Source organism: Bacillus piscicola (assembly GCF_022458745.1).
In the GTDB taxonomy this organism is placed as follows: Bacteria; Bacillota; Bacilli; order Bacillales; family Marinococcaceae; genus Alteribacillus_A; species Alteribacillus_A piscicola.
Genome location: NZ_JAJJJF010000005.1, coordinates 1 through 181,304, shown reverse-complemented (window position 1 = coordinate 181,304; position 181,304 = coordinate 1). Strand labels below are relative to the sequence as shown.

The following is a 181,304-nucleotide window of genomic DNA, read 5'->3' as shown; positions in this document are numbered from 1 at the left end:
ACAATCAACAATGGATATCTGTGGAAATAAATGAATAACATGTAATGTATGTTATTGTTCATATTTATTATCTAAATAAGGTGAGATTGATTCAGTTAGCAAAACAAAAAGAGGCGGAAGAATACAAGCGAAGCTCTATTCTTCCGTCTCTTCATTTGGTTCGAGATCCGGGCGCTTTTTTTGTAGATCAAAATACGCATCAAGGGATCTTCTGGCTATCGTATGAGAGATGCCACTGCGCCCGCTTTTGTATACTCCCGGCACAACTACCGCAATAGACACTTCCGGGTTATCAAAAGGTGCATAGCCAACAAACGCCTGATTGTTGCCGTCTACCAGCCGGTTCGTGCTTTCCTGGCGGGTTCGGAATTGCGCCGTTCCTGTTTTGCCCGCAACCGTGTACGGGGTATTTGTGAAATAGGAACGTGCTGTTCCCCGGCTGCCGTTCGTGACGCGCCACATTCCTTGCTGCACCATTTTAATATAGGCGTCGTTTATTTCTACTTTATTCAACACCGTAGGTTCAAATTGCTTTTTAACAGGACCAAGCTCATTTTTATTTGTATTAGGCTCCCGTATCCCCTTCACTAACCGAGGCTTCATCCGGTATCCGTCATTGGCAATTGTTGCTACAAATTGGGCAAGTTGCATCGGTGTATACGTGTCAAACTGCCCAAAGCTTAAATATAGGAGGTTACCGGGGTTCGCCTTACCACCGTTAATTCCTGTTGTTTCGGAAGGAAGGTCGATCCCCGTTTCAACGCCAAGCCCAAACTGACTGTAATAATAACGAAACGTCTCGTACGCTTTATGATATTGGGCAGTATTCCAACTCTGGCTGACTCCGTACTGGTAGCCCGCGAGCTTCATCGCAATCTGCGCCATGTAAACGTTAGAAGAGCGCTCTAATGCTGATAAATAGTTGACTGGTCCTAAGGTGCCCACTGAGCTGATTTCCGGTGTATAAGGCAGCTTGATCGGTTGATCGTATATAACCGTTCCAGGACCGACTACTCCAGTTTGCAAGCCGAGCGCAACAGTAGCAACTTTCACGGTCGAACCCATTTCGTAAGAATTAGCTACCGTGCCGAGATGATCCGTATATCCCGAGATCGCAAGAATTTCGCCAGTATCCGGTTCCATCATAACAACATACGCTTGCGGTGAATTAATAAAACTGCCGGAAGACCGTCCGACTTCCTGATCAATGATGTTTTCCACTTCTTGCTGCAGGGCCATATCAATCGAAAGGATCAAATCGTTTCCCCTGCTGCCATTCGTTTCTGTTGTCGATTCCTCTTCGGTTGTCTTCGCTTTCACCACCGCTTTTTTACCGCGGAGCGTTTTTTCATAGTACTCTTCTAGGAAGCTTGTGCCTACTTCATCGGAACGATTATAGCCTTTCGCTATGTATTCTGCGATATTTTCCCGCGGAATCGGCCCAGTCCGACCAAAAAATCTTGGGAATGCATCTTCGTAGAGATACTTGCGATTAGCATCACGCAAAATATCGACACCCGGCATTTTATCTAAGCGCTCGCCGATACTGTGAGCCTCGTCTCGTGTCAATCCTTTTTTGATCCGTTGCGGGGCATCATAATAACCACTGATCATCTCTCCCCAAATAAAAATCGTTTCCCGTTCGCCCTCCAGCGCTCTCAGCTTCTCATCTGTAATCCGTGCGAGTTGAAGTTCATATAATTCTTCTTCCTCCTCCACTTTTTCCTTATCTTCCTGGGTAATTAATTTTTGAGCTTCATCCGGATGGGTTGCAAGCCAATAGTCTTTTTTATTTCGCTCTGGAAGCCGTTTTAGTTCTTTTTCTTCCACATTTATTAATTCAGACAGTTCTTTCGCAATCTTTATCCGTTCTTCTTCTGTCACATCGCGTTTATTCGTATAAGTAAGTGAAAGGGTCAGCTCATTATCTACAAGCAGCTCGCCATTTCGATCATACATTAACCCGCGCGGAGCATCCACCCGGGAAACTTCACTCGTAGACTGTTCAAGATCTCTTTCAAAATCATCACCTTGTACAATCTGAATATATCCAAGCCGCAAGACCAACGTTGAAAACAATAAAAAAACGGCAAAGAATAATACATTTAAACGGAAAGGGATATGGTTCTTTCCATTTTTCAATTTTGTCATCCCGTTCCTCTCCCCTGTTCAAAAAAAATACCATTTACATTTTAGCACACATTTCAACAAAAAGAGGAGAAAATCCTCAACTAAGAGAATCTCCTCCTTCACGTTCCGGCATACTGTTTTTAGCTTCTTTCGTATTCGTTAGCAAGGTCATGTCAATGTTTCGAATGAAAGCGTACACGAGTAAAGATCCAGCACCGCATATCACCATTAACACGGGGATGGCTTTTTCTTCTTTAAATACAGATATTCCAATCAACAAAAGCAAAATTGACACGACCCTTCCCCCGTTTATGAACCATTCTTTGGATATCAAATATTCGATCCGTAACAACGCTGCGTCAGTTGCTTTTCCAAGAACGTCATAGGTTAAGGAAACATAAGGAACTAGGAGAAGAGGGTATGCCGCTGAAATAATGATACCGTACGTGATTAACAGGGAGTAAACAGGTTTAAAGATAATGAGAAAAACGGCGCCGAACAATAATGCGCCTCCTATAAGAATTGCTTTTTTTCGTTGTGTCGGTTTTAAAAATCTGCTCACGAAAAAATAACCTGCAAATGAAACAGCCGAGGTGACAAACCCATAACCACCGAGAGCCATTTCGCTATTCGTTGCCGTATAAACCCATAAAATAATAATAAACACGAAGATCCCTTCACGAATTCCTTGCAAAAAGTGGGAGAACAACACTTTTCTCCATGAGGAATTTCGTTTAATCTCTGCGATCGCCTGCCTGACTCTCAACGGCCCCTCGGCATGACGATGTTTCATTTTAAAGCTGAGCAAAACGGCAAGAATAAATAGGGAAAATGAAATAAAGAAAATAAAATTGTACCCTTTGGCATCCGGCATCCACGTAATGATCGCCCCCGCACTTAAAGGACCAATCATGCCAGCAAATGACGTTAACAACCCGGAGAAACCGTTAAAAAAATCACGGGTGTCCGGCTCTGTAATTTCAAAGGTTAACACATTATAACCAAGCCAGTAAAAGCCAAATCCCATGCCTAATAGGACACCTAAAAGAAGCAGAATACTTCCGGCATGATCACCAGCAAGCAAAACAGCTGAGTAAAACCCTGTTAAAATAAACACTCCTATACGGAGCGCAATTATCCGGTCAGCTTTTTTAGCTAAAAATCCCGCTGCCAAAAAAGAGAGTGGCTGCATGACGACGGAAGCCAGCTGGTAAAGCGCTATATCAGCGATTTCACCCGACTGTTTCCATAAATAAATATTCACAAACGTGTTTGACAAGGCAATAGAAATTGCATATAGTCCGCCGATAACGAGTAAGAGTAACAAATTGCTCGTTATCCGTACATTTCCAAGGAAGATTTTTGCGAATGAATTAGCCATCTTACTCCACCGCCTTATTTCTATTGTGCCGCAAAGTAAAATGAGCTATGCACAAGAAAAAAGCGGGCAGAGTTTGAGGGATAATGGAGATTCCTTTAGATATCGACAGCAAAAAAACCGCCGCAATAAATGCGACGGCGTTTCCTGTTTATTTTGCTGCTTTGTAACGCTTTTCTACTTCGTCCCAGTTTACAACATTCCAGAATGCACTAATATAATCAGGACGGCGGTTTTGATATTTTAGATAGTACGCATGCTCCCATACGTCAAGACCAAGGATTGGTGTTTTGCCGTCTGTAAGCGGCGAATCTTGGTTAGGAGTGTCAACGATTTCAAGATCGCCATTGTTTACAACGAGCCATGCCCAGCCAGAGCCAAAGCGACCAGCTGCTGCTTTCGCAAATTCATCTTTAAAACTGTCCAAGCTTCCCCACTTACTGGAAATAGCGTCACTTAATTCACCGCTTGGTGCGCCGCCTCCATTTGGGCTGAGAATTTGCCAGAAAAAAGTGTGGTTCGAGTGACCGCCGCCGTTATTTCTTACAGCCGTGCGGATACTTTCAGGAAGGGCATTTAAATCTTTAATGAGTTCATCTACATCTTTACCAGCAAGGTCGTCATGTCCTTCAAGTGCAGCGTTAAGCTTTGTTACATAGGTGTTGTGGTGTTTACCATGATGAATCTTCATTGTTTCTTCATCGATGTGTGGTTCAAGAGCGTCTGGTGCGTAAGGTAGTTCTGGCAGTTGATGATTAGCCATTAAATCTCCTCCTAAAAAGTGTATTTTCTTCGACCGGCTTGCAGTGACACTGCATGTCCAGTCCTTTAAGTACAAGGGATTGCACTTGATTACACCCCAACATTACCAAAGTCTTTAAATGAATTCAACAAAAAAGCAATCGGCCAAAGAGTCCCCCATTGCTAAATTTCCTGTAGTATGTCATTTTTAGACGGTACATAATAAGTGGCGGAGGAAGAGGGATTCGAACCCTCGCGAGCCCTTGACGGACCCCTGGCGGTTTTCGAGACCGCTCCCTTCAGCCAGACTTGGGTATCCCTCCAAAGAAAAGCAGAAGCGCCTGTTGATTCCCACTTCTTGACCCCTTAAACGCAAAAAAGCACGTTTTTAACATGCTTGATGAAATGGTGGACCCTGTAGGACTCGAACCTACGACCGGACGGTTATGAGCCGTCAGCTCTGACCAACTGAGCTAAGGGTCCTTTTTATAATGAAAATGGGGCGACTAGTGGGAATCGAACCCACGAATGCCGGAGCCACAATCCGGTGCGTTAACCACTTCGCCACAGCCGCCATATAGAAAAGCGTAAGCGCCCTGGTCAGCTGCGACAGGTTCTTCTGCATTCTCCGCAGGCCATCCTGATGGCCGAAGGTGAAGGCGAAGAAACCCCGAGCGGCTGGGCGCTGAAGCTAGACATGTGCTATACCTTTTAGACATACACATGTGCTATCTCTCACAAGTAACATACATTTTTAATTTGGTAGCGGCGGAGGGGATCGAACCCCCGACCTCACGGGTATGAACCGTACGCTCTAGCCAGCTGAGCTACACCGCCATGGCTCCACAGGCAGGATTCGAACCTGCGACCGATCGGTTAACAGCCGATAGCTCTACCACTGAGCTACTGTGGAATATGAGTAAAAGACGTGTCATCTGTTTTCAACGACAATGATGATAATATCATGATAAAGATGACACGTCAATACTTTTTGCATAAAATTTCTAGGGAGAGCAAAAGCGTCTTTCGTACACGTACACTTCTGCTATATCCTTTTTAAATATACTCATCGAGCACGGCAAAAGCAATATTGACCGAGTGATCGCCTATTCTTTCTAGATTACTGACGATGTCCACAAAGACTATGCCTGCTGAACCGGAACACTTTCCTTCATTTAAGCGTAGAATATGCTTTTTGCGAAGCTTTCTTTCCATCTTGTCAATCTCTTCTTCTTGTTCGACCACTTCACGCGCTTCCTCCAAATTGTCATTATCAAGCGCACTGATCGCTTTTTGCAGCGTTTGGACGGTTAAAGAGAACATATCCTCCAGATCAGCGTACGCGTCAGCAGACAAGGCCACTTTATTGGTGAGCTGGTAATCAACAAGTTCAACCACATTTTCCATGTGATCCCCGACACGTTCAATATCGCGAACCGTGTCCATCAGAACAGAATGCATCCGCGAATTCTCATCTGAGAGCGAACGCTCGGAAATGAGAATTAGGTAATCGGTGATTTTTCGATCAAGATTATTAATTGCCTCTTCGTATTGAACGGTTAATTCGGAGTGACGCTTCTGATTTGTTTTTAAGTAATTTTTCGCTTCTACCAACCCTTTTTCGGCAAACTCAGCCATCCGCAATGTTTCCGACTTAGCTTGACCAAGGGCAATAGACGGCGAACGCCGAATAAACGAAGGGTCTAGATGTTTGGCTTTAACTTCTATCTCCGTATCACTTCCCGGTATTAGTTTCGTAACAATTAATGCCAAGAACCCAATAAAAGGTAGTTGCACGAGTGTGTTCGCGAAGTTAAAAATCCCATGGGAAAAAGCAACCGTCATCGGTTTATTCAAGTTGAGCAAGCCTTCTAAGTGCTCGATCAAGTTCGTGTAAGGCACTAGGAAAATAAGTATAACCGTGGTGCCGATTAAATTAAAAATTACATGAGTGAGGGCGGCTCGTTTCGCTCCAACCGACGCTCCTATGGATGCCAGAACGGCTGTGATGGTTGTACCGATGTTGTCACCAAATAAAACAGGAAGAACCGCATCGAGCATCATCGTTCCTTGCGTGTATAGCTCCTGGAGAAGACCAATTGAAGCAGAAGAACTTTGTACCGTAACGGTGAAAATCATCCCGATCAGCACCCCGAGAATCGGGTTGTTCCCCATACTTACCGTCAGGCTTCGAAAGGACTCCAATTCCCTTAGTGGAGAAACCCCGTCACCCATTAACGACAAACCGAAAAAAAGCGCACCAAAGCCAAAGAATACTTGCCCAATGTTATGTACTTTTTTATTTTTAAAGAAAAAAATGAGAAATGTACCGATAAACAAAATCGGCAGGGAGTACTCTTCGATATCAATACCGATAATAAAGGCAGTTACAGTCGTTCCAATATTCGCCCCCATAATAACACCGATTGCTTGATGCAGCGTCATAAACCCAGCGTTTACCAAGCCAACCGTTAATACCGTTGTTCCTGAACTTGTCTGAATTAAGACAGTCACGATGATGCCAGCCATAACTCCCATAATAGGATTGCTTGTGAACTTGTCCAAAATATCGCGCAAACGGTCCCCAGCTACTTTTTGCAGGCCATCCCCCATGAATTTGATCCCGAACAAAAAGATCCCAAGACCACCGAAAAATGTGAATAAGATCGATTGAAGATCCACACTCGTTCATCCCCTCAGTAAAAAATAAAATACATCGTTCGACAAACCTCTTACATAATACGTGTCTAATGTTGAGTGATTGTTTCCCTTTTGTAAAGATTTTATTAAGATTTTTGTAAAGTTATCACCAGATTGCCAAAGACGGGCCATAGCCTATCAACTGTTAAGGAATATATCTTTCTTAGGCCTTGCTTTTCCGTTACAATTTAGTGTTAGGAAAGGAGAGGACACGATGAACCTCATACAAACATTTATTAAAAGTTTATATTCGTCCGTTTATATTGGCCGCTTTCGTTTTCACGGTATTGGTAAAACGATCGGCTATGTGTTTTTTCTGATGCTCTTGGCAAGTATTCCCTCCAGTATTCTTCTAACCAACACGATTCTGTCTGTGACTGACCGGATCGACGATGCCTTTACAGATGAAATCCCGGACTTCACATTAGAGGATGGTGTCCTTCACTCCAACCAAGACACTCCATTAATTAATAAAGAAAATGCGGAGACGATTATTTTTGATTCGACTGGAGAGATGAAGGAAAGTGACATTGACAACACATCCGATACATTGGCATTGCTTCGCGAAAAGATAATTATAATCGATAACGGTAATAAAAATACGTTCCGATACGAACAAGCCGGTGACCTTCAATTAACAAAGGAAGATATCGTCTCCATGATGAGTACGATCGAAAGCTTACTGCCTATTTTCATCCCGGTTTTCCTGCTCATTCTTTACCTGTTCTCCACTGCATTAAAATTTGTCGGGATCACCGCGCTCTCCTTGTTTGGTCTTTTAATTCGTAATGTTGCACCCTTGTCTTTATCTTACCGCCATATCTGGATGTTATGTGCCTATACCGTTACATTACCGACCATTCTTCTATCCCTGGCTGAACTGCTGCCTTTTCCGTTGCCCGGCGGTTTTATTATTTACTGGGCGCTAGCGTTTATTATGCTTTATCAAGTATACAGACACTTACCCAAACCACGAAAAAAAGCAACAACCTAAAAAAGCCAAAAAGCTATCTGTGTAGATAGTTTTTTGGCTTTTCCTCTTCAATTAGTTCTTTTTTTGATTAAAATTCTTGTTCCATCCACAGAAACAACTTCTACTTGTATTCCTTCTTCCAGCCATTCATTCCCACTGGTAGCACTGTAATGATGGCCATCTATGATGACGGTTCCGATCGGCCGGAAAGGGGTTATCGTCTTCCCTTCTTTTCCCTCTAATCCTTTGTACTTTTCATTGAGCGAGTTAAAGCCTAGATCCCCACTCATTCGTTCCTTCAATGTTAATTTTGACCATAAGTTCCTTCGCGGAAACACCTTTAAAAAGAGTGCTGATGCCACTAGTCCCAACAAGAAACCGAAAACGACCAAAATGCCATAAGTCAGTGTTGGAGTTGGTACAGCTAAACCCAAACTCATCAAGAGTGCTCCTAATAAAGCAACCGTACCGTCACTAATTATTTTTCCATCAAGGATAATAAGGCCAGCCCCGGCCGCATACAAGACAATGATCCATATACTTGAAGCGGAATCGATATGAAAGGAAAAAAATAAGCTCATAAATGCAATGCCTAAAACGGCAAAAAGACCTTTTGCTTTTACCAACATTTCGCCTAACAAGAACAGTGTGCCTAAAAAAACGATTAAAAAACCTATACTAGCGTAGTTGAGCAATTCCATTGTTCCCGCGCTCCTTTACGAGGATTCACTTTCACCGCCTAACCAACCGCGTAATGAATCGATTAATTCATTAACAAAGTCAAGGAACTTCTGAATAACAGATTGAGTATCCTCCCTGTTCAAAAACTCATCCAGATTATCCCTTACTTTCGTGATTTGGCTTTGCACTTGATCCCAATCAATATTTAAATCCTTCATCCTATTAAAAAGAGATACTAATCCATCCAATTCGTCCTCGGTTAAATCTATACCCAGCTCACTGGCTACTCTTTTTATTAAATCTCGCAGGTCTGCCTCCGATTCAACCGGTTTTTTTCCTAATTCTTCTTTAATTCTTGTTATCAGTTCGGTCGCTTCTTCCGTACCAATTCGTTCACCTAACTCGGAAGTCTTTACCATTTCCTCATTCGCAACTTTCTTCTGTTCTTCGGGGATTTGAATGTCGTTTTGGATCTCATATGCTTTTATAATCCCAGTTAAGGCCGCTGTGCCCGAAACACCGAACGGGGCGGTGATGTACACATCCGCATCTTCCACACCGGCTGTTATCATGGTATTTGCATACATACCTTCAGAAACCTTTGTGATGTTGTTTGTGTCGACATGTATACCTTGACCCTGTTTTGTCAACGTGATTTTCGCTGAGGAAAGAGCTCTGCTTCCAATATCGCCGGCACTCATGTAATCACCTAGATAATTGTGCTCCTCTTCATTCGTGACCGTCACGATCTCTACGTCTTCCGACACGTTCATTTCGTTTAATATGCTCGTCCGTTCCTCCTTGCTTAAATTTTCTCCTAGTGTAACGATCGTGTCCCCCGGTGCTGCATCAGCAAATACAGCAGCCGGAAAAAGGGCTATTACCATGAATGCACAACTGCCTGCAAGAAAAGATCTCCACCTTGACATAAATGAACGCTCCTTTAATATCGGTCTTTTTTTAGTTATACATAATGGATCTGGACATATGTATACATTATAACTCGAATGTATGCTTATGGAGGGTAACATTATGAAAAAACTGTTATTGTTTTTATTATTTATTTTAATTGCCGTTTCTGCTTATTATGATGTCACGACTGGTACCTTGATGACAACTTCACTGGAAAATGAAACCGGTTCTGCACCCCCTCCTAGTTTTGACGGCGTTCAACGTGTAGAGGTTACAGTCGAGCCTGGTCAAACGGTCCTAACTATCGTAGAAAAGCTACACAACGGGCCTGTCCCGGCTTCGATTAACCAAATCACACAAGACTTCAAGAAGCTGAACAATGGACTTCTACCAGAGAACATTCAAGTGGACAAGCCGTACGTTTTCCCAATTTATGAAAAAGAACCGGACATCTAAGAGAGTGGGTTCACTCCTTCGCTTGCCAAACTATTCTCTACGCTGATACAATAAGTTCGTGAGTCTTATTTTAATTGGATGAAGACATTGCAACAGTCAATGAAATTTACCATCGTTAAAGGGGCGAATGGATACATGAGCCAAATAACCCATCGTACAAATACAAGACAAGTGAAAGTCGGCGATCTTGTCATTGGCGGTAACAATGAAGTCGTTGTACAGAGCATGACGACTACCAAAACACAAGATGTCGAAGCAACAGTAGCAGAGATTAAACGCTTGGAAGAAGCTGGTTGTCAAATCGTACGGGTTGCCTGTCCAAACATGGCAGCTGCCGAAGCGATTCCAGAGATAAAAAAACAGATTAATATACCGCTCGTTGTAGATATACATTTCGATTATCGCCTTGCTTTAAAAGCAATTGAAGGCGGCGCCGATAAAATCCGCATTAACCCGGGTAATATTGGAACAAAGGAAAAAGTCATCGCTGTCGTTGAAGCCGCCAAAGCGAAAAAAATTCCAATCCGTATTGGGGTAAATGCAGGATCTCTCGAAAAAAGAATCCTCGAAAAATATGGTTATCCAACAGCGGATGGCATGGTAGAAAGTGCTCTTCACCATATTAAAATTTTAGAGGACCTCGATTTTCATGATATTATCGTGTCTATGAAAGCATCGGATGTGACCCTGGCCATTGAAGCATATGAAAAAGCGGCCAAGGCCTTCTCTTACCCGCTTCATTTAGGTATTACAGAATCAGGCACACAATTTGCCGGTACGGTTAAAAGTGCCGCCGGACTTGGAGCAATTTTAAGTAAAGGTATCGGAAACACTCTCCGTATCTCATTAAGTGCGGATCCTGTAGAGGAAGTAAAAGTAGGACGTGAATTACTAAAAACGTTCGGCCTTGCTTCCAATGCAGCCACCTTAATTTCATGCCCAACATGTGGCCGTATTGAAATTGACCTGATCAGCATTGCAAACGAAGTGGAAGAGTACATTTCCACTATTAAAGCACCAATAAAAGTAGCTGTACTTGGCTGTGCCGTAAACGGGCCGGGAGAAGCACGCGAAGCAGATATCGGCATTGCCGGTGCACGCGGAGAAGGGCTCCTCTTCCGTCATGGAGAGATCATTCGGAAAGTACCAGAAGAAATCATGGTCGAGGAATTAAAAAAGGAAGTCGATGCCATAGCTGCCGAATACATGAAAGAGGAAAAAACAGCCACACATTAAGAAAAGCTGTTCCGAAGCTAAGCCAACTTCGGAACAGCTTTTTTATACGATACAACCAAGCGTAGGCTACATGAGCGCGCCGAAAAAAAGTTTCACGACGATAGATAAAGCTCCAATCCCTATTGCCCAATACCCTGTTGCTGTCGCTCCTCTTCTTGCTGCCATAAAACCAATTACAATACCCGCTGCTCCCAATATGACAGGAAGAAAGAATAACGAGGCGATACTTAAAATGATCGCCGTTATACCGAGGCCTCTTCCACCGGAGTCTTCCTCGATATCTTCATCCTGTCTCGTTAAATGAGCTTCATCGCCGATACCAGGAGCCGCAATTTCCGCGGCAGTCTCTAAATTATAATCTTCGTCCTCAAGCACCGGCGCATCCGTTCTCTCCTCATCTTCTGCCAGCAATCCGTTCTCTTCCGGTTCTTTTAGGGTATCAGAGCGCGTCTCGTTTTCATCCATGCTGCATCCCCCTCCCTGCTCTTCTATAGAAGAGAGCATTTTTATTATATCCGTCTGTTGCAGTTCCAGCCTGGAAATTAGGAGTAAGGAAACCATGTTTTTTCAGTTTACAATTAAACCTTATTTAGGACTTTCAAATTTAGCACCGCCCTAGCGGATATTGGGTCTAATGAAGTGTCCGTGAGTAATTTATTCTTTATGGTGCTGTTATTTTCCGGATCGTTCTTTTCACGGCGTCATACATCCCGTATAATGGCGTTATTTTTCAACGAGCAGTGTTTCGCGGCGTCGTAAGACCTTTATGGTGTCGTCATTTTCCAGTGTGTGCTTTTTCGCAACGTCATATCGGTGCTATATGGCTGTTATTATCTTAAGTGCATTTTTTCACGTCGTCATACGACCTCTATGGGGTTGCCATCTTCCAGGTCACACTTTTTCATGACGTCATCCACCCTCTCTGGGGTAGTTATTTTTCAAAGAGCGGTATTTGACGATGTCATAGTTGCCTGCTGCAGGTGCAAAAAAGCTGTTCTGATCCGTTTTCACGTTCAGAACAGCTTTTCATTTATGATTGGGCTGGCTTGTTATGAGAACGGGCCGGGTTGTCTCTTATCTTATATGGGCCTGCCACTTTTAAAGGTGTCAAGGAGGGCACGTCGTCAGGAGAGCTGGGCTCATTTAAAAGCGGTATCACCCTGTTTGGCACGCTGGAGGCGTTCTTCCGCACGTTTTTTTGCCTGTTCGGCGTGCTCTACATCCATTTCCCCCCCGGTTTCACTGCAATTAGCAGTGTTCTGCCTGGGCTTGGCAATCTGCACAGCAACCATAAATTTCAAATTTATGTCCAGTGACGGAAAATTGACTTTCCACGCTTTCCTCCAGCCACTCCATTGGACACGCCTTAATATGCTGTGTTTTCCCGCACTCTAAACAGATAATGTGATGGTGATGGGAAGAGAGAGAACAATTGAATCGGTAGCGTTTTTCTCCATCAAATTCTGTCATTTCTAAAATCGCCATCTCTTCAAATACAGAAAGGTTTCGGTACACAGTATCAAAGCTTATATGCGGATATAATTCCTGCATCGCGATCAATACTTCTTTGGCAGTCATGTATCTTTTTTCTTTATCAATCAGCCGCAGCATCATTTCCCGTTTATCCGTATATTTATAACCCTTATCTTTTAGTTTTTCCAACGCCTGTTGTACATTCATGGTAAAAACCTCCAGCTTTTTAATCAGAAAATCTCCATTTTTCACTCCATACGACAACAACAGCGAGCATGACAGACATCATGACTACAATCATACCACCAGTTGCAATATTAAAGTGATAAGAGAAAAACACCCCAGTAATTACCGCTGCCTCTCCGAAAACGACACTCCATACGAGTAATTGCTTAAAACTTTTAGAGAGTTGAAGTGCTGAGGCTACCGGTAATGACACGAGCGCTCCTACTAACAATATGCCGACAACCTTCATGGACATCGCGATGACAAGAGCGGTCAACAGGGAAAACAAAAAATTAACCAAAGACAACGGTATACCTGACACTTGTGCATATTCCTTATCAAAAGAGACGGCCTTTATCTCTTTAAAAAATAAGAAAAACAGCAATATAACGATTCCGGCGGTGAATCCAATAAATTGTAAATCTCCCCTTGTAACAGAAACAATATTCCCAAATAAATAATCATACCACTCGCCGTATCCTGACTTTGACATACTCATGATAAGTGCGCTAAGTCCAAGTCCAGCTGACAAAATAATCGGCGCGGCCAAGTCCTGGAAATCAGGGTATAGTTGCCTCAGCTTTTCAATAACCAGGGAGCCGATTAGAGAGAAGGCAAAACCAGTGTATAATGGATTGATCTCTGTGCCAGCTAGTTGGCTGAGTAACACCCCTGCCGAAATTCCTGTTAAGGTAACATGGGATAGAGATTCCGACACAACGGAAGATCGTCGCACCGCCAGTATCGTACCGATTAGCGGTGCCATCGTTCCGACAATCACGGCAGCTGTTATGCCCCTTTCTATAAACGTCCATTCCACATTCATGTATCCGTTCCTTTCCTGACGTACGTACTTAATGCGTCTCTTTTTTTAACCCGATAACGATTCCCAGTATGAGAAGCGCAGTGAGCGCAATCATCCCTCCAGGGGCTACATCAAAGTAAAAAGCTGTCAAAAGCCCGACGGCTACCGATAGCTCCCCAAAAAGAAAAGCATAAACAAACATTTGCTTAAAGCTTTTTGACAGGCGTACAGACGCTGCTACCGGCAGAATCATTAAGGAAGAGACTAGTAATATTCCGACAATTCTAATGGAAGAGGCAATCACTAACGCGGCAATCACCGTAAATAGGAAATTAATGGTTTTCGTTGGAATACCGTTTATTTTCGCTTGTTCTTCATCAAATGATAAAAAAAATAACTCTTTATAAAAGAAAATAATAAATAAAATAACAATCACCGCAATGAGACTGACTACTAAAGCATCCTGGGAAGTAACGGCAATAATGCTGCCAAATAAATAACGAAAAAGATCACTGCCAAACTCATCAGCGAGTGAGAGAAAGACAACACCAAAACCGATACCGGAAGATAAGATAATCGGTACAGCCAATTCCTTATAAGAAGCATAAACATGCCGGAGTCGCTCCAATAAGAGAGAACCTGTTACAGAAAAACCCATGCCCATGTATACCGGATTAACAGGCTGAAGGACAGTAAGACTTTGTGCCATTAATAAATGAAAAGCGATTCCTGTTAATGTTATGTGTGAGAGTGCATCCGTTATTAACGCTTGCCTGCGCATCACGATAAAGACACCAAGTACAGGCGCCAAAAAGCCAACGAGCAGGCCAATGATAAGGGCATAGCGTAAAAAACTGTATTGTAAAAAGACCGCAAGCATCACAGAGGTCCCCCGCTTTCATGTCCATGAGTGATCATTGTTACATCATGGCCATATACAGAAGATAAATTCTGTTCTTCAAACTCTTCAGAAGTTCCATGGAAGTGGAGGATTCGATTCAAGCACGCTACATGTGAGACATATCTCGTCATCACCCCTACATCATGCGTGACTAATAATAGCGTCATACCCTTTTCAATGTTCAACGTGCTCAACAGCGTATAGAATTGCTGAACCGATTGGGCATCAACTCCTACAGTAGGCTCGTCGAGAATAAGGATGTCTGGTTCACTCACAAGGGCCCTTGCAATAAAAACTCGTTGCTGTTGGCCTCCGGATAATTCTCCAATCGTACGTTTTTTATAATCGCTCATGCCAACCTGTTCTAGGGCATTCTCAATTTTTCTTTTATGTGTTTTATTCAAGAAGCGAAATAGGCCCATTTGTCCGTAAAGACCCATAGCCACTACTTCCTGGACAGTCGCTGGGAACCCACTGTTGAAACTGTTCGCTTTCTGGGAAACGTATCCTATTTTTTCCCAGTGTTTAAATTTTTTCAAAGGAGTACCGAAGAGGCGGATCTCTCCGGCATCCGGGGCAATTAAACCGAGTAAAATTTTAATAAGAGTAGATTTTCCGGAACCATTAGGTCCTACCAGCCCCAAAAAAGATCCTTTTTTTATTTCCATACTAACGTTTTCTAGAACGGGTTGTTTACTGTATCGGTACGAAACATTGTCTGTCTCCAAGACGGTCTGCTGATTAACTGGAAGCATCTGCAAGATATCTTCCTTTCTTGATAAGAATGATTACGATTTGTGCTCGTTTGAGTATACAAGAAAGAAAACAGGTTGTAAATGAAGCGGCATCGAAAATAAAAAAAACCGCCGTAAAACAGCAGTTTTAAATAATCACATAAGTGGGAATGTTAATGTAACAATTGTTCCTTTTCTATGTTGGCTTTTTATATCAAATGTTCCGTTATGTTCTTCCATGATTTTTTTACACAAAGGAACGCCGACCCCTGTCCCTTTGTCCTTTGTAGTATAAAATGGTTTACCTAAGTTCTCTAAAACGTGCGCTGGAATTCCTTCCCCATTGTCACTCAATTGAATAATTAGCTGTTTGTCTTCTTTGTATGAGTGTAAGCGAAAGACTTTGCGCCTGCTCTGTGCAGGGTATGACTCCATTGCATTACGGAGTACATTTAAAATAATTTGTTTAAATGACGACACATTTACTTCCACCTGATCTGTGACAGGCTGCACCTGATAATCAAAATGCACTCCTTGCATCAAGCACTCTGAACGAATAATGTCGATCACACTGCTTAAGAGTTGTTGCGGTGATTGAAACTCTTTCGTTGCTTTCTTCCGCGCTAACGATAAAAAATTATCAATGATTTCATTCATTCTCTCCGTTTCTGAAAGAATGGTATTTGAATATTTATGAAAGCTGTCTGTTAACGTTGAAAGCTGTAAAAATCCTTTGATCACCGACAGTGGATTACGAAGTTCGTGAGCTACGCCTGCGGATAAATAAGAAACAGACTCCATCTGATCTTTATAGGTTAACAAGTGCATGTACTTCTTCTCCGGAGATAAGTCATACACCATAAGCAAAACGCTATGTGTGTCCTGCAAATAAATTGCTTTCAGCTTCCAGTGTTCTGTTTGTGTTTCGTTTTTTACTTCCAGATCTAAAGCGACCTTTCTCTTTTGCACATCTCTTATCAGCCGCGGAATGACAGCCAGACCATCTTCTCTGTCAGCAAAGTTTAAGATCGAATCCTCCCCGTTCAAGAAGCTGTCCGTGCAGTAATCTTGAAATGCTTTGTTGGATTGCACCATTCTCATCTGGTGATCAATGATTCCATATGCATGTTCAAAATGCGGCAAAAATTGTGCCAATGCAGCTGACTGTGATGGCGTTGCCGCGCAAGGCCGTCCGTGCAGTAAGATATACCCTTCCTCTGAAACGGCTCCCCTGTACTGAATATAGATCGTTCCTCGCTCCGTTTTATGAAACAGTATAAGATCTGGACAAGATTCACCCAATATTATTTGTCTAATATAACAATTCGCTCGCTTCGCGTCATATGGTATAAAGTAATCATAGAAGCAGTGACTGTCATCGAAGTACTTCTCTCCGTATTCATTCTTGGCTAGTATATAGCCTTCATGGTCAAGGATTAATTCAATATCTTGTTTTATTTCTTTAAACTTTCGTTTATAATCGTTTATGCTCAATGTGTACATTAACTTGTGCATATAATAACCCCTCCTTGATTCCCAGATCCCTGCTTACAGCCAACCCTTGGCACTTCCCACGTGATTCAACCATGCTTTTATATAATTCCCCACTATAATTATACTAAAGATTTGAGAAAACGCATCCTCTTTTTCGGATGAAAATCCATAATTATTCCACTTTTTTGGAGTCACACCCCTTATATCCATCCATATGATAAATAATGACATTTCATTCTTTAAAGAAAAAAGGGGGATGGCCGTGAATCCTTTTAAAGATCAATTGATTAAATATAAAATTTCAGAATTGCATCCCAATGATCTGATCCAATATGGAAGGCTCTATGGCGCAAACGTTTCATTTCAGGAGGCGTCTGCTCTGCTCGAGATCGTCCAACACCGTGAATGGTCAACATCCGACAAACAATCGATGTACGCATTGCTCCGAGAGGCTAAATCAAACGTATCGTCGAAAACGTATGAAGTTTTAGAAAAGCTATTCCAAGACTATGTCGGTCTCTAGGTACTTGGAGCTGTCTAAAAACACCAGGGCTGTTTAAAGGGTCCTGGTGTTTTTAAACGTTTGAAACGAACAAGCTTATGGAGAAAGAACTATATTTCTTGCGGCATAAGCTCTTCTTTGAGGTTTTCATTAAAGCATTGGTCCTTCAACATAACAATTTCATGCTTATATGGTGCCTTCTTGTTCTTTTTGTCAACTCCAACGTAAGGAGTTTCTAAAATTTTTGGCACTTCTTCAAAAACAGGATGGTGGACAATTTTATTGAGTGCCTCAAAACCGATGTGGCCGAAGCCAATGTTTTCGTGACGGTCTTTTGCAGCTCCTTTTTCATTTTTACTGTCATTCACATGCAGAACTTTAAGGCGGTCCAGCCCAATGATGCTGTCAAAGCTGTTTAATACACCTTCCAAATCGTCCACAATATCATAGCCTGCATCATGAGTGTGACACGTGTCAAAACAAACCGATAACTTGTCGTTATAAGTCACTCCTTCGATGATCTCAGCTAGCTCTTCAAAAGTACGACCGCATTCTGATCCTTTCCCGGCCATTGTCTCAAGCGCAATCTGTACCTTTTGTTTCGGGTCGATGACTTCATTCAATCCTTCAATAATTTTTTTTATACCAGCTTCGGCTCCCGCTCCCACATGCGCCCCGGGATGAAGAACGATCTGTCTTGCACCTATCGCTTCAGTACGCTCAATTTCAGAACGGAGAAAGTCTACACCGAGCTGAAAGGTTTCCGGTTTGGTGGTATTAGCGATGTTAATAATATACGGTGCATGAACGACTACCTCTTTAATACCGTGCTCGTCCATGTGTGCCCTGCCTGCTTCTATGTTCAGTTCTTCAATCGGCTTTCTCCTTGTGTTTTGGGGCGCGCCTGTATAAATCATCATCGTTGTCGCCCCGTAAGAAGCTGCTTCTTCACTGGATCCGAGCAGCATTTTCTTGCCATTCATTGAAACGTGTGAGCCGAGTAACATGTTTGTCTCCCCCTATTTTTTCTTCTTCTTGCTTAATTTCTGCACCCTTCTTTGCTGCTTTTCTCTTTCTTGACGAGCTTTCTTTTTATACCCTGGTTTCACTTTTTTCGTTTTTAATGATTTCTCGGTTGAGGAACTGCGCTCACCACTAGCTTTGTGATTTCTCCATGGAAGATCAATCGGAATTAGGCTCTCGTTTTTAAATTCGTTAAACTGAAGCGAAATTCCTTTTTCTTGAAGCTTACGAACGTCAGAAAATTCCTCTTTCTCCACAAATGTGTATGCCTCTCCTGTTTCCCCGGCACGAGCAGAACGACCAACCCGATGAATATAATATTCCAACTCTTTTGGCAAGGAATGATTAATCACGTGGGACACCCCACGTATATCCATGCCTCTTGCCGCTAAGTCGGTTGCAACTAGATATTGAATGTCCAGCGCTTTTACTTTTCGCATTACCTGCTTTCTCTGCCTTGGCTGCAGGCCACCGTGAAGCACATCCGCATTCAGACCGGCAGCCATCATCTCCTCAAACAACACATCCGCCTCTTCTTTCGTTGTTGTAAATACGATTGCAAAGTATGGACGGAGATTCGCTGCAAGGCGTATCGTTAACTCGGTGCGATCGCGATGTTTCAAAGGGATAAAAATATGCTCTATTTTAGCCGGTGTCGCTTCTGATGGTTTCACATGGACGTGACGTGGATTCGTCATATATTTTTGTAAAAAAGGCTGCAGCTTTTCCGGAAAAGTGGCGGAAAACACCAACATCTGTAAGTTTTCCGGCATCAAGCCTGCTACTGGATCAATTTCTTCGATAAAACCCATGTCAAGCATTTGGTCTGCTTCGTCCACAACTAACATGCGAACTTGGTGAACATCAATAAGCTGATTAGCCGCCAGATCCCGCAACCGCCCCGGTGTTGCCACTATAATGTGTGGCTGATTCTGTAAGTTTTCAATCGTTCGTCGTCGATCTATCCCACCTGTAACTCGTTTTACAGTAATACCTGGCTGACCCGGATTTTCCAATAATTTACGAATCTCCTGATATATTTGTTCCGCCAATTCCCTTGTAGGTGCCGTTATAACTGCCTGAGTGTGTTCCTTTTCAGGTTCTATTCTCGTTAACAACGGCAGCAAGAAAGCGAGTGTCTTACCGGATCCTGTCTGGGACTGACCAATCACATCACGGCCGTTTAATATTGCTGGGATTAATCGTTCCTGTATGTCCATTGGTTTTTGAATGTTTTGCTGTTGAAGTGATTCAATTAAAAAAGGAGAGATAGTAAAGCGATTAAAACCGCTCATTTCTCCACCGCCTTTCACTCATTCATCAAGTTTGTTTAGATCTTTTTTAAGACTATTCTGCCCTTGTTCCTCTTTCCTTCACAATAGGCGGATTGCTATCATATTTTATCATAAACTGTGAAGTAACACAGCTATCATGAATAAATGAACTTCCGTGAGAAAGGATGAATAAATATGTTTCCATACCAACCCTACCCGACACCGCCTCCTCCCTTTCCGGCTCATGTTGCCGGTAATGTAGCTCCTTTTACAGCCCAATACGGACCAGCCGCCTCTTCCCTTGCTTCATCGGTACCATCACAATCAGGGATGCTTACGACCATCTTGCCTTCTATTCAAAAATTTGCAGGGATTGCACAAACGGTAACCCCGATGGTCCGCCAATATTATCCGCTTGTTAAACAGCTTCCGGCTCTTTGGAAAATGCTTTCTGCTGCGCCCTCTCAAAACGAAGAGACACTGCCAGAACAGTCAGCAGCGAACAGTACTCCCAGTCATTCATTGAAATCGACTGCGGAAGCGTTACCGTCAGAAAGCCCAAGCTCGGCATATTTTTCGGAAGCACCGCCGCCAAAACTTTACGTTTGAGATCCTCCTTCTTCTCTCTTTTACAATTAAGACGATAGATAGTATAATGACTCTAGTAATTCAATCCTTTCCATTCATTTGGAAAGGCATGCACGTTGAGTGAAAAAGGAAACCTCCATTAGTAGGTTTTTAACCTGCTGATGGTTTGTTTCTATAGGTTTTCAAGTTTAACGAAAAAATACCGCTTGAACCAGTTTCAGAGGAGGCTGTTATGGAAGTAGTTAAGATATCACCACGTGGATATTGTTACGGGGTCGTCGATGCTATGGTGCTCGCTAAACAAGCAGCAAATAATCCGGATTTACCTCGTCCGATCTATATCCTGGGAATGATCGTTCATAATAAACATGTAACCGATGCTTTTACGGAAGATGGGATTGTTTCTTTGGACGGGCCGAATCGACTTGAAATTTTAAAAGGAGTAGATAAAGGCACCGTTATCTTTACTGCACATGGTGTTTCACCCGAAGTCCGCAGACTGGCAAAAGAAAAAGGGCTGACCACTATAGATGCCACATGCCCGGATGTTACGCGCACGCATGACCTTATTCTGCAAAAACGCGAAGAAGGCTATCATATCATTTATATTGGCAAGAAAGGGCATCCAGAGCCGGAAGGAGCTCTTGGAGTTGCACCAGATATTGTCCATCTTGTTGAATCTGTTGAGGATGTCCACGAGCTCGATATCCAAGCCGACAAGATCACTGTCACGAACCAGACAACAATGAGCCAGTGGGATGTTAATGATATTGTAAAAGCGGCCTTAACTCGGTATCCTCATGCTGAGGTGCATAATGAGATTTGCATGGCGACTCAAGTTCGTCAAGAGGCGGTAGCAGAACAAGCAAAGGACGCCGATTTAATGCTCGTAGTCGGAGATCCAAAGAGTAACAATTCAAATCGTCTTGCCCAAGTTTCTCATGAAGTTGCCGGAACACCGGCTTATCGGATTGCTGATCTTTCCGAACTGAAACTTGAATGGCTGGACAACGTTAATAAAGTGGCTGTCACAGCAGGCGCATCCACTCCGACCCCGATCACAAAAGAAGTGATTTTGTTTTTAGATCAATACGACAAGAATGACCCAACTACCTGGAACACAGATAGAAAAGTCAAGAGCTCCAAAATACTGCCAAAAGTAAAGACAAAGTAAACATTACAAAAAGGGATCTTCCTTATCTTATGATAAGGGCGGATCCCTTTTTTGCTAGTATACTAGTTTATAGGAATGTAAATGGATCAGTGGATACAGCGGATGCAATAAAAGTTGTGTCCCATTTCTTCTTTTCGACCCGCTTCTCCATCTCCTTTTTGACGCCTTCCTTCATTATCTTCTCCACGTTATGGCCAGGGTCTATGATATTTAAACCGGCCATCTGCGCGTCATGAGCAATGTGATAGTACAAGTCTCCCGTTATATAAACGTCTGCCCCTTGCCGTTTCGCATAGGACCAGTACTTATTTCCATCCCCTCCTAAAAGAGCGACTTTCCGCACCAGATCAGTAAAAGGCCCGACGGCACGGACATGTTCCACTTGAAAGGCATCCTTCACTTTGTTAACAAACTCATTAAAAGGAAGAGGTTCTGACAACTGTCCAATCCTTCCCAACCCTAATCGTTCGCCCTCTAAATCTAGCGGATAAACGTCATATGCGGGTTCTTCATAAGGATGAGCTTCCTCTAAAGCGCGGATTACTCTGTTTAGAATTGTTTCCGGAACGACTGTCTCTATTCTTTTTTCAGAGGCAAATTCCATTTCGCCCTGCTTTCCCAAGTAAGGATTCGTCCCCGCACCAGGAATAAAAGTACCTGTTCCACTGCTTGCAAACGTACAATGACTGTACCCACCGATGTAACCGGCGCCGGCATCCCCAAGAGCTTGTCTTACTTCCGAAACGTGGTCATCAGGAACAAAAGCTGTTACCTTCTTTAAGGTGATTTCTTTTGTCGGAACGAGTACTTTTGTGTTCTCGAGGCCAAGGGCCTCTGCCATCATATCGTTAACCCCGCCCTTTGCTATATCCAAGTTCGTGTGCGCGGCATAAACGGTAATGTCATGCTTAATGCACTTTTCTATGATCGGGCCCTGCCCGTTTGCTGTATCTATTTTTCGCAGCGGTTTGAAAATTAGCGGGTGATGAGCGATAATCAAGTCCACTCGCTTTTCAATCGCTTCATCTACTACTTCTTCCAACACATCAAGAGCAACCATGACACGATGTACTGGTTTGTTTAATGATCCGACCATCAAACCAACTTTATCGCCTTCCATGGCGAAGGTTCTCGGGGCCCATTCTTCAAAGAGCTGAATAATAGCCTGTCCGTTAGCTGCTGCCATATTGAAGGACCTCCTTTACGAGCTTTATGTTTTCTTCCAATTCCTTTTTCTTCGCTCTGTTATCTTTTTTCCCTGAAGCTTTTTCTAATTCCGTTGTAATTTGCTGCCATAATTCCTTTTCCCGTTCCCATTTTTTTATAAAAGCTTGTGACTGTTTTCTAATGAGAAAAGGTCCAAATAGAAAACCGGCTTCTTTTGCAAACGGCAGAGAGTCATAAGGGTGAGACGGGTTGCCAGGTTCAGCAACGAGGACTTCATAGATGCGTCCTTCCTCTTCCACTATATGCTCCTCGATTAATTCCCAGTCGTTTCGTGCGAGCCATTTTCTAATGACAAGAGCATGAACGTTAGGCTGCAAAATAAGCCGTTTAACATGCTCCAGAGCGAAAACTCCTTCACTTAAAATAGTGGTGATGAGCGGGCCGCCCATTCCCGCGATTATAACGGTATCAATTTGATCTTCCTGTTTAATGACGGACAAGCCGCTACCTCGACGCGCCTCAATACATTGCTGAAGGCCATTCTCTTTGATTTTAGCAATTGCAGAGTTGAGAGGCCCTTGATTCACATCAGAGGCAAGCGCCCACTGGACCTTCCCTTCCTTTATTAAATACAACGGCAGATAGCCGTGATCAGTACCGATATCGGCGATCCGCGCTCCCTCAGGAACTTCGCTCGCTATCATCTGTAAACGTCTTGAAACAGAATTCTCTTTCATAGAGATTGTCCTCTCCTGTTATATTGCTGGCTTTAACTTCAGCTGTGAAAGCTAGAGCGCCTTTAAAAATAAGAAGGAGGGGATGGACAGCCCGCTCCTTCTTATTTTTATTCTTCAGCTATAGATGTTAAGTATTCAGCGATTGCTGCTGCTTCTTCAGGGTTCGCAATTCCTGAAGGCATCGCTCCAACACCGTTTTGAGCAATATCCGCAATTTCTTCCTTGGACATTTTAGCTCCAACGTCATGAATATCAGGACCACTTGCTCCTTCAAGGTTCTCCCCGTGACAAGAAATACAACTAGAACTCACGAGTTCTTCCCCATATTCAACAGGATCTTCTTTTTCAGCTTCTCCACCCTCTGAGTCATCCGCTTGTTGGTAAAAACCAACGAGGGATAATCCGAGCATGAGCATTAACGCTCCGATTGCTACCAAATAAAATGGAATTAGCGGTTTAGCTCTCACATTGTTTCCCCCTTTACTCTATGTAGTCCTATAATGACGGGATATAAATCCTCATTCCTTCTATATTTTACTCGATTATAGGTGATTAGAAAAGATGAAAGCTGTTTTTTGTAGCTTTTGTCATCAGTCGTTCAATTATACCTAAAACATACAACCCGCTCGCCAGCCGTTCTGCTGAAGGTTGGCCGGTGCTATGTAAAAGGATTGCCCCTTTTTTGGTAAGGCAATCCCTTTCTCAAATGAAAGACGTTTAATCAAGAAAGTCCTTCAGGCGCTTGCTGCGACTTGGATGCCGGAGTTTACGCAAAGCCTTAGCTTCAATCTGACGAATTCGCTCTCTCGTAACTCCGAATACTTTCCCGACTTCTTCGAGTGTTCGTGTTCTCCCGTCATCCAGCCCAAAACGGAGGCGCAGCACATTCTCCTCACGATCCGTTAACGTGTCAAGCACATCTTCTAATTGTTCTTTTAATAATTCATAAGCTGCTGCATCTGACGGGGCTAACGCTTCCTGATCTTCGATAAAGTCACCTAGATGCGAATCATCTTCTTCCCCAATTGGCGTCTCGAGTGATACCGGCTCCTGGGCTATCTTTAGGATTTCACGGACTTTGTCCGGGGTAAGATCCATCTCTTTAGAAACCTCTTCCGGCGTCGGCTCCCGGCCCAAATCCTGTAGAAGCTGGCGCTGAACCCGGATCAGCTTATTGATTGTTTCAACCATATGCACTGGTATACGAATCGTACGTGCCTGATCGGCAATAGCTCGAGTGATCGCCTGGCGGATCCACCACGTTGCATACGTACTAAATTTATAGCCCTTGTTATAATCAAATTTCTCAACGGCTTTAATCAGGCCCATGTTACCTTCCTGAATTAAATCGAGAAACAGCATACCCCGTCCTACATAACGCTTCGCTATAGAGACGACAAGACGAAGGTTTGCTTCTGCAAGGCGGCGTTTTGCTTCCTCGTCACCTTCTTCAATTAACTTTGCATACTCCACTTCCTCTGCTGCTGATAAAAGTGGAACCCTGCCAATTTCTTTTAAATACATTCGGACAGGATCGTTTATTTTAATACCGGGTGGTACACTTAAATCGTTTAAATCAAGCTCTTCTTCTTTCTCTACTTGATCCATACTCGGAACTTCTTCACCTTCGTTAAGTAAATCAATTCCTTGTTCACCCAAGTATTCAAAAAACTCGTCCATTTGTTCAGAATCTTGATCATACGGGGCAAGCTTCTCTGTAATCTCCGCGTAGGAAAGCACTCCCCGTTTTTTACCCGTTTCAATTAATTGCTCCTTCACTTGATCGATAGACACTTCACCTTCCGCTAATGGGCGGATTGGTTTCTCAGCCACTCGATCCCCTCCTTCCAATCTTCACACCGTTCCAAACTAAATCTATCTATATGAAACAAGAAAAAACCTGTAGTATACCTCTAGATGATCAGAGAGATTTCTGCCCACCTTACAATGTTTATTTTTTTAATGCTTTTTTCATGTCAACTATTTCGGCTGCAAGCTGTAAAGCCTGCTTGAGATCACTTTTTTTTTCAGCTTCTTTCATTTTTTGTTCTTTTTCTTCTATTTCTACCCACTTTGGATAATTTTTAATCTGATGAATATAATCAACCAATTCATTTTCCGACAAGTGTCGAGAGATGTCAAGCATTGCTATTTCGGATGCCTTTTTAACGAGGTTGGCATCGTCAAGCTGGTTAATAAATGCTCCTGGATCGGCTGGATTATTGTCCCCGTAATACGAATAAAGATAAGCCGCGAGGGCAATATGTTCATCTACATTAAACCCGCCGCCCAGCCTTTCCCCTACCTCAGCTGTAATTTCTTTACTTTGCATCATATGCGCCAGTAAAAATCTTTCCGCATTTTGGAAGGCAGGAAGGATTCTTTTATTGACAAACGGGGCGGTTCCACGCCGTTCCCTTTGCACCTGGTTAAAACGGGGCTTCCCAACCTTATCAAAAGAACGCCTTGTCTCTTTATAGATACGATATTGTTCCTGTTTTAAGGCGTCAAAGGACAAGGAAAATTCGTCGGCAAGCCGCCGCATATAAAAGTCACGTTCAACCGCTTTAGATAGCGTAGTAATTTGTTTCAATACTTCTTCGATGTAACTGAGTTTATCTCCTTCAATATGAAGGTTTTTATTTTTCTTTAAGGTCTCCATTTTAAAAGCCATGAATGGAATAGCAGCTTCAATAATCTCTTTCTTGAACTGCTCTGCCCCTTTTGAATGAATATAATCATCAGGGTCCATTCTCTCAGGAAGAACGGCCACTTGTACGTTTAGTCCATGTTTTTCCAACATGTTTGCTGACTTGACAGCAGCCTCCTGTCCCGCATTATCGCCATCGAAGCAAATAATAATACGTTCGGCATTCCGGCTTAACACTTGCGCCTGTCTTTCTGTCAACGATGTACCGAGTGAGGCAACACCGTTTTTCACATTTGCTTGATAGGCGGATATGACATCCATATAACCTTCAAACAATACAGCTGTGTTCTGTTTACGAATTTCCTTTTTCGCCAGATCCATTCCGTATAGCGTATCGCTTTTATTGAAAATAGATGTCTCAGGGCTATTTAAATATTTAGGTTCACCCGTTCCTAATACTCTTCCTCCAAAACCAACTGTATATCCTCTCATGTCACGAATTGGGAACATCACCCTATTGCGAAAGCGGTCATGAAGTTCCCAAGCTGCTTCGTGCCGGCGTAAAAGCCCACACTCTTCCATGTCCGTCAAGTCAAACCCTCGTTTGACGAGAAGCTCCTTTAGGAGTCCGTCATGGTCAGGGGCAAATCCGAGTTGAAAGAGCTCGATCGTTTCCTTCTCAAAGCCCCGCTGTAGCAAATACTCAAAAGATTCTCTTCCTTGTTCTGTGCTCATTAACAAATGATGATAAAATCTGGATGCTAATTGATGAGCTTCTTTCTTGCGGTTGTGGGTGGAATCTTTTACCGTACCTGAGAGCGGGATATCCGGAACAGAAAGTCCCTTGTTTTCAGCTAAACGCTGAACCGCTTCAGCAAACTGAAGCTGTTCTATTTCCATTATAAAGGTGATCACATTGCCACCGGCCCCACAACCAAAACAATGGTAAAGCTGCTTATCCGGCGATACCGAAAAAGAGGGTGTTTTTTCTTCGTGAAATGGGCACAGCCCTGTATAATGTTTCCCCCGTTTTTGCAGCTGAACATACTCACTAATGACCTCTACTATATCTAAAGAACGACGAATTTCGGCAATTGTTTCTTCAGGGATATAATTAGCCAAATCTCCTCACCCTCGCTTATTAATCTTGGTTCTTCAACAATTCCTCGAGAGCATGACTAAATTGCTGTCGATCTTTTTTGGTAAAAGAACGGGTAGACTTTGGCTTTACTTTGCCCTGTTTTGCTAAAACTCCTTCATAACGACTTAACAAAAGGGAATGGATCTCAGCATTGTTGTAAAGTTTCCCACGTGGCGAAAGTACCAACCCGCCTTTTTGGATGGCTCCAGCCGCTAATCCGTTATCCTGGGTAATCAGAATGTCACCCTTTTGAAGGTGATTCAAGATGTAAAGATCAACTGCTTCTGGGTCTGGATCTAGCATGATAGTTTTGGAATAAAAACGTTTTGTCGTGACATGGGAGAAAGTAGACACAAAATATGAACGACTTTGATAAGTTCGAGCGAGCCCGTCTATTTCATCTTTTACTGGACAAGCATCGGCATCCGTATAAATAACGATACTTCCTCGTTCCTTTCTTCAATTCGACAGAGTACTGCAAAATTCCTTTTCTTATTCCATTATTGTTAACCGTTAACAATAACTTTTAACCAACTATCCCAAAAAAATAATCGGACAGTAAAAAGGTCAGACTCTCACCTAAAAAGAGTCAGACCTTTCGAGTTAGCGCTGAAACATATTTGATATTAAGTTAGCTGTTTCTTCGACAGCTTTGTTAGATACGTCGATAACGGTACATCCTATTTTTTTCATAACTTCTTCGGAATAAGCAAGTTCCTCTTCAATTCGTTCCAGCTTCGCGTAATTCGCTTCCGCTTTTAATCCTAATGCTTTTAGTCTTTCCGTGCGAATTTCATTTAACTTTTCCGGGCTTATTTTTAAGCCAATGCATTTTTTTGGAGAAATCTTAAACAACTCTTCCGGCGGCTCCACTTCTGGTACAAGTGGAACATTCGCTACTTTAATGCGCTTATGAGCCAAGTACTGAGAAAGCGGTGTTTTTGATGTTCGTGATACTCCAATTAATACGATATCTGCCCTTTCGATACCGCGTGGGTCCCGGCCATCATCATATTTAACGGCAAATTCAATAGCCTCTACTTTGCGGAAGTAATCTTCGTCTAAACGGTATACTAGGCCAGGTTCATATTTAGGACGCTGACCTGTTAAACTTACCAGTTTATCGAGCATCGGACCGATAATGTCTACGGTATCTACGCCTGCTGCTTTTGCTTTCTTTATTAAGTACTCGTTTTTTTCAGGAATGACGAGCGTAAAGGCAATAAAGGCATTTGCTTCTTTCGCAAGATCGATCACTTCATCAATGGTGCCTTCATCTTCCACATAAGGAATGCGGCGAATTTCGACGCCTTGATCCCCAAATTGACTAGCTGCTGCCTTGACAACTAATTCCGCTGTTTCACCAACTGAATCCGACACCACGTACACAATTGGATGCTGATCATTCATGTTTGTCAATCCTTATCCTCCCTCCTGCTGTTTATTTTCTGCTTGCTATTTTCTATTACAGCAGTTGATTGTTCGAAAGATCTACGAGCACTTTCGTTATGTTAGTTTTTGTCACTCTTCCTGTTACTTCAAAGTTTCCATCCGCCTTTTTCTTGACAACAGGCAAAGCATCGATTTGCTTTTCAATCAGCTTGTTTGCCACTTCGATGATTAGGTCATCCTTTTGACAGATTGTTATGTTCGGCATCCTCGTCATAATGATACTTACCGGCATAGCTTCGAGATCTTGCTTTCCAATACTCGCCCGCAGCAAATCTTTTCGTGATAATACACCGACTAAAGCTGCTTGTTTATCCACTACAAACAAAGTGCCTACATCCTCTAAAAACATCGTACAGATGGCATCATAAACAGAGCTGGATTCATCGACGACAACTGGAATCGATTGGTAATCTTGAACAGTAATTTTTTTCACTTTGTCTGTTAATAGTTCTGTTCCGGTTTTACCCGTATAAAAGTATCCAACCCGTGGTCTTGCATCAAGAAAACCTGCCATCGTTAAAATGGATAGATCCGGCCGCAGTGTCGCTCTCGTCAAGGATAATTGGTCTGCGATCTTCTCACCTGTAATCGGCCCATTATCTTTCACGATATTCAAGATCTGCTCCTGTCTCCCTGTCAGTTCGATTGTCATCACCGCCTTAAGACTATCTTTTAACGAACGAAGTCCCATCCAACGGCACCAGAGTTTTGGCCATTTTCTACTTCAGGAACCACAACTCTACTGCTTTTTATCTTTTTTTATTATACCTTCCAGCATGATGGATGACTATCGAAAGCATTTATCACGAAGAGAAGACAATATATTGGAAGTTCGCAAAACGACGTATTTCTTGAGATAAGTGTACCATCTGGGCAAGCCGGTTTTTTCTTATACGTTCGTCATCTGTCATAACCATAACATGATCGAAATAAGAATGGATGGCCGGTTTTATTTCTTCCAGCAAACGGTAGGCACTGTCAATATTGCCGTTTTCAAGTTGCTCAGGTAAATGTACAGAAAGTGACTCGTATGCATCATGTAAATCTTTTTCAGGCTGCTCCTCTAATAACTGAACAGACACGGGTTCACTTGTCTCATCTTTTGCAATATTTGTCACACGGCTTAAAGCTTCGACCGTATCTTTAAAATCACTATCCTTTAACTTGGCCTGCAGAAATTCTGCTTTTTTCACCATGACTCCCACCGTATCCTTTACATCTTCCAGCACAGAGTCAGCAATATCATAACGGATAGAGCGATCCATAAGTAAGTTTTTCAGCCGGGCTTTAAAGAAGGATATCATTTCTTGATGGACTGTCTTTCGTTCCTTCTTAAGAAGCTCTTCCGTCTCCAAGATGTCCAACGCCGCTGTCACGAGGTCATCCAATGACAGCTGATAGTCATACTCCCATAAAATTTGGACAATCCCGGCAGCCTGCCGTCTTAGGGCGTAAGGGTCTTGAGAGCCTGTCGGTATGAGACCAATACCAAAGCATGCCGCAATTGTATCGACTTTATCAGTAATCGCAAGAAGCGAACCTGTTAAGGAAGACGGTATTTCGTCATCCGCAAAACGAGGTTGGTAATGCTCTTTAATGGCCGTAGCTGTTTCGCTCTTTTCCCCGGCAAGAAGTGCATACTTCTCACCCATCAGCCCTTGCAGTTCTGTGAATTCATCCACCATCAGCGTGACAAGATCAAACTTACACAAAGCTGCTGCTCGTTCGATTTGATGAAGCGATTCCTCACTCACACGTAATGTGGAAGCGATGGATATTCCTAACTTTTGAAGTCGACGAGTTTTGTCACCAATTGTACCTAATTCTTCCTGGAATACTACCTGATCAAGCTTCGCAGCTGCCTCATCTGGTGAAAGCTTCTGGTCTTCTTGAAAGAAGAAATCGGCGTCTGACAGCCTGGCCCTTAAAACTTTTTCATTTCCTTTCTGAACGTTGTCAATGTAATCACGGTTTCCATTTCTAACGGTTACAAAAAAAGGAAGCAATTTTCCGTGATGATCTTCCACCGGAAAATACCGTTGATGTTCTCTCATCGACGTAACTAATACTTCTTCAGGTAATTCCAGGAATTCTTCCGCAAATCCTCCTGAAAGTACCGTTGGATATTCTACAAGATTGTTGACTTCCTCCAGAAGGTTTTCGTCAATCGGGATAACCCAATTTTTTTCTTCTTCGAGTGCTTTAATCTGGCTGCGGATGATTGACTTTCTCTGTTCCGGCTGCACGATCACATATTCTTTTTCTAGAGCTTTCTCATATTCCTGTGGATCGTGAATAACCGTTTCTTCTCCAAGAAAACGGTGGCCGACGGATTGTCTGCCGCTTTTGACTCCTGCGATCTCTATTGGAACAACCGTATCACCAAGCAGTGCTATTATCCAGTGAATCGGACGAACGTACTTTAGTGAATAAGAGCCCCAACGCATGTTTTTCGGGAAATTCATCCCCGTAATTAGCTCTTTCACTGCAGGAAGCAGTTCAGACGTTGCTTTCCCTTTTACTTCTTTTTTTGCAAAAAGATATTCTGTTCCTTTCTGGTCTTTAAAATAAAGGTCGGCAAGTTCCACTCCTTGTCCTTTTGCAAATCCGATAGCTGCTTTTGACCATTCTTCGTTCTCGTTCCTCGCTATTTTTTTAGATGGACCGCGCGCTTCCGTCGTGATATCCTCCTGACGCTCTGCCATTTGCTTCACTCGTACAGCCAAGCGGCGTGGTGTGGAAAAAGCTTCTACAGACTCGTAGCGTATTCTATTTTCATCCAGCCACTCTGTCATTCGGTTTCTAAGCTGCTCTGTGGCACTAGAAACGAAACGGGCGGGCATTTCTTCCATTCCAATTTCAAGTAAAAAATCATTGTTGGCCATCATGTTCACGCCCTTTCTCTTGAAGCATCGGGAATCCTAATTGTTCACGTTTTTCGTAATACGCTTGCGCACATTTTCGCGCTAAGTTGCGTACCCGGCTAATATACCCAGTCCGCTCCGTTACGGAAATCGCTCCCCCTGCATCTAACAAGTTGAATATGTGAGAACATTTCAGCACGTAATCATAGGCAGGAAATACAAGCCCCGTTTGAATGGCTCGGTCTGCCTCTTTTTCAAACGTAGCAAATTGTTCAAATAACATCTGATGATCCGCTATCTCGAATGTATACGTTGAATGTTCGTACTCAGGCTGCTTAAACACATCTCCGTAAGTAAACCCTCCTACCCAGACGAGGTCGAATACATCTTCTTTATCCTGAATGTAGGATGCAAGTCTCTCTATTCCATATGTAATCTCCACTGCCACCGGGTTGGCATCCAGCCCGCCAACCTGTTGAAAATAAGTGAATTGGGTGATTTCCATTCCATCAAGCCACACTTCCCAGCCGAGACCCCATGCACTTAGAGTCGGTGCTTCCCAGTTATCTTCAACAAAACGAATGTCATGTTTCTTTGGATCAATTCCTAGTGCCCTTAAGCTGTCTAAATAGAGCTCTTGAATGTTTGCCGGAGAAGGTTTCATGATCACCTGAAATTGATGATGCTGGTAGAGCCGGTTTGGATTTTCTCCGTACCGCCCATCAGCAGGCCTTCTAGAAGGCTCCACATATGCTACATTCCACGGTTCCGGTCCGATACTTCTTAAGAACGTCATCGGGTTCATCGTCCCCGCGCCTTTTTCTACATCATAAGCCTGCATAATTAAACAGTTTTGTTTCGCCCAATACTCTTGCAATGTCAGAATCATATTTTGAACGTTCATCAAATACCTCCCTATATTACATAAAAAAAACGTCCCTATACCCGTATAAAACCGGTATAGGGACGGGTACAGCCCGCGGTTCCACCCTATTTGCCCCGCTCACGTGAGGAGGCCGCTTTCTTTTCATTAAGCTCCGGAACGCCTTCATTGCCATATTTCATGCAGCTTCCACCGTCCTGCACTCGCTTACGAAATAGAAGACAATTACTACTTTCCATCAACGCCAATTAGTCCGTAAAATGTACATTAATCATACTTAACCTTAAGGAAAGTGTCAAGATCTGCGCCTACCCATGCATGCGGCAAGTTTTTCTCACATGGTTATTAAGGTCATGCATTCAATTTTTCATATTTACATCCGGCTTCCAGCCGCTCTTGGCGGATGTTTTCACCTCCAGGCACAAGGGCGACATCAGTTTGAAACTTCGCTCTCGCTCGTTCTCACTGTGTCTTCTTAGCCGCGGGCAACGCTTCAGCTTCCTCAGGCCAACAGGATGTTGGTCAAAAAGGCGTTGCCACAGGACGTGGCGTTCTTAGTAGAAGTTCCCTTCCCGACGTGTGCGGCTTTAGCAGAAGTTCCCTTATGCTTTTCCCGCTGGAGTCACCGCCCGGCGCTCTTTTCAGTCTGCAAATGGATTCATTTTTTAATTAACGAATAAAAATTTTGCAAACAAGCTATCCATCCACATCCCAGCTTTCCATCTGTTGCAGGAAACGTTTCGTCTTAAGGTGTAAGCCGGAATAGGCTTCATAGTACGATTCAAGTACAAGCTTTAATTCTCTTTTTGTAGCAGGACGAAGGGAAATTTCCCCAAGTCTTTCGATGTTCAGATAATAGAAGGTTCGTAACAATTCAACGGTTCGTGGTTGAATGTGTATACGATGGGGGTCTGTATGTTGGCACAGCTGACATAAGAAACCGCCTTCTTTCACAGAGAAGCTGAATGTCCCCTCTGTCCGGCGACAGCGGGAACAATGATTCAGCTCTGGTTTAATTCCTGCCTGCGCAAGCATCTTTATCTCAAAAATCCGTATGAGAACTTCCGGATCATTATCATCATTCATGTGTTGGATTAAACGGAGAAAAAGTTCAAACAAATAAGGATTAATTTCCTTTTCTTCCGTCACTTTATCAAGCAATTCCGCCATATAGGATGCATAAGCAGTTTTCAAAAGATCCTCTCGGATAAATCGAAATGAATCGATGGGGTCCCCTTGGTTTAATGTACTCATACCCGTGCTTTTGTAATAAAGAAACATGCCGTAAACCAAAGGCTGGGCAATGGCTCTTAATTTACTTTTCGGTTTCTTTGCTCCGCGGGCCATAAGTGAAATTTTGCCCGCCTCACGTGTATATAATCGTAATATTACGTTCGTTTCCCCATACGCAATGGTACGTAAAACAATTCCTTCTGCTTTCTTAAGCATGGTGCAGCGCCCTTTCCCCGTAGAGCCGCTGGTTATTTAAAGAATTTCATCATCATGCACAAAAAATTCTTTCTCATCTTGAGGCTGGTGGCTCTGTTCTGATTGTCTCGTCAACAAATAAGCATCAATGCTTCCAGTCTGAAAGAAAATGTCCCAATATGAATCTTCATTATAGTTGAACATGTGTTACCACCCTTTCCTGCCATTATCTCTCCTTTATAGAATGGCTCAAAGCAGGTAAAGCATGTCCTGTAATTTTTACCTTTGATTTAATACTCATCCTTATTGTAGCCATGTTCATTGAGCTGATGCTGGTTGTTTCTCCAGTCTTTTTGGACTTTGACAAAAAGTTCTAAAAAAACACCTGATCCTAGTAAACCTTCAATATCTATACGGGCTCGACGCCCAATTTCTTTTAACATCTTGCCTTGCTTCCCAATGATAATCCCCTTTTGGGAAGAACGCTCGACTATGATTACCGCAGATATATAAACCTTACCGGCTTCTCTTTCTTTCATCTGCTCAATCGAAACGGCAATAGAATGAGGGACCTCATCTTTCGTAAGCTCTAATACTTTTTCACGGATTAACTCACTAACGATAAAACGTTCGGGATGATCGGTTATTTGATCCGCTGGATAATACTGTGGCCCTTTTTCTAAGTAAATTCCAATTTGTCCGAGCAACGTTTCCACATTGTTCCCTTGTAAGGCGGATACCGGCACAACTTCTGCAAATTCGAAACGCCGCCGATATTCATCAATTCTTTCTAAGAGCTGATCGGGATGAACTTGGTCAATTTTATTCATCACTAAGAAAACCGGAGTAGATGTTTCTGTAAGCTTGTTTAAAATGTATTCTTCACCAGGACCATATTTCTCTGTAATGTCAACTAAGAATAAAATTAAATCAACTTCTCTAAATGCCTGGACGGCAGTCCGAACCATGAAATCACCTAAGCGGTGCTTTGGTTTGTGAATGCCTGGTGTATCGATAAAAACAATCTGTGTGTCAGTCGTTGTGTAAACACCTTGAATTTTATTTCTTGTTGTTTGCGGTTTGTCACTCATTATGGCAATTTTTTCACCAATTATTTGATTCAGTAAAGTTGATTTTCCTGCGTTCGGCCTTCCGATCAAAGCAACAAACCCTGATTTAAATGTATCATTCATCACTTCATATCCTCCGCTGTGAATGCTCCTGGTAACAGTTCTATCATCGTTGTCACATGTATATCTCCTTTTACATTACCGAGTATTATTTTTCCATCTGCAGGTAAAAATTCTGCCAAAACTTGCCGACATGCGCCACACGGAGCAGTTGGTCCTGCCGTATCAGCCGCGACAGCAATAGCTTTTATTTTCGTTCCCCCTTCACTGACTGCCTTAAACAAAGCCGTCCTTTCCGCACAATTTGTCAAACCGTAAGAGGCATTCTCGATATTGCACCCTTTATGTACGTGGTCTTTATCGGTTAGAACCGCTGCGCCGACTGCGAATCGCGAATACGGAACATAAGCCATTTCTCGAGCCGCCAACGCTTCTTGTAAGAGGGCCTGGTCTGCAACCATAAGACAACTCCTTTTTAGCAATTTATTTAAACAGTGTATCGGTGACAGGTTGAAAGAAAATAAGAAGTCCGATAATAGCGGCAGCGATACTAAAGATAAGAACGGCAGCAGCGGAAATATCTTTAATAATGCCGGCTTCCGGATGGTGTTCCTTCGTAATCATGTCCACTGTTCGCTCGATAGCTGTGTTCATTATTTCCAAGGCAAAGATCCCGCCTATGACAAGAATTAATACGAGCCAATGCAGCAGAGGGATATGGAGATAAAACGCTGCGCTGACCGCCAGGATAGCCGCTATTACATGGAGGCGCATGTTCTGCTCGAAACGCAGCACGTGACGAAACCCCCGGGCTGCGAATACAAACGAGCGGAAGAAACGGCGCCATCCTCGGTGGTTTCTATCGTGCAAGGCCATGAGATTGTAAAATGGACTCTTGGCGGCCAAACATTTCCCGTTCTGTTTCCACGGTATCGTGGGTGTACCCAAGAAGGTGTAATAAGCCATGAACAGCCAAAAATCCAAGCTCCCGTTCCAAGCTGTGGCCATAGGAAGTTGCTTGCTCCTTTGCTTTGTCCATACTGATAATAATGTCTCCCAATAGGTTAGGTAGTTCTGCCTGCAACTCATTTTCTCCGTCGTTTAACGCAAAAGTAATCACATCCGTCGGGTTATCAATGCCGCGGTACTCTTTATTTATCTCTTGAATGATTTCGTCGTTTGTAAGTGTAAGGGAGAGCTCTGCATGTTCCGAAACCTTTTCTTCCGTACAAGCTTTTTGCAGAAGCTCGGTGAGCCATATTTTCTCTTGTTCACTGAGAAAACTGTTTTCATCAATTATATCAATGGTCACAGCCATCTTTATCCTCCCGATGCACCTTTTATGGCGCCTTTCTTTATAAACGTTTCTGAGGGGCGCGGGTAGACTCGGCATCCTCGTACGCGTCCAAGATTTGCTGCACAAGCGTGTGCCGCACTACGTCCGTTGACTCTAAATAGACAAAATCGATATTGGAATTGCCTTTTAATATGTGGACCGCTGTTTTTAAGCCAGATTGCTGTCCTCTTGGCAAGTCAACTTGTGTTAAGTCTCCGTTAACGACCATCTTAGAGCCAAATCCCAGGCGAGTGAGAAACATCTTAATTTGTTCTTTCGTTGTATTTTGGGCTTCGTCTAAAATAACAAATGCATCATCAAGTGTTCTCCCGCGCATGTATGCCAGTGGGGCCACTTCTATCGTGCCGCGCTCCATTAAACGTGCGGTATGCTCCGTGCCGAAAATATCATGAAGCGCATCATACAGCGGACGTAAATAAGGATCTACTTTTTCTTTTAAATCACCTGGTAAAAAACCTAGACTCTCACCCGCTTCTACCGCGGGCCTCGTTAATACAATCCGCTTCACTTGTCCGTCTTTTAACGCGTTCACCGCCATTACAACGGATAAATACGTTTTCCCGGTCCCGGCCGGCCCTATCCCAAAAATGAGATCTTTTTTACGGATAGAATCAATGTACTTCTTTTGGCCAAGCGTCTTCACGGTAACGGGCTTTCCTTTTGCATTGATGGAAATCGTTTCTTGATAAAGATTCTCAAGGTGATCTAACTTATCTTCTTGTGCGAGCTGTAAGGCATAAATGATATCACGTTCCGAAATTTTGACCCCTTTTCGGAGCATGCGAATCAATGTATCAAGGACTGCTTTTATCAAAGCAGCTTCTTTATCTGAACCGGTAATGATTAACGATTCACCACGTGTGACGATCGATATATCGAGTTTTTCTTCCATACGAAGCAAATGTTTATCGTTTGGCCCGAACAACTCTCGAATTTCTTCTGTATCTTTCGTATCAATGGAAATGACCTGTTTGTCTGTCATTCTTCAGTCTCCTTGAATGATCGGTGCTTCCGATGTAATATCTTCTATCACTTGGTAATGAATAACTAATTTTACTTTACCATCCTGAGTACGGCTCTGCAAAATTTTTTCGTCTTTTATGTGTGCCTCTTTCGGCAGTCGCTTTTTCATTTTATAGCGAGCTGCTTTTTGTGCGTGTTTTTTTGCCTCCTGTACAGATGAGGATTGCTCTGTTGTGTTTTTTTCTGAATAAGTGGTGACAACCCAAGCTGCCGGTAATTCCCATTCTTTTATTGCGGGGTTAAAAACTCTTTCAGTCACTACATAGTCATCATATTCCTCTTTAGCTGAAAAACCCCAAACAGGCAAACGCAACCCGAATAATTGAATAGCATACATTTTTGTCGTTGGTCCCGTCAATGTGTTTACCTTTTGTTTTATTGGGAGTTCCACAGTCGTTTTATACCACGTTTCTCCGAGTACTTTTCCGCTTGCAGGCACAGCCTTTGCGTTCTCTCCTTTGCCTATAAAACCTGAAATTAATAAGTCCCCTTTTTTAACAAGGTCGTTTTCTTGTACGACAACCTGTCCTTTTTCAGCGTAAATGGATTGAACGACTGCTGTTTTTTTAGAAATGATATGTCGGGGAGACGGGGTTTCTTTTTCCTCTGGCAGTGACTGCTCGGCCACGTTTAAGTAGTAAGCCGTCCCTTTCCGTTCCACTCCAATCCATGTGACACCATCTGTTTTATCTAATATTTCCTTTTGGATTCCTGCCGGAGAAGGAAGTAAAAATTGGAAAGTGCCTATTTGTAAACCGATATCTTCTAAACCCGCAACAATGGTTTGCTCAATGTCAGGATCCGCTCCCCGTATTTCAATTTTCCAGACCATTTGTGAGAGCACGATCAGGATCGTAACAAAGACAAGGATACCTGTAAAAAAACCAACTCTTCTTCTAATCAGATCACGATAAGACTCCATGAGAGATGGTTTTAAGACCTCAATATCTCCGCCATACTGAGATACGATACTTTCTAAATCCCCCATGCTTGATAATGGCGTCAAAAAGGTTACACTGTTACTATCTGTTCTAACAACGTCTTTTATTACTATATTTTGTCTAAAACACTCATTGATAATGGACTCCAGCCGTTCTGCATTCAGTTTTACCTTTACATCAGAAGGTCCGCGTTGTTTATTCATGACTTCCTCCCATATCATGATCATTGACGTAACGTATTTCAACAATCGTTCCTTCCAACAGTATTTCGTCGGGCAGGATATTTTTTATTACAAAATTTTCTCCATTTATTAAAATTTCACCTTGTGTTAGTTTCAGCCGTACTTGTTCATTTGAAAAATGGAGTATACCTCGGTGGTTTTCCACATGCAGATGAAGTTGTCCGATCATAGTCAGACGTGGAACATCCAATAAAACATCTTCTGGCAGATTCATTTTTCCGGTTACCCAATGCTTTGCCTTATATTTCAAGCGATCGAACATCTTCTCTCCCCCTCTCTGTCTATGTCTATGAAAAAAAGTTTTGTTGTATCACTCGTTTCTTTTGTCCATAAAAAAAGCTGAGCCTTTTTTAATGGCTCAGCTTTTTTTTCGATATGAATGGTGATAGCGTGACTTATGTTGAAAGTATTGGCGTGATTTTGGAGGACCTAAGACTTCTGACCAAATAATACCGTCCACTACGTCTTTACGGGACAAGGAAGAGAAACGGGGGTGCGGCTTACTAGCACTTGGCACGCCCCCTAAAGAAGTTCCAATTTGTTCCTCAAAGACAGGAGAGTTTCCTAGTTGTTTCATTTTCTCTTCAGCATTAATTGCCTGTTCGCGTAACTCTTCCCGCTTTTTCTCGTAACGATCATACGTATCACTCGTCTGCAGTTCATCTGAGGAAACGGTCGCCTCCTCTTGTCCTCTGCTTGGAGAGTTCTGTGGTTCTTTCTCAGGTTTATTTTCCTGAAATATCGTTTCCCAATCAAAAACCGGTCTCTCTTTCTTCTCAGATGAATCCTCTTTCCCTTGCTGTTGTCTCTTGTTTCGGTTAAAAACGGAAACTAGTCCTCCAATTAAAAGGACAACAATAAACATGTTACTAAATAGAAATTCAATGATAGATCCCAAGGGATACCCCCCCTTTTACTTACGACGATCAGTATCTGGGGCTGAATAGTCATCCCCTTTATGTCCTGTTTCATCTCCTATGGATTTTCTCATATCCGTGTCTGCGTTCACATTTTGGATATTCATATAATCCATGACGCCAAGATTTCCTGATTTAAGAGCCTCCGACATTGCAAGCGGTACTTCTGCTTCCGCTTCTACTACCTTGGCCCTCATCTCTTCCACGCGTGCCTTCATTTCTTGCTCATGCGCAACAGCCATGGCACGGCGTTCTTCGGCTTTCGCTTGTGCGATCTTCTTATCTGCATCGGCCTGGTCTGTCTGCAAACCGGCTCCGATATTTTTACCGATATCAATATCTGCAATATCAATGGAAAGAATTTCAAACGCTGTACCAGCATCAAGTCCTTTTTTCAGTACCGTCTGGGAAATCGAATCAGGGTTTTCTAATACTTTCTTATGGTCATTGGAGGAGCCGATTGTAGAGACAATGCCCTCGCCGACACGGGCAATTACTGTATCTTCCCCCGCACCACCGACCAGACGATCAATATTGGCTCTCACCGTGATCCTTGCTTTTGCCTTTACTTCAATTCCATCCATCGCTACACCGGCAATGAACGGCGTTTCGATTACTTTTGGGTTTACACTCATTTGCACAGCTTCCAACACATTCCGACCTGCAAGGTCAATAGCAGCACAGCGTTCGAATGACAATTCAATGTTAGCACGTTGTGCAGCAATGAGGGCATTGATCACACGGTCTACGTTACCGCCTGCGAGATAATGCCCCTCAAGCTTATTTAATTCTACATCCAGACCTGCTTTTTCCGCTTTAATCATCGGGTTAACGACGCGGGCTGGAATGACTCGGCGTAGACGCATCCCCACTAACTGAAATATCCCAACCTTAACTCCCGCAGCAAGCGCTGAAATCCAGAGCATAACAGGGACAAATGTAAATAAAACAATTAGCGCAATTAGTATTAAAGCAAGCACTATTATTAATGTCAAATCAATAGGCATATTTTATTGTATCCTCCTTTTTTATGACAGATCAGTCAACCTCACAATGATCCGTGACCCTTTCACATCAACGATTTTCACCGTTTGATTCTCTCCAATATAGCCTCCCTCTGTTACGACATCCAGGCGCTCTTCATTTGCGATAATTGACCCAGAAGGTCGGAGCGGCGTTAGTGTGACCCCTGTTGTGCCGATTAACTCAGAACGTGTCACACTCGATACATAACCTTCTTTCTTACTGAACGTATCTTCCAGGATAAAGCGTTTCATGGGCCCGCGACTTCTAAAAGATTTAAAGACAACAATCGCGCCTGCAATCGAGACAACCAGTGCAATTAAAATGGAAATCACAATATTAAATACGGAATACGAAGCAAAAAACATACTAGTGATTACAGATCCTATCCCTAAAAGACCAAAAATACCGAACCCAGGAACGAATAGTTCAATCACAATCAGCAAGAGACCGGCAGCAAATAAGATAATGGCTTCCATGCCTGCAAAGCCGGCAATGGAGTGACCAAAGAAAAAGAGAAACAACGCACTAAGTCCCATCATGCCCGGTATCCCAAAGCCTGGTGAGTAAAGCTCTAAAATAAGCCCGAGACTTCCTACACTAAGTAAAATTGGTATGACAACCGGATGAGTAACAAAACGGGCAATATGTTCAGATATACTTACTTCTGCTTCTTGAATACGAGCATTCTCTAGTCCAAGCTTATTTAGTAGTTCCTCCCGGTCATCCACCATATATTCCGCGTAGCCAACTTTGTATGCTTCGGAAGCAGTTAAAGATAACAATTCTCCCTCTCCGGCACGGTATTCTTTGAGATCAATGGAGGGATCAGCCATGGCAAGTGCATATTGAGGATCACGATTATTTAACTCGGCCGCTCCTTTCATATTTGCATTCCACGCTGACTGAGCTTTGTTACCAGCAGCATTCCCGCTTCCGTCAATTACTTGTGCTGCTCCCATTTCCGTTCCGGGAGCCATTGCTATCTGATCAGCATTTAACGCGAGAAATGCCCCGGCAGACATAGCCTGATTTGTCACAAAGGCTGTAGTCGGAATTTGTGTATTTCGGAAGATAGCCGCAATATTACCGGCCGCATCCACTGCACCCCCGGGAGTATTAACTTCAAAAATGATGTGATCGGCCCCTTCTGTCTCCGCCTCCTTCACAGATCGCCCCAGAAAAGCCTCCAATCCTCTCTCCACCGTTTGTTCAACAGGGACAACGTATACAAGCTCTTTTGATGATGAAAGCGCTGTACCTGACAGGATGCCGCCTGCTAATAAAATAGCAGCAAAGAACAAGCCAACTATTATTTTTAATCGCGCCATGTTCATTTTCTTCCCTCTTTCTTCCGTAATAGGGGAGATTAACACGCCTGCTCCACCCTCCGGACTCTGTGCGAGGGGCAGCGTCAGATTTTATCCCTTTCAAAAAAGCATCTCCACTTCTGGAGATGCTTGTTTTAAAACTTAATGGAGGGAATCCCATTCCGGTCTAATTTATTACCCTCTCTTAGAACTTACGTTTTCTAGCCGCTTCCGATTTCTTCTTGCGTTTCACACTCGGCTTTTCATAATGCTTCCGTTTACGAACTTCTGCCATTGTCCCTTCTTTTGAAAGTGAACGTTTGAAACGACGAAGAGCAGCGTCAATATTTTCGTTTTTACGAACACGGGTCTCAGCCATAATGATTCCCTCCCTCCGAACAACCAGTGCAACCAATATGCATGAAAACATATCAGCCATTATCAAAAATTATAAAACAAGATCAGATGAATTGCAACAAAACATTTCTTTTTTTATGAGAAAACGCCGCATGCAAAGCCCTAAATCTCCGTACAGATAGCCACACCAGAACTCGTTCCAATACGATCGGCACCTGCTCTTCTCATAGCAAGTGCAGTCTCTTTGTCACGAATTCCACCGCTTGCTTTCACTTTCATTTTTGTGCCGACGATCTCCTTCATGAGTACGATATCTTTCACAATCGCACCTCCGCCGGCAAATCCGGTTGATGTCTTTACAAAATCAGCGCCTGCTTCCATGGCAAGACGGCATGCGGTTTCTATTTCTTGGCGGTTCAATAAAACCGTTTCTATAATGACCTTCACCAGTGCATGGTCAGCCGCTGCATCAACGACTGCTTGTATGTCCGCCTTCACCTCATACTCGCGACCGCTCTTCAAAGCACCGATGTTGATCACCATATCTATTTCTGAAGAGCCTTCTTCAATCACTTTTTTTGTTTCGCATGCTTTGACTTCCGGTAAGGTGGCACCTAATGGAAATCCAATAACGGTACACACTTTCACACCGGTACCTTTCAATACGCTGTACGCAACCGGCACCATACTCGGGTTAACACAAACGGAAGCAAATTGAAACTCATATGCCTCCTGCGCAAGTTGGATAACTTGTTCCATTGTCGCCTCAGGCTTTAAGAGCGTGTGATCAATTATACGTGCTAATTCATTCATCTCTCTCGCACCCGCCTTTACGCCATAATCACGTCTTCATTTTCATCAGCAATTCTTTCAAAGCGACCTTCGTTATATGGATACCCTGCTTTGTTAATGTTCACTTTAACAATCTTTCCGATCAAATCTTCTGTACCTGGGAATTGCACCCTCATGTAATTCGACGTATAACCGGAGAGCAAACCATTTTCGCTGCCTTTTTCCTCGGGAATGACATCCAACGTTACACCTTCATAGCGTGATGCATATTCCTTGGCAAGTTGATCCGAAAGCTCAATAAGGCGACGCACACGATTATGCTTCACTTCATCTTCCACTTGATCCGTCATCCGAGCCGCAGGAGTGCCGGTTCGTTTTGAGTAAGGAAACACATGAAGCTCAGAAAATTTGTGTTCCGCAATAAACTTGTACGTCTCCAGAAATTCCTCTTCGGTTTCACCAGGAAAACCAACAATCACATCGGAGGTGACTGCTAAACCAGGAAGAGCCTTTTTTAACTTCTCGAGTCTCTGAGCGTAAAATTCGGTTGTATACTTTCTTCTCATTCTCTTCAACACTGTATTAGATCCTGATTGGAGAGGGATGTGCAAGTGATTGACAATTTTTTTCGAACGACCAATGACGTCAATTACCTCATCGGTGATCTGACTGGCTTCAATGGAAGATATCCGCAGTCGTTTCAACCCTTCCACTTTCTCTAGATCGAGCAGCAAATCCGGCAAGCTGTAATCTTTCATATCTTCGCCGTATCCACCGGTATGAATGCCGGTTAACACTATCTCTTTGTAACCCGCAGAGACGAGTTGTTTCGCTTGTGCCAGTACATCCTCCGGTTTCCGGGAACGCAGCAACCCCCGTGCCCAGGGGATAATACAAAATGTACAGAAATTATTGCAGCCTTCTTGTATTTTTAACGATGCGCGTGTCCGGTCTGTGAATGCGGGTACATCGAGCTCTTCATATACTCGCGTCTTCATAATGTTGCCGACCCCGTTTATCGGCTGTCGTTCTTTTTGAAACTCTTCAATATAACCGATCATTTTTGCACGATCCTGTGTACCAACTACAATGTCCACGCCAGGAATATCCATGATTTCTGCAGGAGAGGTTTGCGCATAGCAGCCAGTGACACAAATGACAGCATCTGGGTTTTTCCGGACTGCTCTGCGAATGACTTGTCGGCTTTTTTTGTCACCCGTGTTAGTAACGGTACACGTATTAATCACATAGACATCTGCGCTTTTTTCAAAATCTGTCTTCTCATAACCTTCTTTTTTGAAAAGCTGCCAAATTGCTTCGGTCTCATAATGGTTGACTTTACAGCCTAGCGTATGGAAGGCAACAGTGGCCATTTTGTTTCACCTCGATAACTCATAATAATAAGAAAGTACCGCCAACAAATAAACCGATGCTGACTCACTTCGTAAAATTCGCGGGCCTAAACTGACAGGCATGACATTCTCTCGTGCCAAAAAATCTATTTCTCTTTCACTAATACCGCCTTCCGGTCCGATAACAGCTAAAAGAGCAGACGGTTCAGCCTGTAATAACGATGCCAGATCCCCATGTTGTTTGCTGCGCGCTTTTTCTTCATGGAGAACGATTGTAGTTTCCATTGCACTTCCTTGTATTAATTCTTCTACACTTGCAAACCAGTGTATTTCAGGGATAAAAAGCCGTTCTGATTGTTCAGCTGCTTCTTTAGCAATTTTTCGAAGCCGCTCTATCTTTTTAAGGCTTTTTTCCCTTCCCCATTTTACCACAGATCGATCAGCCTCAAAGAGATGAAAAGCAGAAACACCGAACTCTGTTCCCTTTTGGATGACAAAGTCCATTTTGTCTCCTTTCACCAAGGCCTGGCCAATGACAGTCCGAACTGGTAATTCAGGGTTATCGTCCCATTCCTTGACAATAGCTGCGTGAATAAATGATGAACCAATTTCGTCAATTCGACATAATGCCTGTCGGCCCTTGTTATTCAAGCAGACAATCTTATCGCCGGTTTTCATCCTCATTACTTTCGCCGCGTGCTTCACATCATCACCTGCTAGTGTGACAGTTGAATCAGTCATCTGCTCAGGCTTCACGAAATATCGCTGCATGGAGTGCCACCTCTGATCACGACTTCTTTTTCGCTGCAAATGCAACCCAATCTTCGTTCTCCGTTCTCTCGACTACGTGAAAACCAGATTGTTCCAATACATTCCTAACGTCATCCGCTTTGCGGGAAATAATTCCCGACGTAATAAATTTACCCCCCGGCCGCAACACGCGAAAGGCGTCATCTGCTAATCTCATGATAATCTCAGCAAGAATATTAGCTACGACTACGTCAGCCTGCATATCGGTATAATGTAGTAAATCACTTTGTTTCACTTGGACCTGTTTGTCCGTGTCATTTAATAAAGCATTCTCGCGGGCAACCCTTACTGCCGTCTCGTCAACGTCGATCGCCGTAATGGAGCCAGCCCCAAGTTTCGCTGCTGCAATGGATAATATTCCAGAACCAGTTCCTACATCGATAACTGATTCTCCGCCTTTCAGCAGTTTTTCTAGCATCTGCAGACAGAGTGTAGTTGTTGGATGCGTACCTGTACCGAAAGCCATTCCCGGATCAAGTTTAATAATTTTTTCGTCACGGGATAAAGGCTCGTAATGTTCCCAGCTCGGCGTGATAGTCAACTGCTCCGTAATACGTACCGGTTTGTAATACTTTTTCCAAGCGTCAGCCCATTCTTCTTCACGGATCGTTTGGAGATTAACTTCATTAGCTCCAAGATTGATGTCATATTGCCGAAGATTGTTTATCGATTCTTCTATCCCGCGAACGTTGTTTTCTGTGAACGTTTCTTCCGGATAGTACGCTTTTATGATGACACCTTCTTTTGGATAGTCGGCAGGGGACAATTCAATAATTTCATCTTCAGCTGCCGGCCAATCTTTCTCGAGGTCTTGGGAATCAACAATGACTACGCCACTTGCCCCTGATTCATGGAGAATATTTGAAACAGGTTCTGCTGCTTCGTGGGTCGTATGAACGCTAAATTCTATCCAATTCACTTTTATACCAGCCCCGTTGTTATCAATATATATCCAAAGATAAGCTTAATCGCCTTTAAAGGCACGCTTTACTTTTTCAAAAAAATTCTGGTGTTGTTCATCTACTTGATGATCTCCGCTTCGTTCGGAGAACTCGCGAAGCAGCTCTTTTTGGCGTTCATCAAGCTTTTTCGGCGTGATGACACGTACGACGATATGTTGATCACCTTGTCCGCGCCCGTGAACATTCGCTATTCCTTTCCCACGCAAGCGAAAGCTCGTACCGGTCTGTGTACCTGCTGGTATTTTTAATTTAACTTTTCCCCGCAAGGTTGGGACTTCTATCTCGTCTCCCAGTGCTGCTTGCGCAAAAGAGATAGGCATTTCACAACGTACGTCGTCTCCGTCACGTTCAAAGAACTCATGAGGCTGCACGTGGAACACGACATAAAGGTCACCGTGCGGACCACCATTCGCGCCTGGTTCTCCTTGTCCCGCCACGCGGATCTGCTGCCCTTGATCAACCCCGGCAGGTACATGAATATTAATCTTTTTGTTCTTGTTAACTTTTCCCTTGCCTCCACAAGTTCGGCATTTTTCTTTAATGAACTTCCCAGATCCTTGACACTTGTCACAAACTCGTCTATTAACGACTCGGCCGAATGGGGTGGTCTGTTCAATATTAAGCTGCCCAGAGCCGCCGCACTTGGAACAAGTTTCCGGCTTCGTTCCCGGTTTCGCTCCTGATCCATCACACGTTTCACATGTTTCTTCACGCGGTATTTCAATTTCTGTATCTTTCCCAAAGGCTGCTTCTTTAAATGAAAGTGACATGGTGTACTGCAGATCAGCACCTTGGCGGGGCGCATTAGGATCGCGACGTCCACCACCAAAAAACATATCAAAAATGTCCCCAAAACCGCCGAAATCTCCGGCACCTGCGCCGCCGAAACCTTGATTCGGGTCAGCATGCCCAAAACGATCATAATTTGATTTTTTCTGGGGATCACTAAGCGTATCATAAGCTTCCTTTACTTCCTTAAACTTCTCCTCCGCATCGTCTGCCTTATTAACATCAGGATGATATTTACGAGCAAGTTTTCGGTAAGCTTTTTTTATTTCATCTACTGATGCATTTTCATCTACACCCAGTATTTCATAATAATCACGTTTGCTCATCGTTTCTCACTCCCGTTCCCTAGTCCATAACGATAATCTTACCATTTATCATAAAAGCTCTTCAACTCAACCCATCTGCAAGTATGCGTCAAGTTTTTCTCTAGATGGTTATGAGAACAATACTTTCAACACTTTGTTTTTACACATCTACAACCAACTTCCAATCGCTCTGGGCGGACGCTTTCCGCTGGCAACGCTTCAGCTTCCTCGGGCCTGCAGGACGCAGGTCATGCAACCGTTGCGATAGACGCTCGCGAACTTAGGTTGCCTCCCTTTCACCGCTCACTGCGGGATCTTACTTCCGCAGGATGCGGTGGCTTCTGCGTTGCACACAGGACGTGTGCGGTCTTAGCAGAAGTTCCTTTATGCTTTTCCCGCTGGAGTCGCCGCCCGACGCTCTTTTCAGTCCACAACTATCAGGTTTCTTTTGAAGTTATCGAGGAATATTTTACACATACCATCTGCAACCAACTTCTTATCGCAAACAAGCAAAAAAAGGGGCGCCCGGAATGAAGCTCAGCTTTATCTTCCTTCTGGGGCAGCCCCTCTTATCATGCTATTCTATTCGTACCATTTAAAACTGCTGGAAAATAGAGGCACTATTACTTATCTTTTTTGTCGTCATCATCCACTTCTTCATAGTCGGCGTCAACGACATCATCCGCTGTATCGCCGCCGCTTTCCGTTTGCCCATCTTGTCCTTGAGCAGCTTGTGCCTGCTGGGCTGCCTGCTCATACAATTTTGTAGAAAGTTGCTGAACGACTTCCTGCAGTTCATCTTTTGCAGCTCTAATAGCTTCAACATCTTCGCCTTGAAGCGCTTCTTTTACTTTCTCTTTCGCTTGTTCGGCCTTATCTTTTTCTGCCTGCTCCACGTTATCTCCTAGATCACTCAATGTCTTTTCGGTGGTGAAGACTAGTTGATCCGCTTCGTTGCGTACCTCAACGGCTTCTTTTCGTTTTTTATCTTCTTCCGCGTGAGCTTCTGCATCTTTCACCATTTGATCTACTTCCTCATCAGAAAGCCCTGAGGAAGAGGTGATGGTGATAGACTGCTCTTTGTTTGTGCCAAGGTCTTTGGCACGAACATTCACGATGCCGTTTGCATCAATGTCAAATGTCACTTCAATTTGCGGAACTCCGCGCGGTGCTGGAGGAATATCTGTTAGCTGGAAGCGGCCAAGTGTTTTATTATCGGCGGCCATCTCACGTTCTCCCTGCAAGACATGAATGTCTACAGAAGGCTGATTATCTGCAGCCGTTGAGAATACTTGAGATTTGCTTGTTGGAATAGTCGTGTTCCGATCAATCAACTTAGTTGCAACTCCACCCATTGTTTCAATCCCAAGGGATAGCGGAGTAACATCCAAGAGAACAACGTCTTTCACGTCACCGGAAAGCACACCAGCTTGAACAGCAGCACCCAATGCTACTACTTCGTCCGGGTTAACCCCTTTGTGCGGATCTTTGCCCGTGATTTTCTTGATTTCTTCTTGGACTGCCGGTATCCGTGTTGAACCGCCGACTAAAATAACTTTATCAATTTCTGATGCATTCATACCAGCATCTTTTAGTGCTTGTCGTGTTGGTCCCATTGTTTTCTCTACTAAGTGGGCGGACAATTCCTCAAACTTAGCACGTGTCAATGTCAATTCCAAGTGTTTAGGACCCGTCGCATCCGCAGTGATAAACGGCAGCGAAATCTGCGCTTGTGTCACACCCGAAAGATCTTTTTTTGCTTTTTCCGCAGCATCTTTTAAGCGCTGCAACGCCATCTTGTCTTGAGAGAGATCAATCCCGTTCTCCTTCTTAAATTCTGCAACAAGATGATCGATGATAACCTGGTCAAAGTCATCTCCGCCTAATTCATTATCGCCGGAAGTGGATTTAACCTCAAAAAACCCATCCCCAAGTTCGAGGATAGACACATCAAACGTTCCACCGCCAAGATCATAAACGAGGATCGTCTGGTCTTCTTCTTTTTCCATCCCGTAAGCAAGAGCTGCAGCCGTCGGTTCGTTGACGATCCGGTCTACTTCCAGCCCTGCGATCTTCCCCGCGTCTTTTGTTGCTTGGCGCTGCGAGTCATTGAAATAAGCCGGTACCGTAATAACGGCTTTCGTTACGGTTTCACCTAAGTAGCTTTCCGCATCGCTTTTAAGCTTCTGCAAGATAATAGCGGAGATCTCTTGCGGCGTATATTCTTTTCCTTCTGCTTCTACTTTATGGTCTGTTCCCATGTAGCGTTTAATAGATTGAATCGTATTTGGATTCGTGATTGCTTGACGCTTTGCAACCTCACCTACTTGACGCTCTCCATCTTTGAAAGCCACAACAGAAGGGGTTGTACGGTTACCTTCCGGATTCGGAATGACTACCGCTTCCCCACCTTCCATAACTGCCACACAGGAGTTTGTTGTACCAAGGTCAATACCAATTACTCTGCTCATTGTCTTGTCAGCCTCCTCAAATCAACGTATGTAGCTAGGCATTTACTTTTACCATAGCTGGTCTGATTACTTTGTCCTTTAGTTTATAGCCTGTTTGCATTTCTTCTACGACCATACCCGAGTCAAACCCTTCTTCCTCCACTTGCATAACAGCTTGATGAAGATGAGGATCAAAGGTTTCACCTTGAGCAGCAATCACGTCAACGCCTTCTTGCTGCAAAGCGCTGTAAAGTTGTGAATACACCATATTAACTCCTTCAAGTAACGAAGATGCTTCTTCACTCTCCGGTTTGAAGTTTATAGCTCGCTCAAAGTTATCAAGAACAGGAAGTAAGGCTTCCACTAAATTCTGAGCTCTGTACTTAGCTGCTTTTTCCTGTTCTTCCCGATGTCGACGGCGGATATTTTCGAGGTCAGCCTGAGCGCGCAACGCTCGGCTTTTCCATTCTTCATTTTCCTGTTTAAGTGCTTCTATTTGTTTAACTTGTTCTGAAATGTCTTCCGTTCCCTGAGTCGCGTCCTCTGCCTTCTCACTAACATTCTCCTGATCGGAAGAATCGTTATTCAGATGCTGCTCATCAGGGTCTAAATTTCCATCTACTTCAGAAGCATTCTCTTGATTGATGTTTTCTTCTTTTGTTTCTTTCACTTTGTTCACCTCCCGATTGTATCCTATCCAAGGTTACATAATAGCACTAAGAACCTTTTATATACAAGTTTGTTAATGCTTCAGATAATCCATTTGATAAATGTTCAATAATTCCAATCACACGCCGGTATTCCATTCTCGTCGGGCCGACAATTCCTATCGTTCCGACCGGCTTACCGTTAAATGAATAGGATGCCGAAATGATACTGCAATCCACAAACGCTTCGTTTGTATTTTCCTGTCCAATTCGAATCATCAAACCGTCCTGTTCTGGCTTTAATAACTTATGGACAGTATGGTCTTCTTCCAGTAATTCAAAAATAGTCCGGACTTTCTCAATGTCTTTAAATTCAGGTTGGAAAAGCAAGTTTGACTTTCCACCGTAAAATACTTTTTCTTGGTTACTATTTTGCAAAAGTGCTTCTTCGGTGAAATATAGTGCATCCTGATAGCTCTTGACGTGTCTTTTTAACAATCCCGCTACTTCTTTCTCCATCTTTTCTTGCAGGTGAAAAAGAGCCTCACCTTCTAATTTTTCATTTAGAATGTTGGTGATCTTTTCAATATCACTGCTGTCCAAAGAATCTGGCAATGTAACCGTGTGATTCTCAACGTGCCCTGTGTCCGTAACAAGTATGGCTACCGCAGTGTGTACATTCAACGGTATAATTTGAACTTGTTTGAGCTTCGATTCAAAAATTTCCGGACCAAGGACGATAGAAGCGTAACTTGTCAACTCAGACAATATCGTAGCAGACTGTTTCACCACTTGCTCTACTTGGCTTACATCTTTCAAAAACAAAGTCTCCATATTTTCAATTTCTTTTTTTGAAAGTCGATGAGGCAATAGTAAATGATCGACATAATGGCGGTATCCTTTCTCTGAAGGAATTCTTCCTGCCGAACTATGTGGTTTTTCGAGAAATCCCATTTCCTCTAAGTCTGCCATGTCATTCCGAATGGTGGCCGGGCTGTAATGAATGTCCTTGCGTTTCGAGATACTGCGCGAGCCAACTGGTTCTGCAGAATGGATATAACCGTCAATAATAGCTTGTAAAATATATAACTGGCGGTCGGTAAGCATATATTGATCACCTCTGTTAGCACTCAGATCTAACGAGTGCTAAATCTACTGTAAAGTTATCAAACAGCAGAAAATTTGTCAATCTATTGGCATGCATAACGCTCCGCAATACGCAAGATAAGCAACAATGGTTAAACCGTCACAATAAGAACTTGGCAAATACCTCGTTCCCCAGCAGTTTCCCTTTTTCTGTTAAGTGAATCGACTGTTCGGTTTCTGCCAGAAGTCCGCTGTTCAGAAGCTCTGGTATCACACTGCCAAACACATCAAAGCAAGAACGACCGTATTTCCTTCGAAATCTCTCTTTATCCACTCCTGCTTTCATTCGGAGCCCCATAAACATTTCTTCTTCCATCTTCTCTGTAACGGGGACCTGATGCTTTTCACGGGCAGGATTTCGCTCTTCATTCACCGCTTTTATATAGTGGGGGACCGGCCCAACATTAGCATAGCGGATACTGTTTATATAGCCGTGTGCTCCTGCCCCGAAACCGTAATATTCATCATTTTTCCAATAGGTCTTGTTATGCCTGCTTTCGTAACCGGGACGGGCAAAATTACTGATCTCATAAGCAGTATAACCAGCTTTAGTTAATTCATGGTCCAATGTTTCATACATATCTGCTTCTAAATCCTCAGACAGCGGCTGAAGCTCACCGCGTTGGTACCAGTTGTAGAATCTGGTTTTCTTTTCTATTTTCAGTGAGTAAGCAGAAAAGTGAGGGATGTGAAGAGAAAGTGCTTTTGCAATCGTTTCTTTCCAGACAGAGAGAGTCTGGCCTGGAAGACCGAACATTAAATCCAGGGAGATATTATCAAAACCAACTGACTTCGCAAGTTCAACGGTCTGGACCGCCTCATCACTCGAATGAGCTCTGCCGATTTTTTTAAGTAGTTCATTATCAAAGCTTTGCACCCCGATGCTTAACCGGTTTACACCTGCTCGTTTCATTATTTGGAATTTCTCCCTATCAGCTTCCCCTGGATTAACCTCTACTGTGAATTCCAGCTCCTTCGTTGTATCAAGCGGCGCAAACTCCTTAATGCTCGACACGACTCTTTCAAGCTGTTCCACATTTAATGCGGTCGGTGTCCCGCCACCTATATACACGGAGTGGATAGGCGAGGGATCAGCCTCATTTGAAAACGCATCAGCTATTTCACGGCGAAGGGCTTCTATATAGTCATCAACAGGCTGATCTTTAATAAACACCTTGTTAAAATCACAGTAATAACAAATGTGGGTACAAAAAGGGATGTGTACGTAGATAGCTTCTGCTGCCATGTTCAGTCCCTCCTTTCAATCAATCTTCCATGTTGTTCGTCCAGTTACTTGTTGTCATCCATGCGCAGCACGGACATAAATGCTTCTTGAGGGACCTCCACTTTCCCCACACTTTTCATCCGGCGTTTTCCTTCTTTTTGTTTTTCTAACAACTTTCTTTTTCTCGAAATATCTCCTCCGTAACATTTTGAAAGCACGTTTTTCCGCATTGCTTTAATCGTTGAGCGTGCAATGATTTTTTGCCCGATACTTGCTTGGACAGGCACCTCAAACTGCTGTCTTGGGATTAGATCTTTTAATTTCTCAACGATTGTCTTGCCTCGTTCAAAAGCGGAATCACGGTGGACGATAATCGAAAGGGCATCTACTTTTTCTCCGTTTAACAAAATATCCATCTTTACAAGCCGGGATTCTTTAAAGCCGATAAGCTCATAGTCAAAGGACGCATATCCTTTTGTGTTTGATTTTAATTGATCAAAAAAGTCATAGACAATTTCCGTAAGTGGCAGATCGTATATAATATTGACACGGTTCTCATCCATATATTTCATATCGATAAATTGACCGCGCTTTTTCTGGCACAGTTCCATCACCGCTCCAACATAATCATTTGGAACCATCACAGTTGCTTTTACAAAAGGCTCTTCTACTGTTTCAATTTTTTGTTGTTCCGGCATGTTGGATGGATTGTCAATCTCCACAACTTCACCGTCTGTCATATAGACATGATAAATAACACTTGGAGCTGTTGTGATTAATTCAATATTATACTCTCGTTCAATTCTTTCTTGGACGATTTCCATATGCAATAAACCAAGAAATCCACACCTAAAACCAAACCCTAGTGCTTGCGAAGTTTCCGCTTCATATTGAAGAGAACTGTCATTTAACTCCAAACGTTCCAACGCGTCCCGCAATGCATTGTAATCATTGGCATCAACCGGATAAAGACCGCAGAAAACCATTGGATTCATCCGCTTGTACCCAGGGAGGGGATCGTTCGCCGAATTTTTGGCGTGCGTAATCGTATCCCCTACTTGAGTATCACTTACCGTTTTAATGGAAGCCGTTAAAAAGCCAACGTCTCCAACAGTCAACTCGTCACAAACAACAGGTTTCGGTGTAAAGACCCCAACCTCAGAGACTTCAAATTCTTTCCCTGTTGCCATCATTTTAATCTTTTGTCCGGCTTTCACGGTCCCCTCTTTCACCCGTATATACGCCACAACCCCACGATATGTATCATAGAGGGAATCAAAAATAAGGGCCTGCAGAGGAGCAGCAGGATCACCAGCAGGGGCCGGCACTTTTTCCACAATCTGTGCGAGTATTTCTTCAATGCCAATCCCATTTTTTGCTGAAGCAAGCACCGCATCTGACGCATCTAATCCAATAACATCTTCAATTTCCTGTTTTGCCCGTTCTGGATCAGCACTTGGCAAGTCGATTTTGTTAACGACCGGAATAATTTCCAATTCGTTGTCAAGGGCAAGGTAGACGTTGGCAAGCGTCTGTGCTTCTATCCCTTGAGCAGCATCAACAATTAACAGCGCACCTTCACAAGCAGCTAGACTTCGGGACACTTCATAGGAAAAATCAACATGTCCCGGCGTATCGATTAAATGAAAAATATACTCTTCTCCGTCTGTGTGTTTGTACTTCAATTGAACGGAATTCAGTTTAATTGTAATGCCCCGTTCCCTTTCCAGATCCATCGCGTCGAGCATTTGATCTTTCATTTCCCGTTTTGTTAACGTACTGGTTGCTTCCAGTAAACGATCCGCTAACGTTGATTTACCATGGTCAATATGGGCAATGATTGAAAAATTTCTTATCCTGCTTTGCCGTTCGTTTCTATCTTTATTATTCATAGAATTATCACTCCTGCAGCGCTCTTAAAATGATTGTATATGACGAACAAATCGTTGCAGGAAAGGACCCGCAACGATTATACCGTACTCTAACACTATTTTTCATTATAGCAACGGAATGCCCGTTCTTCAATGTTTACTATTTACCGTTTTCCAAGTGAACCATTATTACCTGCTTGTCGGAAGGTGCCTACTTGAAAAAATCGAGAGACTGGCCAATTTTTGAAAAAATATTCTCGGTTTGCGTTTCTTTTAGCCTTTTTTGTCTTTCTAATAAATCTATCTTTAAGTTGCTTTCTTGTTCAGTTTCTTTCACCTCCTGGTCTACATCTTTCACTTGTTCTGCAACACGCAGGGTCGTGGTGTCCAGCAAGGTGCTTTGTGCTTGTTGATAGCCTGTCATCAGCCCGCTTAAAAATAAAACCGCCGCACTTAGTAACATAACAATGCCCCTCATTCTTTTTCATCCCCTTTCACTGGTTCCGCTTTTCCTTCCCAATAATATTCACTAATTACTTCCGCCATAATATCTGCTGTCCTGTACACTTCCTCCAGCGTATTATCCTTTCCGCCCATTTCAATAAGGATCGATTTCTCCGAAAGATCTTGATTATAGCGACCGTTGGATCCTGCGCCTCCTTTTGTAATGACCCCGCGGCTTAAGCCGGGGTATTTATCATCTAGCTTTTGATTGATTTCCTTTGCCATTGCCAGGTTTTTTTCAAAATGAGGATTATTTTCACCGATTACAAACATCGTTCTTGCCATTGTTTCATTGTTAATCGTGACTGTTGTTATTTCTCGGGGCTGGGAATCTCGATGAATATCAAAAAACATTTCCAATTTATCGTTATTAGAGATGGCACTCTGAATCACTTCACGGGACATATCATACGATGCAGGAAATTTCTTTCCGGCTTCGTGCAATTTTTTCTCAATGTCTGTTTTATCAACATCTGTACCAATTCCGTATTCCTTTAATTTCTTTCCTAACCGGTCGCCCACTAATGTGACATTCACATCTGGATGAAAAGCTACATCTGTTGATTCCAGCTCTGGCAGGTAAGATTCACGACTGTGCGTGGAAATGATGTGGGCTACCGCACCATCTGTGGATGTTTCCCCTTCACTTTTATCGTCGTCTGCGATTTCCAACCGTTTTGTCGTCGCTTTCCTTTCCTCTAGCAGTACCTCTAAAGGGGGAGCTGATTCAATCGGCATCGTGGTAAAGTCCGTGCCGTCTCCGGCAACGATAATTCGGCCGTCAAATGTCGCAAATCCCGGGAGCTCACTGCGGAACAGCGTACGCGGATCCTGAACATTAAACCTTGTAACAAATTCAAACAACATACTGGATATATTCGGTTTGGGAACCTCCACCGAAGTTTGAAAATACCTGTTTTCATAAGTGAAAAAAGCAGCCAGCAATTCCTTCTGTACGTTCGTACTCCACGAATGCAGCTGTCTGGAGGAAAAATAATGATCTTGCTGGACAGACGTTATAACAGTTATAAAAAACATAATAAATAAATACCCGGTTAAACCGGCTAGGATGATTTTCTTCAAGCTTGTCCGCTTTTGTCCTGACATTTGTTTTCTTTTTTTGTGTGGCATCTTTTCCTCCTCCTCACTCTCTACTCTATGAGAAAAAACTAATAGATTAGAACTGAGGAAAAGAAAAAACAGCTCGGTTTTTACACCAAGCTGTTTTATTTCGTATAAGTGCCGGTACTGTGCTGAGATATACTGTCATGGAGGGCTGCATTTAGTCCTTCTGCAATGACATTTGCCATGTCGCTCATAAAAACATCTACTTCCTTTGGAGTGACCATTAAATTGTGCCCCATTGGAGCAAGTACCTCTTTTATGAGTTGCCTTTTATCATATTCTTCAAGTTCCCCGACCATACCGAGCATTGCTTTGCGTTGTTCTTTCACAGGCAGGTCTTCTTCCGTTAGTTTCGTTTTCTCACCAAACACCATACCAGCAGGAGTTAGGGCCTTTCTAGCAGAATCTTTCGTCTTCATTTCTTTGCCCAGATGTTTTAATATAAAGTCAATCGTATCACTCGTAATAGAAACAGCGTCTACTACAGTCGGAATCCCGATGGCAATAACAGGAACTCCCAACGTTTCTTCACTTAATTCTTTACGTTTATTGCCTACACCCGAACCAGGATGAATCCCAGTATTGGATATTTGAATCGTAGTGTTGACCCTCTCTACTGACCTTGACGCGAGCGCATCAATTGCAATGACAAAATCAGGCTTTGTTTTATCGACTACAGCAGAGATTGTATCCCCTGTTTCAAAACCCGTCATCCCCATAACCCCGGGAGAAAAAGCACTTACCGGACGAAATCCTTTATCTACTTGTTCCGGTGCTTCTTCGAATAAATGTCTTGTAATAACCAATTTATCAACAACCATCGGCCCGAGTGCATCCGGGGTCACATTCCAGTTGCCAAGCCCCGTAATTAAACAAGATGCTTGTTCCCCTATCCCGATTTGTTTCAAAAAAGCGGCAAACTCGGAAGCAAAAACTTTTTCTACCACTTGTTGGAGCTCTGTGTCCTGCCTTCTTATTCCCTGTGCCTCAAAAGTAATATACTCTCCTGGTTTTTTACCAGTCTTTTCTGCCCCATTTTTATCTATCTTTACTTTTGTTATCTTGACACCATCTGCTTCTTTTTCTTGAACAATAATTCCCTTTCTACCTTCGCTTCTCTGGGTTGATTCCGTCTCTTTCTCATCAAGAAGCTCTTTTTCTTCAATGGCTAAATCCGTTCTAACAGCAAACGCGGAAAGGTCAAGATTTTCCTTCATAGCAGCACCTGCTTTCTCTAAAGAAACTCGCTTTTAATCTTATTATGAGAAATCTTTTACGTTTTATTCTCCTGTTGCGCAACTTCCTGTTTTTTGATAGAATCCTCTTGTGATCCAATTCGTTTACATGGACGGATTGAAGGAGGTGACCGATGTGGCTAATATTAAATCTGCAAAAAAGCGTGTACTTACAAATGAGACGAAGCGCGTTAAACAACAAGCGTTCAAGACATCTATGCGTTCCGCTATCAAGGAGTTTTACAAAAAGGCAGACAGCAGCAATGTGGAAGAAGCAAAACAGCTTTTTATCCTTGCGGAGAAGAAACTTGATAAGGCAGCTGGCAAAAACATGATTCATAAAAACAATGCAGCTCGCCATATATCTAAAATGCAACAACGCTTAAACGAAATCGCGCAATAATAAAAAAACGACTCCCGCCGAGTCGTTTTTTATTATGTAACATGCATGAAGCGCGAAATGCTCATTTCAAGGCGCAGTGATTTTGCCATTTTACCGGTTTTGATTTCATAATCGGCATCAGCCAGTTCTATTAAGATCTCCTTCAGCTTTTGTTCGGTAAATAAAGGGGACTGGGCTTCAGCTATTTTCACTGCATAAGGATGCACTTTTAGCTGGGCCGCTATTTTCTGCCGAGAATATCCTTTTCGCTTCAATTGGGTAACGTGGAGAATCATCCGAAACTGCCTTGCTAATAAAGTTAAAATTTTGACCGGCTCCTCATTTTGTTTCAACAAGTCATAATACACGCGAAAAGCTTGCTCCGCACGGCCGCGCACTACATGATCAACCAAGTCAAAAATGTTATTCTCTAAATTCCTCGGAACAAGTTCATTTACCATACCTGCTGTAATTTCCCTTTCTTCTCCTGCATACAAAGACAATTTCTCGCTCTCAGATATGAGCCTGTTCATATCCTGTCCCGCTAACTGCATAAGCCTTTCCTTTGCGTCAACCGTGATATGCAATTGCCTCTCCGCATAAAACGCAGCCAGCCATTCTTGCATATCCCTGCCATTGAAAGGAAAAGCTTCTAAAACCGTGCCATGTTTTTTTAATGCCTTTACTATTTTTTTACGTTCATCTAATTTTTCATGGGGAACTGTAACGATCATCACGGTCTCTTGAAAAGGGTTGGCTATATATCTTTCAAAAAGAGGCAGATTATGCTCAATGTCATTCTTTTGCTTGACTGCCGTCAAAAAATAACAGTTCTTTACAAGGACTACCCTTTTTTCCCCAAAAAACGGAAGAGTCTCTCCCTCTGCTACCGCAACTTCAACTGGTGTCTCTTTCATATCAAAAATGGAATAATTAAAATCGAGTTCTTCAGGAGGTAAAGCTGCCGAAACGATTTTTTCCGTAATATCTTTAATGAAAAAATCTTCCGGACCATACAGCAAATATAACGGATCAATGGTTTTCTGCTGAATCTTCCTTGCAAGCTCTAAATAATTCATAATGTGGCACTCCGACCTGTAATTTTTTTATTCATCTTCATCGTAGCGAACAGCTTTCCTTTTTGCAATCCTGAAAGGGCAAAAGAGAAAAGGAAAGCACCGTTATAAAGGTGCTTTCCATTTATAATAAACGTTAATAAAAAGGCCTAGGAACCCTTTTCACTAACGGTGTTTGGCTTCTCTCTTTTATGTTATCCTATGTAGGTAATCCTTATAGGTGACAACTCTTGACAATATGGCTGGCTGTTTTTCCCTGTCTTCTTACAGTCATTTCTGGACATTTTTTTAGGGAAAGTGGATTTTTTAAAAAACTTGTCTTATACTAAAAGGGATGCTTACAGCGAGGAGGGAAGAGCTGTGAATGAGTTCGAGAATCCGTTTGAAAAGGACGTCCAATGTAAGAGAAATGATTTTAACGATGCCGTTGTAGCATTTGTTGCCTCATTTGTTTTCTTTACATTAATTTTCGTGATTGCTACGGTTGTAGATGTTGCCGGTAAGTTTTCTTAATTAATTACCACGAAAAAACCTTGTTGCACTGAGCATAACAAGGTTTTTTTATTTTTAAGGGCATTCATAACGTGCTGGGGGAGACAGATATGATTCCACGTTGAGCACTTGGCTGTCACTAAAAGTAATTTGAATTGCTCCTTGCAAGTCTGTGCGGAAAACTTTTGATTTCTGATTAGCCAATGTCTCCAACGTTTCTACATGAGGGTGACCAAAACGACTGCAGCGTCCCGCAGAAATAAACGCGGCTACAGGATTCACTTGCTGAATGAAGGGCTCGGTTGATGACGTACGGCTTCCGTGGTGGCCAACCTTCAACAGATCTGCTTGGAGCATCGGATATCTATGCAAAATAGCCCGCTCCCCTTCTTCTTCAAGATCTCCTGTAAATAACCAGCTGCTGCCTCCAAAATGAGCCCACAGTACGATGGAACGATTGTTGCCCGACTTCACACCCCCTTCCGGCCACAACACCCGGAATACAGCTTTACCACTTTCCCAAAAATCACCGTCTTCCACCCATGCAATTGGTAGATTTTGCTTCCTTACAGAGTACAAAAAACGAAGCTCTTCTGGCTCAAATTCGTTCCCCTTTGCATACACCATCTCTTTCACTTCTATTTCTTCCAAGACCGCAGGAAGACCCCCATAATGGTCCTTATGACCGTGACTGACGATCAACTTATCAATTGTCCGTATCCCTTTTGCCTTTAGAAACGGTACGACCGTATTCGCACCGGGATCATATACATTACGGCGTTCTGCCCACTTCTCTTTCGGAAAAAGTACAGTACCACCGCCGTCAATCAAGTAAACCGCCCTACGAAATGGTAATTCAATTAATATGCTGTCTCCTTGACCTACATCTAATATTGTTACGTATCCAACGGCGCGAAAGTACGGAAAGACGATGTGAAAAACACAGATACATGTCGCTAAAACGATAGGAATAATGATTTTTTTGCTGAGGCCGTAATGTTCAACACGATAAAATAACCAAAAGATGCATAAAAATAGCATGCAAACGACTATCAAAGACGGTTTTCCAAATATAAGCTGTAATCCATTCCAATGATAGGCACTCTTCAACAAACGGTGAACAAGTTCTAAAAAGCCATTAATAAATGGAATCGCAACCTGACTGATTCTCATGGGAAGAAAGGAGAGTCCAAAAAGGAAAAAAGCGGAGGGAAGCACGAAAAGTGATATAAACGGAACAATTAGCAAGTTTAACCCGAAACTAAGAAAGGAAAATTCACGAAAATGGAAAAGGAGTACAGGGAAGGCTGCCACCTGACTTACAAAAGTGACCATAACTGGTGCATATTTTGTAGGGAGTTGATTAAAGATCGGCCAGGATAATAACAGACTTCCACTAATTAGAAATGATAATTGAAAGCCGATATGAAAGAGATAGTAGGGGTTAAGAAAGAGAAGGATTAGCGCAACAGACACCAGCCACTTAAACGGATTGATATCCAAACGCATTTTCTGCAGAACGAGAAATGTCATGACTAATGATACTGCACGGATAACAGAAGGGGCCCCTCCGGCAGCCACAGCATACAACGGAAGCAAGAACAGTAAAACAGTTTCTGCATGTTCCCGAATTACGCCGATTCGCAGCAAACTATAAAACAGCACACCAGAAATAATAGCCACATGCATACCAGAAACAGCTAAGACATGAATGAGTCCTAATTTTTGGTACATCTTTTCAATATCAGGATGCAGAAAATGTCGTTCCCCAAAAATAAGGGCAGCTGCTAATCCTTTAAAAGGTTCCGGAAAATGCTGATCTAGATACTGTAGCCCAAAGTGGCGCCATTTTTTGATCGTATAAATAGTGAAGTTGCTTTTCTTTATACAGCTCATTTCGTCTAAAGAGGCAACGTCATACGTCCAAAATATCGACTGGGTTCGTAAGTAGTGGGAATAATCAAAAGAATAGAAATTCGAAGCGGAAGAAGGGGAAGTAAGGGTACCACGGATGGAGCAGACAGTTCCTGGAGATAAAGAATGTAACGTACGTATATCTGATTCACGAGATAGCGAAAGATTGACGAGCAGGCGCTCTTTTTTTGGCAAGGTGATCTGCAGTTGAGCACGGTCTCCGTCTCGGTAGGGACCCTCTGTGATGACTCCTGACAATACTGATTCATTACCGGTCAGCTGGGTGTCAGTATGGTAGGTAACCCACTCCGTACGCAGAAAAAACAATACTCCTAAACCGATTAAAATTAGAAATGCTTTCCGGTTCAATAACAGAATACTAAGTAATATCAGGAAGATAGAAAACATGACAATGCCCTTCGAGAAGCCGCTAAATGAAAGTGTCATGGCTGCTACTACACCGGCTGCACATAACAATTCATTATTTTTCAATCGGTTTTCACCCCAGTTCCCGTAAACTCCATGCAAAAATACAGTGAGGGAAAGTATACCCTCACTCATATAGATGCATGTATATCCGCCTTATTGCTGGCTTTTTTCAAGAGCCTGGTCAATATCTCCAATGATGTCATCGATATGTTCGATGCCAATAGAAAGACGGATCAACTCAGGCGAGACGCCTGCCGATGCGAGTCCTTCTTCATCCAGCTGCTGATGAGTCGTGCTGGCCGGATGAATCACCAATGACTTAGCGTCTCCAATATTAGCTAAGTGAGAATGCAGGCGGCAAGCATTTATGAACTTCTTGCCTTCCTCTATTCCCCCTTTTATGCCAAATGTGAGAATTGCACCCTTTCCGTTCGGTAAATACTTTTCGGCTTGATCGTAGGTTCGGTGTGAAGACAGCCCAGGATAATTAACCCATTCAACATTTGGATGCTCTGCTAAATGTTTTGCTACTTTTAAGGCGTTTTCACAATGACGTTCCATACGTAAATGCATCGTTTCCAGTCCTTGTAACAGTAAAAAGGAGTTAAACGGTGCAATGGTCGGTCCTAAATCCCGCATTAACTGAACACGGGCTTTCATTATATACGCGAGTTCACCAAGAGCTTCCGTATAGACAAGCCCATGATAACTCGGATCAGGTTCAGTCATAGATGGAAAATTACCGTTCGTCCAGTCAAACTTCCCTGAATCTACGATAATCCCCCCCATTGACGTTCCATGGCCACCGATGAATTTCGTTGCCGAGTGCACAACGATATCAGCCCCGTGCTCAATTGGACGGCATAATGCAGGAGTTACTACAGTAGCATCAACCATTAGCGGAATACCTTTATCGTGCGCGACTGCAGCTATATTTTCTATATCCAGTACATCTCCATTCGGATTTCCGATCATCTCCGCAAACACAAGCTTTGTTTTGTTTGTGATTTTTTCAGCAAAATCCTCCGGAGCCCTGCCGCTCACTAAGTGAACGTTTATCCCCATTTTAGGGAGAGTATGTACAAACATATTGTACGTTCCACCGTAAAGACCGCTAGAGGCAACAATTTCATCTCCTGCCTCACAAATGTTTAGAATCGCAAGGTGAATAGCTGAACTTCCGCTTGCCGTAGCAAGTGCTCCAACTCCACCTTCTAATTCAGTCATTCTTTTTTCAAAAACGTCCTGGGTCGGATTCATAATCCGTGAATAGATATTCCCTGGTTCAGCGAGAGAGAATAAGTTTGCAGCATGATCCGTGTCTTTAAAACCGTAAGAGGTGGTTTGATAAATCGGAACCGCACGGGATTGTGTAGTAGGATCTATTTCTTGTCCAGCGTGAACAGCTTTTGTTTCTAATTTCCAATTTTCTTCTGCCATACATCTTTTCTCCTTTCGAATAAAAAAATCCCTTCTTGAATAGATTATCAAAAGCCTCCTCTAATTGGAACTATTTTTATCAAAATACTTACTGATTGAGTCAATTTCATAAATCAACTACAGTTGTTATAAGACGAACATCCGAATATGCTATCGAACAGTTGATCTCCACTGCAGGCGGACGCTTTCCACGGGCACGGCCTCGGGCCAGCAGGATGTTGGTCACAAAGGCGTTGCCACAGGGCGTAGCGATCTTAGCCTTTGTTCCTTCATCTCATTTTGTAGGATTTCCGGACTCGTGCTGTTCCCGTTGGAGTCGCCGCCTTCCGCTACAATCAACAATAAAGAATAACGAGTTCAACGAATGGTATATAAATTATTTATAATATTGTTCGTATTTATCATCTGATCAAGTACTTATGAAATTGATTCGATTAGTTAACGGTAATTAATTCTGTTAGTTGTTCAAGCGACTTTTCTCCTATGCCTGGTACATGTAACAAGTCCTCATTGTTCTGGAACTGACCATTTTCCTCACGAAATGTAATAATAGCTGCTGACTTAGCCGGCCCAATATTAGGCAGCGTTTGAAGCTCTGTTTCATCAGCGTAATTAATCCTGACCTTATCATTCTGCCCACTGCTTCCTGTTATCTCTTTTCCAGTACTTTCGCCAGTCTCTTCGTCTCCTTTTATTGCTACATACACTACCATTTCATCACGCAGGCGTTCTGCAAAATTAACTGAGTTCGGGTTGCCGTTTTCAGTAACACCCCCAGCTAAATCAATCGCATCAATAACTCGTTTTTCATTCGAAAGCTCATAGACACCTGGTTTGTTGACTTCTCCTTTTACGTCAACAGCAATCAAACCATTCTCGCTTTCCTCTTTACCTGAACCGCTCGCTTTTTCTCCGTCAACTGTTATTCCCAACGGCCATTCTTCTTCGGTTAAGAACGACTGAATGTTCTCCTCTTCTTTGTTAGGAAGAACGATTAGTACAAGAACAACTAACACAAGTATCCCCGCACCTGCGTATAAATATATTTTTTTATTCCATTCCATCGTGTAAGCTCCTTTCCTATCAGTTAAAAATCACATATTCAAGAAATGTTTGGCATAGAGTGAAGGGGGAAGTCATTTAAAACGGAGAATAGGAGGGATCCATCGTGAAAAAAGCAGGGATTATCGGTACTGGTAATATGGGCGGAATGCTGACAGAAGTGTTAATAGAAAGCGGCGCAGTACCGGAAGAGAATGTTGTGATTGTGAACCGCAACAAAGAACGAAGCCATTCTTTTCTAAATAAATTCCCACAATTATCTATCGCGGAAAGTATAAGCGATTTGATAAATAGAACGGACACGATTTTCATTTGCGTACGCCCCCCCCACTATGAAACTATTTATGACGACTTAAAAAATCATTTGACAGCAGATCATCTTTTAGCAACGATAACCAGCCCTGTAAAATTATCAGACCTTGAACGATTGCCGCCGCGCCGAATAGTCCGAACGGTACCAAGCATTGTAAACAAAACAACACAGGGACCCTTGTTATTAACATTTGGGAGCAAATGGAGTGAGGAGGAAAAGTTTTCTTTCCGTGAATGGATCAGTCTTTTTTCGGAACCAGTGGAAATAGATGATACTACGCTGCGAGTCTCCAGTGATATTGTAAGCTGTGGACCGGCTTTTATGAGCTATCTGCTTGAGCGGTTAATTTATGCCGCAGTGTCAGAAACAGCGATTTCTTTTGATGATGCGGAGACACTGGCGGAAAAAATGATGATTTCTTACGGCCGCTTACTTCAGCAGGGCCATTACGATTTGCGCAGTTTAAGGGAAAAAGTAAACGTACCTGGCGGGATAACCGGCAAAGGTCTCGGTGTTCTGAGTAAATACGGAGAAGGAATGTTTGAGGATGTTTTCCGGGAAACACACCGGAAATTTGCAGCGGATCAACATGAAATGCAGCAAATTTTCCAAAAAAAAGCCCAAAAATAATACCTTATAAAAAAGACGGGCAACCGTCTTTTTTATAATAAATTGTCTTTATTATAGCCTGTATCTGTCTGTTTGGGAAGCTTTTTGGCAACGAAAAAAATCCGTTCGCTCGCATTAGTAGGCACGGTAAAGGTAAAATCGGCAAATACACCTTGAATCGTAAAGCCTGTCTTTTCGAGCAACACGTTATATTGGCTGACAGAGAAAGTACGCTGGGTGTGAAGTTCATCGTACCGCTCATAGGTATGCCCTTGCCTCTCCAAAAAAAGAGTAAGCTCATGCTCTACCTCTCCCGGCATGTCGGTTAGAAAAGTTTTCCAAATATAGGAGATATCATCTGCAGCATCAGCAATCGTCACCCCAGCAAGAATGTTTTCGATATAATGAAGAGAATGTACGTCAAAAACGAGCAGCCCCTCTGCCGTCAGGTGACGATGAAATGCAAGGAATGCTTTTTCCACGTCGGACTCTGTTGTCAGATAGTTAAGCGAATCACATAAAACGAGAATCACGTCATAGGAAGTACCTATGTCGAAATAACGCATATCTTGACACATGAGGAGCGGGTGCAATCCCTTGCTGTTTAATTTCGCCTCAGCCGCCGCAAGCATTTCCTCAGACAGATCAAGACCGTCAACCTGAAAGCCTTTGCCCAAAAGTAACTCAAGAATCGTGCCTGTCCCACAGCCGGCTTCGAGAACCTTTGGGAAAGGGAGCCCTTCCCTTTTAAATACGTCTATCACCCATTCTGTCCAGGCGTCGTACGGGGCACCTTCCATCAGTTGATCATAAGCTTGTGCGAATGCAGTGTACGCCATATTAGATTCACTCCTACGAAGAAAAGACTTTATCCAGCTTCACTTCAGCTGCATCGCCCCACAATTTTTCCAAGTTATAATAGTGGCGTTCATCTTTATGAAAGATATGAACAATCACGTCGTCAAGATCAATCAGCACCCACTTCGCCTCTTCATAACCTTCAAGTCGCTTCACATTATAATCTTGTTCCTGTGCCCTTTTCTTTATTTCCTGGGCAATAGCTTGCACCTGTTTATTGGATTGTCCGTGCCCGATTAAGAAATAATCCGCAATTAACGAAATACCTCTCATATCGAGTGCAATGAGCTGCTCTGCTTTCTTGTCGTCAGCAGCACGGGCAGCGAGCTCTAAAAGGCTGCTAGCTTCCATACTTATCCTCTTCCTTTCACATTTTGTTCTTCCCACTTTACTATAAGATCATTATATGCAAAAAGCGTCTCTGGAAAAACCGGCTGATTTTTTTTCATTAAAAATGAAATGGTGTTTCTTAGCGCCATTATCACTGCTCCGTCAAGACTGTTTTCTGCTTCTTCTCTCACTTTTTCTATACCTGGAAAGTTTCGATTCGGTTCGATATAATCTGCCAAAAAAATAATTTTTTCCAGTTCATTCATGGCTGGTTTTCCTGTAGTATGCCAGAAAATTGCCGATAATATCTCTTTATCTGTAATTCCGATTTCCTTCTCAAGAAGATACGTACCTGCAGGCCCGTGCAACAATTCATCGTTATAGCGAATAAACTTCTCATCCCAGCCTTGCTTGACAATGATATCACGCATTTCATCGACCGGCCTGTATTTGGCGTAATCATGAAAAATGGCAGCTGTTTCCACTTTTTCAATTGCCAAACCTTCCCGTTTCGCAAGACTGACTGCAGTTTCTAAAACACCTACTGTATGGATATAGCGATGATTCGTAAGATGAGGTTTTACTAACTGAAGTGCTGTTTTTTTATCCATACAACTCCCTCTCCTCTATGAATTCCCTAACTGAATCCGGCACTATATAGCGAAGGTTTCTCCCCATTTCTTGTCTTTGCCTAATCATGGTGGAAGAGATAGATAACTGAGGTACTTCAATGTATTGAAAAGCGTCTCCATCTCTCACCTGAGCCTGAAAACCCGGACGTTCTGCAATTGTAAAGGTAAGCATTTGCTTCAACTCTTCTATGTCCTTCCACGTATGAAGCTGTTCTGCCATGTCTCCACCGATTATAAAGTGAAATTGAGCTTCAGGACGCTTAGCTCTTAATGCTTTCACCGTATCTATCGTGTAAGACGGTCCTTTTCGCTCAAGTTCGATAGCAGAAACGTGGAATTGTGCATTATCGATCACCGCACGCTTTGTCATTTCTAACCGCTCTTCAGGTGACGCCATATACTTTCGGGTTTTATGAGGAGGTGTATATACCGGTATAAACCATACTTCATCCAACTTAAGAGCGGTCAGTGCCTCCTGTGCAATAATAAGGTGTCCCAAATGAGGAGGGTCAAACGTTCCGCCCAGCAAACCAATTTTTGCTCTCATTTTCTTTCCCCTTTATCAAGGCAATTCAATCTGCTTGTTTTCCTCTGATTCCCTGTACAGGATGATTGTACTGCCAATTACTTGGACAATATCAGCCGAAGCACCTGCTGCGAGCTCGGCTGCCGCTTCATTTTTATCTTCCAGACAGTTTTGGAGCATATTTATTTTGATCAGCTCTCTTGCCTCCAACGCATCTGCTGTTTGCTTGATTAAATTAGCGGTAACTCCAGCTTTCCCAATCTGAAAAACAGGTTTAATTGTATGAGCTTTTTTACGTAAAAAACGTTTTTGTTTCCCGGTTAAAATATCATTCTCCTCCTAACTGTTCCATCACACTCTTAGTCATTTCATCTCTGTCTGGCACTATTCCAGTCCATTTTTCAAAAGCAAGGGCCCCTTGCTCAACAAACATTCCTACGCCATTTAATATATCCGCGCCTTGACTTTCCGCTTGCTGGAGCCACTTGGTCTTAATAGGATTATATATTAAGTCACTGCACAAACAGCCTTTTTTCAACTGATCCGCCCGCCAAGGCATATCATTCACATTCGGTGTCATCCCTATCGACGTAGTATTGATTATCAGGTCGTATAGAGAAGTATCTCTATCCGCTTCAGTGAGTGTCCGAACAAATACGTTCGCCTTGTTTGGAATTTTTTCATAAATTAGCTGCGCCTTTGAAATGGTTCGGTTGGTGATTGTAAGTGTACGAACCCCGTAGTTTGCGAGAGCAGCGGCCACTGCCCGGGCAGCGCCGCCCGCCCCCACTATGAGGACATGATAATCATGTAGCTTCTCACCTGTCTGCTTGCGAAGTGCAGCAACATAACCTGCTCCGTCCGTATTGTAACCGACCCATTTATCGCCTTCTTTCACGACCGTATTAACGGCACCAATCACTTTCGCCTCTTCATCCACTTTATCTAAGTATTTCATCACCTCAACTTTATGAGGGACCGTTACATTAAAACCAGCGAATCCCAAAGCTTGCATACCTAGGACTGCTTCCCTTAGATCACTAGGATCGACTGAAAAAGCATGGTATACATACGGAAGACCATTGCTTGCAAATTGATGATTGTGCATAAGTGGCGACATGGAATGCCCTACTGGAAAACCAATGAGACCAAATAATTTCTCACTTTTGTGGTCTACGTTCATTAGATAATCGCCTCTCTTATTGTTACGCCTACTCCTTTTGGAGCATAAACATCGACCTCAGCACCGGATGCTGTAACGGACACCCAGCCAAGTCCCGCTATCACAATATCCGTTTTTTCTTTCTTTATCGTAAAGGGGTGTTTTGACAAACCAGGCAGCTGCTTCAGCGTTTCTGAGCCGGGAGGATATAAAAGATCACCTGCCTGCTCGTTGTACAGTTTATCTGCTTTTTCCAATTTCGTACGATGAATATGCAAGTCATTTGCTGCATACACGACAAAGGAGTTATCTATTCCTTTTTTAAAATCAATTCGGGCAAGAGCGCCGATAAAAAGGGTTTGCTTTTCACTCAGCTGGAAGATACGTGGTTTGATCTCTTTTCTAGGTGTGATAAGCTTTAGTTCTTTGTCGTTTATATAATGAGCTATCTGCTTCTCATTCATTAACCCGGGAGTATCAAAGAGTTTGCTCCCATCGTCAAGTGGAAGATCGATCATATCCAACGTCGTGCCTGGAAAATGAGAGGTCGTTATCAACTGCTCTTCATCTCCTCCAAATTCCTCGATCAGCTTGTTAATAAAAGTGGACTTGCCAACATTTGTACAGCCTGTAATATAAACATCTTGACCTTTACGCAACTTATCGATAGCGGCGGCGGCATGTTCAATGGCTTTATTTTTAGCGGCGCTGATTAACAGTATTTCTTTGGGACGGAGCCCTTGTTCCCTTGCAGCTTTCCATATCCAATCTTTCAGCTTTTTCTCATTTGTCGATTTGGGCAGCAAGTCTGTCTTGTTAACAAGTAGCAGTACATCGTTATTGCCGACGTACCTCTGAAAACCTGGAATCCAACTTCCCTCAAAGTCGAAGACATCGACTATTTTTACAATTAATGCTTGACGCTCCCCTAAGGCGTGTAGTTTTTCTGTAAAATCACTATTTTCCAAGGGAACATCCTGCACTTCGTTATAATGCTTTAAGCGAAAGCAGCGCTGACAGATGACGACCTCGCGCTTCAAGGCAGAAGCAGGGGTATAGCCTGCAGCATTCTCTTCTTTCGTTTGAATGTCAGCACCGCAGCCGGCACATTTGATATTGTCAGAAACCAATGTTATTCCTCCCACTGTATAAGGCCTTTATCCCGTAATTTCTTTAATACTCGCCTTTCTATCCTGCGGTTAATTCTCGTTAAAAAACCATCTGTCGCAGTGATCGGGACAACAAGAACGGTGTAAAACCCTGCCCTGTTTCCTCCAAACACATCTGTTAGCACCTGATCACCTACAACTACAACTTCCTCTTTTTTTAGACCCATTTGTTTACACGCTTTTCGGAACGCCCTGCCCATCGGCTTTTTCGCCGAATGAATAAACTCGATACCCATAGGTTTGGAGAACGTTCCAACACGACTTTCATTGTTATTGGAAACGATCGTAACTTGAAATCCTTCCTTTTTCACTTCGGTCAGCCATTCAAGAAGTTTTGGTGTTGCTTGCGGCCGGTCCCATTCAACGAGCGTATTATCCAAATCGGTGATGATTCCTTTAATCTTTCGTTGATGTAAATCCTCTAAGTTTAAATTAAAAACGGATGGTATGTACTCATTAGGTATAAAGAACTTAAACACACAAGGACACCCTTTTTATCGTTTATTATCCGAACAACCTGCTAAACAGAAATTATATCGCTTAATTGACATTTTGTGAACCACCCTACATAAAGGAATCAGAAAACATTAGGATAAAATATGAGCAAAACCTTTCGACAATTTAAGACAGGCAAAAATGTGGATAACTTTTTCAACACATAAAAACCTTATTTCACCTACTAAAAAACACTTTTCAAACGATTATAAACAGTTTATCCACGGTGTCATGTGGACAAACGAACGATTGTTCTGTTCATTAAAAAGTGATACACTATATACAATGGAATCGATGCTTGGATGTAACAGATTAAGGAGGTGTTTTTCTTTTATGGAACACTTATCGGATGAGTTGCTCTTGGAAGCCTATGAGAAAGCCCTTCAATTGAATTTGAATCAAGATTTCATTTCTTTAATAGAAGAAGAATTAAAAAAACGCTCTCTAACAGACCATCATGAATTTAAAATGACCAGATCCCATTAGCGGGCTCCGCTTACCATTGTTTACACATACATGCAGCCTTTCCTTTTTAACCGGAAAGGCTTTTTATTATGACGTATTCTCTTGGTTCTAATGATCTGTTCACTTTGTTTTCAGTTGTAATGGAAAGAAGGGGGTCTGGCTGTGGGCTGAATTTTTCCTCTCGTTTTTCATCAATGTAGTTATCGACAACCGCTCCTCCGAGCAGAAAGGCGATGAAGACACATAAAGAAACAATTGTTTTATTTGTCATTCCCACGCATCCTTTTTTTAATATTGTCGGGAAATGACAAATTTTTTATTCAATAAAATTTCTTTTTATCTGCTTTCTTCCTATATATAAGAGCTGGATTTTCCCTTAAATATCAGTATCCGGAGAGATGCATCGGTCAATAATTTAAGTTATAATGTGAAAGAAAATGATTAGATACGGAATTCGACAAAGGAGGCCTTGCATGTTCACCGCCTTACATTTTGCAATTATAATGCCGTTTATAGCAGCTATACTTGTTCCTTTTTTGTATAAACAATTCGCACGTATACATACTGGCTGGTTCGTGCTGATCGTTCCAGTTTTATTATTTATTTATTTCATTCAATACATACCTCTCACCGCAAATGGGCAGACCGTAACATCCGTTTTTAACTGGGTTCCATCACTAAATCTTAATTTTATCGCTTATGTCGATGGTCTCGGTCTTTTGTTTGCACTGTTAATTACAGGGATTGGATCTTTGGTTGTCCTATACTCCATTTATTATCTCTCGAAAGAAAAAGAAGCATTGAACAACTTCTATGTCTTTTTGCTTATGTTTATGGGCGCAATGCTTGGAGTTGTTCTTTCTGATAATTTAATTGTTCTTTATACATTTTGGGAAATTACCAGTTTATCCTCGTTTTTACTTATTTCTTATTGGTATGAAAGAGAGCAATCCCGTTACGGAGCACTCAAGTCACTTCTCATTACCGTTATCGGCGGCTTTGCTATGCTTGTAGGGTTTGTGCTTGTTTACAAGATGACTGGAACGTTCAGCATACAGGAGATTGTCGCTTCTGCAGAAACGATTACAGGCCACCCGTTATTTTTGCCGGCTATGCTTTTAATTTTACTGGGAGCGTTTACAAAATCAGCACAGTTTCCATTTCATATTTGGCTACCTGATGCGATGGAAGCCCCTACACCTGTAAGTGCTTATTTGCATTCTGCTACGATGGTGAAAGCAGGGATTTACCTTGTGGCCCGCTTAAGCCCTATATTTGCTGTTAAAGGGGAATGGCTTTGGCTCGTTGCAGGGTTCGGAATTGTGACGTTGTTTTGGGGGTCGTTTACCGCTGTCCGGCAAACTGATCTTAAGGGAATTCTTGCCTATTCAACAATCAGCCAACTCGGGATGATCCTGTCCATGCTTGGCGTCGGTGCTGCAGCTCTTCATTTTGACAGCATCGATAACAACTTATATATTGGCGCGACAACCGCTGCCTTGTTCCACCTAATTAACCATGCTACTTTTAAAGGCAGCCTGTTTATGATGGTTGGTATCGTTGATCATGAAACAGGGACGAGAGATATTCGTTATCTGGGCGGATTAATGACCATCATGCCCATTACCTTTACTGTTGCTGTCATTGGAAGTTTTTCCATGGCGGGTCTTCCGCCTTTTAATGGCTTTTTAAGTAAAGAAATGTTCTTCACTTCTATGGTGCAGATTACTAATCTGGGGATGTTCAACATTGAAACTTTCGGCGTCTTGTTTCCTGTTATTGCCTGGATTGCCAGTGTTTTCACTTTTATCTACAGCATGATTATTGTTTTTAAGACATTTGCCGGTAACATGCATCCCGGTTTGGTACGTGCCAACATCCATGAAGCGCCGCTTGGGATGCTGATCTCTCCAATCGTGCTTATTAGTCTCGTTGTTATATTTGGGTTTTTCCCAAACATACTTGCCCACTCCATTATTGAGCCGGCAATGGCTTCTATACTGCCATCTTTACTAGGTGGTAATGAACAATTTTATGTGAATATTCGTTTTTGGCACGGATTTTCTACGGAGCTGTATATGACTATCGGAGTCGTCGTAATCGGTTTACTTCTTTTCATGAGTTTAAGGAAATGGGCCGGTATTTACCGGTTATTTCCAGAATCATTGTCATTTAACCGCTTATATGATCAACTGCTCGTGACTACCGAGAATGTTTCAACGATTTTAACAAGCTGGTACATGAAAGGTTCTGTAAGGCAGTACTTAATGTATATAATGGTCTTTTTTACATTAATACTGACGGTCGTTCTCTTCGGCAAAGGTGCATTCACCGTTAATACTACCAATTTGGCACCGATCAGTATTTATGAAGCTGTTTTGGCCGCTTCACTAGTTATTGCTGCTTTACTTACTATGTTTGCATCTACCCGTCTAAAAGCTGTTATCGGTTTAGGTGCAACGGGCTATATTGTATCTTTGTTTTTTGTTATTTTCCGTGCTCCTGACTTAGCTTTAACACAGCTGACAATTGAAACCGTATCGGTTGCCTTATTCTTGCTCTGCTTTTATCATCTGCCCGAGATTACAAAAGGAGCGAAAAAAGTTCGCTTTCAGCCAGGCAACTTTATTATCTCGCTCGCAGTTGGAGTTACCATTACCTTGATTGCTATTTCAGCTAGCAGCTCCAAACTGTTTGATTCGATTTCAAGCTTTTTCTCGGAAGCCAGTCATGATTTGGCCGGGGGCGATAATATGGTTAACGTTATCCTGGTAGACTTTCGCGGGTTCGATACATTATTTGAAATACTCGTCCTTGGCATTGCGGCGATGGGTATTTATACCATGATTAGATTGCGGATTACGGGGAGAAATCGTCCATGAGGCAGAATGATATTATTCTACAAACGACAACCAAAATAGTTTTGTTTATTATCCTCGCGTTCTCTGTTTTTATGTTTTTTAATGGTCACAACAACCCGGGTGGAGGATTTGTTGGCGGTTTAATGACAAGCTCAGCCATTGTTTTATTTATGCTTGCCTTTGGATTAGAGACAACAAAACGTATCTTGCCGTTTGACTTTAAGTTAGTTGCAGCTTCCGGTCTATTAATCGCCATATTAACGGGAATGGGAAGTTTCGTGTTTGGCGTCCCGTTCCTCTCCCATACTTTTGGTTATTTCACCATACCGATTTTAGGAGAGATGGAGCTTGCAACCGCTACACTATTTGATTTAGGAGTCTATCTCGTCGTAGTCGGTGTGACGCTTACTATTATCCAAACAATCGGGGAGGATAGCTGATGGAAATTTTAATGTCGATTATCGCCGGCTTTTTGTTCATGGTCGGCACCTATCTCGTGTTATCCAAAAATATGATTCGTATTATTATCGGAACTGGTTTTATCAGTCATGGTTCCCATCTCCTGCTTCTAACTATGGCTGGACTGAAAACAGGGGCTCCCCCTTTACTGGGGCTGCAAGCATCTACTTATACAGATCCACTTCCGCAAGCCCTTATTTTAACAGCGATCGTAATAAGCTTCGGTGTGACAGCCTTTTTCCTCGTACTCGGCTACAAGGCTTATAAGGTAACGGGAACCGATAACACCGATGGATTGAGAGGTCCTGATTTACATGACTAACTTACTAATATTGCCAATTTTAATCCCTTTTTTAACAGGGGTTATTCTTCTATTTTTCCCTAAGCAGATTACCGCCCAGCGCACACTCAGTCTTATCTCCGGGGTTGCGCTTATAGCGGTGAACATCTTTTTAGTTATAGACATCGCACAAAATGGCATCCGTACTCTAGAAATTGGCGGCTGGTCTCCTCCTTATGGGATAGTTCTCGTTGGGGACATGTTAGCGGGCCTTTTAGTTACCTCTACTGCTGTCTTGAGCCTGCCGATATTGATCTATTCCATTCATTCTGTCGGTAAAGAACGAGAAGGCTTTTACTACCACTCTTTTTATTACTTTTTAATAACTGGGGTTTCCGGCGCCTTTCTAACTGGGGACTTGTTTAACCTCTTCGTATTCTTCGAGGTCATGCTAATCGCGTCTTACATATTGATCGTACATGGGAATACAAAACGACAACTGCGGGAGTCCTTCAAGTATGTGTTGATAAATGTTATGTCTTCGGCTCTTTTTGTCATTGGTGTCGCTTATTTATATTCTGTTACAGGTACGTTAAATATGGCTCACCTTTCCGAAAGGATTGCCAGCCTGGATGTAGAAGCACCAATTCTTACTGTGATTGCCGTTTTGTTTCTGATCGTTTTCGGGCTGAAAGGCGCCCTGTTTCCCTTATATTTTTGGCTGCCGGCTTCTTATGCCGCACCTCCGCCAGCTATCGGTGCTATTTTCGGGGCCTTATTAACCAAGGTAGGAATCTATTCTATTTTCAGAACGTATTCACTGATTTTCACCCAGGACACAGAGTTCACCCATACGCTCTTGGCAGTTTTAGCCGCCTGCACGATGATTGCGGGCGTTATTGGAGCGATCGCCCACCAAGATGTAATGAAAATTTTGGTGTACAATGTCATTGTCGCTGTAGGTTATGTGTTATTCGGTGTCTCGACGTTAAATGAACCCGGATTTGTTGGAGCCATTTATTATCTCATGCATGATATGATTATAAAAGCTGCTTTATTCTTGATCATTGGTGCCCTCATCACCGTTGCCGGTACGAGCCACTTAAAACAAATGGGCGGCATCATTAAATATCACGCAAAATTAGGTTGGCTGTTTTTTGTCGCCGTATTAGCTTTGGTTGGTATTCCTCCTTTAAGCGGGTTTATTGGCAAGTTAATGCTGATTGAAGGAGGAGCAGAAAGGGGACAGTATTGGATTATTGCGGCCATGATGGTATCCAGTTTGCTCGTCTTGTATTCCATGATCCGTATCTTTTTAAATGGCTTTTATGGGGAAATTAAGCTGGAAAGAGCCGATCAACATGGTACAACGAAAGGGCTATTGCTGCCTTGCTCATTGTTAATTGCAGTTTCTGCGCTAATCGGTTTAGGTGCGGAAGTGCTTTATCCATTTGTCTCGACAGCTGCCGAAACATTGCTAAACCCTGAAATATACATTGACGCCGTATTAAAGGAGTAAACAAAAATGGCTTTTCAATTAATCATAAACTTACTCATTGCGTTTACTTGGATGTTTTTGAATAATGCGTGGAGCTTTGGCTCTTTCATAAGCGGTTTTATTATCGGCATCGGGATATTATACGTGCTTAAAGGCTCACAACGTTTTTATTTAAAGGGAGTAGCCGCAATTATTAAATTGCTTCTCATCTTTCTAAAAGAGCTTCTTATGTCAACTCTAGAAGTGGCAAAACTTGTTTTAAAGCCTTCTCTTGATATTCAACCAGGAATATTTGCTATGGATATTGATTTAAAAGAAGATTGGGAGATCACCGTTCTTTCTTCTCTTATTACCTTGACTCCGGGGACGCTTGTCGTCGATATCTCACCTGATAATAAGACGCTTTATATTCATGCGATTGATTTACCCGATGCCGAGGAAGCTAGACGTGATATTGATCATTCATTTGTCAAAGCGATTAAGGAGGTGACACGATAATGCTTTACATTTTATATTCCGTAGCGGCGTTGTTTATCACGCTTTCGATTATTCTCAGCTTGTACCGTATCGCAAAAGGCCCTTCCATGCCAGATCGTGTCGTCGCTCTCGATTTGGTCGGAATTAACTTAATTAGCTTAATCGCAATCGTGTCGCTCTTACTTAATACAACCGCCTTCGTAGAAGTGATCCTTCTCTTAGCAATCCTGTCGTTTCTTGGAACGGTCGCATTCTCTAAATTTATTGAAAAGGGTGTTGTCATTGAACGCAATCGAGATTAGCAAGTGGATTGTCGGTATTCTCGTTCTGTTTGGCGCCCTTTTAAATTTGATAAGTGCCATTGGGATTATCCGTCTCCCTGACGTATACTCGCGCCTGCACGCTTCAACCAAAGCTGCTACGTTAGGCGTAATGTGTATCCTCATTGGGACATTTCTGTTTTTCAGCATTGTAGATGGGGATATAAATGCAAGAATTTTGCTTGCCATCGTATTTATCTTCATAACATCTCCTGTCGGCGGCCACCTTATTTCAAGGGCCGGTTACCACGCAGGAGTGTCTCTGTGGGAGTCAAGTATTAAAGACGACCTTCACACAAAAAAAAGAAAGAAGCAATCCTGAAGGTATTTTTGTCACTGGATTTGTCAATATTCTCCATAGGAATTGTTTTAAAAAATTAAGTTTAAGGATATAATACTAAGAAATCGATCCCAAAATCCTTAAATTCCCCGCGAACACTTGACATAGCAAGGATTTCATGAGTAAATTTGTATTGTACAGTCTCTATATTAACTAGGAATGAAAGGGAGTTTTTTCATGAATAAGACCGATTTAATTAATTCAGTAGCAGAACAAGCAGACATCTCTAAAAAAGACGCCTCCAAAGCAGTTGACGCTGTATTTGACAGCATTACAGAGACTTTAAAATCCGGCGACAAAATTCAACTCGTTGGTTTTGGAAGCTTTGAGGTGCGTGAACGTGCAGCTCGTAAAGGACGCAACCCGCAAACGGGTGAAGAAATAGAAATCCCAGCAACAAAAAATCCTGCTTTCCGTCCAGGAAAACAATTAAAAGATGCCGTAAATGAATAAAATAGCAGCTTGGTGAAACTCCCATTATTTTTAAAGGAGACTCTTTTCACTACTGTTAGTTTATGCACTTTTTAATCAGGGGGGATATCCCCCACTGATTGAAAGTGTTAGAGTAGCCCCTTCTCTTCTAAACGGGATTAGTTGGGGTGTGAGTCATCTTCGGTACGGGACTTTGTCTTTCGTTTATAAAACTCTTGAAACAATTTAAATAATGCCCTCTTTTCAATTCTTGATACGTAACTTCTTGAGATACCCATGTCTTTTGCTATTTCCCGTTGTGTCCTCTCTTTTTTGCTTTCTAAACCGAAGCGACTAAGAATAACCGCTTTTTCGCGTTCATTTAAGACATCCATAAATTGAAACATCTGATTCATTTCCATCTTCAACTGAATGATTTCTGGAACTTCAGGGCCGTCTTCTTGCAGGACGTCCAAAAGCGATATTTCATTCCCTTCTTTATCACTTCCAATTGGATCATATAACGAGATATCTTTTTTTACTTTTTTTAGTGCTCTCAAATGCATAAGTATCTCATTCTCTACACATCGTGCTGCGTATGTTGCCAATTTGGTTCCTTTATCTGGTGAGTAGCTTTCGATGCCCTTAATCAATCCTATCGTCCCGATAGAGATTAAATCTTCCGTGTCCTCACGAGTGTTTTCAAACTTTTTAACGATGTGAGCTACCAGCCGCAAATTATGTTCGATTAAAATATTTCTAGAGTCTTGGCTTCCCTGCTGCATTTGCGTTATATGTTTCCTCTCCTCCTCTTTCGACAAAGGCTGTGGAAACGCATTATTTTTCACGTAAGATACTAACAAAGCAAGCTCTTTGAATAGGTAAATGGCGGCAGCTAAAATGCCAGACAACAAGCATCTCCCCTTTCTGCCGTGTATCGTTTCTTCCTAAGTATATGCAAGAAAGAGGATAACTTGTTTGTCCATCCCCAACATTTAAAAAAGGTTACTCTTTTTTAAACTTGGAACGGTTCTCTCTCCATTGTTTGCGAAGCATCTCATCCACTAACTTTTTCTCATTCGGCTTCAGCTTCCGTCCCAGTTTATATTCGAACTTCTTTCTTAAGGTCAGAAAAAGGTTTTTCTGTTTCACGACAACAACCTTCCCTCACTACAATATTCCTTAGTTTACCACAATCGTTGTTATCTAGTAATAGTTTTTTGTAGCGTTTACACGTTTAAATATTCTAATAATTGTACTTATTGCTTTTATTTTATTATATTAATATATAAAGAGCTAAGAAGAAGAACTCCTTAGCTCTTTATTTCCTGTCCGGCTCTTTTTTTTGGGTAGAGGATGTGTTTTTTGTTTGGTCCTTCTTCCTTATTTCGATTTCTTCTTCGCGCAGATCCTCTAAAGGTATTTCATCCTCATAGACACTCGGGGGTACCTGTTTCGAATTCCTTTTTTCAGACAGTACCTTACCGCTCTTAAATGCTTTATTATTAGAGTTCGGCATTTCTCTGCCTCCTTCTTTTTCCTTACTGTTATCTCTATACCACGAATTTCGGCCTTGAAAACTAATTCTTATTAGATGTGAATCGGGAAAAACTTTGCTATCATGAAGAAAAGCGTAACATTTGCAAAGGTGGAATATGGGCGTGACAGTTAATGCGAATATGATACGTGAGCGGTTTGAGAATAAAAGCCAAGGGATTATCGATGAACGAACGATGCGAAAGTATGCAGTCCTTCTTCCTTTAATGGAAAAGGGAACAGAAATGGACATACTATTTGAGGTTAGGGCTAAACATATGAAACGGCAGCCGGGCGAGATTTGTTTCCCCGGCGGGAAGGTAGACCGGAATGATCGCTCACCTGCGGAAGCTGCAATAAGAGAGTTATGTGAAGAGGTTGGGGTAACAGAAAAAGACGTGACGTTAATCGGGAATTTGGATCGTGTTGTTTCCCCTTTTAACCATATCATTTATCCGTATGTTGGACTGTTGAATACAGACTCTCCTTTTATGCCGAACGAAAATGAGGTGGATGAATTATTTACAGTTCCGCTCTCTTTTTTTCAGCAGACCAAACCAGAAAAACACGATATCCGATTAATTGTTCAACCCGAGGACTCTTTTCCTTATGAATCCATCCCAGGGGGTAAGAATTATCCTTGGAATAAAGGGATCATCCCCGAATATTTTTATTTTTATTCTGACAAAGTAATATGGGGGATGACCGCACGTATTATAAAGCATTTTATCGAGGAGCTGAACAGGAAGAGATAGAAAACGGGACTGTATCAAAGCTTAATCTTAACGACAAATCTTATAGAATTGAAAAAAGGGCTGTCAAAAGGTCATTTTTTATGACCTTTTGATACAGCCCCGTTTTCGGATTATGAGTTTTTTAATTGTGACACCATCTGGAGAATCAGGTTCGCAGCATTTACGGATGCTTTCTCTAAAAACTGTTCATAAGATAATTTTGCCTCTTTACCAGCAATGTCGCTGAGTGCTCTAATAACGACAAACGGAACGTTAAAGCGGTGACAAACGTGCGCGATGGCTCCTGCTTCCATTTCTGCACATTTGGCTAATTCAAAGATCTCTTTCAACGAATTCACCTTTGTTTCATCACTCATAAAGGAATCACCGGATACAATCAATCCTTCAGTGGCAGGTATTTCCCCAGTTGCAGCACTACTCTTCGCGACTTCTATAAGGTTCTTATCCGCTGTAAAGGCAGCCGGCATTTGTGGTACCTGGCCGAACTCATAACCAAACACAGTAGCGTCTACGTCATTATAGCGAACCTCTGTTGAAATTACTAAATCTCCAACATTTAGTTCCGTGTCAAATCCACCTGCGGAACCCGTGTTTATGACTACATCCGGCTTGTATCTCTCCAAAACCAACGTCGTACTTATTGCGGCATTCACCTTTCCAATTCCTGATTTACAAAGAATGGTTTCCTGTCCACCTATATCTCCAATATGAAAAAAACTGCCTCCGATTTCTTCATCCTTGCGGTTGTCAAGCTTGCTTTTGAGCATTTCTACTTCCTCATCCATCGCTCCGATAATTGCTATTTTCATATCCTGGTTCCTTTCCTAATAAATAATAAAATTTTTAGCCGACGTAAGGGTTGGATTCCAAAACCTTCACATCTGTAGGTGTCCATCCCTCATTTTCAATGAACTTCATCGTCACTTGGAACGGTTTGTTCTGATGGTTATAATCACTGACTGTTCCAACGGCTGTTTGATTCCCTCCGTTTTCGAGCCACCAAATAATCATCTCTCCTTCACTGATGCCAGTTGCATATTGTAAAGCGGACTCCATTTCCTGCCAGTTTTGGCTTCCTTTTGTAAAGTCAGCATTGTAAGAGCCGGTTTGTTCTGTTCCAATTGGTTCCCACTCTCCATTATGATCTGGTAGTTGTGGTTCGTTTTCCTTCTGGCTGCCGTCATTATCGGATGACTCTGACTCCGTATTTTTGTTCTCTTGTGGTGTTCTACCCTCATCCGTGTCTGGCTCGCTATCCGGGGTATTCTGTTTTGGTGCCGTTTGTTCTTCTTCCATCTGGTTATTTGTTTCTTCTACAGATTCGGTGGTCTCTTCACTTACGTCGTTCTTCCCTTCTAAAAATAATTGCGCAGCAAAAAATAGAATAAGACCGCCTACCACTAAAATAGAGATATTCAGTATTCGATTCATGTTTTTTCTTTTCCGCATTTCGTAGCGTGTTTCCTCACGAGAATCCTTATCTTCGTTCATCTCATTCACCTGCCGTTCTTTTTCAAGATTCCTTTTTACTACAAATGTAATTATTCCTTCACAGTTGAATTTATAAAAATAAACGAATAATATATAATTTATTTGTTTTATTGTTCGTGTATTTAATCGAAATAAGCACTTGTGAAATTGATTCAGTTATGAAGAAAACAAGCAGCCTGGTGCAGCGCTGCTTGTTTATTAAATCAATTCACCTCGATGATCTCTACCTCAATATCTCCCCCTGGCGTGCTTACTGTAACCTGTTCTCCAATTTTTCTTCCAAGGAGAGACTTTGCCATAGGGGAATCGTTTGAAATTTTCCCTTCTAATGGATCAGATTCTGCGCTACCAACAATTGTGTAGACTTCTTCTTCGCCATCTGGCATCTCTTTAAATTTGACTGATTTGCCAAGTGCTACTTCGGTGTTATTGGAGCTGTCTTCTTCAATAATAATAGCATTCTTTAACATTTTTTCTAATTGATTAATCCTGCCCTCTACAAAAGCTTGTTCCTCTTTTGCAGAATCATACTCAGAGTTCTCTGAGAGATCCCCAAAACTTCTTGCCACTTTAATGCGCTCGACTACCTCTTGACGTCGTTCGGTTTTTAAGTAGTTTACTTCTTGTTCTAATTTTTGTTTTCCTTCTTCTGTCATATAATGTTGTTTCTCTTCAGCCATTTTGTGCCACTCCTCTTTGAAGATAATCTTCTCTGATTATTTATTTTAAGATATGAATGCTTCCTCTGAATCATTCTATTTTTTGACTGATAGCCAATCCATCTCCTACAGTAAGAAACCTAGTCTTAAAAGCAGAATGAGTCGTCAGCCATTCGTTATACTCCCGTATTTTCTCCACCATTGGCCGCACGCGTCCTGATGCTTCCTCGGGGACAGCAGTCAACCCTTTAAAAAAAACATTGTCTGTAATGACTAACCCTTTTTCGTTCAAAAAGGGTACGTACCGTGTGAAAAATTCCTTGTTTTTTCCTTTAGCTGCGTCAATAAATATTACATCAAAGCCGCTGTCTGCATCAAGTACGAACGTATCGGCCAATGCATCAGCACAGTAAAAGTTCGTCTGTGTTTCAAGGCCGCTTTTTTCCCGGTATACCATAGCCCGTTCATAGCGCCCTTGGTCTTTTTCTACAGATGTTACATGAATGTCAGGCAGTTCGTGTGCAATCCGTAAAGCAGAATAACCAATGGCTGTGCCAATTTCCAAAATCCGGACACTTTGATGCAGTTCCAAGATCTGCAACATTACTTCAAACGAGTCCTGTTCCATAATCGGTATTTTATGACGTGCCGCCTCTTCTTCCATTTCTTGAATGTAAGAAGGCTTGTTGCCTTTGAGCGTATTGACGTATTCTATCATCTGTTGATCATTATACATATCTTCTGGCTCCTATTACTCATCCTTTGCCTCTTCCCATTCACTACGATACTTTTCCTGCGTTTTTTTGTGGTTGGCATATTCTTCGTTATAAATGACTTCCCCATTTGGACGTGCATAAAAATAGATATAGTTATTTTCATCCGGATTCAAGACCGCACGAATGGAGTCAAGGCCGGGACTGGCTATCGGTCCTGGTGGCAGACCCTTGTATCGGTACGTATTATATGGAGATTCCGTCTCAAGATCATCGAATGAGGTCATATAACGGTGCTCGCCAATCGCATAAGCTACGGTGGGGTCAACTTCTAAACGCATACCTTTCTCCAGGCGGTTAAAAAGGACACCTGCGATAATCGGCCGATCCTTCGCCTGTCTGGCTTCTCTTTCTACAATGGAAGCTAGCGTGAGCACCTCATGGACCGTATAATCTTTGTCTTGAAGCTGATCTGAAAATTCTACCATGTGACTTTGCATTCGTTCAATCATTTTCTCAATGATACTCGCTAATTTTGGTTTTTCCTCATAGTAATCATACCTGGCGGGAAACAGATAACCTTCCAATGGATGCCTCACCTCGTCTTCTAAGACGACTGGTTCCAGAATACTGTACTTGTCGATCAGCTCCTTGATATATTTTTTATCATGAAGTTTCTTGTTGACGGCTTTTTCCTCAAACGCCGTAACACCCGCTATTGTTTTTGTGATGTCTTGCATCCACGTTCCTTCCGGTATGGTGAATGTTATTTCTGCTTCTTTCATTACTTTTCCTTTTTTAAGAGCAGAAATTATTTCATCCACGTTCATGGAAGGAGATAAACGATATTCACCAGCTTGCAGGCCTTCTACGTTTTTAACAGACACATAATAACGAAAGATGGTCCCGTTTTTGATTAATCCTTTTTCTTCTAAAATACTGCCGATTGCTGTCCCGTCGGACCCTATTGGTATTTCCACCTGTATCGTTTTATCACTCTTAGCATCTACAGGTTTAAGCGTAGAGTGTATGTATAAAAATCCACCTAAACCAATACCTGCTGCTGCTAATATACAAATGCCTAAAATAATTAGCACAATCCGCCTTACTACACCGGCTTGTCTTGCTTTTTCATTTAGCAAATTATTAGATTGATCTTCCGTCATAAAACCCCCCTCCCAGTCCGCAACGACTTCATTATACAACATTTGCTCATTTTCTCCATCAAATAGTTAGGGCCAAGATACGTAAAAGAAGCCATTAAAGAGAAAAACTCTTTAATGGCAGTATCCCTTGATTGACAACTGATAGTGATTATAATTCGCCGTCGTCCGCGCTGAATGTCTCAACCATCTCTTCTACCATATCCCACTCTTCATCCGTTTCAATAGGGAATAGAGAAATATCAGACTCCTCTTCGCCGGCATCTTCGAACCGAAAGGCGAAAACTTCGACTTCTTCTTCCTCTTCGTCGCTTTCCTGTTCACCAGCTTCTGTTAAGACCATGTAGGACTTGCCAGTTTCATCCACATCGAAGGTAAATAAAACATCAAATAGGTGCTCATTCCCTTCATCATCTGGGATGACAATTCTTTCATTTTCTTCCTGAGCCATCTTTATACCCCCATTACGTTAATTTCGAGTTGTTTTGCTCCAGATACCCTTGTAAAATCATAACTGCTGCCACCTTGTCAACGACCTTTTTGCGTTTTTTCCTGCTTACATCTGCTGCAATTAATGTACGTTCTGCGGCTCGTGTGGTAAGACGTTCGTCATACATATGAACGTCCGCTCCCAATTTTGAAGAGATCTGCTCGGCAAAATCTTGACACTGTTTTCCACGCGGACCAATCGTTCCGTCCATATTTTTAGGGAGTCCGATTACAATCTCATCTGCACCATGTTCTTCCATCAGCTCGGCTATTCGTCCGAACGACTCTACGGGATCCTCCCCTTTGATATGGATCGTTTCGATTCCTTGAGCGGTCCATCCTAACTCGTCCGATACAGCTACTCCTATTCTTTTCATGCCGACATCTAAGCCTAGTATTTTCATTCTTGCTCCTTCCCATGCCTCTTGAGGTAAGATCGTACTAATTCTTCAATCAGTTCATCTCTTTCAAGTCTCCTGATGAGTGTACGCGCCTCTTGGTACCTGGGAATGTATGCAGGATCTCCAGACAACAGGTAACCTACAATTTGGTTGATTGGATTATAGCCTTTTTCTTCAAGCGCCTGATATACCGTCAACATCACTTCACGGGCATCGGCATCTATCGTGTCTTCTTGAACGTTAAATTTCATCGTGTTGTCATTTGAATCCATATCATACACCTCCTCTGCTTATCAGCAACATGAAAAGAATTCGCGAAGTGCTGCGCATAGCTGTCCACATCTTGCCCTTATTGTACATCAATTATTCTGTTTGGGAAATGGATTTTACAATATCCTTCACAGCCTTCAATGCTTCAGGAAGCTTGGCTGGATCTTTTCCGCCTGCCTGCGCCATATCTGGACGGCCCCCGCCGCCTCCGCCACATATGGATGCCGTCTCTTTCACGATGTTTCCGGCCTTAAATCCTTTTTCTGTTAAATCTTTTGTCACACCGGCAACGAGACTCACTTTGCCATTATGCGAGCTTCCGAGCACAACAATCCCGGATCCTAATTTTTGTTTTAATTCATCAACTGTCTTTCGAAGCCCATCCATATCAAGGGATGATACTTCTTGGGATATGACTTGTATCCCGGATACATTTTCTTTGGCTGCTTCCAAGCTTCCTGCTTCCATGCTCCCAATTTTAGCAGCCAAGGACTCATTTTCACGTTCTACGCTTCGCAGCTGCTGTTGGAGAGCTTCGACACGCTGAGGCACGTCCTTTACCGTTTTTGCCTTTAAAGCTGTCGCGGTCTTAAATAATACGTTTATTTGTTCGTTCATATACTCGTACGCCTTTTTACCCGTTACTGCCTCCAGACGGCGAATGCCAGCACCAATGCCGGCTTCGGTGACAATCTTAAAGATACCGATCTCAGCTGTATTTCGAACGTGACAGCCTCCGCATAGTTCAATGCTGTAGTCACCCGCCTGGACGACCCTGACGCTGTCTCCGTACTTCTCCCCAAATAAAGCCATTGCTCCCATCGCTTTTGCGTCTTCCAGCTTTTTCTCTTCAATAATAATTGGAGCTGCCTGCCAGATTTTTTCATTAACTATCTTTTCGATTCGGTCGCGTTCTTCCTCGGTGACGGCACCGAAGTGGGAGAAATCGAAACGCAGACGATCAGGTGTTACGAGAGAGCCGGACTGATTGACGTGTTCACCGAGCACATCCTTTAAAGCCTGGTGCAGCAAATGGGTCGCTGTATGGTTTTTAATGATAGCAGTACGCTTTCCTTCATCAACCGCTGCCTTTACCTTAGAGCCGGTTCGAAAGGAGCCTTTTCTCATCTCAATCGTGTGTAAATGCTGGCCGTTCGGTGCTTTTTGTACATCCAAAACGACTGCTTCTCCCTGGTTATTTGCAATCGTGCCAATATCTGCTGCCTGGCCTCCGCTCTCTGCATAGAAAGGAGTCCGGTCGAGAATAATCTGTGCCGTCCTATCAGCTGAAATCGTATCCGTTAATTGACCATCATGAACAATCACTTTTAAGACGGCATCGGCCTCGATCTGGTCATAACCGACAAAGGTGCTGTTCTCTTGGATATCGGCAAGAAGCGGATTTTGCGTTTGCATGGAGCCCTCGTCTTTCCTTGCAGCCCTCGCTCGTTCACGCTGAGCTTCCATCTCCTCCTTAAACCCTTCACGATCTACTGAAAGACCTTCCTCCGTAACATATTCTTCGGTTAAGTCGACAGGGAAACCGTACGTATCATAGAGCGTAAAAACATCCTTACCTGAAATAACAGAAGACTGACTGGCTTTTGCTTTTTTGATAATGGAAGATAAAATAGCCAGCCCCTCACTCAGTGTTTCGTGAAAACGTTCCTCTTCATTTTGAATGACTTGTTGAATAAACGCCTGTTTCTCCTTAACCTCCGGATAGAAGTCCTCCATCACTTCCCCGACAGCCGGTACAAGCTGTGTCATAAACGGCCGTTCGATACCAAGCAGTTTGGCGTAACGAACAGCTCTTCTTAACAGTCGTCTAAGAACATAGCCTCTTCCTTCATTAGACGGCAGCGCGCCGTCGCCGATCGCGAAGCTGACCGTACGAATATGATCTGCAATCACTTTAAAAGCTACGTCTTGTTTTTCTGAAGTACCGTAACGTACACCTGCGATATCAGCCGTTTTCTCAATGATCGGTAAGAACAAATCTGTGTCGTAGTTCGTCTTTGCGTCTTGGATCACGGAGACAATCCGTTCAAGCCCCATGCCTGTATCGATATTTTTCTTTGGCAGCGGGGTATAGGTCCCATCTGCGTTATGGTTATATTGGGAAAAGACTAAGTTCCAAATCTCCAAATATCTTTCATTTTCGCCGCCCGGGTACAATTCCGGGTCCTCCGCATCATCACCGTAAAGTGGCCCTCTGTCATAAAATATCTCTGTATTAGGACCGCTTGGACCTTCCCCAATATCCCAGAAGTTTTCTTCAAGACGGATTATGCGTTCTTCAGGAAGTCCAATCGTATGTTTCCATAGCGTGTAGGCTTCTTCATCATTCGGATGTATCGTAACGGATAAACGTTCCTCTTCAAAACCTATCCATTTTTTACTTGTTAAAAATTCCCAGGACCATTCAATTGCTTCTTTTTTAAAATAATCACCAATGGAGAAGTTGCCAAGCATTTCAAAAAAAGTATGGTGCCTAGCTGTTTTCCCCACATTTTCGATATCATTCGTGCGGATTGACTTTTGAGCATTGACGATACGTGGATTATCTGGAACGACTCGCCCGTCAAAATATTTTTTTAATGTCGCTACCCCGCTGTTAATCCACAAGAGGGTCGGATCTTCGTGTGGAATGAGCGATGCACTCGGCTCCACAGCGTGCTCTCTTTCTTTAAAAAAGTCTAGAAACATCTGTCTCACTTCACTGGAAGTAAGCTTTTCCATCTTGTCATCCTCCTTATTCTTACTAAACACAAAAAAACCCGCCCCCTGCATGCAGGGACGAGGTTAGCTCGCGGTACCACCCTGTTTACAGATGCATTCTCTTACACCTGTCAACTTCAATCCTTTAACGCAGGTTCACGGCAGTAGTTACCTGCACTCAGGGCCAGCTTTCTGCTAATCTTCTCAGCCATTTTCTTTCAGCACATGAAAATGGTCTCTGTACAGAGGGCTTCAGCATACTCTTCCCATCAACGTGTTATCTATTTTCATCTCTTTTATTTATATAAAAAATGTCACAGCATGTCAAATTTCATAACGAAGTCACCGTGTTGTGAAGTCCAGTGCTTGTCGTTATAATTATAGCTTTTTGTCAGTATACATAATGGTACGTACTGTTTTAAAGAGGTGAGGATATTGGTTTGGGAGTATAAGCATGAACCGTTTACTGATTTTTCGAAAACGAGCAATAAGCAGGCTTTCGAACGAGCCCTTCATTTTGTCAGAAAGCAATTCGGTAAAACGTATCCGCTCATTATTGGCGGAGACCGTATTACCACTTCAGAAGTTATCCGCTCCATAAACCCGGCAAACAAAAAACAAATTATTGGCTATGTTTCGAAGGCGTCTAAAGAACACGCTGATTTGGCCATGAACCAAGCGTGGAGTGCTTTTTCCAGCTGGAAAAATTGGTCAGCAGAAGCTCGGGCCAGCGTGTTGTTTCGAACAGCTGCTATTGTCCGCAGAAGAAAACATGAATTCTCTGCTTACCTCGTCTATGAAGCCGGCAAACCATGGAAAGAAGCGGACGCTGATACGGCTGAAGCCATTGATTTTCTTGAATACTACGGCAGACAGCTGCTGCACCTTCAAGACGGCTTACATGTAAACAGCCGCGAATATGTCGAACGGAACACGTTTCGTTATATCCCGCTCGGTGCCGGCCTTACGGTGTCACCATGGAATTTTGCTTTTGCCATAATGGCTGGAACAACTGTCGCTCCAATGGTATGTGGGAATACCGTTATGCTGAAACCTGCGTCCACTACTCCTGTTATTGAGTATAAGTTCATGGAAGCTCTCGAGGAAGGCGGCATGCCAGCCGGTGTCGTCAACTATATTCCTGGAGACGGTTCTGTGATCGGTGATTACCTCGTTGAACATCCAACGACGCGCTATATTAATTTCACTGGCTCAAAGGACGTTGGCATTACTATTTATGAAAAAGCCGCCAAAGTGCAGCAGAGCCAGATTTGGTTAAAGCGCTGTACGATCGAAATGGGGGGCAAGGACACGATTATCGTTGACAATGATGCGGACCTAAAATTAGCAGTGGAGGCGATCATTCAATCTGCATTCGGATTCTCCGGGCAAAAGTGTTCTGCCTGTTCACGCGTTGTTGTTCATAACGATGTCTATGAAAAAGTACTTGCAGCCATCACAACTCGCGCCCGAAGTTTAACGGTCGGAGATCCGGCTGATGCTGCCCATTTTATGGGACCGTTACATGACAAGGCAGCATACGAAAAGGTAATGAAATACATGGAGATTGGTAAATCGGAAGGTCGTTTGCTGGCAGGGGGAACCGGTGATTCTTCGGTCGGTTATTTCGTCCAACCTACTGTGTTTGCTGATGTCCCCCCAGAAGCACGGATTATGCAGGAAGAAATATTCGGTCCGGTTGTTGCTGTTACAAAAGCTTCTTCCTTCCAAGAAGCATTGAACATTGCAAACAATACAGAATTCGGGTTAACCGGTGCTGTCATTTCTAATAACAGAGCCAATCTCGAGCTGGCGCGTGAGCATTTCCATGTCGGCAACCTTTATTTTAATAGAGGATGCACGGCAGCCATCGTTGGTTATCAGCCATTCGGCGGTTTTAACATGTCGGGAACGGATTCAAAAGCCGGAGGGCCGGGCTATCTTTATCACTTTATGCAAGCTAAAACAGTTACTGATCAGTTTTAGTAGCAGCTCCAAGTTGTCGATGTAACGACAGCTTGGAGAACAGGAGGGGATCCTCAATGCATAAGTTCTCTCGCCGACTGTTTTTGTCATTATCCGAAAATCGCTTTTTAGCGGCAGCTGCAAGGAAGTGGGGATTGAGCCTGGGAGCGTCTAAGGTCGTTTCCGGGGAATCATTAGAAAGCGCTATCGCTGCAGTTCGTTCATTAAATGAAACCGGTATCGCTGGTACGATCACTCATCTCGGAGAATTTAACACAAACAAATCAGAAGCTGATCAAGCAGCCGCTGTCTGCATACAGGCCGTAGAGAAAATTGCCGAGTCAGCGGTGGATTGCCACTTATCCATTAAGTTAACGCAAATCGGTCTAGGGATTGACCTTGCCACTTGTCTTCACCATCTGAAAGATATTACAAAAGCCGCCCACAAGCATGGCATTTTTCTGCAAATAGATATGGAATCTTTCTTTTATTATGAGTCAATCCTGTACTGTCTTCAGCAGCTGCGGAGGGAGTTTGACAATGTCGGTACGGTCGTCCAAGCTTCTCTGCACCGTGCCGAAGATGATGTAAGGGGAATGCAGGATCTTCATCTCCGTCTCGTTAAGGGGGCATACAAAGAGGCTCCTGATTACGCGTTTCAAACGAGAGAAGAGATTGACGAAAACTTTTTCAAGCTCATCCAACTCCATGTAGCAAGTAACGGCTATACAGCAATTGCCACCCATGACCATAACATAATAGAAAAGGTCAAACTCTTCACCTCTTCCCACCACATCAGCATAGCTAATTTTGAATTTCAACTGCTGTACGGTTTCCGCGAAGAATTGCAAAAGCAGCTCGTGGAAGAAGGATATCGAGTGCGTGCTTATATACCCTTTGGTTCAGACTGGTATGGATACTTCATGAGACGATTGGCCGAAAGACCACAAAACATCACCTTCGCCCTTAAAGGTTTTTTTTCAAAGTGAGCTGTCTTTTTTTGAAAGCTTGGAAGACATTACTTGCTACTACAAACAGAGGTACCGCTAATAGCAATCCAATAAAACCAGCTGTTTCAAATCCAAGAATAAGAGCAAACACAATGACAAGAGGATGAAGATTCACATTTCTGCCTACAACATAAGGTGATAAAAAGTTACCTTCGATTTGCTGTATAACAAGCAAGATAATAAGTACAAATAGAAGTTTGTTTGTAGACATGGAAGCTGCGACCATTAACGCAGGCGCCGCTCCTAACACTGGTCCGAAATACGGAATAATGTCGGTAACCCCAATAAAAATGCCGAGAAATACAGCATTGGGTATGTCAAACAGCCATAATCCAAGCATGGAAAGAAGGCCAACAGCTCCAGCAACCATAAACTGGCCTCTAATATAATCACCCAGCGCTTCATCTACCGCACTGCCTAGCAACTCTCCTTCATCCTGCCATTTTTTAGGAATAATCCGCTTTACTAATCTTTCTATTGCTTTTACATCTTTTAATAAATAAAACACAATGAAAGGCAGGAGGAGGAGCAGGACAAGCATGTCAAGGAGATTGCGCCACTTACTGATTAATTGGTTCAAAGTGAGTGTCAATTTCTCTTCTGCTTGCTCCATCGCCGCTTCGATACTGTCATGAATTGCCGGCGGCATATAATCCAATTGATAGTGAAGATTCGAAAACAAGACGTAAGCTTCGTGAACGTAATGTGGCATTTGGCTGATAAAACGTTGGGTCTCTACTAATAAGTAAGGGCTGTAATACCAGATAAGAAAGCCACTCCCACCGAAAAATACCACATAAACGAAAAGTATCGCTAGCGAACGAGGGATTTTTCTGTTTTGTAAAAAAGTAATGAGAGGGTGTAATAAATAGGCAATAAAAGCAGCAATGAGAAAAGGCAGCACTGCTTTGCCGACAGCCCGTAAGAGAAATAGCCACACTGGTTTCAACAAGCTTAACAAGAAGATAATGAAGAGGAAGACAACCAACAGTATTGAACGCTGCAGCCAAACCCATTCCTTTTGACGTTCCATCTTATCCCTCCTATGCAATAGGATGAGATAAATCATTTCTTTTTATGAAAAAACTGTACCGGACGTTAGGTACAGTTTAACTCTAGGGGGCATTTCAGCTGCCGCGTTCTGCGTACCAGCCATCTCCAAATAAATCATCTAAGCAGCAAAGCGTGCCATCTTCCTCCACTTGATAAAGCGTGTAATTACCATTCTCAATCGTCCACTCGACGAAGCATTCCCAGCAGTAATAATGTTCTGTTCCAATTTTTCCTGTGTTTTTTGATTGGCAATATGGACAAATCATCTGGATAATCGTTCCTTTTCTTTAATAATGTTATTATCCAGTTTTGCCCTCTCTTGGTACTTCTATACACTTAGTTGCTTTCTCGCTGAAGGAATTTTTCTTTTAAGGTGGTGTACCGGTCGGATTTGTTTTCATTGTCTACAGCAAATTTCATGGCGGCCTGTTCTCCGCATAAAATCAAATAATCTTGGGCTCTTGTGACAGCGGTATACAGCAAATTCCGCTGCAACATCCTTCTGTATGCCATCAGCATCGGGACAATGACAATCGGAAATTCACTTCCTTGCGCTTTGTGGATGGAAGAACAATATGCCAGCGTAATCTGGCCAAGTTCCTGGCGCGTATAAGTCACTTCTTTCCCTTCAAATGACAGCACAATCTGCATTTGTTTATCGGCTGTTTCATTAGCATTAAACACTGCTTCAATTATTCCGCGGTCCCCATTAAACACTTCCCGCTCTGGGTCATTCATAAGTTGGAGGACTACATCACCTTTTGAATACGTTGTTTCCCCAAAAGAGACTTTTCTCTTTTTCTGTTCATGTGGATTAAACAGTTGCTGCAATCTCTCATTTAATGCGTTCACACCAGCCGGCCCTTTGTACATCGGGGCAAGCACTTGAATATCCATCGGGGTGTAGCCTTTTTTCAAGGCGCTTTTGCACACTTGCTCGACAACCTCGGCTGTTTGTTGTGTATTACACGAAAAAAACCGCCTGTCCGCATAGGGTTGCAGAATCGATGCTGGCAATGCTCCGTCTTTTATCGAATGGGCCAGCTGGATAATCGATGAGCCTTCTGCTTGTCGGTAGACTACAGACAAGGATACGACCGGGATTTTCTTTGTTTCTAAAAGGTCGGTCAACACTTGGCCGGGTCCGACAGACGGCAGCTGATCTTCGTCACCGACCAATATAACTTTCATCCCTTCCGGTACAGCACGAAATAATTGGTTCGCCAGCCACATATCGACCATGGATACTTCATCAATGATGAGTAACTTTCCATCAAGCGGTTCTTTTTCTCCTTTTTCGAAGGCACCCTCGTCCTCTTCACCTGTATAACCTAACAATTTGTGAATTGTCGATGCTTCAAGTCCCGTCGATTCTTTCATTCGTTTTGCCGCACGTCCTGTTGGAGCTGCCAGTAAAATCGGAAAGCTTTCCCCTTTTTTATAAGTGGAACGGTCCAGCGACAAACCGTGCACTCTTGCAAAAATGTCTACGATGGCTCGTATTACGGTCGTTTTTCCGGTTCCTGGCCCTCCAGTTAAAATCAGTAAGGATGAGGTGAGTGCTTGTTGAATAGCCTCTTTTTGCTGATCTGCATATTCAATTCCAAGCTCTTCTTCTGTTTCCCCAAGTGCCTCTAAAAACTCTGCTTCTGAGAAGGAGGCTTCGTCATCACCTTCTTTTAACATTTTATTGACTTTGGACACGAAACCTTGCTCCGCATAGTAAAGAGAGCTCATATACACCCTGTCCTCTTCCGTAATGAGCTTATCTTCCTCTGCAAGTTCCAGAAGCGCTTCTTCAAGTAAATGTTCCGGTACCCCTTCATAATTCTCGTTGAGTAGAGCAGCCCCCTCTTTTACTAACAATTCGTGAGGAAGGTAGACATGTCCATCCTGCATTGTCTTCTCAAACAAAATATAAAGGACACCAGCTTTAATACGGTCCGGGTCTTCATAACTAATCCCAAGACTTCTGCCAAGTCGGTCAGCTTTATAAAAACCTACCCCTTTTACATCCCAAACAAGTTGGTACGGGTTATTTTGAACAATCGAATATGTTTCTTCGTGATACGTGTTGTATATTTTAACAGCTAATTCCATTCCAAACCCGTACCGCGTTAGCGTCGTGATCGCTCGTTCCATTCCCTGGTTTTCAAGCATATTTTGATAAATCACTTTACGTTTCTTTTCATTGAAGCCGGCAATATCTTTAAGTTTGTCAGGATCATCAAGGATTGCGGAAATGACGTTGTTCCCAAAATGTTCAACTAGCTTGGCGGCCGTTTTTTTACCAATTCCAGTAAACCGATCACTTGCAAGATAGGCAATTAACGTTTCTTTCTCTGTAGGGATTTCTTTTTTGTACGATGTCGCTTGAAACTGCCTGCCAAAACGCGGGTGTTCTTTAAACGTTCCTTCAAATCTGTAGCGTTCATCGAGATCAATGACCGGAAAGTTCCCAACCACTGTGATTTTTTTGTCATCTATTTGCGGCTGAGACTTTTTAACTTTCGTTTTTAGCACCGTGTAGCCATTATCTTCATTTCTAAAAATGACATGTACAATAATTCCGCTTATAAACGGTTCTGAGCTCGTATGATCTGTGTTCTGTCTATCGCTCATAACGATAACCTCCGGATTACTTCTCCAGCATTTCTTGGGCACGTTCTTTCCCATTGTGCGCCAGCAAGTGATCGGGCTGGATGTGGAGCGCTTCTTCAAAATATGAAAGTGCTTTTGCAGCATCTTCTTTGTACATATAAGCCACGCCTAAGTTATAATAGGCATCCGCGTGTTGTTCATCTTCCGCAGTTACCTGCAGGAAATGTGGGATCGCTTCCTCTACACGTTCCAGCTGTGCTAGTGCAAGTCCAAAGTAAAAGCGGGCTTCTGTATCGTTCTCATTCATCTCCAGCGCTCTTTGTAAGGAAGCAAGCGCGTGCGGAATCCGTCCTGATTGGTAATACGTTATCCCCATCATATAATGCAGGCTCTCATCGTCCATTCCAGCTTTGAGCGCCTGTTGGTACATGGTGAGCGCTTCTGCAAATTTCTCTGCATTGTAAAGGACGTTGCCCGCCCCGTAATAGGCAGCAGCAGCTTGGTTATCGAGCTGCAATGCTTTCTGGTAAAAGTTCAATGCCTTTTCACTTTCGTTTATGTCAGCCAGTAAATTGCCGAAGTTAATATAAGGCACAGGATCTTCTGGATTTTCTTCAATCGCTTCATTTAGAAGTTTAAAGGCTTCTTCCATATCACCTGATTTAATGGAAGCGGCCGCTTGTTCATTTTTATCCATCTTCTTGCTCGCCCCTTCTTCAACGATCTCTATGTAAAAAGGGAAAACGCATTAGATCTCTACGCTCTCCCTCGTTTTTAATGCTTTTTCGATTGTACCGCCACCGAGACAGGTCTCTCCATCATAAAAAACGACTGACTGACCAGGAGTGATGGCGCGCTGCCGTTCCGTAAACATAACGTTACGCTGACCATCTTCATCTTTATAGACGGTCACTTCCTGATCAGGCTGACGGTAGCGGAATTTTGCAGTACATACAAAAGGCTCTTCCGCCGGTACTCTTTCAATCCAATGGACCCCTGATGCTATCAATCCCTCGGAGTATAGTTCGGGATGATGGTAGCCCTGTCCCACAATAAGTTCGTTATCCGTTAGATTTTTGTCCAACACAAACCAAGGCTCCCCTGAACCGCCGATACCAAGCCCTTGACGCTGTCCGATTGTATAATACATAAGACCATCATGTTTTCCCATAACTTTCCCTTCCGGCGTTACCATCGCCCCAGGCTGGGCTGGCAAATAGGACTGTAGAAATTCTTTGAAATTCCTTTCCCCGATAAAGCAGATACCTGTACTATCCTTTTTTGCAGCTGTGGCCAGGTTTTTCTCATGAGCAATCTCTCTTACTTCCTTTTTTGTCAAATGCCCCAGAGGGAACATGACATGCTGCAGTTGCTCTTGACTCAACTGATGGAGAAAATACGTTTGGTCCTTATTCGTGTCTGTTCCTCGGACTAATGAGACTGAGCCATTTTCGCTGCGCCTGACTTGTGCGTAATGTCCGGTCGCCAGGTAATCGGCACCAAGCGAAAGTGCATGTTCTAAAAACGCTTTGAATTTTATTTCTTTGTTGCACATGACATCTGGATTTGGCGTGCGGCCGGACTTGTACTCATCGAGAAAGTAGGTAAATACATGATCCCAATATTTCTTTTCAAAGTTTACCGCATAGTAAGGGATATCAAGCTGATTGCACACTTTAATGACGTCATCATAATCTTCCGTTGCCGTACACACACCATTTTCGTCCGTGTCATCCCAGTTCTTCATAAAAATTCCTATCACATCATATCCTTGATCCTTTAGAAGAGCGGCCGTCACGGACGAATCCACACCGCCGGACATTCCTACCACTACACGAATGTCCTCATTTCTTTGTCCCATTGTTTTCCCTCCCTTCTTTCCGCATTACCGTTTTATCTGTTATTTTTTTTATTTCAGCGGCGATATATTCGGTATCTCCTAATGTATTTCCTTTTCCAAAACTAAAGCGGACCGAGGAAAGGGAACGATTGTGATCCGAATACATTGCCTCAAGAACGTGAGATGGTTCCACAGAACCTGCTGTACAAGCAGAACCGCTTGCTGCTGCAATACCCGCCAAATCGAGCTGAACAAGAAACGATTCAACCTGGGTACCTGGGAAACAAAGGTTTACAATATGCGGAAGACTATCTGCTTCTGACCCGTTTCGGATGAAATGCACGCCTTCCCTCCGCAAGGAAGCAAGAAAATGATCCTTTAACTGTTGGTAGGCAGCAAATTTTTCTTCCTGTTCCACTGCCGCCAATTCTGCTGCTTTTGCAAATCCGGCAGCCGCTGCAACACTCTCCGTCCCTGGTCGTCGTTTCCGTTCCTGTTCTCCCCCGCGCAGCAGCGAAGCAAGATTTGTCCCCCTGCGAACGTATAGAAAACCGATTCCATTCGGGCCGTTGATTTTATGGGATGAAACAGACAGCATCGTGACGGGGATTTCTTTTACATCAATAGGAATCAGCCCGTATGTTTGTACCGCGTCCACGTGAAAGGCAATCCCATGATTCTCTGCGATACGGGCCAATTCACGAAGAGGCTGGATGGAGCCAACTTCATTATTCCCGTGCATAATCGTTACGAGTATCGTATCATCCGTGATAGCTGCTTCAAGCGCTTCGGGAGAGAGAAAACCTTCATCATTTACTGGTAAATAGGTAACGTTAAATCCTTTCTCTTCCAACAACTGACACGTATGAAGCACCGCATGATGCTCAATTGTTGTTGTGATAATGTGGCTGCCCTTATCACGATGTGCCTCTGCATATCCGATAATAGCCAGATTGTCGGACTCGGTTCCCCCGCTCGTTAAGACGATCTCGTCCCCGGCAGCCCCAATCGTCGCGGCAAGCTTTTCACGTGATTCATCGAGCTGCTTTCTTGCCTGCCGTCCAAATTGATGAATACTTGATGGGTTCCCAAAATAGTCCATCGATACCTCCAGCACCACCTGCGCAGCATCCGGATGGATCGGCGTTGTAGCCGCATGATCTGCATAGACTTCCCGCATAACGTCACCTCCTTTGTATAAAGTATCTCTAGTTAAATATAAAACATATAATTTTCCTGATCTGCATCTCCTTCATAGGAGGCCAAGTATTCAAGCGTCGTATTATCCAATACGTCTTTGACGGCATCGCGTATCTTGATCCATAAATCACGCTTGGCCGGTTCTTCATCCTCTAATACTTCTACCGGGCTAATCGGCCCTTCTAACACTCGAATAATATCTCCGGCTGTTATATCGGCAGGCTCGGAGGCCAGCATATATCCTCCGTATGCTCCTCGTACGCTTTTAACGAGCGTCGCATTCCGGAGCGGGGCGATAAGTTGCTCTAAGTAATGTTCCGATAAGTTATAGTCTTTGGCGATTGATTTTAACGAAATCGGCCCTTCACCGTGCTTTTTCGCCAATGCCATCATTATCGTCAGTCCGTATCGCCCTTTGGTTGATATTTTCATCATTTCCACCTCTTTCGATCATTCGCTGAAAAAGCCTGCGGCACTGCGGTACCGTAATACCAACCACTTGGCCAATTCCAACGCAAAACAATAAGGTGCCGATAAAGACCGGCCCTCCCAAAAGCCACCCCACTGTCAATACACCAATCTCCATTAACCCCCGCACACGCGACAATTTCCACCCTGTCTTTTCCTGTAATACGAGCATTAAACTGTCACGAGGACCTGCCCCGCAGTTTGGTGCAATATAAATACCGATCCCGTAACCGATCACCACAATTCCGCTAAGCAGCATAATCAGTTTCCATATAAAAACCTCAGGAGTGGATAAAAAAAGTAAAAAAACATCTATAAAAACCCCAACAAGTACCATGTTTATGATGCTTCCAACCTGAGGAATCTCTCTTTTTAAAAGAGCCGTACTGCCGATTATTAAGATTCCTATCCCAATACTCCAAGTCCCGACAGTTAGACCAAATTGGTGCTGCAGGCCGACGTGAAGCACATCCCAGGGAGCACTACCCAATTCCGCTCGAATCATTAGGGCGATTCCAAACGCCATAATAATAAGACCGAGCGTAAAAATAAACCATCTTAAGAAAAGATAATTCCTTTTCCTGAGTGTCTTTGTCATTATCTCCCTGCTCTCTTGCTATAAAAAGTACATCCTTTTCTAATCCTCCGCCATTATAGCATGAAAAACATTATTTTTGCATGGCCTGTGTTTTAAGATAAACTGTTAGTAATAGCCTAATTAGTAAGGAGTGCTGTCTGATGAGCAAACACCAGCCACTGGCCTACCGCATGCGCCCTTCTACCATTGACGAGGTGGTTGGACAGGAGCATCTATTGCAGGAAGGTAAGTTACTTAGAAGAATGGTAGAAACAAGAAAGCTTTCATCCATGATTTTGTACGGGCCGCCTGGGATTGGAAAAACGTCCATTGCTGCTGCTGTTGCCGGGAGCACCGATACCGCTTTTAAACTAATGAATGCCGTAGTTAACAATAAAAAAGATATGGAAATAGCCGTAGAAGAGGCAAAAATATCTAATCAGCTGATCGTTATTATGGACGAAATTCATCGGCTTGATAAGGCGAAACAAGACTTTTTACTTCCGTACCTGGAAAAAGGACTGATTATCCTAATTGGTGCTACGACTGCGAATCCCTATCACGCGATTAATCCGGCCATCCGCAGCCGCTGCCAAATTTTCGAACTCCACCGCCTCTCTAATGAGGACATTGTAAAAGCACTATTTCATGCGCTCGCAGATAAGGACAAAGGGTTGGGTACATATCCTGTTAATCTAGAAAAAAATGCCGCCCAGCACCTCGCTCTTGCAAGCGGCGGAGATCTGCGGAGCGCGTTAAATGCGTTAGAACTGGCCGTTCTTTCTACACCAAAAGATGACAAGGGAATGATCGTCATTGATGAAAACGTTGCGGAAGAATGCATTCAGAAAAAAAGTTTTCATCATGACAAAGACGGGGACGCGCATTATGACGTATTGTCCGCCTTCCAAAAATCGATCAGGGGGAGTGATGTAAATGCTGCCCTCCATTACTTAGCACGCCTGATTGAAGCAGGTGATTTAGTTAGTATCGGCAGGCGGCTTATCGTAACTGCCTACGAAGATATTGGTCTTGCCAGCCCCCAGGCCGGTCCAAGAGCACTTGCGGCAGTTGAAGCAGCCGAACGACTTGGATTCCCGGAAGCCCGGATCCCGCTGGCAGCCGCCGTTTGCGAGTTGTGCTTGTCACCAAAATCTAACAGTGCTTATACTGCGTTAGATCACGCACGCAACGCTATGCTCGAAAAAGGAACACCAGAAGTACCGGCTCACCTGAAGGATACTCATTACCAAGGAGCAAAAAAATTAGGGAGAGGCCTCGAATACCAATATCCCCACCATGACCCCAGAGGCTGGGTACCACAGCAATACTTGCCGGACTCTCTTAAAAACGATCGTTATTACATACCGAAAGAAACGAGTAAATTCGAAAGATCATTATCGGAAATCTACAAAAAAATTTTAGACAGTTGAGGGACAGGTATAAAAGAACAAGCAGCAGTCAAAAATGGAGTAGAACAGTGACTTCATTTAAAGGAGAGATGAAACCATGACTGTTAGACAGGATGCATGGTCTGATAATGATGATCGATTACTTGCCAATACTGTAATAAAACATATTCGCGAAGGCAGTACCCAGTTAAAAGCGTTTGACGAAACAGGCGACTTGTTAGACCGCACTTCTGCTGCGTGCGGATTTCGCTGGAACGCCCTCGTCCGGCAAAAATACACAGAAGAAATCAAAAACGCAAAACGGGAACGCAAACAGAGAATGCGTTTATCAGCAAAGCAAGCAGCTTCCCAAATCAGTTCCACACCGCAACCCACAGATATGACCATTGATTACCTCATTCAATATTTGGAAAGCCTTGCTTCGGATTTACAACAAGGATCGCCGGAAGAAATCACCCAGGAAATAGGTGAGTTACATGAAGAAAACACGTTACTGGAAAAGGAGATTCATAGAGTAAAAGAGGAGCACGCTGTGATGAAGCGTGACTATGAAACGATTGTAAAACTGATGAACCGGGCCCGTGAACTTGCCATGACAGAAGAACAAGCCTATATTCCGCAAACGTTTCGTATGGATGTAAACGGCAACTTAGAGAAATATTCTTCGTGAAGTATCAAAAAAACCCCTTAAAATTAAATTTAAGGGGTTTTGTTAATCGATGTTATGTAAAAATAAGAAGAGTCCCAATGTGCCGTCAAACTAACTAGTTTTGAAGCCTGCTCTTGGCAGGTGGGTGCCCTGTTCACTCTTTCAGACGTCCACTTTTCAGAGGCTTGCCCTTCAGAATGAAACTTCAAGCTCCCTAGGTAAAAATGTTGGCTCAAAACGATGAGCGTCCCACGTACACCTCAGGACTCTTCAAATTTTGTTGTTTTTATAATATCATGAGGTAGAGCGGCGGTCAAGAGTTATCCGCGATTTGAATAATCCCTCTCCCCGATAAAAGGGGCTAATATGGCATGTTTTACATTTTTTCAAGAGGGTACAGTTTTTCAAACCAGGCCTATGCATGGGAGAGGAGTGACACAACAGGAAATGGCACAAACACTACTTGCGAAACAGAAAATTATCCAGATGAGCGTTACCATTGAGTGGCTTCAAAAAAAGCACGTCGAGCAGGAAGACTGGCTTTATCTCTATAATTCCATGATTGAAACCCCTCAAGGAAGTTATGCCATTCATGATATTTTTGATATTTCCTTTAAGTGGCAGCCGGATCAAATAGGTTATTTGTATTTGCACACAGCAAGCGGCGTCCGAACGTTCCACATTAAAACAGACCCTCTTCCTTTTGTAGACTGCTTCAAAAAAATGCAGACCCCTTACTGAATGGATTTTTGGTAAGAGGTCTGCGCTTTTTTTATTCTTCTTCCTCAGCAAAAGTGACAATTTCTAAATTTAATTCATCTAGCTGCTGTTCACTTACTTCCCCGGGAGCTCCAGTTAACGGATCGCTTGCACTCGCTGTTTTTGGAAACAGAATCGTATCACGAAGGTTATTTTTCCGCGCCAAGAGCATGATGAGACGATCTAGGCCGAGAGCAATCCCACCGTGAGGAGGTGTACCGTATTCAAAGGCATCCAAGAGAAAGCCAAATTGGTCCCGGGCTTCTTCAGCACTAAAACCAAGTGCTTTAAACATTTTTTCTTGGAGATCACGTTCATAAATACGCTGTGATCCTCCTCCGAGTTCATACCCGTTTAACACGAGGTCATACGCTTCTGCCCGAACCTCCTCCGGATGTTCCTCAAGCTTCTCGATATCCGCACGAACCGGGCTTGTGAATGGGTGATGCATGGCGGTGTACCGATTCTCGTCTTCGGCATATTCCATAAGTGGGAATTCCGTAACCCATAAGAAGTTGAAGGCCTTTTCGTCAATTAAGCCTAAATCCTTTCCGAATTTCAAGCGAAGTGCTCCCATAGCAGCATAGACAACGTCCTTTTTATCTGCTCCAAAGAACAATAAATCTCCCGCTTCCGCATCCAATGCTTCCCGAAGCTGCGCAGTTTCTTCTTCACTGAAAAACTTTGCAATGGGTCCTTTCAAGCTGTCTTCTTCCACTTTGAGCCATGCCAGTCCTTTAGCTCCGTAGACGGCGACAAAATCAGCAAGATCGTCGATTTCCTTTCGTGACATTTTGTCAGCAGTTCCTTTTACATTCAGGCCTTTTACGATGCCGCCTTTCTTTACGGCGTCTGCAAATACTTTAAAATCGCTGTTCTTCACAATGTCTGATAGTTCCACAAGCTCTAGCCCAAAACGAGTGTCCGGCTTATCAGAACCGTACCGATTCATCGCTTCTTCATACGTGAGTCGCGGGAACGGCGTCGTAATGTCCAATCCGTGTACTTCTTTCATAATGCGCTTCATCATCTCTTCCATTAACTGGAGAAAATCCTCTTTCTCCATAAATGATGTCTCAATATCGACCTGTGTAAATTCAGGCTGGCGATCCGCCCGTAAATCTTCATCACGGAAGCAGCGGACAATCTGGTAATAGCGCTCAAATCCGGAGACCATCAAGAGCTGTTTGAATAATTGAGGTGATTGGGGAAGCGCATAAAATTCGCCATGATGCACACGGCTTGGTACTAAATAGTCGCGGGCGCCTTCAGGTGTACTTTTTGTCAACATCGGCGTTTCCATATCTAAGAAATCATTCTCATCCAGGTAGTCACGTATTAATTTTGTTACACGATGGCGCAGCTTAAAGGTTTCTCTCATTTCGGGACGACGCAAATCTAGATAACGATACTTTAAACGCACATCCTCTGAAACGTCGGTTTCTCCGTCAACCTGAAACGGCAGTGGTTTAGAGCTGTTCAATATCGCAAGCTCGTCAACCTGTACTTCCACGGTACCGGTTGGGATTTTTTCGTTGTATGTCTCTTCATCGCGTTTAACGACGGTTCCTTTCACACTAAGTACATATTCACTCCGAACTTTGTCGGCAGTCTCAAATGCTTCTGGAGAGAACTCCGGATTAGCGACAACTTGCACAATTCCAGAGCGGTCACGAAGATCAATAAAGATAACTTGTCCCAAATCTCTTCTTGTTTGTGACCAACCCTTCAGTTCTACTTTTTGACCAATTAAAGCCTCGGATATGTCCCCACAGTAATGTGTTCGTCCTATCATTTTTTTTCGTCCTCCAGTTTGTTTTTCATGTAGCTGATAAAATCCTTAAGTGGTATTTCCTCTTGATTCCCTTCCGTCATCGACTTAACGGTAATCACTTCTTTTTCCAACTCGTCTTCTCCTAAAACTGCTGTATACAAAGCTCCTAAGCGATTGGCTGCTTTAAACTGACCTTTCATTTTTTTGGCCGTATAATCCTTATCACAAGTGATCCCGGCACGCCGCAACTCCGTCATTAACGCAACTGCCCGTTTGGAGGGTTCTTCCCCAACTGCTGCTATGTAACAATCTAATCCTTTGGAATCCGGCAGCGTTACTCCCTGGGTATCCAGTGCCATCAGCAGTCTTTCAATACTAAGGGCAAACCCGATACCAGGAGATTCGGGACCACCAATTTCTTCAACGAGGCCATTATAGCGTCCGCCTCCCATCAAGGTGGTAATCGCTCCAAATCCCTTACCTTCAATCATAATTTCGAAAGCAGTATTATTGTAGTAATCCAGGCCACGGACAAGCCCAGGATCAACTTCGTAAGCGATCCCCATTTCATCCAGTAGTTCCTTAACAGTCTTAAAATATTGCTGGGACTGCTCGTTTAAGTAATCGAGAATAGAAGGTGCTGTTTTCATCAGTGGATGCTCTTTATCTGTTTTACAATCTAAAATACGAAGCGGATTTGCTTCCAGCCGGTTCTTACAGTCATCGCAGAATTCATCAATCTGCGGACGAAAGTGCTTGATAAGCGCCTCTCGATGAGCGTGGCGGCTTGCACTGTCACCAAGGCTGTTTAACACAAGCTTGAGCCCATCTAAACCAAGCTCTTTATAAAAATCGACAGCAAGTGCGATTACTTCCGCATCTATCGCAGGGTCCGCACTCCCAATCGCTTCTACACCAAATTGTACAAATTGGCGCATGCGACCGGATTGCGGTCGCTCATAACGAAACATTGGGCCGATGTAGTAAAGTTTCTGCGGCTGGACAGCACTTCCGTAAAGTTTATTTTCCACATACGAACGGACCACCGCAGCTGTTCCTTCCGGCCGCAGTGTCAGGCTGCGCCCTCCGCGATCAGTAAATGTGTACATCTCTTTTTGAACAATATCTGTCGTATCACCCACTCCACGCTGAAACAGTTCGGTCTGTTCAAAAATGGGTGTGCGAATCTCTGCGTAGTTAAACCTGCGGCAAATATCATGAATTTTATCTTCAATGTATTGCCAACGCCGCGCGTCATCTGGCAAAATATCTTGCGTTCCTCTAGGTATCCGAATATCCATCACCTTGCTCCTTCCATCCTTTTTACCAAATAAAAAAACCATCGCTCGAATTAACGAGGGACGGAATTTAGCCGTGGTGCCACCCTTTTTGAAGCAATGATCATTCATTTACTTCCACTTTAAACAGTTAACGCCTGTTTACGTCCGCCCCTACTTACACTTTAGGGTTCGAAGCGGAGCCTCAAGAGTGTTTTTCAGCAGGAGGGTTAGGAAGCCGCTCTCAGCGCTTGCGGCTCTCTCTGTCCTATCCCAAATCTGCCTACTGTCTCCATCGATGGCCGTTCATCATTTTACTGATATTATCATACGAATCCTGCCAATGCTTGTCAAGCGGCATCAGCTTTTTGAAGGGCTGTCCAATATAAGAGTAACAGGACCGTCATTCGTGAGACTGATTTGCATATGCGCACCGAACACACCTGTTTCCACTTGTATACCCTTTTCTTTTAATATCGCATTAAAACGATCATATAAGTCAGTTGCCGCCTCCGGTTTAGCCGCATCCATGAAATTCGGCCGCCGGCCTTTTTTACAATCCCCGTATAATGTGAATTGAGAGATTGATAAAACACTCCCATGGATGTCAAGAAGAGAGCGATTTAATTTCTCATCGTCATCTTCAAAAATTCGTAAATGAATAATTTTTTCAGCCATCCACTCTACGTCTTTCTCCGTGTCTTCGTGAGTAAACCCAACTAAAACAACAAGTCCGTTTTCAATAGACCCAGTCACTTCTCCATCGACTGTGCATACACCTTGTGTTGCTCTCTGAATAACAGCCTTCATAAAACTACTATCCTTTCTGCTTCTCTTAATGAATACTCCGCTGCACCGAATAGATATCCGGCACCTTTCTTATTTTGTCTACCACTCTGTACAAGTGATCGATATTGTGGATCGTAATTGTCATATCTATAATGGCCATTTTATTTCGATCGGTTCTGCCACTGACTGCCGACACATTCGTTTTGCTTTCTGTTACCGCTTGGAGAACCTCGTTGAATAAGCCGCGACGGTCGTAGCCGGTTATTTCAATATCGACGTTATAGTTCTTTCTGTTTTCACCGTGCGCTTCCCATTCAACTGGGAGAAGCCTGTTTTCTGCTTCTTCGCGCTGTATATTCGGACAGTCCTCCCGGTGAATCGAGACCCCACGTCCCTTCGTAATAAATCCGACAATATCATCTCCTGGAACTGGGTTACAGCAGCGTGCCAAGCGGATAAGCAGGTTGTCGACTCCCTTTACTTTAACTCCAGTGTTTGTTTTACGTGGAGGTTCTTGGGTTTTTACATCTTTTACAGCATCTTTGACGAGTTTCTCCTCTTCCAGTTCCTTGTCAAAACGCCATTTGTCTGTAAGTCGTGTTACGATTTGCTTTGGACTGATACCTCCATAGCCAACGGCTGCAAACATATCCTCTTCCCCACTGAAACTAAACTTTTCAGCAGTTTCTTGCTTATTGTCATCCGTCATCACTACTTTGGGGTCGAAGTTTTGGAGTTTCAGCTCCTTTTCAACCATATCCCGGCCTTTGAGAATATTCTCTTCCCGGCGTTCCTTCTTGAAATATTGCTTAATTTTGTTTTTCGCGTGGGAACTTTGTGTCAGTTTCAGCCAGTCTTTGCTCGGTCCGTACGAGTGCTTGGAAGTAAGAATTTCAACAATATCGCCTGTTCTTACTTGATGATCAAGAGGAACCATTTTATTATTTACTTTTGCTCCAATCGTCCGGTTGCCAATCTCAGTATGAATGCGATAAGCAAAGTCAATCGGCACCGATCCCCTTGGTAGTTCAATAACATCGCCTTTCGGTGTGAAGACAAACACCATATCTGAAAAAAGATCTATTTTCAGCAGTTCCATAAACTCTTGGGCATCGCTTGCATCATTTTGCCATTCAATAATCTCACGAAACCACGTCAGCTTATCTTCCAGTGACTTTTTACGACTTGCACTTTTCCCTTCCTTATAAGCCCAATGGGCCGCCACCCCGAACTCTGCAATCCGGTGCATCTCTTCAGAACGAATCTGTACTTCCAGCGGTTCACCTTTAGGACCGATAACCGTCGTATGAAGTGATTGGTACATGTTCGCTTTCGGCATAGCAATGTAGTCTTTAAAACGACCTGGCATCGGCTTCCAGCACGTATGAATGACACCGAGCACCGCGTAACAATCTTTTATGCTTTTTACGATAATGCGTACTGCTAATAAATCATAAATTTCATTAAATTGTTTTTTTCGCTTGACCATCTTCCGGTAAATACTGTAAATGTGCTTCGGGCGCCCATAAATATCTAACGGTTCAATGTTAATATCAGCCATGCTTTTCTTAATATCTTCGATGACTTCTTCAATATACTTTTCCCGTTCTGCACGCTTTTGCTTCATTAAGTTAACAATCCGGTAATACTGCTGTGGGTCCATGTAACGAAGAGCTGTATCTTCTAATTCCCATTTGATCTTTGAGATACCGAGCCGGTGAGCAAGAGGGGCAAAAATTTCCAAGGTTTCATTTGATATTCTACGTTGTTTTTCAGGTGGAAGGAATTTTAACGTCCGCATATTGTGCAGGCGATCTGCTAATTTGATTAAGATTACGCGAATATCCTTAGCCATCGCGACTACCATTTTTCGATGGTTCTCAGCCTGCTGTTCCTCTTTTGATTTATACTTGATTTTTTTCAGTTTCGTGACACCATCAACAAGCATCGCAACTTCTTTGTTGAAGTTATCTTCAATTTCTTGAACAGTTACCTCTGTATCTTCCACCACGTCGTGAAGAAATCCCGCTGCCACTGTATCCGGATCCATCTCCAGATCTACAAGTATTCCCGCAACTTGAATAGGATGCAAGATATACGGTTCGCCAGATTTTCGATATTGACCCTCATGAGCTTCTTCTGCAAAAGTATAAGCACGCTCTATAAAAGCGACGCCTTCATCTGACATATAGTTTCCTGCTTTTTCTAACACTTCCTCGATGGTCATCAAATCACCTTGCATACCTTTCTATTGTACATATTTCTATATATTATCTTTAAGTTTGCGGGCGCTGTAAAGTCAAAAGAAATTTGTCGAATAACATAGAAAAAGGAAAGCGCCTATGGAACAGGCGCTACTGCTTAGATGTATATCACTCAAATGGAATTAGTGAGAATATATCATACTCATCAAGACCTTTGCGGCCATTCAAATAGAGGAGTTCAATTAAAAAAGCAAGCCCAGCCACTTCTCCGCCTAATTGCTTAACGAGATTAACGGTCGCTTTGATTGTGCCGCCAGTCGCAAGCAAATCATCGGTTATCAGCACTTTTTGACCGGGTTTGATCGCATCTTTGTGGATAGATAGGCTGTCTTTTCCGTATTCTAAGCCATAATCTTCATCAACTGTCTCTCTAGGAAGCTTTCCCTTTTTACGTACAGGCACAAATCCCTTCCCAAGTGCATATGCAATCGGACAGCCAACAACGAAACCACGGGCTTCAGGTCCAACAACGATATCGATGTCCTGTTTAGCTGCGAATGATGTCATGTCATCTATTGCTTGTTTATACACTTCCCCATTTTGCATTAATGTTGTAATATCTTTAAACTTAACCCCGTCCTGCGGATAATTGTTAATCACCGTTATGTGGTCTTTATAATCCATTTCCTACCTTCTCCTTCATTCGATTTTCCCGGGACTTTTTTGATACAAAGGGAGTCATGATTTGTTTTAGCTGGCTGTACGTGGAGTATAGTAGTGCCTCTTCTGCTTGTTTTTGGTTGAGATGCTTTTGGTAACTAGGTGCTTCGGTTAAGTCTTTCTTTAACGGGGACTGATTGACAGTAACGATGTTATCTTTTATAGTAACAAACTCTAATTCAAAAAACACTTTTGTCATCAATTGAACGACGGACGGGTGCCATCCTTTTCGACGTGCCAGTTCGTTGCCCAATTCTTTAATATTAAATGCCTCTCGCTTTTTCAAAAAAGCATAATACCACTTGAACTCATCCCTCGTAGGAGTCGGCTGAAAATATACTTGGTTCTCCTCCTCAAAAAAGACATGAATTCTTTCAAGTTCCGTAAGAGTAGTCAGCGCTTTTTTCAGCGCTTCCAGGGAAGGCGGCATATCCACGATAACCAGCTGGTTTATGACCGGCAGTTGTTCTTTCGCGTATTCCTCATTTTCAAACAACAATACCGGAGCTGTTACGTCATCTTTCAGCCGGTCACAAGTACTTTTTTTGAAAGCAAGCACCGCTGTCGATGTATCGGGAAGTTGATGAATATAAGCTTTTAAATCTTTCTGCTGCCTTTGATCATAAAGCTGCCACTCCCTTACCTCTACATCCTTTAAAAATAATTGTGGCTTTCGAAAACCATTCCACTCATTAATGGCAAGTTCCCCGATAACAGAAGCAGTGGTGCGCTCCGTTAAATGATCATCTAAGTAACCTAAGTGAAAGCCGACACAGTCCAGACGTGTGGTTTGACTCTCCCATTCTGCCTTAAAGTGATTTTTTTCACTGCCAATTTTACGTTTAGAAGCAAGTTCTACATTCTCTATTAAGAAAATCGGCTTCGGGTTACCGACACCGAATGGCGCCAGATTCTTCATTTCCTCTAAAGCTTGCAACGTTGCATCTTGGATAGGAATCGCCATATCAATTTTTGTTACAGGGACTAATGCTTTTTCATCCAGGACCGTTTCAGCTTGTTGCTGAAGTCTTTGTCTTAGCAATTCAATATCCGCTGCTTTCATTGTAAGACCTGCAGCCATTTGGTGTCCGCCAAAACGGGGTAGAATGTCTCTATTTTCGGAGAGTTGCTCATACATATTGAAACCTTCAATACTGCGTGCAGATCCTTTTGCCTCGCCACTTTCGCTGTCTATCGCCAGCACAATAACAGGCCGGTAAAATTTCTCAGTCAGCCTTGATGCTGCAATCCCAATTACCCCTGGGTTCCAACCTTCTTTTCCAACAACGATTACTTTCGTTTCATCGTCCGAAAAGATTTTGTTCACTTCATCAATGGCCTCCGTTGTAATCTCATTTACAACTTTTTGGCGTTTTTTGTTATAGTCATCAATCACCTGAACCCATTCTCGTGCCTCTGCCGCCGTTTCAGCAGTCAATAAATGAACGGCTGGATCTGCACTATCCATTCGGCCGGCTGCGTTTATACGGGGGCCGATCGAAAATCCGACGTGCTCTTCATTCACCTCTTCGCCTTCAATCCCGCAACATTCTTTAAGAGCCCTTACCCCTGGTTTCGAAGAATGCGTTAACAACTTTAAACCCTCTTTGACAAGGATCCGGTTTTCATCTACGAGCGGGACTAGGTCGCTTACGGTACCAATCGTATAGAGATCAAGCAAATGTTCCGGAAAAAAACCAAGCAACGCGTGAGCCACTTTAAGAGCTACTCCGGCACCTGCGAGCTCCTTAAACGGATATGGGCATTGGGGCTTTTTAGGATTGATAATGGAGAAAGCAGCTGGCAGCGCAGGAGGGGGTTCATGGTGGTCCGTAACAATCACGTCAAGCCCCATCTCATTAGCCGCTTCTATTTCTGCTACAGCTGCAATCCCAGTATCAACAGTGATCACTAAAGAAGCGCCCTCTTCTTTTGCCAGCTGCAAAGCAGGTATATTCGGGCCATATCCTTCTGTAAAACGGTTCGGTATGTACCAGCCGAATTCAGCTTCCAATTCTTTCAATAGGTTGATCATAATTGCTGTGCTCGAGACCCCATCTGCGTCGTAATCGCCAAAAATCAATATTTTCTCCTTGTTAGTTAAAGCTTGTTTTATTCTATGTACAGCAAGCTCCATCCCATCAAGAAGAAAAGGATCGTGCATTTTGTTTTTATCTGTCTGTAGAAATTCTTTAGCGGTTTGGATATCCCGATACCCTCGGTTCCAAAGAAGTTTTGCCGTTATCGAAGAAAGGGACAGCTCGTTTTGCAGCTGTTCGTGACCGGATAATGATCCATCCAGCCGTTCCCAATTCGTTTTTGCTCGTAACATACTAACACCCCTGACCCACTTATTATACTAGAGGGGTTCAGGGGTTACAATCAGGAAGGTGAATGATTATCGTGAGTATCTGTTGAACGCTCTTGCTGTGATTGCGGGTTGCCAACCGTTCTCTCTTTCTCGCTGTCAGCAGACTGGACAGCTTCAGCCTGTTTTTTCCACTGTCTTACTTCCCGTTTCAAACGGTATGTTCTTACCATTCCAAAAGATCCTACAATAACGGCTCCCATCACGACTGAGCCGAGTATAACGAGAATCAACGGCCACTCTGCTGTGCCGAACAAATAATTAACCGTCACTGCATCTACATTAATAACTGCAAATATCGCGATAATAAGAGCAGCAATTAGTCCGAGGATCCAAGAGGCCTGACTTGTCATTTACTTCCTCCCCCCCTCGTTATATGGGTTAATATGAACAAATACATCTTTTACACCCGGCTCCTTTAACAACTGTTCTTTTACTTCTTTGCCGATGGCGTGCCCCTCTTCTACTGTAATTAGAGGGTCAACAGCGACCTTTATATCCACAATCACATAATAACCGTGCTCTCTGGCTAAAAACTCATCAATTTGAACGACACCCGCCACAGCACTTGCGATTTCTCTCATCTCTACCGTATCTTCTGGATGGAGCACATGATCAAGCGCATTATGGATCGATTCACCCCCTAACTTCCATGCCATTCTCATTACTAATATCGATACAAATATTCCAGCTGCTAAATCCCCGTATAAGAGCCAGGAAATATTCATTTCTTTTCCCAATAGCGAGGCGCCAATTCCAAGCAAGGCCGCAAAAGATGAAAACACATCAGAACGGTGATGCCAGGCATCTGTCAAAAGTGCTTCACTTTTATACTTTTTACCCAATCTGTATTTAAAACGAAACATTCCTTCTTTCATTACAATTGAAAACAACACAGCATATAACGCTGTCATCTTCGGGACAAGAACAGGTTCCCGGACATCTTTTATTGCACTCCAGCCAATTTCAAAGCCGACAATAAATAATAGAACGGCCACAATAATCGCGGTTACTGTTTCGGCCTTACCATGGCCGTATGGATGATCCCTATCTGGGGGGATTTTAGCTGCCCGAACACCAATTAAAACAGCTACAGATCCGATCATATCTGATGCGGAATGGATGGCATCAGCAATTAATGCCCGGCTGTCAGCAAGGAGGCCGACGATTAATTTAAGCACCGCCAGAAAAACATTGCCAAGTATGCCAACAACCGCCCCGAGTCTCACCATTTTATATCGGGTCTGTTCTTCCTTCTCCATTGTTTTCTCCACCCATTTTTCCCTCCCAAAATAAAAGAGCCTGTTTTCTCCGTACGACTAGTTTTTGTAGTTAGCTCAAAGTTAATCTACAATCCGTAGTTGTTCTGGAGAAAATCAGACCCTGCTTTCACGATCTTATACCTCTGGTTCCAGTTCTTCTGGATCTTTCTTCTTTGGTTTTTTACGCGAGCGTTCCATACTTTTCCACTTCCAAACGACCCATAATTGTGCCGCCAAGAACATTGAAGAGTACGTTCCGGCTATCAAACCAACAAGTAATGCAAAAGAAAACGACCGAATTGCTTCACCGCCAAGGAAAAAGAGGGCAGCTGCCGCAAACACAACAGTTAAAACCGTATTGATAGAGCGTGTTAACGTTTGATTCAAACTAAGGTCGACGACACGAGCGAGATCATCAAATGTCTTGATCCTTTCTGCGAATCGTAAGTTCTCCCTTATTCGGTCAAAAGTAACAATGGTATCATTAATGGAGTACCCGACAATCGTCAGCACAGCCGCTATAAAAGGAATGTTAACTTCAAATTGCACGATTGAAAAGACAGCAATAATGAAGAACGCATCGTGTAAAAGCGCTACGATTGCCGCTACACCATACAAAAATTGGAAGCGAATCGTCACGTAAATGATAATGCCGATTGAAGCAATTAAAACGGAAACGAGGGCGTTTTTAGCAAGCTCCTGGCCGACTTGTGGAGAAACTGTACTAACGCTGGGCTCTTTGCCATATTTCTCATTAAAGTATGTTTGTATCTCTGCTATTTCATCTTTTGTAAGCGTACCGATAAAAGTAGCAGAAGCCATATTGCGATTTTCACCGGCAAGTGTCACATCGTCTGGTACATACCCTTTACCAGCTTCTTCAAACTGATTGTACACTGCCTCTTCCGTTAATGGTTCGTCCGCTAAAATATCCACTCTAGATCCGCTTTCAAAGTCAATTCCAAGATTAAGACCAACCGTTGCCAGCAATATAATACCTGCCAGAACGCCAACAAGCGAAATCAGAAAAAATTTAGTACGGTGTTTAACGAAGTGAAAAAAACGTTTTTCTTTATTAGAGCTCACTGATTTCACTCTCCTTCACACCAAAAACCCCAGGCTTTTTGTTAAAGACTCGGCTCTTCACCCACAAGCCCAGTAGCAGCCGGGATCCGTACACTGCCGTTAAAAAGCTCGTTAAAATGCTGACGATCAGCATAACAGCGAATCCTTGTATCGAGCTTGTTCCATAATAAAATAGGACACCAGCAGCCAAAATGGTTGTCACATTCGCATCTAAAATCGTTGACAGCGAACGTCGCGTTCCTGATTTAAAAGCAGACATAATGGTTTTACCCGCTTTTATTTCTTCCTTAATCCGTTCATACGTAATAATATTGGCATCTACTGCCATCCCGACTCCAAGTATTAAGGCAGCAATTCCAGGGAGTGTCAGCACGCCTTCCATCCAATAAAAAATAACGAGCACAAGATAGATATATACGCTTAGCGTAATGGCGGCGATCAGTCCCATAAACCGGTAATAAATAAGCATATACAAGAAAACAATCGCGATTCCTACGAAGCCGGCGAATATCGTCTTTTCCATCGCATCTTCCCCGAGTGAGGCACCGACTGCGTTAGAATACACTTCTTGGAGCTCAACAGGCAGCGAACCAGAGTTCAGCACTTCTGCCAAAAACTCTGCTTCTTGAATATCAAAATTCCCTTCTATTTGGATGTTCTTATGGTATAACGGCTTGTTTACCATTGGTGCAGACAAATATTTAGGGTCCTCTTTTTGCGATTCTTCCGCAAATGAGTCTCCTTCTTCATAATCAAGCCAGATGACTAAGCGATTATTCGGATAAGAATAGTCTTCGATAATGTCCTTTGTAACTTTCCCAAACTTATCGGCATCTTTTAATGTGACAGTCACCACTGGCTGATTCGATTTATCAAAGCCGACGCTTGCCCCATTCTCTTCCAGCGCTTCACCTGACAGACGTTCCTTGTCATCCACATCGCGAAAACTAAGATCGGCTTCTGTCGCTAACAGATCACGCGCCGTCTGTTGATCTTCAACACCCGCGAGTTGTACGCGGATACGATTTTCGCCTTCAATACTAATATTTGGTTCTGAAACGCCTAACACGTTGACTCGCTGATTCAGGGCACTTACCGTCGCCTGCATCGTTTCATCGGTGATTTTTTTGCCGTCCTCCGCTGGTTCCACTTCATAAAGAATTTCAAAGCCGCCTTGCAGATCTAAACCTAAGTTTATTCCTTTAGCAACATTCATAACAGTTGGGGACATGATGCCGCCCAAAATAAGTAAGACAATAAAAAAAATAAAGATCCTTGATTTTTTCACCATTACTGGTTCATCCTCCCTCGGCCGCCCCGATATAGAAAATCATGCGTGCGCGGGCTGGGTGTTCCATTTAACCATACTCGTCCATCTATGTAATCCATTCGGGGGGAAAGCAACATATCAATTATACTGACGTGTTCAATTTCATGTCAAATGTCGTTTGTTTGACACGTGGGCGTCTATCTCACCGATCAAATGATCTAACGTACTGCTGTCAGAATAGTGGCTCTCCTGGTAGGACTGAACAGTAATCCGGGTCATAAATTCACTTAAACGCAGACTTAGAATGGTATTAATAAGGGCGTGAAGACGGACAGGTTCACCCCGTTTATGAAGTTTCTCCAGTACGCAGAGCCAGATTTCCTCTTTGGTTGCCTGTGTATATCCCAAAAGCCGGAATTCCTCCCATTTACTTACTAACGCCGGTTCTGCATCTGCTTTCCACACTTCAAATTGCTGTGTCATTACTATACCCTCCTTTTCGTTCAAAAAAAGACATGCTTGTCTCCCGTCCTTGCATATACATCTTGGTAAGACTCGTTCTATGTTTTTTATGAGAATAGGACAAAGGCAGGCGACCATGCATGAGCAAACAAACATTTATACAAGGAACGATCATATTAATCGTTGCAGGACTGATTACTCGTGTTCTAGGATTTGTTAATCGAATCATTACTGCAAAAATACTAGGCGCAGAAGGAGTAGGCCTGTATATGATGGCTTTTCCTGCCCTTCTACTCATTATTACCTTAACACAAATGGGACTTCCTGTTGCGATTTCTAAGCTGATTGCAGAAGCAGAACTGAATCAGGACAGGACTAAGATGAAACGAGTGTTAGTTGTATCGCTTTCTGTGACTGGCATCCTTAGTATTTTGTTCACTTTACTATTGCTCGGATGTGCTCCTATTTTTGCTACTTTCTTTTTGACAGACAGCCGTGCCCTTTACCCGTTAATAGCCATTACACCCATCATTCCAATTGTAGCAGTTTCCGCTGTTCTGAAAGGATACTTTCAAGGACGGCAAAATATGAAACCGACAGCTTCCGCCCAGGTGATCGAACAAGTTGTACGGATTTCTCTCGTCGCGCTTTGTACAAACTTTCTTATGCCCTACGGACTGGAGTATGCTTCCGCCGGTGCTATGCTTGCCAGCGTCGCTGGAGAAGGTGCCTCTCTTTTATATTTAGTTAAAAGCTTCAAACAAAACAAACCTATCAAAGTTCGCAGCCATTTTCTAAAGTCTTTGCAAAAAGGACGGGAAACGTTTTCTGACTTGATGGCTATTGCCCTGCCCGCTACAGGCAGCCGCCTAATCGGATCCATCTCTTTATTCTTTGAACCGATCATTATTTCACAAAGCTTAGCTCTTGCAGGTATTACAACGGCGGCAGCTACTGCTCAGTACGGAGAGTTAACGGGTTTTGTTATTCCTATTTTGTTTTTGCCTACTTTCATTACGTATTCTTTCTCCGTTTCCCTGGTGCCTGCCGTGAGCGAGGCCGCTGCAAATAATAACTTTACAGCGATCCAGCACCGGATACGGCAAACAATCAGAACGGCGCTTCTTGCAGGGGTCTTCTCCTCAATCTTTTTATATACCTTTGCTGAATTAGTAATGAATGTTATGTATGATGCCCCTCACACGGCTTACTATCTTAAAATTTTAGCCCCATTCAGTATTTTTCTATATATACAAGGTCCTCTACAAGCTGTTTTGCAAGGGTTAGATCTTGCACGATCAGCGATGGTTAACACATTAATAGGTGCGATCATTAAATTGGCCGCGTTATTCGTCTTAACGTCTCAGCCTGAACTAGGAATTAAAGGGGCGACGCTTGCCATTGCCATTAATATGGTGCTGGTAACCTTACTGCATATTCACGTTGTCTCCAAAGCTTGCGGGTTTGTAATTGAAGGGCGTTTTTGCTTATTTGTCATTGGATCAGGACTCCTTTCCGTAACAGGAGCCCACTTTTTTAACCAGTACTTCTTAGCAGAATTCACCGTAATCATTCACGCACTTTCGGCAGTTACTATTTCCATTGCCGCGTACTCACTCTTCTTATTTACACTTGGTATTCTAAAATGGAACCAGCTAAAACAGCTGATCCCAAAAATATTTTAATGATCAAATTTAACTTCTCAAGCGTATGGTAAGGAAACAACCTAAGTTCGCGAGCGTCTATCGCAACGGTTGCATGACCTGCATCCTGCAGGCCTGAGGCGGGGGCCATGCCCGCGGCAAAGAAGACACAGTGAGAGCAAGTGAAAGCGTCCGCCTGCAGTGGAAATCAACTGTTCTATACTATGAAACGAACTGATTTACTCGTCGTGAAGATCAATGTAAAGAACCCCGTCTCCATGGAGAGCGCAATAAGAAATGTCGTGGATGTGCATAATTCCTGCTTTGCGTAATTCGCGCCGCAGCCACAGCTCGTCTTTTTTCGCTTTTTGTAAGTGATCAGCTTGAACTTTGCCATCGATAATTAAAGGGAGTGGAAAAAATGTCTGTTCTCCCTCCTCTTTTTCAAAAACAGACAGATCCCCAGAAGGTTCAAGAACGGCAAATTCGACATCCGAAATGTCCTTCACGTTCTGCTGGCGGATTTGGGTTAACAAATCATCAAAATTGTAACGTTGCTTTTTCATTGCTTTTTCATCGATTTGACCATTTTTTATTAAAAAAGTAGGTTTCCCGTCTAGCAAATGACGTACACGTTCACTCTTTAATGACAAAAAGGCGAGCGTTACTTGAATCATTAACAAAATTACGATTGGGATAACCGTTTTAATAAGCGGCTCTTTTGTGTCTTCAATAGAAATAACAGCAAGCTCCGCAAACATAATCGATACGACAAAATCAAGAACTGAAATATCCCCTATCTCCCTCTTCCCCATCATTCGCAGTGTAAGCAGGAGAAAGAAATAGATGATCACTGTACGGAAAGCAATCGTCACAATATCCACATTTACACCCACTTTAAATCCTTACGTCTCTTGTTAGTATGTCTGTCCCGTGGTGAACTATGTATAGCGACGTATCATAGATTGTTCTTGGACAAAACTAGTCTAAATAGTCGTTTTCTTCCATATAGTTAGAAGTAAAAGGAGGGGAGAAGGTGCAGGGAACAGGGCGTTTATACAGTATTGGCAGTGGGATGATCGTGACGATTGGAATGTTAATTGGTTTCAGCCTCATATTTTCGCTTCTGCTTCGATTTACTTCTGTCTCAGAAAGCTCCATCGAATGGCTATTGTGGGCAGCAGCGTTTCTGAGCTTCACCATCGGCGGAATTACTGCCGGAGCTCGCGCCAAGGAGAAAGGCCTGTTAGTTGGTACGTTAACAGCCGCGTGTGTATGCCTCTTAGTAATCCTGTATCAGTACCTTGGCTTTGACAGTACGGTTAGCAGTGTTCAAGGTTTATTTTTTGCCGGCTTTCTAGCTGTCTCCGCCATCGGAGCTGCAATCGGAGTTAATGCTGCTAGCTAAAACAGTACAAGCACCAAAAAAGAGACTGGCATCCTTTCGTTTCGATTCCTTGTAAAAGGATCAAATCGAGTACAGGGTGCCAGTCTCTTTTATGTAAGAAAATTAGTCTTCATTTACTACTTCACGCACCGAATTGCGATCAAAGGTAAGTTTTTGTGATGTACCTGTATCAATCACAATTTTATCTTCATCAATTGCATCAATCTTTCCATGCAGACCGCCAATCGTTACGATTCGATCACCTTTTTGCAAATTAGAGTGCATTTCACGCACTTGCTTTTGTCGCTTTTGCTGAGGTCGTATCAGCAAAAAATAGAAAATAGCAAACATAAGCACGAGCATAATAATCGCTTCCATTCTCACCCCTCCTTTCACGGTTTACCTGTCACAACCAGAGTTTACCTGCTGTAACGTATAGTACCACAGACGCATTAAAGTTAGAAATTTTTCGCATCTGCCTTATTAAAACCGTACTGTTCAAAAAAAGCTTCGCGAAAGTCCAGCAGTCTGTCCTCTTTGATTGCTTCACGAACCCTTTCCATTAATTTTAACAGGAAATATAAATTATGGTAAGAAGTTAATCGAAAACCGAATGTTTCGTTACACTTTACAAGATGACGGATATAGGCTCTTGAATAGTTCTTACATGTATAACAATCACATTCTTCATCAAGCGGCCGAAAATCGCGGGCAAACTTAGCATTGCGGACTACGAGACGTCCTTCACTCGTCATACAAGTTCCATTTCTGGCAATACGTGTAGGTAGTACACAGTCAAACATATCAATTCCTCGTATCGCTCCGTCAATTAGCGAGTCGGCCGATCCTACCCCCATTAAATAGCGTGGTTTATCAGCAGGCAAGAGTGGCGTCGTAAATTCGAGAACACGGTTCATCACTTCTTTCGGCTCTCCGACAGATAGTCCACCGATTGCGTAACCCGGGAAATCCAGCGCAGTTAAATCACGAGCGGACTGCTTGCGAAGTGCTTCGTATTCTCCGCCTTGCACGATACCAAACAAACCTTGGTCTTCCGGACGACCGTGCGCCTCCAGACAGCGTTCTGCCCAGCGTGTTGTCCTTTCCACGGAGTCTTGCATATAGGTTTCCTCGGCCGGGTAAGGCGGGCATTCGTCAAACGCCATCATAATATCAGATCCAAGAGCATTTTGAATAGCCATTGCTTTTTCCGGCGAAAGAAATAGCTTCTCTCCACTGATATGATTGCGGAAGTGAACACCTTCCTCCTTGATATCACGCAGCTTACTTAGACTGAATACTTGGAATCCGCCAGAATCAGTCAGAATAGGTTTGTCCCAGTTCATAAAGGCATGTAGACCGCCGGCTTCTCTGACAATATCCTCTCCCGGCCGCAGCCATAAGTGATAGGTATTGCTCAATATAATCTGAGCAGCCATTTGATTTAACTCTTCCGGGCTTAACGTTTTTACTGTAGCAAGCGTTCCTACAGGCATAAAGATCGGAGTTTCAATCGTGCCGTGGGGAGTATGCACTCTTCCCAGTCTCGCGCCCGATTGTTTACACGTTTTGATCAATTCATAGGTCACTGCTGCCATTTCTTGTGACTTCCTTTCATAATAAGCATTGCATCCCCGAAACTAAAAAAGCGATATTCCTTTTTAACTGCTTCTTCATAGGCGGATAATAAGAACTCTTTCCCTGCAAGAGCGCTGACAAGCATAACTAACGTTGACTTTGGAAGGTGAAAATTAGTTAAAAGTGCATCCAAGCCTTGAAAAGTGAAACCTGGATAAATAAAAATATCGGTCCATCCTGATTCTTTTGTAAAAATCCCCTTGCCGTCACGGGCTGCTGTTTCGAGAGTACGCGCAGAGGTTGTACCGACCGCGACGATTTTTTTTCCGGTTCGTCTTGTATTGTTTAGTATTTCTGCGGTCTCTTGGCTTATTTGGAAATATTCTTCATGCATGTGATGTTCTTGTACCGTCTCGGCAGATACAGGGCGAAACGTACCCAAACCGACATGAAGCGTTATGTAAGCCACCTGAACCCCTTTTTGGCGGATCTGATCGAGTAGTTCATCTGTGAAATGTAACCCGGCCGTCGGGGCAGCTGCTGAACCGTCGTGCTTGGCATAAACGGTCTGGTAACGATCTTTTTCCGCAAGCTTTTCTTTAATATAAGGAGGTAAAGGCATTTCCCCCAATTGCTCTAAAATTTCCAAAAAGACACCCTCATAATAAAATTTCAGGACTCTGCCTCCATGGTCGAGCACCTTTATGCACTCTGCGGTCAGTTTCCCGTCTCCGAACGACAAAGTAGTACCGGCCTTTACACGTTTTGCTGGTTTCACCAGCGTCTCCCATGTGTCATTTTTCTCTTGATTTAAAAGCAATACTTCAACTTGACCGCCAGTTTCTTTTGCACCGAATAAGCGGGCCGGCAGCACCTTCGTATCGTTTAGAACAAGGCAGTCACCTGCTTCCAGATAATCAAGCAACGCAGGAAACATTTCATGTTGAAGCTGCTTCACGTCTGGATCAAGCACTAGCATCCGGGATGCATCCCGTTTTTTCAATGGTGTCTGTGCAATAAGTTCGTTTGGTAAAATAAAATCAAAATCGTCTACATTCATGCTGTAATCCTCACCTTTTTATCTACTGCGGTCATTTAGCGGAAGCGGCCAATAATATAAAAAACAATAGAAAGAACCACACTTATTACAATTGATGTCATGATCGGAAAATAAAACGTCGTGTTCTCTTTCTTTATGATAATATCTCCCGGCAAGCGTCCTACCGGAATAAATTTTCCGCCAATTTGCCAGATTACTCCTATCAATAGCAATGCCGCCCCAATCCCGATAAGAACCTTAGGAATATCAGCCATGATCCGGCACCTCCAAATGCAAGTGCTCATACACTTGATTCGTAACGATTCGGCCGCGTGGGGTGCGCACGATAAACCCGATCTGCATTAAGTATGGTTCATACACATCTTCAATTGTATTTGCCTCTTCACCGATAGCAGCAGCCACTGTTTCCAACCCGACAGGACCGCCTTTGAATTTTTCAATAATAGTTAAAAGCAGCTTATGATCAATCTCATCTAAACCAAGATGATCAACTTGCAGCTTGTCTAAAGCGGTTTCTGCCATTTCAAGAGATACTATTTCACTGCCTGCGACTTGAGCAAAGTCACGAACTCGTCTTAACAAACGGTTCGCAATTCGAGGTGTGCCTCGAGAGCGCTTCGCCAGTTCATTTGCTGCTTCTTCGTCTACAGCAACTTGCAAAAGCTCTCCGCTTCTCCTTACAATTTTAGCGAGCTCACTTTTGTTATAATACTCCAGGCGAGAATGTACACCAAAGCGATCCCTTAACGGAGAAGACAGCATTCCCGCCCGTGTAGTAGCACCTACTAATGTAAATGGCGGAAGGTCGAGGCGGACAGAACGTGCTGTCGACTCTTTACCGATGACAATATCAATACAGAAGTCTTCCATAGCTGGATACAGCACCTCTTCTACCGTTCGCGGCAGACGATGGATTTCATCAATAAACAAGACATCTCCAGGTTCAAGCGCTGTTAAAATCGCCGCCAAGTCTCCCGGCCGTTCTACAGCTGGTCCAGCGGTAGTTCGAATATTCACGCCCATTTCATTTGCAATAATCATAGCGAGCGTCGTTTTCCCTAAGCCCGGAGGTCCGTGTAAGAGAACATGATCCAGGCACTCTTCTCTTAACTTAGCTGCTTGAATAAAAACCGCAAGATTTTCCTTTACTTTCCCCTGTCCAATATACTCTGAAAAATCGATGGGTCTTATTCCGCTTTCCGTGCTCTCGTCTGTTGCATCTGCTTCTTGAGAGACAATTCGTTCCTCCATGAATGATCACCACCCGCTCGATTCAATCTAGTAAAGACAAAAAAATTTAAGATAACATGAGCTGTAATGCTTTTTTCACATATTCATCTGCGCTTATAAGGTCATCTTGAATTTTCGGTTTCACTTTCTTGATTTCTTTTTCTCCATAACCTAAGGCACGCAACGCCTCCAAAGCCTCTTCAAGTGCCTGATTCTCTTCTCCGTTTTCAGGCTGCGGGCCATCAGGAAGAGATGGGTCTTTAATTATACCATGGAGCTTTCCTTTTAAATCCAAAATCATTTGACGGGCTGTTTTTTTGCCGACTCCGGGGAACTTTGTCAAAAATTTCTCATTTTCATCTTCTATTGCCTGCATGACCTGAAGAGGAGCACCGGCAGCTAAAATCGCAAGCGCTCCTTTAGGACCGATTCCTGACACCTGCAGCAACTGCTCGAACAAGCTTCTTTCTTCACGCGACGGGAACCCATATAACCGGATCGCATCTTCTTTTACATACTGATATGTATAGATCGTGACCTCTTTCTCGTCCTCCGTAAAAACAAAAGGGTTTGCACAGTGAACCAAAAAACCGACGTTGTTCACTTTCAATGTTACCGTTTCTTTCTCTGTATGGACAATACTTCCCCTAATAAATTCAAACAAAGCGGTTATCTCCTTTTCTCATGAACACCTGCATGGAACAAGCTATGCTCCGAAACACGAACGTGCTTTCCTTCATCATAGCAAATGTTGGCCCCCGAGAAAACTAAATTACTGTTTTTCATAAGATTTTCTAAAGATAATCCGCTGCTCGTTTTGATCGACTAACTCCCAATCCTTGTAGGCATTCCAGAAATCTTCAACCGCCCAAACTGTTTGTCGTTTGGTTTCTCGAATGATAGATCCATCTGCCTGTTCCCTTTCCAAAATAATATCATATTGGGCAGGAGAACCAGGTACCTCCTTTTCGGTGTTCCCTTTCCCTTCCAAACCCATATCAAAAGACAACAACAATCCCATTATTAAAAACACTGCGATTACTCTCCCTTTTGCACCCATTCTACAACCTCTCCTTCCTAAAAAATAAAAACCCTTTTTTATAGAAATTTTATCCATAAAAAAAGGTTTTTATTCAAAGGAGCTACTACGTAAACTGATTAAGCTGGCTGTCACTTATTTCAAAATTATGATAAACATGCTGAACGTCATCATTATCTTCCAGTTTCTCTACAAGGTGAACCATTTGTTCCGCCTGTTCATCTGCCAATTCGGCCTTTGTTTCAGGTATCATGGTCACTTCTGCATTTACAAAGTGACAGCCCTGTTTTTCAAGCTCCATTTTTACTTCCTCAAAGTTTTCCGGAGCTGTTTGGATATAAAAGGCATGTTCATCCGCTTCGACATCTTCAGCACCGGCCTCAATCGCATCTAACATGATGTCATCTACGTTTATATCTGTGCTTCGCTCCATAATGAGCTGACCTTTTCTTGTAAATAAAAAAGCGACACAGCCGTTCTCCCCCAGGTTCCCCCCATTTCGACTAAAGGCGTGGCGAATTTCCGCAGCTGTGCGGTTCTTATTATCTGTTAAAGCCTTCACCATAACAGCAGCTCCTCCCGGCCCGTACCCTTCATAGGTCATTTCTTCATATTGAATATTATCTGTACTGCCTGCTGCTTTCTTAATTGTTCTGTCGATATTATCACTTGGTATATTTTCCGCACGGGCTTTTGCAAGTGCCATACGAAGTCTTAAGTTCACAGCCGGATCCGTTCCGCCGCTCCGGACAGCAGCATAAATCTCTTTAGACAATTTTGTGAATATCTTTGCTTTTTTTGCGTCCTGACTTTCTTTCCGACGCTTAATATTATTCCATTTGGAGTGTCCTGCCATTGTTCCATCCTCCTCTTTTTTAAATATAGCACAAAAAAAAGCAATTAGAAAAGCGTTTTATAGAGGAGTGACTCCTCTATAAAACGCCGTTAAACCAAATCATTTAGCTATTTTTAAAAGGCTGGCGGGCAGCGTCGCCCAAATCTTTAATCATTGCATCAATGGTATCGCCTACTTCATTCATGCCTGTTCCATTTTGTAAATCATTGCCCACTTGCTCGATATTACCGAACTGTTCCTCGTCTGTCGTTACATACACTTCAACATTGTCATTGTCCATGGCGGATTTTACCTTTTTCTCGACTTTGTTTGTTAAATCGTTGTGATTTCTGTCGTCTTCGTACGTATCAATGCCGACGATTACGTCTTGATCACGAACGATTACTTTAGCGTCGTCTACACCTTTAATGTTTTCTACGCTATTTTCTATTTTTCGTGCATTGTCTAGACCTTCCCCTTGCATATTCCCATTTCCTCGGTCATTGGTTGCCATCCCGTTGTCTCTTCCATCCAGATTACGGGCATGTCCCCCTTCACGGAGATCGGTTACACCGCTTCCGTTACCAATTTCACGTTGATTCGTGTTGTAAGCACGCATGCGGTTATTATTACGACCTGGCCGATCCCGGTCATCAATAGTCATCATGTCGGTTACTGGACCTTCACCACGATAATTCCGATCATAATTTGTTGTGTTTCGAGTGCCAAAATTATTCACATTTTGATCATCGGTATACCGAGTTGGAGCTGCCCCCATCTCATTATCATTACCATTATCCCCAGCACCACAGCCTGCCAATCCACCAGCAATCACCGTAAATGCCGTCATCGTCATCGCAAATTTTTTCATTTGAAAACCTCCTTTCACCATATATCATGACTCAAGGAGGCTTTTTTTAAGCTGTTATTTGCAGGTAAGAAAGGAGCTATTTTTCTTCATTTTCTCTTTTATATCCACTTGACCATGGAGAGTATACATTCATGTTGGGGCTGTATGGGCCTGGCTGCATGCCAGGATAGAAAGCATTTTCTTCGGCATATGGCGGTGAATAACCATATGAATGTGACGGCGAATCAGGCGGGGAGATAGCATGCTCAGAAACTGGCGGAACTGGAGGCATCGGCATCATTTCGTTACAACCTCCCGGCTGCGGATAATGGCTCATCGGCTGTGCTGGCATCATGGGATATGGATATGGGTAAGGATGCATATGTTGCGGCAGGCCGCATGAGCATCCTGGCATAATCGGCGTCACCGGGACAAAATGATGACAGGCATTTGGCGGCATCATATAAGGCATAGGCGGTGCAGGAGCATACCCATGTTCTGAAATATGCTCAGGCATTGCCGGTGGTTCAGGTAATTTCACTTCTTTGTAGTTATATTCAGGCTGCTTTTCCTCTTTTTTCTTCGGCTCTTCGTAATGAGGCGCTGTTTTTGGCGGAGTAGGTGGATATGGTTTGTAAATGTTTGTATTTATGTTTACGTTTTGTTCCTGAGAACTGGACGGCACCTTAGGCATATGCGGAACAGGCTGATACATAGGTGGAACTTTCGGGTGATGTTCTTCTTTTTGTTCTTTTGGTACCTTGGGAACAGGCATCTCTTTTTTCGCCTCTTTTTTTACAGGCACCCCTTTTGCGGGAACTTTTATTTTCATTCCCGGCATTATCTTATCTGGATCAGCTAGATGTGTGTTCGCTTTTTTCAATTCCTCGAAGCCAACATTATATTGTTGAGCAAGCTTCCAAAGAGTATCCCCTTTTTGTACAATATGAATCTGCATATTTCTTCCTCCTTTGAATAATGTTTGCAACCGGGAAGAGAAGCGTGTACTGTTTCGCTTCTTTTTATCCGTTCCCACTGTCTACCGCAAGCATATGCACGCAACCATTCATATATGACTGACCAGAGTAAACGAAACTGTTCAACCACGCTGTATTCATGTACTATATAAGGATAGATCAAAGGGTAATGGAGGTAATTCGTTGGACAAGTCAGGAAAGATTCCCGGAAAAAAACGAAGAGAGCTTATTGTAGAATGGCTCTTAAACGAAGGAGGGCCGCTCACGGGGAGCGAACTGGCCGCAAGAACAAGTGTTAGCAGACAGGTAATCGTTCAAGATATTTCACTTTTAAAAGCGAAAGATTATCCGATTCTCGCCACTTCACAAGGTTATATTTTCATTCAGGAGCAGCCTGCTCAAACGATACGAAAACAGATTGCCTGTTTTCATTCAGCAGAACTATCTGTAACAGAGGAGGAGTTGAATATCATCGTTGATCACGGGGCAAAAGTGATTGACGTATCAATCGAACACCCGCTATACGGGGATTTAACGGCATCATTGTTAATCCAAAGCCGCCGTGACGTTCAGCTATTTATTAATAGTTTGAGGAAAACGAGTGCTCCACTTTTATCAGAATTAACGGATGGTACTCATCTGCATACAATTGAAGCACCTTCAGACGATGTTATTCAAGAAGTGGAAGAAGCACTGGCTGAGAAAGGGTTCTTGCTTACTTAAGAGATCCTTTAATTGAACCACAAATAACCTATCCTTATTCCAGGATAGGCTTTTTTATGGGTAATTCCGCGGTTTGAAAACAGGGATAACTTCCGAGTATACGGGCCCCACAGCCGAGCGCCTCTACCTCAGCAATAACTCCAGGGATTAATACATCGTCCCATTCCTGCTCCACATCAATGATAAAGAAGTAATTCCCAATTCCCGTTTTCATCGGTCTTGATTCTATTTTTGTCAGGTTCAGCTTCCTCCATGCAAAAGCAGAAAGAACTTGATGCAGGGCTCCTGAGTAATCGGATGGGAGTGTAATCATCATCGTCGTTTTATTCGCAGATTGGCTTTTTGTTGTTAAGTGTTGTGTGACGTCTTTATAGGAGAGCAGAACAAAACGAGTATGGTTATTGCTATAGTCGTGAATATTATCTTTTACAATCGTCAAACCGTATTTCTCTGCTGCCAATGCATTCGCAATAGCCACACCGTTCATTGATGGGTTATCCGCTAATTCTCTAGCAGCAGCACTTGTGGAGTTCGTATAATGAATGTCCGCTTCCGGTAAGTGGTTTATGATGAATTCATGGCATTGGGCAACAGCTTGCGGGTGGGAGTATATGTCGGTAACGTCTTTCCAGTCCGCTTTTCGTGATGGATGGATGAGCAAGTGCTGTTCAATTGGAACAGTAACTTCACCAACTATCGGCAGATCGTGTTTATGGATTAGATAATCTAACGTCATATTCACAGAACCTTCAATTGCGTTTTCGACAGGAACGACTGCTATGTCAACCTTTTCCTCTGCCGCGGCAGCCATACAAGCTGGGATGGTTGAGAACGGGATACGTTCTGAATCAGGTAAAACGGACTTTGCTGCCGCTTCTGTAAAAGTGCCTTCCGGGCCGAGAAAACCTACTTTAACTGTCACTGATTTTTTTCACTCCTTCTACATTAAAAAGAACCGGAACCGACGATTTCCACGTGTTCTACGGCTTCCATCGCTTGAATTTTCCGGACAAGCTCATGTATTTCTATCGTTAATGCTGACGTATCGATCGTAACCGTTATATTAGCCCGGCCTTGCAAAGGGATTGTTTGATTAATCGTTAAAATGTTGGAGTTTGCCGCTGCAATCTCTTTTAACAACAGAGACAAGGACCCGGACTTATCTTGGAGTTGGATCGAGAGCGTAATGATCTGCTCTTTTATAACGGTATGGAAAGGAAACACGGCGTCCTTATATTTGTAAAAAGCACTTCTGCTTAAATCAACCATTTTTACCGCTTGTGCTACTTGCTGAACCTTTTCACTTTCCAGTAATGCCTTAGCTTCCAATGTTTTTTGCATGGCATCTGTTAACATATCCTGCCTTACCAGATAAAAACGATCCAACTGATCACTCATCTTCACCACCCCCAAACTCCCGATGGGGTTCTATTCCGAATATATTCTATCTTATTATAGGATCACCGCGTTTTTTTGACAACACGCTATTCAATAAATTCAAATTCAAAATCAAGCAGGCGAACTGTATCGCCATCAACAGCTCCTTTTTTACGTAACGCTTCATCAATCCCCATATGACGCATTTTTCTAGAAAACCGTCTCACCGACTCGTCACGACTGAAATCAGTCATCTTAAACAGTTTCTCAATCTCCTTACCGCTTATGACAAAGGCGCCGTCATCATCTCGAGAAAGGGTAAAAGGCTTCTCTTTTTCTTCATAGCGATAGACTACCCGTTTTTCTTTCTCTTCTTCATCATACAAAGGAAATTCAGGAGTTGTTTCCACAAGATCCGCGACCGCTCGAAGCATATCATCCAAGCCTCGTTTTGTAAGCGCTGAGATGGGGAAGACTTTCACTCCCTCCGGAATGGATTTTTTAAACTCGCGTAAACGCTCGTCGGAACCCGGCATATCCATTTTATTCGCTACGATCACTTGAGGACGCTCTAATAACCGTAAATTGTATTGTCGAAGCTCCTCATTTATTTTCTCATAATCATCGAAAGGATCTCTTCCTTCGAGCCCAGACATATCAATCACATGAATAATTACTCTTGTTCGTTCAATATGCCGCAAAAATTGATGCCCGAGGCCTATTCCTTCGTGTGCGCCTTCGATAAGCCCTGGTAAATCAGCCATTACAAAGCTGCGACCATCTTCCACAGCTACTACACCAAGGTTAGGGGACAACGTTGTAAAGTGATAATCAGCAATTTTTGGGCGGGCAGCTGATACAACAGATAATAATGTCGACTTTCCTACACTTGGAAATCCAACAAGTCCTGCATCCGCCAGCAGCTTTAACTCTAAACGAATGTTCTTCTCTTCCCCGGGCTCTCCTTTTTCACTTAGCTCCGGCGCAGGATTAGCCGGGGTGGCGAAGCGCGTGTTTCCCCTGCCTCCACGTCCTCCTTTGGCTATAACTGCTCGTTCGCCGTGAGTCGTCAAATCAGAGATTACATCTCCAGTGTCATCATCCGTAACCAACGTGCCCGGTGGTACTCGGACAATGAGGTCTTCCTCATTTTTTCCATGCTGATTCTTTGGCTTACCGTGCTCTCCACCCTTCGCCTTAAAATGCTTTTGATAACGAAAGTCCATTAACGTGCGCAAGCCTTCATCGACTTCGAAAATTACGTTAGCACCTTTTCCTCCGTCACCACCGGCAGGACCGCCATCCGGAACGTATTTCTCCCTTCGGAATGCAACCATTCCATTCCCACCGTCACCGGCTTTTACATATATTTTAACTTTATCAACAAACAATTCATTCACCTCGTATATTGACACTGTCGTGTTCGTTATTTCCACTCGTTTTTCAAGATACGTTCTATTGTATCACAAGTAAGTGCCGCTCAAACAAAATCATTTTTTATGTATAGTCCGTTCTAATATGGAAAGGATAAATACCGTTACACTTCATCAAAACTCAATTATGGAGGGGTTTTATTTGGCTAATCAGAACCAGCAAGTACAACAAGCACAGCAGGCAATTCAACAAGCGCAGCAAAATATGCAGAGTGCTGCTAATGATCCGCAAAAGTTGCAGCAGGCACAGCAAGAATTGCAGCAAGCACAGCAGGTTCTCCAGCAAAGCCAGCAGCAAGGAAACGCTCAAAGCCAACAGCAAATGCAACAGGCACAGCAGCAGTTACAGCAAGCACAACAGCAGCTTCAACAGTTGCAACAACAGCAAGGTCAGTAGGTTTATATAAGCTTATACAGAAAAAAGAGCTGTACGATGACAGCTCTTTTTTCTGTAACAAACTCCCTTTTTACAGTTCTTTTATTAGCTGATCAACAGCATTTTCCCCCTGTAGAATGCAGTCAGGTAGTCCTACGCCTTCATAGGCACCTCCTGCCAGGAAAGTTCCTGGATAGTAACTGTTGATTGTTTCCCGAAGTTTTTCCACCCATTTTTGGTGATTCACTACATACTGCGGCATTGCGTTCCGCCACCGTGTTACCTGGTAATATTCGGGATCCCCATTAATTTTCATCACACGTCTTAGATCTTTAAGCGCGGACTCAACAATAGTTTCATCCGACTCTTCCACGATTCCTTCGCCACCCGGCTTTCCGACGTAGCAGCGCAAAAGTGCCTTTCCCTTTGGTGCGGTATGCTCCCACTTTCGGTGTGTCCACGTACACGCTGTTATCGTGTAGTCGCTTTTTTTGGAAACAACAAAGCCTGTACCATCAAAATCCATCGACAATTGACTGCTGTCAAAAGCCATCGCTACAGTGGCTACGGAAGTAGAAGGAATCTCTTCTAGTTGTTTTGTTATCGCTTCGTCTTTTAAAAAGCGTGCTGTAATATGAGGGGGAGTCGTAATAATGACTTTATCAAAAACTTCTGTTTTTCCATCTGACAATTCTATTTCACATTGTCTCCCATTCATCGTCATATTTTTAACAGCAGTGTTCTTGTGAATCCTGTCTTCGTCCAAATGGTTTTCAATCGCATGAACAAACGACTGCAACCCATTGCGAAACGATAAAAAGCCACTTGACTTTTTATTTTTTGGGGGCGCTTGCGGCTGTGATGCTTTCATCCCCACTATCAGACTACGGTGAGACTGTTCCACTTGCTGAAATTGTGGAAAGGTGGACTGCAGACTTAATTGATCTATATCACCGGCATATATTCCGGAAAGCAATGGCTCGATAAGATTATCAACCACTTCGCTGCCAAGGCGCCTGCGAAAAAAGTGTCCAAGCGATTGATCGTCTAAAGAGCGTCGGCGAGGCAGGAACAAATCTGCTCCCGCTCTCAGTTTACCAACTGCGGAAAACAAATTCGTGGTTAAAAAAGGTCCTAACTTTGTCGGGATGCCCATGACTGCACCGGGTGGTATAGCGTGAAGGGTCTCCCCTTTCAGGACATAAGCCTGACCGGTCCGGTTTGATACAAGCTCTTCTTCAAGACCTACTTCCTTCGCTAACTTTGTAGCATGCGTTTTTCTCGCCAGGAATGAATCTGGTCCCTGTTCAATAACAAAACCGTCATGATAGTCAGTTTTAATCTTCCCGCCCAGTCTGTTATCTTTCTCAAACAACTCATATTTAATATCCAATTGATTGGCCAGAATTTCTTTCTGCAAATAATAAGCAGCAGTCAGTCCTGTAATACCGCCACCGATAATAGCTACTTTCATCATAAATTCCTCGCTTACTTCCCAACTCTCGACTGTTGATGCTTAATAATCACGTCAGCAAGAGCATCGATAAATTCAGGCTTTGCGTTCGGCATTTCTGGCCGGTAATATGCGGCACCTACATCTTCACAAGCCTGTTTACACTCTATATCGTTGTCGAACAATACCTCTAAATGGTCCGCCACAAAACCAACAGGGCAGTATACAAATGATGTATAGTTATGCTTGCGAGCCAATTCTTTTGTTAAATCTTGAACATCAGGCCCAAGCCATGGCTCCGGTGTATTTCCTTCGCTCTGCCAGCCGATTTCATAGTGTTGAATACCCGCTTTATCGGCAATCAACCGGGCTGTTTCTTCTAGCTGTTCCGGATAAGGGTCACCCGTCTGGATTATCTTTTCGGGAAGACTATGAGCCGAAAAAATAACACACGTTTTTTCACCTTCCGGGATACGCTTCATCGTTTTCTGGACTTGTTTCACCCAGTAATCGATAAATTTCGGCTCATCATACCAACTTTCAACGGAATGGATAACAGGGCCGCCTTCTTTAACCGCTGCTTCTTGAGCTCTTCCATTATAAGACTTAATACTAAACGTAGAAAAATGAGGAGCAAGTACAATGCTGTATGCTTCTGTGATGCCGTCCTCATGCATTTGTTGTACAGAATCTTCAATAAACGGATCGATATGCTTCAGACCTAAATACCAATGTATTTCAATATTATCCATCCGCTCATTCAGGCGGTCTTTTAAGCTTTCACCTTGTTCTTTCGTAATCTTGGATAAGGGAGAGATCCCGCCAATTGCTTCGTAGCGTGATAGTAAGTCTTGTAATGCTTCTTCAGAAGGCTTCCTGCCTCTTCTGATATGAGTATAGTATGGTTCTACCTCATCCAGACTGCGCGGTGTACCGTAAGCCATTACTAAAAGGCCGACTTTTTTTTTCATTGTGAACCTCCCTGTGCTTTTGCCGTATACTCATGAACAAAAGCCGTTAATCGCTTAAGCGTTTCAGGATTCACATCCGGAAATACCCCGTGACCAAGATTAAAAATAAAACCATTCTCTTTGATGCCGGCATCTAAAATCGGCTTCACATTTTGCTCAATTACTTCCCACGGTGCAAGAAGTAGGGAAGGATCGAGATTTCCTTGTAACGTTTTATTAATGCCAAGAGCCCTTGCTTCCGAAATGGTAATCCTCCAGTCAAGTCCGATCACTTGAAGAGGAAGATCATTCCATTCACGAAGTAAATGGTTCGCCCCTACACCGAACATAATAAGAGGGATATTTTTTTGTGCTATCTCCGTACAGATACGCATCATGACTGGTTTCACATATTTACGGTAGTCCTGAGCATGCAGGGCACCTACCCAGGAATCGAAAAGCTGAATCGCCTGCGCTCCAGCTTTTATCTGTGCCTTCACGTAGGAAATTGTCATATCGGCTAACTTGTTCATTAGCGAATCCCATGCATCTGGCTGTGCATGCATAAACGCTTTTGTTTTATGATAATTTTTTGAAGGGCCTCCTTCAATCATATAACTTGCTAATGTGAAAGGGGCTCCTGCGAAACTGATTAAAGGAACAGTAAGCTGCTCTCTAAGTATTTTAATGGTATCAATAACAAACGGAATATCGCGCGCAGGATCTATGCTTCCTAAACGTTCAACATCCTCAGCTTTTCTTATAGGATTGTTAATCACGGGACCAATACCTGACTGAATCTCCACCTCCACCCCGATCGCAGACAGTGGTGTCATGATATCTTTGTAAAGAATTGCGGCATCATTATTATATTGATCCACAGGCAACTTTGTAACGTAAGCACAGAGCTCAGGTTGTTTTGTAATTTCAAACAAGGAATATTTCTCCTTGATTTTCCGATATTCCGGCTGTGAACGCCCGGCCTGCCTCATATACCACACCGGAACGTGGTCGACTGCCTCACCCCATGCCGCTCGTAAAAAATTGTCATTAAACGTCTTCCCGCCCATTTTTATAGCACTCCTTTAATAAAATGCATGAAACGTCTTGCTGTTGTTCATTTTTTTCAACACTTACTTCTTATACCCCATTTACCATACTCTTTCCCTATAGGCATGTACAGTCATTCTACCTATTGTTCATAAATTTGATAAAGGTAAAGGACGGATCTGGACACGTCTTCTAGGTATCTACACCTTTGTCCGCTCCAAGTGCCACTAAAGAGGCATGCATGAATCTATTTAATTAGGCAGCATACCTCCCTAAAGCCAAGCTTCGTATCAACTGCCAAACAATGATCCAACGGTTACATCCGCCACATTCGAAGGCTGGCCCTCTTGTTCGGTTTGCGGATTGTATGGAACCACCATGTACTCACGCAAGCGAAATAAATTCACTCCTTCAATAACATATTTACCGGTACCTTCTACTTTCGCTATCTCATTACTCTTCCCGTTGTCTACTTCATAAATACGATAAATGACTCGCTCATCCTGATTGGGTGTCCAGGATAAATGTACATTAAACAGGCCTCCGCCTTTTAAACTGAGTGAAGCAGATAAATCATCTATCTTTTCCACTTTCACCGGTGCCTCCAGATCTTGTACGTCTTCGGGTTTACGAAACCTGCTTCGGCTGTTTTCCGGCTGTGGTGTTTTATTTAATATTTCTTTCAACAATTTCGTAGGGAAAGAACTCCCCGCTTGTAAGTATTGGTCAGCAGTTGTTTTGTCATACCCCATCCACAGAGCACCTGTCCATTCTGGTGTGAAACCTACAAACCAAGCATCTCTCGTTCCGCCTTCAACCTCAGAAAAGGAAGTAGTGCCTGTCTTTCCTGCCAATGGGTACGCAGTGCTCCCCGCACTCCCTGTACCGTGCTTCACTACATTTTCAAGCATTCTGATCATATACCACGCATTTTGCGAACTCATCACTTTCCTTATCTCCGGGTTTGCTTTCCCAATTATATTTCCATTTCGGTCGGTGATTGACTCAATAAAATACGGATCTACTTGATTGCCAAGGTTGGAAAAGGCCGTATAAGCTCCCGTTAACTCCATGGGAGAAAGACCTTCCGACAGGCCTCCAAGTGCAACTGCCAACCCATTGTCTTTCACGTGCAGCCCAACGCTCTTAAGCCATGCATCACTCTCCGTCCTAATGTGGTCGTACAACCAGACTGCAGCTGTGTTGGTTGATTCTGTTAACGCGTCAACCATTGTGATCTCTCCGCGGTACGTATCATTGTAATTACGTGGAGAATAGCCGTTATAGTTCATTTTTTCGTCTTTCAATAGAGAATAAGGATGATATTTTCCTGTTTCAAGAGCAGGTGCATACACTGCGAGCGGCTTCATTGCTGATCCAGGCTGTCTTTTCACTTGAACTCGATTTAATCCACGTCTTACATATTCTCTGCCACCCTGTACAGCAATTACACCGCCACTCCGGTGATCCATCATAATAAACGCAGCCTCAGTGCCGGCGGCTCCTTCCGGAAAATACTCATCCTGCTGAAAGAGTTGGTGTGAGGCTTCCTGCATTTCTTTGTTCAGAGGAACAACAATATCGTAGCCGCCTCGATATATTTGTTCAGAAGTAATGTTATATTTTTTCTCCGCTTCGTCTAACACCATATCGATATAGGTAAAGTAAGCCTGGTTATTCTCTTCCTGGTGCAATGAATCTGGAACCGTCTTACCTTGGTACATTATTGTTTCTTCCGCCGATAAAAATCCATTTCTCTCCATAACTGCGAGCACTGTGTTTCTTCTCTTTACAGAACGATCTGGGCTCGCCACAGGAGAATAATGGGAAGGAGCTTTTGGTATGCCGGCGAGCAGTGCTGCCTCATCCACCGTTAATTCCTGTACACTTTTATTAAAATACAGTTCCGCTGCTGAAGCAATTCCGTAAGCACCGTTCCCAAAGTAGATTTGGTTTAAATAAAGACCAAGGATTTCATCTTTGCTAAATTTCCGCTCGATTCCCATCGCAATTAAGACTTCTTTGGTTTTACGGAAGAAGGTTTTATCGTTTGTCAAAAACGCATTCTTAGCCAGCTGCTGTGTAATCGTGCTGCCCCCCTCCACCATAGAACCTGCTAATATGTCACGGTAAAGGGCCCGAATAACAGCGCGGGGGTCTATTCCCTGATGGTCATAAAAACGCACATCCTCTATCGCTATAAAAGCTTGTTTCACATGTTTCGGAATATCATCTATGTCTACTGTTTCTCGATCTTCTACGTATAGTTGCGCTAACTTTTCACCGTTCTTGTTAAATAACTCGGTCGTCTCATTCAAGACCAACTTTTTTTCATCGATAGCTGCAGCCCCGATAATCACAGAAGAAAGATAAATGCCTGTGCTTACAAGCAGGAATAAACATACGGCAAGTCCCCAAATAATCACTTTTTTTCTCATGCTAGAACTCCTTATAACCGGATTTCCGGCTGGCTTGCACTTTTTTTAAACATTTACGTATTTTTGATAGTATTTGTTAATTTTTCATAATTATTTCAACCATCTACTTGTTTTTTTTCAAACTTTCTTCGTGATTTTCCGGCAGGGGGGGCAGATCTTTATCTATATCTATTTCCTTCGCAGAAAATATTCCTTTAAGGACCTTCACGCCAAAGTAAAGGATCAAGAAGGCTAGAAGAAGGCCGGTGATTTCCAGGTCAAAGCCTTCATCGCCTATGCTGATAAGTGCTAAAATAACAAATAAGCCCACCAGTAAGGGCTGTCCCTTTTTATAAAAATAAAGAGCAAGTACGCCGGCAATAATTGGCCACATAAGGGAACCGATATCAAAAAACAAATGAATTCCAAAAATAAATATAACGGCAATAAGTACTTTGTTGCCTCTCGTTTGCATGTTTATCGACCCTTTCCGACCTTAGCTTACAAATTTTTCAGATTGCCTGTACATATAGTTTAATATGTTTAAGAAAAAGATGCGAACTAGATAAGCTCTTTTGCAGTTTTTCACGAAATATTCATATCTCCAATGTATAATGAGTAAAGCGAACATCAAAGGGGGATCTTATCTTGGAAAATGTCTCACTGTGGCTTGCTTTCGGAGCAGGGATTATTTCATTTCTCTCACCATGTATTTTTCCATTAGTGCCTGCGTATTTGGCACAGCTCACCGGAACGAATATTTCGAACAACCAAATCAACGCCGAGCGACGTATGATTTTATTTAGAAGCTGTGGTTTTATTCTCGGATTCACGATAGTCTTTCTTCTTTTGGGGGCCTCTTCCACGTTTATTGGCCAATTATTTCGCAGCTGGGGCTCTCTCATTGAGCAAATCGGTGGCATAATCATCGTTATTTTCGGCCTCCAGATGGCGGGTATCATATCGATCCAATCTCTACTCAGGGAAAAAAAGGTACAGACCTCTCCAAAAGGTTCGACGAGTTTTGCAAGCTCTGTTTTGCTTGGATTGTTGTTTGCTGCTGGATGGTCTCCGTGCATTGGACTTGTACTCGGCAGTATCCTTGCCCTCGCAAGTCAAGCAGAAACGATGTTTATCGGAATGTTTATGTTGCTTGTGTATTCCCTCGGTTTAGGTATTCCTTTTTTGCTAGTAGCTCTTCTGTACTCACGCTCATTAAACAAATTAAGAAAGTTGAACAAATGGGTGCCTGTCATACAGAAAATAAGCGGATATGTGTTAATTGTGCTTGGAATCTTGTTGTTTACAGGTTATTTCCAAATGCTATCCAGCTACTTGGCAAGATTCATTCCATTTGGTCTTTAGTCAAGGGTGCTCACCCTATGGTAAAATGAACGTGAAGCTGTTTGAGGAGGGAGAAGGTTGGAAAAGAAATTATTTGCTTTGTTGGAAAGTTATTATGACGAAATGGTGGAAGTCCGCCGTTTTCTCCATCAAAATCCGGAACTTTCATTTGAAGAAGTAGAGACACCTGCTTATATCGCAGAATTCCATAAAAAACTAGGACACGATGTTAAAACGGGCGTTGGCGGAAGAGGGGTGACTGCTGTATTAAAGGGCGGAATAGAGGGTCCTGTTATCGCATTGCGAGCTGATTTTGATGCGCTGCCCATTCACGAAGAGACCGGTCTCCCCTTTGCCTCTAAAGTGGCTGGTGTCATGCATGCCTGCGGACACGACGGCCACACAGCAACGCTTCTATACTTGGCAAAAGCACTTAATGCTATCCAAGAAGATCTGCCGGGAACAGTCGTATTTATTCACCAACATGCAGAAGAATATGCTCCTGGGGGTGCCATTGACATGATACACGATGGCTGCCTAGATAATGTCGACGTAATCTTCGGGACACACTTATGGGCTACAGTACCGTATGGCACCGTTCAATACAAAAGGGGTCCTATGATGTCGGCCGCTGATCGTTTTGAAATTGACATTGTTGGTAAGGGCGGACACGGCGGTACTCCACATCTGACAAAGGATGCCATCGTCATCGGCTCTCAACTCGTTACCAATATTCAGCAGTTAGTCAGCAGGCGGGTGGATCCTGTGGAACCCGCAGTTGTATCAATTGGTTCCTTTGTGGCCGATAACGCCTTTAATGTCATAGCAGATAGTGCGAAAATTGTCGGAACAGTCCGTACTTTTAATGACGACATAAGAGATATGCTAGAACAAGAGTTAAAAAGAATTACAATGTCTACATGCGAAGGTGCCGGGGCAGACGCTCATTTTCATTACAGCCGAGGCTATCCGGCAGTTGTCAACCACGAAAGCGAGGCTGTTTTTCTCGCGGAGTGTGCCTCCGACATTCCTGACGTAGCAGTCACGGAAGAAATGAAACCAATGATGGGTGCTGAAGATTTCGCTCGTTACCTTGAAAAGGTGAAAGGCTCTTTCTTCTTTACAGGGGCACAGCATCCTGATTGGGACGTCGCTTATCCTCACCATCATCCTAAATTTGATATCGACGAACGCGCCATGCTGGTCGCGGCAAAGGTGATGGGGAAAGCAGTCCTTGACTACGAAAAAACGGCTGTCTCTTAGTAGACGGCCGTTTTTACATTAATTACAAGTCTTTATACTTCCCCCGCAGCCAATGTAACCGATAACCTTGTTTAGCGGCTTCTCCTAGCTGTCCAAGCAAATGATAATTGGCAGCTGCCCCCACAGCTGCTCCGAACCCAGGCATCAACTGCAGCAGTTTAACAAAATCAATATGATCCCGGTATTCCTGCTGAAACGAGCTCCAATCCACTTCTATCGCTTCGGGAGATTGTTGAGAATCTCCCCCGGCTAATGTTGACCAATTTTTCAATATTTCCACGGTTTCCCGGCGTTTCGACGGACTCGAAAAAGCAACCTGAAAAAGGTAAAGCATGTATAAACGGTCATGCAAGTCGGCACTGTCAACTCCATAAATCCCTGCTGCCGAAAAAAGGAAGCGCATTTTAAAAGCGAGCAGCAACGGAAAGTCAACCGCTCCTAGTAATAAACCACCAGCTCCAGTTCCTGCGCCCTCCGCAGCCGCCCCTTTTTGAAACACAGTGACTAGATTTTCTAATCGTCCATCTGCCTCTTGTAAACTTTTTGCCTCCGTTTGTTTTTTAGTTGGCAAGTAATCCGATCCATTCAGAACTCCGTTAATCATCTGTCTGACCGCTTGGCCTAATGCTGAATGAATTTGTGTTGGTACCAGCCGGTTCATTTTCGTTTGCATGCTTTTAGCAAAGGCTTGGCTCATACTGGCTCGCTTCTCCATTTTTCGCAACCACACCTGTACCTCTTCATATGCTTTCTGTTCGTATGCTTCCATAAACACCTCTCCTATGATGTCTGCAGTTGGTTGGCATGGCGGATCGGGAAATAGAAACTAAGAAGTAAACCAAAAGCCAAAATAATAGCGATTGGTAAAATAGAGAAACTGACGAATGAGTAGACCATTAAAAATAGTAACGTCTGTAAAGTTAACAAAAAGGTAACCAGCTTCTGAAAAGCATTCTTTTTATCAGTGCCTGCTACTGGGTAAAGATCAGGCCAAATCGTTGTATCAAGATGATGCCATAATGTTCGTAATTGAACACTTGTCATGTAAATAAATAATAAGGCAACGCCCGTACGGACCCATTCACTAGGAAATGCATACATGACCAAGCCTCCCGTAATGAGAAGCCGAAGATACATTCCTAAATATTCACCTGAACGGGTAAAGGCTTTTGTAAACAAGATAAGGTACACATTTTCTGTTTTCCAAACAAGCCGGTCAACAAGCTTCGATAACAACGGCCGCTTTTTAACTGCCGTTTCTACATACGGCACATCGGTAAATGACTGTACAAAACGGTAAAAGACCGAAAGCCTTCTTGCCTCCAGCTGCAGTAACAGCTCCCAATTTAACAAATAATGGCGTCCGAGGTGACGGTAATAAAAAACATAAAGAAACACCATGAGGAGTAATACGACCACTGGAAACCAAATAGGAGCCTCAACAAACATGAGATAAGCAAATACTCCGTTCACTATCGTCCTTCCTAAAATAAGAAACGCTCGCTTTTGTTTATCCTGCAGGTGTACTTCTCCCCAGCGAGATACGTTATTCCACACATTAGCAATTAAGAGTCCTAGCAGCACCGTATATAAATAAGACCTGTCTGTGGATACACGGTCTTGAAATAACGGACCCAGCAACAGAAAAATGATGGAAATACTTATAGACTGCATAAAAGTGGAATAAAAAACAGAACGACGGAAGTAGTCAGTTAATTTTGTTTCAAGGGGGAGCAGAAAAACTAAGTCTCCTTTTTTTAGAAAGGTTCGTAACGGACACCTTGTCAATAAATAAGTGAAAATACCGGCAAGCACAAGCTGTGCAGGAAATGTATCCGGCAGCCATTCAATGAAAGAAGGGTAAAAATAGCCTCCTGCTAAGAATAGCGCGTATAAACTGAACATAAATCCACTGTTTCCAATTAAACGGAGATAGCGAATTGCCTCATTCCAAAACCCTCTCGAGCGTTCTTTCCACAACTCGGTCACATTCATCCTACTACCCCTTTAGTTACTTCGATATATAAATCATCGAGCCTTGCCTGCGGGAGCCCTGCCTGAACCCGCAGCTCTTCTAATGTACCATGCAGTCTTACCCGTCCCTCATGCAAGAGTACAAAACGATCGCAGTAACGCTCTGCTGTTGCTAAAATGTGAGTAGACATTAGAATCCCGGCGCCTTCTTCTTTCATGGTTACCATCATATCTAACAATGATTTAATAGCGACAGGATCAAGACCGACGAATGGCTCATCTACGATATACAACTCCGGCTGCACGAGAAAGGCACACATAATCATCACCTTCTGCCGCATCCCTTTGGAAAAATGGCTCGGAAACCAGTCCTTCATCTTCTCCATACGATATTCGTGTAAGAGCGGCGTAACCCGCTCCTTAAAAGAGGCTTCTGAAATACCGTAAGCGGAAGCAGTCAGACGTAGATGTTCCCAAAGTGTAAGCTCCTCGTATAGAATAGGCGTCTCCGGAATGTAAGTAAACGTTTTTCGGTATGTTTCCGGATCTTCCTGTATCCGACTTCCATTAATAAGGATATTTCCATTAGTCGGCTTCATCAAACCGAGGACATGCTTAATAGTCGTACTTTTTCCCGCGCCGTTCAAACCGATCAAACCAACTATTTCTCCCTTTTTAACGTTGAAATTTAACTGGTGTAAAACTGGTTTGTGGACGTTGTAGCCACCACTAACCTCTTCTAGCTCCAATAATTCTTTCATGTATATATACTCCTTTTATAAAACCTGCAGTTTGTGTAAAGATGATTCTTATACGTCCCCTATTTTATGCCACTACAGCCTGTGGATACAACTAGTATATCTCCCCGCTCGTGAGTTTATTGTTTTAGTCCCTGCAGACTGATAAAATATAAAAGAATCGTTTCATACGCTGGTACTTTTTTGTATATCCTATCAATTTTTGCATCCTTTTTGTTTAAACAAATACAATTCTACAGGAAAGCAGGGATAGTATGAGCCATGAAGAAAATTGCATTTTTTGTAAGATTGTCAACCGCGAAATTCCAGCTTCCATCGTTTACGAAGACGAACACGTACTTGCGTTTGTCGATATTGGACAAGTAACGAAAGGTCATACTTTGTTAATTCCAAAGGACCACCAAAAAGACATTTTTGAGCTGACAACAGAGATGGCTTCTCACTTATTCAGCGTCGCGCCAAAAATCGCCAACGCTATCAAGGATGAATTTCAGCCTGGAGGCTTGAATCTCGTTAATAATAACGGAAAGCCAGCGTCCCAGGATGTATTCCATTATCATCTTCACTTTCTGCCCCGCTATGGAAGCGACGATGGGTTTAAGCACTCATTCCGCGATAACAGCGAGAACTATTCACGCGAAGATCTCGAGAATATCGGCAAACGCATTCAAAACCGTCTAAAAGACTAATATGACAAGGAGCGAATATTTTATGAAGCGAGCACACAACTTTAACGCCGGGCCAGCTGCCCTCCCCCTTAAAGTGCTGCAACAGGCACAAGAAGAGATGCTTAACTTTAACAACACTGGTATGTCTGTTATGGAACTGAGTCACCGCGGCCCGGACTACGAACAGGTACATAATGAAGCTATTACCTTAATAAAAGAGTTATTAGCGATTCCCGATCAGTATGAAGTGCTGTTAATGCAAGGCGGCGCAAGCTTGCAATTTTCTATGATTCCAATGAATTTTCTTTCAAAAGACAAAACCGCCAATTATATATTAACCGGTTCCTGGTCTGAAAAAGCCATCAAAGAAGCAAATTATGTTGGAAATACTACAAGCGGCGCCTCTTCTAAAGAAAGCAATTACACCTACATTCCCAATAAGGATTCTATTTCGTTTAATGACAGCGATGCGTACGTCCACCTTACATCTAACAACACAATTTACGGTACACAGTGGCAGGACTTTGACATTAAACCAACTAGTCCCCTGATAGTAGATATGTCCAGTGACATTTTAAGCCGTCCTGTTCCTGTCGAGCACTTTTCGATGATATACGCCGGTGCTCAAAAAAACCTCGGTCCTTCCGGGGTCACACTCGTGATTATAAAGAAAGATTTACTGAAACACGTACCCGAGCACGTTCCGACACTACTTCGCTACAAGACACACGCTGATAAAAATTCTTTATACCATACACCGCCCACATTTGCGATCTACATCCTGAACAAGGTGTTGCACTGGGTCAAGGAAAATGGCGGAGCTGCCGGCATGGAAGAACGAAACGCGAAGAAGGCTCGTCTACTGTACGATACCATTGATAAAAGTGCTGGCTTTTATCAAGGACACGCTGAAAAAGACAGCCGTTCCTCTATGAACGTCACATTCAACCTCAAAACCGAAGAGTTGAATGCTAAATTTCTCAAAGAAGCGAAGGAAGCTGGTTTTGTAGGTCTCAACGGTCACCGGTCTGTTGGCGGGTGTAGAGCCTCTATTTATAATGCCGTATCACTAGAGTCCTGCCAGGCATTACAGGAATTTATGACCAATTTCCAAAAAAACAATTCATAAAAGTTCTTTACTCATGAGGAAAGGTTGCTTTCCGTCAAACAAACTGTCTGTGTCTGTCTCACAGACAGTTTTGTTTTAAATTCTGAAAAATCACCCAAATCCCTCTATACAAAGAAACTTTTTTTCTCTATACTATTATAAAAGTATAATATTTTAAAATATTAAGATCATCTGTGGACCACAAGAGAAAGGATCGATGAAAATATGGATTGTAGATCACTGCTTTCCGGTCTATTTACCGGACTGGTGGCGGGAGGCCTTTCGGCTTTAATTTTCGCACCGGCGCCAGGAAGCGAAATGAGAACGACCATCCGCGATTTTGATTGGAAATCATTGAATCGGACAGCTCTAAAGAAAGGAAAAGTCGCTACAGAAAATTGGCAATATGCCGCCCTTGAAGGTCTTGAAGCAGTAGAGAACCTCACAGAAGAAATGAAAAAAACATACAGCCGTTATAAAGAAGAAGTCGAACCAGAAGTTGCCGCTATTCAAGAACAAGTGCAAGAACTATCTGACGCCATTACAGAATTAAATGAAAGAGCACGCAGCCAAAGTGATGACTAGTACGTACTGTTCGGAGCAGATTTTTGTTTTACAGACCACGAAAGGAGGAGAGCATAAGCGTGGATAACATTTCCCTGTCTACTAAACAATCCATGTTGTTCAGCCTTAAAATGGCACAGTTAACGAAAGCAATGTGGAAGTCCATTGAAAAAGATTGGCAGGAATGGATCAAACCATATGGTCTTAACATCAATGAACATCAAATTCTTTGGATTGCTTTCCATAAACAAGGTGCCTCCATTTCAGATGTTGCCAAATTCGGAGTGATGCACGTTTCAACGGCATTTAATTTTTCCAAAAAACTCGAAGAAAGAGGGCTATTATCCTTTTCCAAAAAAGCAAATGACAAGCGAAATACTTACATTGAACTGACCGAAAAAGGAGACGAGCTGTTTATTGAAACACTAAAGGTGTATAAACAGGACACATATAGTATATATAATAGTGCTTTACCTATGAAGGAAGTCTATGGAAAATTTCCCGATTTCATGGAAGTAACTGCTATTATCCGCCACATTTACGGAGAAGAGTTTATGGAAATGTTTGAAAAGTCTTTATTCATGTTTGAAAAAGAGTTTACGGAAGAAGACGGAACCCTCACACCGATCATCCCATCTAAATAATTTGCACAAAAAAAGCCGACCACTGCGTTTCGGCTTTTTTTGTGCTTAACAACTTTTCTGTAGCGAAAACGCGTGACAATTGTCGAAATGTATTTTCTTCTGACTATTTTTCTTAAACCTATTGATTTTTCTCCTTGGAAGGATTAAATTAATCACTTAGAAGTGGAAAGGGGGAATTGATTATGAATTGCTGGAAATCGATCAATGTAAAGAAAGACTATCATACTTCCAAACTGACGCTTTATTCAATAAGCAGTATGATCGGAGTTTTTGTAGTCTCTTATTTATTCTTTAGTTTCTATCATAACGATGTTCATTATGCTGAGGTCGGTTTACTGCAAACGTGTCTCTTTTTCACATTATTGTTTCCCTTTCACACGCTTTTGAGCATTGTTCCTTTATGGTGTGCAGGAGTTCGAGTCAAATTACATGCCCACCATAGTAAAATAAAAATTCTACCACGTATCACAAAAGAATCGAAAAAACCGATAAACCGTAACACTTATTTACTTGCGATTCTCTTCCCTACTGTTTTTGCAGGGTTGGTTTCACTGTTGGGAGCCTTTTTATTTCCTTCCTACATGCACTTTTTTTTACTGGTGCTTGCTTTTAACACAGGACTTGGAGTCTATGATTTCATCTATGTAAAGCAATTGTTAGGGGCACCGCGCGACTCACTTATTGAACAAAAACAAAACAGTCTTGATATCTTGCTAAAGCAGCCAATGTAATGGCTGCTTTATTCTTCGCGTTTTCCGACCATTAGATAAATGTCATTTTTCTTTAGGTCAAGCCTTTTTACTTTTACTGCATATTGGTTAGCGATCTCAATCTTTGCCATCTGAATATAAATTTGCTTGTCTGCTGGCTGTACGTCTACATAGTCAGGCAACTCACTCTGCGAGTCCACCAAGGACAGCACCGTGGCGCCTGGAATAGCCAATCCTCCGACGGTAACAGATTGTTCATGCAAAACAATATCCCCGTTTTCTAGAGCTTTTGGCTGAAACTCCATTGCTGCCTTTACCGCCCTACCTAAAAAGTGGTAGGACGCAGAAACGCGTATATGCTGATTCGTTATCCGGATATCCATGCCCTGGTCCATTTGGTCATTGATCAACCGGCTCAGCTGTTCTTTTGTCATATGTACAGAAAAGTATTCCTGAAATCCGGTTTCTTCGGCAGAATGCTCTGCTACCTTCTTCTCGTCCTTTTCTGCGGGGCTCGACACAATAAAAAACAGGAAAAGGACAAGCAACACTTGAAGAGAAACCAGCGTGACGAATAACGTTTTCCAGATATTCTTATTTTTTTTCACCATTATGACGCACCTGCTCTTTCTGTCTTCTCATTTATTATGCATCCTTCTTCCTTTTTCAGCTAGCAAAAAAACTATCTTTTTACATAAACTTTTGATAAGGTGAAAGAGACACAAGGTATTGGGGGAAAAATCATGTTCGCTGTATCTTTTATTCTATTCGCAGTTATTTATTTTTTTATCATTAATTCCATGACAAATGCGCTGTGCACACAAAAAGAAATTCCCGACGAACGCCAGCCCAAAATCTTTAGAACCATTAACATATTAATAACGATTTTATGTGTATCAACTTATATAGAGATATGGTCTGTTTGATAGGTCTTGTCCGATAGTATCTATGCTCACTGTCATCAACATAAACAGCTTTCCTGGATAGAAGCCAGGAAAGCTTTATATTGGAGTGGCCAATTATTAATACCAAGAAGCTCCTACAATAATAAGCAATATAAAAAGCACTACGATTAGCGCGAAGCCTCCGTAATATCCTCCAGACATTCCAGCACCCCCTATTGATTTTCTAAAACATCCTATGTAATAGCAGCTCAGTTTGTTTACTTTTTTTTAAAATTGATTTTTCATTTTACTATTTTCTATGATATGATATGTCTGTTCGTGGTTAATTACTTGAAGGGGTTGGGTGTCAATGAACAAATTAATTCTTGCTGTGGGATTATCGACAGCATTACTTCTCACTGCGTGCAGTGACGACCAAGCAGCAGATAACAGTAAAACAATTGTGGAAGTTAACAAAACAAACCTTACTGAAGATGAATTTGTCGGTGAATTAAAAGATCGTTTCGGAAAGCAAATTCTTAACGATATGGTTAACAGTGTCATCATCGAAGATAAGGCCGAAGAGCTCGGCATTGATAGTAAAACTATTGATAAAGAATTGGAATCATTCAAAGAGAACTATGGTTTGGAAGATAACGAACAATTGTTAACCATGATGCAAACACAATTTCAACTTCCTGTTGACTCGATTGAAGAGTTCAAAACGGAAGTGATTAAACCACAGCTTGTGCTTGAACAACTAGCGACAGCTGATGTAGAAATAACGGAAAAAGATAAGAAAGAATATTACAAAGAAAATAAAAAGAGCTTAGAGGCTGTAAAAGCACGTCACATTCTTGTGGAAGATAAAGAAACAGCCAATAAGGTAATAAATAAGCTGAAAGACGGCGAGGAGTTTGTAAAGCTTGCCGAGAAGTATTCTAAGGATCCTGGTTCTGCTGAGAACGGGGGAGATCTTGGTACTTTTCGTCGCGGGGAAATGGTAGAGGAATTTGAGAAGGCTGCCTTTTCACTCGAGCCTGGCGAAATAAGTGAGCCTGTCAAAACAGAAAACGGCTATCATGTCATCGAAGTGCTTGATAAAAAAGATACCTATAAAAAGCTTGAGAAAGATATTGAAGAGACAATGCGACAAGAACAAGCGAAATCAGGGGAAGAAGTTATGCAGGAGCTAAGAGAAGAAGCCAAGATCAATATGAAGGAATCTTCCTATGAAGATTGGGTCCAAACACCAGATAAAAAGTAACCCATGATAGGAGAGCGGAGCCGGTAATTATACCGGCTCCGCTCTCCTTTTACGTCAAGAACTCATTAAGAAGAAACTTGGCTTCTCTCTCGTTCTTCTTCCTTTTTCCTACGTTCTTCCTCCATTCGTCTAATAAAGACTCTGCCCTCTTGTTCAATCCAATGATCACTTTCTTTTCGTTCCATTTTACTCGTATGCCGCCACATATACCCGCTGAATACAATTCCTAACATAACGAGCAGCACCCAAGCTGGAGCTTGGAATGGACCTGCTTCAGCGAATCTCTGCCAAGTTACTAATCCAAGGAACAGGACGATCAGTGTTAATAATAATTTCCGTGAGCGATTGGTCATGTGGAACCTCCTTCTGTAACCTTGTCCTGCTAAATTCTATGCGGCTCATCCCGTTCCTATTCATGCCTTTTTTTCTTAAGCTTTTGGTATCGTCACCTTAAATTCGACCCCATTTTCAACATTCCTAACTTGTTGATCTCCATGATGCAATTCGGCAATCCTTTTAACAATGGCAAGCCCCAGTCCAAATTGGCCTTTATTCCCTTTATGAAATGGAGTAAATAAATGAGGGATATCTTCTTCATCAATGGAGTGACCATTATTGATGACGCTAATCTCTACGGCGTTTTTTCTGTTCACGGCTTTAATCCAAATCGTATCCTCCGCATACCTCATCGCATTTTCTACGAGGTTTTCAAGAAGAACTTGCATGTGCTCAGGATCGGCTGTGATTCGGACATCCGCACCTTGAATAATAAATGTTAAATCTTCTCGCTGCATCCGAAAACGTTCTTCAATCCTGAAGGCTAATGTTCCAAATAACATATCTTCTAAATTAATAGTGTCTTTTTTTAAAGCATCTAATTTCGTGAAGTAAAGCATATCTTTGACTCGTTGTTCCATCCGGTCCGCTTCACTGATAATTACATCCATCGTGCGCCCCAAGTCTTTTTTTGGCAATATCCCGTCTTTCACGGATTGCGCATATGTTTTCACTACCATAATTGGTGTCTTTAATTCATGAGAGGCATGTTGTATAAACGTTTTTTGGGACCGGTCATAACGGATAAGATTCTGCCGCATGCTTTCAAATTGATCCGAAAGCTTCTGGAAATCTTCATCCCCTTTCCAACGAAAAGGTTCCTGCCAATTCCGTTTTGCGATCTGTTCAAAGTGGTCACCTAAGACAATTAGCGGCTGACGCAAGTAGCGCTTCAACCAGATTGCCGGCAACAAGCTCAGTACACTTACAATTAACAGTAGATAAATAAGTCGCTCCCAAAGTCGATTTACCATCAAATCACGGTACGTATCCCACATATAGGAAATCTGAAATGCCTCCTCCCCGTCTGACTCAATCCGGGTAATTACGTAGAACAAAGTTGCCTTATTATACGTAAGCTCATACCGCTCTCTTTCTTTTTTTTGGTTGACTGCTTTCGATACCATTTCCTTCAGCACTTTTTCAGGCGGGACCGGTTCACCTTTTAATGTGCTTAAATCATTAAAGAGAAACAAATGGCCTACAGAACGCTCTGTCTCTCTACGCTCTATGAAATCAAGCTTTGACTGCGGCGGGGAAAAATAATCACTGAAAGGATTAGCCATCCGCGCTTGTTCTTGTTCAATCATCCGATACGTCTCTTCTGTCAACGTTCCTTTAATAGAAATAGGATAGATAATAACGACCGTTAAGCCAACTAAAAATACGAGCGCGATGAATGAAAACCAAATCCGCTGTGTTAAATTTACTTTCATCATGACGATAATACGCGGTAACCGAAGCCGTAAAGCGTTTCAAGGTGAATGCGGGGCATCTTTTTTCGGATGCGGCGTACCACATCATCCACCGCTCTCTCCGATCCAAAATAATTTTCTCCCCAGACTCTTTCAATAATTTCTTCTCGTGACATCGCTTTTCCAATTTCAACTGTAAGCAGCAAAATTAAGTCCATTTCCTTAGTCGTTAAGTCAATGAACTCTTCCTCTTCTAATTTATCTACAACGGTCCGGGCCTCTGGATCAATTACATAATCATTCAAGGTAACCTTTTTTGACTCGGTCGTTTGGCTCCCGTATACCCGTGACAGTAATTTTTTTGCTCGAATGATAAGCTCCTGGGGTAAAAACGGCTTCGCCAAATAGTCATCACTGCCCATCTCAAGCCCAAGAACACGATCTAGGTCTTGGTCTCGTGCAGATATGAAGATGACTGGCACACTTCCCTGTCGTTCCCTAATCTCTTTTAAGATTTGATAGCCATCCGTTCCAGGCAGCATAATATCGAGTACCCATAAGTGAGGAGAATCGACCATAGCTGTCAGTGCATTATCACCGTTGTCGAATACCTGCACATCCCAACCTTCCTTCTCCATGTACGCTTTTATCACTTCCGATAGGTTTTCCTCGTCTTCTACAAGATAAATCTTATATGTCTCCATGGTCACTGTTCCTTTCTCCGTTTTTTCCTAACACACTGCTTTCTCAACCAGTACCACACAACTGGCTTGCCTCTCTAACCCATTACAACCATACTATATTCTGCGATAAAGAGCAGGTATCAGGTAATGGATGGCAGGTAAAGTAGATGATCTGTCGCTCTTTGCTAATATTCTTTAGTAAGGAAAAGGCTATCTGTTGACGTTCGCGGTCAAAATTAACAAACGGGTCATCTAAGATAAGGGGAAATGTTTCCGACTGAGTATAGATTTCTGCTAAGGCAAGGCGCAAAGCTAGATACAATTGCTCAGCTGTCCCTCGGCTTAATTCCTGCGGTGAAAATCTAATCCCTTGTTCATTTTCAACGACAAACTTTTTTTCCCCTGCTGGTGAAAATACTCGCAAATAGGAACCGTTGGTAAGGTGCCTAAAGTAGGTAGAGGCCTTTTTAATCACGTCAGGCTGTCTTTCTTTTTCATACATCATCTTAGCTTGGCGGACCAGGTGCTGGGCGGTCTTTAGGGTTAGCCATTTCTTTACATCATTCTCCAGATCAACGGTTTGTTCGGCAAATGTTTGCAATTGACTTTCATATGTTCCTCCTTCCTCAATCACCTGAATATGTTGGTTGACTTCCGCCAGTGTACGAAGAAGCCTTTCCTCTTCCTTTTCTTTGCTATCTACTATACTGTTATCCCACTCTCCCTCTTTCACTTCAGAGAGTTCGAGACGCCACGTTTTCATATCTTTTCCTCGGGGAGTCTGAGCCTTAATTTGCTCATTTAACCATTGATATTTTTTCATCCATTCATCATGCTGTTCTTTTGTTTCTGCTGCCTGTAAAAACTCCGCTTCAGAGTTTACTCCCGCTGTTTTTAAAAGTGACGCTTGTTTTATGGCAGTTTCATTTAAAATCTTATCCCAGTAATGTTTATGTTCAAAAATGTTTTCAAGGCGTGCTGCTGTTTGTATACTTTCATTGTTTAACAGCTCTTCTTTATTATAGACATCCATTAAATGTGCTAACGTTTCTTCCATACTGGGGAAGCACGGATGGCCGTTTCTTTCTGCTATTCTTGTCACTTCCGCGTCTAATACAGCTGTTTTTTGTGACATAGCAGCAATTTCTTCCTCCAGTTCGTGTACTTCCTTCCTTTTTACCTTCCATTCTTTCACAAGTTGGTAGCAGGGTGATATATACTCCAACGTTGGTTTTGACGGGAAGTGATAACGAGACGCCCAGTCCTTAAGTTTGTTTTCTAAATCAATTTGGTTGGCACGTTCCTCTTCAACCTGTTTCCCAAGAAGTTGGCAGCGATTCATGATCCTTTCCCGCTGCCACCTTTGTTCTTTCAATGATGCTTCCATGCGCTGGTCTTCCGTAACGAGTTCTCGATGAATGCGAACCTTTTCTTCGTCCCGTTCGGCTGTTTGATCAAGTTTTCCCTTTTTTTGCAGCATCCACCCTAAAACAGCAGCCAATCCCAAGCTTGTTAACAGCGCAAGGAGTGGCGAAAATCTGGATATCCATTCCCACATTCCGAGTACAAACATTATGATCAACAAAAGTTGTACGAACAAAGGTACTTTCTTTTTTGCAACATGATCAGTCATTTGCTGTTCTTCAAAAAGTGATCGTTCATCCCTGCTTTTTTGCTCACTTAATGTTCTTTTTTGACTTTCCAATACAGCAATATCCTTGTCTAATGCTAGCAGCTGTTGTTCTTCTTGCCTTTTTTGTTCTTGGAGTATGCGTCTTCTTTCTTTTAATTCTTTCCCTTGTTCCACTAATGCTGTCAATTCTGTCTCTGCGTGAATGTTAGTGACGGCGCGTGTCCAAAACTCGCTGTCTTCTCCCAGTTTTTCCATATATTCTTCCGCTGCTTTTTGTTTTCTTTCCAACTGTGATTTCTTATCGGAGCATTCTTCTTTTAATTTTTGATACAGCGGCACCTTTTCTTTTAGCAACAAAAGCTCTTCTTTTACAGCAAGCATGTTCCAGGATAAGGCCAGACCCGCATTTTTAGAGGCTATTACGTTTATTTGGTGCTTTGCTTTTTGCAAACTCGCTGCCGCTTCTTTATGTTTATTTCCATTCACGTGCCATTCTTCTTTACGTTTTTCCGATACATGAGGCTTCTGCCGCAACATCTTTAACGATTCTTCTACTGCTAGCTGCTCCTTTACAACCCTTGCTGCCGTTTGCTTCCGTTGAAAATATTCTCTTTCTTTAAGAAGAAGCTTTTTCTCTACTTGAAGATCGTGCAAAAGACGTTCTGCTGCCTCTTTTTCTTTCAGCAGGAGATCATAGCGTTCAAATTCACTTTCCATTTTTTTAAGTTCAAGACGTCCATGGTTTATCTGCCTCAGCTTTTGATTGATGATTGGCTTTTGTCCCTTTGCTTTAAAATAATAATTTAATTGGTCCTCTAATTCTTTTTCAATAAAATGGACTTGTCTTGTTCCTGTCATCCCTGCTTCATACAAATACTTGTTTAAGTCATTTCCCTTTAATGTATGTATCTCACTAAGACCATCCAATCCGAAACAAAATATCCCTTGAAAGACACTGCGATCCATATTACCTAATAAAGCCGTCAGCCATTCTTCACCGGCTGTTTCTCCATTATCCATATGAATCGCGACATCCCCTGCCGCTTTATTTTTCACGAGACGTTCTATCACAACCGTATTTCCGTCAAGAAGCTGTACGGTTATGCTGCCGCCGTATGACCCCGTCGTCTTGGGTTCGTACCGCAGTAGCTTTTCTTTTTTAGTTGGAAAACCAAATAAAATCGCTTGGATAAATGCACGAACGGTGGATTTCCCTGTTTCATTATCTCCCTGGATAATCTGCAGCGGCTCTTCAAAGCTAATTATCTTATCGTGCAGTTTACCAAACCCATATACATGGACTTTTAGAATCCTCACCGTTTCCCCCCCTTTGCCCATAAATGACGAATAAGCAAACGCGCTTCTTTAATCAGCTCTTGTTCCTCCACTGTATCCTTAGCTATAAGCTTCTTGGCGAGCGGATGACGAACTAATGGAGTAAGTTCCTTTACAAGTCCCTCTGGATTTTGCGAAAAGTAATCAGCAGCACGATCGACATCTTCCAAAAAAAGATGTTGTTCTTTTTGTTCATTTTCTTCGCTTGTATGATTTTGAACAGTATGAATGTAGAAGAATGGCTGCTCCGCTGCGCCAATCTCATTCAACGCTTCTCTCCATTCTTCCCGCTCCGTTTCATCACTTAAATGACTGCTTAATACCCCTTCCCCGCTTAATATCAATTCGACAGCAAGCCCTAAGCTCCGACTGTTTGAATATGTCTCTATCTGCTCCAGAAGCTTGTCTGTCAACTTGTCAAAACTGTCTATTTCCGTAATGGAAACTTCCATTTTCTCCAGGGTGATAGGGGCAGCTTGCCGAAAAACTGTATGTACCTGTTTTTCTTTTGTCATGCTCACGAGTAAATAGCCTTTTTTTCCCGTTTCTTTTCGGTGGCGGCCTTGAATATTTCCAGGATAATAAATGTTCTGTGCTAAGGCTTGGCCGCGATGAATATGACCAAGTGCCCAGTAATCCATCTCTTTTTCTTTTAAGTCCTTTATTAGGAAAGGAGCATAGGCATCGTGGTGGTCCGTGTTTCTTTGCTCCTGTCCATGAAGAATACCGATATGAAAAGGAGCACCTGAAACTTTTTTGTAGTCTTGCGCTAAATTCGCGCGAACTGCCCGCGTTTCATAACTGCAGCCATATAGATGAGCTGCCGGCTTACCGCTTTTCCAGAAGACCTTTGTCTCCGGTACTGTTCCAAAAATATGAACATGATCTGGCCATCCGGCTGGCGCGTAGTCATATTCAACCGGATCATGATTACCAAATATGACATACACAGGTATGTTGTAAGTGCTCAGAAGCTCTAATTTTCTTTTAAGAAAGAGCTGATTTTTAAGCCCGCGATTCTCCCCATCAAATAAATCACCAGCCAATATAATAAAGTCAACGTCCAAGCTAATAGCATCCTTTACTAAATTTTCTACCGCTGTTTGAATACTGGCGGCAAAGTGTTCTTTTAACAACGGTGCAGCACCTGCCGCTAATGGAAATGATGACCCAAGGTGCAGGTCGGCAGCATGAATAAACCGTAAACTGTCCACTATCAAGACTCCCCTTTCCCGTTCTCTCTATTATACAAAAAAATACACCCCCGTTCCCTTATGTTATTGGGGAACAGGGGGATATGCGAAAATTCTTTCATCCTTTCTTTAAAATGGGATAAGTGACAAGGCTGTTAATGCTGCAAGCGGCAGGGTGAGACGTCTAAATCGCGGTCTCGGATAACCGTACCCACCGTATCCTGGATAACTATGGCCGTAACCCGGGTAACCATATCCATAACCGCCATATCCACCGTATCCGCCGTATCCTCCAAATATTCTTTCATCATTTTCACGGGCCTCAAAAGGCATACCGCAGCCATGGGGTGGCATATGATGAGAACAGCCCTGCATCATTGTGTCATCATATTCCGGCACCATCATATAGACATGCTGATCATCCACGTTTTCAATGTATCCTGGGATCTGTTCATTGTTATACATTTGGGCCATCACGTATTGTCCCATATACTGTTTACATAAATGATGCATGTGCATGGTCTGGTTCATGTGATTCATATTATTCATGCTATCTGCCCCCTTTTCCATCCCATCCTATTCAGCAAAGCGGGCTGGTGTGCATAGGGAAAATCTTCTCGTTAAGGAGGTAACATTTATGCAATATTACCTAACCGTTTTTGAGAAAGACGGCTCGCTTTTGTTAAATGAAACCTTTGCCTTTCCTTCAGATAACGAAGCAATCAGCTATGGAAATAAACGGCTGAAGGAACTTGATTACGGTGGAAAAACTCACCGGCTGACTAGAAATGGGAAACTGTTGCTTTTTCAGCGGTAAGCACAAAAATGCTGCTCCGAACTTACTCCGGAACAGCTTTCATGTGAAGGTCAGAGAACATGTCGGTTAGGACAGCAACTTTATTCTCCGTACACGATTCATAGCGATTTTTATAGGAAACAGGATCTTTTGGATTCGCGTATCTGCTGATTTTCTTTGTTTTTGGGTCTACCCACTTACTAGCTGCCCCGCAGCCAAGTCCAATGATTGTCTGGACTTCCTCCATAATAATGATATTGTATAAACTTTCTTCCCCGGGAAGCGAATAACCAATATTTTCAAGGTTGCCGAGTATATTTTTCTGACGGTAAAGATAATATGGCTGGTAGTGATGGCTGCTCATCCATTCAGCCGTTATTTCCATCATTTTCTCAATTTCTTCTCCATCCGCAACTTGATATCTTTCTCTTTGTTTGGTCATTTTCGAGGCTCTTTTAAAGGAAAGGGTGTGTACCGTCAATGATTCAGGAAGGAGTTTGGCTGTTTCTGTTAGTGTATGCTCCATCTCTTTTGTTCCTTCACCAGGAAGACCAATGATAAGGTCCATGTTGATATTTTTCATTCCCATTTTTCTCGACAATTCATATTTGTCAATGGTTTCTTCGACGGAATGATGCCTGCCAATCGTCTCCAGCGTTTCATTCGTAAATGTTTGCGGGTTAATACTTATACGGTCAATGTTCCATTTTAGCAAGACTTGAAGCTTGTCTTCCGTAATCGTATCCGGTCGTCCCGCTTCTACCGTTATCTCCCGTACGCTTTCCATTGGAAGCACGTCGTACATTTTTGCATAAAGATCATCCATTTGCTCTGCACTAATACTTGTTGGCGTACCCCCGCCGAAATAAATAGTAGTCACAGGGACTCGCAGCTTTGTTAAGACACTGCCAATCTGTTCCATTTCATAGTGCAATCCTGTTAAAAAGTTTTCAACAGGTCCATCCCTGCCGCTCATCGCGTATGCAGGAAACGTACAATATGCACATTTTGTCGGGCAGAAAGGGATACCGATATAAATGCTGACACCTCTTTGTAGTTCATATAAATCAGGCAAAACTTTTTGCTGACGAATTGCAATTTGTTCTAAAAGAGCTGTTTTCGATGCCGACACGAGATATTCCTTCTCTAATTTATCTTTAATGCCAGAAGTATTCATGCCCTTTTGATAATACCGATGCCACAGTTTAACGGGACGAATCCCTGTTAAAATTCCCCAGGGCTGAGTTGTGCCTGTCCATTCATTCAGTAAACGAACAAGTAAATAAGCATGCGCGTGTTTGGCATGAGATTTTTGCTCTTTTTCTGGAAGTGGCGATGACAAAGGTTTTGTCAATGTTTTGGTTAACGCTTCCCCATTTTTATGTATGAATTCTGCCTTATAGATCAGTTGATCCCCATCTTTTGTGTCAGAAAAGGTTATCTCACGTTCCTCTTTTTCGGAGGACGCTATCCGGAGCACTGCCTGTAATCCGTATAAATCAGCAATATGCTGAAGTGCTTGTAAGTCTTTTTCCGCAATACCTTTTACTATGATTTCCATTATGTCCCCCGCTTCTCACTGTATGTTCACCTGTTAGTGTACAAAACGTGATAACAGAGGTCAACTTCAGGGCCGGCACCGCAACCGGCCCTCCGTTTTTATTATACTTCTACCCGCATCTGTTTTCGAAATACTTCTTTGATCATATATGCCATTCCGTCCTGATCATTTGAACGCGTTACCCAATCCGCTTTTTTACGGAGCTCCTCAGGCGCCTGCCCCATCACTACTCCTAAACCAGCCATATCCAGGACCGCTCCATCAGCTGATCCGGAACCGATGAAGATTGTCTCCTCTTTATCAATTCCCAGCTCCGTCATTAAATAGGATAAGGCATACTCTTTTGTAGCTTGTTCTTTTTTTATCGTTAACCGTTTTTCTTTTTGTTCAATTAAAATCCCAGGAATCGCATCCAGCAAAAGGTCTCGGCAGGCAGCTGCATCGCTTTCGTTCTCAAACTCTCCAAATAACCGCAAAGCACTTAACTGTCGCTCATAAACGGATGTTGATATTTTTTGGGAATATGTTTTAGGCTGAAAGAGCCCCTCTGCTAAACTGAATTGAATGCGTCCTAACACTTTTCGCTGGTGGCGGGGTTTGTTTTCCCATTCATAATCCTGTCCCTCAAGATGGATATGGCATGAGAACCGTTCCATGTATTCAGCGATATCATAAACCATCTCTGGCCGCATTTTTGTTTCCAAAATTGGACTGCTCCACATACCTGCGAGCAATGCGCCGCCGTGAGTTATCATTTCGTGTTCCATCTTCAGCTGCTTGGCAATTTTCTTCGCTGATGAATGGCTTCTATTCGTTACAAGTACGGAGTAAACTCCTTTGTCCCGAACAAATTCCACAGCTTCTTTCGTTTCTTTACTAATGCGGTCATTGGATTTTAACAAGACCCCGTCTATACTCATCGCAAGTAACCGGTATGCCATGATGTATCCCCCTTCTCAATGCTTAGCCTTTTCTATATTTACCCTATGACAGCTTGGCATTCTTTAGAACAACCATGAAAAAGGAAAAAACTCCTGCAGTCCATAGAGACCACAGGAGATGTGTTAAAATATATTCAGTCGTTGTTTTCTATTCCTCAGGAACACCGTATATTTCTTCAAGAGGTGCCATAATAATGTTATTTACATCATTGATAATCGTGCTTAAGCGCTGTTCTTCCTCCATAAGCTTGGAAATGGTCTCATGCTGCTGTACCATTTCAAACTGTTTTTGAGCTTTTGTGATTTCTTCTTCAGAAGGTTGCTGGCCTTGCATCTGCTTTTGCTGAAGTTCAAGCTGCATGGCACGGAAGTTATCAAGCATCCGTTTGGCTACCTCATCTTCCTCTACATTAGTATGCAACTGTTTCAGATTTTGAAATTCCTCACTATCTGTCAGGCTTCTCGATAATTCATGAGCTTTGTCGTAAATATTGGACATATAAAGTCCTCCTTTTAAGTAACTTTACTGAGCATAACATGAAATTCTTTCATAATCATCCTGTTGCCTGGTATTTCTACAAAAACAGCACAACAATAAGCGCTTGAATTAGTCCCACCGTGCCTCCTAAAAGAGCTCCTAAGTAAGTGATCATTTGAAATTCACGTCTAGAAATACCAAGTACCATCTCCTCCAGCCTCTCAACGGAGAACGTATCCACCTGTTCCTGAACAATTTGTTCTAACTTAAGGTGCTCTAATACATCCGTCAATCTCTCCATGAGAAATCGTTGCAACTCTGTCATGAGAGCAGGAATCCATTCAACCGTAACCTTTTCCTCAAAACGTGTCGCCCACTCTGATAACGGCATGTCTATATAATCAAATGCTGGTACTTCTTCATTTAAAATGGCAACCGTCCGTTTAACCGCGCTATCTATATCGATTAAATCAGTTAATGATGATAACGGCTTTCCTTGAATAGCATCCCATTCTTTAAAAAGTAATTTTTTGATGAAAGCTTCCGAAGCAGTATCTTCAAAAAATCGAACAATTTCCGGCTGGAGTTTTTCCACGATACGATCGCTGCCAAACATGGATCCTAAAAAGTTCAACATGGATCCTTTTCCTTGTAAAAACTTTTCAAGTAACATGGCAAGCTGTTTTCGGCCTTCTTCTCCTTTAAAAAAATCGGCGCCTTTTTTTGTTATCATACGTGCAATGCCCGGTATTACTTTATCTCCTTTTTCAATAACTGCCGGTGAAAGAAAATTTTTTAACTCCCTATCTTTGTTCTCGGTTAGAAAGGTCTCCACTTTTGTTCTTAAAAAATCTTCTGTTGTTCTCAAAAACATGTCCCTGGTGATTTCCACGTGAAAGATTTTATTTAGTAGACCAGATATAGAGTCGTTACTGTACAGCAGTTTTCGTGCTTCCTCGCTCATCCAGTCATTCATTTTAGTAAAAAAGGCACTATTCCTCAGTTTTTTTCGAATACTTTCTGGTGTCAAGAGATGATTGCTAACCATCTTTCCCATCTGTTCTGCTAACTCACCGCGCCTTTTCGGAATCAACCCGGGTGTGAAAGGCAGACGCCGTCCTCCAATATATAAGGGTTGATAAGGTCGAAACAGCATTCTAATTGCCAGTGAGTTCGTTATTCCACCAATAAGCGCTCCAATTGCAACCATAAATAAGATAAGAAACAGAACGTTCATAATATCCCAAGCTCCTTCAGTATTACTGCATAAACAGGCATTATTACTTTATCAACTACAGCGATTCCCGGCAAGCATCTTCTCTAACGTCGTTTTATTTTTACACATACAGTTTTAAAATATGGTCATGCTAATCATCATAGGGGGGATAACCTATGGACAAAAAACAAAAGGGACAAGTGAAAGATAAGAATTATGCAATGGACGTCGATCGTATGATTAATGAGGGGATGGCAGGCGGAACTGTCAATCCTAAATACGAAAACCAGCAGATTGAACTGGCAAGGGAACTTGATGAGGAGGAACCTCCGAACGAAAATTAAATATGCGTTCCATGAAATGTAAGTAAGCTGTCTCTTACAAAGAGACAGCTCTTTTTTTACTATCTTAAATGAAAAGGAGGCTGCCACTGGTGGCGGCATAGCACCACCGTTGTGACAGCCTCACTAACCATATATTTAGTTATTACTGTTGTTGACCACCGCTCATTTGTTGTTGAGCCATAGTCACAAGACGTTTTGTGATCTCTCCTCCAACAGAACCGTTGGCACGAGAAGCAGTTTCAGCACCAAGATTAACTCCAAATTCAGAAGCAATCTCATACTTCATCTGATCAAGAGCCTGCTCAACTCCAGGTACTACTAATTGGTTTGAGTTATTTCTGCTTGCCATGTTTCTCACCTCCCCTCTGTCTGTACCCATAGTGTGTGACGAAAACCTCACTCTATGCTTTAAATTTCTTAGTAAATTTTAGAAATTGGAATTACTGCTTATTAAAAAAGCTGTGTCCTTTTTCTCTAATGTGATCCATCGTCTCCGGGTTCTCTAACGCCGAGAAATCCCCCGTCGTTTGATTTGAAAAAGCCATCTTTATCGCTCTCCGCATTACTTTAGCGTTTCGTGTTTTCGGTAAATCATGAACGACGAGAACCGCAGCAGGAACTAATGCTTTTCCTAACCATGTGTGGCATAACGAAATCAATTCCGCTTCTGACACCGATTTCTGTTCATGTACAATGACAAAACCAATGGCTCGTTCTCCTTTTAATTCGTCCGGGATTCCAATTACAGCAGCTTCACGAACCACTGGGTGTTCTACCAACGCCGATTCGATTTCTGCTGGTCCAATACGTTTTCCTGCCAAATTAATAACATCATCGGAACGTCCTGTTATTGTCCAATAACCGTCCTTATCTTTCACAGACCAATCGCCGTGAACCCATACGTCTTTCCACCTACTCCACTATGTCTCTACATACTTCTGCGAGTCCTGCCAAAAACCATTCGTCATGCCGACCCACGGTTTTTTTATAACAAGCTCGCCCACGTTATCTGTAACTGGTTTACCATTTTGGTCAAAAATATCAGCAACCAATCCCGGTAATAGCGAATTAAACGTTGCTGCTTGAATTGGTTTAATCAAAACGTTTCCGAGAATCCCTCCAGATGTCTCTGTCCCACCTTTGATGGTCTTCCACCAGCTTCCCCCTTTAATTAATATCCCAATTTTTCAAAAATTAATACCGTACAATTACAGTCATTACAAAGTTACACCTTTAAAAAAGTGAAATTTCACCACATATCCAAGGCAGACATGCTATACTGCTTATTAAGAACAAATTAATCCTTAGCTACATCTTTTTACTTAAAAGGTAATAGACGTAAAGGAGGTTCTCTCCCTTGACTTTTTTCGGAACTTTACTCGGCTTGGTTCTTCTCATTGCCTTAGTCAGTTGGATTGTCGGCTACAACGCGCTTATCAAATATTTAAATTGGGTAGAAGAAGCGTGGGAAGAAGCGGATACTCAGTTGAAACGCCGCGCTGATTTAATACCCCAGCTAATTGATATCATGCAGCCGCACGTGAAACAGGAACAGCACTTGCTTGAGAAATTAGTGGAGATTAGAAGCCGTTTAACTGCGAGTCACCTAGAGAGAGCAGAGCACGTACTTTCCAACCAAGAATTGACTGCTGCATTGGAGGCTGTTTTTAACTTAATAAACAGCTATCCCGCTTTAAAAAACGATAAAGATTTCTTCGCTTTAAAAAAACAATTGGTGGAATTAGAAACGACATCCCACAGAGCCATACAAGCTTACAATAATACAGCTGCCAAGTACAATGCTAAAATACAGTCACCGCCAACAAGTTTTGTCGCTAATGTGCATGGCTTTCGGAAATTAAATCCTATTAACGAACTAACCACGGAAAGTGAGCATCTAAAAGTATCCATCTCTAAATAATGACAACGTAACGAAAAGAATCTCAGCCAATTTAGAACAACTTTTCTAGCAGCGTTTCGGGATCGTTCTCCACTACTACTGTTTCCCGTACAGTGTCTGCAAGGAAGCCTTCATCCACCATATGATCAAGTAGCTTCTGTAGTGGAGCATAATAACCCCCCGTGTTAAAGAGTGCACATCTTTTTTGATGATGGCCGATTGCACTCCATGTCAAAACTTCCATAAACTCTTCCAATGTCCCAATTCCTCCCGGGAGCGCTACAAAAGCATTTCCGCGTTCATACATGTGAAATTTTCGCTCATGCATGCTGCTTACCGTTATTAAGTGAGTAAGACGCTGATGAGCGATTTCTTTTGGCTTTAAGTCTTCAGGTATTATTCCAGTGACCCGCCCCCCTGCCCCCAATGCCCCGTCTGCGACCGCCCCCATCAACCCCGAACTTGAGCCGCCATATACAATTTCAATCCCTTTTTCAGCCGCAAAGCTGCCAAGCTGCCGTGCTGCGTCCTTATACATAGGGTTAAAACCGTTACTTGATCCACAAAATACAGTCAGCGTGTCCATTCACTTTCCTCCAATTGTCTTCTATTTTGAAAAAGCTTTTTCTTAGTATATGTTACACTATTTAGTAGAAATGTATGGTTTTACCTTTTGACTTTTGTCATTTTTCTAGAAGAGTCTTTCACCTGCTTTCTAATTTCGTTTCATTACCATAAAAGGAGAATGCTTATGAGTTCTTTTCAGCAAAAATTAGAGAATTACGCAACCCTTGCACTAAAAAAAGGAGTTAATATCCAGAAGGGCCAAACACTATTTATCTCAGCTCCGCTCACTGCTGCTTCGTTCATCCGGGTGTTGGCCAAAATTGCATATACCGCTGGTGCTAAACAGGTTTATGTCGATTGGGTGGATGAGGAGCTGACCCGTATTAAATACGATTATGCTCCCGTTGACGCGTTTCAAGAATTCCCAAGTTGGCAGGCGGCTGCCCGCGAAGAACTAGCCGAAAAAGGAGCTGCCTTCCTCACAGTGAAATCGACAGATCCTGACCTTTTAAAGGGAGTGGACTCCGATCGGATCGCCGCTGCCAACAAAGCTGCCGGTGCAGCGCTTGGTACGTTTCGCTCTTACATCCAATCCGATAAAGTAAGTTGGTTGGTCATAGCAGCACCGTCACCAGGATGGGCACGAAAAGTTTTTCCCGATGAAGAACAGGTTCAAGCCGAGCAGAAGCTTTGGGAAGCCATTTTTCAAGCGGTTCGCGCCAACGTCGATGATCCCATTGCCGCGTGGGAAGAGCACGACAACAAATTGCAAGAAAAAGCAGCATTTTTAACTAATAAAAACTACAAATATTTACACTATCAGGCGCCAGGCACCGATTTAACGATCGAGCTTCCCCAAAACCATATTTGGGTGGGCGGAGGAGGTCCCAATAAAGATGGAGTTCATTTCATAGCCAATATGCCGACTGAAGAGGTCTTCACCGTTCCTCATAAAGCGGGTGTTAACGGTTATGTCAAAAATACGAAGCCTTTGAATTACGGCGGTAACATCATTGACCAATTCACTATTCATTTTCAAAATGGAAAAATAACGAATATAACAGCAGAGGAAGGGGAAGACACATTAAAGAAGCTGGTTGAGATGGATGAAGGATCTGCTTATCTTGGAGAAGTCGCGCTCGTTCCCCACAGTTCCCCGATCTCTCAATCTGAGATTTTATTTTATAACACGCTGTTTGATGAAAATGCTTCCAGCCATCTGGCGATTGGAAGTGCCTATGCATTTTGTGTAAGAGGCGGGACGGAAATGAACGAAAAAGCGAAAGAAGCCCACGGCATAAATACGAGCATCACCCATGTCGATTTTATGATCGGAAGTCAAGACATGAATATAGACGGAATTTCCCACGCCGATGAAACAGAGCCCTTAATGAGAAACGGCGAATGGAGTATTTAATATGAAAAAACCGTGTGCTATTATTATTTTATCTGCTTTTACGTGGACAACAATGAAGAAGATGAGGTGAAGATGTATGACGTTAAAACGTGTACTCACGATTGCAGGCTCCGATACGAGCGGTGGGGCTGGCATTCAAGCTGATTTAAAAACATTTCAAGAACTTGAAGTTTACGGGATGACTTCTTTAACGACCATTGTAGCACAGGACCCGCATAATGATTGGTTCCATGCCGTTTATCCTCAGGATCTATCGGTTTTAGAGGCGCAGCTTGAGACAGTTCTTGCGGGTATCGGTGTTGATGCGGCCAAGACAGGTATGCTCGGCTCGATGGAAACAATCGAATTGGTAGCTAAAAAAGTGGAGCAGTACAATATTGAAAAGCTAGTGGTAGATCCTGTTATGGTTTGTAAAGGAGCGGATGAGGCGCTCAACCCGGAATTAGACCAATTTTTACGCGATGTACTCGTACCGAAAGCACTGGTGGTGACACCGAACCTGTTTGAAGCAGCCCAGCTGGCCGGAACCGCTCCAGTTAAAACAATTGATGACATGAAAGAGGCAGCTTCCATTATTTATGAACAAGGTCCTTCCTTTGTCATTGTAAAAGGGGGTGGTGAAACGGGTGAAGATAAATCAATCGATGTCTTATACGATGGGAAAAGCTTTGAATTATTAGAGGCTGACAAAATTCACACCGAATTCACACATGGTGCTGGATGTACGTATTCTGCTGCCATCACGGCTGAAATTGCCAAAGGCAAACCAGTCCGTGCAGCCATCGAAACCGCCAAACAATTTATTCAAACGGCTATTTCTGATTCGTTCCGTCTGAATCAATTTATCGGTCCGGTCAATCATACCGCCTATCGCCATCACTCTGCTTAGAAAAGCCGTGAAGCTAAAAGAAACACAAGGCACGGAGCTGCTCTCATATGCTCCGTGCTTATGTCTTCACCTACAACGTTCTCCGGTGAATTTTCCGGCCATTCGAACTGAACTGCACCCTCTTATTATCAACTGTTGTCTCGATATGAACGGTTCGCCCCCACAACTGATATAAATAAGGCAATGTTTTTTCCAGATAGCGAATATCCAGTTCTTCTTCTTCATAATGGTGATTGATATATAATTCACCAGCCTTAGCATAATCACCATTGGTTACGGATAAATAAGGAAAACCTCCATTCACGCGTGAGCGGATGAGCTGATCTCTGACGTTTTCCCAGTGTTTATCTACTATTGTATAATCTCTTCCTTGTTTCTGAAATAAATACATATCTTCCTCTTGTACTAACTTCTTTGTTACGTAATTTCGTATAAAAGAAGTGTCGGACTCAAGCTCTCTTACTTCAAAAATCTTCTCCTGCCCGCTTCCAGGCTGTACTCCCAGTTCGCGCAGTTCTTCTCCTGGGTTATTATACTCTTCCTCAATGCTCTCGAAAATTTTCACCCCAAGGTGATACGGGTTAACACTCGTCCGTGACGGCTGAATCACACTTGCGTTTAGTTTAGCAAATTCAATGCTTTCTTCCGTATTCAGATCTAATTCTCTCAAGATTTTAGCGTGCCAATAGGAGGCCCAGCCCTCGTTCATAATCTTCGTCTCTAATTGCGGCCAAAAATATAGCATTTCCTCGCGCATCATGGTTAATATATCACGCTGCCAGTCTTCCAGATCACGACTGTATTCCTGAATAAATAAGAGCAGATCTTTTTCAGGGCGAGGTGGAAACGCTTTCGTTTTTTTTGGAGGAGGAGAAGAGGATTCATTATCATCCAGGCTCCATAAATCATCATAAGGACCTGGACTTCTGGTTCCTTCCTCTTCTTCCTCATCAAGCGACCAATCCAGCTGTGGACGGATAAGGCTTGGATCAATATGCTCTTGAACTGCCAGTACGGCATCAAGAAAACTTTCAACTTCTTTCTTTCCGTATTCCATTTCATAATGAGAAATACGTTCAGCTGCGGCTGACATACTTTCTACCATGTCTTGTCTAGTGTTCGAAAAGCGAACGTTATTTTTGAAAAAGTCACTATGTGCCAATACATGCGCAACGATTAGCTTATTTTGGATTAAAGAGTTACTGTCAAGTAAAAAAGCATAGCAGGGATCAGAATTTATCACTAACTCGTAAATTTTACTTAACCCAAGGTCGTAATGGAGTTTCATTTTATGAAATTGTTTGCCAAAGCTCCAATGGGAATAGCGTGTCGGCATCCCGTACGCTCCAAATGTATAAATGATGTCAGCCGGGCAAATTTCATAGCGCATCGGATAATAATCCAAACCAAAGGAGTCGGCAATTTCCGTTATCTCTGCTATCGCACGCTTTAATTCCTTTTCTTCATGAAGATGCACGTTTCTCCCTCCTCCGTCTTCTTATCCTTACTATATGAATAAAAAACGGATCAATGAACAGAGGAGACAAACAAAAACATTTTATTATATTAGTTCCTTTGCCTTTGTCATAATATCTGTTTTTAGCTGTTCAAGGTTCTTTTCTGCCTGAGTAGACTCTTTATCTTGAACGCCGAAATAAAACTTTATTTTAGGTTCTGTACCGGAAGGTCGTATGCAAAACCACGATCCATCTTCCCTAAAAAATTTCAATACATTGGAAACTGGCAGTTTTATTTTCTCTTTTTGGGAGTCTATTAAATAAGAACGTTCCGAGGTTTTATAATCCTCCATGACAGCCACTTTATGACCCCCTGCTGTTACAGGTGGTTCCTCTCTAAATGATCTCATTATCTCATCCATTTTCTCAACGCCATTTTTTCCCTTTAACGTTAAAGACACGAGATCTTCTTTGAAGCAACCATACTTGCGATACACCTCATGTAGTGCCTCATAGAGTGTTTTATTCTCTTGTTGTTTATACCATAGGGCCATTTCAGAGAGAACAAGCGCAGCTTGAATGGCATCCTTATCACGGACAAAGTCATCTGCCAAATATCCATAGGATTCTTCATAACCAAACTGAAAATTACCATTTCCGCTTTCATTCATTTGTTTAATTTGTTCAGCTATGAATTTAAAGCCTGTTAACGTGTCAATCACCGTTAGACCGTAATATTCAGCAATTTTCCGTCCTAACTCAGACGTGACAATCGTTTTTAAAACGACACCGTTTACAGGAAGTTCTCCTTTTTCCTTTCGCTGTGAAAGTAGATATTCAAGCATTAATGCTCCTGTTTGATTTCCAGTTAAAAGCTGATAATGGTTATCCATATCCTTCACAGCAATACCGGCACGATCAGCGTCAGGATCCGTCGCAATCAAAATATCAGCCCTCTGTTTTTCCCCAGCTTGAATGGCTAGTTCAAAAGCTGCTTTCTCTTCAGGATTCGGGCTTTTTACCGTGGAAAAGTCCGGATCAGGCAATGCCTGTTCTTTCACAACATGAATGTTTGTAAATCCACTTGTCTCCAAAATTCTTGTAACTGGAATATTCGCTGTACCGTGTAAAGGGGTGAACACAATGGATACTTGTCCGCCTTTTTCTTGGATAAGTTCGGGATGTAAGCTGACCGTTTGCAATTCATCATTATAGGCCTTATCTATTTCTTCGCCGATAATGATCAATTTTCTCTTTGCTTTCATTTCCTTTTCATCGGCAACTGGTATCGTTAATTCATTTTCTACTTCCTCTACTTTAGCCATTAGCAGCTGAGAAGGTTCTGGAGGAAACTGAGCACCATCCTCTCCGTATACTTTAAAGCCATTGTATTCCGGAGGGTTATGACTCGCTGTTATCATCACTCCTGCAAACGCCTGCAACTGTCTGACCGCAAAGGACAATACCGGGGTCGGCCGCAACTCTTGAAACATGAAGACTTGAATATTATGAGCGCCAAGCGTCAGAGCTGTTTCCCTAGCAAACGTATAAGAGTGATGTCGTGAGTCAAAAGCAATGGCCACTCCCCGTTCTTTCGCTTTTTCCCCGTGGTATTCGATGTAACGTGCCAAACCCTCTGCCGCCCGGCGCACCGTAAACACATTCATTCGGTTTGTTCCGGGCCCCATCTCTCCACGCATTCCACCCGTCCCAAACTCCAGGTATTTATAAAAACAGTCTTCCAACCTTGCCTCATCGGCTGTCAGCTCTTGTAATTGTCTCTTGATCGCTGCTTCCAGTCCAACATGATCATGCCAGCGCTGCCAATTATTTCGCCACTCCATTACTACCGCTCTCCTTCACTATCAAATAATCACTATTCCCCTACTTAAACATTCGTGCTGCTTGAACCGCTTTCAGCCAATCCGCATATAACGCATCCCGTTCTTTTTTGTCCATACTCACACGAAATGTCCTATCTAAATTCCATTTTTTCGTCACTTCTTGTTTATTTTCCCAAAAACCAACGGCCAAGCCAGCAAGATAAGCCGCCCCCAGGGCAGTTGTTTCTTGGATGACCGGCCTTTCAACCGGCACTTGAATCATATCACTTTGAAACTGCATCAGAAAATTGTTCTCAACTGCTCCTCCGTCCACTCGCAGTACGGGAATGACTACGCCTGCGTCTTCCATCATGACATCAATGACATCTTTTGTTTGGTACGCTATGGATTCCAATGTCGCACGGATAAGATGTTCTTTTTGCGTTCCCCGTGTAAGACCGAATACAGCCCCGCGAACTTCACTGTCCCAATAAGGGGTTCCGAGACCTACAAAAGCCGGCACGACATAAACACCTCCGTTACCACCCGCACGCTCGGCATACGCTTCTGATTCTTTGGCTGCCTTCAACATTTGCATCCCATCTCGCAGCCATTGGACAGCGGAGCCGGTTGCAAAAATACTGCCTTCGAGCGCATATTCTACCTTCCCATCAAACCCCCACGCGATGGTCGTCAATAGGCCGTGGCGAGACTGAACAGCTTGTTCACCGGTATTCATCAGCATGAAACAGCCCGTACCATATGTATTTTTTGTCATGCCTTTTTCGAAACAAGCCTGCCCGAATAATGCAGCCTGTTGATCCCCGCAAGCTCCGGCTATTGGAACCGCACAACCGAAAAAGTGGGATTTATCAGTATGTGCATAAATGGCTGATGATGGTTTCACTTCAGGAAGCAGTTGTTTCGGAATGTCAAACATATGTAGTAACTCTTCATCCCAAGTGAGTGTATGAATGTTATACATTAACGTCCGCGATGCATTCGAATAATCCGTCACATGGGCAGAACCACCTGATAATTTCCAGATAATCCACGAGTCCATCGTGCCAAATAAGAGGTCGCCATTTTCTGCTCTAGTTCTTGCCCCATCTACTCTATCTAAAATCCATTTCGCTTTTGTTGCTGAAAAATAAGGATCAATTAACAGCCCTGTTTTTTCCCGTACTTTCTGCTCCAATCCTTGTTCTTTCAAATCATCGCAAAGCGCCGCAGTCTGTCGTGATTGCCACACAATTGCATTGTATACCGGCTTCCCCGAATATTTATCCCAAATAACTGTCGTCTCTCGCTGGTTCGTAATCCCAATCGCTGCCACCTGCTCAGCTGACACGTTTGCTTTCTTTAATACACCGGCTATGACACGTAAAGTGGATGCCCAGATCTCCTCTGCATCGTGCTCTACCCAGCCGGGCGCTGGAAAATATTGAGTAAACTCCTGCTGCTCCATTGCTAGAAGTGAACCATGATGATCGAATAATATCGCTCTTGAACTCGTCGTTCCTTGATCAAGTGCTAAAATAAACTTCTCACCCATTGTCCCACCGCCTTTCTAATACCATTCTACCACCGTTTTTGATAAGAAAAACAAAAGATTCATCGTATTATACTTCACCTACAAGCTAGTCTTTATTGCAGAATTATGAAATATATACTAGAATTAATGAAGAGAGCGGGATGTAGCTCAGCTTGGCAGAGCACAGGCATGGGGTGTCTGGAGTCGCAGGTTCGAATCCTGTCATCCCGACCAACGATTGCTGTAACGAACAAAAAACCGCGGGTAGAGAGAGCTCCCCCGCGGTATTTCTATGCTTAGAATCGTTTTGAGAAGTTCTGCCGCGCCTGCTCTGCATTTTTTTCCGGTGATTTGTAGGAAAGTGGTTCTTGATGCAGTGCTTGAAAAAAGTTAATGTCACTTGTGGCAAGTCCTCCTATCGCAAGGCGCGGGATAAGGCGGGCATGTACGGGCAGTGCACTTGATTTCTCCGGAACCGTCAAAACCATATTAAAACTTGCCAGCCCCTGTGCTGTAAGACTCGCAAAAATCCGTTGCAATCCTTCCGCAAAATGCAGCCAATCCCTCTCTTGAATTTCCTCTAAGCCCCTTTTCCCGCGAAAGATAGCCATGTAATCATGGTGACTTTTAGGAGCAAACGCGTGTATCCAGGCCACGTCTCCACGCTCCCCGATAAACCTTTCTCCTTGATGACGTTCTGCTTCATATAACGCTGTTAAATAGTCTTTTTGATAAGATCGCTTGAATTCTTCTCCACGTTTTTCTGTCAGAGACTGTGTATTGGTTGGCGCTTCCGATAAGATAACGTGCAAGTGTGGGTGAAGAATACTCCCACCAGAGTGTGGAAGGTAATTCCAATTAATCGACGTATACAAAGGAGTATCTTCCTCCTTCTGAACACGACGAATGTATGTATGGGCGCACATAAAGGCGTTTTTTATGATTTCTGGCGTAAAATCATCTAAACGTACATAGTGAACTCCCGAGAAGACGACAACGCCGTTATGTTTGCTGTAAGGGAAAAGGTTGGGAAATACTACTGCATCTCCGTGCCTTATCCGTCCTGTACGGCTAATAGAGTCAGGAAAAACCGGTGTCATTTTCTCTATGTTTTCAGGGCAGAAGGGGCAATTTTTACCTGCTGTTTTTTTAGCTGTTTCTGAGTAATCTGGTATCGTGAACTCCACCCCTGGATCAAAAACAAGCCGAGAAGTTTCTCCTGTCAGGGGATCCTGCCGAATTTCCGTTTTTCTGTCTACCTTCTTGCCTTCTCCATCGTAAAAGGTAAAGACCTCTTCTTGCTTTCGAAATAATTCTATCATGTTCATCCTCCTTTTTTACAGGCTTCATTGTTCTCCACTCCATATTACGTTGTTTTTTAAATATTACAACCACTTAAAAAAACTGTCTCGCTAGATCGTGTCTTTCTCTAGTGAGACAGTCAAAATAGTGACCCTTTTTAAACGAGTCCAGGCTCTTCTTGAGAGAAAAAATACTTTAAGGAATGAAAAACATCTCCCTTTTGCTTTAAAATATAGCGCCTGAAGCGGATATCGTCTATTTTCTTATACGATTGCATTAAAGTGGAATGGCGCTGGTACTGATTTACTTCTGCATAACCTACCATGCTCGATGCGTCCATTAATTGATTAATTAAGCGTAGGCACCTTTGATTATCTGATGTCAAGTTATCCCCATCTGAGAAATGAAAAGGATAGATGTTATAGGATGCAGGATCATATTGTTTTTCTATTAACTCTAACGCCTTTTCGTAAGCGGAAGAACAGATCGTTCCACCGCTTTCTCCTTTTGAAAAAAAGTCATCCTCACTTACGACTTTCGCCTCCGTATGATGGGCAATAAATTCAATATGAACCGTTTCATATTTGGTCCGCAAAAACCGAACCATCCAGAAGAAAAAACTCCTTGCCATAAACTTTTCCCAGCGTCCCATTGATCCTGAGGTATCCATCATCGCAAGAACAACGGCCTTTGATTCTGGTTTCACTTTTTCATTCCAGGTCTTAAAGCGTAAATCGTCATTGTGAATCGGATTAATCTGCGGCTTACCTTCCATTGCGTTTCGCTTGAATGCCGATAAAATCGTACGCTTTTTATCAATATTTCCCATTAAGCCCTTTTTGCGAATGTCATTGAACTCAATATCTTCCACAACTATCTCATCTCGTTCCTTTTGCTGCAAATTCGGTAAAGACATTTCATTGAACAACAGCTTCTCTAATTCCAAAACAGATACTTCGGCTTCATAATAATCTTCGCCCGATTTGTCTCCGGGTTTCGTTCCGGCTGCACCTTTTTGTTGATTTCCTCCTGGCTCTCTCGCAATGACATCGCCTTCTTGGCTGTCTCCGTCACCCTGTCCTGTATATTTGTTATTATCCATATTGTAACGGATTTTGTACTCATCCACAGACCGGATTGGGATGCGGACAACGTCCTTGCCTTTAGACATAATAATGTTCTCTTCGCTAATGAGATCCGGGAGATTATTCTTGATTGCCTCTTGCACTTTTTCTTGGTGCCTTCGTTGATCTTGATGGCCTTTTCGATGCAGGGACCAGTCCTCTTTTGACACAATAAAGTTCTGTTTGCTGTTTCCTGTCATCATGGGCCCCCTTTCCTAGCTCCATGCCCATTTAAGAATGGTTACTCTATTCTATGCAGGGAAGACAAGATAATTGCAATAATTAAAAAAACCTTTGCTTTTCGCAAAGGCTTGTTTATTTTATAATCGTGAACTCATTTACAGGCCAGTAACGGATATTTGCCTTCCCGACAATCTCAGACATATCCACAAAACCAATCTGACGGCTATCCATACTGTTTTGCCGGTTATCACCAAGCACAAATACTTTTCCTTCGGGCACTTCCGAGAAACCAGTTACTTCTTCCAAAGTAAAGTCGTTTGTAAAAGGGCCATTTTCGTATGTGCTACGGTACGGAGTTAAGTATTCTTCCTCATACGCTTCTCCGTTTATATATAATGTATCGTCTTCATATTTGATATGATCTCCAGGAAGCCCGATGACTCGTTTAATGTAATCACTCTCTTCCGTCGCATGAAACACAATAAGATCAAAGCGGTCGGGATTAGTAAACTCGTAGCCGATTTTATTAATAATCAGACGTTCCCCATTTTCAATCGTCGGCATCATTGACTCTCCGTGCACCATATAATTGGCAAAGAAAAAAGTCCTGACAACTAAAACGATAACGATAACGATAACAAACGTCTTAACCCAATCCCATAATTCACGTGCTATTTGATTCATGCACCTTTCCTCCAATCGTATCTTTTATAATGTACCATTGTTTTTCTGTTTCTTCAATTATTGAATGTGATTTTAACCCATAGAAAAGCAGTCCTTCCGGGTGGGAAAGGACTGCTTTTCGTCTGTATGATTTTGAGCCTTATCGGTTTAAGAGGCTGCCGACATAGCGCAGTAATTCATTAGCTGAAACAGAATTGTAGCCGTGTTCATCAATTAAGCGTGCAATGACTTCGTTTATCTTTTTCAACTGAGACTCATCAGGGGTTTTCGTAGAGGTAGTAATTTTGACTACATCTTTTAAGTCGGCAAATAATTTTTTCTGAATAGCTTCCCGGAGACGCTCATGTGAATTGTAATCAAACTTTTTCCCTTTGCGGGCATAAGCAGAAATACGAATGAGGATTTCCTCTCGAAACGATCTCTTTGCATTTTCCGAAATGCCAATCTGTTCCTCAATCGAACGCATTAACTTCTCGTCCGGGCTCATTTCCTCTCCAGTTAACGGATCTTTCATTTTGCTTTTGTTACAATAAGCCTCCACATTATCTAAATAGTTATCCATAAGTGTTTTTGCTGATTCCTCATAGGAATAAACAAATGCTTTCTGCACTTCTTTTTTTGCAGCGTCGTCATACTCTTTCCTCGCAATCGAGATGAAATCTAAATACCGTTCCTTATCTTCATTGGAGATTGCCGGATGCTGGTCGAGACCATCTTTTAAGGAGCGCAGCACATCCAAGGCATTAATCGATGCCACATCTTTACGAATGATTGCAGAAGAAATCCGGTTTATAACATAACGTGGGTCTATACCATCCATTCCTTCATCGTGATATTCGTTTTTTAATTCATCCACATCCTGCTCTTTAAAACCCTCGAGTATCTCCCCGTCATAAAGACGCATTTTTTTAACAAGATCGACACTTTGTTTTTTTGGTTCTTTTAATCTGGTTAGCACCGAGAATATAGCGGCCGTCCGCAAAGCATGCGGTGCGATGTGTACATGCGACATATCACTTTCGCGGATCATTTTTTCATAAATTCGTTCTTCCTCCGATATTTTCAAGTTATACGGAATGTTCATGACAATAATCCGTGAGTGGAGTGCCTCATTCTTCTTGTTGGCTATGAAGGACTTGTATTCCGATTCGTTTGTGTGCGCTACTATAAGCTCATCCGCACTAATTAAGGCAAAGCGTCCCGCTTTAAAATTCCCCTCCTGTGTCAGCGACAGCAAGTGCCACAAAAATTTCTCGTCACACTTTAACATTTCTTGAAATTCCATCATTCCCCGATTCGCTTTGTTTAGTTCCCCATCAAACCGGTAAGCACGCGGATCAGACTCCGATCCATACTCGGCAATGGTTGAAAAATCGATACTCCCGGTCAAATCAGCAATGTCTTGCGATTTAGGATCAGAAGGGCTGAAAGTCCCAATCCCTACCCGCCTATCTTCGGAGAAAAATATCCTTTCCACCATTACGTCTTCAATGCGGCCGTCATATTCTGTTTCCAGACGCATCACGTTCAATGGTGACAAGTGACCCTCAATCCGGATCCCGTATTCCTGATAAAATTCTTCACGAAGATGAGGGGGGATGAGATGAAGGGGATCTTCGTGCATCGGGCATCCCTCAATGGCATATACTGCCCCTTTGTCCGTACGTGAATATTCCTCCAGCCCTCTCTTCAGTAAAGTCACGATTGTAGATTTACCACCACTCACCGGACCCATTAACAACAAGATCCTCTTCCTTACATCTAATCTCCGGGCCGCTGAATGAAAATACTCTTCCACTAGTTTTTCTAAAGCTTCTTCTAACCCATAAATTTCATCCCCAAAAAACTTGTACATTTTTTTATTGTCTCTTTCAATTACACCGGCATCTTTAATCATATTGTAAACACGGGAATGAGCTGTCTGCGCAATGTGCGGATTTTCTTTTAGTAACTCTAAATACTCCTTAAATGTTCCTCTCCAACGCAGCGTCTCTTCTTCTTCACGTGACTGCCTTACTTTATTCAAGATATTCAAGTTGAGAGCCCCCTTTTCCTTCCTAAAAAAACTAAGTTACAAAAAGCAGATTGGGCTGCTTCCTAAATTTCATGTTGATTACTTCATGTCTATGCAAAAATAATAGGAACATAACCTACTAACTTGCCGATATAAAAAGAGAATATAAAACCACCGAAATGAAAGTGTGATCATCCGTGCGAATAACAACCGGGTATTGCTTTATTTTAGGATTGCTTATCCTGTTTGCCTGCTTTTTCGTTGCCGTGCTTCAAGAAGGAAGAGAGGCTAAATCCATCACAACGGTACTTGAAGAAGAAATCAGCATCGATACGATTTCCATTGCGCAAAACAGCTATATGTACGACAAAAATATGGATCTTATTTCAGAGATTCGCAGTGAGGAGAACCGCCGTTATATCAGGTACAACGATATTCCCGAAAAAGTGCTCCAAGCCTTTCTTGCGACAGAAGACCGCTTTTTCTATGAACATGAGGGAGTCGATATATCAGCTGTATTCCGTGCGGTCATTACGAACTCAAAAGCTGGCAATATTGAGGAAGGTGCCAGCACGATAACGCAACAGGTTGTCCGCAATCTGTTTCTGACACAGGAACAAACATATAACCGCAAATTAAGCGAGGTTCTATACGCTTATCAAATGGAACAGACGTATTCCAAAGACAAAATTCTGGAACTTTACATAAATACTACTTATTATCAAAACGGCATCTATGGATTTGAGACTGCAAGCCGAACCTATTTCGGTAAAACCAGTCAACAGTTATCACTAGCTGAAACGGCTTTTCTTGCTGCAATTCCGGCTAATCCCTCTCATTATGACCCACTGCATCACAAGGAAAATACCCTCTTGCGACAACAATGGATCTTAACAAAAATGGAGGAAGCCGGCGTGATTTCTAAAGCAGAACAGGAAGAAGCATCCCAAGAATCGATATCGGTCAGTTACACGAAACCTCGGGATCTTTATCCTGACTACGTTGTTTATATTGAAAATGAATTAAAAGAATTAATTGCATCCCGAGAAGGTTTTACAAGGAGAATAAAACAGGCCAACGATGAAGAAAGAGAATTTGTTAAAAAGCAACTAGCGAGAAGGGTAAAAGATGTGCTTAAATCTGGTATCCACATTGAAACGGCATTAGATCCTTCCATCCAAAAACAAGTGATAGACAGAACTGACACCTATTTAAATAAGTGGCATGTTCAAGGGGCTGCGGTCGTTATTGATCATACCACCCACCAGATTAAAGCAATGAGCGGCGGGGCAAATTATCAAAAATATGACTTTCAGCGTGCCTTTCAAGCTTATCGGCAGCCTGGGTCAGCTATTAAACCGCTTCTTGTGTTCGGCCCTTATCTCGACCAAACGGGAAAAGAGGTAAACAGCCTGGTGAGCACCGCTCGGTTTTGTCACAACGGGTATTGTCCTTCCAACGCTGGTAGAAGTTTTTACGGATCCGTCTCCTTAAGTCATGCGTTTGCGAAGTCCTACAATACAGCAGCTATCCGGCTGTTTTCTGAAACCGGGGTGGATACCTCTTTTGGTTACCTTGAAAAGTTTGGCTTTTCAAAGATCCAGCATGGAGATTACCAATATCCAGCAGCATTGGGGGGCTTCACGTACGGCATGACACCACTAGAGATGACAAAGGCATACACGGTTTATTCCAATGCTGGTAAATATACAATTCCGCGTGGGATTTTACGTGTTACGGACAGCAAAGGGAACGTCATATATGAATGGAAAGAAAACACACAAAAAGTTTGGAGTCCGGAAACAAATGACAAGCTCCGCACCATGATGAGGAGGGTACTCACTGAGGGGACAGGTAAAAGAGCCAACATACCTAATCAACACGTTGGCGGCAAGACAGGAACTACAAATAATAGCCGTGATTTCTGGTTTTTAGGATACAATGACCGGTATACAACAGGCGTTTGGATTGGCCAAGATAACCCCAGCTCGTTAGCTCGCCTGCATTCTGCTCATCCTCATTTAACATTGTGGAAGGAAATTGTTACCGATTTACCTCAGTGAACTACTCGCCACTTAGCTTGAGGTGAAAGACGCCCGGGGCAAAAAATGACAAAAAAAAACCATTGGAGCAACCATATTGTGGATGCTCCAATGTTATAAAGGAAGGCTGTTAATAAAACTATTATAAAGCTTAATGGCTGCGAAGCAAACAGAAAACAGTAGCGCACTCCAAAAACTAACATGAAAGAAAACAGTGCCGATCAGCCCGCTACCATTCATCGTATCACTCACTTTATAGATAAAGTAAATAAAATAAATGAGCGTTGCAACGAGAAAACTGATACCTATTCCAACGGGAAATGTAACGAATAATAAAGAAATGGCGCCTCCAACCAAATACACCCACGAGCCGCCTCGGACTTTCTGCAGGCTTGCCCCTTCTTCATCCTTCGAAAAAAACAGCAAGGATAATTCGTTGATGGTATCAGCTATTAATTTTAATGCTGAAAAAACCATAAAGAAAAAAAGCATTAACAAAAAAAGCATCGTCAGCTTTATCCCTGCTTCGGAGAAAAACTCAAGCATGCCCGCATACAATCCAATGTCCGCAAGCCAAAGAGTGATGACATTCTCCATATAAATGGATAACGATAAGCTGAAAAACAAAATGGATATCAACGGAAAATGGCTCGTTATATAGGTGTTTTTCATGGAGTTCTTCCTTATCTTCTGTAGTTAATTACAGGTAAAAGTAATTAGTTTCCGTAACCATATTACTCTTATTATAAATGATGAATCACGTCAAAAGACTTTAATTCATTTCCAGAAGCAGGGCTTTTTTCTTTAGATGTTCCCTTTTCCTGGTGTGCCTTCTTAAATGCAGAGCTCTCAAGCCAATTATCATAAGATTGTTTCGAATCCCACTTTGTAAATACAATTTGTCTGCTGTTTTCTGAGTCTTCTTCTAAAAACATAAAATCCAAGCAGCCGGGCACATCTTTCATATTTTCCGCACTTTTTCCGAAGCGTGCCTTCATCGCTTCTTTTGCATCAGTCGGGACTTGTAGTTCATTCATTACTACATACATTCTAATCATTCCTCCTCTTAACAGCGTCAGGACAATTATACCAATGTCTTCATAGAGATGTCAGCACCGTGTCTGAGAAATATTCACATCCTGGCTGAAATAAGGTATAATAAGCGGAGGAAAAGAGGAAGTTAATAAGTGAAAAGGAGGCTCTTTTACATATGAAACTTATCTTGATACTAGGAGTATGTATAGCATTTCTCGTTTCTATTTTGACGGCCTGTGTTGAGGACAAGCCTCACAAAACTAGATAGTGTGTTTGAAAAAAGCGCCTTTCCAGGCGCTCTTTTAATTATGTTAAATCGGGGAACTGTTGCTGACGCAGAGCTTCGTAGATTACGATTGCCGCTGTATTCGACAAATTTAATGAACGAACTGCGTTGTTTTGCGGTATTCTTAAACATTTCTCTTGATACTGGGATGTCACGTCCTCCGGCAGTCCGCTTGTTTCTCTACCAAAAACAAAAAAATAATCTTTTTCCAAGTCGTTTACAGAGATGTCAGCGTACGTTTGATTACCGATTGTTTCAATAAAATAAAATTCACCCTGTTCCCATTTGCTAAATAGCTCTTGAAGGGAATCATAATAGTGAATGTCCACATGCGGCCAATAGTCACAGCCTGCTCGTTTTAACATCCGGTCCTCTGTCGAAAAACCTAAGGGCCGAATTAAATGCAGCCCTGTTCCTGTTCCGGCACATGTACGGGCAATATTCCCAGTATTAGCAGGAATTTCCGGCTGGTATAATACAATATGGTTGCTCATTTTTTACATCTCATCCTATCCTTAAAACATCACAATACTTTTTTCCTCTTATTATATCACAACGAGTTTCATTTCATTGTTACTGAATCCGGAAAAACTTATATTTAATATTAGGAGTCCAGGCAGTGGAATCGTCATATTTCCAATACCTTGCTCTGCTGTTAGAGGTTTGTGCATTAACAAGCGGTTCATTGTTTCCATCAAAGTTAGTTACGATTGTAGTGTGCTGCCAGCGGTTATCTCCGTTAAAATCGTAACAGATCACATCCCCAAGTCCTAAATCTGCTGCCTCCTCTACTTCGACTGCTGTTAGACCGCTAGTCGAGCTGCTCAAATACCAACGAAAAGAATGGGCCACAGACCAGCTGTAACTCCAACCATCATCTGTGTACCACCAGCCTTTTTCACGGTTTGGCATCCCCCGCATAGGGGCATTGCCCGCTCTCAGACATTGAGAAACAAAATTTGTGCAATTTACCGAAAAGGCTCGATATTGAGGGTTGTAATCATTCCACCATCGTTCCGCGTACTGCACTGCTTTTCTGCGATCATATACAAAGCTTCTTTCCCCCTTAATATCTGTGGGAGGAGAATGACGTGCGGCTTGCAGGGAAGAATCCTGTAAACGTTTATCAATAATAATTCGTCCAGCATGGGTTTTTGCTTCCCGTTTATGAATATGTTCCTCCAAATGGTAATGATCTTTTACTTTGATCAATTTTGTAAAATATAGTTGATACCGAACTAATTCCTCTAAATCAAGCCTTTGGATACGATACGGTTGGACCGAAACATCCATTTTAAGAAGCTCTCCTCCACGTCTTTCCAGTGATTCTCTGAAACGTTGAATAGTAAGAGTTTCTTGGGGAACGATTGTTTCGGGACGTCGTTCCGTGATACCAAGCTGATAATCCATCCACTCTCTAACGTGCTTCTCCAAAGCTTTCTCCCAGTTCCTCATCTTAAGGCCGCCCTCCCGTTACATCCTTCTTACATCCTTCTCACCTCCCTATCATTTCTATTGTCGTTTTTTTTGTTTAGTACAAGTTTCCGTAAAGCTATGGAAAAACACGGTCCCCATTAGGAAACCGTGTTGATTGTTACCGATATTATCAGCTCATCCCCATGCCCCTTCCAGACGAAGAAGAGCTATTTTCTTATCTAATCCGCCCCCATAACCAACTAACTTCCCGTTGCTCCCAATGACGCGATGACAAGGAATAAAAATGGATAAAGGATTTTTATTATTCGCGGAACCCACAGCTCGTACCGCTTTTTGGGAACCTGCCGCTGCTGCAATCTCTTTGTATGAACGGGTTTCGCCATATGGAATATGCTCCAAGGCATGCCACACTCGCCGTTGAAACGGAGTACCGAATAGTTCAAATGTGACTTCCATCTTTTCTCGCTTGCCCGAAAAGTATTCGTCAAGTTGCTGGATTACATCAGATAATGCAACACAGTCTTCTATCAATGTACCTCGCAAAGAATGTTTTGACCGCCATTTCTCAGCAACTGGTAGGACGTCTGAGACATTTCCGAATTGAACAAAACACAGCCCTTTATCTGTCGTTATCAACGTTATTGGACCGATGGGACTATTGTATTCTGCATAATAGACACGCATTGGTACCCCGCCTCTCAATCACATACCTGTTCATTGATAATAGCAAGTGATTTTTCAATTTCATCGATTACGTTAACATCATTTTCTTCCTTGATTGCTTGCTGAAGCCATGCCTCCCCTTGATCCGTACCAATTTTACCGAGAGACCAAGCTGCTGTTCCCCGAATCACGGGCCGGGGATCGCGAAGCAGGAGCTTTCCTAATGAATCCGTAGCTGCTTCATCTTTGTAGTTGCCAAGCGCGATCACGGCGTTCCGCTGAATTGGCTTTTTTCCTCGCCATGAACCGGAGAGCGAACCATACGTGTTTTTAAATTCGCGATTGCTTACCGATAATAAAGATAATAATTTTGGTTTAGCTATTTCTGGATCAGGTTCAAACTCTGTTTGATGATGAAAATCCATACCTTTATTCTCCGGGCAGACAGTCTGGCATGTATCACAACCGTACAGGCGATTACCTATTTTTTTCCGAAACTGTTCGGGCAGAAAGTCTTTTGTCTGTGTCAGGTAAGCAATACATTTGTTAGAATCAAGCTGACCGCCTTGAACAAGCGCATCAGTTGGACAAGCGTCCACACATTTATTACAAGAACCGCATTGTTCGGTAATTGGAGTATCCGGCGTAAGAGATAGAGTAGTGATGAGCTCTCCCAGATAAACGTAGGATCCAAACTCAGGGGTAATAATGGCACAGTTTTTTCCGCTCCAGCCAATGCCCGCCCGCTCGGCAACTGCACGATCCGATAATTCACCCGTGTCCACCATCGATTTACAGCGAGCCTGCGGAGCAATTTCTAATATAAATGCCTCTAATTGCTCTAGACGTTCACGGAGGACGTGATGATAATCTTCTCCCCAAGACGCTCGACAAAAACTTCCACGCCGCATCCCTTTTTTATTCCTTGGAGATGTTTTCATTTTCGAGGGGTAGGCAACCGCAATAGCTATGATTGTTTTAGCTTCAGGCAGCAGGCGTTCTGGCGTTATCCGTTTTTCAATATCCTTCTCTTCAAACCCAGACTGATATCCGAGCCGCCGCTGTTCAAGAAGCCGTTCTTTTAATGTTAAAAATGGATTCGCAGACGCAAAACCAATTTTATCAATACCTATCCGCTTACTGTAAGCAACAATCTGCTCTTTCAACTTTTCATGTTCCACCACTTTCTCCCTCCTTTGCGGTTCGGATGTGGTAAACTTCTATTAATAAAGAAAGAAACAAAAGGAGTTATTTTATGAAGGTAACCGTAGCAGATCCAATATTTAAGAAAATACCTCATTTTAAGGTAGGTATTATTTTTTATAAGGACATCGTTGTTGCTGAATCGCCACAAATGCTGAAAGGAAGACTGCGTTTTTTCCAAGAAAAAATAAAAACCGATCTTTTCGGCCAAACTATCTTAGATTATCCCGGTATCCGCGAATGGCGTGATACAAGCGAACAGGCAGGCCTGACCGATCAATGTTTCACTCATGAATCATTGTTCCAATCAATTCGTGATGGGAAAGATCTCCCTTTTATTCACTCAGCCGCAGATTTAACTACGTTCTTTTCCTTACAGTTTGAAATACCAATCAGCCTTTATGATTTTGACACTCTACGTGATTATATCAAAATTTCGTTTCAGGAAGAAGATGAAGCTGCTGTGCCGGACGGTGCACAACAAAATAGGCACATAATGGCATATGACAAGAATAGCAAATTGGGTGGTCCTGCTGACAACTTTCATTACGCGAACGTGACCATACACACAACAAATGCTATACAACTTTTTTATTTACGCCCTTCCATGGACACGAGTACGGCAAAAAAACTGCTTGATTCCGCCTCCAAGATGTTTACACAAATCCACAGTGGTACTGCATCCCCCTATATTCTTCACGAGTACAAGCGTGAAATTTCCCCATGAGTCCATATAACAACAAAAGGAGCAGGTTAGTACCCCTGCTCCGACTCCGTGTCTCCAAACGATTAACGATTTTCCTTCATTAACTCCCATAATTGGGCCTGCGTATCCTTAATATCTTTCAAATCTTTCTCGATCACAGACAGTCTGTCTAGGATTGGTTGGATTGACTCGTCAAGGTATCCTTGCAACCGCAGTGCTCTATCATCGTATTGTTCTGCCACTTTTACTGCCCCCTTACTTTAACTCAATTATAATTTCCCCGAAGATTGTATAACAAAACAAGCAAGTCAGCTGTGACCTTTGTCACAACACATGGAATGAACACAAAACTATGCTAAAAGCTCCTCACAGACGTGAGGAGCTAAAATTCAAAACTATTTTTAAAGGAAGTTATGGTAGCGGTGGCCGGGGTCGAACCGGCACTCCGTAAGGAACACGATTTTGAGTCGTGCGCGTCTGCCAATTCCGCCACACCGCCATATCATAACGAATAGAGTTAAAATGGTGCCGAGGGCCGGACTTGAACCGGCACGGTTGTAGACCAACCGCAGGATTTTAAGTCCTGTGTGTCTGCCAATTCCACCACCCCGGCAGGTGATAGTAAATGTGGAGGCGGCACCCGGATTCGAACCGGGGAATAAGGGTTTTGCAGACCCTGGCCTTACCACTTGGCTATGCCGCCATGTGCATGATTCTCACTTAAAGTATGCACACAGAGTGATAATGGAGCGGAAGACGGGATTCGAACCCGCGACCCCCACCTTGGCAAGGTGGTGTTCTACCACTGAACTACTTCCGCGTTTTATGGCTGGGCTAGCTGGATTCGAACCAGCGCATGACGGAGTCAAAGTCCGTTGCCTTACCGCTTGGCTATAGCCCAACATGTCACATGGGGCGATTGATGGGAATCGAACCCACGAGTGCCGGAGCCACAATCCGGTGCGTTAACCACTTCGCCACAATCGCCATTTCAAAAAATGGCAGGGGTAGTAGGAATCGAACCCACATCGACGGTTTTGGAGACCGCTGTTCTACCGTTGAACTATACCCCTATCACAAATGGTGGAGGGGGACGGACTCGAACCGCCGAACCCAAAGGGAGCAGATTTACAGTCTGCCGCGTTTGGCCAACTTCGCTACCCCTCCAAAAAGAGTTAATAGTTTTATAATGGTGCCGGCCAGAGGACTTGAACCCCCAACCTACTGATTACAAGTCAGTTGCTCTACCAATTGAGCTAGACCGGCATTACATAAAATGGTGGCTCGAGACGGAATCGAACCGCCGACACGAGGATTTTCAGTCCTCTGCTCTACCGACTGAGCTATCGAGCCATCGTGTTTTTTG

General features: G+C 42.8%; 191 protein-coding genes, 16 tRNA genes, 1 other RNA gene and 2 other annotated features. Of the genes, 45 read left to right on the top strand and 163 right to left on the bottom strand.

What is annotated here, in order from left to right:
• Positions 1–135 precede the first annotated feature (135 nt).
• From LOR49_RS10770 to LOR49_RS10730, 9 genes are all read right to left on the bottom strand, one after another.
• A complete protein-coding gene (locus LOR49_RS10770; protein ID WP_240376652.1) occupies positions 136–2,151 on the bottom strand; it encodes a penicillin-binding transpeptidase domain-containing protein in 2,016 nt (671 codons plus the stop codon).
• Between the two features lie 76 nt (positions 2,152–2,227).
• Positions 2,228–3,511, bottom strand: a complete 1,284-nt coding sequence (locus LOR49_RS10765) for an MFS transporter (RefSeq protein WP_240376651.1) — start codon at positions 3,509–3,511, stop codon at positions 2,228–2,230.
• Between the two features lie 148 nt (positions 3,512–3,659).
• Entirely contained in the window at positions 3,660–4,271 is a 612-nt protein-coding gene (locus LOR49_RS10760) for a superoxide dismutase (protein WP_240376650.1), read from the bottom strand.
• 205 nt (positions 4,272–4,476) lie between these two features.
• A tRNA-Ser gene (locus tag LOR49_RS10755) sits at positions 4,477–4,572 on the bottom strand.
• An 83-nt stretch (positions 4,573–4,655) separates the two neighbouring features.
• Positions 4,656–4,732 (bottom strand) — tRNA-Ile (locus LOR49_RS10750).
• Positions 4,733–4,747: 15 nt separating this feature from the next.
• A tRNA-His gene (locus tag LOR49_RS10745) sits at positions 4,748–4,823 on the bottom strand.
• 186 nt (positions 4,824–5,009) lie between these two features.
• A tRNA-Met gene (locus tag LOR49_RS10740) sits at positions 5,010–5,086 on the bottom strand.
• 1 nt (position 5,087) lies between these two features.
• Positions 5,088–5,162 (bottom strand) — tRNA-Asn (locus LOR49_RS10735).
• Positions 5,163–5,305: 143 nt separating this feature from the next.
• Positions 5,306–6,931 (bottom strand): Na/Pi cotransporter family protein, encoded by a 1,626-nt coding sequence (locus tag LOR49_RS10730; RefSeq protein ID WP_240376649.1) that lies wholly within the window; start codon positions 6,929–6,931, stop codon positions 5,306–5,308.
• Between the two features lie 232 nt (positions 6,932–7,163).
• Here LOR49_RS10730 and LOR49_RS10725 point away from each other — a divergent pair, with 232 nt between their 5' ends.
• Positions 7,164–7,943: a DUF1189 domain-containing protein gene (locus LOR49_RS10725; RefSeq protein WP_240376647.1), complete on the top strand. Its 780-nt coding sequence runs from the start codon at positions 7,164–7,166 to the stop codon at positions 7,941–7,943.
• Positions 7,944–7,990: 47 nt separating this feature from the next.
• Here LOR49_RS10725 and LOR49_RS10720 read toward each other — a convergent pair whose 3' ends face one another.
• Both LOR49_RS10720 and LOR49_RS10715 read right to left on the bottom strand, forming a co-directional pair.
• Positions 7,991–8,623, bottom strand: coding sequence for an NfeD family protein (locus LOR49_RS10720; protein WP_240376645.1), 633 nt, complete (start codon positions 8,621–8,623; stop codon positions 7,991–7,993).
• A 15-nt stretch (positions 8,624–8,638) separates the two neighbouring features.
• Complete coding sequence (locus LOR49_RS10715; protein ID WP_240376643.1) at positions 8,639–9,532, bottom strand: DUF1002 domain-containing protein; 894 nt, start codon at positions 9,530–9,532, stop codon at positions 8,639–8,641.
• Between the two features lie 103 nt (positions 9,533–9,635).
• On the opposite strand from LOR49_RS10715, the gene LOR49_RS10710 reads away from it, so the two are divergent.
• Positions 9,636–9,971 (top strand): hypothetical protein, encoded by a 336-nt coding sequence (locus tag LOR49_RS10710; RefSeq protein WP_240376641.1) that lies wholly within the window; start codon positions 9,636–9,638, stop codon positions 9,969–9,971.
• Between the two features lie 135 nt (positions 9,972–10,106).
• Entirely contained in the window at positions 10,107–11,207 is a 1,101-nt protein-coding gene (gene ispG, locus LOR49_RS10705) for a flavodoxin-dependent (E)-4-hydroxy-3-methylbut-2-enyl-diphosphate synthase (protein ID WP_240376639.1), read from the top strand.
• A 66-nt stretch (positions 11,208–11,273) separates the two neighbouring features.
• On the opposite strand, the gene LOR49_RS10700 is transcribed toward ispG, so the two are convergent.
• The 7 genes from LOR49_RS10700 to LOR49_RS10675 all read right to left on the bottom strand — a co-directional run bounded on the left by LOR49_RS10700 (position 11,274) and on the right by LOR49_RS10675 (position 16,860).
• On the bottom strand, positions 11,274–11,672 hold the full coding sequence (locus tag LOR49_RS10700; protein WP_240376637.1) for a hypothetical protein: 399 nt from the start codon (positions 11,670–11,672) through the stop codon (positions 11,274–11,276).
• Positions 11,673–12,346: 674 nt separating this feature from the next.
• Positions 12,347–12,433: an ATP synthase delta/epsilon chain alpha-helix domain-containing protein gene (locus LOR49_RS17710; RefSeq protein WP_420830430.1), complete on the bottom strand. Its 87-nt coding sequence runs from the start codon at positions 12,431–12,433 to the stop codon at positions 12,347–12,349.
• 22 nt (positions 12,434–12,455) lie between these two features.
• Positions 12,456–12,887 carry a Fur family transcriptional regulator gene (locus LOR49_RS10695; RefSeq protein ID WP_240376635.1) on the bottom strand — a complete coding sequence of 144 codons (432 nt, stop codon included), beginning with the start codon at positions 12,885–12,887 and terminating at the stop codon, positions 12,456–12,458.
• A 19-nt stretch (positions 12,888–12,906) separates the two neighbouring features.
• Complete coding sequence (locus LOR49_RS10690; RefSeq protein ID WP_240376634.1) at positions 12,907–13,731, bottom strand: metal ABC transporter permease; 825 nt, start codon at positions 13,729–13,731, stop codon at positions 12,907–12,909.
• Positions 13,732–13,759: 28 nt separating this feature from the next.
• Entirely contained in the window at positions 13,760–14,590 is an 831-nt protein-coding gene (locus LOR49_RS10685; protein WP_240376631.1) for a metal ABC transporter permease, read from the bottom strand.
• Positions 14,590–15,366, bottom strand: a complete 777-nt coding sequence (locus LOR49_RS10680; RefSeq protein ID WP_240376630.1) for a metal ABC transporter ATP-binding protein — start codon at positions 15,364–15,366, stop codon at positions 14,590–14,592. The genes LOR49_RS10685 and LOR49_RS10680 overlap by 1 nt, the downstream gene beginning before the upstream one ends.
• A 135-nt stretch (positions 15,367–15,501) precedes the next feature.
• Positions 15,502–16,860, bottom strand: coding sequence for a sensor histidine kinase (locus LOR49_RS10675; RefSeq protein WP_240376628.1), 1,359 nt, complete (start codon positions 16,858–16,860; stop codon positions 15,502–15,504).
• A 241-nt stretch (positions 16,861–17,101) separates the two neighbouring features.
• Here LOR49_RS10675 and LOR49_RS10670 point away from each other — a divergent pair, with 241 nt between their 5' ends.
• Entirely contained in the window at positions 17,102–17,362 is a 261-nt protein-coding gene (locus LOR49_RS10670) for a DUF2624 family protein (RefSeq protein WP_240376626.1), read from the top strand.
• Between the two features lie 89 nt (positions 17,363–17,451).
• Here the strand turns inward: LOR49_RS10670 and LOR49_RS10665 are convergent, their stop codons facing one another.
• Together LOR49_RS10665 and LOR49_RS10660 are read right to left on the bottom strand one after the other, a co-directional pair.
• Complete coding sequence (locus tag LOR49_RS10665) at positions 17,452–18,348, bottom strand: deoxyribonuclease IV (RefSeq protein ID WP_240376624.1); 897 nt, start codon at positions 18,346–18,348, stop codon at positions 17,452–17,454.
• A gap of 12 nt (positions 18,349–18,360) precedes the next feature.
• Positions 18,361–19,659, bottom strand: a complete 1,299-nt coding sequence (locus tag LOR49_RS10660; RefSeq protein WP_240376621.1) for a DEAD/DEAH box helicase — start codon at positions 19,657–19,659, stop codon at positions 18,361–18,363.
• Positions 19,660–19,833: 174 nt separating this feature from the next.
• On the opposite strand from LOR49_RS10660, the gene LOR49_RS10655 reads away from it, so the two are divergent.
• Both LOR49_RS10655 and LOR49_RS10650 read left to right on the top strand, forming a co-directional pair.
• Positions 19,834–20,247 carry a YqfQ family protein gene (locus LOR49_RS10655; protein ID WP_240376620.1) on the top strand — a complete coding sequence of 138 codons (414 nt, stop codon included), beginning with the start codon at positions 19,834–19,836 and terminating at the stop codon, positions 20,245–20,247.
• Positions 20,248–20,458: 211 nt separating this feature from the next.
• Positions 20,459–21,400 (top strand): 4-hydroxy-3-methylbut-2-enyl diphosphate reductase, encoded by a 942-nt coding sequence (locus LOR49_RS10650; RefSeq protein WP_240376618.1) that lies wholly within the window; start codon positions 20,459–20,461, stop codon positions 21,398–21,400.
• Positions 21,401–21,467: 67 nt separating this feature from the next.
• Here LOR49_RS10650 and LOR49_RS10645 read toward each other — a convergent pair whose 3' ends face one another.
• The 36 genes from LOR49_RS10645 to gpr form a co-directional block, all read right to left on the bottom strand.
• Positions 21,468–22,586 carry a Nif3-like dinuclear metal center hexameric protein gene (locus tag LOR49_RS10645; RefSeq protein ID WP_240376616.1) on the bottom strand — a complete coding sequence of 373 codons (1,119 nt, stop codon included), beginning with the start codon at positions 22,584–22,586 and terminating at the stop codon, positions 21,468–21,470.
• Positions 22,573–23,304, bottom strand: coding sequence for a tRNA (adenine(22)-N(1))-methyltransferase (locus tag LOR49_RS10640; protein WP_240376614.1), 732 nt, complete (start codon positions 23,302–23,304; stop codon positions 22,573–22,575). Before LOR49_RS10640 ends, LOR49_RS10645 begins: the two co-directional genes overlap by 14 nt.
• A 107-nt stretch (positions 23,305–23,411) precedes the next feature.
• Complete coding sequence (locus LOR49_RS10635) at positions 23,412–23,771, bottom strand: c-type cytochrome (RefSeq protein WP_240376612.1); 360 nt, start codon at positions 23,769–23,771, stop codon at positions 23,412–23,414.
• A 250-nt stretch (positions 23,772–24,021) separates the two neighbouring features.
• A complete protein-coding gene (gene rpoD, locus LOR49_RS10630) occupies positions 24,022–25,122 on the bottom strand; it encodes an RNA polymerase sigma factor RpoD (protein WP_420830429.1) in 1,101 nt (366 codons plus the stop codon).
• 133 nt (positions 25,123–25,255) lie between these two features.
• Entirely contained in the window at positions 25,256–27,076 is a 1,821-nt protein-coding gene (dnaG, locus tag LOR49_RS10625; protein WP_240376604.1) for a DNA primase, read from the bottom strand.
• Positions 27,077–27,095: 19 nt separating this feature from the next.
• Complete coding sequence (locus LOR49_RS10620; protein WP_338021142.1) at positions 27,096–27,491, bottom strand: DUF188 domain-containing protein; 396 nt, start codon at positions 27,489–27,491, stop codon at positions 27,096–27,098.
• 207 nt (positions 27,492–27,698) lie between these two features.
• Positions 27,699–28,505 carry a pyruvate, water dikinase regulatory protein gene (locus LOR49_RS10615; protein WP_240376670.1) on the bottom strand — a complete coding sequence of 269 codons (807 nt, stop codon included), beginning with the start codon at positions 28,503–28,505 and terminating at the stop codon, positions 27,699–27,701.
• 55 nt (positions 28,506–28,560) lie between these two features.
• Complete coding sequence (ccpN, locus tag LOR49_RS10610) at positions 28,561–29,238, bottom strand: transcriptional regulator CcpN (protein ID WP_275899617.1); 678 nt, start codon at positions 29,236–29,238, stop codon at positions 28,561–28,563.
• 112 nt (positions 29,239–29,350) lie between these two features.
• Complete coding sequence (gene glyS, locus LOR49_RS10605) at positions 29,351–31,435, bottom strand: glycine--tRNA ligase subunit beta (protein ID WP_338021141.1); 2,085 nt, start codon at positions 31,433–31,435, stop codon at positions 29,351–29,353.
• Positions 31,419–32,315: a glycine--tRNA ligase subunit alpha gene (gene glyQ, locus LOR49_RS10600; RefSeq protein WP_240376601.1), complete on the bottom strand. Its 897-nt coding sequence runs from the start codon at positions 32,313–32,315 to the stop codon at positions 31,419–31,421. Before glyQ ends, glyS begins: the two co-directional genes overlap by 17 nt.
• 675 nt (positions 32,316–32,990) lie before the next feature.
• Positions 32,991–33,743, bottom strand: a complete 753-nt coding sequence (gene recO, locus LOR49_RS10595; RefSeq protein ID WP_240376599.1) for a DNA repair protein RecO — start codon at positions 33,741–33,743, stop codon at positions 32,991–32,993.
• Positions 33,744–33,779: 36 nt separating this feature from the next.
• Positions 33,780–33,926, bottom strand: coding sequence for a YqzL family protein (locus tag LOR49_RS10590; RefSeq protein WP_240376597.1), 147 nt, complete (start codon positions 33,924–33,926; stop codon positions 33,780–33,782).
• 86 nt (positions 33,927–34,012) lie between these two features.
• On the bottom strand, positions 34,013–34,915 hold the full coding sequence (era, locus tag LOR49_RS10585; RefSeq protein WP_240376664.1) for a GTPase Era: 903 nt from the start codon (positions 34,913–34,915) through the stop codon (positions 34,013–34,015).
• Complete coding sequence (locus LOR49_RS10580) at positions 34,915–35,313, bottom strand: cytidine deaminase (protein ID WP_240376595.1); 399 nt, start codon at positions 35,311–35,313, stop codon at positions 34,915–34,917. Before LOR49_RS10580 ends, era begins: the two co-directional genes overlap by 1 nt.
• 22 nt (positions 35,314–35,335) lie before the next feature.
• Complete coding sequence (locus LOR49_RS10575) at positions 35,336–35,728, bottom strand: diacylglycerol kinase family protein (RefSeq protein ID WP_240376663.1); 393 nt, start codon at positions 35,726–35,728, stop codon at positions 35,336–35,338.
• Positions 35,712–36,170, bottom strand: coding sequence for an rRNA maturation RNase YbeY (ybeY, locus tag LOR49_RS10570; protein ID WP_240376593.1), 459 nt, complete (start codon positions 36,168–36,170; stop codon positions 35,712–35,714). The genes LOR49_RS10575 and ybeY overlap by 17 nt, the downstream gene beginning before the upstream one ends.
• A 37-nt stretch (positions 36,171–36,207) precedes the next feature.
• Complete coding sequence (locus tag LOR49_RS10565; protein ID WP_240376591.1) at positions 36,208–37,191, bottom strand: PhoH family protein; 984 nt, start codon at positions 37,189–37,191, stop codon at positions 36,208–36,210.
• A 3-nt stretch (positions 37,192–37,194) separates the two neighbouring features.
• Positions 37,195–38,376, bottom strand: coding sequence for a sporulation protein YqfD (gene yqfD / locus LOR49_RS10560; RefSeq protein ID WP_240376590.1), 1,182 nt, complete (start codon positions 38,374–38,376; stop codon positions 37,195–37,197).
• Positions 38,369–38,677: a sporulation protein YqfC gene (gene yqfC / locus LOR49_RS10555; RefSeq protein ID WP_240376589.1), complete on the bottom strand. Its 309-nt coding sequence runs from the start codon at positions 38,675–38,677 to the stop codon at positions 38,369–38,371. Before yqfC ends, yqfD begins: the two co-directional genes overlap by 8 nt.
• 96 nt (positions 38,678–38,773) lie before the next feature.
• Positions 38,774–39,313 (bottom strand): hypothetical protein, encoded by a 540-nt coding sequence (locus tag LOR49_RS10550; protein WP_240376588.1) that lies wholly within the window; start codon positions 39,311–39,313, stop codon positions 38,774–38,776.
• A gap of 15 nt (positions 39,314–39,328) precedes the next feature.
• Positions 39,329–40,339 carry a flotillin-like protein FloA gene (gene floA / locus LOR49_RS10545; RefSeq protein WP_275899616.1) on the bottom strand — a complete coding sequence of 337 codons (1,011 nt, stop codon included), beginning with the start codon at positions 40,337–40,339 and terminating at the stop codon, positions 39,329–39,331.
• A 21-nt stretch (positions 40,340–40,360) separates the two neighbouring features.
• The gene (locus LOR49_RS10540) at positions 40,361–41,686 is read right to left on the bottom strand and encodes an NfeD family protein (protein WP_420830428.1); all 1,326 of its coding nucleotides are present in this window, start codon (positions 41,684–41,686) and stop codon (positions 40,361–40,363) included.
• A gap of 184 nt (positions 41,687–41,870) precedes the next feature.
• On the bottom strand, positions 41,871–42,044 hold the full coding sequence (rpsU, locus tag LOR49_RS10535) for a 30S ribosomal protein S21 (RefSeq protein WP_091587149.1): 174 nt from the start codon (positions 42,042–42,044) through the stop codon (positions 41,871–41,873).
• Positions 42,045–42,184: 140 nt separating this feature from the next.
• Entirely contained in the window at positions 42,185–42,835 is a 651-nt protein-coding gene (gene deoC / locus LOR49_RS10530) for a deoxyribose-phosphate aldolase (RefSeq protein WP_240376587.1), read from the bottom strand.
• Between the two features lie 17 nt (positions 42,836–42,852).
• The gene (gene mtaB, locus LOR49_RS10525; protein WP_240376586.1) at positions 42,853–44,187 is read right to left on the bottom strand and encodes a tRNA (N(6)-L-threonylcarbamoyladenosine(37)-C(2))-methylthiotransferase MtaB; all 1,335 of its coding nucleotides are present in this window, start codon (positions 44,185–44,187) and stop codon (positions 42,853–42,855) included.
• 6 nt (positions 44,188–44,193) lie between these two features.
• Positions 44,194–44,937, bottom strand: coding sequence for an RsmE family RNA methyltransferase (locus tag LOR49_RS10520; protein ID WP_240376585.1), 744 nt, complete (start codon positions 44,935–44,937; stop codon positions 44,194–44,196).
• Positions 44,938–44,953: 16 nt separating this feature from the next.
• Positions 44,954–45,895: a 50S ribosomal protein L11 methyltransferase gene (gene prmA / locus LOR49_RS10515; RefSeq protein ID WP_240376584.1), complete on the bottom strand. Its 942-nt coding sequence runs from the start codon at positions 45,893–45,895 to the stop codon at positions 44,954–44,956.
• Positions 45,896–45,940: 45 nt separating this feature from the next.
• Positions 45,941–47,053 carry a molecular chaperone DnaJ gene (gene dnaJ / locus LOR49_RS10510; protein ID WP_240376582.1) on the bottom strand — a complete coding sequence of 371 codons (1,113 nt, stop codon included), beginning with the start codon at positions 47,051–47,053 and terminating at the stop codon, positions 45,941–45,943.
• 602 nt (positions 47,054–47,655) lie between these two features.
• Entirely contained in the window at positions 47,656–49,503 is a 1,848-nt protein-coding gene (gene dnaK / locus LOR49_RS10505) for a molecular chaperone DnaK (protein ID WP_240376580.1), read from the bottom strand.
• A 34-nt stretch (positions 49,504–49,537) separates the two neighbouring features.
• Positions 49,538–50,152 carry a nucleotide exchange factor GrpE gene (gene grpE, locus LOR49_RS10500; protein WP_240376578.1) on the bottom strand — a complete coding sequence of 205 codons (615 nt, stop codon included), beginning with the start codon at positions 50,150–50,152 and terminating at the stop codon, positions 49,538–49,540.
• Positions 50,153–50,198: 46 nt separating this feature from the next.
• Entirely contained in the window at positions 50,199–51,236 is a 1,038-nt protein-coding gene (gene hrcA / locus LOR49_RS10495; RefSeq protein ID WP_240376576.1) for a heat-inducible transcriptional repressor HrcA, read from the bottom strand.
• Between the two features lie 139 nt (positions 51,237–51,375).
• Positions 51,376–52,521, bottom strand: coding sequence for a radical SAM family heme chaperone HemW (hemW, locus tag LOR49_RS10490; protein ID WP_240376574.1), 1,146 nt, complete (start codon positions 52,519–52,521; stop codon positions 51,376–51,378).
• Positions 52,522–52,565: 44 nt separating this feature from the next.
• On the bottom strand, positions 52,566–54,392 hold the full coding sequence (gene lepA / locus LOR49_RS10485) for a translation elongation factor 4 (RefSeq protein ID WP_240376572.1): 1,827 nt from the start codon (positions 54,390–54,392) through the stop codon (positions 52,566–52,568).
• A 190-nt stretch (positions 54,393–54,582) separates the two neighbouring features.
• Positions 54,583–54,849: a hypothetical protein gene (locus LOR49_RS10480; protein ID WP_240376565.1), complete on the bottom strand. Its 267-nt coding sequence runs from the start codon at positions 54,847–54,849 to the stop codon at positions 54,583–54,585.
• Positions 54,846–56,006: a stage II sporulation protein P gene (gene spoIIP, locus LOR49_RS10475; RefSeq protein WP_240376563.1), complete on the bottom strand. Its 1,161-nt coding sequence runs from the start codon at positions 56,004–56,006 to the stop codon at positions 54,846–54,848. The genes LOR49_RS10480 and spoIIP overlap by 4 nt, the downstream gene beginning before the upstream one ends.
• Before the next feature lie 95 nt (positions 56,007–56,101).
• Positions 56,102–57,217 carry a GPR endopeptidase gene (gene gpr / locus LOR49_RS10470; RefSeq protein ID WP_240376561.1) on the bottom strand — a complete coding sequence of 372 codons (1,116 nt, stop codon included), beginning with the start codon at positions 57,215–57,217 and terminating at the stop codon, positions 56,102–56,104.
• 154 nt (positions 57,218–57,371) lie between these two features.
• Here gpr and rpsT point away from each other — a divergent pair, with 154 nt between their 5' ends.
• The gene (gene rpsT, locus LOR49_RS10465; RefSeq protein ID WP_240376560.1) at positions 57,372–57,638 is read left to right on the top strand and encodes a 30S ribosomal protein S20; all 267 of its coding nucleotides are present in this window, start codon (positions 57,372–57,374) and stop codon (positions 57,636–57,638) included.
• Between the two features lie 32 nt (positions 57,639–57,670).
• Here the strand turns inward: rpsT and holA are convergent, their stop codons facing one another.
• On the bottom strand, positions 57,671–58,696 hold the full coding sequence (gene holA, locus LOR49_RS10460) for a DNA polymerase III subunit delta (protein ID WP_240376554.1): 1,026 nt from the start codon (positions 58,694–58,696) through the stop codon (positions 57,671–57,673).
• Positions 58,697–59,053: 357 nt separating this feature from the next.
• On the opposite strand from holA, the gene LOR49_RS10455 reads away from it, so the two are divergent.
• Positions 59,054–59,206, top strand: coding sequence for a YqzM family protein (locus tag LOR49_RS10455; protein ID WP_240376552.1), 153 nt, complete (start codon positions 59,054–59,056; stop codon positions 59,204–59,206).
• Positions 59,207–59,260: 54 nt separating this feature from the next.
• Here the strand turns inward: LOR49_RS10455 and LOR49_RS10450 are convergent, their stop codons facing one another.
• The 3 genes from LOR49_RS10450 to LOR49_RS10440 all read right to left on the bottom strand — a co-directional run bounded on the left by LOR49_RS10450 (position 59,261) and on the right by LOR49_RS10440 (position 64,032).
• Entirely contained in the window at positions 59,261–61,591 is a 2,331-nt protein-coding gene (locus LOR49_RS10450) for a DNA internalization-related competence protein ComEC/Rec2 (protein ID WP_240376550.1), read from the bottom strand.
• A gap of 90 nt (positions 61,592–61,681) precedes the next feature.
• Positions 61,682–62,968, bottom strand: a complete 1,287-nt coding sequence (locus LOR49_RS10445) for a homocysteine synthase (RefSeq protein ID WP_240376548.1) — start codon at positions 62,966–62,968, stop codon at positions 61,682–61,684.
• A gap of 434 nt (positions 62,969–63,402) precedes the next feature.
• Complete coding sequence (locus tag LOR49_RS10440) at positions 63,403–64,032, bottom strand: helix-hairpin-helix domain-containing protein (RefSeq protein WP_240376546.1); 630 nt, start codon at positions 64,030–64,032, stop codon at positions 63,403–63,405.
• A gap of 104 nt (positions 64,033–64,136) precedes the next feature.
• Here LOR49_RS10440 and comER point away from each other — a divergent pair, with 104 nt between their 5' ends.
• Positions 64,137–64,973 carry a late competence protein ComER gene (gene comER, locus LOR49_RS10435; protein WP_240376544.1) on the top strand — a complete coding sequence of 279 codons (837 nt, stop codon included), beginning with the start codon at positions 64,137–64,139 and terminating at the stop codon, positions 64,971–64,973.
• A 32-nt stretch (positions 64,974–65,005) separates the two neighbouring features.
• On the opposite strand, the gene LOR49_RS10430 is transcribed toward comER, so the two are convergent.
• Genes LOR49_RS10430 through LOR49_RS10395 form a run of 8 tightly spaced genes read right to left on the bottom strand, consistent with a single transcriptional unit; the run spans position 65,006 to position 70,108 of the window.
• Positions 65,006–65,791: a class I SAM-dependent DNA methyltransferase gene (locus LOR49_RS10430; protein ID WP_240376543.1), complete on the bottom strand. Its 786-nt coding sequence runs from the start codon at positions 65,789–65,791 to the stop codon at positions 65,006–65,008.
• A gap of 13 nt (positions 65,792–65,804) precedes the next feature.
• Positions 65,805–66,161 (bottom strand): ribosome silencing factor, encoded by a 357-nt coding sequence (gene rsfS / locus LOR49_RS10425; protein ID WP_240376541.1) that lies wholly within the window; start codon positions 66,159–66,161, stop codon positions 65,805–65,807.
• Positions 66,162–66,163: 2 nt separating this feature from the next.
• Positions 66,164–66,751: a bis(5'-nucleosyl)-tetraphosphatase (symmetrical) YqeK gene (gene yqeK, locus LOR49_RS10420; RefSeq protein WP_240376539.1), complete on the bottom strand. Its 588-nt coding sequence runs from the start codon at positions 66,749–66,751 to the stop codon at positions 66,164–66,166.
• Complete coding sequence (locus LOR49_RS10415; protein WP_240376538.1) at positions 66,744–67,319, bottom strand: nicotinate-nucleotide adenylyltransferase; 576 nt, start codon at positions 67,317–67,319, stop codon at positions 66,744–66,746. The genes yqeK and LOR49_RS10415 overlap by 8 nt, the downstream gene beginning before the upstream one ends.
• A 15-nt stretch (positions 67,320–67,334) precedes the next feature.
• Positions 67,335–67,625, bottom strand: a complete 291-nt coding sequence (yhbY, locus tag LOR49_RS10410) for a ribosome assembly RNA-binding protein YhbY (RefSeq protein WP_240376659.1) — start codon at positions 67,623–67,625, stop codon at positions 67,335–67,337.
• 1 nt (position 67,626) lies between these two features.
• Positions 67,627–68,481 (bottom strand): shikimate dehydrogenase, encoded by an 855-nt coding sequence (gene aroE, locus LOR49_RS10405; RefSeq protein ID WP_240376536.1) that lies wholly within the window; start codon positions 68,479–68,481, stop codon positions 67,627–67,629.
• A complete protein-coding gene (gene yqeH / locus LOR49_RS10400; RefSeq protein WP_240376535.1) occupies positions 68,481–69,590 on the bottom strand; it encodes a ribosome biogenesis GTPase YqeH in 1,110 nt (369 codons plus the stop codon). Before yqeH ends, aroE begins: the two co-directional genes overlap by 1 nt.
• A 2-nt stretch (positions 69,591–69,592) precedes the next feature.
• Entirely contained in the window at positions 69,593–70,108 is a 516-nt protein-coding gene (locus tag LOR49_RS10395) for a YqeG family HAD IIIA-type phosphatase (RefSeq protein ID WP_240376533.1), read from the bottom strand.
• Positions 70,109–70,457: 349 nt separating this feature from the next.
• Here LOR49_RS10395 and LOR49_RS10390 point away from each other — a divergent pair, with 349 nt between their 5' ends.
• A complete protein-coding gene (locus LOR49_RS10390; RefSeq protein ID WP_240376531.1) occupies positions 70,458–70,610 on the top strand; it encodes a sporulation histidine kinase inhibitor Sda in 153 nt (50 codons plus the stop codon).
• A gap of 46 nt (positions 70,611–70,656) precedes the next feature.
• Here LOR49_RS10390 and LOR49_RS10385 read toward each other — a convergent pair whose 3' ends face one another.
• The gene (locus LOR49_RS10385; protein ID WP_240376529.1) at positions 70,657–70,860 is read right to left on the bottom strand and encodes a hypothetical protein; all 204 of its coding nucleotides are present in this window, start codon (positions 70,858–70,860) and stop codon (positions 70,657–70,659) included.
• Between the two features lie 202 nt (positions 70,861–71,062).
• Here LOR49_RS10385 and LOR49_RS10380 point away from each other — a divergent pair, with 202 nt between their 5' ends.
• The 8 genes from LOR49_RS10380 (at position 71,063) to LOR49_RS10345 (ending at position 77,277) form a co-directional block, all read left to right on the top strand.
• Positions 71,063–73,471, top strand: coding sequence for a Na+/H+ antiporter subunit A (locus LOR49_RS10380; RefSeq protein WP_240376527.1), 2,409 nt, complete (start codon positions 71,063–71,065; stop codon positions 73,469–73,471).
• Positions 73,468–73,890, top strand: coding sequence for a Na(+)/H(+) antiporter subunit B (locus LOR49_RS10375; protein WP_240376525.1), 423 nt, complete (start codon positions 73,468–73,470; stop codon positions 73,888–73,890). The genes LOR49_RS10380 and LOR49_RS10375 overlap by 4 nt, the downstream gene beginning before the upstream one ends.
• The gene (locus LOR49_RS10370) at positions 73,890–74,231 is read left to right on the top strand and encodes a Na(+)/H(+) antiporter subunit C (RefSeq protein WP_240376524.1); all 342 of its coding nucleotides are present in this window, start codon (positions 73,890–73,892) and stop codon (positions 74,229–74,231) included. The genes LOR49_RS10375 and LOR49_RS10370 overlap by 1 nt, the downstream gene beginning before the upstream one ends.
• The gene (locus LOR49_RS10365) at positions 74,224–75,708 is read left to right on the top strand and encodes a Na+/H+ antiporter subunit D (RefSeq protein ID WP_240376522.1); all 1,485 of its coding nucleotides are present in this window, start codon (positions 74,224–74,226) and stop codon (positions 75,706–75,708) included. The genes LOR49_RS10370 and LOR49_RS10365 overlap by 8 nt, the downstream gene beginning before the upstream one ends.
• Before the next feature lie 6 nt (positions 75,709–75,714).
• Positions 75,715–76,185, top strand: coding sequence for a Na+/H+ antiporter subunit E (locus LOR49_RS10360; RefSeq protein WP_240376521.1), 471 nt, complete (start codon positions 75,715–75,717; stop codon positions 76,183–76,185).
• Positions 76,185–76,466 carry a Na(+)/H(+) antiporter subunit F1 gene (locus tag LOR49_RS10355; RefSeq protein WP_240376519.1) on the top strand — a complete coding sequence of 94 codons (282 nt, stop codon included), beginning with the start codon at positions 76,185–76,187 and terminating at the stop codon, positions 76,464–76,466. Before LOR49_RS10360 ends, LOR49_RS10355 begins: the two co-directional genes overlap by 1 nt.
• Positions 76,447–76,806 carry a monovalent cation/H(+) antiporter subunit G gene (gene mnhG, locus LOR49_RS10350; protein WP_240376517.1) on the top strand — a complete coding sequence of 120 codons (360 nt, stop codon included), beginning with the start codon at positions 76,447–76,449 and terminating at the stop codon, positions 76,804–76,806. The genes LOR49_RS10355 and mnhG overlap by 20 nt, the downstream gene beginning before the upstream one ends.
• Before the next feature lie 195 nt (positions 76,807–77,001).
• Positions 77,002–77,277 carry an HU family DNA-binding protein gene (locus tag LOR49_RS10345; protein ID WP_240376515.1) on the top strand — a complete coding sequence of 92 codons (276 nt, stop codon included), beginning with the start codon at positions 77,002–77,004 and terminating at the stop codon, positions 77,275–77,277.
• A gap of 137 nt (positions 77,278–77,414) precedes the next feature.
• Here the strand turns inward: LOR49_RS10345 and sigK are convergent, their stop codons facing one another.
• From sigK to LOR49_RS10330, 3 genes are all read right to left on the bottom strand, one after another.
• A complete protein-coding gene (gene sigK / locus LOR49_RS10340) occupies positions 77,415–78,146 on the bottom strand; it encodes an RNA polymerase sporulation sigma factor SigK (protein ID WP_240376513.1) in 732 nt (243 codons plus the stop codon).
• Between the two features lie 94 nt (positions 78,147–78,240).
• A complete protein-coding gene (locus tag LOR49_RS10335) occupies positions 78,241–78,387 on the bottom strand; it encodes a hypothetical protein (RefSeq protein WP_240376511.1) in 147 nt (48 codons plus the stop codon).
• A gap of 169 nt (positions 78,388–78,556) precedes the next feature.
• Complete coding sequence (locus tag LOR49_RS10330; protein WP_240376510.1) at positions 78,557–78,754, bottom strand: hypothetical protein; 198 nt, start codon at positions 78,752–78,754, stop codon at positions 78,557–78,559.
• 142 nt (positions 78,755–78,896) lie between these two features.
• Between LOR49_RS10330 and LOR49_RS10325 the strand changes: the two genes are divergently transcribed.
• Positions 78,897–79,526: an NUDIX hydrolase gene (locus LOR49_RS10325; RefSeq protein WP_240376508.1), complete on the top strand. Its 630-nt coding sequence runs from the start codon at positions 78,897–78,899 to the stop codon at positions 79,524–79,526.
• A 110-nt stretch (positions 79,527–79,636) separates the two neighbouring features.
• Here LOR49_RS10325 and mtnN read toward each other — a convergent pair whose 3' ends face one another.
• From mtnN to alaS, 9 genes are all read right to left on the bottom strand, one after another.
• A complete protein-coding gene (gene mtnN, locus LOR49_RS10320; protein ID WP_240376506.1) occupies positions 79,637–80,335 on the bottom strand; it encodes a 5'-methylthioadenosine/S-adenosylhomocysteine nucleosidase in 699 nt (232 codons plus the stop codon).
• 34 nt (positions 80,336–80,369) lie between these two features.
• Positions 80,370–81,017, bottom strand: coding sequence for a YrrS family protein (locus tag LOR49_RS10315; RefSeq protein ID WP_240376504.1), 648 nt, complete (start codon positions 81,015–81,017; stop codon positions 80,370–80,372).
• 203 nt (positions 81,018–81,220) lie between these two features.
• Positions 81,221–81,697: a transcription elongation factor GreA gene (gene greA / locus LOR49_RS10310; protein WP_240376502.1), complete on the bottom strand. Its 477-nt coding sequence runs from the start codon at positions 81,695–81,697 to the stop codon at positions 81,221–81,223.
• Between the two features lie 70 nt (positions 81,698–81,767).
• A complete protein-coding gene (locus LOR49_RS10305) occupies positions 81,768–82,412 on the bottom strand; it encodes an O-methyltransferase (RefSeq protein ID WP_240376501.1) in 645 nt (214 codons plus the stop codon).
• Between the two features lie 15 nt (positions 82,413–82,427).
• A complete protein-coding gene (gene mltG / locus LOR49_RS10300) occupies positions 82,428–83,555 on the bottom strand; it encodes an endolytic transglycosylase MltG (RefSeq protein ID WP_240376499.1) in 1,128 nt (375 codons plus the stop codon).
• 148 nt (positions 83,556–83,703) lie between these two features.
• Positions 83,704–84,003, bottom strand: coding sequence for a DUF1292 domain-containing protein (locus tag LOR49_RS10295; RefSeq protein ID WP_240376497.1), 300 nt, complete (start codon positions 84,001–84,003; stop codon positions 83,704–83,706).
• Positions 84,004–84,016: 13 nt separating this feature from the next.
• Entirely contained in the window at positions 84,017–84,445 is a 429-nt protein-coding gene (gene ruvX, locus LOR49_RS10290; protein ID WP_240376495.1) for a Holliday junction resolvase RuvX, read from the bottom strand.
• Positions 84,442–84,714, bottom strand: coding sequence for an IreB family regulatory phosphoprotein (locus LOR49_RS10285; RefSeq protein ID WP_240376493.1), 273 nt, complete (start codon positions 84,712–84,714; stop codon positions 84,442–84,444). Before LOR49_RS10285 ends, ruvX begins: the two co-directional genes overlap by 4 nt.
• Positions 84,715–84,805: 91 nt before the next feature.
• Positions 84,806–87,454 (bottom strand): alanine--tRNA ligase, encoded by a 2,649-nt coding sequence (gene alaS, locus LOR49_RS10280; protein WP_240376491.1) that lies wholly within the window; start codon positions 87,452–87,454, stop codon positions 84,806–84,808.
• A 50-nt stretch (positions 87,455–87,504) separates the two neighbouring features.
• Positions 87,505–87,715 (bottom strand) — a binding site (T-box leader).
• A gap of 153 nt (positions 87,716–87,868) precedes the next feature.
• Between alaS and pruA the strand changes: the two genes are divergently transcribed.
• Entirely contained in the window at positions 87,869–89,419 is a 1,551-nt protein-coding gene (gene pruA, locus LOR49_RS10275; protein ID WP_240376489.1) for an L-glutamate gamma-semialdehyde dehydrogenase, read from the top strand.
• 56 nt (positions 89,420–89,475) lie between these two features.
• Positions 89,476–90,387: a proline dehydrogenase family protein gene (locus tag LOR49_RS10270; protein WP_240376487.1), complete on the top strand. Its 912-nt coding sequence runs from the start codon at positions 89,476–89,478 to the stop codon at positions 90,385–90,387.
• Here the strand turns inward: LOR49_RS10270 and LOR49_RS10265 are convergent.
• The 8 genes from LOR49_RS10265 to LOR49_RS10230 all read right to left on the bottom strand — a co-directional run bounded on the left by LOR49_RS10265 (position 90,365) and on the right by LOR49_RS10230 (position 98,168).
• A complete protein-coding gene (locus LOR49_RS10265; protein ID WP_240376485.1) occupies positions 90,365–91,441 on the bottom strand; it encodes an AI-2E family transporter in 1,077 nt (358 codons plus the stop codon). The two genes, LOR49_RS10270 and LOR49_RS10265, sit on opposite strands and share 23 nt — an antisense overlap.
• Before the next feature lie 94 nt (positions 91,442–91,535).
• Positions 91,536–91,727: a hypothetical protein gene (locus tag LOR49_RS10260; protein WP_240376483.1), complete on the bottom strand. Its 192-nt coding sequence runs from the start codon at positions 91,725–91,727 to the stop codon at positions 91,536–91,538.
• A 70-nt stretch (positions 91,728–91,797) separates the two neighbouring features.
• Positions 91,798–94,083: an SF1B family DNA helicase RecD2 gene (gene recD2 / locus LOR49_RS10255; protein WP_240376482.1), complete on the bottom strand. Its 2,286-nt coding sequence runs from the start codon at positions 94,081–94,083 to the stop codon at positions 91,798–91,800.
• Between the two features lie 16 nt (positions 94,084–94,099).
• A complete protein-coding gene (locus LOR49_RS10250) occupies positions 94,100–94,759 on the bottom strand; it encodes a tetratricopeptide repeat protein (RefSeq protein ID WP_240376480.1) in 660 nt (219 codons plus the stop codon).
• Positions 94,760–94,810: 51 nt separating this feature from the next.
• On the bottom strand, positions 94,811–95,923 hold the full coding sequence (gene mnmA / locus LOR49_RS10245; protein ID WP_240376479.1) for a tRNA 2-thiouridine(34) synthase MnmA: 1,113 nt from the start codon (positions 95,921–95,923) through the stop codon (positions 94,811–94,813).
• Positions 95,907–97,082, bottom strand: a complete 1,176-nt coding sequence (locus LOR49_RS10240; protein ID WP_240376478.1) for a cysteine desulfurase family protein — start codon at positions 97,080–97,082, stop codon at positions 95,907–95,909. Before LOR49_RS10240 ends, mnmA begins: the two co-directional genes overlap by 17 nt.
• A 32-nt stretch (positions 97,083–97,114) precedes the next feature.
• Positions 97,115–97,534 carry a cysteine metabolism transcriptional regulator CymR gene (gene cymR, locus LOR49_RS10235; RefSeq protein ID WP_240376658.1) on the bottom strand — a complete coding sequence of 140 codons (420 nt, stop codon included), beginning with the start codon at positions 97,532–97,534 and terminating at the stop codon, positions 97,115–97,117.
• Positions 97,467–98,168, bottom strand: a complete 702-nt coding sequence (locus LOR49_RS10230) for a YczE/YyaS/YitT family protein (protein ID WP_240376477.1) — start codon at positions 98,166–98,168, stop codon at positions 97,467–97,469. The genes cymR and LOR49_RS10230 overlap by 68 nt, the downstream gene beginning before the upstream one ends.
• Before the next feature lie 140 nt (positions 98,169–98,308).
• Between LOR49_RS10230 and LOR49_RS10225 the strand changes: the two genes are divergently transcribed.
• Both LOR49_RS10225 and LOR49_RS10220 read left to right on the top strand, forming a co-directional pair.
• Entirely contained in the window at positions 98,309–99,580 is a 1,272-nt protein-coding gene (locus LOR49_RS10225; protein WP_240376476.1) for a replication-associated recombination protein A, read from the top strand.
• Between the two features lie 76 nt (positions 99,581–99,656).
• Entirely contained in the window at positions 99,657–100,229 is a 573-nt protein-coding gene (locus tag LOR49_RS10220; protein WP_240376475.1) for an RsfA family transcriptional regulator, read from the top strand.
• A gap of 67 nt (positions 100,230–100,296) precedes the next feature.
• Here LOR49_RS10220 and ssrS read toward each other — a convergent pair.
• A non-coding RNA gene (gene ssrS / locus LOR49_RS10215) (6S RNA) lies at positions 100,297–100,478 on the bottom strand.
• Between the two features lie 177 nt (positions 100,479–100,655).
• Between ssrS and LOR49_RS10210 the strand changes: the two genes are divergently transcribed.
• Positions 100,656–100,949: a hypothetical protein gene (locus LOR49_RS10210; RefSeq protein WP_240376474.1), complete on the top strand. Its 294-nt coding sequence runs from the start codon at positions 100,656–100,658 to the stop codon at positions 100,947–100,949.
• A 31-nt stretch (positions 100,950–100,980) separates the two neighbouring features.
• Here LOR49_RS10210 and aspS read toward each other — a convergent pair whose 3' ends face one another.
• The 11 genes from aspS to LOR49_RS10155 all read right to left on the bottom strand — a co-directional run bounded on the left by aspS (position 100,981) and on the right by LOR49_RS10155 (position 114,200).
• The gene (aspS, locus tag LOR49_RS10205; protein WP_240376473.1) at positions 100,981–102,762 is read right to left on the bottom strand and encodes an aspartate--tRNA ligase; all 1,782 of its coding nucleotides are present in this window, start codon (positions 102,760–102,762) and stop codon (positions 100,981–100,983) included.
• Entirely contained in the window at positions 102,759–104,042 is a 1,284-nt protein-coding gene (gene hisS / locus LOR49_RS10200; RefSeq protein WP_240376472.1) for a histidine--tRNA ligase, read from the bottom strand. Before hisS ends, aspS begins: the two co-directional genes overlap by 4 nt.
• A gap of 53 nt (positions 104,043–104,095) precedes the next feature.
• Positions 104,096–104,326, bottom strand: a binding site (T-box leader).
• A gap of 52 nt (positions 104,327–104,378) precedes the next feature.
• Complete coding sequence (gene dtd, locus LOR49_RS10195; protein ID WP_240376471.1) at positions 104,379–104,828, bottom strand: D-aminoacyl-tRNA deacylase; 450 nt, start codon at positions 104,826–104,828, stop codon at positions 104,379–104,381.
• Positions 104,829–104,853: 25 nt separating this feature from the next.
• Positions 104,854–107,049: a RelA/SpoT family protein gene (locus LOR49_RS10190; protein WP_240376470.1), complete on the bottom strand. Its 2,196-nt coding sequence runs from the start codon at positions 107,047–107,049 to the stop codon at positions 104,854–104,856.
• Between the two features lie 130 nt (positions 107,050–107,179).
• Complete coding sequence (locus LOR49_RS10185; RefSeq protein WP_240376469.1) at positions 107,180–107,695, bottom strand: adenine phosphoribosyltransferase; 516 nt, start codon at positions 107,693–107,695, stop codon at positions 107,180–107,182.
• Positions 107,685–110,063 carry a single-stranded-DNA-specific exonuclease RecJ gene (gene recJ, locus LOR49_RS10180; protein WP_240376468.1) on the bottom strand — a complete coding sequence of 793 codons (2,379 nt, stop codon included), beginning with the start codon at positions 110,061–110,063 and terminating at the stop codon, positions 107,685–107,687. The genes LOR49_RS10185 and recJ overlap by 11 nt, the downstream gene beginning before the upstream one ends.
• Positions 110,064–110,113: 50 nt before the next feature.
• A complete protein-coding gene (locus LOR49_RS10175) occupies positions 110,114–110,452 on the bottom strand; it encodes a LapA family protein (protein WP_240376467.1) in 339 nt (112 codons plus the stop codon).
• Positions 110,453–111,361, bottom strand: a complete 909-nt coding sequence (locus LOR49_RS10170; RefSeq protein ID WP_240376657.1) for a cation diffusion facilitator family transporter — start codon at positions 111,359–111,361, stop codon at positions 110,453–110,455.
• 135 nt (positions 111,362–111,496) lie between these two features.
• On the bottom strand, positions 111,497–112,447 hold the full coding sequence (gene secF / locus LOR49_RS10165) for a protein translocase subunit SecF (protein WP_240376466.1): 951 nt from the start codon (positions 112,445–112,447) through the stop codon (positions 111,497–111,499).
• On the bottom strand, positions 112,437–113,738 hold the full coding sequence (gene secD, locus LOR49_RS10160) for a protein translocase subunit SecD (RefSeq protein WP_240376465.1): 1,302 nt from the start codon (positions 113,736–113,738) through the stop codon (positions 112,437–112,439). Before secD ends, secF begins: the two co-directional genes overlap by 11 nt.
• Positions 113,739–113,879: 141 nt before the next feature.
• Positions 113,880–114,200 (bottom strand): post-transcriptional regulator, encoded by a 321-nt coding sequence (locus LOR49_RS10155; protein WP_240376464.1) that lies wholly within the window; start codon positions 114,198–114,200, stop codon positions 113,880–113,882.
• Positions 114,201–114,319: 119 nt separating this feature from the next.
• On the opposite strand from LOR49_RS10155, the gene spoVB reads away from it, so the two are divergent.
• Positions 114,320–115,864 carry a stage V sporulation protein B gene (gene spoVB / locus LOR49_RS10150; protein ID WP_240376463.1) on the top strand — a complete coding sequence of 515 codons (1,545 nt, stop codon included), beginning with the start codon at positions 114,320–114,322 and terminating at the stop codon, positions 115,862–115,864.
• 197 nt (positions 115,865–116,061) lie between these two features.
• Here spoVB and LOR49_RS10145 read toward each other — a convergent pair whose 3' ends face one another.
• Positions 116,062–116,706 (bottom strand): DUF421 domain-containing protein, encoded by a 645-nt coding sequence (locus tag LOR49_RS10145; RefSeq protein WP_240376462.1) that lies wholly within the window; start codon positions 116,704–116,706, stop codon positions 116,062–116,064.
• 152 nt (positions 116,707–116,858) lie between these two features.
• Here LOR49_RS10145 and LOR49_RS10140 point away from each other — a divergent pair, with 152 nt between their 5' ends.
• On the top strand, positions 116,859–117,230 hold the full coding sequence (locus LOR49_RS10140; RefSeq protein WP_240376461.1) for a TIGR04086 family membrane protein: 372 nt from the start codon (positions 116,859–116,861) through the stop codon (positions 117,228–117,230).
• 102 nt (positions 117,231–117,332) lie between these two features.
• Here LOR49_RS10140 and yajC read toward each other — a convergent pair whose 3' ends face one another.
• The 10 genes from yajC to safA form a co-directional block, all read right to left on the bottom strand.
• Positions 117,333–117,587, bottom strand: a complete 255-nt coding sequence (gene yajC, locus LOR49_RS10135) for a preprotein translocase subunit YajC (RefSeq protein ID WP_240376460.1) — start codon at positions 117,585–117,587, stop codon at positions 117,333–117,335.
• 80 nt (positions 117,588–117,667) lie between these two features.
• A complete protein-coding gene (tgt, locus tag LOR49_RS10130) occupies positions 117,668–118,807 on the bottom strand; it encodes a tRNA guanosine(34) transglycosylase Tgt (protein ID WP_240376459.1) in 1,140 nt (379 codons plus the stop codon).
• Positions 118,795–119,847 carry a tRNA preQ1(34) S-adenosylmethionine ribosyltransferase-isomerase QueA gene (gene queA, locus LOR49_RS10125; protein ID WP_240376458.1) on the bottom strand — a complete coding sequence of 351 codons (1,053 nt, stop codon included), beginning with the start codon at positions 119,845–119,847 and terminating at the stop codon, positions 118,795–118,797. The genes tgt and queA overlap by 13 nt, the downstream gene beginning before the upstream one ends.
• A 35-nt stretch (positions 119,848–119,882) precedes the next feature.
• On the bottom strand, positions 119,883–120,101 hold the full coding sequence (locus LOR49_RS10120; RefSeq protein ID WP_240376457.1) for a DUF2905 domain-containing protein: 219 nt from the start codon (positions 120,099–120,101) through the stop codon (positions 119,883–119,885).
• Positions 120,094–121,098: a Holliday junction branch migration DNA helicase RuvB gene (ruvB, locus tag LOR49_RS10115; RefSeq protein WP_240376456.1), complete on the bottom strand. Its 1,005-nt coding sequence runs from the start codon at positions 121,096–121,098 to the stop codon at positions 120,094–120,096. Before ruvB ends, LOR49_RS10120 begins: the two co-directional genes overlap by 8 nt.
• A 46-nt stretch (positions 121,099–121,144) precedes the next feature.
• A complete protein-coding gene (gene ruvA, locus LOR49_RS10110; RefSeq protein WP_240376455.1) occupies positions 121,145–121,741 on the bottom strand; it encodes a Holliday junction branch migration protein RuvA in 597 nt (198 codons plus the stop codon).
• Between the two features lie 108 nt (positions 121,742–121,849).
• A complete protein-coding gene (locus LOR49_RS10105; RefSeq protein WP_240376454.1) occupies positions 121,850–122,137 on the bottom strand; it encodes a BofC N-terminal domain-containing protein in 288 nt (95 codons plus the stop codon).
• 85 nt (positions 122,138–122,222) lie between these two features.
• A complete protein-coding gene (locus LOR49_RS10100) occupies positions 122,223–122,972 on the bottom strand; it encodes a YebC/PmpR family DNA-binding transcriptional regulator (protein ID WP_240376453.1) in 750 nt (249 codons plus the stop codon).
• Positions 122,973–123,075: 103 nt separating this feature from the next.
• Positions 123,076–123,822 carry a YhcN/YlaJ family sporulation lipoprotein gene (locus tag LOR49_RS10095; RefSeq protein ID WP_240376452.1) on the bottom strand — a complete coding sequence of 249 codons (747 nt, stop codon included), beginning with the start codon at positions 123,820–123,822 and terminating at the stop codon, positions 123,076–123,078.
• A gap of 76 nt (positions 123,823–123,898) precedes the next feature.
• Positions 123,899–124,759, bottom strand: coding sequence for a SafA/ExsA family spore coat assembly protein (gene safA / locus LOR49_RS17495; RefSeq protein ID WP_275899614.1), 861 nt, complete (start codon positions 124,757–124,759; stop codon positions 123,899–123,901).
• A 202-nt stretch (positions 124,760–124,961) separates the two neighbouring features.
• Between safA and LOR49_RS10085 the strand changes: the two genes are divergently transcribed.
• Positions 124,962–125,501 carry a transcription repressor NadR gene (locus tag LOR49_RS10085; RefSeq protein ID WP_240376451.1) on the top strand — a complete coding sequence of 180 codons (540 nt, stop codon included), beginning with the start codon at positions 124,962–124,964 and terminating at the stop codon, positions 125,499–125,501.
• Between the two features lie 34 nt (positions 125,502–125,535).
• Here the strand turns inward: LOR49_RS10085 and pheA are convergent, their stop codons facing one another.
• The 3 genes from pheA to obgE all read right to left on the bottom strand — a co-directional run bounded on the left by pheA (position 125,536) and on the right by obgE (position 128,269).
• Complete coding sequence (gene pheA / locus LOR49_RS10080) at positions 125,536–126,423, bottom strand: prephenate dehydratase (RefSeq protein ID WP_240376450.1); 888 nt, start codon at positions 126,421–126,423, stop codon at positions 125,536–125,538.
• 23 nt (positions 126,424–126,446) lie between these two features.
• The gene (locus LOR49_RS10075) at positions 126,447–126,899 is read right to left on the bottom strand and encodes an ACT domain-containing protein (protein WP_240376449.1); all 453 of its coding nucleotides are present in this window, start codon (positions 126,897–126,899) and stop codon (positions 126,447–126,449) included.
• A gap of 86 nt (positions 126,900–126,985) precedes the next feature.
• Entirely contained in the window at positions 126,986–128,269 is a 1,284-nt protein-coding gene (gene obgE / locus LOR49_RS10070; protein WP_240376448.1) for a GTPase ObgE, read from the bottom strand.
• A gap of 184 nt (positions 128,270–128,453) precedes the next feature.
• Here obgE and LOR49_RS10065 point away from each other — a divergent pair, with 184 nt between their 5' ends.
• The gene (locus LOR49_RS10065; RefSeq protein ID WP_240376447.1) at positions 128,454–128,708 is read left to right on the top strand and encodes a hypothetical protein; all 255 of its coding nucleotides are present in this window, start codon (positions 128,454–128,456) and stop codon (positions 128,706–128,708) included.
• 70 nt (positions 128,709–128,778) lie between these two features.
• On the opposite strand, the gene hemY is transcribed toward LOR49_RS10065, so the two are convergent.
• From hemY to LOR49_RS10040, 5 genes are all read right to left on the bottom strand, one after another.
• On the bottom strand, positions 128,779–130,164 hold the full coding sequence (gene hemY, locus LOR49_RS10060; RefSeq protein ID WP_338021138.1) for a protoporphyrinogen oxidase: 1,386 nt from the start codon (positions 130,162–130,164) through the stop codon (positions 128,779–128,781).
• Positions 130,165–130,175: 11 nt separating this feature from the next.
• On the bottom strand, positions 130,176–131,111 hold the full coding sequence (hemH, locus tag LOR49_RS10055) for a ferrochelatase (RefSeq protein WP_240376446.1): 936 nt from the start codon (positions 131,109–131,111) through the stop codon (positions 130,176–130,178).
• On the bottom strand, positions 131,108–132,160 hold the full coding sequence (hemE, locus tag LOR49_RS10050; protein WP_240376445.1) for a uroporphyrinogen decarboxylase: 1,053 nt from the start codon (positions 132,158–132,160) through the stop codon (positions 131,108–131,110). Before hemE ends, hemH begins: the two co-directional genes overlap by 4 nt.
• Positions 132,161–132,430: 270 nt before the next feature.
• Positions 132,431–134,578 carry a transglycosylase domain-containing protein gene (locus tag LOR49_RS10045; RefSeq protein WP_240376444.1) on the bottom strand — a complete coding sequence of 716 codons (2,148 nt, stop codon included), beginning with the start codon at positions 134,576–134,578 and terminating at the stop codon, positions 132,431–132,433.
• Between the two features lie 103 nt (positions 134,579–134,681).
• Entirely contained in the window at positions 134,682–135,032 is a 351-nt protein-coding gene (locus tag LOR49_RS10040; RefSeq protein ID WP_240376443.1) for a hypothetical protein, read from the bottom strand.
• Between the two features lie 173 nt (positions 135,033–135,205).
• Between LOR49_RS10040 and LOR49_RS10035 the strand changes: the two genes are divergently transcribed.
• Positions 135,206–135,922: a cytochrome c biogenesis CcdA family protein gene (locus LOR49_RS10035; RefSeq protein WP_240376442.1), complete on the top strand. Its 717-nt coding sequence runs from the start codon at positions 135,206–135,208 to the stop codon at positions 135,920–135,922.
• A 57-nt stretch (positions 135,923–135,979) separates the two neighbouring features.
• Positions 135,980–137,164 carry an amidohydrolase gene (locus LOR49_RS10030; protein WP_275899613.1) on the top strand — a complete coding sequence of 395 codons (1,185 nt, stop codon included), beginning with the start codon at positions 135,980–135,982 and terminating at the stop codon, positions 137,162–137,164.
• A gap of 22 nt (positions 137,165–137,186) precedes the next feature.
• Here LOR49_RS10030 and LOR49_RS10025 read toward each other — a convergent pair whose 3' ends face one another.
• The 3 genes from LOR49_RS10025 to LOR49_RS10015 are packed head-to-tail and all read right to left on the bottom strand — an operon-like array spanning position 137,187 to position 139,899.
• Complete coding sequence (locus LOR49_RS10025) at positions 137,187–137,933, bottom strand: EcsC family protein (RefSeq protein ID WP_240376441.1); 747 nt, start codon at positions 137,931–137,933, stop codon at positions 137,187–137,189.
• An 11-nt stretch (positions 137,934–137,944) separates the two neighbouring features.
• Positions 137,945–139,159 carry an ABC transporter permease gene (locus tag LOR49_RS10020; RefSeq protein WP_240376440.1) on the bottom strand — a complete coding sequence of 405 codons (1,215 nt, stop codon included), beginning with the start codon at positions 139,157–139,159 and terminating at the stop codon, positions 137,945–137,947.
• Positions 139,156–139,899: an ABC transporter ATP-binding protein gene (locus tag LOR49_RS10015; RefSeq protein WP_240376439.1), complete on the bottom strand. Its 744-nt coding sequence runs from the start codon at positions 139,897–139,899 to the stop codon at positions 139,156–139,158. The genes LOR49_RS10020 and LOR49_RS10015 overlap by 4 nt, the downstream gene beginning before the upstream one ends.
• A 251-nt stretch (positions 139,900–140,150) precedes the next feature.
• On the opposite strand from LOR49_RS10015, the gene LOR49_RS10010 reads away from it, so the two are divergent.
• The 5 genes from LOR49_RS10010 to LOR49_RS09990 all read left to right on the top strand — a co-directional run bounded on the left by LOR49_RS10010 (position 140,151) and on the right by LOR49_RS09990 (position 143,611).
• A complete protein-coding gene (locus LOR49_RS10010) occupies positions 140,151–140,585 on the top strand; it encodes an HIT family protein (protein ID WP_240376438.1) in 435 nt (144 codons plus the stop codon).
• 22 nt (positions 140,586–140,607) lie between these two features.
• On the top strand, positions 140,608–141,693 hold the full coding sequence (gene serC, locus LOR49_RS10005; RefSeq protein WP_240376437.1) for a 3-phosphoserine/phosphohydroxythreonine transaminase: 1,086 nt from the start codon (positions 140,608–140,610) through the stop codon (positions 141,691–141,693).
• A gap of 204 nt (positions 141,694–141,897) precedes the next feature.
• Entirely contained in the window at positions 141,898–142,257 is a 360-nt protein-coding gene (locus LOR49_RS10000) for a YtxH domain-containing protein (protein ID WP_240376436.1), read from the top strand.
• A gap of 92 nt (positions 142,258–142,349) precedes the next feature.
• Positions 142,350–142,880, top strand: a complete 531-nt coding sequence (locus LOR49_RS09995) for an HTH-type transcriptional regulator Hpr (protein WP_240376654.1) — start codon at positions 142,350–142,352, stop codon at positions 142,878–142,880.
• 182 nt (positions 142,881–143,062) lie between these two features.
• Positions 143,063–143,611 (top strand): DUF3267 domain-containing protein, encoded by a 549-nt coding sequence (locus LOR49_RS09990; protein ID WP_240376435.1) that lies wholly within the window; start codon positions 143,063–143,065, stop codon positions 143,609–143,611.
• A gap of 8 nt (positions 143,612–143,619) precedes the next feature.
• Here LOR49_RS09990 and LOR49_RS09985 read toward each other — a convergent pair whose 3' ends face one another.
• A complete protein-coding gene (locus tag LOR49_RS09985) occupies positions 143,620–144,201 on the bottom strand; it encodes a YpmS family protein (RefSeq protein WP_240376434.1) in 582 nt (193 codons plus the stop codon).
• A 132-nt stretch (positions 144,202–144,333) separates the two neighbouring features.
• Here LOR49_RS09985 and LOR49_RS09980 point away from each other — a divergent pair, with 132 nt between their 5' ends.
• Positions 144,334–144,516 (top strand): hypothetical protein, encoded by a 183-nt coding sequence (locus LOR49_RS09980; RefSeq protein ID WP_240376433.1) that lies wholly within the window; start codon positions 144,334–144,336, stop codon positions 144,514–144,516.
• Between the two features lie 96 nt (positions 144,517–144,612).
• On the opposite strand, the gene LOR49_RS09975 is transcribed toward LOR49_RS09980, so the two are convergent.
• Positions 144,613–144,696, bottom strand: coding sequence for a YjcZ family sporulation protein (locus LOR49_RS09975; RefSeq protein ID WP_240376653.1), 84 nt, complete (start codon positions 144,694–144,696; stop codon positions 144,613–144,615).
• A 148-nt stretch (positions 144,697–144,844) separates the two neighbouring features.
• Here LOR49_RS09975 and LOR49_RS09970 point away from each other — a divergent pair, with 148 nt between their 5' ends.
• Complete coding sequence (locus LOR49_RS09970) at positions 144,845–145,741, top strand: peptidylprolyl isomerase (RefSeq protein ID WP_240376432.1); 897 nt, start codon at positions 144,845–144,847, stop codon at positions 145,739–145,741.
• Positions 145,742–145,806: 65 nt separating this feature from the next.
• Here the strand turns inward: LOR49_RS09970 and LOR49_RS09965 are convergent, their stop codons facing one another.
• From LOR49_RS09965 to LOR49_RS09940, 6 genes are all read right to left on the bottom strand, one after another.
• Positions 145,807–146,094 (bottom strand): sporulation YhaL family protein, encoded by a 288-nt coding sequence (locus LOR49_RS09965; protein WP_240376431.1) that lies wholly within the window; start codon positions 146,092–146,094, stop codon positions 145,807–145,809.
• 75 nt (positions 146,095–146,169) lie between these two features.
• Positions 146,170–147,516, bottom strand: a complete 1,347-nt coding sequence (locus tag LOR49_RS09960; protein ID WP_240376430.1) for a sensor histidine kinase — start codon at positions 147,514–147,516, stop codon at positions 146,170–146,172.
• Complete coding sequence (locus LOR49_RS09955) at positions 147,513–148,196, bottom strand: response regulator transcription factor (protein ID WP_240376429.1); 684 nt, start codon at positions 148,194–148,196, stop codon at positions 147,513–147,515. Before LOR49_RS09955 ends, LOR49_RS09960 begins: the two co-directional genes overlap by 4 nt.
• An 82-nt stretch (positions 148,197–148,278) precedes the next feature.
• The gene (locus LOR49_RS09950) at positions 148,279–151,125 is read right to left on the bottom strand and encodes an ATP-binding protein (RefSeq protein ID WP_240376428.1); all 2,847 of its coding nucleotides are present in this window, start codon (positions 151,123–151,125) and stop codon (positions 148,279–148,281) included.
• Complete coding sequence (locus LOR49_RS09945; RefSeq protein WP_240376427.1) at positions 151,122–152,357, bottom strand: metallophosphoesterase family protein; 1,236 nt, start codon at positions 152,355–152,357, stop codon at positions 151,122–151,124. The genes LOR49_RS09950 and LOR49_RS09945 overlap by 4 nt, the downstream gene beginning before the upstream one ends.
• Before the next feature lie 108 nt (positions 152,358–152,465).
• Positions 152,466–152,885, bottom strand: a complete 420-nt coding sequence (locus tag LOR49_RS09940) for a hypothetical protein (RefSeq protein WP_240376426.1) — start codon at positions 152,883–152,885, stop codon at positions 152,466–152,468.
• A gap of 88 nt (positions 152,886–152,973) precedes the next feature.
• Here LOR49_RS09940 and LOR49_RS09935 point away from each other — a divergent pair, with 88 nt between their 5' ends.
• The gene (locus LOR49_RS09935; RefSeq protein ID WP_240376425.1) at positions 152,974–153,153 is read left to right on the top strand and encodes a YhzD family protein; all 180 of its coding nucleotides are present in this window, start codon (positions 152,974–152,976) and stop codon (positions 153,151–153,153) included.
• 22 nt (positions 153,154–153,175) lie between these two features.
• Here LOR49_RS09935 and LOR49_RS09930 read toward each other — a convergent pair whose 3' ends face one another.
• The 4 genes from LOR49_RS09930 to LOR49_RS09915 form a co-directional block, all read right to left on the bottom strand.
• Positions 153,176–154,693, bottom strand: a complete 1,518-nt coding sequence (locus LOR49_RS09930) for a coproporphyrinogen III oxidase (protein ID WP_240376424.1) — start codon at positions 154,691–154,693, stop codon at positions 153,176–153,178.
• A gap of 101 nt (positions 154,694–154,794) precedes the next feature.
• Positions 154,795–155,634, bottom strand: coding sequence for an HAD-IIB family hydrolase (locus LOR49_RS09925; RefSeq protein ID WP_240376422.1), 840 nt, complete (start codon positions 155,632–155,634; stop codon positions 154,795–154,797).
• A 148-nt stretch (positions 155,635–155,782) separates the two neighbouring features.
• A complete protein-coding gene (locus LOR49_RS09920) occupies positions 155,783–156,133 on the bottom strand; it encodes a YlbF/YmcA family competence regulator (RefSeq protein ID WP_240376421.1) in 351 nt (116 codons plus the stop codon).
• Positions 156,134–156,209: 76 nt separating this feature from the next.
• On the bottom strand, positions 156,210–157,349 hold the full coding sequence (locus LOR49_RS09915; RefSeq protein WP_240376420.1) for a DUF445 domain-containing protein: 1,140 nt from the start codon (positions 157,347–157,349) through the stop codon (positions 156,210–156,212).
• Positions 157,350–157,504: 155 nt separating this feature from the next.
• On the opposite strand from LOR49_RS09915, the gene LOR49_RS09910 reads away from it, so the two are divergent.
• On the top strand, positions 157,505–157,672 hold the full coding sequence (locus LOR49_RS09910) for a hypothetical protein (protein WP_240376419.1): 168 nt from the start codon (positions 157,505–157,507) through the stop codon (positions 157,670–157,672).
• Positions 157,673–157,814: 142 nt separating this feature from the next.
• Here LOR49_RS09910 and LOR49_RS09905 read toward each other — a convergent pair whose 3' ends face one another.
• The 3 genes from LOR49_RS09905 to LOR49_RS17640 all read right to left on the bottom strand — a co-directional run bounded on the left by LOR49_RS09905 (position 157,815) and on the right by LOR49_RS17640 (position 158,772).
• Entirely contained in the window at positions 157,815–158,021 is a 207-nt protein-coding gene (locus LOR49_RS09905; RefSeq protein WP_240376418.1) for an alpha/beta-type small acid-soluble spore protein, read from the bottom strand.
• Between the two features lie 91 nt (positions 158,022–158,112).
• Positions 158,113–158,550: an AMP-binding enzyme gene (locus LOR49_RS17645; protein WP_338021136.1), complete on the bottom strand. Its 438-nt coding sequence runs from the start codon at positions 158,548–158,550 to the stop codon at positions 158,113–158,115.
• 42 nt (positions 158,551–158,592) lie between these two features.
• On the bottom strand, positions 158,593–158,772 hold the full coding sequence (locus tag LOR49_RS17640) for a hypothetical protein (RefSeq protein ID WP_338021135.1): 180 nt from the start codon (positions 158,770–158,772) through the stop codon (positions 158,593–158,595).
• A 257-nt stretch (positions 158,773–159,029) separates the two neighbouring features.
• On the opposite strand from LOR49_RS17640, the gene LOR49_RS09895 reads away from it, so the two are divergent.
• On the top strand, positions 159,030–159,593 hold the full coding sequence (locus LOR49_RS09895; RefSeq protein ID WP_240376417.1) for a LemA family protein: 564 nt from the start codon (positions 159,030–159,032) through the stop codon (positions 159,591–159,593).
• A gap of 31 nt (positions 159,594–159,624) precedes the next feature.
• Here the strand turns inward: LOR49_RS09895 and LOR49_RS09890 are convergent, their stop codons facing one another.
• On the bottom strand, positions 159,625–160,158 hold the full coding sequence (locus LOR49_RS09890; protein WP_240376416.1) for an LOG family protein: 534 nt from the start codon (positions 160,156–160,158) through the stop codon (positions 159,625–159,627).
• 165 nt (positions 160,159–160,323) lie between these two features.
• Here LOR49_RS09890 and LOR49_RS09885 point away from each other — a divergent pair, with 165 nt between their 5' ends.
• Positions 160,324–161,556 (top strand): aminopeptidase, encoded by a 1,233-nt coding sequence (locus LOR49_RS09885; protein ID WP_240376414.1) that lies wholly within the window; start codon positions 160,324–160,326, stop codon positions 161,554–161,556.
• Between the two features lie 76 nt (positions 161,557–161,632).
• Entirely contained in the window at positions 161,633–162,445 is an 813-nt protein-coding gene (gene pdxK, locus LOR49_RS09880) for a pyridoxine/pyridoxal/pyridoxamine kinase (protein ID WP_240376413.1), read from the top strand.
• Positions 162,446–162,515: 70 nt separating this feature from the next.
• Here pdxK and LOR49_RS09875 read toward each other — a convergent pair whose 3' ends face one another.
• The 3 genes from LOR49_RS09875 to glpK all read right to left on the bottom strand — a co-directional run bounded on the left by LOR49_RS09875 (position 162,516) and on the right by glpK (position 167,280).
• Complete coding sequence (locus tag LOR49_RS09875) at positions 162,516–163,922, bottom strand: SpoVR family protein (RefSeq protein WP_240376411.1); 1,407 nt, start codon at positions 163,920–163,922, stop codon at positions 162,516–162,518.
• An 84-nt stretch (positions 163,923–164,006) separates the two neighbouring features.
• Entirely contained in the window at positions 164,007–165,746 is a 1,740-nt protein-coding gene (locus tag LOR49_RS09870; protein WP_240376410.1) for a phospho-sugar mutase, read from the bottom strand.
• Between the two features lie 40 nt (positions 165,747–165,786).
• Complete coding sequence (gene glpK, locus LOR49_RS09865; protein ID WP_240376409.1) at positions 165,787–167,280, bottom strand: glycerol kinase GlpK; 1,494 nt, start codon at positions 167,278–167,280, stop codon at positions 165,787–165,789.
• Positions 167,281–167,416: 136 nt separating this feature from the next.
• Here glpK and LOR49_RS09860 point away from each other — a divergent pair.
• Positions 167,417–167,493 (top strand) — tRNA-Pro (locus LOR49_RS09860).
• 62 nt (positions 167,494–167,555) lie between these two features.
• Here LOR49_RS09860 and LOR49_RS09855 read toward each other — a convergent pair.
• The 4 genes from LOR49_RS09855 to LOR49_RS09840 all read right to left on the bottom strand — a co-directional run bounded on the left by LOR49_RS09855 (position 167,556) and on the right by LOR49_RS09840 (position 172,587).
• A complete protein-coding gene (locus tag LOR49_RS09855) occupies positions 167,556–168,581 on the bottom strand; it encodes a hypothetical protein (RefSeq protein ID WP_240376406.1) in 1,026 nt (341 codons plus the stop codon).
• Positions 168,582–168,718: 137 nt separating this feature from the next.
• Positions 168,719–169,885, bottom strand: a complete 1,167-nt coding sequence (gene yhbH / locus LOR49_RS09850; RefSeq protein ID WP_240376404.1) for a sporulation protein YhbH — start codon at positions 169,883–169,885, stop codon at positions 168,719–168,721.
• Between the two features lie 115 nt (positions 169,886–170,000).
• A complete protein-coding gene (lepB, locus tag LOR49_RS09845; protein ID WP_240376402.1) occupies positions 170,001–170,552 on the bottom strand; it encodes a signal peptidase I in 552 nt (183 codons plus the stop codon).
• 139 nt (positions 170,553–170,691) lie between these two features.
• Entirely contained in the window at positions 170,692–172,587 is a 1,896-nt protein-coding gene (locus tag LOR49_RS09840; RefSeq protein WP_240376400.1) for a PrkA family serine protein kinase, read from the bottom strand.
• 176 nt (positions 172,588–172,763) lie between these two features.
• On the opposite strand from LOR49_RS09840, the gene LOR49_RS09835 reads away from it, so the two are divergent.
• Entirely contained in the window at positions 172,764–174,629 is a 1,866-nt protein-coding gene (locus LOR49_RS09835) for a transglycosylase domain-containing protein (protein WP_240376398.1), read from the top strand.
• A gap of 93 nt (positions 174,630–174,722) precedes the next feature.
• Here the strand turns inward: LOR49_RS09835 and LOR49_RS09830 are convergent, their stop codons facing one another.
• The 6 genes from LOR49_RS09830 to queG form a co-directional block, all read right to left on the bottom strand.
• Positions 174,723–175,280: a DUF5366 family protein gene (locus LOR49_RS09830; RefSeq protein WP_240376396.1), complete on the bottom strand. Its 558-nt coding sequence runs from the start codon at positions 175,278–175,280 to the stop codon at positions 174,723–174,725.
• A gap of 71 nt (positions 175,281–175,351) precedes the next feature.
• Positions 175,352–175,657 carry an antibiotic biosynthesis monooxygenase family protein gene (locus LOR49_RS09825; RefSeq protein WP_240376394.1) on the bottom strand — a complete coding sequence of 102 codons (306 nt, stop codon included), beginning with the start codon at positions 175,655–175,657 and terminating at the stop codon, positions 175,352–175,354.
• Between the two features lie 292 nt (positions 175,658–175,949).
• A complete protein-coding gene (trmL, locus tag LOR49_RS09820) occupies positions 175,950–176,423 on the bottom strand; it encodes a tRNA (uridine(34)/cytosine(34)/5-carboxymethylaminomethyluridine(34)-2'-O)-methyltransferase TrmL (protein ID WP_240376393.1) in 474 nt (157 codons plus the stop codon).
• 79 nt (positions 176,424–176,502) lie between these two features.
• On the bottom strand, positions 176,503–177,384 hold the full coding sequence (locus LOR49_RS09815; protein WP_240376392.1) for an amidase domain-containing protein: 882 nt from the start codon (positions 177,382–177,384) through the stop codon (positions 176,503–176,505).
• 156 nt (positions 177,385–177,540) lie between these two features.
• Entirely contained in the window at positions 177,541–178,050 is a 510-nt protein-coding gene (locus LOR49_RS09810; protein WP_240376391.1) for a methylated-DNA--[protein]-cysteine S-methyltransferase, read from the bottom strand.
• 14 nt (positions 178,051–178,064) lie between these two features.
• Complete coding sequence (gene queG / locus LOR49_RS09805; RefSeq protein ID WP_240376390.1) at positions 178,065–179,210, bottom strand: tRNA epoxyqueuosine(34) reductase QueG; 1,146 nt, start codon at positions 179,208–179,210, stop codon at positions 178,065–178,067.
• 74 nt (positions 179,211–179,284) lie between these two features.
• Between queG and LOR49_RS09800 the strand changes: the two genes are divergently transcribed.
• Entirely contained in the window at positions 179,285–179,959 is a 675-nt protein-coding gene (locus LOR49_RS09800) for a hypothetical protein (protein WP_240376388.1), read from the top strand.
• A 62-nt stretch (positions 179,960–180,021) separates the two neighbouring features.
• Here LOR49_RS09800 and LOR49_RS09795 read toward each other — a convergent pair whose 3' ends face one another.
• From LOR49_RS09795 to LOR49_RS09745, 11 genes are all read right to left on the bottom strand, one after another.
• Positions 180,022–180,180 carry a hypothetical protein gene (locus tag LOR49_RS09795; protein ID WP_240376386.1) on the bottom strand — a complete coding sequence of 53 codons (159 nt, stop codon included), beginning with the start codon at positions 180,178–180,180 and terminating at the stop codon, positions 180,022–180,024.
• Between the two features lie 172 nt (positions 180,181–180,352).
• Positions 180,353–180,437 (bottom strand) — tRNA-Leu (locus LOR49_RS09790).
• A 24-nt stretch (positions 180,438–180,461) separates the two neighbouring features.
• A tRNA-Leu gene (locus tag LOR49_RS09785) sits at positions 180,462–180,551 on the bottom strand.
• Between the two features lie 15 nt (positions 180,552–180,566).
• A tRNA-Cys gene (locus LOR49_RS09780) sits at positions 180,567–180,641 on the bottom strand.
• Positions 180,642–180,683: 42 nt separating this feature from the next.
• A tRNA-Gly gene (locus tag LOR49_RS09775) sits at positions 180,684–180,758 on the bottom strand.
• A gap of 6 nt (positions 180,759–180,764) precedes the next feature.
• Positions 180,765–180,839 (bottom strand) — tRNA-Gln (locus LOR49_RS09770).
• A gap of 10 nt (positions 180,840–180,849) precedes the next feature.
• A tRNA-His gene (locus LOR49_RS09765) sits at positions 180,850–180,925 on the bottom strand.
• Positions 180,926–180,937: 12 nt separating this feature from the next.
• A tRNA-Trp gene (locus LOR49_RS09760) sits at positions 180,938–181,011 on the bottom strand.
• An 8-nt stretch (positions 181,012–181,019) separates the two neighbouring features.
• Positions 181,020–181,105 (bottom strand) — tRNA-Tyr (locus tag LOR49_RS09755).
• A 23-nt stretch (positions 181,106–181,128) separates the two neighbouring features.
• Positions 181,129–181,204: transfer RNA gene (locus tag LOR49_RS09750), tRNA-Thr, on the bottom strand.
• A gap of 11 nt (positions 181,205–181,215) precedes the next feature.
• A tRNA-Phe gene (locus LOR49_RS09745) sits at positions 181,216–181,291 on the bottom strand.
• Between the last annotated feature and the right edge of the window lie 13 nt (positions 181,292–181,304).

Excerpts from the sequence above, each read along its gene's own strand:
- ispG (WP_240376639.1), top strand. The coding sequence starts at position 10,107 with ATGAGCCAAATAACCCATCGTACAAATACAAGACAAGTGAAAGTCGGC.
- LOR49_RS09995 (WP_240376654.1), top strand. The coding sequence starts at position 142,350 with ATGTTGTTCAGCCTTAAAATGGCACAGTTAACGAAAGCAATGTGGAAG.
- LOR49_RS09955 (WP_240376429.1), bottom strand. The coding sequence starts at position 148,196 with ATGGAGACATATAAGATTTATCTTGTAGAAGACGAGGAAAACCTATCG.
- LOR49_RS10540 (WP_420830428.1), bottom strand. The coding sequence starts at position 41,686 with ATGGCGCGATTAAAAATAATAGTTGGCTTGTTCTTTGCTGCTATTTTA.
- LOR49_RS09975 (WP_240376653.1), bottom strand. The coding sequence starts at position 144,696 with ATGTCTGGAGGATATTACGGAGGCTTCGCGCTAATCGTAGTGCTTTTT.
- LOR49_RS10105 (WP_240376454.1), bottom strand. The coding sequence starts at position 122,137 with ATGGGTGCAAAAGGGAGAGTAATCGCAGTGTTTTTAATAATGGGATTG.
- ybeY (WP_240376593.1), bottom strand. The coding sequence starts at position 36,170 with ATGGCTGTGACCATTGATATAATTGATGAAAACAGTTTTCTCAGTGAA.
- LOR49_RS10640 (WP_240376614.1), bottom strand. The coding sequence starts at position 23,304 with ATGAAAGAGAATTCTGTTTCAAGACGTTTACAGATGATAGCGAGCGAA.
- recJ (WP_240376468.1), bottom strand. The coding sequence starts at position 110,063 with ATGTTACGAGCAAAAACGAATTGGGAACGGCTGGATGGATCATTATCC.
- mtaB (WP_240376586.1), bottom strand. The coding sequence starts at position 44,187 with ATGGCCACTGTTGCCTTCCATACGCTAGGCTGTAAAGTCAACCATTAT.
- LOR49_RS10480 (WP_240376565.1), bottom strand. The coding sequence starts at position 54,849 with ATGAGGGGCATTGTTATGTTACTAAGTGCGGCGGTTTTATTTTTAAGC.
- LOR49_RS09885 (WP_240376414.1), top strand. The coding sequence starts at position 160,324 with ATGAGTTCTTTTCAGCAAAAATTAGAGAATTACGCAACCCTTGCACTA.
- secD (WP_240376465.1), bottom strand. The coding sequence starts at position 113,738 with ATGGTGAAAAAATCAAGGATCTTTATTTTTTTTATTGTCTTACTTATT.
- glyS (WP_338021141.1), bottom strand. The coding sequence starts at position 31,435 with ATGATGGCCAACAATGATTTTTTACTTGAAATTGGAATGGAAGAAATG.
- LOR49_RS10075 (WP_240376449.1), bottom strand. The coding sequence starts at position 126,899 with ATGAGTGATCAGTTGGATCGTTTTTATCTGGTAAGGCAGGATATGTTA.
- LOR49_RS10665 (WP_240376624.1), bottom strand. The coding sequence starts at position 18,348 with ATGTTACTCGGCTCACACGTTTCAATGAATGGCAAGAAAATGCTGCTC.
- LOR49_RS10370 (WP_240376524.1), top strand. The coding sequence starts at position 73,890 with ATGGAAATTTTAATGTCGATTATCGCCGGCTTTTTGTTCATGGTCGGC.
- spoIIP (WP_240376563.1), bottom strand. The coding sequence starts at position 56,006 with ATGCCACACAAAAAAAGAAAACAAATGTCAGGACAAAAGCGGACAAGC.
- hemY (WP_338021138.1), bottom strand. The coding sequence starts at position 130,164 with ATGATGAAAGTAGCTATTATCGGTGGCGGTATTACAGGACTGACTGCT.
- LOR49_RS10240 (WP_240376478.1), bottom strand. The coding sequence starts at position 97,082 with ATGCGGGAAGTCTATGCAGATCATGCGGCTACAACGCCGATCCATCCG.
- LOR49_RS10295 (WP_240376497.1), bottom strand. The coding sequence starts at position 84,003 with ATGGCTCAGGAAGAAAATGAAAGAATTGTCATCCCAGATGATGAAGGG.
- LOR49_RS09935 (WP_240376425.1), top strand. The coding sequence starts at position 152,974 with ATGCAATATTACCTAACCGTTTTTGAGAAAGACGGCTCGCTTTTGTTA.
- LOR49_RS09800 (WP_240376388.1), top strand. The coding sequence starts at position 179,285 with ATGAAGGTAACCGTAGCAGATCCAATATTTAAGAAAATACCTCATTTT.
- yajC (WP_240376460.1), bottom strand. The coding sequence starts at position 117,587 with ATGGAAGCGATTATTATGCTCGTGCTTATGTTTGCTATTTTCTATTTT.
- LOR49_RS10020 (WP_240376440.1), bottom strand. The coding sequence starts at position 139,159 with ATGAATGTGACCGAGTTGTGGAAAGAACGCTCGAGAGGGTTTTGGAAT.
- LOR49_RS10305 (WP_240376501.1), bottom strand. The coding sequence starts at position 82,412 with ATGTATAATGATCAACAGATGATAGAATACGTCAATACGCTCAAAGGC.
- LOR49_RS10010 (WP_240376438.1), top strand. The coding sequence starts at position 140,151 with ATGAGCCATGAAGAAAATTGCATTTTTTGTAAGATTGTCAACCGCGAA.
- LOR49_RS10175 (WP_240376467.1), bottom strand. The coding sequence starts at position 110,452 with ATGACAAGTCAGGCCTCTTGGATCCTCGGACTAATTGCTGCTCTTATT.
- LOR49_RS10095 (WP_240376452.1), bottom strand. The coding sequence starts at position 123,822 with ATGAAAAAATTTGCGATGACGATGACGGCATTTACGGTGATTGCTGGT.
- LOR49_RS10155 (WP_240376464.1), bottom strand. The coding sequence starts at position 114,200 with ATGACACAGCAATTTGAAGTGTGGAAAGCAGATGCAGAACCGGCGTTA.
- LOR49_RS10575 (WP_240376663.1), bottom strand. The coding sequence starts at position 35,728 with ATGGCCTTGCACGATAGAAACCACCGAGGATGGCGCCGTTTCTTCCGC.
- LOR49_RS10120 (WP_240376457.1), bottom strand. The coding sequence starts at position 120,101 with ATGGCTGATATTCCTAAGGTTCTTATCGGGATTGGGGCGGCATTGCTA.
- trmL (WP_240376393.1), bottom strand. The coding sequence starts at position 176,423 with ATGAGCAACCATATTGTATTATACCAGCCGGAAATTCCTGCTAATACT.
- floA (WP_275899616.1), bottom strand. The coding sequence starts at position 40,339 with ATGCCTATTGATTTGACATTAATAATAGTGCTTGCTTTAATACTAATT.
- LOR49_RS09940 (WP_240376426.1), bottom strand. The coding sequence starts at position 152,885 with ATGAATAATATGAATCACATGAACCAGACCATGCACATGCATCATTTA.
- LOR49_RS10260 (WP_240376483.1), bottom strand. The coding sequence starts at position 91,727 with ATGATTTGTCCATATTGCCAATCAAAAAACACAGGAAAAATTGGAACA.
- yqfD (WP_240376590.1), bottom strand. The coding sequence starts at position 38,376 with ATGAATAAACAACGCGGACCTTCTGATGTAAAGGTAAAACTGAATGCA.
- yhbH (WP_240376404.1), bottom strand. The coding sequence starts at position 169,885 with ATGACAGGAAACAGCAAACAGAACTTTATTGTGTCAAAAGAGGACTGG.
- glpK (WP_240376409.1), bottom strand. The coding sequence starts at position 167,280 with ATGGGTGAGAAGTTTATTTTAGCACTTGATCAAGGAACGACGAGTTCA.
- yqeK (WP_240376539.1), bottom strand. The coding sequence starts at position 66,751 with ATGGATAAAAAAACAGCACTTCAGTTAGTAAAACCTCATCTTACGAAT.
- LOR49_RS10685 (WP_240376631.1), bottom strand. The coding sequence starts at position 14,590 with ATGCTTGCGGTCTTTTTACAATACAGTTTTTTACGCTATGCCCTTATC.
- LOR49_RS10225 (WP_240376476.1), top strand. The coding sequence starts at position 98,309 with ATGAGCAAACACCAGCCACTGGCCTACCGCATGCGCCCTTCTACCATT.
- cymR (WP_240376658.1), bottom strand. The coding sequence starts at position 97,534 with ATGAAAATATCAACCAAAGGGCGATACGGACTGACGATAATGATGGCA.
- recO (WP_240376599.1), bottom strand. The coding sequence starts at position 33,743 with ATGCTTAAGAAAGCAGAAGGAATTGTTTTACGTACCATTGCGTATGGG.
- LOR49_RS10700 (WP_240376637.1), bottom strand. The coding sequence starts at position 11,672 with ATGGATGAAAACGAGACGCGCTCTGATACCCTAAAAGAACCGGAAGAG.
- LOR49_RS09920 (WP_240376421.1), bottom strand. The coding sequence starts at position 156,133 with ATGTCCAATATTTACGACAAAGCTCATGAATTATCGAGAAGCCTGACA.
- dnaJ (WP_240376582.1), bottom strand. The coding sequence starts at position 47,053 with ATGAGCAAACGTGATTATTATGAAATACTGGGTGTAGATGAAAATGCA.
- LOR49_RS10375 (WP_240376525.1), top strand. The coding sequence starts at position 73,468 with ATGAGGCAGAATGATATTATTCTACAAACGACAACCAAAATAGTTTTG.
- rpsU (WP_091587149.1), bottom strand. The coding sequence starts at position 42,044 with ATGGCTGAGACCCGTGTTCGTAAAAACGAAAATATTGACGCTGCTCTT.
- LOR49_RS10765 (WP_240376651.1), bottom strand. The coding sequence starts at position 3,511 with ATGGCTAATTCATTCGCAAAAATCTTCCTTGGAAATGTACGGATAACG.
- LOR49_RS09855 (WP_240376406.1), bottom strand. The coding sequence starts at position 168,581 with ATGATAGAATTATTTCGAAAGCAAGAAGAGGTCTTTACCTTTTACGAT.
- aroE (WP_240376536.1), bottom strand. The coding sequence starts at position 68,481 with ATGAACGTAGACCACAAAAGTGAGAAATTATTTGGTCTCATTGGTTTT.
- LOR49_RS10220 (WP_240376475.1), top strand. The coding sequence starts at position 99,657 with ATGACTGTTAGACAGGATGCATGGTCTGATAATGATGATCGATTACTT.
- LOR49_RS10660 (WP_240376621.1), bottom strand. The coding sequence starts at position 19,659 with ATGAGCGGTTTTAATCGCTTTACTATCTCTCCTTTTTTAATTGAATCA.
- safA (WP_275899614.1), bottom strand. The coding sequence starts at position 124,759 with ATGCAGATTCATATTGTACAAAAAGGGGATACTCTTTGGAAGCTTGCT.
- LOR49_RS10170 (WP_240376657.1), bottom strand. The coding sequence starts at position 111,361 with ATGGAGAAGGAAGAACAGACCCGATATAAAATGGTGAGACTCGGGGCG.
- LOR49_RS10045 (WP_240376444.1), bottom strand. The coding sequence starts at position 134,578 with ATGAGAAAAAAAGTGATTATTTGGGGACTTGCCGTATGTTTATTCCTG.
- LOR49_RS10590 (WP_240376597.1), bottom strand. The coding sequence starts at position 33,926 with ATGTTCAACTATAATGAAGATTCATATTGGGACATTTTCTTTCAGACT.
- LOR49_RS10675 (WP_240376628.1), bottom strand. The coding sequence starts at position 16,860 with ATGCACAAGTTAATGTACACATTGAGCATAAACGATTATAAACGAAAG.
- serC (WP_240376437.1), top strand. The coding sequence starts at position 140,608 with ATGAAGCGAGCACACAACTTTAACGCCGGGCCAGCTGCCCTCCCCCTT.
- LOR49_RS10680 (WP_240376630.1), bottom strand. The coding sequence starts at position 15,366 with ATGCTTCCAGTTAATCAGCAGACCGTCTTGGAGACAGACAATGTTTCG.
- LOR49_RS09870 (WP_240376410.1), bottom strand. The coding sequence starts at position 165,746 with ATGGAGTGGCGAAATAATTGGCAGCGCTGGCATGATCATGTTGGACTG.
- era (WP_240376664.1), bottom strand. The coding sequence starts at position 34,915 with ATGAATGATACATTTAAATCAGGGTTTGTTGCTTTGATCGGAAGGCCG.
- LOR49_RS10520 (WP_240376585.1), bottom strand. The coding sequence starts at position 44,937 with ATGCAGCGATATTTCGTGAAGCCTGAGCAGATGACTGATTCAACTGTC.
- mtnN (WP_240376506.1), bottom strand. The coding sequence starts at position 80,335 with ATGAAAATAGCAATTATCGGAGCGATGGATGAGGAAGTAGAAATGCTC.
- LOR49_RS09825 (WP_240376394.1), bottom strand. The coding sequence starts at position 175,657 with ATGTATGTAGTAATGAATGAACTACAAGTCCCGACTGATGCAAAAGAA.
- LOR49_RS10715 (WP_240376643.1), bottom strand. The coding sequence starts at position 9,532 with ATGTCAAGGTGGAGATCTTTTCTTGCAGGCAGTTGTGCATTCATGGTA.
- holA (WP_240376554.1), bottom strand. The coding sequence starts at position 58,696 with ATGAATTATTTAGAGCTTGCAAGGAAGATTCAGCAGAAAACCATTGAT.
- LOR49_RS10655 (WP_240376620.1), top strand. The coding sequence starts at position 19,834 with ATGTTTCCATACCAACCCTACCCGACACCGCCTCCTCCCTTTCCGGCT.
- LOR49_RS17710 (WP_420830430.1), bottom strand. The coding sequence starts at position 12,433 with ATGGATGTAGAGCACGCCGAACAGGCAAAAAAACGTGCGGAAGAACGC.
- LOR49_RS09910 (WP_240376419.1), top strand. The coding sequence starts at position 157,505 with ATGGACAAAAAACAAAAGGGACAAGTGAAAGATAAGAATTATGCAATG.
- LOR49_RS09970 (WP_240376432.1), top strand. The coding sequence starts at position 144,845 with ATGAACAAATTAATTCTTGCTGTGGGATTATCGACAGCATTACTTCTC.
- LOR49_RS10430 (WP_240376543.1), bottom strand. The coding sequence starts at position 65,791 with ATGGCGTACACTGCATTCGCACAAGCTTATGATCAACTGATGGAAGGT.
- gpr (WP_240376561.1), bottom strand. The coding sequence starts at position 57,217 with ATGAAGGAAAATCTTGACCTTTCCGCGTTTGCTGTTAGAACGGATTTA.
- LOR49_RS10365 (WP_240376522.1), top strand. The coding sequence starts at position 74,224 with ATGACTAACTTACTAATATTGCCAATTTTAATCCCTTTTTTAACAGGG.
- queA (WP_240376458.1), bottom strand. The coding sequence starts at position 119,847 with ATGAATGTAGACGATTTTGATTTTATTTTACCAAACGAACTTATTGCA.
- ruvX (WP_240376495.1), bottom strand. The coding sequence starts at position 84,445 with ATGAAAATACTAGGCTTAGATGTCGGCATGAAAAGAATAGGAGTAGCT.
- LOR49_RS10230 (WP_240376477.1), bottom strand. The coding sequence starts at position 98,168 with ATGACAAAGACACTCAGGAAAAGGAATTATCTTTTCTTAAGATGGTTT.
- mltG (WP_240376499.1), bottom strand. The coding sequence starts at position 83,555 with ATGACGGAAGATCAATCTAATAATTTGCTAAATGAAAAAGCAAGACAA.
- ccpN (WP_275899617.1), bottom strand. The coding sequence starts at position 29,238 with ATGGGACTTCGTTCGTTAAAAGATAGTCTTAAGGCGGTGATGACAATC.
- LOR49_RS10250 (WP_240376480.1), bottom strand. The coding sequence starts at position 94,759 with ATGGATAAAAATGAACAAGCGGCCGCTTCCATTAAATCAGGTGATATG.
- dtd (WP_240376471.1), bottom strand. The coding sequence starts at position 104,828 with ATGAAGGCTGTTATTCAGAGAGCAACACAAGGTGTATGCACAGTCGAT.
- LOR49_RS09815 (WP_240376392.1), bottom strand. The coding sequence starts at position 177,384 with ATGAGGAACTGGGAGAAAGCTTTGGAGAAGCACGTTAGAGAGTGGATG.
- tgt (WP_240376459.1), bottom strand. The coding sequence starts at position 118,807 with ATGGCAGCAGTGACCTATGAATTGATCAAAACGTGTAAACAATCGGGC.
- LOR49_RS09985 (WP_240376434.1), bottom strand. The coding sequence starts at position 144,201 with ATGGTGAAAAAAAATAAGAATATCTGGAAAACGTTATTCGTCACGCTG.
- LOR49_RS10210 (WP_240376474.1), top strand. The coding sequence starts at position 100,656 with ATGGCACAAACACTACTTGCGAAACAGAAAATTATCCAGATGAGCGTT.
- LOR49_RS10360 (WP_240376521.1), top strand. The coding sequence starts at position 75,715 with ATGGCTTTTCAATTAATCATAAACTTACTCATTGCGTTTACTTGGATG.
- LOR49_RS10315 (WP_240376504.1), bottom strand. The coding sequence starts at position 81,017 with ATGAACGAAGATAAGGATTCTCGTGAGGAAACACGCTACGAAATGCGG.
- lepB (WP_240376402.1), bottom strand. The coding sequence starts at position 170,552 with ATGAATCAAATAGCACGTGAATTATGGGATTGGGTTAAGACGTTTGTT.
- LOR49_RS10390 (WP_240376531.1), top strand. The coding sequence starts at position 70,458 with ATGGAACACTTATCGGATGAGTTGCTCTTGGAAGCCTATGAGAAAGCC.
- LOR49_RS09810 (WP_240376391.1), bottom strand. The coding sequence starts at position 178,050 with ATGCGTGTCTATTATGCAGAATACAATAGTCCCATCGGTCCAATAACG.
- LOR49_RS10650 (WP_240376618.1), top strand. The coding sequence starts at position 20,459 with ATGGAAGTAGTTAAGATATCACCACGTGGATATTGTTACGGGGTCGTC.
- glyQ (WP_240376601.1), bottom strand. The coding sequence starts at position 32,315 with ATGAACGTTCAAAATATGATTCTGACATTGCAAGAGTATTGGGCGAAA.
- yqfC (WP_240376589.1), bottom strand. The coding sequence starts at position 38,677 with ATGTTCGATCGCTTGAAATATAAGGCAAAGCATTGGGTAACCGGAAAA.
- LOR49_RS10760 (WP_240376650.1), bottom strand. The coding sequence starts at position 4,271 with ATGGCTAATCATCAACTGCCAGAACTACCTTACGCACCAGACGCTCTT.
- ruvB (WP_240376456.1), bottom strand. The coding sequence starts at position 121,098 with ATGGAGGAACGAATTGTCTCTCAAGAAGCAGATGCAACAGACGAGAGC.
- LOR49_RS10565 (WP_240376591.1), bottom strand. The coding sequence starts at position 37,191 with ATGACAGACAAACAGGTCATTTCCATTGATACGAAAGATACAGAAGAA.
- hemE (WP_240376445.1), bottom strand. The coding sequence starts at position 132,160 with ATGGGCGGGAAGACGTTTAATGACAATTTTTTACGAGCGGCATGGGGT.
- LOR49_RS10770 (WP_240376652.1), bottom strand. The coding sequence starts at position 2,151 with ATGACAAAATTGAAAAATGGAAAGAACCATATCCCTTTCCGTTTAAAT.
- LOR49_RS10285 (WP_240376493.1), bottom strand. The coding sequence starts at position 84,714 with ATGGATTCAAATGACAACACGATGAAATTTAACGTTCAAGAAGACACG.
- LOR49_RS10415 (WP_240376538.1), bottom strand. The coding sequence starts at position 67,319 with ATGAGAGCAAAAATTGGTTTGCTGGGCGGAACGTTTGACCCTCCTCAT.
- LOR49_RS10355 (WP_240376519.1), top strand. The coding sequence starts at position 76,185 with ATGCTTTACATTTTATATTCCGTAGCGGCGTTGTTTATCACGCTTTCG.
- LOR49_RS10100 (WP_240376453.1), bottom strand. The coding sequence starts at position 122,972 with ATGGCAGGACACTCCAAATGGAATAATATTAAGCGTCGGAAAGAAAGT.
- LOR49_RS09915 (WP_240376420.1), bottom strand. The coding sequence starts at position 157,349 with ATGAACGTTCTGTTTCTTATCTTATTTATGGTTGCAATTGGAGCGCTT.
- LOR49_RS10615 (WP_240376670.1), bottom strand. The coding sequence starts at position 28,505 with ATGAATGATCAGCATCCAATTGTGTACGTGGTGTCGGATTCAGTTGGT.
- lepA (WP_240376572.1), bottom strand. The coding sequence starts at position 54,392 with ATGAATAATAAAGATAGAAACGAACGGCAAAGCAGGATAAGAAATTTT.
- LOR49_RS10345 (WP_240376515.1), top strand. The coding sequence starts at position 77,002 with ATGAATAAGACCGATTTAATTAATTCAGTAGCAGAACAAGCAGACATC.
- dnaK (WP_240376580.1), bottom strand. The coding sequence starts at position 49,503 with ATGAGCAGAGTAATTGGTATTGACCTTGGTACAACAAACTCCTGTGTG.
- LOR49_RS10720 (WP_240376645.1), bottom strand. The coding sequence starts at position 8,623 with ATGGAATTGCTCAACTACGCTAGTATAGGTTTTTTAATCGTTTTTTTA.
- LOR49_RS10265 (WP_240376485.1), bottom strand. The coding sequence starts at position 91,441 with ATGGAACGTCAAAAGGAATGGGTTTGGCTGCAGCGTTCAATACTGTTG.
- LOR49_RS10385 (WP_240376529.1), bottom strand. The coding sequence starts at position 70,860 with ATGACAAATAAAACAATTGTTTCTTTATGTGTCTTCATCGCCTTTCTG.
- LOR49_RS10330 (WP_240376510.1), bottom strand. The coding sequence starts at position 78,754 with ATGCCGAACTCTAATAATAAAGCATTTAAGAGCGGTAAGGTACTGTCT.
- LOR49_RS10445 (WP_240376548.1), bottom strand. The coding sequence starts at position 62,968 with ATGGCAGAAGAAAATTGGAAATTAGAAACAAAAGCTGTTCACGCTGGA.
- LOR49_RS09890 (WP_240376416.1), bottom strand. The coding sequence starts at position 160,158 with ATGGACACGCTGACTGTATTTTGTGGATCAAGTAACGGTTTTAACCCT.
- LOR49_RS10440 (WP_240376546.1), bottom strand. The coding sequence starts at position 64,032 with ATGGAATGGAATAAAAAAATATATTTATACGCAGGTGCGGGGATACTT.
- LOR49_RS10270 (WP_240376487.1), top strand. The coding sequence starts at position 89,476 with ATGCATAAGTTCTCTCGCCGACTGTTTTTGTCATTATCCGAAAATCGC.
- LOR49_RS10190 (WP_240376470.1), bottom strand. The coding sequence starts at position 107,049 with ATGCAAGGTGATTTGATGACCATCGAGGAAGTGTTAGAAAAAGCAGGA.
- mnmA (WP_240376479.1), bottom strand. The coding sequence starts at position 95,923 with ATGGGACAAAGAAATGAGGACATTCGTGTAGTGGTAGGAATGTCCGGC.
- LOR49_RS10040 (WP_240376443.1), bottom strand. The coding sequence starts at position 135,032 with ATGCAAACGAGAGGCAACAAAGTACTTATTGCCGTTATATTTATTTTT.
- pdxK (WP_240376413.1), top strand. The coding sequence starts at position 161,633 with ATGACGTTAAAACGTGTACTCACGATTGCAGGCTCCGATACGAGCGGT.
- LOR49_RS10580 (WP_240376595.1), bottom strand. The coding sequence starts at position 35,313 with ATGGTTGCAGACCAGGCCCTCTTACAAGAAGCGTTGGCGGCTCGAGAA.
- hisS (WP_240376472.1), bottom strand. The coding sequence starts at position 104,042 with ATGGATATTCGGATACCTAGAGGAACGCAAGATATTTTGCCAGATGAC.
- LOR49_RS09960 (WP_240376430.1), bottom strand. The coding sequence starts at position 147,516 with ATGATGAAAGTAAATTTAACACAGCGGATTTGGTTTTCATTCATCGCG.
- LOR49_RS09925 (WP_240376422.1), bottom strand. The coding sequence starts at position 155,634 with ATGGCATACCGGTTACTTGCGATGAGTATAGACGGGGTCTTGTTAAAA.
- deoC (WP_240376587.1), bottom strand. The coding sequence starts at position 42,835 with ATGAATGAATTAGCACGTATAATTGATCACACGCTCTTAAAGCCTGAG.
- LOR49_RS09830 (WP_240376396.1), bottom strand. The coding sequence starts at position 175,280 with ATGAAAAACACCTATATAACGAGCCATTTTCCGTTGATATCCATTTTG.
- hrcA (WP_240376576.1), bottom strand. The coding sequence starts at position 51,236 with ATGCTTACCGACCGCCAGTTATATATTTTACAAGCTATTATTGACGGT.
- hemH (WP_240376446.1), bottom strand. The coding sequence starts at position 131,111 with ATGAAAAAAAAAGTCGGCCTTTTAGTAATGGCTTACGGTACACCGCGC.
- LOR49_RS10025 (WP_240376441.1), bottom strand. The coding sequence starts at position 137,933 with ATGGAAGCATACGAACAGAAAGCATATGAAGAGGTACAGGTGTGGTTG.
- LOR49_RS10645 (WP_240376616.1), bottom strand. The coding sequence starts at position 22,586 with ATGGCAGCAGCTAACGGACAGGCTATTATTCAGCTCTTTGAAGAATGG.
- LOR49_RS10710 (WP_240376641.1), top strand. The coding sequence starts at position 9,636 with ATGAAAAAACTGTTATTGTTTTTATTATTTATTTTAATTGCCGTTTCT.
- aspS (WP_240376473.1), bottom strand. The coding sequence starts at position 102,762 with ATGATAGGACGAACACATTACTGTGGGGACATATCCGAGGCTTTAATT.
- greA (WP_240376502.1), bottom strand. The coding sequence starts at position 81,697 with ATGGCTGAAGAGAAACAACATTATATGACAGAAGAAGGAAAACAAAAA.
- alaS (WP_240376491.1), bottom strand. The coding sequence starts at position 87,454 with ATGGAAAAGCTTACTTCCAGTGAAGTGAGACAGATGTTTCTAGACTTT.
- rsfS (WP_240376541.1), bottom strand. The coding sequence starts at position 66,161 with ATGGAAGCTAGCAGCCTTTTAGAGCTCGCTGCCCGTGCTGCTGACGAC.
- hemW (WP_240376574.1), bottom strand. The coding sequence starts at position 52,521 with ATGGCAGCAGAAGCTATCTACGTACACATCCCTTTTTGTACCCACATT.
- LOR49_RS10380 (WP_240376527.1), top strand. The coding sequence starts at position 71,063 with ATGTTCACCGCCTTACATTTTGCAATTATAATGCCGTTTATAGCAGCT.
- LOR49_RS10695 (WP_240376635.1), bottom strand. The coding sequence starts at position 12,887 with ATGAATGTACAACAGGCGTTGGAAAAACTAAAAGATAAGGGTTATAAA.
- LOR49_RS10725 (WP_240376647.1), top strand. The coding sequence starts at position 7,164 with ATGAACCTCATACAAACATTTATTAAAAGTTTATATTCGTCCGTTTAT.
- spoVB (WP_240376463.1), top strand. The coding sequence starts at position 114,320 with ATGAGCAAACAAACATTTATACAAGGAACGATCATATTAATCGTTGCA.
- LOR49_RS09965 (WP_240376431.1), bottom strand. The coding sequence starts at position 146,094 with ATGACCAATCGCTCACGGAAATTATTATTAACACTGATCGTCCTGTTC.
- LOR49_RS09980 (WP_240376433.1), top strand. The coding sequence starts at position 144,334 with ATGTTCGCTGTATCTTTTATTCTATTCGCAGTTATTTATTTTTTTATC.
- LOR49_RS10000 (WP_240376436.1), top strand. The coding sequence starts at position 141,898 with ATGGATTGTAGATCACTGCTTTCCGGTCTATTTACCGGACTGGTGGCG.
- LOR49_RS10690 (WP_240376634.1), bottom strand. The coding sequence starts at position 13,731 with ATGAATGTGGAATGGACGTTTATAGAAAGGGGCATAACAGCTGCCGTG.
- LOR49_RS09905 (WP_240376418.1), bottom strand. The coding sequence starts at position 158,021 with ATGGCAAGCAGAAATAACTCAAACCAATTAGTAGTACCTGGAGTTGAG.
- LOR49_RS10185 (WP_240376469.1), bottom strand. The coding sequence starts at position 107,695 with ATGGATTATAAAGACCACATAACGGTGATTAACAATTATCCGCAGGAC.
- LOR49_RS10015 (WP_240376439.1), bottom strand. The coding sequence starts at position 139,899 with ATGAAAGAATTATTGGAGCTAGAAGAGGTTAGTGGTGGCTACAACGTC.
- LOR49_RS09990 (WP_240376435.1), top strand. The coding sequence starts at position 143,063 with ATGAATTGCTGGAAATCGATCAATGTAAAGAAAGACTATCATACTTCC.
- recD2 (WP_240376482.1), bottom strand. The coding sequence starts at position 94,083 with ATGAGCGATAGACAGAACACAGATCATACGAGCTCAGAACCGTTTATA.
- LOR49_RS09930 (WP_240376424.1), bottom strand. The coding sequence starts at position 154,693 with ATGGAAATCATAGTAAAAGGTATTGCGGAAAAAGACTTACAAGCACTT.